Origin of the sequence: Blastomonas sp. RAC04 (assembly GCF_001713435.1) — a bacterium.
In the GTDB taxonomy this organism is placed as follows: Bacteria; Pseudomonadota; Alphaproteobacteria; order Sphingomonadales; family Sphingomonadaceae; genus Blastomonas; species Blastomonas fulva.
Genome location: NZ_CP016460.1, coordinates 1,920,847 through 2,149,800, shown reverse-complemented (window position 1 = coordinate 2,149,800; position 228,954 = coordinate 1,920,847). Strand labels below are relative to the sequence as shown.

The following is a 228,954-nucleotide window of genomic DNA, read 5'->3' as shown; positions in this document are numbered from 1 at the left end:
GCAGGCGTGCTGGCGATCTTGTCGGGACTTGCCGCGATGGCGGTCAACCTGCTCGGCATGGCAACCGGAATGGCCTGGATCTTCCCGGCAGGTGCCGCCGGCACCGCCGCGACGCTGCTGCTGGCGATCGCCTTGGCGATGACGCTGCGGGAACGGCCCGAGGGTCAGCCCTGAGGCCTGGCCGGGGCGGTGCCTCAACCAAACGGGGCGTCGATCGCGACCTGCGGCTGGGTGAACCAGCGTGGGCCGTCATCGGCCATGTAGAAATGGTCCTCCAGCCGGATGCCGAAGCGGTCGGGGATGACGATCATCGGTTCGTTGGAAAAGCACATGCCGGTCGCAAGGGGAGTCTTGTCGCCGCGCACCAGATAGGCGGGTTCGTGGATCGAAAGGCCGATGCCGTGCCCGGTGCGGTGGGGCAGGCCGGGGAGGTTGTAGTCCGGGCCTAGGCCGCCTGCCTCGAGCACGTCGCGCGCGGCCTGATCGACGCTCTCGCAAGCGTGGCCGGGCTGCGCGGCGGCGAAGGCCGCGGCTTGGGCGGCGTGTTCCAGATCCCAGATGCGGCGCTGCTCGTCATCGGGCGTGCCAAAGACATAGCTGCGGGTGATGTCCGAATGATAGCCCTGCACGGTGGTGCCGGTGTCGATCAGCACCATGTCGCCCTCACGCAGCTGCGGATCGCCGGGCACGCCGTGCGGAAACGCGGTGCCGTGGCCGAACTGGACCATGCAGAAGGTGCTCGGTGCGCCGCCGATCTTCCGGTGTCCCTCGTCGATGAAGCGGATCACCTCGCTGGCGCGGATGCCCTCGCGCAGGATCAGCGCGGCGCGGCGGTGGATTTCCAGCGTCATCGATTTGGCCTGCTGCATCAGCGCGATCTCGGCGGGTGATTTGTGCATCCGGCAGCCATCGATCGCCGGAGCGCCGCTGACCAGCGTGAGGGCTGGCGCGTCGCGCGCGATGCGGTCGACGAACAGAAACGGCAGCGCCGGATCGATCGCAAGCGTATCGGCACCCCAGCCACGGCACATATCCGCAACCAGCGCGGTGGGCGACTGGTCCTCCTGCCACAGGCGGTAATCGGTGCTGATCTGCATTTCGGCCTGCAGCGAGCCGAGCTCGAAATGCGGCGCGATCATCACCGGGTCGCCGGTCACGGGGATCAGCATCGCGACCAGCCGCTCGGTGCCGCCCCAGGGGACGCCCGCGAAATAGCGCAGCGATGTGCCCGCAGCGATGAGCAGCGCGTCGGCGCCGCTGTCGCGGGTGAGGCGCCGCGCCTTTTCGATCCGTGCGAGCCGTTCGTCCTGGGTGATCGGGGCCGCGGGGGTGGCCCAGGGGGTGATCGTCGCAAGCTGCTCGACCGCGTTTGATCCGCCAATGCCTTTCATGTCGTGTCTCCAAATCGCGCCGGGTCAAACGGCGCAAGGTCGATTCCCGGGGGCCGACCGGTGGCGAGCCCGGCGATTGCCTCGCCGGTCGCGGCCGCCAATGTCATCCCCAGATGCTGATGTCCAAAGGCATATAGCAGGTTGGGCGCGCGGGTGCTGCGGCCGATTGCGGGAAGATAATCGGGCAGCGTGGGCCGCGCGCCGATCCATTCGTGATCCGGTCCGTCAAACGGCAGGCCGAGTGCGGCAACATGGTCGCGCAGCTTGCGCCATTTGCCCGAATCGGGGGGCGCGGTGCGCGCGGAAAACTCGATGAAGCTTGCCGCGCGCAGCCCGCCTGCAAATCGGGTGACGATCATCGATCGGTCCTCGAATGCGACCGGGGGCATGTCTGCGGGCCAGCGGCTGTCGGGCGACTGGATGTGATAGCCGCGCTCGGCGATCAGCGGGATACGCAGCCCCATCGGGCGCAGCAGCTCGGCCGAAGCCGCGCCTGCGCTCACCACGATATGGTCGGCGGTCAGCCGTTCGCCGCCGATGATCGCATGGGCCGTCCCTCCATCGATCTCGATGCTGTCAACCTTCGCATGGCGGATCGTGCCTCCGCCAGCGACCAGCGCCTGGCGCAGCGCATCGGCGAGCGCGCCCAGATCGGTCATCTGGCCTGATCCCGCAAACCGCACCGCGCCTGCGATCGTGCCATTGGGCGCCAGCGCGCGGATCGCGGATAGCTCTTCGGGCGTCGAATCGCGCACGCTGGCGGTGCCGATATCGGTGGAAAGCCAGTGCGCACGGCCCTTTGCGGCGCTGGCCTCGCTTTCCCAGGCGACGAAATGTCCGTCCTGCCGCAGCAGATGCGCGGTGCCGCTTAGCGCGCACATCCGCTGCCATGCGGGCATCGCTTGCGCCAGCAATGCGGACAGTGCGGCGGTTCCGGCGGAAAAGCGGGCAGGAGTGCTGGCGCGCAGCAGCTTCAGCGCAAACGGACCCCAGCTGCCGATCTGGCGCAGTGGCAGCCCCAGAGCACCGCGCGGATACAGCCGCGCCAGTGCGCCCGCGATCATTGCGGGGGACGCCAGCGGCTGAACCTGCTCCACCGCAATATGCCCGGCATTGCCCCAGGAGGCACCTTGCGGCTTTTCCTGTGGCTCCAGCACTGTCGCAGATAGCCCACAGCGTTGCAGCTGCAACGCTGTGCAAAGGCCGACAAGCCCTCCGCCGATCACCAGACCGGTCTCACCCGAAGAAGAACATCTGTTTTTCATATTGTCAGGCAAATCATATACGGTATACGAAATGGACTGCAACCGGAGTTTCTGCGTGACGATCACACCATCCAAGACATTGTGGCAGGGTGTCTACCCCGCCGCCACCACCCAGTTTACCGAAAGCCTCGCGATCGATCACGATGCCACCCAGCGGGTGCAGACCGCGCTGGTGGATGATGGCGTCGATGGGCTGATCGTGCTCGGCACCTGCGGCGAGAACAACTCGCTTGAGGCGGATGAGAAGCTCGCGGTTCTCAAGGGCGCGGTCGAGGCGGTAGGCAACCGGGTGCCGCTGGTTGCTGGCGTCTCAGAGTTCACCACCGACCGCGCGGTCAGATATGCGCAGGCCGCAGAGGCGATCGGCATCGATGCGCTGATGCTGCTTCCCGCGATGGTCTACGTTCCCAACCTCGACGAATTGTACACGCACTTCCGGACCGTGGCAGAGGCGACCAGCCTGCCGATCATGCTCTACAACAACCCGCCCGCCTACCGCGTCAATGTGGATTTCGATACGCTGGCGCGACTTGAGGAGGTGCCCAACATCGTCGCGATTAAGGAAAGCGCGCCCGATCCGCGCCGCTTCACCGATCTGTATAACCAGTTCGGGGATCGCTATACGCTGATGGCAGGGCTCGACGATGTCGCTCTCGAAGGTCTGATGCTCGGCGCGTCGGGCTGGGTTTCGGGACTCACCAGCGCGTTCCCGCGCGAATCGGTTGCGCTGGTGGCGGCGCAACGGCGCGGTGATTATGCCGAGGCCCTGCGTATCTACCGCTGGTTCATGCCGCTGCTCCATCTGGATGCCGAGCATGACCTCGTCCAGTCGATCAAGCTGGCCGAGCAGATCATGGGGCGCGGATCGGAACGGGTACGGATGCCGCGCATGCCGCTTTCGGGCCAGCGCCGCGCCGATGTCATCGCCTGGGTCGAACAGTGCGCCGCGACGCGGCCGCTTGCCGGCGCCTGATGCGGCACACCTTCTTCTGCATCGACGGCCACACCGCGGGCAATCCGGTGCGGCTGGTCGTCGGCGGCGCGCCGCTTGTGCGCGGGTCGTCGATGGCCGAGCGGCGGATGGACTTCGTCGAACGGTTCGACTGGATCCGCACCGGCCTGTGCTTCGAGCCGCGCGGGCATGACATGATGTCGGGCGGGTTTCTCTATCCGCCGACCCGCACCGAAAACGACATCGGCATCCTGTTCATGGAGACATCGGGCTGCCTGCCGATGTGCGGCCATGGCACCATCGGCATCATCACCTTCGCGCTCGAACACGGGCTGATCCAGCCGCGCGTGCCCGGCCATATCAAGGTCGAAGTGCCCGCGGGTGATATCGAGATCGATTATGCGCGCGAGGGCGACAAGGTGACCTCGGTCCGCATCCGCAATGTCGCCTCGTTCGTCGCGGCGCAGGGGGTGCAGATCGATGTGCCGGGGCTGGGCCCGCTTAGCATCGACATCGCCTATGGCGGCAATTTCTACGCGATCATCGAGCCGCAGCCCGGCTATCCGGGGCTCGATGCGCTGGGTGCGGCGCGGCTGGTCGAGCTGTCGCGCACCATCCGAGCGATGCTCCGCGAGACGATCGAGCCGGTGCATCCGCTCGACGACCGCATCCGCGGCGTCAGCCATGTGCTGTGGGCCGACGTTCCCAAAGGCGATGGCGCCGACGGGCGCAACGCGGTGTTCTATGGCGAGCGCGCCATCGACCGCTCGCCCTGCGGCACCGGAACCTCCGCGCGGCTGGCGCATCTGGCGCACACCGGGCGGTTGCAGACGGGCGAGGCGTTCGTCCACGAAAGCTACATCGGCAGCCGCTTTGTGGGGCGGGTCGAGGCGCGGGTCGATCTGGCCGGGCATCCAGCGATCATCCCGTCGATCGAGGGATCGGCTTTTTCCACCGGCTTCAACACGATCTGGATCGACGACGAAGACCCCTTCTGGAAGGGCTTCTCTGTGATATGAGGGGCCGATGAGCATCGTTGTCCGCAATCTTTCAGAGCAGCTGGTCGATCTGGTCCGCGACCGCATCCTTACCGGTGCCGTCGCCCCCGGACGTCCGATCCGGCAGGATGCGCTGGCGGCGGAGCTGGGGGTCAGCAAGATCCCGCTGCGCGAGGCGCTCGCCCGGCTCGAAGAGGAAGGCTTGCTGGCATCGCAGGCCAATCGCGGTTTCACCGTCCGCGCGCTCAACACCGCCGAGGCCGAAGAGGTCTTTGCGCTGCGCCTGAAGCTCGAGCCCGATCTGGCCGCACTGGCGTCGCGCGCGGCTTCCAGTGTCGACCAGCGCGCCGCTGCCGATATTCTGGACAGGCTCGATGTGCTCACCGATTCGCTGGGCGAGGGGGTGGGGGCGTTCAACCGCGCCTTTCACCTGGCGCTGCTGCGACCCGCGCGGCGGCCTGTGACATTCACCATCCTCGAACGGCTGCACGTGCTGTCCGAGCGCTATGTCCGCAAGCATCTAGAGCCGCTGGGCCGTGACGAGCGCGCCAACGAGGAGCACCGCGAATTGCTGGCGGCGTGGATCGCGCGCGACGAACCGAGGGTGACGGCGCTGGCGGTATCGCATATCGGCAAGACACTCGACGATCTTCGCGTGCAATTAAACGCAAACGACACAGAAACACCCGGCGCTGCGGCTGGGTGAAACGACAAGGGACGCACATCATGGGGTTTTTCGGGCCGATAAAGCCGATCGTACAGGCGTCCGATGCGCCAGAGGGCAGCCGGCTGAAGCCGACATTGTCCTGGCCGCACCTGATCGCATTGGGCGTCGGCGCAATCGTCGGCACCGGCATCTACACGCTCATCGGCGTCGGTGCCGAGCGGGCCGGGCCCGCTGTGATCCTGGCGTTCGCGATTGCGGGCGCAGTGTGCGCCTGCGCGGCTCTGGCCTATGCCGAGTTGGCAACGATGATCCCCACGGCGGGCTCGGCCTACACCTACACCTATTCGGTGGTCGGTGAGACCCTGGCCTGGGTAGTCGGATGGAGCCTGATCCTCGAATATTCTCTGGCCTGCTCCACCGTCGCGGTCGGTTGGTCGGGCTATCTGGTCGGCTGGCTGCAATCGGCGGGGGTTTCGCTTCCCGAGATGCTGCTGGCAGGACCCCATGCCGGCGGGATCATCAACCTGCCTGCGGTGGTCGTATCGCTGGCGATCGCGGGCATGCTGATGGCGGGCACGCGCGAGAGCGCGACGCTCAACATCATCCTCGTCATCATCAAGCTCGTGGCGCTGACCGCGTTCATCGCGCTGGCCGCACCCGCGTTCGATGCCGACAACCTTACCCCGTTCATGCCCTATGGCTTCGGCAGCTCGGTACAGGACGGATCGACCCGCGGGGTGATGGCGGCGGCTGCGATCGTGTTCTTCGCATTCTATGGATTCGACGCGGTGGCGACATCGGCCGAGGAGGCGCGCAATCCGGGGCGCGATCTTACCATCGGGATCATTGGATCGATGGCGGTTTGCACGCTGATCTACATGGCCGTCGCGCTGTCGGCGATCGGCGCGATGTCCTATGTGACGCTGGGCAATTCGCCCGAGCCGCTGGCTTTGGTGCTGCGCACCCTCGGGCACCCCACCGCATCCTATCTGGTCGCGCTGGCTGCGCTCATCGCGCTGCCCTCGGTGATCCTGGTGATGATGTACGGCCAGAGCCGCATCTTCTTCGTCATGGCGCGCGATGGCCTGTTGCCCCCGGTGCTGTCGCGGGTGTCGGCAAAGACCGGTGCTCCGGTGCTTGTCACCGGCATCACCGGAGTGTTCGTCGCTGCAGTGGCGGGCTTCTTCCGGCTCGACGAGATTGCCGAGCTCGCCAATGCGGGCACGCTGCTGGCGTTCATCGCGGTGGGCGGATGCCTGATGGTGCTGCGCAAGCGCGCGCCCGAACTCAAGCGCGTGTTCAAGTGCCCGCAGCCCTATCTGGTCGGCACGTTGGCGATCCTGGGCTGTCTCTATCTCATGATCAGCCTGCCTTCGCAGACGCTGGTGCGCTTTGCGCTGTGGAATGTGGCGGGGCTCGCCTTCTATTTCCTCTACAGCCGCTCGCGCAGCCAGGCCCGGCAGGATGCTCCGGTGACGGGTATCTGACATCATCAAGAGCGCAACGTCACTTGGCAGGGGAGAGGGTATCATGCGGATAGGGCGCATAGGGTTGACGATTGTATCGGCGCTGGCGCTTGCGGGGAGCATATCGGCTCCGCTGCAGGGTCAGGCGCTCGGCCAGGCGCAGCCGCGCGAGGTCGCCGACCCCATTCCGCCGCGCACGCTGGGCGAGGGTCCCTGGCCGCGCACCGTGCTGCGCAACGCGATCTATGTTGATGGCACGGGCGCGCCCGCACAGGGCCCGGTGGACATCGTCATCGAGAACGACCGAATCGTGCGGATCGTCTCGATCGGTTCGCCCGGTGCGATCGAGGAGGCCCGGCGTCCCCCGCGGGGCGACAAGGAGTACGACCTCACCGGGCACTACGTGCTCCCGGGCTTTGTTGACGCGCATGTCCATCTGCATACCTTGAGCGACGGACAGGGCGTGCCGTCCGATTATGTGCTCAAGCTCTGGCTCGCGCACGGCATCACCACCGCGCGCAATGTCGGCTCGTCGGAGATGTCAATCGAGCAGCAGGTCGCGATCAAGGGCCGGCTTGCGCGCAACGAGATTACCGGGCCTCGGCTCGATGTCTATCCGATGTTCCAGCAGATCGGCCTGCCGATCCGCACCGCAGAGGAAGGGCGTCTGGCGATCCGCGATGCCAAACGGCGCGGCGCAGACGGCATCAAGTTCATCGGCGGCAGCGAGGCGGCACTGATCGCGGGGATCGAGGAAGCCAGGAAGCTCGGCCTGCATTCGACGATGCACCACGCGCAAGGCGTCGTCGCTTATGCCAATGTGCTGCGCACCAGTGGTGCCGGGCTCGAATCGATGGAGCACTGGTACGGCCTGCCCGAAGCCATGTTCACCAACCAGAAATTGCAGGATTGGCCGACCGACTTCATCAATACCGACGAGCAGATGCGCTTCGGCGAGGCGGGCAGGCTGTGGCAGCAGACCGCAAGGCCCGGGTCGGACAAATGGAACGAGGTGATGGAGACGCTGCTCGAGCGCGGCTTCACGATCGATCCGACCTTCACCGCCTATCTCGCCAGCCGCGACCTGATGCGGATGAACCGCGCTTTCTGGCACAACGAATACACCATGCCCGCGCTTTGGGACTGGTATCGCCCCAGCCGGATCAATCACGGCTCGTACTGGTTCGACTGGACCACCGAGCGCGAGATGGACTGGAAGGAAAACTACCGGCTGTGGATGAGCTTCGTCAACGAATACAAGAATCGCGGCGGCCGAGTCACCGTGGGTTCAGACGCGGGCTATATCTATAACACCTATGGCTTCGGCTATATCCAGGAGATGGAACTGCTGCGCGAGGCCGGGTTCAGCCCGCTCGAGGTGATCAATTCGGCGACGCAGCAAGGCGCACGGCTGCTTGGGCACGATGCCGATATCGGCACGATCGAGCCGGGCAAGAAGGCGGATCTGGTAATCGTGAAGGGCAATCCCATCGCCAATCTCAAGCTGCTGTTCGCCACCGGTACGCTCAAGCTCGACGATGCCACCGGCAAGGCGCAGCGGGTCGGCGGTATCGCCTGGACCGTAAAAGATGGCATCTTCTACGAGGGCAAGGCGTTGAGAGCAGATATCCGCGCCATTGTGGCGCGATCGAAGGCAGATCGCGGGTTACCCCCGGGATATATGACAATCGAACAGGAAGATTTGACGCAATGATCCACGCCGCGCCTCTCACGGGCGAATATTTCATCGCGGGCGAGCGGCGCGGCAGCGGTGAAGTGTTCCACGCCTATGACCCCGCTTGTGGTGCCAGCATCGACGATATCGGCTTCTTCTGCTCGAGCGAGCAGGACGTTGCCGATGCCTGCGCTGCTGCCGAGGCTGCCGCGATCCCTTATGCCGATCTTCCGCGCGAGACCCGCGCCGCGTTCCTGGATGCCATCGCCGCCAATATCGAGGCGTTGGGCGATGCGCTGATCGAACGGGCATCGCGCGAATCCGGGCTACCGGTGGCGCGGATCACCGGCGAACGTGGGCGCACCTGCGGCCAGCTGCGGCTGTTCGCCAGCGAAGTGCGCGACGGCCAGTGGCTCAAGCTGCGCATCGATCATGCCGATCCCGCGCGCACCCCGCCCAAGCCGGAGCTGCGGCTGCGCATGGTGCCGCTGGGCCCGGTCGCGGTGTTCGGCGCATCCAACTTCCCGCTCGCGTTTTCAACCGCAGGCGGCGACACAGCTTCGGCCCTCGCCGCTGGCTGTCCGGTGGTGGTCAAGGGGCACCCTGCACACCCCGGAACCTCCGAGCTGATTGCCGGCGCGATTGTCCGGGCTGCGACTGACACCGGTGTTCCCGCAGGCGTGTTCAGCCTGCTCAGCGGAACCGGCAATGCGCTTGGTGCGGCGCTGGTCGCCGATCCGCGCATCCAGGCGGTCGGCTTTACCGGATCGCGGGGCGGCGGCGAGGCGCTGATGAAGATCGCTGCGGCGCGGACCCAGCCGATCCCGGTCTATGCCGAAATGTCGGCAATCAATCCGGTGATTCTGCTGCCTGAAGCTCTGGCGGCGCGGGGCAAGGCGCTGGCGGCGGGCTATATCGGCTCGCTGACATTGGGGTCGGGGCAGTTCTGCACGAATCCCGGGTTGGTGCTGGCGCTCGAAGGGCCCGCGCTGGACGCGTTTCTGGAGGAAGCCGGGCAGCTCGTCGAAGCGCAGGCGCCGCAGACCATGCTCACCGCAGGCATCCATGCCGCCTATGAAAAGGGCAGCGCAGCACTCGCCGCCACGCCCGAGGTCAGGACCATCGCGCGCGGCGTGCACCCCACCGGCCCGCACGAGGGCCGCACTGCATTGTTCAGCGTGACCGGCGCCGACTGGCTTGCCAATGCCGAGCTGCAGCACGAGGTGTTCGGGGCCGCGTCGATCGTCGTGCGCTGCGCCGACCGCGCCGAGCTTCTTGCGGTGCTGTCCGCACTCGAAGGCCAGTTGACCGCGACGTTGCACATGGACGAGGCCGACATCGACGATGCGCGCGCGCTGCTGCCCGTGCTCGAGCGCCGGGTCGGCCGCATCCTCGCCAATGGCTGGCCGACCGGCGTCGAGGTCAGCCATGCTGTCAACCACGGCGGGCCCTATCCCGCTACCTCGGATGGCCGCACCAGTTCGGTGGGCACGCTCGCCATCGACCGGTTCCTGCGCCCGGTCGCCTATCAGGACCTGCCTGGTGCGCTGCTGCCACCCGAGCTGCGCGAAGGCGGCCAGCCAGGCGTGTTGTCGCGGATCGACGGAAAGTGGACGATTTGATGCGTCTGCCCGACGATATTGCCGATTATGTCCTGCGCAGCTGCCCCGCACGTACCGAAGAGGCGGTGATGAGCCGCTTCGGCATCAGCTACAACACCTTGCGCAAGATCGAGCGTGGCGAACCCATCCGCGCCTCGGTCGCGCAGCGCCTGCTCGAGCGGATCGCGGACGAGCGCGTCGCCTGATCGCGCTTTATGGCCGGATCGGGCCAAAACCGGTTGCAATTTACAACGATGTAAGCATGGTATAGCCTTTGGATGACGCAAGAGAGCCGCGGCCAAGCGGACTGCGACCGGAGAGCCTGACCCATGAAGCACGAAAAGCCGTCCGACCTCAAAGCCGCCACCCATCTTGATGTGCTGATCATCGGCGCGGGGATTTCGGGGCTCGGCATGGCGGTCCATCTCAAGGAAAAGTGCCCCGGACGCAGCTTTGCGATTCTGGACCAGCGCAGCGACATCGGCGGCACCTGGAACCTGTTCCAGTACCCCGGCATCCGCTCGGACAGCGACATGCACACCCTGGGGTTCGAGTTCGAGCCCTGGCGTGAGCAGAAGGCGATCGCCGACGGCCCCTCGATCCTGAGCTATCTGCGCCGGATCAAGGACGAACGCGGGCTCAATGACCACATCAGGCTGGGCCACAAGGTGCTCTCTGCCAGCTGGTCGAGCAGCGATGCGCGCTGGACGATCGCTGCCGAGGTCGAAGGGCAGGGCGTTTGCCACCTCACCGCCAACTATCTGTTCATGGGCACCGGGTATTACGATTATGACGAGGGCTACGACCCCGCGTTCGAGGGTCGCGAAAGCTTTGGCGGCGAGATCATCCACCCGCAATTCTGGCCCCGGGGCTTCGATTATGCAGGCAAGAACATCGTCGTGATCGGATCGGGCGCAACCGCAGTGACGATTGTGCCGTCGATGACCGACAAGGCCAAGCACGTCACGATGCTGCAGCGCACGCCGACCTGGTACTGGAGCCGCCCCGCCAAGGACTGGCTGGCCAACAGCTTGCGTGCCATCATGCCCGATGAATGGGCCTATCGCTTCATCCGCTTCAAGAACGTGCGGATGCAGCAGATCTCGTTCAAGCGTGCGCGCGAAAATCCCAAGAAGGTCGGCGACTATCTGCTCAAGCGGATCCGCAAGATCATGGGTGGCAAGATGAACGAACCCGATTTCCAGCCACCTTACGGCCCCTGGGAGCAAAGGCTGTGCCTCGTCCCCGATGGCGACATGTTCAAGGCGATCCGCGACGGCAAGGCCGATATCGTCACCGATCATATCGACAGGTTCACGCCCACCGGCATTGATCTCAAATCGGGCAAGCATCTCGACGCCGATGTGATCATCACCGCCACCGGGCTCAAGCTAGCGATGGCAGGCAAGGTCGCGTTCTCGGTCGATGGCCAGCCGGTCGATTTCACCCAGCATTATTACTACAAGGGCTGCATGTTCAGCGACGTGCCGAACATGGCGATCGTCTTCGGCTATCTGAATGCGTCGTGGACGCTCAAGGTCGATATCGTCGCCGACTTCGTCTGCCGCACGCTCAACCACATGGCTGCGACCGGTACCGATGTAGCGGTGCCGGTGCTGGGCAGCGACGGCCCGGTCAACGAGGAGGAAATCTTCGATTTCTCGTCGGGCTATGTCCAGCGCGCGCTGCATATCCTGCCCAAGCAGGGCGACCGCATGCCGTGGCGGCTCAACCAGGATTATCTGTTCGACCGCAAGGTGCTGCGCGAAGAGGCGGTGGACGATGGCGTGCTCGCCTTCCGCGAGGCCGATGCGCACGCGCCGCAGCAGACCGCCATCGCGGCGGAGTGATCGTCACTCCGCAGGGGCGGCAAAGGCTGCGCGGTATTCGGGCCTGATCCTTTCCAGCGCCGCGCCGGACAGCGGCAGGCTGATCTCGTAAACGCCCTCGACATAGGGGCCTGCGACATAAGGCGCGGCTATGAACATCATGCGGTCGAAACCGCTGTCGCTGCTGGCATAAGGCACCAGCACCAGCTCGGCAAAGGGCGGGCAGGTGTTGAACATGTCGTCGGGCTCGCCGATCTGCTCGCCGCGCTTTTCGCGACGCTCCACATTGAGCGCGGTGCAATAGCCCTCGCGCAACGGCTCGAGCGCCATGGCCATGTCCGTGAACAGCGCGGCCAGCTGGATGCGTTTGTCCGCCGCCTTGTCCCAGATCAGCGCTTCATAACCCGTGTTGCCGTGCGCGCCGCCCGAATAGCTGCTGATCTCCGCCACCATGGCAAGCATCTCGGGGCTCTCCCCGGTAACCTTCCAGCCGACGCCCAGCATGTGCGGGTTGAACGGATAGTCGTTGTCCGCCGCTTCCTTCTGCGCCTCTGCGGTCTGCGCTTCCAGCTCGCCCAGCGCCTTGGCGCGCTCGGCATCGAGCATCGCGGCCAGCCTGGGCAGGGCAGCGGCCTGGGCGGGGTATTCATAGGTGAAGGCAAAGGCCTTGGTTTCGCGTTCGAAGCTCACCGCGGTCGCTGCTTTCGTGCTGGCGACGGGCGCCTTGGTCTTCTGGGCGACTGGGGTTCCCTGCTCGCACGCGGCGATGCCGGGCAGCGCCAGTGCCACCAGCACGGCCAGAGTGATCTGCGCCGGTTTTCGACCGTTCATATTTCTGTCTCGCTCGGCTGGCTGAAAAATGCTCTATGCTGCGACAATGATGGATTTGTCTCACCTCGTCCAGCCGGACATTGGCCAGCCGGCGCGCCTGCTTCACCTCGTCGACAAGGCCGGCCTGGCGGCCTGGCTGGCGTCGGCGCCGCCGCGCGTGCGCAACCACCTCGCCGCGATGCGCTTCACCGCGCGTCCGCATGATCTGGTCGTGGTTCCGGGCGATACGGCCGATGAGTGGTCGGTGGTGCTGGGGGTGGCCGATGTCGCCAATCTGCGGCCCTGGTGCCTTGCCAAGGCGCCGGAAGTTCTCGCCGCGGACACCTTCAGGCTGGCCGGTGATGTCAGGCCGGGCGATGCGGTGATCGGCTGGGCGCTCGCCCAGCACCGTCTGACCACCTACAAGAAGCCAGAGGAGAATCCGCAAGGCTCGCGCGTGCTGCTCACCGGCGATCCTGCGCGGCTTCCCGATCGCATCGCAGAGGCAGAGGCGACCGCCTGGGTGCGCGACATGGTCAACACCCCCGCCGAAGACATGGGCCCGGGCGATCTCGAATCCGCAGCAGAGGCGCTCGCCAGGCGCTATGGCGCGACGCTTGAAGTGACCCGCGGCGACGCGCTTGCCACCGGCTATCCGATGATCCACGCGGTCGGGCGCGCGGCGGCGCGCAGCCATGCGCCGCGGCTGATCGAGCTGCACTGGGGACGCGAGGATCATCCCCGCGTCGCCATTATCGGCAAGGGCGTGTGCTTTGACAGCGGCGGGCTCGACATCAAATTGGCGGCGGGCATGCTGCTGATGAAAAAGGATATGGGCGGCGCCGCGCACGCCTTGGCGCTGGCGCAACTGATCATGCGCGCAGGCCTGCCGGTGCGGTTGCACATGCTGGTCGGCGCGGTGGAGAACGCCATCTCGGGGAACGCCTTCCGCCCCGGCGACGTGCTCAGGAGCCGCAAGGGGATCACCGTCGAGATCGGTAACACCGATGCCGAAGGCCGGCTGGTGCTCGGCGATTGCCTGGCCAAGGCGAGCGAGACTCCGCCCGATGTGATGATCAACTTCGCCACGCTCACCGGCGCGGCGCGGGTTGCGGTGGGGCCTGATCTGCCAGCCCTGTTCGCCAACAGCGATCCGCTGGCCGATGGTCTGGTCGCCAGCGGCAGGGCGGTGGGCGATCCGTGCTGGCGGCTGCCACTGTGGCCGGGGTACGAGGACATGTATGTCAGCGATATCGCGGACATCGGCAACAGCGGTGGGGCGTTCGCCGGTGCAATCACCGCGGCGCTGTTTCTGCAGCGCTTTGTCGGCGAGGGCGTGCCCTGGGCGCATTTCGACACCTATGCGTGGCGGCCCACGCCCCGGCCCGGCCAGCCCAAGGGCGGCGAGGCGCTGGGCCTGCGCGCATCATGGCACTATCTGCGCGGCCGCTATGGCGCGGCAGGCTGATCTTGGCCGCTGTTTGGCAGGCATTTTCCGGCGTCGGGCGCTGTGCTAACCGGCGGCTTGGACAAATCGCTTCAACTCGTCTATCTGCGCCGCCAGCCCGAAGCCATGGACGGGCGCAGGATCATGTCGTGGCGGTAATTTGCGCGGGGGACCGGGTTTCTTGACACATTCATCGGGCTCATTGGCGCCGCATTCCAAGGCGGCTTCGCTGGCTGGCGGACCGGCGAGCGAGGCGGCGGACACGCGCGCCGACCCGGTGCAGCAGTTCGTGCTCACGGGCCCCGTGACCGACTATGATCCGCGCGTGACACCCATTCGCGGAGATCTTGCGGATATCGCGCTGGCCGGTCGCTTCTTCGCGCCGCATTATGTTGCCCCGCAGATTCACCGCGTCGCCGCGAGTGGCGCAATGCTGCGCAAGGCCGGAGCGGGCGATGCCCAGGCGGTGAGCCAGCTGCTGCCCGGAGAGGCGTTCGCGCTGCTCGACAGCACCGGCGACTGGGGCTGGGGCTATGGCCTGCACGATGGCTATTGCGGCTATGTGCGGCTGGACCAGATCACGCTTGGCAGTGCCGATCCCAGCCATGTCGTCCACAGCCGCAGCGCATTGGTGTTCGCTGAACCTTCGATCAAGACGCCGATGGTTGCAGCCTTGCCGATGGGCGCACGGATCGCGGTCGATGCGACCAGTGAGTGCGGCAGGTTCCTGTCCGTTGCGGGCGGCTGGATGTCGGTGCGCCATGCCGTGCCGCTGGCCGAGCAGGGCTTCGATCCGGTAGACCGCGCGCTGCAGCTTGTCGGCGCGCCCTATCTATGGGGCGGACGCGGCGGGGATGCGCTCGACTGTTCGGGGCTGGTGCAGCTGGTGCTGGGGCTTGCCGGAATTGTCGCGCCGCGCGACAGCGACCAGCAGATGGCAGCGCTTGGCCGTGCGCTGGCGGATGACGAACCGCTGCAGCGCGGTGACCTCGTGTTCTTCCCCGGCCATGTCGGAATCATGATGGATGCAGACACGCTGGTGCACGCCAATGCGCACTGGATGCAGGTGGTGGCCGAGCCGCTTGCCGATGTCATCGCCCGTTTCCCCGAAACCACGCTCCAGCCGGTGCTGGCGCGCAAGCGGATCGCCTGATGCCCAGTCTCTTTATCGATGGCGCTGCCGGGACCACCGGCCTGGAAATTGCCGAGCGGATGGCAGGACGCGACGAGTTCCGGTTGATCACGCTCAGCGACGCCGACCGCAAGAGCGTCTCGGCGCGCGCCGCCGCGATCCAGGATGCCGACTTTGTGATCCTGTGCCTGCCCGATGCCGCCTCGCGCGAGGCGGTGGCGCTGGGCGAGGGTGCGCCGACGCGGTTCATCGATGCCTCCAGCGCGCACCGCGTCGCCGATGGCTGGACCTATGGCTTTGCCGAGCTGCGTTCAGGCCAGCGCGCTGCGATCCGCGATGCGCGCGCGGTCAGCAATCCCGGCTGCTACCCCACCGGCTTCCTCGCGCTGGTCGCGCCGCTGGTGGCCGAAGCGCTGCTGCCCGCCGATCACGGCTTCATCGTCAATGCGGTGAGCGGCTATTCGGGTGGCGGCAAGGAGCTGATCGCGCGGATGCAGGTCGATGCGCCCGACATCGGCTTCCGCGCCTATGGCCTCAATCTGGAGCACAAGCATCTGCCCGAAATGCAGGTGCACGCCGGGCTGAGCCGGTCGCCTTTGTTCGCGCCTGCCGTGGTGCGTGCGTTTCGCGGAATGCTGGTTGATGTGCCGCTGTTCCTCGATCCCGAGCTCGGCTTTGCCGATGCGACGGCGCTGCACGAGGCGCTGGCCGATCATTATGCCGGCGAAGCCCTGGTCAGCGTCGCAGCCATGGGCACCGCGCCCGGCGAACTGCTGTTGTCGGAGGGCGATGCGCCGACTGACCGGCTGGCGCTCTATGTCCTGCCCAGCGCGGATGGGTCGCAGGTGCGGCTGATCGCGATGCTCGACAATCTGGGCAAGGGGGCAAGCGGCGCTGCGGTGCAGAACCTCAACATCATGGCGGGCCTCGACGAACTGGCGGGCCTGCGCGCCTGATCGCGCTTATCGGCTGGGTGGGTCAGCGCGCGCGCTTGGCGACGTACAGCGCCTGATCCGCGTGCAGGAACATGTCCTCGGCATCATAGGAAATCGCGTTGTGCGCCAACGCGACACCGTGGCTGGCGCCGGCTTCCAGCAGATGGCCGTTCCACGCCACCGGCATGCGCAGCAGCGCGATCGCTGCGGCAATGCGGCTCGGCAGCCGTTGCAAGTTGCGGTCGCTGGGCATCAGCACGGCAAATTCATCGCCCCCGATCCGCGCGACCATTAGCGCATCGGGAAAGCATTGCTGGATGCGCTGGCCGAACTGCGCCAGGCAGGCATCGCCCGCAGCATGGCCATAGCGATCGTTGATCTGCTTGAACCCGTCGACATCGAGCAGCACCAGCGCGCCCAGCGGACGCAGGCTCAGCGTCGATCGCGACGCATCCAGAAAGCGCTGCTGGAACACCGCGCGGTTGGCCAGCCCGGTCAGGCTGTCGCGTTCGGCAGTCTGCTGCAGGGCCTCGAATTCGGTACGCTGGCGGGTGATGTCGAGCTTGGTCCCCACCAGCCGGGCGGCGCGGCCGCGCTCGGTTTCCACCTGCGCGATGATCTGCACCCAGCGTTCGGCGCCATCGGGGCGGGTGATCCGCGCATCTAGCGTAAAGCCTGTCCGGCGCTCGATGGCGCGGCTGCGCAGCCGGTCCAGCGTCTCGCGCGATGCCTCGTCGTACAGCGCGACGATCTCGGTTCGATGCGGCCGTGCGCTGCGGTCGATCCCGAACAGGTCGTAGATGTTGCGGGTCCAGCACAGGGTTTCGGATTGCAGGTCGCATTCGAACACCCCGACGCCGGCGCGCGCGACGGCCCGGGTGATGCACTGGCTGTCCGGCTCGACAAGCGCGGGCGCCGGGCCGACACAGATGTCCGTCCCGCCGATACCGAAATTGTGCCCAGCTACGCCCATGCCCTTGCCGCAAGCTCCCCGAAATGCCTGGGGGGGACGCTAGAAGATGCTAGTTAACGGCTTGTTACGATGAGGTTTTTTCTTTTGTCCAATTTGGTGTCAAAAGAACGCCTGGATCCCCGTCTGCGCGCGGCCGAGGATCAGCGCATGGACATCGTGCGCGCCTTCATAGGTGTTCACCGTCTCCAGGTTCACCATGTGGCGCATCACCTGATATTCCTCGCTGATGCCGTTGCCGCCGTGCATGTCACGCGCCTGACGCGCGATATCGAGCGCCTTGCCGCAGTTGTTGCGCTTGACGATCGAAATCATCTCGGGCGCGAAACGGCCTTCGTCCATCAGCCGTCCGACCCGCAAGGATGCCTGGAGCCCCAGCGCGATCTCGGTCTGCATGTCGGCCAGCTTCTTCTGGAAAAGCTGCGTCGCTGCGAGCGGCTTGCCGAACTGGACGCGGTCGAGCCCGTATTGGCGCGCGGCGTGCCAGCAGAATTCCGCCGCCCCCATCGCGCCCCAGGAGATGCCGTAGCGCGCGCGGTTGAGGCAGCCGAACGGACCCTTGAGCCCTTCGACATTGGGCAGCAGGTTCTCTTCGGGCACCTCGACCTCGTCCATCTGGATCATGCCCGTGGTCGATGCGCGCAAGCTCAGCTTGCCCTTGATCTTGGGTGCGTTCAGCCCCTTCATGCCCTTTTCTAGGATAAACCCGCGGATCTGGCCATTGTGCGCGTCGGACTTTGCCCAGATGACGAACACATCGGCAAACGGGCTGTTCGAGATCCAGGTCTTCGCGCCCGAGATGACATAGCCGCCATCGACCTTTTTCGCGCGAGTCTTCATGCCCGCAGGATCGGATCCCGCATCGGGTTCGGTGAGACCGAAGCAGCCAATCAGCGTGCCCGCGCAAAGGCCAGGGAGATATTTGCGGCGCTGTTCGTCGCTGCCATAAGCGTTGATCGGGTGGATCACGAGCGAGCTTTGCACCGACATCATCGAGCGATAGCCGCTGTCGACTTGCTCGACCTCGCGCGCGATCAGGCCATAGGCGACATAGCTTGCTTCCGCCCCGCCGAATTCCTCGGGCAGCGTCGCGCCGAGCAGCCCGGCCTCGCCCATCATCGGGAAAAGTTCGGGCGCGTCGATTTCCTCGCGGAAAGCGTCGATCACCCGCGGTTGCAAGACATCTTGCGCAAATCCGCGCGCGCTTGCCTGGATCAGCCGTTCCTCTTCGGTCAGCTGCTCGTCGATCAGGAACGGATCGTCCCAGGTGAAAGGAATGGTTTCGGCCTTGCGGATGGTGTCGTGCTTCATGGGGTCAGGGTCTAGCGCAGCTTCTCCCCGGTTTAAACCTCAATTTCTCTTCGAAAGTTGACGCGCGCGTAAACCGCCGACGCCGCGTGCCTGTCCGTTTCTGGCACAATCGATGATTAACCATCAATTGCGATGGGCAATGGTTAAAAATCCGTTAACACCCTCATTATGCAGCGTTTGACATTCCTTCCCGTGCCCGCTCGTCCCCACAGCTTCCGGGGCAGCCTGTCCCCGCGAATCCTCGCCGCAACCCCGGTGGATGAGCCCGAGGTGCTGGCGAAACGCAAAAAGGCACAGCGCAACGAGGAAGTCCGGCTGTTTCTGCTGAGCTTCTCGGCGTTCTTCGTGGCGATCACCTCGTTTATCTGGTGAGCGTATCGAGGAACCGCGCGGCATCCTCGCGGATTGCCGCCTTGTCTTTCTCGCCGCGCTTCGCCCAGTTGCGATAGGGCATGGCAAGCCGCTGGTTCCTGCCCAGCACCGCCTCGTTGCGATCGAGGAAGTCCCAGTAGAGCAGGTTGAACGGGCAGGCCTTGGGCCCGGTCTTGGCTTTCACGTCGTAGCGGCACTTGCCGCAATAATCGGACATGCCGTTGATATAGTTGCCGCTCGAGGCATAGGGCTTGCTCGCCAGCAGCCCGCCATCTGCAAACTGGCTCATCCCCAGGGTGTTGGGCAGTTCAACCCATTCATAGGCATCGGCATAGACCTCCAGATACCAGGTATGCACCGCGTGCGGATCGATCCCGGCGACCAGCGCGAAGTTGCCGGTGATCATCAGCCGCTGGATATGGTGCGCATAGGCATGGTCCAGCGTCTGGCCGATCGCCTGCGCCATGCAATGCATGTCGGTCTTGCCGTCGTAATAGAAGCCGGGCAGCGGACGGTGCGCTTCAAGCACATTGCGCTGCGCATAATCGGGCCCCTCGCGCCAATAGATGCCGCGGACATATTCGCGCCAGCCGATGATCTGGCGGATGAACCCCTCGGTGGCATTCAGCGGGACCTTGCCGTCGCGATAGGCAGCCTCGACTGCCTGGCACAGGGCCAGCGGATCGAGCAGCCCGCAGTTGAGATAGGGCGAGAGGATCGAGTGCCACAGGAACGGCTGATCGGTGAGCATCGCGTCCTGGTAGTCGCCGAACCGGGCGAGCGCATGGCCGATGAAATGCGCCTGCTGCGCGAGCGCATCCTCGCGGGTGGTGGCGAACACGAAATGGTCTAGACTGCCGGGGTGATCGGCAAAGCGTCTGGCGACCATGTCGAGCACGTCGCGGGTGATGGCATCGGGCTTGAAGCGCAGCGGTTGCGGGATCAGCAGCGGCTCGTTGGGCGGGGGCTTGCGGTTCTCGCTGTCGTAATTCCACTCGCCGCCCTCGGGCTTGCCATGCTCGTCGAGCAGCAGCCCGGTCTTGCGCCGCATGTCGCGATAGAAGAACTCCATGCGCAGTTGCTTGCGTGCCGAGGCCCAGGTGTCGAACTCGGCATGCGTGCACACGAACCGGCTGTCCTCGCGCAGATCGACGGGCACGTCGAACCTGTCGGCCCATTCCTGCATCGCAGCGAGCACGCGCCATTCGCCCGGTTCGGTCGCGACGATCCGGTCCGGGGCGTGACGCTCGATCGCGCGCGCGACCTCGCCGGTGAAGGCGCCGCTGTTGCCCGAATCCTCGAGCCGCACATAATCGACCGTCCAGCCGCGCGCGCGCAGATCCTCCGCATGGTGGCGCATTGCTGAGAGGATGAAGGCGATTTTGGCCTTGTGGTGGCGGACATATTTGGTCTCGGCATCCACCTCCATCATCAGCAGGATGGTGTGATCGGGGTCGGCGCCGTCCAGTGCGGACAGATCATGACTGAGCTGGTCGCCCAGGATCGGGATAAGGGTTTTCATGCGGCAGATGGTGTCCTGGGCGGTGCTCAGCTTAATGATGGGGAGTGATCCTGTGCGATCAATGGCGGCATTTGGCTTTGATGTCGGCCATCGCAGTACCTATCTAGCTACTGGCGTCGGTGCCTTTGCCAGCGTCTTTGAAAGACTGGCCATGCCCGATTCCGCCCGCCCCGGCTCTGTGACGCCCGGCAGCGACACCCAGAGCGCGCTGCAGCTTGCGCTGCGCGGCATGCGCAACCATTGCCCACGCTGCGACCACAAGCCGCTGTTCCGGCGCTATCTGAAGCCGGTTGAGCGCTGTGCCGGGTGCGGGCAGGACTGGACGCTGCACCAGGCGGATGATTTTCCCGCCTATATCGCGATCTTCATCAGCGGGCATCTGCTCGCCCCGGTGCTCATCGCTGCGGGAAGCCGCGAGCTGCTGCCGATGGGGGTGCTGGCCGTCATCGCAATCCTGGGCGCGCTGTTGCTCACGATCGCGCTGCTGCAGCCCGCCAAGGGCGCGGTGATCGCGCTGCAATATCACTGGCGGATGCACGGGTTCGAAAGCGTCGATGCCCCGCGCCGAAGTCAGCCCGACTGACGGCTCAGATCTTGCGCCAGATCTGCGACTTGCACAGCAGGCCGCCCAGAATGCAGCCGCTGATCTTGATCCGGTTGGCGTCGAGCTGCTTGATCGTCGAATAATAGGTGTCGCCAAGATCGGGCACGAAGACATTGCCCTTCCAGTGGCCGGGTTTGGTCTCGCGATAGTTGCGCAGCAGGCTGGTGCCGACCAGCTGCGGCGTGCCGCCTGCGGCAGCATCCTTCTTGGCCAGATCGCTCGCCCAGCTCACCTTGCCGCACAGCTCGGTGCCGCACGGCTGGGTGACGACGCGGACGTCGCCTGTGGGGTTCTCCCAGGTGCCGTGGATGGACTCGGCTCTGGCCGCGCTCGCAGCGAATCCGGTCTGCCCCAGCGCGGCCAGAGCCAATAACCAAACCCGCGATGTCCCCAGATACATCTTCATCGACCCTTTGCGACCATATTCAATTCTTACCCGTGCGCCGGGCATTTGTTCCGCGCGAAGCTGCGACTTGTGCATGATCGCTGCGCCAAGTCGAGCAGCATTCGTGCGCGCGCGATGTATTTTGTCGCAAACTGGCGGCGGGTGCCGGCCCTGAATTTCCTTCATCCCTTGCTTACCAATATGGGTTAAGGAGGCTGCAACATGCCAAGCTCTGCTGCACCTCTGCATGATCCGTGTCCCCCCAGCGCCGTCAGCCATGGCGCTGGGCTGATCGGGCTTGTCGGGCTGATCGGCTGGGTGCTGCTGGCGCGGCACTATGCGTGGAACGGCCCCAATGCGGCGCTGGTCTGCTGCATCGCCACCGGGTTGCCGATGGTGCTGTGGTCGCTGCTGGTCGACAAGGTGCACCTGCGCCCCAGCACGGGGCTGGACTGGACGCATCCCAGGGCGGTCAAGGATGTCATCGATGCCAGCATGATCAAGCTCACCGGATTGTGGATGACCTGGGCGGGGATCGCCGCGATCTATGCGGTGGCGCGCTGGTACTGGATGGGCAACTACCAGTTCTCGATGAACGTGTTCATCTATGCCTCGCCTTTCCTGTTCTTCCTCTCGATCCCCTATGTCATCTGGATAGACCGCTATCTGAAGGACCCGCACGACGGCGCGTGGCATTTCGGTGCGATGATTTCGGGCCAGCCGGGCTGGGAGCGCGAGGCGATCTTCCACCACCTGCGCGCGTGGGCGGTGAAGGGCTTCTTCCTCGCCTTCATGCTGTCGATCGTGCCGGGCGGCTATGCCGATATCGTCAATGCCAATGTCGCCGAGATTGTGACCAACCCGGTGTGGATCGCCAACTGGCTGATCATCGCGATGTTCCTGGTCGATGTGCAGTTCGCCACCGTGGGCTATGCGCTGACATTGAAGCCGCTGGATTCGCACATCCGCACCGCCAACCCCTATATGGCGGGCTGGGCAGCGGCGCTGATCTGCTATCCGCCGTTCATCATGATGGGGGACAACGGCCCGCTCAACTATCACGTCAACACCGCCGACTGGGCCTATTGGTTCGAGGGCAACACGCCGCTGCTGATCGTCTGGGGCGCCTGGCTGGTGCTGCTGACCGGGATCTATGCCTGGGCGACGGTGGCCTTCGGGATCCGTTTTTCCAACCTTACCCATCGCGGCATCCTGACGCACGGGCCCTATCGCTGGACCAAGCACCCGGCGTATCTTTCCAAGAACGCCTATTGGTGGTTTGCCACCATGCCGTTTCTGGTCACCAGCGGCACCTGGCAGGATGGCGTGCGCAACGCCGCTTTGCTCGCCGCTGTGTCGGGGGTCTATTACTGGCGTGCGCGGACCGAGGAGCGGCACCTGATGGCAGACCCCGATTATGCGGCCTATGCCGCCTGGATGGACCGCCACGGCCCGGTGCCGCGGCTGATCGCGATGATCACCGGACGTCGCGTCAAGCCGGAGGCCATGCCCGCACCTGCCGAGTGATGTGACCGGCGCCTTGGAACCGCACCAGCTCGCGCCTATATCCCGCGCTTGCTAACCATCTGCGGAGCCTGGATTTTGATGATTGCCCCCAAGTCGCTCGTGCTTGCCGTGCTGGTCGCGACCACAGCCGCGCATCCCGCCGCCGCACAGGGTGGCCCCGCAGCAGGCGACCCCACGCGCGGCGCGAAGGTGTATGAGAGCAACTGCACCGGTTGCCATGCGCCCGATGCCAATGGTGTGGGCCCTGCGCATCGCGGTATCTTCGGGCGCAAGGCGGGCAGTGCGCCCGGCTTTGCCTATTCGCCGGGCCTCAAGAAGGCGAAATTCGCCTGGGACGCCGCGCGCCTCGACAAATGGCTCACCAGTCCGCAGGCGTTCATCCCAGGCGCAAAGATGGGGTTCCGCCTGGCCGATGCCCAGCGCCGCGCCGATGTGATCGCGTATCTGAAGAAGGAAAGCGGCAAATAGGCTCGCCTAGGCGCACGCTTCCAGGAATTTCTCCCGTGCCCCCTTTCGCCTCACCGGATTAAGAGGCATATTGTGGCCATGGACCGATTTTCAGACAGCATGGACAGGTTCTTCACCCACTCTGCCACCACCCAGGGCATCACGGTGCGGGTGGCGGTCAGCTTTCTGCCGGACCGGTCGCGCGCGGACAGTGCCCGTTGGTTCTGGTCGTATCACATCCGTATCGAGAATCATTCCGACAGCGCCGTGCAGCTGCTCACCCGCCACTGGGTTATCACCGATGGCCGCGGCGGCGTGCACCAGGTCGATGGCGAAGGCGTGGTCGGCGAACAGCCGGTGATCCTTCCGGGCAAGTCGCACGATTATGTCTCGGGCTGCCCGCTCACCACCCCAACCGGGCGGATGGAAGGCGTCTATCGGATGATGCGCGACGATGATGAGCTGATCGCGGTCGAAATTCCGCGTTTTCCGCTGGTCGCCCCGGCAGTTGCCGATTAATCAGCGCTCCTTATGAAGCGTACCCATCTTCCGCTCAACGGACTGCGCGTGCTCGATGCCGCTGCCCGCCATCTGAGCTTCACCCGCGCGGCAGACGAGCTCGCGGTGACGCCGGCTGCGGTCGGCCAGCAGATTCGCGCGCTGGAGGACATGCTGGGCGTCGTGCTGTTCCGCCGCACGCCCAAGGGGCTGGAACTGACCGACGAGGCTGGCGCCGGGCTCGATGCGCTGCGCGGCGGCTTTCTGCAGTTCGAGGAAGCCGTGCGCGCGATGCAGCAAGGCCAGTCGAGCTTCCGCCTGACGATCGCGGTGCCGCGGGACTTTGCCGCCAAATGGCTGCACCATCGGCTGATTGGCTATGCTGCCGCCAACCCCGAAATCCGCTACACTTTGGTCTCGGGCGACAGCGACATCGACTTCACCGAGGCGAACCTCGATTGCGCGATCCGGCTTGCCGATGGCCCGGCGGAGCTCGAGGGGGCGCAGATCGGCCCGGCGCAGTTCGTCACCGTGGCTGCGCCCGGATATGATGGCAATCGCGGGATCGAATGGCCCGGCTGCACGCGCGGACAACACAGCAATGATTCCGAAGACAGGGCGGTAATGCAGGTCGCCGATGCAGGACTTGGGCTGGATGCGGCAATTGCCGGCTTTGGCAGCGTGACCGTGCCCTATCTGCTCGCCGAACGCGATCTGACCGAAGGCAGGCTGGTGGCGATCGGCGAGGCTCGCCCGGCGCGGCGTGCCTATTGGGTGGTCGCGCCCACACCGCAATGGCGGCAGAAAAAGGTCCGCGCGCTGGTCGACGCGCTGACAGCGGCATGACCACGGTGGCGATGCCGGTGCTGACCAGCGAGCGGCTGGTGCTGCGTCAGGTGCGGAGCGACGATGCTGCAGCGCTGTTTCCCGTGCTTTCCGACGAAGCGCTGATGACCTGGTGGTCGTCGGGCCCGCACCGGTCGGTCGAGGAAACCCGCACCTATCTGGAACCGGCAGCTGTGGGCAACTGGCGCAGCTGGGCGATCACGCGGGCCGGCGAAGACATCGCGCTGGGCTGGGTCGCCGCGCATGACCGGCGCGAGAACGTCAGCGAGATCGGCTATATCCTGGCGCGCCCGGCCTGGGGGCAGGGGATTGCACGCGAAGCGGTGGCGATGGTGCTTGACCAGTTGCTGGTGACCGAAGGCCAGCGCCGCGTGTTTGCCGATACCGATCCTGAAAACATTCACTCGATCGGCCTGCTGACGTCGATGGGCTTTGTCCGCGAAGGCTATCTGCGCGCCGAATGGGAAACGCATATCGGCGTGCGTGACAGCCTGATCTTCGGTCTGCTCAGGGACGAGTGGCTGGCGCATCGCCAGTAGCCAGCCGATCGAGCAGCCGGGTCATCAGCTGGATAAAGCCGGGCTGGTCGATATCGGCGGCGGGGTTGTTGGCAAAAGCCGTGATCACATAGCTGTCGCCTTGCTTCGTGCGGGCGAGAAAGCTCATGCCCATGATCCCGGGCTCCGACCCGCCCTTGTAACCCAGATACGCCCAGCGTCCGGCGTTGACCGGAGGAATCCCGAAATTGACCTTGAGGATCGCGCGCGTCACCGGGTCGCCATCGCGCTCCAGCATCGCCAGCAGCCGCGCGACATCGGCGGGGCTGGCAAACCATTCGATCGTGTCGATCTGGTTGGGGCCGCCGGTATAGACTGCAAGATCAAGGTTCTTGAGCCGCAACGTGTCGCCCGCATCGGCGACAAGGCGTGTCTGTTCGGCATCGTCCGCGGCGAGGAAGCGGTCGCGCAGCGCCGCGTTCGCGGGCATCTTCAGCCCCGTCACCGCCTGGGTCGAGAGCAGCGGGATCATGTCCGACGGCCGGGAGTGTCCGCTCGCGCGGACGATCGCAGCAAGTTTTTCCTGGCCTATGGCGGCGATCAGCGTGTCGGTGGCGCTGTTGTCGCTGACCGAAACCATCAGCGTCGCCAGCGTCTGCAGCGTCATCGGCGCGGCGTCGGGCCAATCCTGCGCGATTCCCGAGGGATGCGATTTCTGCGACAGGGGCAGCACATCGCTCCATCGGCGCTCGCCCGCGCGCACCGCCCGGTCGATCTCGGCAAGTACGTACAGCTTGAACACCGAGGCAATGGCAAAGCGCTCATCCGGGCGGTGGCTGGCGATGGTCTGCGCACCGCTGGGGGTCAGCTGTTGCACGACAAAGCCGCTGCGACCGGGCAGCGCGGCGATATCTGCGGTGATCTGCTCTATCGTGTCGCCCTGTGTCCGCGATCCCGTGATGAACAGCCCCGAGAGCCTTCCGTCGAGCACGCCGATGGTGAAGGTGACCACCGCCTTGTCGAAGCGAATATCGATACTGGCCGATCGCACGTCCATCCGCCGCACCGCCTCGAGGGTCTGCGGCTCGCCGAACTGCGTCTTGAGCGAGGCGATTACCGAGGCCAATTGCTCGGGAGGGACCGCGGTAAGAAACGCGGGGTCGAAGATGTCCGGCGCCGCAGCCTTGCCCTGCATCAGCGCAAGAACATTGGCAGCGGGCTGGTCGAAAAGCGTTTGCGATGCGGGCGACGGCGGCGGGGGCGTCTGGGCGGCGACCATGAAGGGGCTCATCCACGCAACGACGACGAGCGCCCGGACTCCCCACCGCCGGGGAACGACAGACGGATGATGCGATCGGCTATGCGTCGATCGCTTCACGGTCGACCTGCGCCGCGTGGTTCTGGATGAAGTTGAAGCGGTGCTCGGGGTTCTTGCCCATCAGCTCGCCAACCAGCTCCTTGACCGCAGAATACTGCTCGTAATTGGGCGGCAGCGTGACCCGCAGCAACGATCGGCTCTGGCGGCTCATCGTCGTCTCGCGGAGCTGCCCGGGGTTCATCTCGCCCAGCCCCTTGAAGCGGCTGACCTCTACCTTCTTGCCCTTGAGGATCGTCCGTTCGAGCTCGGCGCGGTGCGCATCGTCGCGCGCGTACCAGCTCTTGGCGCCAACCACGAGCCGGTAGAGCGGCGGCTGGGCGAGGTACAGATGCCCTGCCTTGACGATATCGGGCATCTCCTGGAAGAAGAAGGTCATCAGCAAGGTCGCGATATGCGCGCCGTCGACATCGGCGTCGGTCATGATGATGATCCGGTCGTAGCGCAGCTGGCCCGGGTCGCAATGCTTGCCGGTCCCGCAGCCCAGCGCAAGCGCCAGATCGGCGATTTCCTGGTTGGCGCCGATCTTGGCGCTGTTGGCCGAAGCGACGTTGAGGATCTTGCCGCGGATCGGCAGGATCGCCTGGGTCTTGCGGTCGCGCGCCTGCTTGGCAGAGCCGCCCGCGCTGTCGCCCTCGACGATGAATATCTCGGTTTCCGCGCCCTCGACCCCGGTACCGTCGTTGCTGCAATCTGTGAGCTTGCCGGGAAGGCGCAGCTTGCGCGCGCTGGTCGCGGTCTTGCGCTTGACCTCGCGCTCGGCCTTGCGCTTCAATCTTTCGTCCATCCGCTCGAGCACCAGCCCGAGCAGCGCCTTGCCGCGCTCCATATTGTCGGTGAGGAAGTGGTCGACATGGTCGCGCACCGCGTTCTCGACCAGACGCGCCGCCTCGGGCGAGGTCAGCCGGTCCTTGGTCTGGCTCTGGAACTGCGGATCGCGGATGAATACCGAGAGCATCAGTTCGCTGCCGGTCATCACGTCCTCGGCGGTAAGCTGCGTCGCCTTCTTGTTGCCGATCAGCTCGCCAAAGCCGCGCAGCCCTTTCAGGATCGCGGCGCGCAGCCCTGCCTCGTGCGTTCCGCCATCGGGGGTCGGGATGGTGTTGCAATAGTAGCTGTAGCTGCCGTCGCTCCACAATGGCCAGGCGACCGCCCATTCGACCCGGCCCTTGCCATCGGGGAAATCCTGCCGCCCCGCGAAGAAATCCGAGGTCGCGCATTCGCGCCCGCCCAGTTGCTCGCGCAGGTGATCGGCGAGGCCACCGGGGAACTGGAACACCGCCTCCTGCGGCACCTTGTCATCGGACAGCTCGGCATCGCATTTCCAGCGGATCTCGACGCCAGCGTACAGATACGCCTTCGAGCGCGCGAGCGCGAACAGCCGCGCGGGCTTGAACTTTGCGCCTGCGCCGAAGATCTCCTCATCGGGCACGAAGCTGATCGTCGTGCCCCGGCGGTTGGGGGCAGCGCCCACCTTCTTGAGCGGGCCCAGCGGCGCGCCGCGCGAGTAGCGCTGCGCGTACAATTCCTTGTTGCGCGCGACCTCGACCAGGAGTTCGGTCGACAGCGCATTGACCACCGACACGCCGACGCCGTGCAGACCGCCGCTGGTGGCATAGGCCTTGTCCGAGAACTTGCCACCCGAATGCAGCGTGGTGAGGATCACCTCGAGCGCCGATTTGCCGGGAAATTTGGGGTGCGGATCGACAGGGATGCCGCGGCCGTTGTCGCTGATCGTCAGATGGTTGCCCGGGCGCAGCGTGACCTCGATCCGGCTGGCATGGCCTGCCACCGCCTCGTCCATGCTGTTGTCGAGAACTTCGGCCGCCAGGTGGTGCAGCGCGCGTTCGTCGGTGCCGCCGATATACATGCCCGGCCTGCGCCGCACCGGCTCAAGCCCCTCGAGCACCTCGATCGCAGAGGCATCATAGGTTTCGATAGGGGCTTGCGATTTTGCGAACAGATCGTCTGACATGCCGCCTGCTATAGGGCGCAATAGAGCGGTCCGGCAAGCACGCTGCCGGACTTATCCGCCGCTATCGAAGGTTGATCAGCGGACGCGTGGTCCGCCGAACGGCATGGGCGGGGGCGGGCGACGCGTGCCGCGGGGCAGCTGCGCCTGATAGGCACGTCCGCAATGTTCCACGCAGTACGGGAAGCCCGGATTGACCGCCTGGCCGCAGAAGTGGAAATCCGGCTCGCCCGGGTGACCCATCGGCCAGCGGCAGATGCGGTCGGTCAGATCGAGCAATGTGGTCTTGTCGGCAATCTCTGCGCTCGGACGGGCAGGGACCAGACGGCGCGGCGGGGCAGGCGGAATCGGCGCCTGCTGGTCGCCGGGGCCCTGACGCAAGAACCCGCCGGGACCGACCGAGACGATGCGCGGCTGCGGCTTGGGGGCTGCAACGGCGTCGGCTCCGGCATCCAGATCGCCTTCGTCCGCGTCATCGGCCACATCGGCGGCTTCGACAGGGCGCGGAGCAGGTGCAGGTGCAGGGGCTGGTGCCGGCGCGGCGCGCACGGGCTGGGCAGGAGCGTCGACCTTGAACGGCGGCGCATCGCTCGCAGCCTCAGCCTCGACCTTTTTGGCGGGCTTGGGTGCCTCCGTTTTCTTGGCGGGCTTGGGCTTGGCCTCGCCCGGCTTCACCGGCGAGGGACGCGACTTCAGGCCAAGGCGGTGCGCCTTGCCGATCACCGCGTTACGGCTGACCCCGCCCAGCTCTTCAGCGATCTGGCTGGCGGTGAGGCCTTTTTCCCACATGGTTTTGAGCTGATCGATGCGCTCGTCGGTCCATGACATGAACAGCAATTCCTTCTTGACCAATTGGGGCTTGCCCGGTCTGGTGTCCGCCGATAGGCGCAACCACCATGAACGATCAAGCACCAAATCCCTCCGCCGCCGCTGCTGCGGCGGGCAATCGGCCCGAATTGGGAACGGGTCCGGCCTTTGCAGAGCCAGGCACCGTCCGGATTGGCACGATCAACTGGGGAGGGTTGAAAGCCCTCTATATGAAAGAGGTGCGCCGGTTCTTCAAGGTCCAGTTGCAAACCATCTGGGCTCCGGCGATCACCACCATGCTGTATCTGGTGATATTCACGGTCGCTCTGGGGCGCAGCGGACGCACCGTGCTGGACGTGCCCTTCGCCGATTTCCTCGCCCCCGGGCTGATCGTGATGGCGATGATGCAGAACAGCTTTGCCAATTCCAGCTTCTCGCTGCTGGTCGGCAAGATCCAGGGCACGATCATCGATTATCTGATGCCGCCGCTGTCCGAGCTTGAAGTGCTGGTGTCGCTGGTCATCGCCGCGGTCACTCGCGCGTTTCTGGTCGGCGCAGCGGTGTGGCTGGCGATGCTGCTGTGGCCGGGGATCGACGTGACTCCGCAGCATCCGCTGGCAATATTGTGGTTCGGGCTGATGGGCGCGATGATGCTGGCGTTCATGGGCGTGCTGACATCGATATGGGCCGAGAAGTTCGATCACGCCGCTGCCATCACCAACTTCGTGGTCGCCCCGCTCGCGCTGCTTTCGGGGACCTTCTATTCGGTCGAGGCGATGGCACCAGCGTTCCGCACGCTCAGCCACGCCAACCCGTTCTTCTACGTGATCTCGGGCTTCCGCTATGGCTTCATCGGCTCGGCCGATTCGCCGCTGCTGCTGGGCGCGGGGTTGTTGCTGGCGATCAACGTCGCGCTGGGCTTTGCCTGCTACGCATTGCTGCGCTCGGGATGGAAGCTGCGCTCCTGATCCGGGCTTAAACCCGGATACGGCCGAAAATCAGTGCATCGTGCGCAGGCGGTAGCGACCCTCGCTGAACGGACCGAACAATTGCGGCACCGCGGGATGATCGACCGGCTCGCCGCTGTCGTCGGTCACGAGGTTCTGCTGGCTGACATAGGCGATATAGCTGTTCTCCGCATTCTCGGCGAACAGGTGATAGAAGGGCTGGTCCTTGGCAGGGCGCAGCTCTTCGGGAATCGATTCGTACCAGTCGTCGCTGTTGGCGAACACGGGGTCGATATCGAACACCACCCCGCGGAAATCGAAGATGCGATGCCGCACCACATCGCCAATCGCATAGCGCGCGCGGGATATGCGCGGCATGATCACGCCGCCGGGAGACTGGGTGACCCCCGACGCATCGTCATTGCCGGATCGGAAGGAATTGTTGCTCATATCCTCAATCTAGGGTGTTGCGCCGCAGCATACAAGCTTTCCGCATCTGCACAGCAGGTTTCCCCTTGGCAAGCCGCAATGCCTGCGCTAATGGCCCGCCTTCCCGCAGATCGACCACATCGCTTTCTGCACTGCGGGAACCCGTTCGGGCGTCAAGGCATGTTCCCTGACCCAGCCAGGCCGGAGAGGTGGCAGAGTGGTCGAATGTACCGCACTCGAAATGCGGCGTGGGCGCGAGCTCACCGTGGGTTCGAATCCCACCCTCTCCGCCAGGGCGACTACCTGAAACCTCGGTGAAGCCGACATTTATGTGGTTGACCCTTCTGTCATGCAACTCCCTGAGCATCCAATGCTCATGATTGTCATGCTCTTTGAGATACCCAACCTGGTCAGATAGCGTTGCCATCCTGCGATCCTGTCAGGGCGTCGATTAGTTTTCGCGTGATCCGGCATCCGGCCCGGCCTCATCCTTCCCCCATACGCCCAGCCGCTGTGTTCAACAGCCATTGTCGATCAGGTCGGCCATTACCACGGCTATTGATGCACCAGGCAGGCGTGCGGTGAGATGCTTGGTCGCGGCATCATGGGCGCTGTGCTGCGGATGCCATCGAGACTGCCCGGGATGAGCACGACACGGCGGCGCTTCGGCGGATTTTCGAGCACTTTGGCTCAGGCCCGGAGGTGTTACCTGGCCATTCTTCTGCTGCACAATGCGTTTGCGACAGGCTGCACATGAGTGATTGGCATTCTGTGCCATCCGTCTACTAACGTTGCACAATGCTCCGCATCACCGAACTCACCCTGCCGCTCCATCATCCGGACGAAGCGCTGCCCGCCGCCATCTGCAAGCGGCTGCGGATCGGCCCACGCGATCTGATTCGCCACGTCGTTGCGCGCCGCGGGCATGATGCGCGCGACAAGGCCAACATCCAGCTGGTCTATTGCGTCGATGTGAACGTGAAGGACGAGACCGCGGTGCTCGCGCGCTTTCGCAAGGATCGCAACGTCCAGCGCACCCCGGACCCTCGTTATCATCTGGTCGCCAAGGCACCTGCAAGCGGCACTTCGAAGCGGCCCGTGGTCATCGGCGCAGGGCCATGCGGCCTTTTCGCCGGGCTGATACTGGCCCAGATGGGATTTCGACCCATCATCCTCGACCGGGGCAAGGTCGTTCGTGAGCGGACCAAGGACACCTGGGGCCTTTGGCGACGCGGGGTCCTCAATCCGGAATCGAACGCCCAATTCGGGGAGGGGGGTGCGGGCACATTCTCCGATGGCAAGCTTTACAGCCGGATCAAGGATCCGTGCAATCGCGACCGCAAGGTTCTGACCGAATTCGTCAAGGCCGGGGCACCGGCCGAGATCCTGACCGAGGCGCATCCGCATATCGGGACGTTCCGGCTGGTGACGATGGTCGAGAGCATGCGCAGGACCATCGAGGAGCTCGGCGGCGAATATCGCTTCTCAAGCCGCGTCGATGGAATAGACATTGCCATCGACTCCAGGGGCGATCGCCGGGTTCGCGGCATCCACCTGAGCACCGGTGCGTATCTGGAGGCCGATCATGTCGTGCTGGCGATCGGCCACAGTGCGCGCGACACGTTTGCGATGCTGCATGCCGCCGGGGTCCATGTCGAGGCCAAACCGTTTTCAATCGGGGTCAGGATAGAACACCCGCAATCGTGGATCGACAGATCGCGCTTCGGCGTCGATGCAGGCAACCCCATTCTCGGTGCAGCCGAATATCACATTTCGCACCACTGCAGTAATGACCGGACGGTCTACAGCTTCTGCATGTGCCCCGGCGGCACCGTGGTCGCTGCGACGTCCGAAGAAGGCCGCGTAGCCACCAACGGCATGAGCCAGTATTCACGCAACGAGCGCAACGCGAACTCCGGCTTGGTGGTCGCGATCGATCCCGCGCGCGACTTCCCGGGCGATCCGCTCGCAGGGATAGAGCTGCAACGCCACTGGGAGTCGCTGGCCTATGTCGCGGGTGGATCGAGCTACAAGGCCCCGGCCCAAAGGCTGGGCGACTTTCTGGCGGGTCGCCCCTCTCAAGCGCTTGGGTCGGTCATTCCATCCTACAAACCCGGCGTGCACATGACGGATCTTGCGCAATGCCTGCCCGACTATGCCGTCGTCGCGATGCGCGAGGCGCTTCCCGTATTCGGTCGGCAGATTCCGGGTTATGATCACCCCGACGTTCTGATGACTGGCGTCGAGACCCGCACGTCATCCCCGATCCGCTTTACCCGGGGTGACAATTTTCAAAGCCTGAACACCTTGGGGCTTTTTCCAGCAGGCGAAGGTGCGGGCTATGCCGGGGGCATCCTTTCGGCCGCTGTCGATGGGATCAAGATTGCCGAGGCGGTGGCAATGAGCCTGCGAGACGCCTGAAAGCATCCAGGTCGCGTCGGCGCGCAGTGTCCTGAAAGTGTGGCCTTGGACGCCTCTAACCGGGATTATTTTCTCAGTGCGTGCAGCTTGCGCCCGGTGACCGCAGTCTGGACGATGAACAGGACCATCATCCCTGCGCCCATGGCAGTGATGAACAGATCAAATGGGGAAAGGCCCGTGCCCATCACCGTTGTCGGCCGTGTGGTGAACATCGCAAGGCTCATAGCGATCAGGATGAGCCGCAATTCGGTGGGTCCGGCAGCCAGATAGGACAACCGAAATTCGCCTGTGACACGGGCCGCCAGAAATGTGTGGATCGATAACAGCAGATAGCTGCCCAGCGCGAACATCGCGACATCCATGCGAATGAAAGCAGTCAGACCCAGACCCACGACGATGATCAGGTTGGACAAGGCATCCATGCTGTGATCGATGAAGTAGCCGTAATTTGGCCGCTCGATCTTGCGGTAGCGTGCCAGGCTGCCATCCAGCGAATCGCCAAACCAGTTGATGAAGAATCCGGCAATCGCCAGCCAAAGCCATTCGATCCGGTACAGGCTGAGACCATAGCCTGCAAAGATGGTCAATGCGCCGCAAAATCCCATCAACGTCAGACCATCGGGAGACACCCATGCAGGCAGGCGCGCGCACAGCCAGTTGAGCAGCCTGCGTTCAGCAGCCGCGAGCAGATTGCCTTGTATCCGGCTTACGGCGCTCATGGCCGCTGCCGTGCAGAAGCTGGCGGATTAGATGAGTAAAGGGTTACGGTCATTCAAAAGTCCTTGGTAAGTTCGTGCCTTCCGCCGCGCACCAAGAGGGGGCTATAGGACAATTGGCGAAAAGATCGAGGCTGACGTAAAAAATCTGTCACAATGCTGGCTTGCAGTTGCCGGCTGCGAGGGCCTGATCGTGGCGCCAAAGCGGTCGGACATTGTCCGACAGACCCGGACGGGTGATCACCCACGAAAACCTCCTCGAGCATGTCTGGGGACCGGCGCATCGGCAGGATCTGGATTATCAGCGTGTCGCCGTGCGCGCACTCCGCAAGAAGGTGGAGGCCGATCCTGCCAGCTGCGGGCTGATCATCAACAAGCCTGGCGTCGGCTATCGCATCGCAATCGAAGCACGAGCGCGCGCGCTTCGTTCTTCCCCGATCCTGTCCACCTGATCCCGCTGCTGCTGGCAGCTTCTGTCAAGAAAGTGGGTGATCTGCGGACCTAGCGAGGATTGATCACCGGATCGCTACGCAGCCTGCTGGCGGCAAAATCGATGAAGGCGCGAACTTTCGCCGAGGCGCGTCTGCCCTCGAGGTGGACCAGATGCACGGGCAGAGGGGCGCGTTCGAAGCTTTCCAGCACCAGCCTTATGCGGCCTGCGGCAATCGACGGGCCGACCTGATAGGATAGCAGCCGGCTGATTCCCCAACCGCTCTCGACTGCCTGGACCACCGCGGCGTTGGAATTGCACACCAGCGCCGGGTTGATGCGCACCGCAAGGCTGTCATCCTTGCCGAAGCGCCATTCCTGAATGCCGAGCGAGCTTGTCGCGACGATCAGACGGTGAGCGGCAAGGTCACCTGGATGCTGGGGGACGGCGTGGCGCTTGAGATAGTCGGGCGACGCACAGATCACCGACCGCACCGAACCGACACGGATGGCGGCCATGCTGGAATCGCCAAGATGGCTGATGCGCAGCGCGACATCCATGCCCTCTTCCAGCAGGTTGGTCACCCTGTCCAGCAGCAGAAGCCGTCCGGTCACATCGGGATGCTGGTCAAGGAAGTCGAGCAGGATCGGCGCGATGTACAATCGGCCGAACATCACCGGGGCAGTGATGGTGAGCAACCCCCGCGGAGAGGCATGCAGCCCCTGCGCTGCAGCCTCGGCATCGTCCAGTTCCTGTAGAAGCCGCTCGACATCGACCAGATAGCGATGCCCCGCCTCGGTCAGCGAGACACTGCGGGTGGTGCGGCTGAACAGCCTTGTCCCGATGCGGTCTTCCAACGCCGCGATCGCCCGGGTCACCGCAGGTGGGCTCATTCCCAGCTGCCGCGCGGCCGCCGCGAAGCCGCCACTGCGCGCGACGGCGGCGAACACCTGCATGGCATGCAATCGATCCATTGCCGGTGCTTAACATTGTTTCGTCAGATGGAATAGTTTCTTTCATTCGCCGGTCATTCTTCCAAGCGCGCGATCAGCGTATCTCTTGGGCATCCGGTTCGACCGGCCCCCAACCGAAGGAATGCCAGATGAAACTCTATACCCACCCGCTCTCCGGCCATGCGCACCGCGCCAGCCTGTTCCTTTCGCTGATCGGTGCAGACGTCGAAGAGATCGTGGTCGATCTCGCTGCAGGCGAGCACAAGAAGCCCGAATTTCTCCAGCTCAACCGCTTCGGGCAGCTGCCAGTGCTGATCGATGGCGACACCGTGATCGCGGATTCCAATGCGATCCTCGTGTATGCCGCGCGCAAGTTCGGCCGCACCGACTGGCTGCCCGATACCGCTGAGGGCGCGGCCGCTGTTCAGCGCTGGCTGTCGGTCGCCGCCGGACAGATCGCCTTCGGCCCGGCCGCAGCCCGCCTGATCACCGTGTTCGGGGCGAAGTTCAACGCTGAGGAAGTTATTGCGCGCGCCCATGCAGTGCTGGGCCAGATCGATGCCGAACTCAAGGGGCGCAACTGGATCATCGGCGCCGCTCAGCCGACGATCGCCGATATCGCGCTGTACAGCTACATCGCCAACGCGCCCGAGGGCAATGTCGATCTCGCTGGCTATCCGCAGGTCCTCGCCTGGTTGCGCCGGATCGAGGCGCTCGAAGGGTTTGCGCCCTTCCAGCGCACCGTCGCAGGGCTGCGCATCGCCGCCTGATCGTCCCGCCGGGCTGGCAGCGCCCCCCGAACACGCTGCCAGCCCGCCTTTCCCGCATCGCCAGAGGAGTTCGACATGACACCCACCGATCCAAAAGCACCCTGGCACGCAGGCGAGGTGGCGATGCAGCAGACGGTCGGCGCCGCCGATCGGATGACCACAATCGGGGGCAAAATCGTGCGTGACTTCATGCCCGATCAGCACCGCGACTTCTATGAGCAGCTGCCGGTGATCGTGGTGGGCGCGGTCGATCCGCAGGGAGACGCCTGGGCGACACTGGCGGTGGGCAATCCCGGTTTCGTGTCCTCGCCCGATCCCCGCACGCTGGACTTTGCGCTGCAGCGCGACCTTCTCGACCCGGCAGATGCCGGGCTCGGCGATGGCGATGCGGTGGGGCTGCTCGGGATCGAGCTCCATACCCGCCGCCGCAACCGGATGAACGGCACGCTCCGCCGCACCGGCGCGGATGGGCACCGTGTCGAGGTCGTTCAAAGCTACGGCAACTGCCCCCAATACATTCAGCTGCGCGACTTTTCCTTCGTACGCGATCCTGCGCTCCCCTCGCAGGCCCAGCGCGAGGAAGCGGTTGTCCTCGACGGCCTGGCCCGTGAAATCGTCGCTGCCGCAGACACCTTCTTCGTCGCCTCTTATGTCGATACCGATGCGGGCCGTCAGGTCGATGTGTCGCACCGCGGCGGCAAGAGCGGCTTCGTGCGGATCGATCCGGGCGGCACGCTCACCATTCCCGATTTTGCCGGCAACCTGTTCTTCAACACATTGGGCAACATCCTGGTCAATCCGCGCGCCGGCCTGGTTTTTACCGATTTTGCGACAGGAGATGTCGTGCAGATGACCGGCACGGCTGAGGTCATTCTCGACTCTCCGGAAATTTCGGCCTTCCAAGGCGCGGAGCGGCTGTGGACCTTCAGCCCGCGCCGGATCATCCTGCGGCGCGGCGCGCTGGCGCTGCGCTGGGCGATGCGCACGAACGGCTGGTCGCCCAATGCATTGATGACGGGAGACTGGGACACCGCGACCCGGCGCATCGAGGCCGAAGCTCTCGCCAGAAGCTGGCGGCCCTTTGTGGTCACCGATGTCGTCGACGAAAGCAGCACGATCCGCTCGTTCCATCTGATGCCGAACGACGGCAAGGGGCTGATCGCCCACAAGGCGGGCCAGCATCTGCCGATCCGGGTCACGCTGCCGGGCGATACCGACCCGATCTTGCGGACGTACACAATTTCCTGCGCGCCGTCCGACGCCGGCTATCGCATCAGTGTGAAGCGCGATGGCCGTGTCTCGCGGTTCTTGCACGATCATGTGCGGCAAGGCAGTGTTATCGAGGCCAAGGCCCCCGCAGGTGGCTTCACCATCGATGCTGCAGCCACCCGCCCGGCAGTGCTGGTCGCTGCAGGTGTCGGGATCACGCCGATGCTGGCGATGCTGCGGCAGGTCGTCTTCGAGGGGCTGCGTACCCGCAGCACTCGCCAGACCTGGCTGATCCACACCGCGCGCAACCGGGCGGAACGCGCTTTCGATGCCGAGATCGATGCGCTGGTCGCCGCTGCGCAGGGCGCAGTCAGGGTTGTGCGCATCGTCAGCCAGCCGGGCCCCCATGAGCGGACCGGCCGCGACCATGATGGCGTGGGCCGGCTGACGGCGGACACCTTCCGCCAGATCCTGCCCTTTGGTGATCACGACTTCTATCTGTGCGGCCCGGGCGGCTTTATGCAGGACCTGTACGACGGCCTGCGCGATCTGAGCGTCACCGACGCGCGCATCCACGCCGAGGCGTTCGGTCCGTCCGCTCTGGTCCGCAGGCCGGACCAGGGCGCAGCCGTTCCGCAGCTTCCACAACCCTCCGCCACCAGCGTCACGGTGGTGTTCACCGCATCGGCCAAGGAAGCGCGCTGGCAGCCCGCCAGCGGTTCGTTGCTCGAGCTGGCAGAATCGCGCGGATTGAAGCCCGAGCACAGCTGCCGCGCCGGATCGTGCGGATCGTGTGCGGTGCGGCTGCTCAAGGGCAAGGTCGCCTATCCCGTTCCACCCACCGCGCCGGTCGGTCCCGGCGAAATCCTGGTCTGCTCGGCGGTTCCCGCCGATGGCAGCGAAGCCTTGGAGATCGAACTATGACCTGCGACCCGCATGCCAACCTGCACCTCGGCCTCTCGGCAGAGGCCATGGTGCTGATCGACTCGCAACTGGGAGATCGACCGACGCCTGGCGCAAACAAAAAGGTTCTGTTGCCGCTGCTGATGGCCGCCATTGCCCTGCTGACGCTGCTCCCCGGCGGGCCCTCCGTCCAGAAAAGCGGCTTTCGTCAGCTGGCGAGGGCAATGGAATGCGCAAGCCCTTGCAACGAACCGCCCATGATCGCTGCTCGCGCTCCCATGGTGTCCCATTGAGTTTCAGCCAAAAAGGAACTGCCCGATGTCCCGTCCGCCTCTGCCCCCGTTCACAGAAGATTCCGCGCGCGAGAAGGTCCGCCTGGCCGAGGATGGCTGGAACAGCCGCAACGCTGCCAAGGTGACTCTGGCCTACACGCGCGACAGCCAATGGCGCAACCGCGCCGAGTTCCCGACAGGCCATGCCGAGATCGAGGCATTCCTGACCCGCAAATGGAACCGCGAGCTCGACTATCGCCTGATCAAGCAGTTGTGGACATTCGGCGGCAACCGCATCGCGGTTCGCTATGCCTATGAATATCATGATGACAGCGGCCAGTGGTTCCGCGCCTATGGCAACGAGAACTGGGAGTTTGATGCAGACGGCCTGATGGCCAGGCGCTTTGCCAGCATCAACGAACACCCGATCACGCAAGCCGAGCGCAAATTTCACTGGCCGCTAGGCCGCAGGCCAGATGATCATCCGGGCCTCGACGATCTGGGGTTGTGAGAGAAAAAGGCCAAATCACCGGTTGCGGCTGGACGACGGTCGCTGGGGCTCTGGCTTGCAGGAGCCGCATTCTGGTTTGCCCGGGGCGAATTGCCTTTCTGCCGGGAACTGGACAACCCGGCGCGATTACATGACTTCGATCGGTTAGCTGTAGGATGAGACTCCGAAACACGTGGGGCGATGCATCGAATAGTGTTTTGCTAACCGTTTTTCGCTAAGTATCGGGCGATGTGCGGCATTGTTGGACTGTTATCTGCAGACGCTCCGGATCGGCTGGCAAGCCGTATAGCCGCCATGAACGCGGCGATCGTCCACCGTGGGCCCGACGATGCTGGCGTGCATCTTGCACCCGGGCTTGCCCTGGCGATGCGGCGGCTGGCGATCATCGATCTCAGCACCGGCCACCAGCCGATGATGACTTCGGATGGCGTCACCATTGTCTTCAACGGCGAGATCTACAATTTCCAGTCGTTGCGCGTCGAGCTTAAATCCAGAGGCTATGTCTTCCGGACCCGATCGGACACCGAGGTCATCCTCAATCTCTATCATGCCGAAGGGGTGGCGGCCTTTGCCCGCCTGCACGGCATGTTCGCGATTGCGATCCATGATCCGCGCAGCAACGAGCTGATCCTCGCGCGCGATCAGGTCGGCATCAAGCCGCTCTATATTGCGGAACATGACGGCGAATTCCTCTTTGCCAGCGAGATCAAGGCGATCCTCGCCGCGCTGCCGGGCCGGCCTGCAATCGATCCGCAGGCGGTTTGGGACTATCTGTCCCTCCGCTTCATGGCGCCTGATCGCACGATCTGGGCCGGCATCGGCAAGCTTGGCCCAGGCCAGATGCTCAGGCGCAACCTTGGCGATGGCCGCCAGACCATCGAAACCTACTGGCGTGCCGATCTGACACCCGGGGCGCTCGAGCCGGGGCGGGATTATGCCCGCGAATTTGCCGACCAGTTCATCGCAGCGGTCGACAGCCACATTATTGCGGCCGATGTGCCGGTTGGCGCGTTTCTCTCGGGCGGGCTCGATTCCGGGGCGATCGTGGCGGCGGCGAGCCAGCTTGGCCATCGCGATTTCCACACCTTCTCGATCAGCGGCGATGGCGCGGGCGGCGATGACGAATTGCCGCTGGCGCGCGCCGTTGCCGAGCGGTTCGGCACGACGCATCATGAAATCCGCATGGCGCGGGCCGACTATTTCGATGCACTCGACGATGTGGTCCGCGCCTTTGACGAGCCCTATGGCGATGCGACCGGCGCTGCGCTCTATCTGCTCTCCTGCAAGGCGAGCGAGCATGTAAAGGTCGCGATGTCGGGCGAAGGCGCGGATGAGCTGCTGCTTGGCTATACCCGCGCAACCGACCTTGCCACCCTGGCCAAAGTGGAGCGGCGCTATGGCCATGTGCCCCGGTCCTTGCTGGGTCTGGCCGCGCGTTTCGTCTCGCCCGATCGCGCATCGATCTTGCGCGCGATGGCGAAAGGGGGGCCTGGCGCCTATCGCCGGGGCATGGCTGCGCACATCGGCTGGACGATCAGTGATGCCGAAAAGGCGGCGTTCTGGCGAGGTCCGCCGATGGTGCCCAGCTTCGATCTGGTGCAGGGCTGGTACAGCCTTGCAGATACGGTCAACCCGCTGGCGCAAAGCCAGCAGGCCGATTTCGGCACCTGGCTGGTCGAGGATCTGCTGATGAAGGCGGACAAGATGGCCATGGCGGCATCGCTGGAAACGCGCGTGCCCTTCCTGCACCTGCCGCTGGTCGAATGGTGCCAGAAGACGCCGATAGAGGCGAGGATCGGCGCGCAGGGACAATTCCGCACCAAGGCGGTGCTGCGTGATTTTGTCGCCACGCGCTTGCCCGATGCGGTGCTGAATGCGCCCAAGCGGGGTTTCCCGCTGCCGATATTCCCATGGTTTGCCGAGCGGCTGCGCGATGCAGGCGGCTATGTTCCGGTCAGCCGGGAATTCCACAACTGGATATCGCTCGATGGCCTTCAGCCGATCGTCGCGCGCGCCTGCGCCAACGAACGCCGTGCGCTGGAACAACTGTGGGGTATCGCGATGTTCGATCGCTGGTGCGCAGCCTATGCCGATTGAGTCAGGCGCTGTTCGAGCACCTCGACGATCAGCGGATGCATGGTGAAATACTGCCGCCCATCCTCGCGCCGCTGGGGTGTCGCCGCAGGCGGCTCACCGCTCGCCACCATCCGTGCCACCAAATCCGCGAGCGCTGCGGTCTGGGCCTGATCCACTGCGTGGCGCAGCGTGGCGACATCGCGCAGGCCTTGCCGGGCGACAGGGACGGTTGAGATGATCCGTCCGGTATCGATGCCGGGATCGATCCAGTGCAGCGTGGCGCCCAGCGGGCCGTTTTCCCACGCTGCCCATTCGGCGACATTCATCCCGCGATAGCGTGGCAGCACCCCCATATGCGCATTGAGCACGCCAAGCCGGGGCAGAGCGAGCAGCGGCGCGCGCAATATGCCGGCGCCTGAATGGATCATCAGGTCGATTGCTTCTGCCCGAAGCCGATCGAGCGATGCCGAAGATGCAAGGTCGGGCAGGTCGACAAGCGGGATGGCGTGCTGCGCGGCATAGCTGGCCGCATCCAGCCTTTGGCCGGAATGGCCCGGCTCTGTTGTCCCGTCCTCGCGTCGAGTGCCGAACTTCGAGAGCAGCTTGTCCGTCAGGCCCCGCGGTCCGCGCTCCAGGATCAGCTGGCGCAGCCGTGCTCCGGCGGGCGCGAGAGGTGGTTGCTCGCAGACGATCACATCGGGTTGCACGCCGCGCGCCGCCAGCGCGGAGCCGATCACTGCACATTTGAAGGAATGCCGATGCGTGAGCAGCGCGATCTTCATGGCGGCGTGCCGGCCGCCTGCAGCAGCGCGCGCTTTTCGATCAGGGCGTCGATGAAGTATTTCGCGGCCCAATTGGGCAGCGCCTTGGGAATGTAGCTGCCCCATACCGGGTCCGATCCGCCGATCCCTCCGGCCAGTCCCGGGTTCACATTGTCGCGCAGCTGCGCGTGCTTGACCAGGTCGAGCGCCTTGAAGCCCGCATTTGCAAAGCGCCAGTCGCCTTCATGCCGCGTCAGGGCAAACCAGATCAGCGCCATCTGGGCATTGCCGGTCAGGCATTGCGGGTGTTCCACCTCGCGCCAGCGCCAGTCGAGCACCCCGGGGAGCCACCGGGACAGTTCGAGCCGCCGCATGATCCCTTCGGAAGCCTGGCGCGCCGCGGCAATCCCGTCTTCGCGTTTCAGGATCAGGCTGCTCGTCAGGACACCGGCCACCGTATAGGCGATGGTGTGGGTATAGGCGGTTCGGCCACTATGCTGGTCGTCGGTAAATCCGGCCAGGTCGAACCAGCCGGTTGCCCTGTCCTGTTGCGCAAGGACCCAGTCGAGATGCCGTTCCGCGCTGGCCAGTGCCGCGCTGTCGCCAAAGGCTTCGCCATATTCAGCCAGCCAGCAGCTCAGATGAGCCGCATAGGTTGCAGCGACATCCAGATAGAAATGGCGGCGAAAGGCACCGTCTTCGTCCTGCACCGACATCAGCCACGCCGCGCAGCGGGCAGCAGCGGTCTGAGCGCCGGTGTCGCCCGTGCTGCGCGCCCAATGGGTCAACCCATGCAGGATCTGGGCGCTGTTGAACGGCGATGGCCTAGTGCGGTTTTCCAGCACCTCTCCCCCGGGAAAGGCACCATCGGGCAGTTGCAGGCCCAGCAGAAAGTCGATCGCCCGCGCCGCACGGTCGTGCCATTCCGGCTCGTCCCATAGGTCAGCAAGCTTCAGCAGGGTGGGAATGATATAGCCGGTGGTTTCCGGGTAGCTGGATGACCACCCGCGCGCGAGCTTGTAACGCCCTGAAAAGCCGCCATCGTTCTGGCTGTCCTGTGCGGCGGCGAGCCAGCAGGCGGCAGCGCGCATCGCCGCGTCATCGTGCGCGCCAGCCTCGTCGATCGAGCCACGACCGCTGACCTGGTGGAGCAGATAGGCGCCATGTCCGGAAACCCAGGGCCGACAATCAAGCACATCGCGGGCAGCAGTTTTCAAGGCCGCAAGCATGCCCTTATCCATGGATATCGGGCCTCAAGGCCGGGCTAACGGAGGATTTCGGCAATGGCTGCATCCACTTGTTGAAACTGGGTTTCGCGAAGATAGGCATGGGTCGGACCTTCGGGCAGATCGGGCAGTCGGCCGCCATGGGCGTCCTTTTGCGCCAGCCATTCGACCAGTTGGCGGGCGATATCGTCCGGATGGGTCATCACCACGCCAAAGGGTCCTGCTCGCACGATATCCGCTGCTTCGCCGGTATCCGACCCGATTGTCAGGATCGGGCGCCGGGCGCCAATGTACTCGAAGACCTTGCCCGGAATGATCGAGTCCTCGGCCGGGTCGTTCCAGCGGCAGAGTAGCAAGACATCGGCCTCGCGCTCAAGCTTCAGGATATCGCGGCGCGGGACAGGCTGACGCAGCTCGATGCAGTCCGCGACGCCGAAATGCGCGGCGCCCGATACCACCGCCGATTCCTCGTCGTGGAAGAAAACGACCCGGATGCGCGCGCGCACCGAGGCATCGAGCTTGGCCAGGGCCGCCAGCAGCACGGTCGGCTCGCGCTGGCCGGCATAGATGATTCCGGCATGGACGATGGTCAGCCGGTCAGGATCATGCGCGGACACCGTGTCGAGGGTATCGAAATCATCCGCGCCAAAGCCGTTATAGCTCAGCGTCACCGGCCGACGGAGCGCGCGGCTGACGCGACTGGCTGCACCGCGAGTGAGCGCGACATGGCCCGCCGCCTGGGCCAGGGTGCCCCAGGCGTGGCGCCGCTGGATCGGATCGAACAGCGGGTGGCCATCGTTATAGGGGTTGCCCGCCCAGAGGTCGCGCAGTTCGGCAAGCCAGGGCCGGTTCAATCGCCGCGCGATCTGGCAGGCCACGACATGGCCGGAATGCGGTGGTGCGGTGGAGTAGATGAGGTCGGGCTGCCATTCTTCCGCCATCGCGACGGCCTGCGCCACCGCCGGCTTGATCCAGCTGTGATACCGGTCGGGAAAATGGGCGATCTGGCGATACAGCGTCTGGAGGCTTGCCAGATAGGGATTGGAGCGGCTCTCGCGTTTGACCAGCAGCTTCTTGACGCTGCCCACCGTCTGTACGAGGGGCGGGGATGCCTGGCCGAAGGGGATGTACCTGACCGCCTCTGGTGCAAGGCAGTGATCCAGTTGGCCGGCGATCGCCGGGTTCTCCAGTGCAATCACGCGCACATCATGGCCCTGATCGCGCCACCAGCGCACCAGCATCGGCGCCCGCACTGCACCCAGCGGGGAGTATGGCGGGAAAAACCCTGCAACAAGCAAGATGCGATGAGGCATCGATCCGCGTCCTGTCAGGAACCGACAGGTGATTTAGAGGATTGGAGCTCCATGACGGGCACGCGGATGTGGCTTGCTGTGCTCAATGTTTCAAACTTTGCCATTCTTTAGGTTTTGAATTTGGAATGCCGCCGGTCACGATGAAGCCTTCGAAGAACAAATAGTGGCTTGGCCGCAATACACATCGGTCTACCCAAACTATTTGGACGACATCGAAGAGGCGGCTGAACAAAAAACGTGGGTGATGCCCCATGGATTCCGGCTGCGACCCGATCCGATGCAAGCATCACCCAATATCCTATCCCAGCGCGAATCCGCGACCGAGATGTTCGCATGACGAGGTGGGAACTCGACCTGCAGGATCCGGATGAGCCGTCTAATATCTCCCACTTTACCGATAAAAAAATAGAAAGTTGCAGATGAGATCAATAGCAAAAATCTATCGGTAAATCCCTGTTTCAAACGGGATCACAATGCTGAAATCTCGGTATCTTCAAACATTCATGACTATTTGAATATGAGGGCCCGGATTCGGTTAGTTGGGATGGGCTGTCAAACTATGTCAGCATGCCGGTCAGCGTTGCTGCGCAGAATTTTCGCACGTCATCTTGTTGAACGAGAGGGCATGCGCGGGAGCATCCCCGAGCGCGGACAAAAGCGCACACCCAGCCAATGTGCTCACCTGCCGCGCTGGTAGCCGCACTTGGAGGTTTGTCGTCTAGGAAGTCATAAGTTCGCCCACGGAAACGTTGAGGCTCTGGCGGCAGGCGATGAAACCCACCAGGCATACGCTTGCCACCATCGCAACCACCATGCCAGCCACCCAGGCCAGGTCCGGGCTGTAGGTGAGGTTGAACTGGCTGCGATAGATCAGCAACCCTGCGCTCCAGGTCCCCGCGATGGCGCCCATCGCAGCAATCAGGGCCGTGACGCTCCAATCGTAGAAACTCAGCTTCAGGCAGTCGGCCTTGCTGACCCCCATGCTCATCAGCAGGCCGTTCTTCTGGCGGTCGTCTGCGCTGAAACCGCTGACCGATGCTGCGAGCACGAACAGCGCCAGCAGGAGCACCATGACCGCATAGACGCTGGTCAGCCTGGTGACGATCCCGAGCGTCCGGTCGAACCGTTCGGTCAGCTCGCGAAGCGGGACCAGCGCAAGACTGGGATATTGCTGCCACAGTCCGGCCAGCGCATCCCAAGCCTGTTCCGGCAGCTCCATGCTGCCCATATAGAGCGTCGGGGCCTCGATCTGCGCCCTGGCGGCCAGCGGAACCTGGAACCAGAAGGTGATCGATCCATGCCCCGGCTGGTAGGCATGGCTAGCCACCAGCGTAAACGCATAGAGCTTGCCGTTGATCTGGTAGGTGAGCGTGTCGCCATAGCCCAGCCCCATGTCTGTCATCACTTCAGGTTCCGCAGAAATCTGCCGCCAGTTCGACGTGTCCGCCGACCACCACCTGCCGCCGGCGAGACGGTTGTTCTGCGGCATGGCTCCCGCCCAGCTCAGCCGGATCGGATCCTTCAGCGTGGCGAGCGTGTCGCTGCGCTTGTCGCCAAGCTCGGCAAGGCTTGCGCCGTTCACGGCGACAAGCTGGGCCGACACGAAAGGGCGCAGTGCGCGAACGCTGCTGCCGGTCTGCGTCGCCCAATGGCGAATTCCCGCAATCTGGTCCGCACCGGCTTCGGAAATCATCAGATTGCCATCATGGCTGCGACCATATTGCTCCATCGTCGTGCTAAGGTCGCGCATCAGCATCAGCGTGAACAGCAGCAGCAGTCCCGATAGGCCCAAGCCCAGCACTTGGGCGGATTTGGCGAACAGGCGCTGGCGCATGATGAAAAAGGCAAAGGGGAGCAGGCCTGCGCGGCGGCGCCCCCACAGATCACCCAGCCGGATGACGGTCCAGGTCAGCGCCACCATCAGGACAAGCGCCGCTGCGATCGCGGCGAGCGTCATGCCGGTCAGCAGCCAGTTGTCCGAATAGACGGCGGCCAGCAGCGTGACCGATGCTATGCTCCAGAACAGCCGGTGCCACACAAAGCTGTTTTCGGCGGGGTTGCGGATCAGCGAAAGCAGCGAGGCGCGGCGCAGCTGGAGGAAGCTGGGTACCTGCAGCGCCAGCAGCAGCACGAAGACAAGACCGATCGTCTTCAGGGCGGGCAGCCAGTGCCACGCCGCGTCAAGGCCCGGAAACTGCTCCTGCAGCTGTCCGACGATCAGCACGTACGCCAGCGTCGCCAGCAGGGTGCCCAGCAGAATGGCGAGGATGAATCCCGCCAGCCATTGCCCCAGCGCCATCGCAATACCGGTCCGAGTGGTGACCCCGAAGCTTGCATAAAGCGCCAGCCGATAGCGCATGCTGGCGAGCCAGCGGCGGGTGGTCATGTCAAGCGCCACGGCGCCCATGAACACCAGGATGACGGCGGCCAGGCCAAGGAAATTCTCGGTGCGTTGCCAGAAGCTTGCGAGCGGATGTCGACCGCCAATTTTCCTGATCACGGTTGCACCGGGCAGCGCCGTGCGCACCCATTCTTCGATCGCCCGTTGCTGCTCTTCATCCGCAGTGACGAGATAGCGGGTGCGGCCTTTGCTGCTGGCGAGCGATGCTGCGTCGAGACTGTGGCTAAGCACCATCGCCCGCTGCGTGGTGCCCTGGCCTTCCATGATGCGGTCGGGTTCGTGAAACAGGATGGCGCCGAGCCGCAGCCGGGTGCCGCCGATGACGAGAGTGTCGCCAGGCTGCGTCCCCAATTTCGTCGCCAACCTGGATTCGAGCCAGATTTCCCCGACCCCCGGGCCCCGGCTGACCGCACGCTGGCGCGCGACCGGTGTGTCGCCGATCTGAAGCTTGCCCTGCAACGGATAGGCATCATCCACCCGTTTCAGCTGGACGCGGGCCCATCTGTCCTGATGCGTCAGGGTTATGTCGCTGATCTTGGTCACCGAAAGCCTGGGCGCCAGCCGTCTGAGGGCGCGCTCATCATCGCGTGTCAGCGCCGAATGGCTTTCAACCACCAGGTCCGAACCCAGCATCTGATCGAGATTGTCGGCCAGATAGCTCTGGATCGACGCGCTCGTGAGCGACAGCGTCATGAGGAAGAAGAGCAATGCGGTTTGCGTGGCCAGGGCTATCCGCCCGTGCTGCTGTTGCAGGTCTCGCCAGCCATTTTCCAGCGCGAGCCAAAGCGCGTTCATGCGGCTTCCTCCAGCCGTCCGGCCGCCAGAATCAGGCTCGCGCCGGCACGCTGTGCCAATTGCCTGCTGTGGGTCACGATCACCAGACCGCACCCTGTCGCCTGCGCGCAATCGAACATCAGCTCGGCCACGGCCTGGGATGTGTGGATATCCAGATTGCCGGTCGGCTCGTCCGCGAAGACAAACCTTGGAGCTGTAATGAAGGCACGTGCCACGGCAATGCGCTGCTGCTCGCCGCCGCTCAATTGGTGGGGGCGGTGCCGGGCCCGATCTTTCAGCCCCACTTTCTCGAGCCAGAGTGCCGCGATATCGGACGCGTCGCGATTTCCCTTCAGCCTGAGCGGCAACGCCAGATTGCCGATCGCGTCGAGCTCGGGCATCAGATGAAACTGCTGGAAGATGAAGCCGGAATTGGCCCGCATCGCTTGCGCGTCGACATCCGCGCCATGGATGATGAAGCGCACGGTGCCTCCCGCGGGCTCCTCCAACCCCGCGGCAATCGCCAGCAGGCTGGACTTGCCCGCGCCCGACGGCCCCACAATGGCCAGGGTTTCGTCCGCTCGGATCGTGCAGGAAAGCCCCTTGAACAGCTCGATCCGTTCGCTTGCCGTATCAAAATGATGGCTGATGGCGTTCAGCTCTATGGTGTCGGGCGTGTCGGGCATATTGCTTTCCTGCAGTTGATCCGGCCTTCACCCCGGGGCGCGTCGGGCCAGGGTGCAACGGGGTGGGTGACGGCTCGGCCGCCACCGCGTCATGGCATCGTGGCAAGCGTGTTGCGCGCCTCTGCGATGGCAGAGACGAGTTCGGGCCTGCTGAAATGGGGCAGCGCCAGTTCCATGACGTCGACCGCATTGGTCAGCACGCCGCGGTCCGATCCCGCCGATTGCGCGCGGAAGAACCCCCACATCGCGATCAGCGGAACATCATAGAGCGTCGGGTCCGCGTTGAACGCCGCGCGCGCTTGCACCGCGTCGCCATTCAGCATCTGCCCAAGCAGCAATATGCTCCGTTCGTCGGCCCATGGCTGGCGCGGCGCAGGCGTCCGACCCATGGCCCTGATCACTGCTTCTGCCGCCGCTGCAGTGGAATAGGGGTTCTGCCCCGTCACCAGCCGGCCATCCGTGACGACATGGCTCAGCATCATCGGGGCATCGCTGAATTTTGCGCCCGAGCCGCGCAATCCGTTTTCCAGTAGCACGGGGAAGGCCGGCGCCCAGCCCTTGCCGAACAGCGCTTCCTCCTCGTTCGAAAATCCGGTGACCGACCGCCCTTCGAGCAGCGACGTCCCTCCTTGCAGCAAGACGTTCATCAGCACTGCAGGGCCATGGCAGACGGCGCCAACGACGCCGCCCGCCTGATAGGTCCTTGCAAGCAGCGCCTTGAGCTGAACGTCGACTGGAAGGTCGAACATTGCGCCCTTGCCGCCGATGATGAAGACCGCCGCATAGTCCTGTTTGTCCAGGCTTGCGATTGACCGGGTGGCGGTCAGCTTGGCTGCGGCCATCGAGTCGGCCAGGAAACGCCGGTTGTAGGGTTTGTCGCGATTGAACTTGTCTGCGACGACAGCCCCGCCTGCGGGACTTGCGATATCGACCTGCAGGCCATTGTCCACGAACACGGCATAGGCCTGGGTGAGTTCGTCCATTTCGAAGCCGGGGCGCACCTTGCCCTCTTCCTGTCCATGGCCGCTGATCACCAGCAGGACACGGTTGTTCTGGCTGGTGGTGGCATTCGCAGGCGCAAAAACCAGCCAAGCGAGCGCGAACGTCAGCATCGTTGTTATCCGCAGCAGCATCTTCTACCCTTTCGATAGTCTGTTGATGCTGGCGCCTTTCGCACACCGGGTGTCATGCGGATGTGAAACGCCTTTTGACGTTCTTTTGACACGGGGGGCGCCAAGGGGCGGAGGCAACAGCCGGGAAACTGCTCTTGAGCAACAGCTTCGACATTCTGCTGGTGGAGGACAGCCCCGATCTGGCCAGCAACATCATCGACTATCTCGAGGCGCTCGGGCACCGGATGCATTATGCCGCAGACGGGGAGGCGGGATTGCGCGAGGCGCTGGTCCGCCCGATCGATATCGTGCTGCTCGATCTCGCCCTGCCGAACCGGGGGGGCTTGAGCGTCTGCAGCGAGATCCGCCGCCGCGCAGACCGGCGCATACCTATATTGATGCTGACCGCGCGCGATACGCTGGACGACAAGCTGGCGGGATTTGCGCATGGTGCCGATGATTATCTGGTCAAACCCTTTTCGCTGGCAGAGCTTGCCGCGCGGGTTGCCGCGCTGGCGCTGCGGCCGCAACTGGGGCAGCCGCATTGCTTTTCGGTGGGGCCGCTGACCATCGACCGGCAGGCGCGCACGGCGACCAGGGACGGGCAGCTGCTGCGCCTGACGCCGCTGCTGTGGGAACTGCTGTTGCTGCTGGCCGAAGCATGGCCCAATCCCGTGAGCCGGGACGAGGCGACATTGCGGCTGTGGGGCGATGATCCGCCCTCGTCCGATTCGCTGCGTGCGCATCTGCACCTGCTGCGCCAGGTGGTGGACAAGCCATTCGACCGTCCGATCATCGAGACCGTGCACAGTGTCGGGTTTCGCCTGAAGGTCGCGCCATGAGCGCGAGGCGACACAGCCTGCGCGGGCGGATCGTCCTCACGATCATCGGCAGCGTCATTGCGACAAGCGCGATCTTCGGCCTCGCCGCCTTCGGTATCGCCTATACCACCGAAGACCGCCTGTTTCGCGACGTGCTCGCCGAAGAGGTCGCGCACCAGACGGCCGCCTGGCGCAGGTCGGGCACACTTGCGACACCCGCCAACCCCGACGTTACCATCTATCGCCAAGACCAGCCGCTGCCACCGGATATCCGGAAGGACTTTGCCGCCAATCCCCGGCAGAGCGAGTTTTATGGTCGCAAGGGACGCCATTACCACGTCCAGCGCTTCGATCCGGCCGATGGCAGGTCGGGTGCGGGGCGGACGCCAGCGGTGGCGGTGATCGAAGTCAGCCAGGATCTGCTGGTTCGCCCCTATCGGGATTCGATCATCGTGCTGCTGGCCGGGCTCAGCCTCGTCATCGCGGCGGTCATGGCCGCGTTCGGATGGTGGCTGGTCAACCGGGCGATGAAGCCGCTCAGCGCGCTGGCGCACGATGTCGCATGCGCAGAGTCGGCGATACCGGTCCTTCATGCAAGGGACTATCCGGCCAATGAGATCGGGACGCTGGCAGAAGCGCTGGAGCAGGCGTTTGCCCGCATCGGCGGATTTGTCGAACGCGAGCGAGCCTTTACCCGCGATGCCAGCCATGAACTGCGCACGCCGCTGGCGGTCATCTCCGGAGCAGCCGAGGTCATCGCGCTCAACCGCGATCTTCCATCGGATTTTGCCGAACCCTTGCGCCGGATAGAAACGGCGACCACCGACATGGTCCTGGCGCTCGACCAGCTGCTGGCGCTGGCCCGCGAAAACGAGGGCGTTCGCAAGGAACGCGTGGCGCTGCGGGCGATGATCGACAAGGCCGTGTCCTGGGCCAGGCTGCGCTACCCCGGCAGTCTGATCGAGGTTGCGACCGGCATCGATAGCGACGCCGCCGTCCTTGCGCACCCGACCTCGTTGCAGCTTGTGCTCAACAACCTGATCGGCAATTGCTTCCAGCATGTCGGGACCGGACAGCTGGTGATCGGATACGAAAACGGTTCACTGTCGATTTCGGATGACGGCCCCGGGTTCGAACCGGGCACCGATCCGTTTGCTCGCTTCGAGAAGGGCGATCGCAGCAACGGCAGCGGCCTGGGTCTCGATATCACCCGGCGCCTGTGCGATGCGGCGGGGATCGGGCTGGTCGTCGGCGAGGCCGGGGACAGCCGCAAGGGCGCACATTTCCGTCTCGAACTCTGGGAGCCCTTGGGGCATGGCCCACGATGATGGCCTCCAACGACCAAAGATCGCCGAGGTTCTAGGCGCTGCCCAGCGGGATCCAGGCCATTGCGAGCCCGGCCAATACGAGAACGGCGAGGGTGCGCGGGATGCTCCAGTGCAGCCGGAACAGGATCAAGCCGGCCGCCAGCGACAGCAGGCCGGCACGGGCGTCGAAGCTGGCAAGCTCGGGAAGCTGGACCCGCAGCGGGCCGACTGCGCTGGTCGTGACGCGTGCGAACAGCACGTGCAGTGCGAACCAGATCGAGAGGTTTGCGATCACCCCGACCACCGCTGCGGTCAGTGCCGCAAGGCCACCCTTGAACCGCGTGGCATGCTGCAGCCGGTCGATCCAGGGCGCGAAGGTGAATATCCACAGGAAGCACGGCGCAAAGGTCACCCAGGTGGTGAGCGCCGCGCCCAGGATGCCCGCGGTGATCGGCGAGAACGGCTCGGGCGAGCGGAAGGCTGCGAGGAACCCGACATGCTGGGTGACGAGGATCAGCGGACCCGGCGTCGTTTCGGCCAGGCCCAGGCCATCGGCCATCTCGCCGGGTTGCAGCCAGCCGAACGTCTGCACCGCCTCCTGCGCCATATAGGCCAGCACCGCATAGGCGCCGCCAAAGGTCACGATCGCGAGCTGCGAAAAGAACAGGCCGATATCCCAAAACACATGGCTCTTCCCCAGCGTCGCCAGCACCACCGCGAGCGGCAGCGCCCAGATCGCGCCCCACGCTAGTGCCGTGCGGCCCATCGCGCGCCATGTGGGTGCTGCCGCGGGGGCGTCGCCAGAGACGGGCTTGAGCGCCAGCCAGCCGGGACGCCACGCCGCCACGATCATTCCGAGCGCGCCTGCGCCCAACACCACCGCCGGAAAGGGCAGGTCGAACAGGAACAGCGCCAGAAAGGCACTGATCGCAAGGCCCTGCTTGAACCGGGTGTCGAGGGCTCGCCCGGCGATGCGGATCAGCGCCTGGACCACGATCGCGAGCACCGCGGCCTTGACGCCGAGAAATGCTGCGGAAAACCAGTCAAGATTGGCCGCAAGTGCATAGAGCGTCGAAAGCGCGAGCATCAGCAGCGCGCCGGGCAGGACGAACAGCAGACCGGCGGCCAGCCCGCCCTTGAGCCCGTGCAGCCGCCAGCCGATCCACGTCGCCAGCTGCTGCGCTTCCGGGCCGGGCAGCAAATGGCAGAAGTTCAGCGCGTGCAGATACTCCTGCTCGCGCACCCAGCCGAGCCTGTCGACCACTTCACTGTGCATCAGCGCGATCTGCGCGGCGGGCCCGCCGAAGCTCAGGCATCCGATGCGCGCGAAGACGCGCAGCAGGTCGGCAAAGTCGGCGGTTCTGTTTGGTTGTGTCGGCACCGGGCCAGGCTCCCTCAATTGCCGACCCCTCGCACGAGAGGCAAGCCAGAGGCAACGCTTGGGCGCGGACCGCCTGACCGGGAGGTTGCACCTGTCCCGGTGCGTCCTTGCTTCCACAGCTGCGGCCGCGCGTCAATATCCGGCGGTTGCCGTCAGGCCGGGGAGCGTCAGGCGGGGCTGGCGGCCTTGAGGCGATAGAAGATGCCGCTTTCGTCCTGGCCGGTCAGCTCAAGCACGCCCGTCACCACGAACATCCTGGTCTCGTTGGTCGGGAACGGGATGTCGGCATAGACCTCGATGAACTGGTTGGGGATGGCGTGGAAATGGAACGGGCAGCCCGGGGGATAGGCGAGCAGGACGAAGTGCTTCTGGCGGCTGCCGGTCTCGAGCGGCTTCATCCAGCCGGCCACCTTGATGCGCTTGCCGGCCAGCGCCTTCACCGCCGGGGTGAACAGCGGCTTGGAATAAAGATAGCCGTCCTTGCCGGTGCGGGTCTGTTCCTTGGTGGCTTCCAGCACCGCCCAGGAGACGCCGCCCTTGGGGGTTGCTGCGGGCTTCCAGACATCCTCGACCGGGGCCTTCTTGCCCTGCTGCATTGCAGCGTGCGAGGCGGTCTGCGGGACGGCGATCAGGGCGAGCGCCGCAATGGCGGGGATGAGCTTGCGCATGGGAGGTGTCCTCAACTGTATTTTGCCAGGGTTTCGGCCAGATCGACCCGGAAGATGCGGATGGCGGGGATCGCTGCCGCGACCAGCCCGATGGCCAGCGCCGCGCCGAGGATCACGGCCTCGCCGGGAAGGAAGCGTAGCGCCGAAATGCCAAGTTCACTGATCGTCGGGAAGGCGCTGGATGCTGCCGCCATCGCCGCGTGCGCGAGCGCGATGCCTCCGACTGCGCCGATCGCCGCGATCAGCAGCCCTTCCACCAGGATCGTGCCGAACACCGCCCCCGGTGTCGCTCCCATCACCCGCAGCAGCGCCAGATCGCCCTCGCGCGCGCGGGTCGCGCTCCACAAAGCGACGAACAGGCTGAGCCCGGCCGACAGCGCGAGCAGCCAGCCGAACAAGCGCGCGCCCTCGATCACCGAGCCGAACAGCCCGAGCAGCCGCGCTGCCTCTGCCGCGGGCGCGGCGGCCTGCAAAGCGGTCTGGCGGTTGATCTGGGTGGGCAGGCGCATCGCGGCGGCCGCGTTGCGATAGCGCACCAGGATCGCGGTGATCTCCGGCTGCGGGGCTTCTGCCTGCAGCGCTTCGTCATGATGCTCGGAGTCGTGATCGTGATCGTCATGATCGGCGTGGTCATGCCCGGCTTCGCCCTCATGATCATCATCGTGCTCGTCATGCGCGATCCCGTGCACGTCCCACACCGATTCAACCGAGGTGATGATCAGCCGGTCGAGCGCGGTACCAGTGGGCGCCAAGATTCCGACGGTTTCGAACGGCGCATGGTCATGGCCCTGTTCGCCATCGGGGTCGGTCTCCAGGCCATGGCTGCCAACGAATTTCTGCCCCAGCCCGGCGCCGGTGCGCCGCGCGACATCCGCGCCGAGCACGACCTCTGACGGCCTCGCGAAAGCGCGGCCTTGCGCGATCCTCGCGCCGTAGAGATCGAGCAGGCCTGAATCACTCCCGACAATCCGGAAACCCTCAAAATTGTCGCCCAGCGCCAGCGGAACAGCCTTGCCCACGCTGGGGTCGGCGCGCAGCCGCGCCAGCTCGCCCAGCGGGATGTTTCCGGTCGGCTGGTCGATATGATAGACGCTCGACAGCACCAGCTGCAGCGGCGACCCCTTTGCGCCGACCACCAGATCTATGCCGCGCGCATCGCGCTCGAACCGCTCGCCAGCCTGTGTGGCGAACTGCAGCAGCAGCACCAGCGTTGCAACCGCAATGCCCAGCAGCAGCGCGTTGAGCCCCACCGTCAGCGGGCGGTCGCACATATAGGCCCATGCCAGCCGGATCATGCTGCAGCCTGCGCGGCCATTGGGCCGATCTCGCGCACCGAGGCGACATGATCGCGCAGCCGGTCGTCGTGCGTCACGATCAGCAGGCTTGAACCCGCCTCGCGCGCGCACTCGCGCAGCAGAGTGACTACCTTTTCCATGTTGGCATGATCGAGCGCCGATGTCGGCTCGTCGGCGATGATCAGGTCCGGCTGGCCGATGAGCGCGCGGGCGATGGCAGCGCGCTGTGCCTCGCCCTGGCTGAGCTGGCGGGGAAGGGCATGGGCGCGGTGGCCAAGTCCCAGCCGCTCGATCAGCATCGCCACGCGGTCGCGCCCGCCGGTGCCCCCCACAAGTCTTTGAGCGAGCAGCATATTGCCGGTGAGGTCGAGCGCCGAGACCAGCCGCAGCGTCTGGAAGACCAGCCCGATTCGGCGCCTGCGCAGATCGTCGCGCCGGGCGGGGCCGAGCCCGGTCATGCTCTCGCCCGCAATGGCGATGGTGCCGCTGTCGGGCGTGAGCAGCCCGCACACCAGATTGACCAGCGTCGACTTGCCGCTGCCCGATGCGCCAATCAGCAGGCTGTGTTCGCCGGGCTCCATGGCAAAGCTGAAATCATCGAGGATCGGGCGTTCGGCATAATGGAACGCAACGTGCTCAAGCAAAAGGCTCATGGCTGGGACGGGGCGATCAATCCTTGGTCGCCGTGAAGCGCCGGGACTGGCTTGCAGCCGCCTCAGCCGAAACCGGAACGAAGCCGGGTGGGGTCTGGGGGGCGCGCTCGGCACGCTGCGATGCGGCTGCCGGGTCGGTGGCGTTGTTCGCCTGATCGGTCCGCGCCGGCGCATTCTGGCGAGCATTCTGGGCGCTGGCAGCCTGCCGGGTGGCAGGTGGCTGGCTCTGCTGGTGATTCTGCGGCACGCCCCAGGATGCATTGAGCCCGAAGGGATTCACCCGGGTGAAGCCGAAGCCTTCCAGATCACATGAGGATGCCGCAGGGGCGGTGCCGGCAAATGCCGTCACGGCGAGCAACAGGATAAGGGATTTGCGCATCGGGGACACCTCCGTCGGATCAGAGTGCGACGATACAACATAACCAAGATCAAACGCAAAAGCTTTCAGGCCGCGGTCGGGTGATTTCGGGCGGATTATCGGTGCATCAGGCGCAACGCTGACCAGGGCCGTGGCGTGCCAGCCAATTTGCCACATGCGCGCCGGCGAGCATCAGGCTTCCCAGCGTGCTCATCGCGGTTTCGACCGGCTCTGGTACCGGCAGCACCAGCGCCAGCACCAGCGCGCCAAGCCCGGCAAGTCCGGCGATGAACACCCCGATCCGCTGGCGCCGCGCTGCGGTCAGCAGCAGCCATGCGCTGACCGGCCCTGCGATCAGCACAATCCACAGATGCATGTCGAAGGGCAGCGCCAGAGCATAGCTGAGCCAGGGCGAGCCTGCCAGCAGCAGCGGCAGCGCAAGGCAGTGGATCAAGCACAGGATCGACGCGGAAATCGCCACGCCTTCGGCAAAGTCAGCCGATTTCGGCGCACGCACGGCGCCTGCAAGGCTGCTGGGAATCATCTCCACTTCTCCACTTGTCGAACTGCGCACGAGCCTATAATGATATAACGTTACATAGCAACACCAGAAAGGTTCCCCATGCCCACGCCGATACCCGCCCCGGACCGCAAGTTGCCCGTCACCGTGCTTTCTGGCTTCCTCGGCGCGGGCAAGACCACGCTGCTCAACCACATCCTGGCCAATGTCGAGGGCCTGCGCGTCGCGGTGATCGTCAACGACATGTCGGAAGTGAACCTCGACGCCGCTCTGGTGCGCGGCGGCGAGGCGGCGCTCAGCCGGGCGAGCGAGGAGCTGGTCGAGATGACCAATGGCTGCATCTGCTGCACGCTGCGCGACGATCTGCTCAAGGAGGTGCGCAGCCTCGCCGAGGTGGGCAGGTTCGACTATCTGGTGATCGAAAGCACCGGCATCTCCGAGCCGCTGCCGGTCGCGGCAACCTTCAGCTTCCGCGACGAGTCAGGCGAGAGCCTCGGCGATGTCGCCACGCTCGACACCATGGTGACCGTGGTCGATGCGGTGAACCTGCTCAACGATTATGCCAGCCACGAATTCCTGGCCGATCGCGGCGAATCCCTCGGCGAGGACGATACGCGCAGCCTGGTCGCGCTGCTGGTTGAGCAGATCGAGTTTGCCGATGTCATCATCGTCAACAAGGCCGAGGACGTTCCCGCAGAGCATCTGGCGACCGTCACCAAATTGTGCGCCTCGCTCAACGCCGATGCGCGGATCATCCCCGCCAGCCGCTCGAAGGTCGATCTTGCGCAGATCCTCGGCACCGGACTGTTCGACGACGACCGTGCGGCAGAGCATCCCTTATGGGCCAAGGAGCTGTACGGCTATGCCACCCATCGGCCCGAGACCGAGGAATACGGCATCGAGAGCTTCGTCTATCGTGCGCGCCGTCCGTTCGCGCCCGATCGCTTTTATGCCTTTCTGACCGGAGACGGGCTGGAAGGTGTTGTCCGCGCCAAGGGTTTCTTCTGGCTGGCGACGCGCACCGAATGGGTCGGCGAACTCGCGGTGGCGGGATCGCAGACGATGACGTCGCGGCTGGGCCGCTGGTGGGCATCGGTGCCCAAGAACCAGTGGCCGCACGACAACCAGTTCGAGGATTTCGTCGCGCACAACTGGGATGCGGTCTGGGGCGACCGGCGGCAGGAACTGGTGTTCATCGGCATCAATATGGACGAGGCGCGGCTTCGCGCCGGACTCGATGCCTGTCTGGTCGACGCCGAGGGCTATACCCCCGATGCCTGGCAGCGCCTCGCCGATCCGTTTCCGGCCTGGGGCGAACAGGCCCGTGTCCTGGAGAGCGCCTGAGCCATGACCAGTGCATCTGCAACTCTGAACCATCCGCCTGCCATCACAAGCTGGCAGTACATCTTCGATCCGGACACCCGGATCGTCATCAACCCCGAGGCCGTGCTGCTGCGGTGGGACGAGATCGCGCCGCTGCTCGATCTTGCCCCCTTCGGCCATCGCGCCGCTGGTCCGCCCGACACGGTGGCACAGGCGCTGCCGCCGATGCCTCCAGCGCTCACTGCTGCGATCACCGATCTCGCCACCCGCTTTGCCGCGCTGATGCGGTGCGAGACGGTGCGGGTGCGGCTGGAGGGGGTGACCGGCAACGCCTGCCGCAAGGTGCACGCCGACTATACCGATCTCAGGCTGATCTGCACGCTGGCGGGGCCGGGCACCGACTATACGCTGGGCGATGTTCCCGACGCTCCGCTGCAGCGCATTGCGACAGGCGCGGTCGCGCTGTTCAAGGGGCAGGAATTTGGCCCGGGCCATCGCGCCTGCCTGCATCGCTCGCCGCCGATCGAGGGCAGCGGGGACAAGCGGCTGGTGCTGGTGATCGATACGCCCGACCGGCATCCAAATGGCTAACGGCGCGCGCATGCGATGGGCGGCCTGGCTGGCGGCGAGCGTCGCGATGCCCGCGTCCGCGCTGGCGCACGACACCGACCCTCCCGTCATCGATGACCAGCAGCCCGCTGACGATCGCCCCTCCGCCGAACAGGCTAATGCACTGGGCGAACAGGGCCGCGCGAGCGAGAATGCAGTGCGCGCCGCATCGGACGGGTTCGGGGTCAGTGTCGGGCGAGAGACCATCGGGATCTACAGCGCGGCCGAGGTGCGCGGTTTTTCTCCCACACGGGCGGGCAACATCCGCATCGAGGGGCTGTATTTCGATCAGGTCTGGGGGCTGACCAGCCGCATCCGCCGCTCGACCACGATCCGGGTGGGGCTCAGCGCCTTCGGGTTCGATTTTCCCGCGCCGACCGGCATCGTCGATTACAGCTTTCGCAAGCCCGGCGACAGCGCATCGCTCGCCGCGCTGGTCGATATCAACAGCTTTGGTGCCGCAGGCGCTGAGGTCGATGTCAGCCTGCCGCTGATCCAGGACAAGCTCGCGCTGGGGGTCGGCGCGGGCGTCTATCGCAACGCCTTCTACAACGCCACCGACAGCTTCCAGCATATCGAGGCAGTCTCGGTCAGGATCACGCCGAGCGACCGGATCGAGATCATCCCCTTCTGGGCGCGGTCGGACCTGTATGGCGACGAGGCGGGGCCGATCTACATCCCCGCCGGCGACTTCCGCCCGCCGCGCGTGCCGCGCCGCCGCTATTTCGGGCCTGACTGGGCGCGCTACCGCGGCGTTGCGATCAACTACGGTGCCTTCGGACGCGCCGATCTGGGCGACGACTGGGAGCTGCGCGGCGGTCTGTTCCGGTCGCTGTTCGATGACGCGCGCGCCTTCACCAACCTGATCTTCGACCTGACGCCGCAGGGCGAGGGCGCGCAGCTGATCCTTGCCGATCCGCCGACCAAGCTTGCATCGACCAGCGGCGAGGTCAGGCTGAGCAAGGTCTTTGCAGAGGCCGAGCGCACGCATCGCATCACCGTCAGCCTGCGCGGGCGCGACCGGGGGCAGGTGTTCGATGGCGCCGCGCGGATCGATCTGGGGCCGGTCCGCATCGGCGAGGTGCTCAATCCGCCCCGGCCCGGTTTCGCCTTCGGGCCGCAGGCGAATGACAGCGTGCGGCAATGGTTTGCGGGCGTCGCCTATCAGGGCCAGTGGCAATCGGTGGGCGAACTGACGCTGGGCCTGAGCTACAGCGACTATCGCAAACGCGTCGACCAGCCGGTGTTCGGCACGGTGAGCACGCGCTCAACCCCGCTGCTATACAATCTCGGCGTCGCGATCACCGCGATCGACAATCTGGCCATCTATGCCAGCCACACGCGCGGGCTTGAGGAAAGCGGGGTCGCGCCTGCCTTTGCGCTCAACCGCAACGAGGCGCTGCCTGCGATCATCACCCGCCAGTCCGAGGCAGGGCTGCGCTACCAGATCAGCCCCGATGTCCGGCTGGTTGCCGGCGTGTTCGATCTGCGCAAGCCTTATTTCGATCTGGATGTCGACAATGTCTTCCGCGCGCTGGGCGATGTGCGCAACCGCGGCATAGAGCTCTCGCTCTCAGGCAAGGTCACCGGCAACCTCAGCATCGCGCTGGGCGGCGTGCTGCTGGATCCCAGGGTGACCGGCGATGGCGTGCGGCTGAGCCGGCTGGGCCGGCGCCCGGTGGGAACGCCGCGCGAGCGGATCGACATCAATCTGGACTGGCGCCTGCCGTTCCTCCCCGGGGTTTCGGTCGACACCGGCATCAGCCATTCCGGCAGGCAGCCTGCGACGATCGACAATGCCGTGTTCATCGAGGCGCGCACGCTGGTGTCGCTGGGCGGACGCTATGCGTTTGATCTGGACGGAACGCCTGCGACCTTCCGCGTCTCGATGAGCAATGTCTTCGATGTCCGCGGGTTCGATCTGCGCGGCCCGGGCGCTTACGACATCTTCGACGGAAGGCTGGTCAGCGCCTATCTGACGGTCGATCTGTGACCCTGGCGTCCTGCCTTTCCACCGCGCTTGCCCAGCCGTTTTGCCCGGTCTATCTGGGCGACCATCCATCGCTTTTGCGATCATCCGGAGGTTCCTTAATGCGTCATACCCTGTTGCTTGCCACCACCGCGCTGCTGCTTTCCGCGCCTGCATTTGCCGAAGAGGGCATGTGGCTTCCTGGCCAGACCCCTGCGCTCGGCGACAAGCTGAAAGAGGCCGGGCTCGAGCTATCGCCCGCCGATCTGGGCGACCTCAAGACCGCGCCGCTCAATGCCATCGTCTCGCTGGGCGGCTGCTCGGCCTCGTTCGTCAGCCCGGAAGGTCTGGTCGCGACCAACCACCACTGCGTCTATGGGTCGATCCAGTACAACTCCAAGCCCGGCCAGGATTATCTGACCGATGGATTCCTGGCCCAGACCAACGCCGACGAGGTTCAGGCCGCGCCGGGATCGCGCATCTATGTGATCGAGGACCTGCGCGACGTCACCGCGGCGATGACCAAGGGTGTCACCAGCAAGCTGTCTGGCCTCGACCGCTACAACCGGCTGGAAAGCAACCGCAAGAGCCTGATCTCCGAATGCGAAAAGCAGGCCAACCGCCGCTGCGACGTTCGCCCCTATTTCGGCGGGCAGACCTATTTCCTGCAGCAGCAGCTCGAGATCAAGGATGTCCGGCTGGTCTATGCACCCGCTGGCGGCATCGGCAATTTCGGCGGTGAGACCGACAACTGGCAGTGGCCGCGCCACACCGGCGATTTCGGCTTCTACCGCGCCTATGTCGCGCCCGATGGTTCGTCGGCGCCGTATTCCAAGGACAACGTGCCCTACAAGCCCAAGTCGTGGTTGAAAATTGCCGACAAGCCGCTGGAGGAAGGCGATTTCGTGATGGTCGCGGGCTTCCCCGGCGTCACCCAGCGCCACTGGACCGCCGCCGAGGTTCGCCACAATTTCGAGCAGGTCTATGCCATCGACCAGCAGCTGCGCGCCGATTATTCGGATGCGATTATCAAGGCGGTGGCGGGCAACAAGGATGCCGAGATCAAATACGCATCGATCCTCAAGGGATCGGACAACTACAAGAAGAAGCTGCTGGGCGAGATCGCCGGGGCCGATGCCATCGACCTGCTGGGCCGCAAGGACCGCGCGGATGCGGATTTCCGCGCTTGGGTGGCGGCGGACCCTGCGCGCACCCGCCAGTATGGCAAGGCGCTCGCCGATCTCGACGCGCTGGTCGCCGAATCGAACCAGGCCCGCGTGGACAGCCTGCGGCTCTCGACATTGGGCCGCGCGCAGCTGCTGTCGGCGGCAGGAACGCTGTATCGCTGGGCGAAGGAGCGCGAAAAGCCCGACGCGCAGCGTGAGCCCGGCTTCCAGGATCGCGATCGGCTTTCGATCCGCGAACGCCTGACCCAGATCGAGCGCCGCTTCGATGCAGGCGTCGACCGAGTGCTGTTCGAGCAGGCTTTGGGCGAATATGCCAAGGTGGCGGCGGACAAGCGCAATGCGCCGCTCGAAACCAAGATCGCCGCGATCGGCATGGATCGGATGTACGCCGACACCCAGCTGGGCGACACCGCGCAGCGCATTGGCTGGATGGACAAGCCCGCATCCGCGTTCGAGGCCTCGGCCGATCCGTTCATCCAGCTCGCGGTGGCTGCCTATCCGGGCGCCAAGGCGGATGAGGACAAGGCCAAGGAGCGGGCAGGGCGGCTGCAGGCAGCCCGCTCGCAGGTGATGGCTGGGCAGCTCGCCTTCGCCAAATCACAGGGCCGCACTTTGTACCCTGATGCCAACGGATCGCTGCGCTTCACTTATGGCAAGGTCACCGGCAAGCAGCGCGACGGCCTGATCTGGACGCCGTTCACCACCGCGGAAGGACTGGTCGCCAAGCAGACCGGGCGCGGCGAGTTCGATGCCCCCAAGGCTGCGATCGACAAGCTCAAGGCGCGCGACTTCGGTTCCTATACCGACGCCAAATTGGGCACGCTGCCGGTCAACTATCTGTCGACCGTGGACATCACCAACGGCAATTCGGGCTCGGCGACGCTCAATGCGCGCGGCGAGTTCGTCGGACTGGCGTTCGATGGCACGCTCGATGGCGTGGTGTCCGACTGGTCGTACGATGCCGCAATCAACCGTACCATCCACGTCGACAGCCGCTTCATGCTGTGGACCATGGAAAAGGTCGATGGCGCGCAGCGGTTGCTGAGTGAAATGGGCGTGGCAAAGTAAGCGCTCCAGGCGGGCGGGGCTTAGTCGCTCCGCCCGCTTGCGTTCCCGCGTCAGAAATCAACGGTGAGGAACATCGTCAGCTGGCGCGGCGAATTGACCTGATAGCTGCCGCTGCCGACCAGAGCGAGATCATAGGCGTTGGTGAGGTTCTGCAATTGCACCCTCAGCAGCGCGGGGTTGTCGGCCAGATCGAACCGCCAGCGCACCCCTGCATCCAGGATGGCGCGCGCAGGCAAGGTCACGAGATTGCGCGTATCTGCGGCGCGGGTGCCGCGGTGGGTGACGTTGAACGTCAGCTGCACGCCTTCCGCGCCGGGGAGCGCATATTGCGTCGCCAGCGTCAGCAGCTGCGATGGCTGGCCCAGCGGACGCCGCCCGACGCGGCCCAGCCTGACCCCATCGCCGGTGACGCGCGGTTGCATCAGCACTGCGCCCGCGACCACGGTCAGCCCCTTGGCGAGCGGCCCGGCGGCGGAGAGCTCGATCCCGCGATGGCGGACATCGCCCAGCTCGCGAAACACATTGGCCTCATCTGCGGCGAAATAGGGTTTGCGCACATCGAACAGCCCCGCGATCAGGCTCATTCCCCAGGGCGCCTTCCAACGCAGCCCGCCATCGATCTGCGATGTCGGGATAGCAGGCAGCGCTTCGGTGCGATTGGCGGCGCTGTCGGGTGCGATGCCGCTTTCCTCGAGCCCTTTGGTGTAGCTGCCATAGACCGCCAGCCGATCGCTGAGCTCGAGCGAGGCGGTGATGTTGGGCAGCCAAGCCTGATCGTCGGTGCGCGCGAGCGGGGCGCCGGGGCGATCGACCCGCTTGGCATACCAGGTGTGCTGCAATCCGAGGCTGAGACCTCCGACGCCCGCCCAGCGGCCGTCATAGGCGACGCCCGCGATCCCCTGGCGCACGGTCTCGCCGGTTTGTGGCACGAAGGTGAAATCGGGCGCGGGGATATCGAGCACCTCGTCCACCGGCGCGCGTTCGAAATCGATCCGCCCGCCGCCGCCATAGCGGCTGACCCGCTCGCGCCCGCGCACCGCGAGATGCACGGTGTGGCGGCGCGGACCATCGGCAAAAGTGCGGCTGAGGCGCAGTTCGCCGCTGGTCCCCGCGAGCGACAAGGGCGGGTCGCTTGTCACGCGGCGGATCGCTGTGCCGTCGGGGCGCATCGCGATGAAGTTCTGCGCGAAATTGGTGCTGCTGTCCGATGTCGAGCGGAACAGCCCGGCAGCAAGCTGCCACTTGTCGCTGAGCCGTGCCTTGGTCAGCGCGCCGTAATGCTGCACGGTGTTGCGCTGGTCCGCCCATTCGGGGCCGGGGAAGCGGCGGCGCTCGACGCGCGGCGGCAGGAACGCGCCTTCGGGCGTGTAGAGCGGCGCGGCCTCGCGGTTGTAGAGGTCGATCCGGCTCCAGAACGGGATGACCTCGATCCCCGGCGCGGGCTTCCAGCGTGCGGCCAGCGCATAGGAGCCGAAGAACGACTGGTTGCCCGGCGCGAGCTCGTCGACGAAACCGGCCACGCCTGCCACCAGGCTGAGCTTGTCCTTGATCACAGGAATCTGCGCGTCGAGCTCGAGCCGCCCGCCGCCCCAGCTGTTGAGGCCGAACATGGTGCTGAGCACGAAGTCGTTGCCCGCGGGGCGGATCTTGTAATCGACGATGCCGGTGGGGGCGGGGAACAGATAATTCTGCGCGGTCAGCCCGACGCGAACGACATTGCTCTGCACCAGCCGGTCGGTGAACGAGGCCGGACGGTCGAAATACAGCCCCTCCAGCCGGATGTTATTGGCGGTGACCGGTGAAAAGCCGCGCACGTCGTTGCCGCTGTAGAGTCCGACGCGTTCGTTGCCGATGCTGGTGCCGAAGGCATCCTCGGCGCCGCCCGCGGCATTGTCGGTGACACGCTGAGCAAGAGCGGGGTCAGTCAGCCCCAGTGCCGCTGCCGTCAGCAGGATCGAAGCGCGGAACATCCGCAAGGATCTGGACGTCGAAGGGGCGTTCGCTGAAGAGATAGTCATAATAATACTCGCGCAGTCGCGTATGATAGGCGCGGATGCGCTGTTGAAATTCAAGCTGGGCGGTGACGTCCGTCCCCGCTAGCGCAGTCATGGCCTGCGCGATACCCGCTGGTGGCAGCACCCAGCCCGCAGCCCGGGCATAGGCTGCGCGGCCCGCGATGCCGTCGCGATAGGCCTGCGATTGCTTGGCAACATGCACATCGCCCAAGTGCTGAAAGGCGAAATACCATTTGTAGTGGAAGGTGGGCGGCAACGCGCTTCCGGCTGCATGCTGCGGATAGAGCGCCAGGAACGCGTCCATCGTCTGCTTGCGTGGGCGATCCCACGCGCCGTGGACGAATTCGCGATTCTCGCGCGCCAGCGCCGCACCATCGGGCACCGGTACGGCGGCGTTGATCACCAGATTGGCGGCAGCGGGAACGACCAGTGTCAGCGCGAACCAGATCGACGCGAGGGTCGCTGCGTTGACCAACGAGCTTGCGCCGCGCCGCGCCACCAGCAGAATGACCACCGACCAGAACAGGCACGCCAGCGTGATCAGCCCGCCGAAGGCCAGCGCGCGGGGCAGGGCGGTTCCTGCCAGCACGGCACCCACTGCAAACGGGATCAACAGCGCGGCGAGCACGCCTGCGATCCGTACCGCAATCCGCACAGACCAAAGCCGCCGACGCGCCCTGGGGAGAGCGGACAGCATGAACAGCCGCCCCGCCTCGCGCTCGCCCGACCAGAGGTCATGCAGCAGCGCGATCAGCACCAATGGCGCGATATAGATGGTGATGAACACAAGGTCGAACCGACCGGCCAGCGACAGCTCTGGGTTGGCGCTTTCGTTTTCATAGAGCTGCGCTTCAAGCGAGAGCGAGCGCACCCGCAGGATGGCAGGCGCGATGTCGCGGTTGCCCAGCGCGGCGAAGGCGAGGTCCGATGGCGGATCCCAGACCGGCTGGAACCCGTAATAGGCGCCATAGCCGGCATCCTTCACGAAGCTGGCCACCGCTTCTTCTTCGGCGGGCTGGCCTGCAAGCATCCGCTCGATCATCGCCTGATCGCGTGCGACATTGGCAAGCCCGATGGCGACGCCTGCGGCGGCGAACACCGCCAGCAGCACCAAAGCGGCAAGCGCAGCGCGGTTGCGGCCCAGCAGCCAGATTTCACGGATCATGCTGCTCATGCGCCGAGCCTTCCCATCCGCCGCGCAGCCAGCGCCAGCCCGCCCTGCGCCAGCACGATCCACAGCGCTAGCAGCGCCAGCGAGGGCAGCATCGCTGCCATCCGAGCCGATGCCGAGGGCGCGGCGAAATCAAACCGGGGCATGGTCTTCCAGAAGTCTGCGGAAATGCGCGTGCGCCGGTCGGCCAGCGGGTCCTTGCTGCGCGCGTTGTCATCGGCGCCGGACACCGCGGTGGCCTGAAGGCCGTTGAGCCTCTGAACCAGATCGAAGCGATAGGCTTCCGCCGCATTCATGAACGCCGTGTGGGTCGTCAGATCAGTGGCGGCGCCGACCATCGACGCGTTGCGCACCGACAGCGCGGGGCTCAATACGCCTGCCAAGGCCAGCCAGCCGGACTGGCGCGCGCGGATGGCATCGGCGCGCGCGGCATAGTCCTTGAACAATTGCGAGGTGATCCGCTCGCCCTCCTGAGCCAGGCGCCCGCGATAGTTGAACGGCAGGTCCTCGGTGCGGGTGACGCCATATTGCTTGAGCAGGTTCGCCTTGAACGCGGCGAAATGCGGATCGTTGGGGTTGTGGCTGTCGCCGATGCGGCGCAGGTCCGCGGCAATCGCAAGTTCGGTGTCGACCCGGCTGGGCAGCGGATCGGCAACGCCTGCCCAACCTGCCGCGGCGCGCGGCACCAGCACCACGATCAGCGCCCAGGCGGCGATCAGCGCGATCAACGCGCCCTGCGATGTTCGCGCAATCGCCGACAGCGCCACGATGCCCAGCACCCAGGCGGCGAGATACCCGGCATAAGCGAGCGCGATCACCAGCGCGACGGCGGCTTCATGCGGCTGGCGCAGCGCCGCCCAGCCCAAGGCCACCAGCGCGGGTGTCAGCGCGAGCAATGCGACCAGACCCAGCGCAAGCGCCTTGCCGCCGACGATGCTGCCTGCGCTTGCGCCATGCGCCGCCAGTGCGCGCAGGCTGCCGCGCTCGCGCTCGCGCGCGACGGTTGCAAAACCCAGGAAGATCAGCAGCAGCGGCGCCAATGTCTGCAGCACGAACGTCGGGGTCAGCTGGCCGAAGCGCAGCAGATCGGATGATTCACGCGCCGCGCCGAAGGTCGCGCTGTTCTGCCGGTGCCCTTCGAGAAACACCACCGTACCGGTGAAGGAATCCACGCCCGGATCCAACGCGGCGAGCGGCCCGACGGGGCGCAGCGCATAGGTGCCATAATGCACCATGCGGTGCGGGTGGCGGTCGGGCTGCGCCTCGAACTGCGCATCGGTTTCGGTCTGCGCCTGCGCGCGCGCCCGTGCGGCCTCGGTCATCTGCACCGCAGAGGTGACCGCCGCGATTGCGGACAGCAGCAGCAAGGTTACGACCCCGACCAGCGCTAGCCGTGACCGCAGCATCAGGCGCAGCTCGGCTGCGGCAATGATCAGGCTGCGGTTCATTTCACGCCCGCAAAGCCGTCGTGCAGCGTGTTGAGATCGAAGCGCGGAGCGGTGTCTTGCGCGCGCCATTCATTGGCTATCCGTCCGCCCGCGATCAGGCCGATGCGGTCGGCGGTATCGGCTGCGCCCAACAGGTCGTGCGTGACCATCAGGATCGAGACCCCGCGCGCCGACAGCGCTTCGAGCAGCGCGTGGAAATCCGCTGCGGCTGCCGGGTCCAGCCCCGATGTCGGTTCATCGAGCAGCAGCAGCGGTGTGTTGCGCAGCAAAGCGAGCGCGATTGCGGTCTTCTGCCGCATCCCTTTCGAGAAGCGCCCGGCGCGCTGGTCCCAGGCGGTGGCGGCCAGGCTGACGCTCTGAAACGCCTGCTCGATATCCGCGCGTGGCCTGGCGCAATCGGCAACTTTCAGGAAATACTCGACATTCTCGCGCGCGGTCAGGTGATCGTACAGCGCGACATTCTCGGGCAGATAGGCAACCGATGCGCGCACCGCATCCGGGCTGGAGCGCGGGTCCTGCCCGCAAACGGTGAGCGTTCCCGACAAGAACGGCAGAAAGCCCAGGATCGCAAACAGCGTGGTCGATTTGCCCGCGCCATTGCCACCTAGCAGCGCATAGATTTCCCCCGGTGCCAGCGACAGGCAAAGACCGTCGACGATGCGCCGGTCCCCGCGTTCGACAACCAGATCGGCGATGGCCAGGGTGCAATCGGTCACCTTAATCCCTTCTCAAAAAGACACGCGTACGGCCACCGATGCGGCGCGCGGGCTTCCCGGCTGGACCCACAATTGGGCAAAGCTGTTGGTGTAGTAAGTGGTATTGAACAGGTTGGTGACATTGGCAATTACCTCGAGATTTTCCTGCAGCTTCCAGCTCGCAAACACCCGCGTCAGCACATAATCGGGCAGCTCGAAGGTGGTGGCGGTCTCGCCCAGCCGCTTGCCGACATACTGCACGCCTCCGCCAACGTTCAGCCGGGTGGTGCCGATGTCGAACCCGCGCGACAGCTGGATGTTGGCGCTGTGGCGGGGAATGTTGATCAGCCGGTCGCCCGAGCGGATCGCCAGGCCGAAGTTGAGATCGGTGACGTTGGCGCGCGCCTCGGCATCGACATAGGCATAGGACAGCCACAGATCGATATCGCCGGGAAGCTTGCCCGCAATGTCCACCTCAAGCCCGCGGCTGCGCGCCTTGCCGATGGGCAGCGAGAACCCCGGATTGCCCGGGTCTGCCGCCAGCACGTTGGACTTGGACAGGGTGAACAGCGACACCGTGCCTTCCAGCGTGCCGTCCAGCAGCCCGAATTTCGCGCCGACTTCGGCCGATTTCGATGTCTCCGGGTCGAACAATGTGCCCGCCGCTGTCGCGCCCAGATTGGCGCGGAAGCCCTCGCCATAAGCGGCGTAGAGCGACACCGCATCCGATGGGGTGAAGACGATGCCGGCCTGCGGACTGAACCGGTTGTAGCTGCGGCTGGCGGCGACATTGTTGGCGCGGTTCAATGTCTCCACCGTGATGTCGTCGAAACGTCCGCCAATGCGGACCTGCAGCGTATCCGTCAGCGTGATCTGGTCTTGGACATAGGCGCCGACCGCGCGCTGCTGGTCCAGCCGGTTGGTTTGCGGCCCGGGGTTGGGCAGCGGGAACCGTCCGTAAACAGGGTTGAAGATATCGATGTCGTTGCTGGCCTGCGCCGTGGTGGTCGCACCGATGACGGCAGGGCGGAAACGCAGGAACAGCTGCGAATTGTCGAACTCGTCATAATCCACCCCGATCAGCACCCGGTGGGACAGGCTGCCGGTGTCGAATTTGCCGGCCACTTCGCCGCGCAGTACGAAATGTTCGGCTTCATACAGGCGCGACCGGCGCTGGCGTGACAAGGATCGACCATCGCGGCCCAGTCGCTGGCGGCTGGCAACCAGCTCGGCCTCGGTGGAAAAGCCCTCCAGCCGGGTGTCTCGATACTGGCCGCCCAGCATGACGCTCCAGTCATCCGAGAATTCGTGGCGGAGCTGGACCTGATGGCCGGTCGCATCGGCGTCGACCGGTCCATCGCCCGGCTCGCCCAGAAAACGCGAGCGCGGAACTAGCCCCAGCACGCCGCGAATGGCGGGCACGCCGCGATCAAAATCGGCCTCCTGCCGCGACAGCTCGAGGTCATAGGTCAGGGAGGTGCGTTCGCCGAGCCTGAACAGCACCGAGGGCAGGAAGCCCAAGCGCTCGCTGCGCACGGTATCGCGGAAACTTCCGGCATTTTCGTAATACCCGATCAGCCGGATCGCAGCGACATCCCCGATCGCGATGTTGACGTCGCTGTCTGCTCGGCGGCGGTCGAAGCTGCCCGCCAGCGCGGTGATCTGGCCGCGGGTCTCGAAATCGGCGACTTTGGTGACGATGTTGACTGTGCCACCCGGCTCGCCGCGACCGAACAGCGCTGCGTTGGGGCCCTTGAGCACCTCGACCCGTTCGATTCCCGCCGCATCGCGGGTGCCGCCAAAGCCGCGCCCGCCGTTGAAGCCGTTGACCAGATATCCCGATGGAAGGTTCTCGTCGCCCGCAAACCCGCGCACCGCATAGGCATCCCAGAGCCCGCCGAAATTGTTCTGCCGTGCCACCGAGGCCGACAGGTCGAGCACATCCGCCAGCCGCAAAATCGCGTTCTGGTCGATGATCTCGGCGTCGATCTGGGTGATCGCCTGCGGCGTTTCGCGCAAGGCGAAGTCGCCGCGATAGGCCTGGCGCTGGCCGGTGACCACGATTGATCCGGCATCGTCCTCGGCCAGGGCCGGGGTCGTGATGGCTGCGGTGCCTGCCGCGATGGCAGACATGAAAGATATGACGCGATTGGCCATGATGTGCGATCCTGCTTGCAGAAGCGGCCCCCACTGATCGCCTCCGAGGCTCGCGTGATACAAAATATCATAACACGTGCAAGCAAAATTCGCCCGATGCACGTCTATGGCAGACGCAATGCGATGCCCCGCGAGGCTTTCAGGGGGTGTTTGCCTTGCGGGTGCGGAACAGCTCGCGGTCTTCCGGGCCGAAGCCGCGCCGCCAGATGATCCAGCCATAGACGCCGAGAATGGCGGGGATGCCGATCGCAAGCTCGGCCCATTCGGGCAGCTTGGTAAAGCCCCAGCCGACCAGCGATGCGACCGCCGCCGCCCATACCAGAGCCCAGCGCCAGCCATTGACCGGCGCGCCCAAAAGCTTGGAGAGCAGCCGCGCCTTGACGATCGAGGCAAAGCCCAGTGCCAGCGCGAGCGCTAGCGCGACGCTTGCCGCCTGAAACAGGGGGGGTAGGCCCATTGCCTGCGCGGTCAGGATCAGCGCGACGCTGAGCACCGCCTGCAGCGCCAGCATGGCCAGCGAGATCATCAGGTTGCGGTGCCGGGCGATGTAGATCAATGCGGCTTCGCTCACCGCTGCGGTGGCGGCGACGACCTCTGCCGCCAGCAGAAACGCCAGCGCCCCGGTGCCACCGACGAAATTGGGTCCGACTAGCCCCATCACGCCTTCTCCCGGAATCCCCAGCGCCAGCGCAACGCCGGTCTGCGCGGCGATGATCCAGAACCCCACCTGGCTGACCTGCCGCGCGATCTCGGTCAACTTGCCTTCCTGCAGGTTGCGCGTGATCACCGGGCCCAGGATCGGGTCGAAGCTGGTCTTGAGCTTCTGCGGCAGGCTGGCGACCTGTTGTGCGATATAATAGATGCCCACCACTGCGGGCGAAGCGAACAGCCCGAGCACGGCAAGGTCGAGCCGCCGGCTGCCCCACTCGATGGCGTCCGCGGCGGCCAGCGGTGAATTGCGCCGCGCCATCCGGGCCAGCTTCATCGGTTGGGGGCGCCAGCCCCAGGGCAGGCCATAGCTACGCAGCATCGGCCAGATCGAGGCGACGAACGCCGCGGCCATCGATGCGATATATGACAGGATCAGGCCGTCCTGCGGCGTCCAATAGAAGAAGATCCACGCGGTGATGCTGATCGTCCACGGCTCGATCACCGAGCGGGCGCGTACCGCAGAGGCAATGTCGAAGCGATAGGCCAGCGCCGCCAAAGCGATGTCGGATCCCGCCACGGCAAAGATGATCAGCGGCAGCAGCCGGTCGATTTCGCCTGCGGTGCTGTTGGGGAACATCAGTTCGGGAAACAGCATCAGCAGGATCACTGCAGCGGCCGAGGCGATGAAGCTGACCAGCAGCCCGTCTGCTACCACCTGCGCATGCGGCCGCGATGTGCGCGCCAGTTGCGCTGCGAGCCCGCGCTTGAGGCCCAGGGTGGCCAATTGCGCGGCGAATTCGACCACCAGAATGGCATAGGCAAACCGGCCCAGCGATTCTGCGCCGTACAGCCGCCCGGCGATGAACAGGAACGGCAGGCGGGCGGCGAGCCGCAGCAGAAAGCCGAGGAAATTGGTGCGCCCGCCCTTGGCCAACGCGGCGATGTCGCCATCGGCCTTGGCTGCGCGTTCGCCCTGTTCGGCACCGGACACAGCCTGTCCCGTCCCGGACACGGAATCCGGAAGCGATGGCTCGTGAGGCGGCGGTACTGATGTCAAAGTGGCGTTTCCAACCCCAAACCTGGTCATGCTCTAAAGCAGCTTTGATCCGCTTTGGCTAGCTTTGCGCTGACTGCGCCCAGCGGTGGGGTGCGCGCAAACGATGGACAGAAAAAATGCCATCCCGTGCAACCATCTGCAACGATGGTCGTAAATCCCGTCATGCGTCGTGCATGAAACAGGGTAGTGGAGCAAATTATGCGTAAACAGATTCTTACCGGCATCGCCAGCATCGGTCTCATCAGCCTGGCAGCTTGCCAGAGCGAACAGGCCGACCAGGTCGAAGATCAGGCAGAAGCCGAAGCTGATACGATCGAAGACATGGCCGACCAGGCCCCGACCGAAGCGCAGGAAGACGCTCTCGATGCGCAGGCCGATGCCGTTGAAGATGCTGGCGAAGAACGCGCCAACCAGATCGACGACAATGGCGAAATCGCCCCGAGCGAAGTTCCGGGTGAAACCCCCAACCAGTAAACCTTCCCCTTCGAAGGTCGACGAACGGCGACAAACCGAAAGGTTTGTCGCCGTTTTTCATGCGCCAAGGGTCAGATCAGCCCTCTGGCCGCCCAGGGGTCGTGGCTGGTTGCAGGTGCGTCTTCGTCGTCAGCCAGCACCAGCAGCGCGGCGAACGCCTTGTTCTGCGACAGCCATACCGTGCCGGTGAGGTCGCGCAGCAGATGCGATCGCTCGAGAGCGTCCATAACCGGGCCCTTGACCTCCGACAGGTGCAACTTGACCCCGGCGTCGGCGAGACGATGATTGATTGCCTCGATGCTTTCCAGTGCCGATGCATCGATCGCATTGACCGCAGAGCACATCAGGATGAGGTGCCGCAGTTTCGGGTGTTCGGCCACCTGTTCGAGCACGAATTCCTCGAGCCAGCGCGCGTTGAGATAGGTCAGGCTTTCGTCGATGCGGATCGTGAGGATGCGCGGATCGGTGAGCACCTGGTGCCGCCTTACGTTGCGGAAGTGCTCGGTCTCCGGCACCCGCCCGACGATGGCGGCATGCGGGCGCGATGCCCGCCACAGGAACAGCGCCAGCGAGAGGCCCACGCCCGCAATCACGCCGGGCTCGACCCCTGCCAGCAACGTCACCAGCACCGTGGCGGCCATCGCGGCAAAATCGGGCTTGGAATAATGCCAGATATGCTGCGGCGTCTTGAAGTCGACGAGGCTGAGCACCGCAACGATAATCGTCGCGGCCAATGTCGCGATCGGCAGTGAGGCGAGGAACGGGGTCAGGAACAGCGCGGCGATGGCAATGCCGATCGCGGTGAACGCGCCTGCTGCAGGGGTCTCGGCACCTGCATCGAAGTTCACCACAGAGCGCGCGAACCCGCCGGTGACCGGATAGCCACCGGTGAATGCGGCGGCGACATTGGCCGCGCCCAGCCCGATCAGTTCCTGGTCGGGATTGATCCGCTGGCGCTTCTTGGCGGCCAGTGTCTGCGCGACCGAGACGCTTTCGACAAAGCCGATGACACTGAGCAGCAGCGCGGGAATTGCAAGGCGCTGCCAAAGTTCGGTATCGAACAGCGGCACGGTGAACGGCGGCAGGCTCTGCGGGATCTGGCCGACGACCTTGACGCCCTGCGCTTCGAGATCGAGCAGCACCACCGCGAGCGTCGACACCGCAACCGCAGCGATCGGTCCCGCCTTGGCGGTCAGGTCCGCGGTGCGGGATTTCAGCCCCAGCTTGACGAGCAGCGGCTTCAACCCCTTGCGCACCCAGAACAGGAACGCCGTGGAGACAACCCCGATGATCAGCGTGGGCAGGTTGGTGTTCGCAAGGTTGGCGATCAAAGTGCTGACCAGCTCGGGCATCGCCTCGCCGCTGGCCTTGATGCCCAGGATCGACTTGAGCTGGCTGGTGGCGATGATCAGTCCCGAGGCTGTGATGAAGCCGGAGACCACCGGGTGCGACAGCAGATTGGCCAGGAACCCCAGCCGCAGCACGCCCATGACGATCAGCATCGCGCCCGACAGGAAGGCGAGCACCAGGGCCGCCGCGATGAACTCAGCGCTTCCCGGCGGCGCGATGCTGCTCGCAGCGGTCAGCGTCATCAGCGAGATCACCGCCACGGGTCCCACCGCCAGCGCTCGGCTGGTGCCGAACAGCGCATAGGCAACGATCGGCAGAATCGAGGCATACAGGCCGATCTCGGGCGGAAGGCCTGCGAGCATCGCGTAAGCGAGGCTCTGCGGGATCAGCATGATGGTGACGATCGCGGCGGCAACCAGATCGTTGGTCAGGATCGTCCGGTTATAGCCCCGGCCCCAGTCGAGTACCGGCAGGTAGCGGGCAAAGGAGGAGGCCGGGCGCATCGATCAGTTGCCGATCATGTGCGGTTTGACCATCCATTCACGCCCTTTGAGCATCCCGTGCCAATAGACCGGCGGCAGGATGGTGTCCTTGAGCAGCCATGCCAGCCGCGAGGGCCTTGTGCCATCGATCAGCCACGTGGGGAAGCTTGGCAGCAACTTGCCGCCATAGCCGAACTCGGCGAGCACGATCTTGCCCGATTCCACGGTCAGCGGGCAGCTGCCATAGCCGTCATATTCGGCGACCGGAGGCTTGCCCTGCAAGGCGGCGAGCACATTGACCGCGACCACCGGCGCCTGCTTGCGCGCGGCGGCCATGGTCTTGGCGTTGGAGGCCGAGCACGCATCGCCCAGCGCGAAGACATTGGGATAATGAGTGTGGCGCAGCGTCGCCTCGTCGACATCGATGAACCCCGATGCGGCAGCCAGCGGGCTCGACCGCACGAAGTCGGGTGCGGTCTGCGGCGGCACGACATGGATCATGTCGAAATGCTCTTCCACCCGGGTCACCGCGTCGCCCCGCTTCTGTTCGAAGGTCGCAAACCTGCCGGGGCCATCGACCGCGACCAGCTTCGATTCGAAATTCAGATGCGCGTCGTAGCGCTGCACATACTCCATCAGCGCAGGAACATAGGCGGGAACACCGAACAGCACCGCGCCTGCGGTGTGGAACTGTACGTCGATGCTGGGCAGCACGCCCGATTTATCCCAGCGGGTGCAGGAGAGGTACATCGCCTTTTGCGGCGCGCCCGCGCACTTGATCGGCATCGGCGGCTGGGTGAACAGCGCACGGCCGCCGCGCAGCGCGTCGACGAGCTGGCGAGTATAGGGCGCAAGATCATAGCCGTAGTTCGAGGTCACGCCATGATGGCCGAGCGCATCGCGCAGCCCGGGGATCGCATCCCAGTCGAGCTTGATGCCGGGGCACGCGACCAGCACGCGATAGTGCACATCGCTACCGTCTGCCAGGATCACGCGGTTGTCCTGCGGCGCAAAGCCGCTAGCCGACGCGCGGATCCATTTGACGCCATCTGGCATCACCGAGGCCTGCGAGCGGCGTGTCACCTGCGCATCGAAGATGCCGCCGCCGACCATCGTCCAGCCGGGCTGGTAATAGTGCACCTCGGAGGGCTCGATGATCGCGATGTCGAGCCGGGAGTTGCGTTTGAGCAGGCTGGCGGCAGTCGCGATGCCCGCGCTGCCGCCGCCGACGATCACGACGTCGAAGGTTCTGGCTGCCGCAGGCACCAAGGGTGCGGGCGAGGTGGTCTGGGTGGTGATCGGCATGCTGCTCTCCCGTCCCGCACGCTGGCGGAGTGTCGTTATCGTATCGCGAACCTGTGCACCGCCATGCCCGCCAGCATTGCGGCGATGAACATCGCGGCGGGCGCAGGGGCGATGGCAAGGTCTGCGATGGCAGGGCCGGGGCACAGCCCGCCGATCCCCCAGCCCGCGCCGAAGATCAGCGCGCCGATCGCCAGCCTGGGGTCGATTTTGTTGGTGCCGGGCAGATCGAAGCGGCTGGCCGCGACCGGTGCGGCCATCCGCCGCTGGACCGCCCAAGCGATCGCCATCGGGATCATCGCCCCGCCCATCACAAAGGCGAGCGTCGGGTCCCAGGCGCCGAACAGATCAAGGAACGCCTGAACCCGCTGCGGATCGGCCATGCCCGAGACGGCCAGCCCCGCACCGAAGATCAGCCCTGCGGCCAGCGCGATTGCGGTCTGTTTCACAGCCATCCTCCCACGCGCAGCAGGGCGACGGTGGCAAAGCCGCTGGCCATGAACATCGCGGTCGCAAAGATCGATCGCGGCGACAGGCGCGACATGCCGCACACCCCATGACCGCTGGTGCAACCCGACCCCAGCCGGGTGCCGAAGCCGACCAGCAGTCCGCCGATCAGCAGCGGCCACGGGCTGGTGGGGAATGTTGTCTCCACGCCGCCCAGCATCGTGCTCACCAGCAGCGCGCCCAGGGGCAGGCCGATGATGAACGCGATCGCGATGCTGCGCGGTGCGCCGCCAGCCGAAATCCCCGTGGCGCGCGCGGCAAGCCCGCTGACGCCCGCGATCCGGCCCAGCGCCAGCAGCATGATCGCGGCGGACAGGCCGATCATCAGCCCGCCCGCAAGCCCCTGCAGCGGCATCGCATCGGGAAAGCCCGGAAGCATCATGCCCGTTCCGGTCACAGCGCGTTGAGCGGAATCTTGAGGTAGCGCACGCCGTTGTCTTCGGGCTCGGGCAGATGCCCTGCGCGCATGTTGACCTGCACCGAAGGCAAAATGAGCCGCGGCATGTCGAGTGTCGCATCGCGCGCTTCGCGCATCGCGACGAACCCATCCTCGGTGATGCCGTCATGCGCGTGGACATTGTGCGCGCGCTGCTCGGCCACGGTCGTCTCCCACACGAAATGGTCGCGGCCTTCGGGCAGATAGTCGTGGCACATGAACAGCCGGGTATCGGCGGGAAGCTCGAGAATCCGGCGCAGCGAGCGAAACAGCGTGCGCGCATCGCCGCCGGGAAAATCGCAGCGTGCGGTGCCGTAATCGGGCATGAACATGGTATCGCCGACGAACGCCGCATCGCCGATGACATAGGCGATGTCCGCGGGTGTATGGCCGGGAACATGCAGCACGGTCACGTCCAGATTGCCGATCTTGAAGTGATCGCCATCGTGGAACAGCGCATCGAAATCGCTGCCGTCGCGCTCGAATTCGGTGCCGGCGTTGAACAGCTTGCCAAAGACGTTCTGCACCAGCGTGATCGATGCGCCGATGGCGATCTTTCCTCCCAGTTTCTGCTGCAGATAGGGCGCGGCAGACAGATGGTCGGCATGCGCGTGCGTCTCGAGCATCCAGTCGATCGCAAGCTCCTTCTCTCCGACATAGGCGAGGATCGCGTCTGCCGAGGAGAAGGAGGTGCGACCCGAGGCGGGGTCATAGTCCAGCACGCTGTCTATCACTGCCCCGCGCAGGGACTCGGGATCGTGGACGACATAGGACACGGTGTTGGTGTCCTTGTCGAAAAAGGCCTTGATCACCGGCACGCCGGCCTGGGCGGCGGCAATCTGTGCGGTGGCGGTGGCGAGGGCGGAGTCGGACATGGGGAATCCTCTTCAAATTCATATTTACATGAAATATGTAAGTGAGTAATGTCGCATCGTCAAGCCAATTGATCCGGCCCCTGCAAATGTGAGATGGCGAACGCATGACCCTGTCCCAGATTCCCGCTCGCGCGGTCCACATTGGCGATCTCGCGCCGGATTTCACTGCCCGAACGACCCAGGGTGAAAGGGCGCTGCGCGATTATCGCGGCCAGTGGCTGCTGTTCTTTTCGCACCCGGCGGATTTCACACCGGTCTGCACCACGGAATTCATCGGCATCGAGCGCGCGGCGGACCAGTTCAGGGCCATGAACTGCGCGCTGCTGGGGCTGTCGGTCGACAGCCTCTATGCGCACCACGCCTGGCTGCGCGCGATCCAGCAAAGCTTCGGTGTCGCGATCAGCTTTCCCGTGGTCGAAGATCCTTCGATGGCGATCGGCCGGGCTTATGGCATGATCGATGATACCGCCCAGAGCAGCGCGGCGATGCGGTGCAGCTATGTGATCGATCCCGAAGGGGTGGTCCGCGCGATCACGGTGTACCCGCACAATGTCGGCCGATCGGTGGCAGAGATGCTGCGGCTGGTGGCCGCCCTGCAGCGCGCCGACGATGGCATTGTGATGACTCCCGAAGGCTGGCGTCCGGGCGATGACTTGCTGCATGCGCCCGACCCTGAAGCGATGCCCGATGGCAGCGCCGCCGACTGGTTCTGCCGCACGGTGCCGGCATCATGACCGCGATCTACCAGAGCCGCGCGCGGGCCGAGGCGATGACCGAGAAGTTGCGCGCCTATGCCCAGCCGCAGCGGCTGATGATCCTGTCGTGCCTGCTCGAAGGCGAGAAGACCGTGGGCCAGATAGATGCGGCTACCGGCATCGGCCAGCCCGCGCTCAGCCAGCAGCTTGCCGAATTGCGCCGCACCGAACTGGTCCGCACCCGCCGCGAGGCCAAGCAGGTCCATTATTCGCTCGCGGACGAAACGGTCGGGCTGTGCGTGCGGACAATGGAGGCGATGATGGGCGGGCATGACGATCCGTCGGCGGCGCTGCACCGGGCGTTGAATGCACCGGTCCTATCGGAGTCTGCTGCCGCAGACGCCGGAGCGCGCGTCCCGCACGGCGCGGCAGGCTTTGCGCGGATCGGCTGACCACCTCCGGGCAGAGGCAGGGTCATAGAGAAGGCCGATAGTTTTTCTATCTTGGCAACTGAATTGGTAGAGAATAACCCTGTGGCTGCGGGCCATGCTGCATGCAGCCGGTCCGCACCAGACGTTACAGGAGTTTTGCCTCATGCCTCCTTCCAGTCCCACAGGCGCCGCCGAGCCGGTTCGATCCCCGATCCCGCTTTCGGCCATTGCCGACACCATTTCCAGGCTGCGGTTCGGCGCGGTCACCCTGACCGTCCATGACGGCAGGCTCGTCCAGATGGATGTCACCGAACGCCAGCGTTTCTCCTGAACCTGCGGCCCTCATGCCATGAAAGGGACCGCATGTGCCGGACCTTGGAATACTGAATCCCGCCGATATCTGGCCTTTCATCCTGGCGGGTTTTGCCGCGCAGATGGTGGATGGTGCATTGGGAATGGCGTTCGGCGTCATCTCCAGCACGCTGCTGGTCTCGGTGCTGGGAGTGCCGCCTGCGCAAGCCTCGGCAGGCGTGCATCTGGCCGAGGTGTTCACCACCGGCGCGTCGGGGCTCAGCCACGCCTGGCACCGCAACATCGATTGGTCGCTGTTTGCCAGGCTGGTGGTGCCCGGTGTCATCGGCGGGGTGCTGGGGGCTTATGTGCTGTCGAATATCAATGCGGGCCTCGCCCGGCCGCTGGTGATGGCGTATCTCGCGATCATCGGCGCGATGCTGCTCTATCGCGCCTGGCGCTTTCCTCCGCACAAGTTCGACGACCCCAGAGTCGTCGCGCCGCTGGGGCTGGCGGGCGGATTCCTCGATGCGGCAGGCGGCGGCGGCTGGGGGCCGGTGGTCACGTCCAACCTGCTGATCCAGGGCAGCGAACCGCGCAAGACCATCGGCACGGTGAGCGCGTCCGAGTTCTTCCTCACCGTCTCGATCTCGCTGACCTTCATCCTGACCCTGGGCTTCGAGGCGTTCACCAAGGCAACCATCGGCCTGCTGATCGGCGGCGTGCTTGCCGCCCCGTTCGGCGCGATCCTCGCAAAGAACGTGCGCCCGCGCATCCTGCTCTTCATGGTCGGCGCCGTACTGACGCTGACCAGCGCGTTCAGCATCTGGAAGGCGCTGGTGTAAAGGGCAGGGGGGGCCTTGTGCCGACGCGGCAAGCAGATCGAAGCGTCAGCCCCGCCGGAACGCGGCAAGTTTCATCGGTTCGCCGCTGATGACTGCCTCGCCCGTGGTGATCAACTCGGCTCCACCCGGAGCCGGCGGAACGGTATCACCGATCATCGGCAGCAGAACGAGCGAATCGATGGCCGGTGGCTCGTCCCCCAGTGTCGCCAGCGTGTAATTGTCGATCACCTCCAATGCGGTCAGCGCACCCCACCATTGCTCGTCGTTGCGCATGGCAAGCTCGACCTGGCCGAGCGAGTGGCGCGAATGATATTTGAGATCTGTTGCCATGGTTCCATCTCCTGTCGTCAAGGTATGCGCAGCTGCGATTTCACGTTGGCGACCTTCGCGGCCCGATCTGCCGTCTTGCAGTAGTCGCTGTTGAGTTTTGCTCCGATCTGATCGCGCAATTCGATTTCGGACAGGCCGTCAGGCAGGTTGAATTGAGCGGCGAGCAGGTCGCGATTGTCGGTCGCGATCGCTGGATCGCTATTTCGCGTCGCGACGAGGATGGCGCGCAACTCCCGGGTCGATGCCTGCACGTCCTCGACGACGTCGCATCCGGAGGTCGCCTTGTCGAGGCGCAGTTCGGCATCGTTCTTGTTGGTCACGGCCTGCCTGGTGATCTTGGAAATCGCCAGCGCGAATGAACCTGCGCGCTGCAAGGCTGCGATGTCTCCGATCGCCAGAGGCAACGGATAGCTTTCCACGTCGCGCTGCATCGCCTGAACGAGCACCAGCCGCCGCTTTGCGCGCTCCTCTTCCATCGCCGCGAACATCGCAGGCAGCGACTGGTTGAAGAACAGGTTCTTGTCGAAGCTGCTGCGGGCGCCAGTGAACGCAGCAATGGCAGCGGCAAGCGGTCCGACCTCGTCCGCCTCTGCCACAGACGCAACTCCGGTCAGTCCCAGAAGCGCCAGGTCGAAGCCTATCGCACTGGTGCGACTTTCGGGATCTGCGCTGGTCTGGAAGTCGGCATATTGGGCATCGATGGCATTCATGTAGAGCGTGATGACCAGATCGCGATATTGACGCTGGGTGAGTCCACCGCGATCGCGAGCGTCGGCGCTGTGATAGGCTGCGATCGCATCTGGCCAGCTATAAGGTTTGAGACTGGCGAGAATGTCCTGCGTGGAGACAACCGGCTGTTGCGCCGAACGCAGGCTGGTGCACCCCGTCACCAGCATCGCGCCCAAGGCGCACGCGAATAAAGCTGTCTTGCCCCGTGTCATCGCATCTGCCCCCGCTGTCTGGATACGTCCAGTTGCAGCAGAGGATAGACGATAGGGCCACGCAGCAAAATTAAACTACATTAACCTTGCAGATTTGTGATGTCCCAGCCGAGCAGGGATAGCCGAATTACTATATTGACAGGGCAAAGTGCCACCAAGGCTCAGAATGAAACCTTCGGCGCGTTGCCCAGTGTCGCCCGCTCGTCATTACCCAGCTCCCAGAAGTTCTGCGGCTTGAAGCCCAGAACGCCTGCGAACAGCACCGCCGGGAAGGATTCGATCCCCGCGTTATAATCCGCACTGGCGGCATTATAGGCGCGGCGCGCGGCGGCGAGCTTGTCCTCGACATCGGCGAGCTCGTGCTGAAGCGTCTGGAAATTGGTGTTTGCCTTGAGGTCGGGATACGCTTCGGCCAGCGCGAACAGGTTCTTGAGCGCGCCGCCCAGCGCCATCTCGGCGCCTTGTGCCTCGCTCGGGCCGCGCGCTGCCAGCGCATTGCCGCGCGCAGCGATCACCGCCTCGAGCGCGCTCTTTTCATGCGCGGCATAGCCCTGCACGGTATTCACCAGATTGGGGATCAGGTCGTGCCGCTGGCGCAGCCCCGCATCGATATCAGCCCAGCCCTGGCGGCAATTGGCGCGCAGCGCGACCAGCCGGTTGTAGATCAGCACAACCGCCAGCAACAGCACGACGACGACACCAGCTATGATCCATTCCATAGACAATCCCCCATTGCGAGCCCTAGAGCTATCATGCGCGCGCGCCGGGGGGAATGCCGATGATCACAGTGCCCGATGTCGATACGTTGATGGCAGGTGACCTGGGAACGTGGCTCGCCGGGCAGGATCAGGCACGCAAGGATGCCAAGAGCCGGGCAGCGAAATGGTGGATCGCAGGGGCCGTCATCGGCCTGCCGTTCCTGCTGGGGCTGGCGATCGAAGGCTTTCTGGGTCAGCTGTTCGCGCTTGTAGGCATGGCGATCATGGCGATCTGCGCCGGCAAGGGGGCGATGATCCGCCAGGCGGTGGTCACTAGCCTCAAGACACAGATGAACACCACACTGGCCCGCACGCTGGGCATTTCCTATTCCGCCGCAGCTTCGTTTGGAGAGGAATTCGAGCTCGCCTGCAGGTTCGATCTGCTGCCATCCTATACCCGCAAGACCTGCCAGGATCTGTGGCAAGGCGATCTGGGGGGCACGCGTTTCAACCTTTACGAGGCCACGCTGATCGAGCGGCGCGGGTCGGGCAAGAATGCGCGCGATGTCACCGTGTTCAGCGGCGTCATCCTGAAGATGCATTTCGCGCGCGACTTTCACGGTGCCACCCTGATCGAGCGGCAGCGGATGAGGCTCGCCCTGTTCGGCGACAGCCAGACCAAGGACGGCATCAGGCTGGAACGGGTAAAGATGGTCGACCCGCGCTTCGAAAAGGCGTTCGATGTTTATGGCAGCGATGCGGTGGAAGCGCGGTATCTGGTGCACCCGGCTTATTGCGAACGCCTGATCGCGCTTGAGGAAAAGTTCGAGGGCAAGAAGCTCAAGGCGCTGTTTCACAAGGGCGATGTCATCGTGACGATGGAAAGCGACGATCTGTTCGAAAGCGGCTCGCTCGATCCGCGCCGCGATCGCGAACTGCTGGCGCGCACGATCGAGCAGTTCCGCGCCATGGCGGACATGATCACGAGCCTGAACGAGCGGCCGAGAGGCTGATCAGATCGCCATGATGGCAGCGGCGATCCAGCGGTCTTCGGATCGCAGGATGCCCCAGGCGCGCGCGGCGGCGCGGCTGTCCATCGCCTCCACGCCGATGCCGCGTTCTTCCATCGCGCGGATGAAGGCGCGGGGAGGGTGGGCGAGCGCCGGGCCGGTCCCCAGCAGCATGAATTCGGGCGGCGGGTCCATCGCCAGCACCTGGTCCATCGCCGCGATGCCGAGCGCGTCGATCGCTGGCGCATCCCAAGGCATCGCCGAGACGGGGGTCAGCACCAGGCTAGATTCGACCCGGCGCGGGCCCAGATTGTCGCCGTCGAGCTTGAAGCCGTGCGCGGTGAAGCCCGTGATCACCGGGCCGGACGCGCGCGGGTCCTGGTTGAATTCAGCCATGGTAAGCGCTGCCGATCAGGGCTGGGCGCCCCCGACGCCCTCTTTCAGCTTGGCTGCGGCCTTGTCGGCATCAGTCATCTGAGGGATGAAGCTGTGCGCGCCCACGCCCAGCCACACCAGGATCGGGTTGGCCATGTACACCGACGAATAGGCGCCGACGAACAGCCCCAGGGTCATCGCGGCGGTAAAGCCGAAGATCACGCCCGGGCCAATCAGCAGCAGCACGAGCAAAGCGACCAGCATGGTCAGCGATGTCATCACGGTGCGGGCCAGCGTCTCGTTGGTCGACAGGTCGAGCAGCGCGATCATGTCCATCTTGCGGTACTTGCGCAGGTTCTCGCGCACGCGGTCGAACACCACGATCGTATCGTTGAGCGAATAGCCGATGATGGTCAGCAGCGCGGCGACGATGTTGAGGTTGAACTCGAGCTGGGTCAGCGCGAAGAAGCCGAAGGTCAGCACCACGTCGTGGAACAGCGCGAACAGCGCGGCGAGCCCGAACTGCCATTCGAACCGGAACCAGATGTAGACTGCAATCGCGAGCATCGCGAACACCAGCGAATATACGCCGGTCGTCAGGAGCTCTTCGGACACCTTGCCCGATACGGAATCCACCCCGTCGATGCGCGCGCCCTGCGCTGCATATTCCTTGGTGATCATCTGCGTCACGCGGCTGGTGACGGCATTGACCTCGTCGACATTGTCGCCGGCGAGCCGCATGCGGACCGAAACCTGGTTGGGCTGGCCGAAGCGCTGGATCGTCGATTCGCCGAGGTTGAGCGCCTCGATGTCTTCGCGCAGATCGGACACGGGGGCTTCGGCCACCTTGTCGAAGGTCACCTGGATCATCTGGCCGCCGACGAAATCGACGCCCAGATTGAGGCCGCGCACCCCGACCAGCACGAGCGATGCGATGATCGACAGCAGGCTGATCGTCATCGCCAGCTTGCGCCAGCGCAGGAAGCGGATGTTGGTATCGTCGGGAACGAGCTTGAGGAGCTTCATGGGGTCAAGCCTTCCTTAAATGACCAGCTCGCGCGGACGCGCGCGCTTGAGCCAGATGGCGACGAACATGCGGGTGACGTACACCGCAGTCCACACCGATGTGAGGATGCCGATCATCAGCACCACGGCAAAGCCGCGCACCGGGCCGGAGCCGAACAGGAACAAAAGCACGGCGGCAATCACGTTGGTGATGTTGGCGTCGAAAATCGCGCGCGAGGCTTCGGTATAGCCGACCTCGATAGCCTGGACGATACGCCGGCCCGCCTTTCGCTCTTCTCGAATGCGTTCGTTGATGAGCACGTTGGCGTCGACCGCCGCGCCGATAGTGAGCACGAAGCCCGCGATCCCCGGCAGCGTGAGTGTCGCGTTCATCAGCGCCATGATTCCCAGGATCAGGAAAATGTTCAGGATCAGCGCGATGTTGGCATAGAGGCCGAAGCGGCCATAGGTCGCCGCCATCAGCACCAGCACCGCGATCGTCGCGATGCCGCCTGCGAGCAGGCCGAGCTGCACCGATTCGGTGCCGAGATCAGGACCGACCGAGCGCTCCTCGACCACCTTGAGTTCGACCGGCAGTGCGCCCGAGCGCAGCGCGATCGCCAGCTGGTTGGCACTTTCGGTGGTGAAGCTGCCGGAGATCTGGGCGGAGCCGCCCAGGATCGGTTCGTTGATGTTGGGAGCGGACAGCACTTCGCCGTCTAGGATGATCGCGAAAGGCTTGTTGACGTTTTCCTGCGTCAGCCGAGCAAAGCGCGATCCACCCTCGCGGTCGAAGGTGATCGACACGACGGGTTCGTTGGTCTGCTGGTCGAAGCTCGCCTGCGCGTTGGTCAGCTTGTCGCCACGGATACCGCCCAGACGGCGCACCGCGATCGGCGTGCCGCCGGCCGGGTTGCTGGGGTAGGGGACGACCTCGCTGCCCACCGGGGCGCGGCCTGCGGCGATGTCTTCGGGGCTGGCGTTCTGGTCGACCAACTTGAATTCGAGCTCGGCGGTCTGGCCGAGCAGTTCCTTGAGCGCTTCGGGATCTTCGAGGCCCGGTACCTGGACGACGATGCGGTTGTCGCCCTGGCGGATGATGGTCGGCTCGCGCGTGCCCAGTTCGTCGATGCGCTTGCGCACCACTTCGGTCGCGGTTTCCATCGCCTGGTCGAGCGCCTCGGTCAGGCCCGCTTCGGTCGGGGTCAGCACGATGCGGCTGGTGTCGCGCACCTCAATGTCCCAGTCGCGCTGGCCGGTCAGGCCCGCACCCGTGGTCATCGGCAGGATTGCCTCGCGCGCGGCATCGACCTGCGATACGTCGCGCACCAGGAACGAAAGCTTGCCGCCTTCACGCGAGATATCGCCGATGCCGATCCGCGGCTTGGCGGCGCGCATGGCGGTGCGCACGGTCTCTTCCATGTTCTCCAGACGCTGCGCCGCGACATCCTTGGGGTCGCCCTCCAGCAGGATGTGGCTGCCACCCTGAAGGTCGAGCCCCAGATTGATCTTTTCCTGCGGAAGGAACGATGGATAATAAGGCGAGATGCTGGCAGGCAGCAGGCTGGGGATCGCCAGCAGCACGCCCAAAGCGAGCATCAGGCTGATCGAGATCGTTTTCCAGCGCGGAAAATCAAGCATTCTCAAGGCTTCCTTGGCAGTGCCGCGTCATGCGTCGCACAGGGGCGGGCAAGGCGGACGCGAACCGGATGTGCGCGCCATATATTCATGTGGCTCAGTTGCGGCAAGGCGATAGGTCAATCGTTGGCGGGCGCACCGCCGGGCTGGACGACATCGCTCAGCGTTGCCTTGACCGCGCGCACCTTGGCACCGCCCAGATCCAGCTCGACATAGATGTCGTCGACCTTGGTCACCTTGCCGACCAGACCGCCGCCGGTAACGACCTGATCGCCACGCTTGACCGCATCGATCTTGGCCTTGTGCGCCTTCATCTGCCGCTGTTGCGGCCGGATGATCAGGAAATAGAAGATCAGCAGCAGCGGCACGAACATCAAAAGCTGAGTCCAGGCCGGAGCCCCACCGGGAGCAGCCGCAGCCAATGCAAGCAAAAGTGTCGAGTCCATGTCGATAAATTCCGAATGTCTGAAAAAAGCACAGGAGAGCGACGCGGCATAAAAACCCGGTCGCGGCGATGGGCGCGCCTATCATCATCGGCCGCTTATGGCAATTGGCGATGACCTGTGCGTTGCGGGCGAACGACGGGCTTGCCATTCGTGTCGCACCGCCATATAGGCGCGCTTCCCATCAGCCGCAGCGCGGCGATGGCACGGTCGGGACGTAGCGCAGCCTGGTAGCGCATCACACTGGGGGTGTGGGGGTCGGAGGTTCGAATCCTCTCGTCCCGACCAATTTTCTCACCGCGCCGATCAAGGCGATCGGGCGGCATTCAGCCAAACATCTCGGTATCGATCGTCCGCTGCATGGTTGCGCCATAGCGTGGGCCGGCGACGGTCTGCTGGTTGATCATCGCATCGATCCGCGCGGCGGCATCGGCGGGGATGGTCCAGTCGGTCCGCGCGAAATTCTCTTCCATGTGCGCGATCGATCCGGTGCCGGGAATGGCGACGATATGCTCGCCGCGCGACAGCACCCAGGCGAGAGACAGCTGCGCAGGCGTGACCCCGTGTTCGGCCGCCAGCGCGCAGAACTGATCGACCAGGGCGAGGTTCGCGGGCCAGTTCTCGTCGTTGAAGCGCGGCATTGCGCGGCGCAGATCGTTGTCTGCCAGCGCGGCAACATCGCGCACGCCCCCTGCCAGCACGCCGCGCGCCACCGGCGAGAAGCCGACGAAGGTCGTCCCCAGTTCGCGGCAGGCATCGAGCACGGCGATCTCGGGCTCGCGCGTCCACGGCGAATATTCGGTCTGCATCGCAGCGATCGGGTGGATCGCTGCCGCACGGCGCAGGGTGTCGGCCGACATCTCGGACAGGCCGATGCTGCCGATCTTGCCCTCTTTCACCAGCTCGGCCATCGCGCCAACCGATTCCTCGATCGGAATGCTGCGGTCGCGGCGGTGCATATAATAAAGGTCGACATGGTCGGTCTGCAGCCGGGTCAGCGATTCATCGATGCAGCGACGGATGCTTTGCGGGCTGCAGTCGATCCCGCGCTTCTCGCCCTCGATGACGATACCCATCTTGGTCGCAAGGAAGAACTCGCCGCGCCGTCCCTTCAGCGCCTCGCCGATCAGTGTTTCGTTATGGCCCAGACCATAGATGTTGGCGGTGTCGAGATGATCATAGCCGATATCCAGCGCCCGGTTGAGCAGGGCGATCGCCACGTCGCGCGAGGGCAGGGCGCCATAGCCCCAGCTCAGCGACATGCAGCCAAGGCCGATGGGGTTGACCGGTTTGCCGTTGATCGTGCGGGATGTCATGGACAGGCCTTTCTGAACCGGAAGTGGTGCGCTTCCGGCCGGTCGCACAGATGGTGTTTGTCGGTCAACTGCCCTGTCCGCAAGTGCCGGTCATTGAAGCCAGATTGCCCTGTGGGCGATTCGGCGTGCATGTCCCGGCAAGGCGCGCCGCGACGGGGGATCTGCCCGATGCTGCAACGGCGGCGGGTGGGTTTCGCCGCCAGACGGCACAGTGCGTCGTGGCGGGCGCAGCCTAGTGCAAGCCCTTGTCTTTGATCGGTTAAACTGGCGGTTTGCGAAACTCAAAACGCGGCGATCGCGCGAATTGATGCGGCGCTCTGTCGATGTATCAGCCCCGTCTGGTTCCAGAACAAGACGCTTGGCGTGTCAGTATTTTATCCTCTTTTCCGCGTTTCGTAACTCGGCTATATGCACGGTTCCCAAGGGTGCGGGGGATAGGGGTCGGGCCATGTGCGTGTCCTTCCTGCGCCAGTGCAAGAAATTTGTCTTGCCAGAGTCCCAAGGGTGTCGATACAACGCGGGCTCTTGTTTCCGCAACGAAGGGGAAAAGTACCATGAAGTCCATCATCAAGCTGAGCCCGGTTTTCGCCGCCGCTAGCGTTCTGGCTCTCGCAGCCTGCACTCCGGAAGAAGCCGCTGAAGCTCCTGCTGAAGAAACCACTGAAGCTCCTGCTGAAGAAGCCATGGAAGCTCCGGCCGCTGAAGGCGCCGAAGCTGGCATGGAAGCCGGAATGGAAGCTGGCGCTGAAGCTGGTGCCGAAGCCGGTGCCGCTGCTGGCGCAGAAGCTGCTCCGGCCGCTCCCGCCGCTCCTGCTGAATAAGCAGACGCGCAGCTTCGCCTGAAAAGGCAAAAGCTATAAAAGACGCCCGGCACCCTCATGGGGTTGCCGGGCGTTTTTGCGTTCGGACCCGTCTGCCGGGCATTTACTAACGATTAGGGTGTTGCCGTTAAGACTTAACATCGCGTAGCCACATTCCGGCCCCTGCCGGACGTGGACCACGCGAGGGTTTCGCTTCAGCGGGGGCAGGTTATGACGGCGACAATGGGCAAGCAGATCGGGGTGGGCCAGGCGGCCACCGACCGCCGCTACGCCATTCGCATCAATGTGCAGATCGACGCCGACCTGCTCGAGCAGGGGCGTCGCCGCTGCGGTGTCACGCTCACCAACCTTTCGATCACCGGATGCCGGTTCGAATCCGACTATCTGCTTCGGCTGCCCGCGCCGATCACGCTGCTGATCGATGGCGTCGATCCGATCGTCGGCGAAGTGGTGTGGGCCGAAGGCAAGCTGGTCGGGTGCCATTTTGCCGAGGCGCTGAGCCCGACGATCTGCAACCGCATCATCCGCACGCTGCGCGATCGCGCCAAACGGCCCTAGGCCGCCAGAATTCTCTCGAAATACCGGTGCAGCTCGTCCGCATTGCGGTCCCAGCTGAACCGCGCAACGCATGCGCGGACTGCGGCCGGGTCCGGACGCGCAGCAAGCACGCGGCCGATGGCATCGGCCAGCGCGGCAGGGTGAGCGTCTGCGATCAGCCCGGCGACCGGATCGGTGAGCAGCTCTGCCGCGCCGCCGGCGTCGCAGATCACGATGGGCGTCCCGCAGGCGAGCGATTCGACCCAGGCATTGGCGAGGCCCTCGGACTTTGACGGCAGCACCATCACATCGGCCGCCGCGATCCAGCGGGGCAGGTCGTCATGCGGAAGCGACCCTGCGAAGGTCACGCGGCTGTCGACCCCCAGCCGCACGGCAAGCGCGCGGAACTCCGCCTCCGCCTCGCCCGCGCCAGCCAGAACCAGCTTCGCATCGGGCATGAGCGGCAGCGCTTCGATGATCAGGTTCTGGCGTTTGCGCGGAATCAGGGCACCCACCGAAATCAGCATCGGGCCAGTGATGCCCAGCTGTTGGCGCAAAGCGCTTCCGTCCTGGGGCGCAAAGCGCTGTTGGTCGCAGCCGGTATAGTGCACCATGATGCGATCGGCGGGCATGCCCAGCGCGACCATGTCCGCCTTCAGCGCCGCCGATACCGTAAGCAGACCATTGGCATCGCGCCCTGCCTGCACCACTGCCTCTCGCGTTCTGGCAGCGTTGCCCCAATGGTGAATGTCGGCACCGCGTGCCTTGACCGAATAGGGCAGGCCCAATTCCTGCGCGATGATGCGCGCGGCGGGGCCATCGGGATAGAAGAATTCGGCATCGATCAGATCGAACGGCTGTTCGCGGTGTAGCCTGCGCAACAAGGGCAGAACCGCGCGGGCGAGCAGCTGCGGCTGCCAGTGGCTGCCGATTCCTGGCACATGCATAAAGCGGGGGCGATGGACATCCAGCCCGTGCCAGCTTTCGTGCGCGGGCAGCGCGGCGATCGCGCGGTAGCGCGAATGGCGCGACAGCGGCCAGGGCGGCACCGCCTGTGGACTGATCACCGTGACCTCGACGCCGGCGCGTGCCGCCAGCGCCGCGGTCTGGCGCTCGACGAAGATCCCGAAATTGGGGCGGGCCGCATTGGGAAACAGCGTGGCGAGGGTGAGGATGCGCATATCGCCGTTGCTTCTACAGCGCGCGGATTAACGTTTCTGCCACGGCCAGCCACGGCGGATTGCTCACCACCTGCTGGCGGGAGCCTGCGCCCGGCGGCAGAATCTGGATACGCTCGCCATCGCGCGCGATCAGCCGGCCGAAGACGAAGCGACCGGCGGGGCGGGGCACCAATACGTCGCGGTTGAGCGCCGAGCCGATACCGTCCGCACCGATCCGCCGCAGCCACAGCGTGTCGCCGCTGCGATACTCGCCCAGGCTGCCGATCACCCGCATCGCCACCATCTGGTCGTTCGGGATCGGCGGAACGGCGGTTTCCGGGCGGCTGAGCGCATGCGCGCCATCGGCTCCGAGCAGCGCGACGACCGCCAGCTCGGCGGTGGTTTCGGTGCTCACCAGCGCGCTGCTGTCGACCTCGAGCGCTGCGGCGATGCGGTTGAGCCAGTCGAGCGACAGGGTGCGTGTCCCGGTCTCCAGCCGCCCGATGGTCTGCGCGGTGGTCGGCGGATCGCAGCGCCGGGCGACATCGTCCAGCGTCATGCGGCGGGCGCGTCGGACATCGCGGATACGGTTGATCATGGAGCATCCTCTCGAACCGGATTGGAAAACAACTTTCCTACAATCCAACCGCCATGGCAAGACGATATCGGCATAAACGAACCGATATGGATGGTGGTGATGGCAAAGGCGGAAGGGTTTGGTGCTGTCCGGCAGGTGGCCGGGCGGTTGTTGACGGAGCGCGCGATCGAGGGCGAGACGGTGGCGCGCGCAAACCGAAGCGCGCGGCCTGCGCGATCGGTGACGGTGAACCTGGCTGAATCGCCGCTGGGCTGGCTGCTCGCGCGCGGGCTGATCGACGAGCGGCAGTTCGAGGCAGGCGAGAAACTGCGCGCCGATTGGGAGCGGGCGAATCTGGCCCCGTCTATCACCATGCGCTGGGATGCCGCACCGCGATCCGGCGGCTATCGCGGCAGCGACGACCATCTTGAGCCGACCGAACGCCAGGCGGCGGCGCGCCAGCGTTTCGATGCGGCAATCACCGCGCTGGGCCGCGACCTGAATGACATCGCCTGGCGGGTGATCTGCTCGGGCGAGGCGATGCCGGTGGCCGAAAAGGCGCTGGGCTGGCCGGTGCGCTCCGGCCGCCTGGTGCTGCGCATGGCGCTCGACCGGCTGGCGGATTTTTACAGGCTGCCTTGAGAGACTAGCTCAGTCCCCTGCCTTCGCAGGGGACCGGGTAGGGACCGGATCGACAGTCGGTGGCGTTACCCCATCGCCTCGACCTGCTCGGCCAGATCCAGCCAGCGCATTTCGGCGGCGTCCTTCTCTTCGCGGGCCTTCTCGATCGCCTTGGTCAGCGCGGCGAACTTGGCGGGATCGCGGGTATACAACTCCGGGTCGGAGAGCGCGGCCTCATCGCGCGCGATGGCCGCCTCGATGGCCTCGATCCTTTCGGGCAGAGTGTCGTAATCGCGCTGGTCCTTGTAGCTCAATTTGACCTTCTGCGAGACCGGCTTGGGGATCGCGGCAGCTGCCGCGGCGGCGGCCTCGGCCTTGCTGCGGTTCGACTTGACCCAGTCGGCGGTGCGCTGCTTGCGCTTGGCTTCCCAGTCGGCATAGCCGCCCGCAACGACATCGACCACGCCCGAGCCGTCAAGCCCGAGCGTCACGGTGACGGTGCGGTCTAGAAAGTCGCGGTCATGGCTGACGATCAGCACCGTGCCGTCATAATCGGCGATGACCTCCTGCAGCAGGTCGAGCGTTTCGAGATCGAGATCGTTGGTCGGCTCATCGAGCACCAGCAGGTTGGAGGCGCGGGCGAACTCGCGCGCCAGTAGCAGCCGCGAGCGTTCGCCGCCCGACAAGGTGCCGACGCGCGCCTCGACCAGTCCGGGGTCGAACAGGAACTCCTTGAGATAGCCCTGGATGTGCTTGCGCACCCCGCGCACGTCGATCCAGTCTCCGCCCTCGGCGAGCACGTCGCGCACGCGCTTTTCGGGCGACATCAGCCTGCGCTGCTGGTCGATGATCACGCCGTCCAATGTCTTGGCGAGGGTGATCGTGCCGCTGTCGGGCGCGAGCTCGCCGGTGAGCAGGCGAATCAATGTGGTCTTGCCCGCGCCGTTCGCGCCGACGATGCCGATGCGGTCGCCACGCTGCACCCTGAGCGAAAAGTCCTTGATGATCGTGCGCGCGCCTTCACCTTCGCCGAACGTCTTGAACACCCGGTCGGCGACGATCACCGACTTGGTCTTGCTGTCGTCGCTCACGGCTTTCAGCTTGGCGGTGCCCTGCGGCCCCAGCATCGCGGCGCGGGCTGCGCGCATTTCCCAAAGCTTGGCGAGCCGCCCCTGGTTGCGCTTGCGCCTGGCGGTGACCCCGCGCTCGAGCCAGTGCGCCTCGATCTTGAGCTTGGCGTCCATCTTGTCGGCGGCGCGGGCCTCCTCGGCATAAACCTGCTCCATCCACGCCTCGTATCCGCCAAAGCCGATCTCCTGGCGTCGCAGATTGCCGCGATCGAGCCACAGGGTTTGCTTCGTTAGCCGTTCTAGGAATGTGCGGTCATGGCTGATGACCACGAACGCGCCGTTGAAGCGCCCGAGCCAGCTTTCCAGCCAGTCGATCGCGGCAAGGTCGAGATGGTTGGTCGGCTCGTCGAGCAGCAGCACATCGGGCTCGCTTGCGAGCGCGCGGCAGATCGCGGCGCGCCTGCGCTCGCCACCGCTGGCGGTCGCTGCCTCGCGCGACAGATCGATACCGATCTGGTCGGCGATCGCGGCGACCTCGTGCGCGGGCGGGGCATCTTCTCCGGCAAGTGCCCAGTCGTTCAGCGTGGCGAACCCCTTGAAGTCGGGGTCCTGCGCCAGCATCACGCAGCGGATTCCCGGCTGGATGGTGCGCCGTCCGCGGTCCGCCTCGATATCGCCCGCGATCAGCCGCAGCATCGTGGTCTTGCCTGCACCGTTGCGCCCGATCAGCGCCAGCCGGTCGCGCGGGCCGACATGCAGGTTGATATCGCGGAACAGCCAGCCGGTGCCCTGGATCAGGCCAAGGTCTTCATAGGATAGGACAGGGGGTGTGGACATGCGCAGGCACTTAGGCGCGAGCGCTGCGCGGCGCAATCCCCGGCCATTCTGCAACATCCGTCTTGACCCGCCGCCCGCGCTCATCGCAAGACGGAACAAATACGCCAGAAAGGGTCGGCCGTGCGGACAGTGTATCTCAATGGGGATTTCGTCGCGGAAGACGCGGCGCATGTTTCGATCTTCGATCGCGGGTTGCTGTTTGCCGATGCGGTATACGAGGTGTTCTCGGTGCTGGACGGGCGGATCATCGACCATGCAGCGCATATGGCCCGGCTGGAGCGGTCGCTCGCCGAGATGACCATCGCGCACGATGTGGCTGCGACCAACTGGGCAGGCGTTCTGGCAACGCTGATCGCGCGCAACGATCTGACCGAGGGGACGATCTATCTGCAGGTGAGCCGCGGGGCGGCGGACCGCGATTTCCTGTTCCCCGCGTCCGGCACTCCGCCCACGGTGTTCGCCTTCACCCAGGCCCGCGCCTTGGTCGACAATCCGATGGCGCAGCGCGGCATGCGGATCCTTACCCGGCCGGACCGGCGCTGGGGTCGGCGCGATATCAAGACGGTGCAGCTGCTCTATGCCAGCATGATGAAGATGGAGGCCAGGGCGGCGGGGGTGGATGACGTCTGGCTGGTGGAGGGCGATGTGATCACCGAAGGCACTTCGCAGAACGCATGCATCATCACCCGCAACGGCCATCTGGTCACGCGTGATCTGGGGCATCACATCCTTCCCGGTGTGACTCGCCTCAGCCTGATCGACATTGCGCGGCAAAGCGGGATAACGGTGGAAGAGCGGCCCTTCACCATCGCCGAGGCGCAGGGTGCGGCGGAGGCCTTTGTCACATCGGCGTCGCTGTTCGTGATGCCGGTGGTCGAGATCGATGGGCTCAGCATAGGCGATGGCCGCCCCGGCATGGAGACGATGGCGCTGCGCAAGGCGTACATCGATCATGCCCGCGGCACGGGATGACAGAGATGTTTACAAGGCTTGCGCGCGTCTGACGGATCCGTTCAGTCGATTGACACGTACGCAGGCGCATTGACACCCCTTCACCCGGCGGTTGCCGGAAAAACCGATGTCGTTCAATCTTCTGGAGACCCCGCTCATGATCAAGACCGTCGCTCGTGCCCTGCCGCTGGCCTTCCTTGCTGCCGCCGCAACCCCTGCGATTGCCGCTGTGGATGTCACCCCCAGCGCCGGCGCGCCCGTGGTCGAACTCAGCATCACCGAGACGGTGCTTGGCGCCCCCGACACCGCGACGTTCAGCACCGGCGTGACCAGCAAGGCCCCGACCGCGTCTGCCGCGCTTCGCCAGAACTCCGCCGACATGGACAAGGTGATCAAGCAGATCGTCGCGCTGGGCATCAAGCGCGAGGACATCCAGACATCGGGCATCAACCTCGCCATGGATTATGAATATGGCAACGATGGCCGCCAGCCGCGCTTCATCGGCTATCAGGTCAGCAACACGGTCACTGTGAAAGTCCGCCAGATCGACAAGCTGGGCTCGATCCTGGATTCGGTCGTGTCGCAGGGCGCCAACAACCTGTCGGGGCCCAGCTTCAGCATCGATGACGACAGCACCGCGCAGCGCGAGGCACGCGACAAGGCGATGAAGCGGGCAGAAGCCCAGGCGATGGACTATGCGCGCCGCACCGGCTTCACCGGGGTGCAGCTGCTCGCAGTGTCCGAAGCGATCTCCAACGCCTCGCCGATGGGGATGATGGATATGAAGCGCACCACGATGCAGTCGGTCGCCGCCGCCCCGCCGATCGAGGGTGGTCAGGTGGGCACCAGCGTGACGGTCAACGCAACTTATCAGATGACGCGTTGACCCACGCGCGGCTCTGGCCAAAGGCTGAAGAAGCGGTTAGCGCGCTATTCAGCGGTTATTCAATGATCGGGGGGTAATGCGGTCAGCATGAAACTGTTCTCTCTCTCCTTGCCTGCTCTCGCTCTGGGCGCTGCCCTGATGGTGACGGGCGCGCCGCATGCCGACGCGCTCGACGGCAAGCGCCGCGGCGAACAGAGCGAGGCGCGCGAACAGTTCATGGCAGGCCAGGTGAAATCGCTGCGCGAGATCGAGGGGCGCATTCTCCCCAAGATGCGCGGAATGCAGTATCTCGGCCCCGAATATGACGCCGGCTCGCAGGTCTATCGGCTCAAGTTCCTAGACAGCGGCCGCGTCATCTTCGTCGATGTCGATGCGCGCACGGGGGCGATATTGCGCCAGACCGGCTGAACCATTTGGGCCTTTGCTGCAGCCGCCAGCCTTGTCACCACTCCCTTTTTGGCCAATATGCACCCATTCAGGCAAGCGACGGCATCCGCCATGCCGCTTCCCAAATCCATTTGCAGGAGTAGCCCATGCGCGTTCTGATCGTCGAGGATGAACCCACCCTTGGCAAACAGCTCAAGTCCACGCTCGAGGCCACCGGCTATGCAGTCGACCTGTCGGTGGATGGCGAGGACGGCCATTTCATGGGCTCGACCGAGGATTATGACGCGGTGATCCTTGACCTTGGTCTTCCCGAGATCGACGGGCTGACCGTGCTGGGCATGTGGCGCAAGGAAGGACGCACCTTCCCGGTGCTGGTGCTGACCGCGCGCGACAGCTGGTCCGACAAGGTCGCCGGGCTCGATGCGGGCGCGGACGATTATCTTGCCAAGCCGTTCCAGACCGAAGAGCTGATCGCGCGGTTGCGTGCACTCATCCGGCGTGCCTCGGGCAACGCCTCGAGCGAGCTGATCGCGGGCGATGTCCGCCTCGACACGCGCTCGGGCAAGGTTTCGCTGAATGGCGAGCCGGTGAAGCTGACCGCGCAGGAATACAAATTGCTGTCGTACCTGCTGCACCACAAAGGCAAGGTCATCAGCCGCACCGAGCTGATCGAGCATATCTACGACCAGGATTTCGACCGCGATTCGAACACCATCGAGGTGTTCGTGACGCGCATCCGCAAGAAGCTGGGCTCGGACGTGATCACCACGATCCGCGGGCTCGGCTACAGCCTCGAAGACCCGGCAGAGCGTGCCGGCGGCTGATCTCGACCAGACGCTGACGGGCGGGTCTGTCGCGCCTGCTCCGCCGCTGCCCAATACCGGCTCGCTCAGCCGCCGGATGATCGGCATCGCTGCGGCGTGGATCTTCGTGCTGCTGCTGGGCGGCGGGCTGGCGCTCGACCGCATCCTCACCAACACCGTTACCACCAGCTTCGACGATCAGCTCGAATATGTGCTGACCGCAATGATATCCTCGGCGGAAATCGGCCCCGATGGCGAGGTGTTCTTCAACCGGCCGCTGGGCGATCAGAGGTTTCTGGAGCCCAACAGCGGCCTCTACTGGCAGATCAGCGGCGCGGGCCATTCCGATTTCACCTCGCGCTCCTTGTGGGACCGCGCGCTCAGGATCGAGACCGACCACAGCGACGCACAGCCACATATCTACAACAGCGACCAGTTTTCCGACGACGAGCTGCGGATCATCGAACAATCGATTTATCTGCCCGGATCCAAGGTCCGCTGGCGCTTCATGGTCGCGCAGTCGCGTGACGCGATGGACCTGCAAATTCGCCAGCTGCGCCAGACGCTGACCTACAGCTTTGCGCTGCTGGCGCTGGGCCTGATCATCCTTGCCGGTTTGCAGACGCTCTATGGCCTCTGGCCGCTGCGCAAGGTGCGCGAGGCGATCCAGGCGATGCGCACAGGTCGGATGGACCGGGTGCGCGATCCGATGCCGATCGAGGTGATGCCGATGGTCGAGGAATTGAACGCATTGCTCGAGCACAACGAGAAACAGGCCGAAGAGGCGCGCAGGCATGCGGGCAATCTCGCGCATGCGCTCAAGACTCCGCTGACCGTGGTCATGAACAGCGCCACCGCGCGCGCGGATGACCTGGCCGATACCGTGATCCGCGAAGCCGCGGTGATGCGCCGCCAGGTCGATCATCACCTCGCGCGAGCACGCGCTGTCGGGCGTCGCGGCCAGGCGCTGGCGCGCGCCAATGTGTGGGAAAGCGCGCAGGCGGTCGAGCGCGCGGTGGTGCGGCTGTACCCGCATGTCCGCTGCGACCTGGATGGCAGCAAGACCGCGAGCGTCGCGATCGAACGGCAGGACCTTGAGGAAATGCTGGGCAATCTGGTCGAGAATGCGGGCAAATATGGCGGCGGCAGCGTGTTCGTCACCATCGATCCCAAGGGGTCCGCGGACCCGAAGCTGGTCGATATCTGGATCGAGGATGACGGCACCGGAATCCCCGAAATCGAACGCACCCGCATCTTCGATCGCGGCGCGCGGCTGGATACCGGCAAGCCGGGCACGGGCCTTGGCCTGGCGATCGTGCGCGATGTCGCGGAGATCTATGGCGGGCTGGTCGAGCTCGACGAAAGCGAGGATCTGGGCGGCCTGCTGGTGCGGCTGAGGTTGCCGCGGGCGGGCTGACCGAATTCTCCCCTACCGCTTGCGGGAGGGGTGGTTGAGGCGAAGCCGAGGCCGGGGTGGGCCTGAGAAATCAAGCTCCTGCACCGGGTGTGCTCCCAGCCCACCCCGGTTCAGCAAGCTGAACCTGCTTCTCCCGCAAGCGGGAGGGGAGAAAGTTACCCAGCGTCCCTGATCTTCTCGTGGTGCCGGATCACCTCGTCGATCACGAACCGCAGGAACTTCTCCGAAAAATCGGGATCCAGATCGGCATCGACCGCGAGCCGCTTCATCCGCGTGATCTGCTCTTCCTCGCGGCCGGGGTCGGCAGGGGGGAGCGCGGTCTTGGCCTTGTATTCGCCCACCGCCTTGGTGATCTTGAACCGCTCGGCCAGCATGAAGATCAATGCGGCATCGATATTGTCGATGCTCTGCCGGAAAGCGGCCAGGACGGGATCGTGCGCCATAAGCGGAAGCCTTGTCTAGAACGGGACCAGAATCACGCTACGGATCACAACACCGCTGCGCTTTGCGCTTGCCTTAAGCCATGTGGATTGCCACATCGCAACCCATGACAGCGACTATCCACCCGATCGGCCGCCCCGGAAGCGCGCCTGCCGCCGCGCCCAGCCTTGATCCGATCATGGCGCTGGTCGCGCACGACATGAATTCCGTCAACAGCGTGATTCTGGACCGGATGCAGTCGAAAATCCCGCTGATTCCAGAACTTGCAGGTCACCTGATCGCAGGCGGCGGCAAAAGGATGCGTCCGATGCTGACGCTCGCCTGCGCGCGGCTGCTCGATTATCCCGGCACCCGCCACTACAAGCTGGCGGCCGCGGTAGAGTTCATCCACACCGCCACGCTGCTGCACGACGACGTCGTCGATGGCTCCGACATGCGGCGCGGCAAGAAGGCTGCAAACCTGGTGTTCGGCAACCCGGCCACGGTGCTGGTCGGCGATTTCCTGTTCAGCCGCTCGTTCGAACTGATGGTCGAGGACGGCTCGCTCAAGGTGCTCAAGATCCTGTCGGGCGCATCGGCGATCATCGCCGAGGGCGAGGTCGACCAGCTCACCGCGCAACGCCAGATCGAGACCAGCGAAGAGCGCTATCTTGCGATCATCGGTGCCAAGACCGCGGCGCTGTTCGCCGCTGCCTGCCGGATTTCGGCGGTGGTGGCAGAGCGCAACGAGGCCGACGAGCTCGCGCTAGACGCCTATGGCCGCAATCTGGGCATCGCCTTCCAGCTGGTCGATGACGCGATCGATTACGTCTCGGACGCCGCCAAGATGGGCAAGGATGTCGGCGACGATTTCCGCGACGGCAAGGTGACGCTGCCGGTGATCCTGGCCTATGCGCACGGCAGCCCCGAAGAGCGCAAGTTCTGGGAAGCGGCGATCATCGGTCACCGCACCTCGGACGAGGATCTGGCGCACGCCACCGATCTGCTGCGCCAGCACAGCGCCATCGATCTGACGCTCGACCGCGCCCGCCACTTCGGGCAGCGCGCAATCGACGCTATCGCGGGCTTCCCCAATGGCAAGGCCAAGGCGGCGCTGATCGAAACGGTCGAGTTCGCGATCGCAAGAGGGTATTGAACCCGGCTGACCCGAATCACCGGGCAGGCCCGGTAAATCGAGTTTCAGTCAGATGACGGCGCTTTCAGCCACTTCCATTTCCGGTGATGCCCGGCCCGCCTCGTTGGGGATCGAGATCCGCGCGCTGTTGTGGCTGGCAGGGCCGCTGGTGCTGGGCAATCTCGCGCAGATGGCGATCCACACCACCGAGGTGATCATCCTGGGCCGCTACGACGTGCAGGCGCTGGCAGCGGCGGCGCTGGCAGTGAACCTGTATTTCGCCTGCGGCACCTTCGGCATGGGGTTAATGACCGCCGCTTCGCCGATGATCGCGGCCGAGCGCGGGCGCCGCGCGCATTCGGTGCGCGATATCCGGCGCACGGTGCGGCAGGGGTTCTGGGTCGCGCTTACCGCCTGCCTGCCGATCTGGGCCGTGCTGTGGCAGGCCGAAGAGCTGTTTCTGCTGATGGGCCAGCAGCCCGATCTGGCGCGCGACGCCGGGCAGTTTCTACGCGTCGCGATGTGGGGATTGCTGCCCTGGCTGCTGCAGTTCGTGCTGCGCATGTATGTCTCGGCGCTGGAACGCCCGATCTGGGGCGTCATCGTCACCTTGTGCGGGGTCGGGGTGAACCTGATCGTCTGCTGGGCTTTGGTGTTCGGCAATCTCGGCTTTCCCGAAATGGGGCTGATGGGGGCCGCGACCGCGAACCTCGTTGCCAATTGCACGCTGTTCGTGGTGATGGCGCTGGTCGTCACGACGGTGCGCCCGTTCCGCCGCTATCGCATCTTCGGACGCTTCTGGGTGGCGGACTGGCCGCGTTATGTCGGGCTGTTCCGGCTGGGCCTGCCGATTGCGATCACCTTTGCGTTCGAGGTCGCGATCTTCAGCGCGGCGGCGTTCCTGATGGGGTTGATCAACCGCGATTCGCTTGCAGCCCATGCCGTGGCCATCCAGATCGCCTCGTTCGCCTTCATGGTGCCGTTCAGCCTGTCGCAGGCCGCCACGGTGCGCGTGGGGCTGCACCATGGCGCGCGCGATGCGGTGGCGGCGGGGCGCGCCGGATGGGCGGCGCTGGGGCTGGGCGTGATCGCGGCGTGCATGATGTCCGCGATCATGGCACTGTTCCCGCGTCAGCTGGTCAGCCTGTTCATCGATCCGATGGATGCAAGCGCGGCGACGGCGTATTCGCTCGCGCTCGGCTTCCTGCTGGTCGCCGCGATCTTCCAGCTGGTCGATGCGGTGCAGGCTGTGGGGGCAGGAGTGCTGCGCGGGCTGCAGGACACACGCTGGCCGATGCTGTTTGCGGCATTCGGCTATTGGGCTGTCGGCATGGGCACCGCCTGGTTCTTCGCCTTCCAGCTGGGCTGGGATGGTGTGGGAGTCTGGATCGGGCTCGCTGCGGGACTTGCGGTGGTCTCGGTGCTGATGGTCGGGCGCTGGATGATGCGCAGCCGGCTGGGGCTGGGGGTGTATGGCTGAGCTCCCGATCCACGCAGTCCTCCCCGATCTGCTGGCTGCGCTCGCCACCTCACCGAATGCCGTGCTCGTCGCCCCGCCGGGTGCGGGCAAAACCACGACCGTTGCGCCTGCGCTGCTCGATCAGAGCTGGTGCACCGGGCAGATCCTGCTGCTTTCCCCGCGCCGCCTTGCCGCGCGCGCGGCTGCCGAGCGGATGGCGGAGTTTGCTGGCGAGAGCGTCGGCCAGACCATCGGATATGTCACCCGCATGGACAGCAAGACCAGCGCGGCTACCCGCGTGCTGGTGCTGACCGAGGGGATTTTCGTCAACCGTATACAGGCCGATCCCGAGCTTGCAGGCGTCTCAGCGGTGCTGTTCGACGAGGTCCACGAACGCAGCCTCGATAGCGATTTCGGGCTGGCGCTGGCGCTCGAGGCGCAAGCGGCGTTCCGGCCCGACCTGCGCCTGCTCGCAATGTCGGCGACGCTCGATGGCGCGCGCTTTTCTGCGCTGATGGGGGATGCGCCGGTGCTGAACAGCGAGGGGCGCTCGCATCCGCTGGCGCTGCGCCATCTCGGACGGCGCGGCGAACAACGGCTTGAGGACGCGATGGCGCAGGCGATCCGCATCGCATTGCGCGAGGAAGCGGGCGATGTGCTCGCCTTCCTCCCCGGTGTCGGGGAAATTGCCCGCACGCAGGAGCGGCTGGCGAACCTGGGGGATGCGATCGTGGTGCTGCCGCTTCACGGCACGCTGACCCCGCCCGAACAGCGCGCCGCGATCCGGCGCGATCCGCAAGGCCGCCGCAAGGTGATTCTCGCCACCAGCATCGCCGAGACCAGCCTGACCATCGATGGCGTGCGCATCGTGGTCGACAGCGGCATGGCGCGGCGCGCGCGCTATGATCCGCTCGCCGCGACCACCCGGCTGGTGACCGAGCGCGCCAGCCAGGCTGCCGCCACCCAGCGCGCAGGCCGCGCCGCGCGGCAGGGGCCGGGGGTAGCGTATCGGCTGTGGGAGGAGGCCGCGACCGGCGGGCTGCCGCGCTTCGATCCGCCCGAGATTCTCGACAGCGATCTTGCGCCCTTGGTGCTGCAATGCGCCGCCTGGGGGGAGAACGATCCGCTGCGGCTGAACTGGCTCGATCCGCCGCCCGCACCCTTGCTGGCCGAGGCGCGCAAGCGGCTGCAGGCGCTCGATGCGGTCGAAGCCACCGGCGCGATCACGCTCAATGGGCGCGCGATCGCCGCGCTGCCGCTGCCGCCGCATCTTGCGCATATGCTGCTGTGCGGCGCGCGCGCAGGATGCGCCATACTGGCCGCGGAAATTGCGCTGCTGCTTCAGGAGCGCGGGCTGGGCGGGCAGGGAGAGGACCTCGACGCGCGGCTGGCGCGCTGGCGCTCCGACCGCGGCGAGCGCGCATCGAAATCGCGCAAGCTCGCGCAGCGCTGGGCGCAATTGGCAGAGCGGCAGATCCCCACTCCGAACCCTGCCGACCTTCCATCCGCCATCCTGCTAGCCCTCGCTTTCCCCGATCGGGTCGCCAAGCGGCGGGATGCTGGCGGAGAGGCCTGGGCGAGCGCAGGCGGGCGCAGCTTCCGGCTCGATACGGCCTCCTCGCTGATCACCGCGCAATGGCTGGCGATTGGCGAGGTGCAGGGAAAGGCGGCGGATGCACGCATCTTGAGCGCGATGGCGCTCGACCCCGCGGACGTCGAAACCCATCTGGCGGCGCGGATCGAGCGCGTCAGCCGCTGCAGCTTTGCGCTGGCCGAGCGCCGCGCCGAGGCCCGGCTCGAACGCAGGCTGGGTGCGATCCGGCTGGCAAGCGGGCCGGACCCGTCGCCATCGCCCGATGCGTTGTGCGCCGCGCTGATCGGCGGGGTGCGCGAGCATGGCCTCGATCTGCTCGGCTGGGGTGACAAGGCGCTGGCCTTGCGGCAGCGCGCACGCTTTGCCGGGATTGCGGTGCTGGAGGATGCAGCTTTGCTCGATAGCCTGGACGACTGGCTCGCCCCGCTGCTCGCCGGGCACCGCTCGCTGGCGGCGGCTTCGCCGGGGCATTTGCACAATGCGCTTCAAAATCTTCTGGGATGGGACGGCGCGCAGACGGTCGATCGGATCGCACCGCCCGAGTTCACCAGCCCCGCCGGGACCCGCCACGCGATCGACTATTCGGCCACCGCAGGCCCGACGGTCGAGCTGCGGGTGCAGGCGCTGTATGGGCTGGACGTCCACCCGGTGGTCGGGCGCGACCATATCCCGCTGGTGCTGTCGCTGACCTCCCCCGCCGGTCGCCCGATCCAGACCACGCGCGATCTCCCCGGCTTCTGGCGCGGCAGCTGGCGCGACGTCGCCAAGGACATGCGCGGCCGCTATCCGCGTCACCACTGGCCCGATGCGCCGTGGGAGGCGCAGGCGAGCCTGGCAACGAAGAAGCGGCAGGGGATTTGAGGGCTGGGAGAGTTCAAGGATACTGCCCACTTCCGCTCAGCCTGAGCCTGTCGAAGGCCCCGCTACATGGCTGGTGTGGGCGCGGGTCCTTCGACAAGCTCAGGATGAGCGGGGGTGGTGAGGGAGTTTTCTACAGCGGTTGTTGCAACCCTTCCACCCCACACCACGCTTGACCCGAACGCCCCCGCTGTAGCAAAGGCGCTGCAATCACCTTTTTCCCGGGACGGATACCAATGGCCGCACGAATCTATCAGCGCCCCAAGAACGCGATGCAGTCGGGTCGCGCGCTCACCGATCTGTGGGTTCTCGAGTTCGAACCTGCCGAAGCGAAGAAGCCCGATCCGCTGACCGGCTGGGCAGGCTCGGGCGATACGCGCCAGCAGCTCTCGCTGCGCTTCCCCGATCTGGAGGCTGCCAAGGCCTATGCCGTCAAATATGGCATCATCGCGCGGATCGAGCAGACACCTCCACGCCGCCTGAAGATTCAGGCCTATGCCGATAATTTCCGGTGATTTTCTGATCTGACCGCCGGGCGTTCAGCCCACCAGCGCGTCGATCGCCCCCTGCAGGATGAACGCCGCTGCAGCCGAATCGACGCGCTCGGCGCGCTTGGCGCGGCTGACGTCGGCGTCGATCAGCGCGCGCTCCACAGCCTGAGTGGACCAGCGCTCGTCCTGCAGCAGGATCGGCAGCCCCAGCACTGCGATGTTGCGCGCAAAGGCACGCACGCTCTGGGTCTGCGGGCTGTCGGTGCTGTCCATGTTGAGCGGCAGGCCGATGACCAGCCCGGTGATGTTCTGATCAACAACCAACTGCTCGATCTGCGCCTTGTCCTTGCCGAACTTGGAACGCTTGATCGTCTTGGCGGCGGTGGCGAAGCTCCAGCCGGCATCGCAGAACGCGGTGCCGATGGTCTTGCTGCCGACGTCCAGCCCGATCAGCCGTCCGCCCTCGGGCAATGCCTCGCGAAACTCTGCGGGCTTGGTCGTGATCAGCGGGCCAGAAATGCTGCCACCCTCCGTTCGGCGTCTGCGCGGATGTTCGCCCAGAACAGGGGATAGTCATAGACATGGTAGTTGTTGCCGGGCAGCACGTAGTTGCCCATCTTGGGTTCGCCGCCCAGCAGCAGCAGGCCGCGATCGTCGCAGCGTGCGGGCACCAAAGCGGGGGTGATGACGCCATCGGTCAGGTCGTCATTGGGAACCAGCGTGCCGATGTTGCGATCGGCGGCCGCCTCGTCGCCGTTGACGCCGGTGATCGGGTTGACGCACACCATCGGCGTCGCGCCGCGCAGGGTACCGTCAAAGCCGATGCTGACATCATAGACCGACAGCAGCAGATCGGGTTCGGCGGGCTCGCCGAAGCTCTGCCACGACAGCAGGCAGTTGGCCTGATCGGGGTCGGCGCAAACCGGCAGGCCGAGCGCCAGCAGATCGGTGGTCAGCGAGATGGGCCAGCCGATCACATAGGCAGCCACGATGCGGTCGGCGAGCGGCCGGGTGACCACGCGCTGGCGCATCAGCGTGGTCAGGTGCAAGGCGCCCTGGCTGTGCCCGGCGATGATGATCGGCATGTCGTCGGGGATTTCGAGCAGAAACTCGTCGAACGCCGCAAGCACGTCCGAATAGGCGGCATCGAACGCCATCTGCGCCTCTGGCTTGTTGGTGAGGAAGGCACCGATCGCCGCCTGGCGATAGCGCGGTGCCCAGATCTGGCCTATGCCGTTGAACACGCTGGCCTGGCTGCGCAGGAAGATGCGCGCGCGGTCCTGCGACTCCTTGTCGCCCAAAGGCGCGTTCCACAATTCGCGCTTCAGGTACGACGTCGGATGGACATAGAACACCGCGACCTTGGGCGCAGTGGTGGGCTCAAAGCCTTCCGGCGTCCACAATGAGGGGTTGTCGCTGCCGGTGATTTCCGGGCGGGAGAACCACATGGCCTTGTCGGCATAGGCGCTGGTCTGGATCGCCTCGGGCTTCACGAATTCGGCGGAGGGAACGAAGGCCGCGGCAAAAATCTGCTGGGGAAACAGCCGGTAAACCGCGAAAGCTGCGACCAGCAGGAAGATGATCGTCGCAATCAGATACAGGAACTTGCGGGCCAAAAAAACTCTCCGGAAACGGCGGGCAAGGGCGGTCAAGCGACATGCCCGTCAATCCGCGCATATAGGTGCGGGTTTTGAACATCGCCAGCGGTGTTTGGCAGCAGCGGTTATTGGCGCGATCACAGCATTTGCCCGCTTGATGGCCGGGCGGGCCGGTGCTAGCCGCATGAACCATGTCAGTAGATAGCAAAACCGTGAAGAAAATCGCCAGCCTGGCCCGGATCGCCATGACCGATGCCGAAGTCGAGGCGATGGTCCCCGAATTCAACGGCATATTGGGCTGGGTCGAGCAACTGGGCGAGGTCGACGTCACCGGCGTCGAACCGATGACCGCTGTCATCCCCAACACCTTGCGCCTGCGCGAAGACATCGTCACCGATGGCGATATCCGCGACAAGGTGCTGGCCAATGCGCCCGCTGCCGAACACGGCTTTTTCGGCGTCCCCAAGGTGATCGAATAAACATGACCGACATTACCGACCTCGGCATTGCCGATATCCGCAACGGCGTTCGCGCCGGGACCTTCAGCGCGCGCGAAGTCGCCACCGCGTTCAACGCCAATGTCGCTGCAGCCAAGGCGCTCAACGCATTCCTGATCGACACGCCGGAACACGCGCTGGCCGCAGCCGATGCGATCGACGCGAAGCGTGCGGCGGGCGAGGACCTGCCGATCATGGCGGGCGTGCCCATCGGCATGAAGGACCTTTTCTGCACCGTGGGTGTGGAAGCGCGCGCGGCGAGCGAGATTCTCAACGGTTTCAAGCCGACCTATGAATCTACCGTGAGCCAGAAGCTCTGGGATGCGGGCGCGGGCATGCTGGGCAAGCTCAACATGGACCAGTTCGCGATGGGATCGTCGAACGAGACCAGCGCGTTCGGCAACGTGATCTCGCCGTGGCGGCGCAACGATGGCGGCAACGCGCCGCTTGCGCCCGGCGGCTCGTCGGGAGGCAGCGCCGCTGCAGTCTCGGCGCGGTTGTGCCCGGCGGCGACCGGCACCGATACCGGCGGATCGATCCGCCAGCCTGCGGCATTTGTCGGCATCAGCGGCATCAAGCCCACTTATGGCCGCTGCTCGCGCTGGGGGGTGATCGCGTTCGCTTCCTCGCTCGACCAGGCAGGGCCGATGGCCCGCAATGTCCGCGACTGCGCGATCATGCTCGAGGCGATGAGCGGCTTCGACCCCAAGGATTCGACCTCGCTCGACCTGCCCGTGCCGCAGTGGGAAGCCGGATTGTCCAGCAACCTCAAGGGCAAGCGCGTGGGTATTCCCAGGGAATATCGGATGGACGGCATGAACGCCGAGATCGCTGCGATCTGGGATCAGGCCGCCGACTGGCTGCGCGATGCCGGCGCCGAAATCGTCGAGGTCTCGCTGCCGCACACGCGTTACGCGCTGCCGGCCTATTACATCATCGCGCCTGCCGAAGCCTCGTCCAACCTCGCGCGCTATGATGGCGTGCGCTATGGCCAGCGTACCTTGCCCGACGGGGCGGGGCTGCAGGACATGTACGCCGCAACCCGCGCCGCAGGGTTCGGCGCAGAGGTCAAGCGCCGCATCATGATCGGCACCTATGTGCTGTCCGCCGGTTTCTACGATGCCTATTATACGCAGGCGCAGAAGGTCCGCGCATTGATCGCCCGCGATTTCGCGCAGGTGTGGGACAAATGCGACGTGCTGCTCGCCCCGACCGCGCCCAGCGCGGCCTTTGGTCTGGGCGAAAACAGCGAAGATCCGATTGCGATGTACCTCAACGATGTTTTCGCGGTGCCCGCCTCGCTTGCGGGGCTGCCCGCGATGTCAGTCCCTGGCGGTCTCGACAGCCAGGGCCTGCCGCTGGGCCTCCAGATCATCGGCAAGCCGCTCGACGAGCAGGGCGTGTTGAACGCGGGTCTGGCAATCGAGGAACGCGCAGGCTTTACCGCGCGTCCGGCGCAGTGGTGGTGACAATGACTGAATCAACCTATCGTATCCAGGGCGCCACCGGTGAGTGGGAGGTCGTGATCGGGCTTGAGGTGCACGCTCAGGTCACCAGCCACGCCAAACTGTTTTCGGGCGCTGCGACCACCTTCGGGGCGGAGCCCAATGCCCAGGTGTCGCTTGTCGATGCCGCAATGCCCGGAATGTTGCCGGTCCCCAATGGCGAGTGCGTCCGCCAGGCGGTGCGCACCGGCATGGCATTGAACGCGCAGATCAACCGGTACTCGCGGTTCGACCGCAAGAACTATTTCTACGCCGATCTGCCGCAGGGCTATCAGATCAGCCAGCTTTATCATCCCATCGTGGGTGAGGGTGCGATCGAGATCAGCCTCGATGAGAAAAACCCCGACGCGCAGACCAAGACGATCGGCATCGAGCGGCTGCATCTGGAGCAGGATGCAGGCAAGCTGATGCACGATCAGCATCCCACGATGTCCTATGTCGACCTCAACCGCTGCGGCGTCGCACTGATGGAGATCGTCTCTCGGCCCGACATGCGTTCACCTGCGGAGGCTGGCGCCTATCTCAAGAAGCTGCGCTCGATCCTGCGCTATGTCGGCTCGTGCGATGGCAACATGGAAGAAGGCTCGATGCGCGCCGACGTCAACGTCTCGGTGCGCAAGCCCGGCGACGAATTCGGCACGCGGACCGAGACCAAGAACGTCAACTCGGTGCGCTATGTGATGGCGACGATCGAGCACGAGGCGAACCGCCAGGTCGACGTGCTGGAAAGCGGCGGATCGATCGTCCAGGAAACCCGGCTGTACGATCCCGACAAGAACGAGACCCGCTCGATGCGCTCGAAGGAAGACGCGCACGATTATCGCTACTTCCCCGATCCCGACCTGCTGCCGCTGGAACTCGACGACGCGTTTCTGGAAGGCTGCAAGGCCTCGCTGCCCGAACTGCCCGATGCAAAGCGCAATCGGTACGAAAGCGAGCTGGGCCTGTCCGCCTACAACGCGGCGGTGCTGACCGCGGAGGCGGAGACCGCGCGCTGGTTCGAGGCGCTGCTGGCCGAAAGCGTCAAGGCGCAGGGCAAGCCGGAGACCGAGGTCGCCAAAGGCTCCGCCAACTGGCTGCTGTCCGAACTGTATGGCGCGCTCAATCGCACCGGCAAGTCTATCGACGAAAGTCCGGTCAGCCCGGCTGCTGGCGCAGAGCTGATTGCTCTCGTCGCAGACGGCACGATTTCGGGCACCATCGCCAAGCAGGTCTTCGAGATCATGCTGGAAACAGGCGAAGGTGCCGGCAAGATCGTCGAGGACAAGGGCCTCAAGCAGACATCGGACAGCGGTGCGATCGATGCCGCCATCGCTGGCGTGCTTGCGGCCAATGCCGACAAGGTGGAGCAGTATCGCGGTGGCAAGGAAGCTTTGTTCGGCTTCTTCGTCGGGCAGACGATGAAGGCGATGCAGGGCAAGGCCAACCCGCAGATGGTTAACGAGCTGCTGAAGAAAGCCCTTAACTGATTGCGACCCCGCACCCCCCGGAATAGTGCCATTTTGTAACATTTTCTGGCGGGTGCGCGGGACTTACCAACCGTTAACAATTTTGCCTGATACCGGTGTCGCAAACGATTGTGCGAAAGCCGGGGGGCATCTGTGAGCATGGATGCATGGAACGATAGCCCGGGCCTTGGTTGTGGACGGGAAGTGGGCTGTTGTTAAAGCATATCAAACCAGCCGAGGTTGAAACGGGCATGTTTATCCAGGGCTTTGTCGGCTCCTGGTTCGATCACCCGTTCTGGCGCAAGAAGTTCCTGCTGATCGAGGATGCCGATGTCCTCAAGATCCGCGAGAGCAAGGTGTCCGCGGTGATCATCGATGTCGAGCGCGGCGCCGTGCCCGCGGAGCCCGCGCCTGTGATGCCGCAGCTTCCGCCCGCCGCCGTGCTTCCGCCGCGCCATGCCCCGGCCACCGGGCGCTATACGCCGCCCAGTCTTGCGCCGCGCAAGACCAGCTTCCGCCAGGAGAGCAAGCGCGCCGCCAAGATCGTTGAGAAGTCGCGCAAGAAGGTCGGTGCGATGTTCGAATCCGCGCGGCTGGGGCAGGCGGTCAAGCTTCCCGAGGTCCTGCCGTTGATCGACGAGATCCGCGATTCGGTCGAGCGCAACAACAAGGCGCTGACCAGCCTCGTCCGGCTCAAGAACAAGGACGAATACACCTATATGCACTCGGTCGCGGTGTGCACGCTGATGATCAACTTTGCGTGCAAGCTCGATCTGGACGACGACACCATCCGCTCGATGGGGGTGGCCGGGCTGCTGCACGATCTGGGCAAGATGGCGGTGCCGCAGATGATCCTCGACAAGGTCGACCGGTTGACCGACGAGGAAATGGTTACCATCCGCAGCCACCCGGTACGCGGCCATGCCTTGATCGGCGAGAATCCCGATATCCCCGATATCGCGCGCGACGTGTGCCTGCACCATCATGAAAAGATCGATGGCTCGGGCTATCCCTTCGGCCTGCAGGGCAACGAGATCAGCCTGGCGGCGCGCATGGGCGCGATCTGCGATGTCTATGATGCGGTGACCTCCAACCGGCCCTACAAGGACCCCTGGACCCCCTGCGTGGCGCTGGGCCGGATGTCGCAGTGGCAGGGTCATTTCGACGAGCGGCTGATGCAGGTGTTCATCAACTCGATGGGGCTGTATCCCGCAGGCGGGCTGGTCAGGCTGAACGATCACCGGCTGGCGCTGGTCGTCGACAATTGCCGCGAGGACCCGTCAGGGGTGCGCGTGCTGCCATTCTATTGCACATCGCGGCTGCAGGAGCTTGCTCCGGCGGAGATCACCATCACGCCCGACCGCGGAGTTCAGATCCTGGGGACCGAACGGCCCGAGTTCTGGCATTTCGAGGACTGGGCCGCGATGCGTCAGGGTATTCTCGCAAAGGCCGCGCCCTATTCTGCTGCGGCTTGACCGCACGGGGATTCGCCGTTAAGGGCCGCGCTTCGGTTGCCGGGGCGTATTACGTCCGGCTTTCCGGATATTAGCACGACACTGGCGTCAGGTGCGGGTGGGACAAAGGCGGAGCCTCCACCATATCGATTCGTTCTGCAACGGATCGGGCACGTATCGGGCGGCAGAGTAACCTTACCTCTACCAATCAGGTGAAGAGAAAACATGCCAACTATCAACCAGCTGGTCCGCAAGGGCCGGGTGCCGCAAAAGGCCAAGTCCAAGGTGCCCGCAATGGATGCAAACCCGCAGAAGCGTGGCGTTTGCACCCGTGTCTATACGACGACTCCGAAAAAGCCGAACTCGGCGCTTCGCAAGGTGGCCAAGGTCCGTCTGACCAACAGCCGTGAAGTCATCACCTACATTCCGGGTGAAGGCCACAACCTGCAGGAGCACTCGGTTGTGCTGATCCGCGGCGGCCGCGTACGCGACCTTCCCGGTGTGCGTTACCACGTGTTGCGCGGCGTTCTCGATACCCAGGGTGTCAAGGACCGCAAGCAGAGCCGTTCCAAGTACGGCGCCAAGCGGCCCAAGTGATCCGTCCGGGGGACGGATCATCCTGAAAAGATCGCTTCAGGCGATCTTGTTCAGGATCCACACGCCCCCGTTCGCGGCCACATCTTTTTCAGGAGTCATCCAATATGTCACGTCGTCGTCGCCCAGAAAAGCGCGTCATCCTTCCCGATCCCAAGTTCGGTGATCTGACGCTTTCGAAATTCATGAATAACCTGATGCTTGACGGCAAGAAGTCCGTCGCAGAGCGGATCGTTTATGGCGCCATGGAAACCATGCAGGCGAAGGCCAAGGCCGACCCGCTGCCCATGTTCCACGATGCGCTGAACAACGTGAAGCCCGGCATCGAAGTGCGCAGCCGCCGCGTCGGTGGTGCGACCTATCAGGTTCCCGTCGAAGTGCGCCCCGAGCGCGCCCAGGCGCTGGCCATCCGCTGGCTCATCTCGGCCGCGCGCAACCGGTCGGAAACCACCATGGCTGCGCGTCTGTCGGGCGAACTGCTCGATGCCGCCAACAATCGCGGCAATGCGGTCAAGAAGCGTGAAGACACGCACCGCATGGCCGAAGCGAACCGTGCCTTCTCGCACTATCGCTGGTAATCAATACTGCCCTCTCCCTTGCGGGGGAGGGTTCGCTTCACGATCTGAAGCAAGGGGAGGGCAGGGCGCACATCGGGTGCTGACCTGCCCCTCTCCAATTCCGCCTCGGCCAGCCTGCTGGTGAGGCATACCGTCCTCTTTCTGCAAGGAGAGAGGGGTTTGGCGTCTGCTACATCGATATCCCCAATTCGCACTGGCCAAAGTGCGGGGGCTTCATTATAGCGCGCGGCAAATTGCATCCCCACATCTGGCCCACACCTGGAGTTTATGATCATGGCACGCAGCCATCCCCTGGAAAAGTACCGCAATATCGGCATTATGGCCCATATCGACGCGGGCAAGACCACCACGACCGAGCGGATCCTCTATTACACCGGCAAGTCGTACAAGATCGGCGAAGTGCATGAAGGCACCGCGACGATGGACTGGATGGAGCAGGAGCAGGAGCGCGGGATCACGATCACGTCCGCTGCCACCACCTGCAAGTGGCGCGCCGAAGAGGGCAAGGGCGAAGAGCACCTGATCAATATCATCGACACCCCCGGCCACGTCGACTTCACGATTGAAGTCGAGCGTTCGCTGCGCGTGCTCGACGGCGCGGTTGCATGCTTCGACGGCGTTGCCGGCGTTGAGCCGCAGTCCGAAACCGTGTGGCGCCAGGCCGACAAGTACGGCGTGCCGCGGATGTGCTTCGTCAACAAGCTGGATCGCACCGGCGCCGATTTCTATTTCTGCGTCAACTCGATCATCGAGCGTCTGGGCGCGCGCCCGGCCGTTCTGTATCTGCCGATCGGCATCGAAGGCGGCTTCAAGGGTCTTGTCGACCTGGTCGAGAACCGCGCGATCATCTGGCTGGAAGAAAGCCTGGGCGCGAAGTTCGAATATCAGCCGATCCCTGACGATCTGGTCGAGAAGGCCGCGAAGTATCGCAGCGACCTGATCGAAATGGCTGTCGAACTCGACGATGAGCTGATGGAAGCCTATCTCGAAGGCAACGAGCCCAGCACCGCCGACCTCAAGAAGCTGATCCGCAAGGGTACGCTCGAGATGGCGTTCGTGCCGGTGGTTTGCGGCTCGGCGTTCAAGAACAAGGGCGTCCAGCCACTGCTCGATGCCGTGGTCGACTATCTGCCTTCGCCGCTCGACGTTCCTGCGATCCAGGGCCTGAAGCTTGACGGCGTGACCGCAGACGAGCGTCCGTCCTCGGACGACGTGCCGTTCTCGGCGCTCGCGTTCAAGATCATGAACGATCCCTTCGTCGGCACGCTGACGTTTGCCCGCATCTATTCGGGCAAGCTGGAAGCGGCTTCGACCGTGATGAACTCGGTGAAGGACAAGAAGGAAAAGGTTGGCCGCATGCTGCTGATGCATGCCAACAGCCGTGAAGACATCCAGGAAGCCTTTGCAGGCGACATCGTCGCTCTGGCGGGCCTCAAGGACACCACCACCGGTGACACGCTGTGCGCCATCAATGCTCCGATCATCCTTGAGCGGATGGAATTCCCCGAGCCCGTTATCGAGCTCTCGGTGGAACCCAAGACCAAGGCCGACCAGGAAAAGATGGGCGTCGCGCTCAACCGCCTTGCTCGCGAAGATCCCTCGTTCCGCGTGACGTCCGACTCCGAAAGTGGCCAGACGATCATCAAGGGCATGGGCGAACTTCACCTCGAAATTCTCGTCGATCGCATGCGTCGCGAGTTCAAGGTCGAAGCCAATGTCGGTGCACCGCAGGTGGCGTATCGCGAGTATCTCGGCAAGGCCGTGGACATCGACTATACCCACAAGAAGCAGTCGGGTGGTTCGGGTCAGTTCGGCCGCGTGAAGTTCAAGGTCACGCCGGGCGAACGTGGATCGGGCATCATCTTCACCGACAACGTCAAGGGCGGCAACATTCCGAAGGAATATATTCCTGCGGTTGAAAAGGGCATGCGCGAAACCGCAGCCTCGGGCTCGCTGGTCGGCTTCCCGATCATCGACTTCGAGATCGAGCTGTACGACGGTGCGTACCATGACGTCGACTCCTCGGCGCTGGCATTCGAAATCGCTGGCCGTGCGGCCATGCGCGAAGCGGCACAGAAGTCGGGCATCAAGCTGCTTGAACCGATCATGAAGGTTGAAGTGGTGACGCCTGAGGACTATCTGGGCGATGTTATCGGCGATCTCAACAGCCGCCGCGGACAGATCCAGGGCACCGACACGCGGGGCAATGCCCAGGCGGTCGAGGCTATCGTGCCGCTTGCAAACATGTTCGGTTACGTGAACCAGCTGCGTTCCTTCACTCAGGGACGTGCGCAGTACACGATGCAGTTTTCTCACTATGACGAGGTTCCGGCGAATGTCGCAGCCGAGGTCAAGGAGAAGCTGGCATAAGCCGGGCATAGTCGCTATAGGCGCTCGACCTTAGCCCGCCGAATCGCGCTGAAACGCGCGACGGGCTTTCATTTGGGTGTTGACAGTTTTGGGCAGTCTCGCCAGAGCGCGGCGCGGACTATCCACAGATAGTAAAAGAACGAAGGTAGGAAAAAATGGCCAAGGCTAAATTTGAGCGGACCAAGCCGCACTGCAATATCGGTACCATCGGTCACGTCGACCATGGCAAGACCACGCTGACCGCAGCCATCACCAAGGTGCTGGCTGAAACCGGCGGCGCGACCTTCACCGACTATGCCAACATCGACAAGGCTCCCGAAGAGCGCGAGCGCGGCATCACCATTTCGACCGCACACGTCGAATATGAAACCGAAGCACGCCACTATGCGCACGTCGACTGCCCCGGCCACGCTGACTATGTGAAGAACATGATCACCGGTGCTGCGCAGATGGACGGCGCGATCCTGGTGGTGAACGCTGCTGACGGCCCGATGCCCCAGACCCGCGAGCACATCCTGCTCGCTCGTCAGGTCGGCGTGCCGGCTCTGGTCGTTTACATGAACAAGGTTGACCAGGTCGACGACGAAGAAATTCTGGAACTGGTTGAACTGGAAGTGCGCGAGCTGCTGAGCTCGTACGACTTCCCGGGCGACGACATTCCCATCGTCAAGGGTTCGGCTCTGGCCGCTCTTGAAGGCCGTGACGACGCAATTGGCAAGGAATCGATCTACGCCCTGATGAAGGCCGTTGACGAGTTCATCCCGCAGCCCGCACGTCCGATCGACCGTCCGTTCCTGATGCCCGTCGAAGACGTGTTCTCGATCTCGGGTCGTGGTACGGTTGTGACCGGCCGCGTGGAATCGGGTATCGTCAAGGTTGGTGAAGAAGTCGAAATCGTCGGCCTCAAGGACACCCGCAAGACCGTCGTCACCGGCGTCGAAATGTTCCGCAAGCTGCTCGACCAGGGCATGGCTGGCGACAACATCGGCGCACTGGTTCGCGGCGTTGCCCGTGAAGACGTCGAGCGCGGTCAGGTTCTCTGCAAGCCCGGTTCGGTTACGCCGCACACCGAGTTCAACGCAGAAGTCTACGTTCTGTCGAAGGACGAAGGCGGCCGTCACACGCCGTTCTTCGCCAACTACCGTCCGCAGTTCTACTTCCGCACCACCGACGTGACCGGTGAAGTTGTTCTGCCCGAGGGCACCGAAATGGTGATGCCGGGCGACAACGTGACGATCGGCGTCAAGCTGATCGCACCGATCGCGATGGATCCGGGTCTTCGCTTCGCAATTCGCGAAGGTGGCCGGACCGTCGGTTCTGGGGTTGTCAGCACGATCTCCAAGTAATATAGCGCCATCTCCCGCACGGATCTGATTCGTGCGGGGGATGGCAATATTCCAATAGGCCGCCCCGGCGTTGGGCTCGAAAGAGCCAACGGGTTTCTGGGGCGGTTTGTTTTTCGCTCTTTCGCATCGGTAAAGTGGTAATGGAAACGCAGAATATCCGTATTCGCCTCAAGGCATTTGATCATCGCGTGCTCGATCAGGCAACCGGCGACATCGCCGACACCGCCCGTCGCACCGGCGCTCTCATTCGTGGTCCCATTCCGCTGCCGACGCGCATCGAGAAGTTCACCGTGAACCGCGGCCCGCATGTCGACAAGAAGTCGCGCGAGCAGTTCGAGGTGCGCACCTACAAGCGTCTGCTTGATATCGTTCAGCCGACCCCGGCCACTGTCGATGCTTTGATGAAGCTCGAGCTGGCTGCCGGCGTGAACGTCGAGATCAAATTGGCCTGATGCCAGTCGGCGCCGGGCTGGGCCTGGCGCTTCCATCCACTGGATGGGAACTACAAGGGATACCGCGCAGCAATGCTGCGGCACTGGTCCCCCGTCTTTTTCGACACTCCTTTTCAAAGGAGGTGCGGAAAAAGCCAACCCGGACGGGGTGATCATCAAAATTCGGGTTGGCCCTCAAGGTTGTTTGGCCTTGGGGGTTTTCGTTTGGATACGCCCCCACGCAATCACGCATGTGGGCCTCTATTGGGAGAAAGATCATGCGCACTGGCGTGATCGCAAAGAAAGTCGGGATGACCCGCCTGTTCCAGGATGATGGTCGGCACGTGCCGGTTACCGTCCTGTCGCTGGAAGATTGCCAGGTAGTTTCGGTCAAGAACCAGGATCGTGACGGATACGTCGCGGTGCAGCTGGGTGCCGGAGCTGCAAAGCCCAAGAACGTCAACAAGCCGCAGCGCGAGCATTTTGCCAAGGCAGAAGTCGCTCCCAAGATGCTGATGGCCGAATTCCGCGTCTCTGATGATGCGATCCTCGATGTTGGCGCCACCATTTCTGCAAACCACTTTGTCGCCGGTCAGCTGGTCGACATCACCGGTCACACCCAGGGTAAGGGTTTTGCCGGTGCCATGAAGCGTTGGGGCTTCGGTGGTATGCGCGCATCGCATGGTGTGTCGATCTCGCACCGTGCCCATGGTTCGACTGGCCAGCGCCAGGATCCGGGCAAGGTGTTCAAGAACAAGAAGATGGCCGGCCACATGGGCGACCGTCAGCGTACCCAGCAGAACCTGGAAGTCGTCCGTACCGATGAGGCGCGCGGTCTGATCTTCGTCAAGGGTTCGGTCCCCGGTTCCAAGGGTGGCTGGCTGATGGTTCGCGATGCCGTCAAGGTCGAGCGTCACGCCGATGCTCCGTACCCCGGTGCGATCCGTTCGGCAGCCAATGCCAACGATCATGAAGAAGCACCTGCCGGCATGGTTGAGTCCGCAGCAGAGCACGAAGCTCTGCTGACCCCCACCGATGCGGAAATCGCTGCAGCAGCCGCTGAAGTGCCCGCCGCTGGAGGCGATCTCGATACGCCCAACAGCACCGTTGAGAAGGAGGGTTAAACCATGAAGCTCAAGGTCCAGACCCTCGACGCCACCGCAAAGGGCGACATCGAACTGAACGATGACGTCTTCGGCGTGACCCCGCGCGCAGACATCCTGCACCGCGTTGTCACTTGGCAGCTCGAAAACCGTCGCGGCACTGCCCGCGGCGCTCGTGAACGTTCGGACGTTGCCCGCACCGGCAAGAAGTTCGGTCGCCAGAAGGGTGGCGGTACCGCCCGTCACGGCGATCGTCGCGCCCCGATCTTCATCGGCGGTGGTAAGGCTCACGGTCCCCGCGTCCGTGACTTCAACCCCTCGCTGAACAAGAAGGTTCGTGCGCTTGGCCTGAAGATGGCACTGTCGTCCAAGGTCGCCAGCGAAAGCCTGATCGTGCTCGACACGTTCGACCTCACCGAAGCCAAGACCAAGACGCTGCTGGCACAGCTCGGCAAGCTGGGTCTCGGCAAGAAGGCGCTGTTCATCGATGGCGATGCCGTGAACGACAATTTCCGGAAGGCTTCGGCCAACCTGATCGGTCTGAACGTGCTGCCCGCCGTCGGTGCCAACGTCTATGACATCCTGAAACACGATACGCTGGTGCTGACCCGCGCCGCTGTTGAAAAGCTGGAGGCACGGTTCAATGGCTAAAAAATCCGACACCATCGATACGCGTCATTATGACGTGATCGTTGCCCCGCACATCACCGAGAAGTCGACGCTGCTGAGCGAATTCAACTCGGTGGTCTTCAAGGTCAGCCAGGATGCGACCAAGCCGCAGATCAAGGCTGCGGTCGAAGCGCTGTTCGATGTCAAGGTGGTCGGGGTCAACACCCTGGTCCAGAAGGGCAAGACCAAGCGCTGGAAGGGTCGTCCCTACACCCGCAATGACATCAAGAAAGCCGTTGTGCGGTTGGCCGAAGGCCAGTCGATCGACGTCACCACCGGCGTTTGAGCGCGGTTCGTAGCTGACAGGATAGAGATATGGCACTCAAATCATATAATCCGACAAGCCCGGGCCGTCGTGGTCTGATTCTTGTCGATCGCAGCGACCTGTACAAGGGCGGCCCCGTCAAGGCGCTGACCGAAGGCAAGCGCAAGACCGGTGGCCGCAACAACAAGGGTCACGTGACCTCGCGCGGCATCGCCGGTGGTCACAAGCAGCGTTATCGCATCGTCGATTTCAAGCGTCGCAAGATGGACGTTGCCGGCACTGTGGAGCGGATCGAATACGATCCCAACCGCACCGCCTTCATCGCGCTGATCAAGTACGAAGACGGCGAAGTCGCCTACATCCTGGCGCCTCAGCGTCTGGCCGTTGGTGATCAGGTGATCGCCAGCGAAAAGACCGACGTGAAGCCGGGCAACGCGATGAAGCTGGCACAGATGCCGGTCGGCACCATCATCCACAATGTGGAGATGAAGCCGGGCAAGGGCGGTCAGATCGCACGTTCGGCAGGCACCTATGCACAGGTCGTAGGTCGTGACCGCGGCATGGTCATGGTGCGTCTGAACTCGGGCGAACAGCGCTACATCCCCGGCGCCTGCATGGGCACGGTCGGCGCGGTGTCGAACCCCGACAACAGCAACCAGAACTTCGCCAAGGCCGGTCGCAAGCGCTGGATGGGCCGTCGTCCGCTGACCCGCGGCGTCGCCAAGAACCCGGTCGATCACCCGCATGGCGGCGGTGAAGGCCGCACCTCGGGTGGCCGTCATCCGGTCACTCCGTGGGGCAAGCCGACCAAGGGCATGCGCACCCGCAAGAACAAGTCGACGGACAAGATGATCATCCGGTCACGTCACGCGAAGAAGAAGAGGTAAGTCATGGCTCGCTCCATCAAAAAAGGGCCGTTCTTCGACCTGTATCTGCTGAAGAAGGCAGAAACGGCGCAGGACGCTGGCGGCCGTGCTCCGATCAAGACTTGGTCGCGTCGTTCGACCATTCTGCCGCAGTTCGTTGGTCTGACGTTCAACGTCTACAACGGTCACAAGTTCATCCCGGTTTCGGTCAACGAAGACATGGTGGGTCACAAGCTGGGCGAATTCGCTCCGACCCGCACCTTCCCTGGCCACGCTGCTGACAAGAAGGGCAAGCGCTAATGGGCAAGGCAAAATCTCCGCGTCGCGTTGGTGACAATGAGGCTCTGGCTGTCGGCACGACCATCCGTGGTTCTGCGCAGAAGCTGGGTCTGGTTGCTGCCCTGATCCGTGGCAAGAAGGCCGAAGAGGCGATGAACATCCTGGCCTTCTCGAAGAAGGGCATGGCGGTCGACGCACGCAAGGTTCTGGCATCTGCGATTGCGAATGCCGAAAACAACCACAATCTCGATGTTGACGCGCTGGTCGTGGCTGAAGCGAGTGTTGGCAAGGCGATCACGATGAAGCGTTTCATGACGCGCGCTCGTGGCCGTTCCAGCCGCATCCTGAAGCCGTTCAGCCGCCTGCGTATCGTCGTGCGCGAACAAGAGGAAGCGTAAGTCATGGGTCAGAAGAGCAATCCGATCGGCCTGCGTCTGCAGATCAACCGCACCTGGGACAGCCGCTGGTACGCCGAAGGGCGCGACTATGCACGCATGCTCAAGGAAGACATCGAGCTGCGCAAGTTCATCATGAAGACGATGCCCCAGGCAGCGATCTCCAAGGTGGTGATCGAGCGTCCGGCCCGTCTGTGCCGTGTCTCCATCTATGCTGCACGCCCCGGCGTGATCATCGGCAAGAAGGGTGCGGACATCGAGAAGCTGCGCAAGAAGCTGGAATCGATGATCAAGGGTGGTGAGGTCAAGCTCAACATCGTTGAAATCCGCAAGCCGGAAATCGATGCCAAGCTCGTTGCCCAGGGCATTGCCGATCAGCTGATCCGCCGCGTTGCCTTCCGTCGCGCCATGAAGCGTGCGGTTCAGTCGGCGCTGCGTCTGGGTGCCGAAGGCATCAAGATCACCTGCGGTGGCCGTCTGGGCGGCGCGGAAATCGCGCGCACCGAATGGTACCGCGAAGGCCGCGTGCCGCTGCACACGCTGCGCGCCAATGTCGACTATGCCGATGCCGAAGCGCTTACCGCGTACGGCATCATCGGCATCAAGTGCTGGATCTTCAAGGGCGAAATCCTTGGACACGATCCGATGGCGCAGGACCGGCTGATGATGGAAGCACAGACTTCCGGCGTCCGTCCGGCCCGCTGAGCCCAGAACAGTAGAGCAAGGTAGAGCATCATGCTGCAACCGAAGAAAATGAAGTTCCGCAAGGCATTCAAGGGTCGCATCAGCGGCAATGCGCCTGGCGGAACGAGCCTCAATTTCGGGTCCTATGGCCTGAAGGCGCTGGAGCCCGAGCGGATCACCGCTCGCCAGATCGAAGCGGCCCGCCGTGCGATCACGCGTCACATCAAGCGTCAGGGACGTTTGTGGATCCGCGTGTTCCCCGATGTGCCCGTGACCAAGAAGCCTGCCGAAGTCCGTCAGGGCAAGGGCAAGGGTTCGGTCGAATATTGGGCAGCGCGCGTCAAGCCCGGCCGCATCCTGTTCGAACTGGATGGCGTTCCCGGCCCGATCGCCGCGGTTGCCTTCGAGCGTGCAGCCATGAAGCTGCCGATCAAGACCAAGGTTGTGGCCCGCCTCGGCGATACGTCGCACCTGGGAGGTGAGTGATGACCAAGATTGTTGAAGACCTGCGCACCAAGACCGACGATCAGCTTTCGGCTGAACTGGGTTCGCTGAAGAAGGAAGCGTTCAACCTGCGCTTCCAGGCTGCGACCAACCAGCTGGAACGCCCCGCGCGTGTCCGCGAAGTGCGTCGCAACATTGCCCGCATCAAGACGTTGCAGAGCGAGCGCGCAAGCGCCGCCGCTGCCAAGTAAGGAGGCCGATATGCCGAAACGTGTTCTGACCGGAACGGTGGTCTCCGACAAGGGCGACAAGACCGTGGTCGTGAATGTCGAGCGCAAGGTGAAGCACCCGTTGTACGGGAAGATCATCCGTCGTTCGAAGAAGTACCACGCGCACGACGAGACCAATAGCTTCAAGGAAGGCGAAACCGTCCGCATCGAAGAGACGGCGCCGATTTCGAAGCTGAAGACCTGGAAGGTGCTGGATCGGGTCAACACCCACAAGGCGCCCGAGGCTTCGACCGAAGCGTAATTCAAGCAGGAACTGCCGGACTGGTTCCGGCAAGCCAGACAAGAAGGAAACGGATCCATGATCCAGATGCAATCCAATCTTGATGTTGCAGACAACAGTGGCGCCAAGCGCGTCCAGTGCATCAAGGTTCTCGGCGGATCGAAGCGTCGCTTCGCCGGCGTTGGCGACATCATCGTCGTCTCCGTCAAGGAAGCGGCGCCCCGTGGCCGCGTCAAGAAGGGCGACGTTCACCGCGCCGTCATCGTGCGCACCGCCAAGGACGTTCGTCGTCCCGACGGCAGCGTGATCCGTTTCGACGGCAACGCAGCTGTGCTGGTCAACAAGAACGACGAGCCCATCGGCACGCGTATCTTTGGCCCGGTGGTTCGTGAACTTCGTGCGCGCAAGCACATGAAGATCATCTCGCTGGCTCCGGAGGTGCTGTAACCATGGCAAGCGCTAAGATCAAAAAGGGCGACAACGTTGTCGTCCTGTCCGGCAAGGACAAGGGCCGCACCGGCACCGTCGCCAAGGTTATGCCGAAGGACGAGAAGGTTGTGGTTTCGGGCCTGAATGTGATGACCCGTCATCGCAAGCCGAGCCAGACCAACCCGCAGGGCGGTCTCGACCGTGTCGAAGCCCCCATGCACATTTCCAAGGTCGCGGTGGCCGATCCCAAGACTGGCGCGCCTACGCGTGTCCGTTTTGAAACGGTGGACGGCAAGAAAGTCCGTGTCGCCGTGAAGTCCGGGGAGAAAATCGATGGCTGATAAGTACACGCCCCGCATGCGTCAGCGTTATGACGACGTTGTCGTCAAGGCGATGCAGGAAAAGTTCGGCTACAAGAACCACATGGAGGTTCCCAAGCTCGAGAAGATCACCATCAACATGGGTGTCGGCGAAGGCAGCCAGGACAAGAAGAAGGTGACCACCGCCGCTGCGGAAATGGAGCTGATCGCCGGCCAGAAGCCCGTGATCACCAAGGCTCGCAAGTCGATCGCACAGTTCAAGCTGCGCGAAGGCATGCCCATCGGCTGCAAGGTGACGCTGCGCAAGGAGCGCATGTTCGAGTTTCTCGATCGTCTGGTGACGATCGCGATGCCGCGCATCCGCGATTTCCGCGGGCTGAACCCCAAGAGCTTTGACGGCCGTGGCAACTATGCCATGGGCCTGAAAGAGCAGATCATCTTCCCCGAGATCAGCTACGACCAGATCGACGCTGTTCGCGGAATGGATATCATTGTGACCACGACGGCCAAGACGGACGATGAAGCGCGCGAACTGCTGCGCCTCTTCGGCTTCCCGTTCCCGATCGAGGAAACCCAGGAACAGGCGGCGGCTTAAAAGCCCACCGTCTCGCAATAGAAAGGCGAGAACTTAAGTCATGGCGAAACTGAGTTCCATCAACAAGAACGAACGTCGCAAGAAGATGGTCAAGCAGTATGCTGGCCGTTATGCGCGTCTGCGTGCGCAGGCTGAAGACACCAATCTTGACGAAACCGAGCGTCTGATCGCCCGGCTCAAGATGGCTGAACTGCCCCGCAATGCAAACCCCACGCGCGTGCGCAACCGGTGTGCAACCACCGGTCGTCCCCGCGCTTATTACCGCAAGTTCGGGCTCTGCCGTATCGAGCTGCGGGATCTGGCCAACAAGGGCCTGATCCCCGGCGTTACGAAGTCCAGCTGGTAAGGATTTGAAGATATGGCAATGACCGATCCTCTGGGCGATATGCTCACCCGCATCCGCAATGGCCAGCAGGCCAAGAAGGACAGCGTGATGTCGCCGGCATCGAACCTGCGCGCTCGCGTGCTCGACGTTCTGCAGCGCGAAGGTTATATCCGCGGATATACCGAAGAGCTGCTGGGCCGTCACAAGGGCCTGCGCATCGAGCTGAAGTATTTCGAAGGCCAGCCCGCGATCAAGCATGTCGCGCGCGTGTCGAAGCCTGGCCGCCGCGTCTATTCGGGTTCCAAGGAACTTCCGATCGTGCGCAACGGCCTGGGCATCACCATCGTATCCACTCCCCGTGGTGTTCTGTCCGACGCGGAAGCGCGCGAACAGAATGTTGGCGGCGAAGTGCTGGCGGAGGTATTTTGATATGAGCCGCATTGGTAAAAAGCCGGTGGCCATTCCTGCAGGCGTGACTGCATCGATGGCCGATGGCGTCATCACCATGAAGGGTCCCAAGGGCGAACTGACCATGCCGACCGTTCCCGACATCACCTACGAACTCACCGATGGTGAAGTCGCGGTGAAGCCGGCGAACAACACGCGGCGCGCTCGGGCGTTCTGGGGCATGCAGCGTACGCTGGTCCAGAACCTGGTGGTCGGTGTGACCGAAGGGTTCACCAAGACGCTGAACATCACCGGCGTCGGCTATCGTGCCAACGTGCAGGGCAGCAACCTCAAGCTGCAGCTCGGCTACAGCCATGATGTCGATTTCGCCATTCCTGACGGCATCGAGATCAAGACCCCGGATCAGACCACGATCCACATTTCGGGCAGCGACCGCCAGAAGGTTGGCCAGGTTGCCGCCGAAATCCGTCGCTGGCGCAAGCCGGAGCCCTACAAGGGCAAGGGTATCAAATATGCGGGCGAGTTTATCTTCCGCAAGGAAGGGAAGAAGAAGTAAGCCATGGCGAAGCTCTCTTTATTCGATCGTCGCCGTCAGCGCGTCCGCAGTTCGCTGCGCGCACGGGCAGGTGGACGTCCCCGTCTTTCGGTGCACCGCACCGGCAAGCACATCTATGCACAGATCATCGACGACGCAGCCGGCAAGACGCTGGCTTCGGCTTCGACCCTGGTCAAGGGCAGCAAGGCAACGGGCGCAACCGTTGCCGACGCCATCGCCGTTGGCAAGCAGATCGCCGAGGCTGGCAAGCAGGCGGGTGTGACCACCGTTGTGTTCGACCGTGGCGGTTTCATTTTTCATGGCCGGGTCAAGGCCCTGGCCGATGCCGCACGCGAAGGCGGACTGGAGTTTTAAGCGATGGCTGATGAAGTGAACAACGCAGAAGCATCGGGCACCGCCGCTGAAGGTGCTCCCCAGGCTGAACGCCAGGGCCGTGGTGGCCGTGGTCGTGGCCGTGGTGGCAACGAGCGTGGCGGCAACGATCGCGGTGGCCGTGGGCGTCGGGATGACCGCAACAAGCGCGACGAGGACCAGGGTGACGAGCTGATCGAAAAGCTCGTCCACATCAACCGCGTGTCCAAGACCGTCAAGGGCGGCAAGCGCTTCGGCTTTGCAGCACTGGTCGTGGTCGGTGACGGCCAGGGTCGTGCAGGCTTCGGCCATGGCAAGGCCCGCGAAGTGCCCGAGGCGATCAGCAAGGCAACTGCTGCTGCCAAGAAGAAGATGATCCGCGTTCCGCTCAAGGAAGGCCGCACGCTTCACCATGACGGCACCGGCCATTTCGGTGCAGGCAAGGTGACGCTGCGCAGCGCGCCGCAGGGTACCGGCATCATCGCCGGTGGTCCGATGCGCGCCGTGTTCGAAAGCCTGGGTGTGGCCGACGTTGTGACCAAGTCCAACGGCACGTCGAACCCTTATAACATGATCCGCGCGACCTTCGAGGCGCTCGGCGAACAGACCAGCCCCAAGTCGGTGGCAGCGCGTCGTGGCAAGAAGATTGCCGACCTGCTGGGCCGTGGCGGTGCCGCACCTGTCGTCGCCGAGGCTGAAGCCGCTGCGATTACGGAGTAAAGCGACATGGCAACCATCAAGCTGAAGCAGACCGGATCGCCGATCCGTCGTCCTGAATCGCAGCGCAAGGTCCTGATCGGCCTTGGTCTGAACAAGATGAACCGCGTTGTGGAACATACGGACACGCCCGAAATTCGCGGCATGCTCCAGAAGGTCCGCCACATGGTGACGGTGATCGACTGACAGGAATGTCCTTTCCCCTTGAGGGGAGAGGGTTGGGAGAGGGGCTTGCATTGACGCTTGCCCCTCTCTACTGCGCCTAGCCAGCAAGCTGGCAAGGCTGCGTATCTCTCCCTGCGAATGGGAGAGATTTTATTTTAGCGCGAACAAAGCGAAAGCGAGTGCACATTATGAAGCTGAACGAACTCAAGGACAATGAAGGCGCCCGCAAGGGCCGTATGCGCGTCGGACGCGGCATCGGTTCGGGCAAGGGCAAGACCGGTGGACGCGGCCAGAAGGGCCAGACCAGCCGTTCGGGCGTTTCGATCGCCGGATTTGAAGGCGGCCAGATGCCGCTGCACATGCGCATCCCGAAGCGCGGCTTCAACAATCCGTTCGGCAAGGATTACGACATCGTCAACCTGGGCATGATCCAGAAGTTCATCGACGCCGGCAGGCTGCCGACCGATGGCACTGTCGATCAGGCTGCGCTGCGCGCTGCCGGCCTGTCGCGTGGCGGCAAGGATGGCGTGCGCATTCTCGCCAAGGGTGAACTGACCTCGAAGGTGAGCTTCAATGTCGCCGGTGCATCCAAGGGTGCCATCGAGGCGATCGAAAAGCTTGGTGGCAAGGTGGATATCATCCTCCCGCGTCCCAAGTACGTAAAGCCGCCGTACGAAAAGAAAGCCTGATCAGGCCATCCGGCTTGTCAAGAACGCCCCGCCTCCCGATATGGTGAGCGCGGGGCGTCTTGCTTGAGACGTCGCAAGGCGGTATCGCTGCGGCGGGCTTGTAAAGCACAAGCGCGGAGCGTAGCGCGCACAATGTGATTTCCGGTCGCGCGCTTTGATTGCGCTGGCAGGCCGCATTATGGGATATTTGGGTTCATGGCATCACGGGCCGACAATCTGGCAAGCAACTTCAGCATGGCTAAATTCAGCCAGGCGACCGAACTGAAGAACCGCATCTGGTTCACCATCGGCGCGCTGATCATCTTCCGTCTGCTGAGCTATGTTCCGCTTCCGGGCGTCGATCCCACCGCGCTGGCAGCTCTGTACGAGCAGACCAAGGGCGGTGTGCTCGACATCTTCAACACCTTCTCGGGCGGTTCGCTCGAGCGCATGAGCCTGATCGCGCTTGGCGTGATGCCCTATATCACCGCCTCGATCGTGGTGCAGCTGGCAGCTTCGCTGTCGCCGCAGCTTGCCGCGATCAAGAAGGAAGGCGAATCGGGCCGCAAAAAGCTCAACCAGTACACCCGCTACGGCACCGTTTTCCTCACCGCGATGCAGGGCTATTTCATCGCCGTCGGCCTTGAATCCTATGCCGGAGCCAGTGGCATCCAGGCGGTGGTCGATCCCGGCCTCATGTTCCGCATCGGCGCGGTGATCAGCCTTGTCGGCGGCACCATGTTCCTGATGTGGCTGGGTGAGCAGATTACCGCGCGCGGTATCGGCAACGGCATCTCGCTGATCATCATGGCGGGCATCGTCGCCCAGATGCCGGTTTTCATTGCCCAGATGTTCGAGGGCGGTCGCACCGGCTCGATCTCGCCGTTCCTGATCGTCGGCCTGCTGGTGATGATCGTCGGCCTGGTGATCTTCATCTGCTTCATGGAGCGTGCCCAGCGCCGGGTGCTGATCCAGTATCCCAAGCGCGCCACCCAGCGCGGCGTGATGCAGGCGGACCGCAGCCATCTTCCGCTCAAGATCAACACCGCAGGCGTGATCCCGCCGATCTTCGCTTCGTCGCTGCTGCTGATGCCGCTGACGATCTCTCAGTTCGCGGGCAACTCTGCCGATCCCAACTCGGCTATGGGCAGCGCGCTGGTGACGCTTAACCAGTATCTGCAGCACGGCCAGCCGTTGTACATGACGCTCTATGCGCTGGGCATCATCTTCTTCTGCTTCTTCTACACTGCCGTGGTGTTCAACCCGGAAGAAACGTCGGAGAACCTCAAGAAGAATGGCGGCTTCATCCCCGGCATCCGTCCCGGCAAGAACACCGCGACCTATCTGGATTATGTGCTCACGCGCATTACCGTGGTCGGCGCGGCGTACCTGACCTTTGTCTGCGTGCTGCCCGAATATGTCATCGCGCAGACCGGCATTCCGCTGTTCTTCCTTGGCGGCACCAGCCTGCTGATCGTAGTCAACGTGACCGTCGACACGATCACCCAGATCCAGAGCCACCTGCTTGCGCACCAATATGCCGACCTCATCAAGAAGGCGAAGTTGAAGGGCCGCTTGCGCTAAGCGTTCCATTCTGAATATGAAGGGCCGGGGCAACCGGTCCCCAGGGGATGTGACTGTCCATGAATATCATTTTGTTGGGCCCGCCAGGTGCCGGTAAGGGTACCCAGGCGCAGCGTCTGGTTGACGAACGCGGCATGAAGCAGCTCTCGACCGGCGACATGCTGCGCGCTGCGGTCAAGGCGGGCACGCCGATCGGCCTCAAGGCCAAGGCGGTCATGGAAGCGGGCGAGCTGGTCTCCGACGAGATCGTCTCGGGCATCATCGGTGATGCGCTGGACGAGCTTTCGCCCCAAACCGGGATCATCTTCGACGGCTACCCGCGCACCGCGGCGCAGGCGGTCTCGCTCGACGAGATCCTCGAAGCGCGCGGCCGCAGCCTGCACCATGTCATCGAGCTGGGCGTAGACGAAGACGCGCTGGTCGATCGCATCACCGGCCGCTTCACCTGCGCCAACTGCGGCGAGGGCTATCACGACCGCTACAAGCTCCCCGCCAAGCAGGGCGTGTGCGACAAGTGCGGCTCGACCGAATTCAAGCGCCGTCCCGATGACAACGAGGACACCGTGCGTACCCGCATGGCCGAATATCGCGCCAAGACCGCACCGATCCTGCCGATCTACGAAGCGCGCGGTATCGTCAGCCGGGTCGATGGTATGGCGAGCATGGATTCCGTCGCCGGCGCCATCGCCGGGGTTCTCGACGCCTGATCCACGGGTTTCCCCTCCCGGCAGCGGGAGGGGCAGGTCCGGAGCTGGCGCTTCTCTCGATAGACTTGCGGGACCACCCGATCGCGGGCATGAACCTGGAACATCACCGGGGAACCCTTTGCACATGCGCACCGCTCTTGCCGTTCTGGCTCTCGCCACCCTTGCCGCCGCCCCAGCCCATGCCGAGGTCACTGCGCAGTCGGACAACGGCTTTGCGGTCAAGCACAGCGTGACGGTCGCGGTCGATCCGGACGCCGCCTTTGCGATGCTGCGCACGCCTGCCAAATGGTGGGACAAGGACCACACCTGGACCGGCAGCGCCGACAATCTCTACATGGATGCGCAGGCAGGGGGGTGCTTTTGCGAGTTGATCCCCAACGAGGCGACCACCGAAAGCGGCGCGCCGCAGCGGACCTTGCGCGGCAGCGTCCAGCACATGCAGATCCTTTATGTCGATCCGGGGAAGCTGTTGCGGCTGTCCGGCGCGCTGGGACCGCTGCAGGGTGAAGCGATGGCGGGCACGATGACGGTCAGCCTCGCGCCGATCAAGGGAGGCACCAGGCTCACGTTCGAATATGTCGCGGGCGGCTTCATGCGGATGCCTCAGGGCGAGATGGCACCGGCGGTGGACGGCGTGATCGGCGCGCAGGCATCGCGTCTGGCGATGGCGCTGGGCCCACTGGTGGGCGGGGGTGGTGCTGAAGCTCCCGCCACCAGCGAACCCGAGCCTGAGCCCGAGCCCGCGGCTGACACGGATGCCGCTGCCGATGATGCCGGCGGCAGTGTCAGCAGCCTGGTTGCCGATCTCGAGCCGGACGACGCGGTATCGGCAGGCAAGGACGAGGAGCCTGTCGCCAAGCCCGCCGCCAAGCCTGCCGTGAAGCCTGGTCCTGCAGCAGGCACCAGGCCGCTTGCCCGGCCTTCGCGCGATCGTGATCCCGAAGAGGGTGGGCGCTGAAGCTGGCCACTTCCGGCGCCTTCGAACAGCCCCGGCCGCGAGCCTCCGGGCGGTCTGAAAGCTGTGCCAATTAGCACTATCGCCCCGGGCAATTTACGCTAGAGTTTGCGCAGAATCGCAGGCGAATCAGGAGAGTTCGCTGCCATTCGGGCCGGGTCGCGCAGTTCGCAGCAATACCTTGAAAAGGGGGCACCCATGGCCGTATCCGATCACGTAGACTTGCCGACCTTCATGGAAGGCGTGAAGAAGCGCAATCCGCACCAGCCCGAATTTGTCCAGGCGGTGCAGGAAGTCGCCGAAGACATTTTCGACTTCATGGCCGACAAGGTCCAGTATCACGAGCAGCAGATCCTGCGCCGTATCGCCGAGCCCGACCGCGTCATTTCGTTCCGCGTCTGCTGGGAGGATGACAACGGCAATATCCGCGTCCAGCGCGGCTGGCGCGTGCAGAACAACAACGCCATCGGTCCGTACAAGGGCGGCATCCGTTTCCACCCCTCGGTGACCGAATCGGTGCTGAAGTTCCTCGCATTCGAACAGACCTTCAAGAACGCACTGACCGGCCTGCCGATGGGCGGCGGCAAGGGCGGATCGAACTTCAACCCCAAGGGCAAGAGCGTGCGCGAGATCATGCGCTTCTGCCAGAGCTTCATGACCGAACTGTACCGCCATATCGGTGCCGACGTTGACGTGCCCGCAGGCGACATCGGCGTGGGCGGGCGTGAAATCGGCTATATGTTCGGCCAGTACAAGCGCATCACCAACCAGTTTACCGGCGTGCTCACCGGCAAGGGTCTGGAATGGGGCGGCTCGCTGATCCGCACCGAGGCGACCGGCTATGGCGCGGTCTACTTCCTCTCCAACATGCTGGCGCACAAGGGCGATGGCCTCACCGGCAAGACCGCGGTGATCTCCGGATCGGGCAACGTTGCCACCCATGCGGCGGAGAAGATCGTCCAGATGGGCGGCAAGGTGCTGACCCTGTCGGATTCGGGCGGGTTCATCCTCGATCCCGATGGCATCACCCAGGACAAGATCAACTGGGTGAAGGAGCACAAGACCCATCGCCGCGGCCGCATCGAGGAATATGTCGAAGCCTTCAAGGGCGCGACCTTCCATGCCGGCAAGACCCCGTGGGGTGTTCCCTGCGATGTCGCATTGCCCTGCGCCACGCAGAACGAGCTGCTCGGCGATGATGCGCGCATGCTGGTCAAGAACGGCTGCATCGCGGTGTCCGAAGGCGCCAACATGCCCACCGATCTCGATGGCGTGCACGTGTTCAAGGATGCCAAGATCCTCTACGCGCCGGGCAAGGCCTCGAACGCCGGCGGCGTTGCGGTCTCGGGGCTCGAAATGAGCCAGAACTCCGAGCGCCGCGCATGGAAGGAAGACGAGTTGCAGCAGATGCTCAAGGACATCATGATGGGCATCCACAACAGCTGCCTGACCTATGGCGACAACGGCAAGGGCTATGTCGATTACGTGAAGGGCGCGAACATCGCGGGCTTCAAGAAGGTGGCCGATGCGATGCTCGCCTTTGGCGTAGTCTGACGCGATGACAGGCGCGGCGAGCAGGACGAACTGCTCGCCGCAAGCCTCTTGCGCCGCGCGCGCGTCCTGCTAACGGGCGCTGCGATGCCCCGGCTCTCCAGAAAGATCAAAGCGAGCCGGGAGCTGATCGATATCGGCTGGTCCGAGTGCGTCGACCTGCCCGATCTGGGGCTGAGCCGGATCAAGGCGAAGATCGACACCGGCGCAGCTACCTCCTCCATCCACGCGACGCGGGTCAACCCCTTGATGATCGATGGCCAGCTGGTCGTCGAATTCTGGTTCCGCGCGCACCGCGGCGAGCCTGCGCGCAAGTTTCGCGCGCCCGGAGTCGAGCAGCGCCGGGTCAAGAGCTCGAATGGCGCGATCGAACTGCGCTATGTCATAGAAACGACGATGATCCTTGGTAGCGTGCGCTGGAAAGGGCACATGACCTTGGCCAATCGCAACACCATGAGCTTTCCGCTGTTGATCGGCCGCCGCGCGCTGCGGCGCGGTTTCCGTGTCGATTGCGCTCGCAAGTGGGTTCTCGGCCAGCCCGAGGAATCCGACCGATGATCCCTTTTCCCCAAAGGACCTCCCCATGAAAATCGCCATGCTGGCGCGCAATCCCAATCTCTACTCGCACCGCCGCCTGTGCGAGGCGGCCCGGACGCGCGGGCATGAGATCGACATCCTCAACACTCTGCGGGTGACGATGAACATCACCTCGCACCGCCCCGGCGCGCAATATCATGGCGAGCCGGTGGCGCGTTACGACGCGGTGATCCCGCGGATCGGCGCCTCGATCACGCAATATGGCCTTGCCGTGCTGCGCCAGTTCGAGATGATGGGCGTGTGGTCGCTCAACGAGAGCGTCGCGATCGGGCGCTCGCGCGACAAGCTGCGCTCGATGCAGATCTTCGCCAAGCATGGCCTCGGCCTGCCGGTCACCGCCTTTGCGCACGACCCCAAGCAGACCGACGAGGTGCTCAAGATCGTCGGCGGCGCGCCTGTCGTGATCAAGCTGCTCGAGGGGACGCAGGGCATAGGCGTTGTGCTGGGCGAAACCGAAAAGTCAGCCAAGTCGGTGATCGAGGCGTTCCGCGGCGCCAACGTCAACATCCTGGTGCAGGAGTTCATCAAGGAGGCCGATGGCAGCGACATCCGCATCTTCGTGATCGGCGGCAAGGTTGTGGCCTCGATGATGCGGACTGGCGCCAAGGGCGATTTCCGCTCCAACCTGCACCGTGGCGGCACCGCCAAGGCGATCAAGATCACGCCGGAGGAACGCTCGACCGCGGTGCGCGCGGCGCGCGTCATGGGGCTGAACGTGGCGGGCGTGGACATCCTGCGCTCCAATCACGGTCCGGTGATCATGGAGGTCAACAGCTCGCCTGGGCTCGAAGGGATCGAACATGCCACCGGCAAGGACATTGCCGGGATGATCATCGATTTCATCGAGGGCAACTGCAAGGCGGGCGCGACCAAGACCAAGGGCAAGGGCTGAGGCCCGCCGGGGCGCCCGGGTCAGCCCAGCATCCGCGCGCCCAGCAGCATCAGCAGTTTCACATCCATGCCGCAGCCCTGCGCGCGCTTGTCGGCGACGAAGCGCTCGAACTCGGGAAGCGGCACGACATGGACGGTGATGTTCTCGCCCTCCACCCCGCCGCCTGCGTGCACCTGCACCAGATCATGCGCGCGCATCAGGTGGAAGGCCTCGCTGACCATTCCGGGGGAGGAGTAGAACTCGCCGAGATTTTCCATGCGGCCTGCACGGAAGCCGGTTTCCTCTTCCAGCTCGCGCGCTGCCGCCAGCTCGGGGGCTTCGCCGCTTTCATGATCGCCGATCAGCCCGGCGGGAAGTTCGATGCAGCTGCGGCCCAGCGGCACGCGATACTGTTCGACCAGCACCACTGCGCCTTCGTGCACCGCCAGGATCACCGCGGCGCTGATGCCCCGGCTGCGCGAGACATATTCCCATTTTCCGCGTGTCTTGGCGGTGATGAACCGTCCCTGCCAGACGATTTCCTCAGTTTCGGTCATCAGGTTTCCCAGCACAGGTTAGGTCTCGTCATTCCCGCGAACGCGGGAAGCCCGCTTTTGCTCTGACGGAGAGCAGAAGCGGGACCCCCGCCTTCGCGGGGGTGACGAAGCAAAAGCCATTGCGAACTAGCACAACCTTCAAAGCTCGATAAGCCGATCAGGCAGTTCGTTGGGATTGTCGCCGGTCTTGGGGAAATGCTCTGCCAGCACCTTGCCGACATCGCGCACAGCCGCCGCCATGCCTTCGCCCGCGCGGCCTGCCTTGAGCTCGACGATCATGTCCGCCATCGCCTCGCCCCAGACATCGGGTGAGACCTTGGCGGCGATCGCGCTGTCGGCAACGATCTCGGCGCGGTGCTCGGCCATCGAGAGGTAGATCAGCACCCCGGTGAGCCCGACCGTGCGCTTTTCGGCGCTGACCTTGAACAGGTTGATCGCCCGCGCGCGCACCCGCATCTGCTTGACCGCAGCCGGGGTCAGCGCAAGCCGCAGCGGTTTCCACCCCAGGATCAGCCGCACCGCGGCGAACTTGATCCCCAGCAGCAGCATGATGATGGTGAGGTATTCGCCGGGGGTGTAGACATGCTCCCAGCCGCCGGTGAAGGTCGACAGCAGCTGTTCGAACCATTCGGGGAACACCGCGATGCAGGCGAGCGCAAGGAACATCGCGGCGACCGCCCAATAGATCGGCGTTTCGCGATAGTCGTCGGATTGCCCAGCGATCACCGTGACGATCTCGCCATTGGTGTGCTGTTCGGCCTCGGCGACCGCAGCGGTGACGATGCAATGTTCGTCGGGGGTGATGGTTTCAACCTTTGCCATGCTGTCTCACCATCCGCCCGAAGAGCCGCCGCCGCCGAAGCTGCCGCCGCCTCCGCCAAAGCCGCCCCCACCGAAGCCGCCGCCTCCGCCACCCCAGGAAGAGCCCGAAGAGCCGCCCCAGGTGGTGATCCCGCCGACGCCCGCGCCACGATAGCGCGAACCCTTGCCCTTGCTGCTCAGCGCGGGAATGATGAAGAAGAACAGGATGATCAGCCCCCAGAAGATGAACAGACCAATACCGCCGCCATCATCGCTCGACCGGGCCTCTTCCTCCACCTTGGAGGCAAAGGCGCGCGCTTCCTCGTCGGGCAGGGTCAGCTGGGTGATGATTGCATCGGCGCCCGCTGCAATGCCGCCGGGAAAATCCTTGTCGCGAAAGCGCGGCAGAATGTCCTGCTGGATGATGACGCTCGACAGCGCATCGGTGAGCACGCCTTCGAGGCCATAGCCGACCTCGATTCGCACCTTGCGTTCATTGGGCGCGACGATCAGCAGCGTGCCGTTGTCTTTTTCGGCCGATCCTTTTTCGGCTTGGCCGATGCCCCATTCGCGGCCGAGCTGATAGCCGTATTCCTCGATCTCGTAGCCCTGCAGATCGGGGAGCGTTGCAACCACCAGCTGGCGGCTGGACTGCTTCTCCAGCGCCTCCAGCTTGGCGGTCAGCGCCGCTTCCTGTGCGGGATCGAGCAGATTTGCGGCATCGACCACGCGACCGGTGAGCTTGGGGAAGGCCTGGGCGAGGGCGGTCTGGCCCGGCGCCGCTGCGATCAGCAGCAGCGCCAGCGCCAGACATTGCCTCAACCATGATTTCCAGCCCCCGGTCGGGGCGGGTGTTGTGGTCACGATCCGAAATCGACCTTGGGAGCCTCGTTGGCGCCTTCGGTCGTCGCCTTGAACGGCACCATCGGCTTGGCACCATGGATCAGGTTGGCGCCGATCGAATCGGGGAAGGTGCGGATGGTGGTGTTGTACTGCCGCACCGCCTCATTGTAATCGCGCCGGGCGACCGTGATGCGGTTCTCGGTGCCTTCGAGCTGGCTCATCAGCGTGGTGTAATTCTGCTGGCTCTTGAGATCGGGATAGGCTTCCACCACGGTGCGCAGCTGGCCCAGCGCCTGGGTCAGCTGGTTCTGCGCCTGGCTGAACTTCTCGAAGGTGGCGGGGTCGGAAAGGTCATCGGTGGTGACGTTGATCGAGGTCGCGCGCGCGCGGGCCTCGGTCACCTGGGTCAGGATCTTCTCTTCGGAGGCCGCACCGGCCTTCACCGTGGAAACCAGATTGGGCACCAGATCGGCGCGCCGCTGATACTGGTTCTCCACATCGCCCCATTTTGCCTTGGCGTTTTCCTCGGCGGTGGGAACGGAGTTGATGCCGCAAGCGGACAGCGCCAGAACAGCCAGCGGCAGCAGGGCATAACGGGTGATACGCATAGTCAGAATTTCCCTCCGGTTGATAACGCGCGACCGTTATATCGTATTAATACGGCAACTCTGCAAGACCATGTTTTACATGTTACGCCTGCAAAGCGCTCGACTTCTCCACGTCGCTCACGATTATAGGGCGTTATCGTGACAGCAAAAGGGGAAACACGTGTTCGCAGAGTTCAAGGCGTTTATCATGCGCGGCAATGTGCTCGATCTGGCGGTGGCCGTGATCATCGGCGCAGCGTTTGCCACCATCACCACATCGCTGACCGAGGACCTGATCATGCCGGTGGTCGGCGCGATCTTCGGCGGCGCGGATTTCTCCAGCTATTTCGTCATGCTGGGCCCGGTGCCTGAGGGTTATACCGGATCGCTCAACGACTATGCCGCGCTCAAGAAGGCCGGGGTTCCGCTGCTCGGCTATGGCCAGTTCATCACCGTGGTGATCAACTTCCTGATCCTGGCGTTCATCATCTTCCTGATCGTGCGTCAGGCCAACAAGCTGATGCCCAAGGAAGAAGCGCCCGCCGCGCCCGCAGGCCCGAGCGAGACCGAACTGCTCGCCGAGATCCGCGATCTGCTGAAGAAGTGAGCCTACGCTCTCCCCTCCCGCATGCGGGAGGGGAGAGGAGGAAGATAAGGATTTTCCCCACACTCACTTCCCATTCATCAATCCATCGCTATATACATCCCTGCCGGTTCGTCCGGCTATGACGATAAACTGCGGCGTGCAATAGGCACAGCGGACCCGGGGGCGGTACCCGGCGGCTCCACCATGAACCCTGCGCAGGCAGGGCTTTTGACGGGGCCGAACTAGGATCGACGTGTGTTGAAAGACGTTGTTTTCGTCCGGGCTGAGTAACCCGTTAAAGGCTCAAACACGATAAGTGCCAATGACAATGACGCACTCGCCCTCGCTGCATAATTCAGCGGCCTAACGGCCAAGAGTTATCTAGCAAGAGCGCGGTTGAACCCACCGGGCAACAGAAGCGGAGTTCAGCGGTTTGGAGAGCACCGGGCAACAGAAGCTCTCCACCTTACCCATCATTTCGGAGCGTCACTCGGGGCCATAGGCCTTCTGGTACTCGATCGCGTCGAGCATCTTGGCGCCGGCCATGAACACCGCGCCGGTGCAGGCGACGAACAGCAGCCAGCCGCCATATCCGGGATACTGATCGAGATAGAGCTTGCCGCGTTCGCAGGCCCCCAGCGCCAGTGCGTAGGTGATCAGATACACCTCGAACTTGGTCTTGATCAGGAACAGGCGCCGGATTTTCTCGAACATGGAACTTCTCTCCGCAAGCCCCGTGCCAAGGGCTGATTTCTGCGGTCCCTTATGGTGAAGATCGGGTTAATGTGTAAAGCCTGCCGACAGGTCAGCCAAGCTCGCCCAGATCCAGCGCATCGATCAGCGCCGCGCGCGCGGCACGCACCGTCTCGGCCAGGGCCGGGTCGGCAAGGTCAGCCGGGGCGATCCGTTCGGGCCAATGGCTGGCGATGATCCGCTCGATGCTGTCGAGCCTGTCAGGGGTTGCCATGAAGCGCGGGTCGACCGTGGCGGGATCCGCGACCACGCGCAAGCGCAGGCAGGCCGGGCCGCCGCCATTGGCCATCGACTGGCGGACATTGACCGGGACCAGCCGGCGGATTGGGCCATTGCCCGCGACCATCGCCTCAAGCCACTGCCACACCGCGGTCACCTCCTGCGATTCGCTGGGCAGCACCAGCGCGTGGCCGCCCTCGGGCAGGCTGACCAGCTGGGCGTTGAACAGATAGCTCTTGATCGCATCGGCAAGCGACACTGCGCTGGCGGGCACCTCGACGATCTGCACCGCCGGGAAGGCTGCGCGGATTTCGGCATAGGCCTCAGCCCGATTCTCGAACGCCTGTTCGTGGGTGAACAGTACGGTCTCGTTGGCGACGGCGACGACATCGTTGTGGAAGGCGCCCGCCGCGATCGCGGTCTCGCTCTGCTGGAGGAACAGCGTGGCATCGGGCGCAAGCCCGTGCCGCCGGGCGATCGCCTTGCCCGCCTCGATATGCTGACGCGCGGGGAAGGGGCCGCCTGCCTTGCCATAGACGAAAATCTCGACGCCGGCGCCATCATGGCCGTCGCACAGTCGCATGTGATTGGCCGCGCCTTCATCGCCGAACGGGGCAGGCACCGGGCCGTGCACCGCAAAGTGCCGCGTGTCGGCAAAGGCCAGCTGCAGCTGCGCCAGCGTTCCCGTCCACTCATGGCTGCGGTGCGGCATGGTGACGAGGTTGGCGACCGTCAGATGGCAGCGGCCATCTGCGGTATCCGGGGCAGGGGAGACGGTCGCGGCGTTGGCCGCCCACATCGACGAGGCGGAAAAGGCCGCGGCGCGCATGTGCGGCTCGGCGCTGGCGATATCGCAGCCCAGGCTTGCAAGCCAGCCGGTATTGGGCCGGTCGAGCGGCAGGAAGAAGCCCTGCGCCAGCCCTAGCGCGATATTGGCGCGCATCTTTGCCACGCCCTGCAACGCCGCCGCGCGCGGCTCGCTGACCGCGCCCGCGTTGCTCGCCGAGGCGATGTTGCCCAGGCTCAGCCCTGCGTAATTGTGGCTGGGTCCGATGATTCCGTCGAAGTTGATTTCGGTCAGCATGGTGTTCCTCTGATCTTCCTTCTCCCCTTGAGGGAGAAGGTTACGAAGCCTTGGCGGCGCAGCCGCTTAGGCGCAGTTGGATGAGGGGTATGCGGCCCTTTGGTCCGCGCGGTCGCTAGGCGACCGCTGCCCCCTCTCCCAGCTTCGACTAGGCAGCGAGCTGCCAAGTCTGCGCAACCCTCTCCCTCGTAGGGGAGAGGGGTTTTTACCGCTCAATCCAGCGGACGGCATCGCCCTCAGCCACGCCCAGCAGGTGCGCGGCCCTGGCGTCGAGCGCGACGCTGTCGCCCCGATCCGCGACATGGCCATAAGCGCAGCGGAAGTCCGCCAGCCTGCCTGTCGCTACCAATGCGAGCGCGCCGTCGTCGGCGGTTCCGCCCAACACCGCATCGCGCGAGTTGCGGATCGAATGCACCTGGTCGGTGCGCGCGGTCATCGTCGGGCCTCCGTCGAAGATGTCGACGTAATTCTCATAGGCAAAACCTTCATTCTCCAGCATTCGCATCGCCGCGCGGCCGCTGACATTGGGACGGCCGAGCACATGGCGCGCGGCATCCGAGAGCATCGCGACATAGACCGGGTGCTTGGGCATCAGATCGGCGATGAACTGGTTGCCGCGCAGCGCATTGAAGGTGTCGGCCTCGTCGAAGCTCATCCCGAAAAAGCGCCCGGCAATGCTGTCCCAGAACGGCGAATCCCCCGCCTCGTCGATTACCCCGCGCAGTTCGGCCAGGATGCGGTCGGTAAAGCGCGCGCGGTGCATGGCGATGAACAGATAGCGGCTGCGCGCCAGCAAAAGCCCCAGCCCACCCGCGCGCTCGCCGGGGTGGAGGAACAGTCCGCCGACTTCACACGATCCCTCAAGATCGGTCACCAGGCTCAGGATTTCGGCGCGGAATGTCTGTTCGAGCTCGGCGCTGTGCTGTGTCAGGGTGCTCAGGCGATAGGAATAGAACGGCCATTTTTGCCCCACCCGGGTGAGCAGCTGGCAGGTGCCGCGAATCTCGCGGGTCCGCGTGTTTTCCAGCACCAGCACGAACAGTTCGTCCTCGACGCTGTCCTCGGTGCGCGCAAAGGCCTCGGTCGAACGCTCGATCTTGGATTGCAGCGACTTGCGGTCGGCGGGCAGGTTGGTGAACCCGCCACCGGTAAGCTTGGCCATCTCGTAGATCGGCTGCAGATCGCCTGGCGTCGCCGCCCGGATGACAAAACTCATAAACCCCTCTTTTCGGCGAGCCGCATGATGGTGAGCGCGGACAGACGGGCGCGTTCGGCCAGGCTGTCGGTGATCAGGAATTCGTCGGCGCTGTGGATCGCGCCCCCGCGCACGCCCATGGTATCGACCACCGGCACCCCGCACGCGGCGATGTTGTTGCCATCGCACACCCCGCCGGTGCCGCGCCAGCCGATCTCAAGGCCCAAAGCCGCGCCGCAGTCCTTGACCAGCCCGAACAGCTTTTGGGCACCCGGATCGATTGGCTTGGGTGGGCGACCGAAGCTGCCATGCACATGCACCGAAACTTCGTGCTCGCGGCCGATGGCGTCGGCGATCTGGCGCAGCGCTGCATCGGCATGGGCCTGCATTTCAAGGCTTTGCGGGCGGAAGTTGACCCGCAATATCGCATGATCAGGTACGACATTGTTGGCGCTGCCGCCGTCGATCCTGGCGGGGTTGACCGACAATCCGTCGCGGGTCAGCGCTTTCAGCCGCACCGCCATGTCGGCGGCAGCGACCAGCGCATTGCGCCCGTCCTGTGGGTTGCGGCCGGCGTGCGCCGAACGGCCGGTGACGATGACCGAGAAATTGCCCGATCCGCCACGTTCGCCTGCCAGCGTGCCATCGGGCAGCGCGGGTTCATAGGTTAGAGCGGCAAGTTTGCCCGCCGCCAGTTCGGCGATCAGCGCCGCGGACGAGCCCGAACCCACCTCCTCGTCGGAGTTGATCATCACGTCATAACCGATGGTGGCGGCAAGCGGCGATGTCTCTACCGCGCGAAGGCCTGCCAGCATCACCGCGATGCCGCCCTTCATGTCGGCGACGCCTGGACCATTGAGCACCCCTGGCTCGAGCCATGTCAGGCTCTGGAAGCCGCTGTCGACGGGAAATACGGTATCCATGTGCCCGGTGAGCAGCAGCCGCAGCGGCGCTTGCGGCCGCACCTGCACCACCAGATGCTGGCCGCGCTGGATCGTGTCGATGCTGCCATCGGCGCGCACCGCATCGACCGGCGCGGGATCGATCAGCCGCACGTCACCGGGAAGCGCCGAAAACGCGTCCGCTAGCAGCTGCGCGGTCTGGGTGAGGCCTGCAAGATTGCCGGTCCCGCTGTTGATCGCGGCCCATCGTTCGACCTGGCTCAACATCGCGGTCTGGTCGATGGTTTCAAGGCAGGCGCGCTCGGATCCGGTCAGTCTGGCAGGGCTGGTCGTCATCCGCCATGCCATAGCCCGGTTGGTCGCATCCTACCACCCGTAGCGGGCAAAAGCGGATTTACTTTGACGCCTTGCGTTGCCATAGGCTGTGCGCCATTCCTCCCCCGGAAATTACCTTGCATCTCCTCTGGCGCGCCACGCCCAGGGGACCGTCACAAGCAAAGAGGACCGGGAATGAGCGACTATATCCAGAGCAACGGCATCAGCATCGATTCTGCGCTGCACGGCTTCATCACCGATTCGGTGCTGGCCCCGCTGGCGCTCGACGCAGACCGCTTCTGGGCGGATTTCGCCGCGCTGCTCGACCGGTTCGTTCCCGTCAACCGGGCGCTGCTCGACAAGCGCGAGGACCTTCAGGCCAAGATCGACGACTGGCACCGTGCGCGCAAGGGCCAGCCGCTCAACGCCATGGAATACCGCACCTTCCTGTACGACATCGGCTATCTGGTGACCGAGCCGCAGCCGTTCGCCATCGGCACCACCAATGTCGATCCGGAAATCGCGACGATGGCTGGCCCGCAGCTGGTCGTGCCCTCGCTCAACGACCGTTTCGTGCTCAACGCCGCCAATGCGCGCTGGGGCAGCCTGTATGACGCCTATTACGGCACCGACGCGCTTGACGCGGCCCCGGCGCAGCCTGGTGGCTATGACGCGGTGCGAGGCGCCGCGGTGGTCAAGGCGGCCAAGGCGTTCCTCGATGAAGCCGTGCCGCTCGCAGACGGCAGCTGGGCGGAATTTGCCGGCGGCACGCCTGTGCTCGCCGATCCTGCACAGCTGGTCGGCACGAATGGCGCCAACCTGCTGCTGCGCCATAACGGTTTGCATATCGAAATCGTGATCGATCCCGCCAGCCCGATCGGCAAGGACGACAAGGCGGGGATCGCCGATGTGCTGCTCGAAGCTGCGCTGACGACGATTGTCGACATGGAAGATTCGGTCGCCGCGGTCGATGCCGAGGACAAGATCACCGCATACACCAACTGGCTGGGGCTGATGCGCGGCGATCTGGAGGCGAGCTTCCCCAAGGGCGGCAAGACTCTGACCCGGGCGCTCGAACCGGACCGCAGCTATGTCGCTCCCGATGGCACCGCCTTCACCCTGCCGGGGCGCAGCGTGCTGTTCGTGCGCAATGTTGGCCATCTGATGACCAACCCGGCGGTGCTGCTCGCCGATGGGTCCGAAGCGCCCGAGGGCATCCTTGACGCGGTGTTCACCAGCGCGATCGGCTGTCACGACCTCAAGGGGTTGGGCCGCTATTCGAACAGCCGCGCCGGATCGATCTACATCGTCAAGCCCAAGATGCACGGGCCCGAAGAGTGCGGCTTCACCAACGATCTTTTCGATGCGGTCGAGGACATCCTGGGCCTCGCGCGCTACACCATCAAGGTCGGCGTGATGGACGAGGAACGGCGGACATCGGCCAATCTGGCTGCGTGCATCCATGCTGTGCGCAACCGCATCGTGTTCATCAACACCGGCTTCCTCGATCGCACCGGTGACGAGATCCACACCTCGATGCAGGCAGGTCCGATGGTCCGCAAGGGCGACATGAAGACCTCGGACTGGATCAAGTCGTACGAGGCGCGCAATGTCGGCATCGGCCTCAAATGCGGGCTCGATGGCAAAGCGCAGATCGGCAAGGGCATGTGGGCCGCGCCCGACATGATGGCCGACATGATGGAACAGAAGATCGGTCACCCGCTGACCGGCGCGAACACCGCCTGGGTGCCGTCGCCCACCGCCGCAACGCTGCACGCGATGCACTATCACAAGGTCGATGTTTTCGCGCGCCGCGCCGAGATCGCTGCCCAACCGGTGCCAACGCTCGAGCCGCTGCTCAGCATCCCGCTTGCCGCGGGGCAGAACTGGTCGCCTGACGACATCCGCGCCGAGTTGGACAACAACGCGCAAGGTATTCTGGGATATGTCGTGCGCTGGGTCGATCAGGGCATCGGATGCTCGAAGGTCCCCGACATCCACGATGTCGGTCTGATGGAGGACCGCGCGACGCTGCGCATCTCGAGCCAGGCGGTCGCCAACTGGCTGTTGCACGGCGTGTGCACCGCTGAAGAAGTCGACGGGGCGTTGCTGCGGATGGCGGCCAAGGTGGATGCGCAGAATGCGGGCGATCCGCTGTACCGCGAGATGGCGAGCGACCCCGAAGGCTCGCTCGCCTTCCAGGCGGCGCGTGATCTGGTGTTCAAGGGTGTCGAGCAGCCGAGCGGCTACACCGAGCCCTTGCTGCACGCCTATCGCCAGCGGGTAAAGGCGGGCTGAAACCGACCGTCTGACATCGTCATGCCCGCGAATGCGGGGGTGACGGTGGGAGAGCTCTAGCCTTCTACCGCATCCAGGTGCTCGCGGATCGCGGCCAGGCTTTCGTCGAGATGGCTGAGCATGAACAGATGCCCGCCATCGTCGATGATCTTGAGTTCGGCATTGGGGATCAGCGTCTTGAGGATATGGCCGTTGGCGACCGGAACGATCTGGTCGTCGCCGCCCATCAGGATCAGCGTCGGCTTGCCGAGGAACGGCAGGAACGGCGCGCTGGTCCAGCCGATCATCGCGAGCAGCTGATAGAAATAGCCCGTCTTGGACGGCGGGGTGATTCGGCCAGTGTGACCCGTCGCGCCTTCGGTCGATCCGCCATACAGCGTCGCGAAATGCTTCTCCATATAGCTGGGGTCGATATAGCGACGCGGATCGGCCATCTTGCTGAGCGCTGAGATGTTGCCCGGGATCATGAACATGCCAGCGGTGGTCGCGGCCAGCACCAGCCGGTTGACGCTGCCCGAATGCTGGAGCGCAAAGTGCTGCGCCATCGCGCCGCCCCAGCTCACCCCCATCACATCGACGCTCTCGATCCCGAACCGGTCAAGCAGCAGCCATGCGATGCGCGACATCAGAAAGGCGTTGTACGGCACCTTGGGATCGGGCGATCCGCCAACACCGGGCATGTCGAAGGTGATGAACGGGCGTTCCTCCATCATCTCGGCGAACGGGGCGACCGCTTCCATATTCGCGCCGATGCCGTTGAAGAACAGCAGGGGCGGCTTGGTCAGCCCCTCGTCAAAGCGCCAGCGCGCAACGCGCAGCGTGCGCCCGTCGGCCACTTCCATGGTGATCTCGGGGCCGTTGGAGGCGGTGGGCTTGGGTTTGCTGGCCAAAGGAAATTCCTGTCGGTTGATATATGCACGTTCAAACCCTCCCCATAACGAGGAGGGTTTGCAATGTCCTACTCCAATACATACAGACCCGGCGCAGGTTCCAGCGCGGGGTGTTTCTTGCTGCCGGTGCTGGCGGGCGCTGCGACCTTCTCGCCCGAGCGCGCCTGCACCCATTCCATCCAGTAAGGCCACCAGCTGCCCTTGACCTCTTCGGCCTTGGACAGCCAGTCGTCGACATCCGCCGGGGTCTTGCCTGCCTTGGTGGGCGTGTTGCCCTTCATGCGGAAATACTTGGCCTTGGGGTTGGTCGGGGGGTTGAGGATCGCCTGCATGTGCCCTGATTGCGAGAGGATGAAGTCGACATTCTTCGATCCGAACAATTGGGTCGAGCGATAGCACGCGCGCCACGGGGTGATGTGATCGGTCACCCCGCCCAGGATGAACAGGTCGTTCGTCACCTTCGACAGGTCGATCTTGTGGTCGACCATCTCGACCTCGCCCTTGCGGGTGAAGGCGAGCGTTTCGAAGATAGTAAGAAAGTCTCCCATCAGGCTGGCCGACAGGTTGGTGGCATCCGCATTCCAGAACAAGACGTCGAACGCGGGCGGATCCTCGCCCATCAGATAGTTGTTGATGACATAGTTCCAGATCAGGTCGTTGGGGCGCAGCCAGGCAAAGCCACGCGACAGGTCGCTGCCCTTGATGACGCCCTGCTTGGCCGCGCGCTGCTTGGCGAGCGCAAGGCCGTTGTCGCTCATCAGCGATCCTGCCTCGATATCGGTCTGCTTGGGGTGCAGCACGCACACCATCAAGGTCACCGCGCCGATGCGATCGTCGCCCGAGGCCTTGAGCTTGGAAAGCAGCATCGCCAGCGTCTGCCCGCCCGAGCACCCGCCCGAGACGTTGACCTTCTTCGAGCCGGTCACCTCGCACACCACGTCGATCGCGCGGGTGCACGCGGCGATGTAATCCGCCATCGCCCAGTGGCCGTGCTCCTTCTGGGGATTGCGCCACGAGATCACAAAGGTCTGGATGCCGTTGTCGACCTGCCACTTCACCACCGATTTCTCGGGCGACAGATCGTTGATGTACATCTTGTTGATCTGCGGCGGGATGGTCAGCTGCGGGATCGCATAGACCTCGTCGGTCGAGGGCGCATAATGCACCAGCTCCATGATCTCGTCGCGATAGACGACGTTGCCCTTGGAGGTCGCGACATTCTCGCCGATCGTGAACGGCTTCTTGTCGACCTGGCTGACCATGCCGTCGTTGTAGACCATGTCGTTATAGGCGTTCTTCAGCCCCTTGAGCAGCGACAGCCCGCCGGAATCCACGATGCGCTTCTGCGCCATCGGGTTGCCGATCAGCGTGTTGGTCGGCGCCAGCGCGTCGATGATGATCGCCGAGATGAAGTTGGCGCGGTCGCGTTCGAGCGCATCGAGCTCGAGCTCGTCGATCCAGGTCTTCATGCCCTTCTGCACCGCGAGATAATATTGCGCGCCCGCCTTGTAGAACGGGTTGAACCGCCAGGCCGGGTCCATGAAGCGCTTGTCCTTGGGGTCGGGCGACAGCTCCGACTGGCCCATCATGATCTTGACGACATCTTCCGAAAACGACTGGGCATGCCGCATCGTGCGCGCCGGATCGCTCGCGGTCTCGCGCAGCAGCAGCCCGATCGCGCCGATGAAATCCTCGCGTGCCAGCCCCATCAATGGCCCCAGCGCGGTGGTGTGCTGCGCTGCCTCTTCGACCAGGTTCGGGGTGTCGTCTGCCATAAGCTCTCTCTCCACAGTGGCTTGCCGCCCCGTTCATGCAGGGTCGGTCCGGACTGCATCGTATAGAGAGCATGCGGCCTGCACAATGGCCGCTGAACGGCCTCAGATCAGCGCGTCGATCTGGGTCGCAAGATCGATATCGCGCTGCGAAAGCCCGCCTGCATCGTGCGTGGTGAGCAGGATTTCCACCCGGCTGTAGACGTTGGACCATTCGGGGTGGTGATCGGCCTTTTCGGCGAGGATCGCGACGCGTGTCATGAAGCCGAAGGCTTCGACGAAATCGGTGAACTTGAACGTGCGGGTGATGCCATCGCGCACGGGTTCAGGCGTCCATTCGGGTAGCGCGGCCAGCGCGGTGGTGCGCTCGACATCGGTAAGTTTGGTGACCATCGCATGTGTCTCCTCTTGGCAGCGGGCGGCAATTGCGCCTATCTGCGGTGCAGATGGCGCAAGAAGCTGCACAAACCAAGGACTTTGACGCGGACGCAGCGCTGGAATGCACCGGGCTTGCCTGTGTGCGCGGCGGCCGGGTGCTGTTTCGCGGCGTCTCGTTCGCGCTCAAGGCAGGCGAGGTGCTGCATGTCACCGGCCCCAATGGCCTGGGCAAGTCCAGCCTGATCCGCGTGCTGGCCGGGCTGCTGCCTGCCTATGCCGGTACGGTCGACGTGACCGGGCGGATGGCGCTGGCCGATGAACGCGTTGCTCTCGATCAGGGTCAGCCGCTGGCCCGCGCGCTCGCACATTGGGCGCAGCTCGACGGCACCGATACCGGAGACATTGCGCGCGCCCTATTGGCAGTGGACCTCACCCACCTTGCCGATGTGCCGGTGCGCTTCCTTTCGACCGGGCAGCGCAAGCGTGCGCTGCTCGCACGTATTGAGCTTTCGCGCGCTCCCGTCTGGCTGCTCGACGAGCCCGCCAACGGGCTCGACACCGCGTCGATCGAACGGCTGGGTACGCTGATGGCGGCGCACCGCGCGGGCGGCGGGATCGTGCTCGCCGCCTCGCACCAGCCGCTGCCGCTGGCAGGCGCGCAGACGCTGCCGCTGGCCGAATTCGTTCCCGCGATCGTGCCGGAAGAGCCCGCATGATCGGCGCATTGGGCACGCTGATCCGGCGCGAGCTGATGCTGGCCTTCGGGCTGGGCGGCGGCACGCGCGGATCGGCGGGGTTCATCATGCCGATCATCTTCTTCCTCGCGGTGGCGACGATCTATCCGTTCGCGGTGGGGCCGGACGCGCAATTGCTGGGGCGCACCGGGGGCGGGGTGATCTGGGTCGCGGCGCTGCTCGCCAGCATCCTGCCGATCGACCGGCTGGTGCAGGCGGACATGGACCAAGGGATGATCGATCAATATGTCGTGCGCGGGTTGTCCGAAGAGCTGATTGCGCTCGCCAAGACCATCGGCCACTGGCTGAGCTTCGGCCCGCCGCTGATGCTCGCGGCGGTGATTTCGGCCGGGTTGCTGGGCCAGACATCCGAGCAATTGCTGACCATCGAGATCGGGCTGGCCTGCGCGACACCTGCGCTTGCCGCGCTCGGCGTGATGATCGCCGCGCTCACCGCAGGCCTGCGGCATGGCGCGGCACTGGGCGGGCTGCTGCTGCTACCGCTCGCGGTACCGCTGCTGATTTTCGGGGCGGGAAGCCTGGCGCCCGCTAGCCAGAACGGACTGCTGCTGCTCGCGGCGGCCAGCCTGCTGCTCACCGTGATCTGCCCGATTGCCGCAGGTGCCGCGATCCGGGCCGGCCGCGAGTAAATTACCGGCACGCGCTCCAGCCCATCGCGCCGCGATTGGCGAGGTCGAAATGGAAATGGTCGGCATGCGCGGCGTTGTAGTCGGGCGAGAGCGTGGTCGAGAACAGCTCGCACGCCCCATCACGCACGCGCTTGAGGAACAGCGCCTTGTCATCCCCGCCGAACCAGTCGTTCAGCACCGAGATGCGCCTCCCGTCCTCGAGCACGAAGCCGCTGACGTCGAGCGCGTCGGCTGTCGAGTGCTCGCTCCACGCGCCCTCGCTGCGCCCATACATGCGGCGGCACGAATAGCTGCCGAAGGTCTCGATCCGGCTGACCCTGCTGCCCAGGATTTCCTGCGCCTGAGGCTGCACCACCTGTGCCTGCCAGATCAGCAGGCCGATCGCCATCGGGCACGACGGCGCGACCGAGGCGGGGGCGAGCGGCAGCAGCGGCTGGCCGTATGAGGCGCGCACCGCGTCTTCCACCCGGCACTGGTCCGCGCCAAACGGTTCCGACGGGGTGAAATCGAGCCCCGAGCCCTCAAGCAGCGCGAGGCACTGGTCGCGATCGTCGGTCAGTGCCACGATCTTGCGCCCGGTGGACATGCCGATGGGTTCGCTCAGCGACAACGGCGTCCACGGCATGTCCTCGCGGCCCGGCTTAAGCCAGGCAAACAGGACAAGCAGGGCGAACGCCACAATCGCGAGCCAGATCAGACGCCGGGCCAGACCGATGATGTTGGGAATGCGCATATGGCGCAGTTTACGCAGGCATGCGGCATAAGGATGCAGCGGGATTACCTGCAGCGTAATTGTTCGCATGCATCTCCGCGGCGTAACCGGGGGCAATAGAAACCCAATGGGAGACTTGAGACATGAACGGCAAATGGCAGGCACAGATGCAACTGTGGTGCGGCGCGGTGATGGTCTTTGGGCTGGTGCTGATGAGCGGCGCGTTCGAAGCCACAGGTCAGGTGGCCAACATCCTGTTCGATATTCTCGATGGCCCGGGACCAGTGACCTGGGATCCGGCGCTGCGCTTCAGCCTGGCGCTGATGGGCGCGGTGACCCTGGGCTGGGGTGCGACCGTGCTCGCGGTGGTGCGCGGCACCGGCGACATGCCCGCCGCGCAGGCACTGGCGCTGTGGCGCGGGATCACCGCCGCCTTGCTGTTATGGTATGTCGTCGACAGCGCACTCTCGGTCGCGACCGGTTTCTGGCGCAACGCTCTGTCGAACACGGTGCTGATCGGCTGGTACCTGCTGCTGATGCGGCGGAACACAGCCACAAGGGCTGTGTCCGCCGCGTCGTCATGATCTAGAATCGGGTGCCGACTTCGAGCCCGAAGATGCGCGGCTCGTTGACATAAGCGGTGAGGTTGTTGAAATCGATACCGCCGGTGGCCGAGGTGTTGTTGGTGATGTTGCGAACGAACGCTGCGACATCGAGCCGTCCGTTGCCGGTCCGATAGCCGAACCGCAGACCACCCTCGATCAGGCTGTCATCGCTGAATTCGACCGAATCGTAGAGGAAGAACTGGATGCGAGAACGATAATACCAGTCGGTGAATGCGTAGACCTCTCCGTTGCCGACAGGAATGGCATAGCCCGCGGTCCAGTTGAGCGACCATTTCGGCGACTGCGGCAGGCGGTTGCCGTTGATCGAGAAGATGCCCGGACGTCCGGCAATGGCGGGGCCGAGCACGGTGCAGGGCGATCCGCAGCCGGCCACGCCGAGGCCCGGCGACTTGATCTCATTCTCGTTGAAACCGACGCCGATGCTGAGATCCAGCCCGTCGGCAGGCCGCGCCGCAAGGTCGGCTTCGAAGCCAAAGCCTTCGACGTCATCGGCGTTGAGCAAAGAGGTGACATTGCCACCGCCGCCAACCGCCGTCAGCTGAAGGTCTTCGGTGTTGTAGTAATAGCCGGTCAGGTTGAAGCGCGCGAGGCCATCGAACAGCACGGTCTTGATGCCGGCTTCATACGACATCGTCCGTTCGCTGTCGGCGACCGAAAGTGAGCGGCCAAACGCGAGACGTCCCTGGATCGAGGGCGCGCGATAGCCCCGCGCTGCGCGAGCGAACACGTTGACCGCATCGCTGACGGCATAGATGGCGGCGAGGTCCCAGGTTACCAGATCGGCATCGACCGCGGTGGTCAATGTCGGCACCGGGCCGCCAAAGCCCAGGAAACCGGGACGGGTGTCGATCGGTCTTGCGGCTGCGAATTTGCGTTCGTCGTTGTTGTAGCGCGCACCCGCCTGCAGCGTCAGCCCATTGTCGAACTTGTAGTTCAGCGAAGCGAACACCCCGAAGGAATCTGTGACCTGGCGCTGCACCGCAACGGCTGCCGCGACGGTATCGGCAGGCGCGCCGTAATCGAGGGTGGTGATGTCGAGCTTTTCGTTGAAGAAGAAGCCACCGACCTGATAGCCCAACCCGGTTTCGTTGTTCGAAGCGAGCCGGATTTCCTGCGTGAACTGGTCGAGGCTCGGTACATCGTCGCGAGTCTGGGCGGAAAACGGAATGAAGCCCGGTCCCTGGCTGGGCGCGAAGGCGTTACCGAAGCCGCCATCGATGTCGCCGCGGCTCTTGAGGTTGCCGTTCCAGTAAGAGGTAACCGAGGTCAGCGTGACCGGTCCGAAGTCATAATTGACAGTCAGCCCGGCGTTGTAGGTGTTGAGTTCCTGGAAATTCAGGCCATCCGAGCGGATCTGATCGCGGCGGAAATCGCTGCCCGCCCCGGCGATGCCGTTGAGCTCGTTGCTGCCCTTCTGGAACACGTTGGCGCGGAACAGGATCGCCGAACCATCGAGAATGCGGACCTGACCGACCAGCCGCGCGGTGAGCGGGCCATCCTCATATTGCAGTTGCAGACGTCCGGCAAAATCGTCGTAACCGCCCAGATCGTTGCCGGGGCCATTGTCGACATTGTCGACCCAGTTGTCGCGGTGCTGATAGAAGCCCGATGCGCGGACCGCAAAGCCGTTGCCGAGATCCAGGCCGAGGGCGCCTTCCAGCTGCAAGGTGTTGAACCGCGCGATGCTGGCTTTGGCATAGCCGCCGGTTTCGCCGGGCTTGACGGTGTCGAACTTGACGATGCCAGCGGGCGTGTTGCGACCAAACAGCGTACCCTGCGGTCCGCGCAGCACTTCGATCCGATCAAGATCGAAGATCGGGAAGCCCTTGAGAATGGGGTTTTCCAGCACCACGTCGTCATAGACCAGGCTGACCGGCTGTGACGCGTTGAGGTCGAAATCGGTGTTGCCCAGGCCCCGGATATAGAAGCGCGGGAAAGTGCGCCCGAACGAGCTTTCGATATTCAGGTTGGGGACCCGGCCTGCCAGCCCGCGAATGTCACCGCCTCCGGCCTGAACGGCGGCCAGCGCGTCGGCGCTGAGCGTCGAGATCGACAGTGGAACGTCGCGCTGATCTTCGGCGCGCTTTTGCGCGGTGACCACGATGACGCCGATGCCACGATCTTGGTCTTCAGCGACCTGCTCCTGCGCCATTGCAGGAGTTGCAAGACCAAGCCCGGACAGGGCAGCTGCCAGAGCAACAAGGGATGGCGACGAAAAGGCGGTAAAGCGCATCGATTGAACTCCAGCAGGTCCAGATGAAAATTGCCCTGGGACGACTCGATCAGAAGCGCCGCCCCCCGGCGCCTGAATGCGAAGCCGGGGTTTAAGGGTCAAGCAACCGCCAATGCTGCGCCGCACAATCTTGCGCGGGTGTGGCATTCGTGTGACTATTCGGGGACTTTACCGCTCGATTATCGCGACAGCGTTCGGCCTCAGAACTGCATCTCGTCATAGATCCGGCTGAGGTCGCCGCCCCATTCGCCGTGGTATTTGGCGAGCAGGTCTTCGGCCGGGGTGCGGCCACGCGCAACGGTATCACGCAAAGGCTCTAGGAAGCCGGTTTCGTTGTCGCCGCTGGAGTTGGTGCGCGCGCGCGCGGCCAGGCCTGAGGTGGCGATGTCGAGGACTTCGGCGGCGATATCGAGCAGCTTGCCGCCGCCTGCGATCGGTGCGGCGAGGCCCATCTTCGGCACGGAATCGCGCAGCGTCTGGCGTTCCTCGATGGTCCAGTTCTTGACGACGTCCCACGCCGCATCGAGCGCACCCTGATCGTAGAGCAGCCCGACCCACAGGGCCGGCAGCGCGCAGATCTTGCTCCACGGGCCGCCATCGGCGCCGCGCATCTCGAGGAAGCTCTTCAGGCGCACTTCAGGGAAAGCGGTGGAGAGGTGGTCGTTCCAGTCGCTGATCGTCGGGCGCTCGCCGGGCAAGGCGGGCAGCTTGCCGTTCAGGAAATCGCGGAAGCTCTGCCCCGCCGCGTCGATATACAGCCCGTCGCGGAAGACGAAGTACATCGGCACATCGAGCATGTATTCGACATAGCGCTCATAGCCAAAGCCATCCTCGAACACGAACGGCAGCATGCCGGTGCGCGCGGGGTCGGTGTCCGACCAGATATGGCTGCGGTACGAGAGCATGCCGTTGGGCTTGCCTTCGGTGAACGGCGAGTTGGCGAACAAGGCGGTCGCGAGCGGTTGCAGCGCGAGGCCAACGCGGAACTTCTTGGCCATGTCGGCCTCGCTCGAATAATCGAGGTTCACCTGGATGGTGCAGGTGCGCAGCATCATGTCGAGCCCCATGCTGCCGACGCGCGGCATGTGGTTCAGCATGATGCCATAGCGGCCCTTGGGCATGATCGGCAGTTCGGCGCGGGTCTTGTCGGGCCACATGCCCAGCCCCAGGAACCCGGTGTTGGTCTTCTCGCCCACGGCCTTGACTTGGGCAAGGTGGCGTCCGGTCTCGGCGCAGGTCTGGTGCAGGTTTTCGAGCGGTGCGCCCGACAGTTCGAGCTGGCCTGCAGGCTCGAGGCTCACGGTGCCATCGGGGCCGCGCATCGCGATGACGTTGGTGCCGCCGGCAGGGGTGCGTTCCTCGACCGGTTCCCAGCCGAATTCGGTCAAGGACATCAGCAGATCGTGGATGCCGCCGGGCTCGTCATAGCTGGGGGCGTGGTGATCGTTGCGGCAGAACACGAACTTTTCATGCTCGGTGCCGATCCGCCAATCGGCCTTGGGCTTTTCGCCTTCGCGCATCGGCTCTGCGAGCTGCGCGATCGAGGTGATCACGGGATCATCCTGCCCGGTGGTGGTACGTGTGCTCATGATGCGCCCTGAACCCTGAATTGTCTTTGGTCGCTGGCTTTAGTTGCGGCTTGCAACCCAAGCTAGTGTTAAATGTGTAATGGGGAGGATAGCCGGGCTTTCAAGCGACCCAATCGCCTTGCGATGCCATCCACACCGCGGTGGCGGCGATCGCGGCGGTCTCCGCGCGCAGGATTCGCGGGCCAAGCGAGACCGGAACCGCGGCGGGATGGCTGCGGATCGCGGCGTTTTCGGCGTCGGTGAAGCCGCCCTCGGGGCCGATCAGCACCGCCGCCGGGCCGGAATGGCGGGTGAGCGCCTGGCTGAACGAAACACCCCTGTCCTCGTGCAGCCGCTCATCGGCAAAGAACAGGTGACGGCCCTCGGGCCAGGACTTGAGCAGCGCATCGAGCCTGGTCAGCGGCGCGATTTCGGGCAATGCGGTGCGTTCGCATTGCTCGGCGGCCTCGATCATCGTGCCGCGCAGCCGGTCGTCCTTGACCTTGTCGACCACCGCGCGGTCGGTCAGCACCGGCACAAAGCGGGCAACGCCCAGTTCGCACGCCTTTTCGGCGAGAAAATCGAACCGTGCCTTCTTGATCGGCGCGGCGCACAGCCAGAAATCGGGCACCGCTTCGCGGGTGCGCAACAGGCTTTCTAAGGTCAGCGTGATGTCGCGTTTGCCGCGTGCGGTGACGCGCGCCAGATATTCGCCGCTGATATCGTCGAACAGCTTCACCGGTGCGCCTTCGGCCAGCCGCATGACATTGACCAGATAATGCGCCTGATTGCCTTCGATGCGCAAAGATGCGCCGATCGCAAGCGGCTGGTCGACGAACAGGCGCGGGGCGGAGCGCGGGGGCCAGGCGGGGGTAGCGGTCATGGCGGCGGGATTAGCCGGGCACGAAGCTTTCGTCTACCGCGCCCCGTCGCCGATGAGCGTGAACGGCGCCCAGGCATTGGGATGGGCCAGCGTGTCGCTGTCCGAATCCTGGCTGGCGTCGTTGCGGATCTCGCGCATTGCCTGCGCAAAGGCTTCGGCGCGCGAGAGAGCAGGGTTGTCGCGCGCGATTTCGATGGTGCGCACCGTCATCTTCGCCGCAACGTCATCGCGCACCGGCCAGTGCGAGGCGAGCAGGGTGCGCGCCCCGGCATAGAAGAAAGCGCGGGCGAGGCCCGACAGCCCCGGTGCGCCCTGCGATCCATCGCCCGCCGCGGTGTTGCACGCCGAGAGGATCACCCAGTCTGCATCAAGCTTGAGCGCAGCCACCTCGGACGCGGTGAGCAGCCCGTCATCGGCCTCGCTCGCCGATGCGGGCGGAGTGAAGACCAGCCCCGGCTCGGCTGCACCTTCGACCTCTCCTGCCATCAGCCCGTGCGTCGCGAGCGCCAGGATTCGCGCGTCGGAGAGCCTCGCCTTGCGGACATTGGCCTCGGTCGCCTGTGCGCCGGTCAGTACGCTGGCCGGGCTCGCGCCCAGAGCGGTGCGCATCGCCGCGAGCTCGATCGCGGTGCCCGGAAGCCGCGCCATCTGCCGGAGCGCTGCGATGTTGACCACGCCGCCGCCCGACCGGGTGGTGCCCGGCGCAAACGCCTCTGCTGCCGCCAGCCCCTGCGGCCGGGCGCGCCGGGGATCGCGGCCCTGACCCTTGACGAACACGCCGCGCCCGCCGCCGCCGCGGATCGCTACCTCGCCCTCCAGCACCGGATCGCCAAAGCCAAGGAACGGCTGGCGGGTGGGGCCGCCTTTGGCGGGCGATGTTGCCAGCCGGTCGCGCAGGAACTTGAGCGATTGCAGCGAGGGAATCTGGATCAGCGCATGGCTGTCTGCAAACCACCGCGTGCCGCGCAGGCTGGCGGGATCGCCGTCTGCGCCTTCGGGTTTTTGCGTCACCAGCATGCCGAAGGGCAGCGACGACAGCGCGCCTGCCGCAGCGATGAACACATGGCGCTTGCCGCTGATCGTGTCGGCCACGGGCGCGATCAGCTGCTGATACAGCGCAAACGCGGTGCCGCGATCGAACGGATAGGCGCCTTCGCCCTGGTTGGACCATTCGGCATCCTCGATCGCATCGACCTGGATGTTGGCTCCCACATCCCACAACAGCCGCTTGACCGACGCGGCGATCGCCTCATCGTCCTGCTCGGCGCGATGCCACACCGTCGCGGTGGATGTCACCGCAAAGACATGCGTTCCGGCATCGCTGGGCACAATTAGAAGCGCCGCCTCGTCGGGCGCGAGCAGCGCCTCTGCCTCGGGCTGGGCCAGCGGTTCGGGGCGGACGAGTGCGAAATATTGCGGGAACTCCGAGCGCAGCCGCTGGTCGATCGCGGCGATGCGATCGGCCATCGCCGTGCGGCTGGCGGTCAGGTTGGCGCGAACCTCGGCGCTACCCGGCGCGGTGTTGCCCAGCGCCTCGTTGTACTTGCGCGCGTTTTCGGACCAGGCGATACTCAGCGTCTCGCGCTCGCGCACCAGATCGCCCAGCGCGGGATCGATACTGTCGGCAAGCCCGCGCGCCGCCATCCGCGCGATGGCATCATTGGCGCCGCCGGCGATCGCGCCCTGCAACGCCACGAAGGCCTCGTTGCGAACGGTCGCCAGGTCCTGTTCGCGCGCCAGCCACATCGCGTCGGCCGCCTTGCTGTAATAATCGACCAGGTTGCTGCGCTCGCGCGTGCTTTGGGCTTCGCTGCGCAGATCGGCATCGCCCGATCCGATCCGCTGCCTGAGCCCCTCGAGCAGCATTCGCGCTGGGGCCAGCCGGTCGACCCCCGCCGCGGTGTTGGCGATCCGCGCCCGGACCAGGATAGAAAGCGTGTCGAGACTGTTGGGATGAGGCAGGCCGAAGGTCGCAATCTGGCTTTGCGCGAGATCGGTGTAGATCGCATCGGCCGTGGCGAATTCGTCGCGGTTGACGTGCACCAGCGCCAGCCGCGACTGCGCGGCAAAGCGGATCGGGTGATCGCGCGGCAGCGTCTCGAAGGGAAGGTCCACCACCTGGCGCAGATTGGCCTCCGCCTGCGCGCTCTTGCCGAGCAGCAGCTGGGCGATCCCCAGGTTGGTGCGCGCGATGGTCAGCAGCTGGCTCTGGCCCGAGGATTGCTTAGATCCCAGCTCCAGCACCGATTCCAGGATCTGCTCGGTCGCGGCGAAATCGCGCTGCTGCAGCTTCATGTCCGCGATGTTGGCGCGGGTCTGCAGCACCGAGGCATGGTCGGGGCCCAGCACCTCGGTAAGCTCTGCCAGCGCTGCCTCGTACACCGCTTCGGCCTCCGCAAAGCGCCGCTGCTGGACCAGCAGCAGCGCCAGATTGGCCGCTGCGCCCTGCCAGGTGGGATGCCGGCGGCCATAACGCTCCAGCGCGATCGCCTGGGTCTCGAGCAGATTGGCCTCCGCCTCGACAAAGCGGCCCTGATAGATGTGGACCAGCGCCAGATTGTTGCGCAGCGCCAGAACCTCCTGGTGTTCGCTCCCGAGCAGGCCCGCCAGCACAGGGGAGGATTGCTCGTACAGCGCCTCGGCCTCGGCATAGCGGCCCAGGTTGGTGAGCAGCATCGCATGGTTGGTCGCGACATTGAGCGCATCGCGGTTGTTCTGCCCCCGGGTTTCGCGGACGGTGTCGAGCAGCGCGGCGCTGAGCGGTTCGGCCTCGCTATAGCTGCCTGCCGAAACCAGCAGCGCCACGAGCGTGCCCTGGATGACATGGCGGAAGGTGCTGGTGGGCGGATAATGCTGTCGCGCGACACTATCTGCGCGTTTCATCAGCGCGATGCCTTCGCGGAACTGGCCGGTGTTGAGATAGGCGGTGGCAAGCCCGCGGGCGAGCGCGAGGCTGATATCGCTCACCTCGCCTGGGTTGGTCAGCGATATCTCATACACCGGTTTCAGGTCCGCTTCGGCCTCGGCAAAACGGGCCAGCGCGATCCGGATGTTACCAAGCGCCAGCGCCGACAGGAAGGTAGTGGGGTCCTCGGCGCTGCTCGCCGCGCGGGCCCGGTCCAGCGCGTCGCGCGCCAGCGGTTCTGCGGTCACATAGTCCCCGGTGCGCTCGAACGAGACCGACAGCAGCGCCAGGGATTCGGTGGTCAGCGGGTGCGTCTTGCCCAATGCCGCCTCCAGCCGGGGCATTGCATCGCGCAGCAGGTCGCGTGCGGCGACGTACTGGCCGGTCTCGATCAGCAGGCTGGCGAGCGTCTTCTGTTCGAGCAGCGTGTCGGGATGATCGGCACCGGGCTCGGTCCGCATGCTCTCCAGCAGCGCCGCCTGCACCGGGATGGCCTCGTCGCGCCGGGCAAGCCGATACAGCAGGTCGATCAGATTGGCTGCGACATCGCGCGTAGCCGGATTGTCCATACCCAACTGATCGCGCGAGCCGTCATAGGCGAGACGATAGGCGTCCACGGCCTCCTCCACCTTGCCCGCATTGAACAGCACCGCGCCCAGATTGGCGCGCGCCTTCAATGCCTCGGGATGATCGCTGCCCAGCTGCGCCTGATACAGCGCCAGCGCCTTTTGCATCAATGGCTCGGCTTCTGCGGCGCGGCGCGAGAACATGAGGTTGAGCGCATGGTCGTTGAGCGCGCGGGCATAGACGAAGCTTGCATCGCCCAAAGGCTCGGCAAGCTCCACGACCTTAGCGGAGGCCTCGGCAGCGCGGGCATAGTCGTTCGCGCCATAGGCTTCGGCATCGAGCGCGCGGTACCGCTCGATTTCCTCCATCAGCGGGTCGGCCTTTGCAGGGGCGGCGGCGGATTCGTCCGCCGGCATGTCGGTCTTCGAGGACTGTGCGTGCACCGGCGGATGAATGGCCAATAGCGCAGCCAGCGCCAGAGGGACGATGCGCGGCGTCATGGGAGCGTACCGCTATACGACACAGGTGAGGGGAGGGCGCTTGCCAAGCAAGCCGGACCGGAAACCATGGTTTGCCCCCGCGCAGCACCGGGCACCGCAACTGCGGCTATCCCGATAGGTTGGCGCGACCCGAACGCCCCAGTTGTGCGCACGAACGGCCCGCGATGCAAGGGGCATCGGCGGGACCAGCGAACTGCAGGATGTGGGAGGCTGGGGTATAAGCCCGGGCGCGATGAGAAGGGGGGAGGATCGCGCGCCCGGGCTCATGTTTGTGAGGACGACATTTGGAGGGGGGCTTGGTCTGTCGTCCTGAATGAAAAACCAAGATCGCCAATTTTGGTTCCAACAAAAAACATGCGCGAGATTATTTTTTTTGATGCGCCTGTTTGCCGGAGGGATGGGGTAGCAGCGAGGCGATAGGCACGCGCGCGCCGGGCACAAAAAAACGGGGCCCGAAGACCCCGTTTTCCTGATTCATTGGATCAGTGCGATCCAACCAGTCTGATCGAAATCAGGGGCTGGTCGGGGTGTCGCTGTCCTGATCGGCAGCGATCACGATACCACCGATCACGGCTGCAGCAGCCACGATACCGATGATGATGCCGGTGCCGCCAGCAGCTTCGCTATCCTCAGTCGAGGTAGCCGAAACGCGCTGTGCGCCAGCCTGTGCCAGTACCGGCGTCGCGGCGATGGCAAGTGCAGCAAGAGTAGCTGCAGCAATACGATTCTTCATTATAGCCTCCGTCACGTCTTTAGTTTGGTTCCCTAACCCATTGAGAGAACAGGGATTGCAACCCGTTTCGAAAAGAGTGTTTTACGAGCTCTTCCCGACGCTCAATGCCCAACTAGGGCGAAAGTTCCCGCCATGCAAGGTGGAATCCATGCTCGGTCCGCCGCAAAAAGGCTTTTATGGCAAGCTGTTGCACGCGCGCAACGAATGCTTTCCGGATGGTTAATGCTGCGCAAAAAGCCGTTCACTTCTTGCCGCGCGCTTCGAAGCGGCGAACACCACCGATCCAGGTTTCGACGACCTTGGCATTGCGCAGTTCGCTCGGGCTGCTGAGCAGCGGGTCGACATCGAGCAGGATGAAGTCCGCGCGCATGCCCGGCTGCAGTGTGCCGAAGCGGTCCTCGGCAAATCCGGCATAAGCGCCGCCGCGGGTGAACGCATCGATCGCCTGTACCCGTCCGAGCCGTTCCTGCGGCTGCCATCCGCCGAACGGCTTGCCGTCGGCGCCCTCGCGGGTGATCGCGGCTGCGAGCCCGGCAAAGGGGTCGGGCGATTCCACCGGGGTGTCCGATCCGAAGGCAAGCGGGACCTTGGCATCGACCAAAGACTTCCACGCATAGGCACCGGCCAGCCGGGCAGGGCCCAGCCGCGCCTCGGCCATCGTCCGATCGGATATCTGGTGCACCGGCTGCATCGAGGCGATGATACCGTTCTTGGCAAAGCGCGGGATATCGACCGGATCGATGATCTGCGCATGTTCGATCCGCCAGCGCCGGTCGCCCTTGTAGTCCTTGGCGAGCTCCTCGATCGCGGACAGCGCCTGTGCGTTGGCACCATCGCCGATGGCATGCGCTGCGACCTGGAAGTCGTCCATTGCCGCGCGGCTCATCATGTTGAGCAGCTGGGTGTCGTTGACGAAAGCGAGGCCGCGCTCGCCGGGCTTGTCGGCATAATCGGCCTTGAGCAGCGCGCCGCGCGATCCCAGCGCGCCGTCGAGATACAGCTTCACCCCGTTGAGCCGCAGCCGGTCATCGTACAGCCAGGGCGTCGGGCGCGGGCCGCCGATCGCGACCATCGCGTCGATCCCGGCCGCATAGGCCATGATCCGGACATACAGCCGCCGCTCGTCACCCGCGCGGCGATAGGCCTGCCAGTCGTCGATGGTGGTGCCCATGTCCGCGATGCCGGTGATGCCCAGCGCCAGCAGATGGTCCTGCGCCGCGATCAGCGCCGCATCGCGATCGACCGCGCGCGGCGGTGGTACCGATTTGGAAACAAGGCTCTCGGCGGCATCGACGAACACGCCCGCAGGCTTGCCGCCGATCCGCTCGACGCGGCCTCCCGGCGGATCCTTGACGTCGGGCTTGACGCCCGCTGTCCTCATCGCGGCGCTGTTGGCCCAGCCGGCATGACCATCGACCCGCTCGAGCCACACAGGGCGGTCGGGCACGACGGTGTCGAGGTCCGCTGCGGTGGGGAAGCGGCCAAGGCCCCATTTTTCCTGGTTCCAGCCGCGTCCGATGATCCATGGGCGCGACGGGTTCTCGTCGGCATAGGCCTTGATCAGCCCCAGCGCCTCTTCAAGCGAGCGCGTGCCCGACAGGTCGAGCGTCAGCAGCGAAAAGCCCAGCCCCATGACATGGCCGTGCGCATCGATGATGCCCGGCATCAAAGTGCGGCCTTCGCCGTCGAGCTTGTAGTCGAGCTTTTCGGGGCGCTTGTCGCGGCGCTCGAGCAGGGCTTTCACCTTGCCGTCATCGTCGATGACCAGCCCGGTGAAATTGACCACCTTGCCCTTGGCGTCGAGCGTCATGCCGTTGACGTTTTCGATCAGCCCATCGGCGAGCGCAGGCACAGAGGCGCTGGCGAGCAATGCGGCGGCGAGAGCGAGGACGCGCGGAAGGGTCCGGGCGATCACTTGCGCGGCAGCCTGCGAACGAGGGCGCTGGTATCCTGACGCCCTGCGCCCAGATGCTGGGCTTCGGCGAAGAACTGGTCGAGCAGCGCCGCCACCGGCAGCGACGCGCCGTTGTTGCGCGCCTCGTCGAGCGCGAGGCCAAGGTCCTTGCGCATCCAGTCGATGGCAAAGCCGAAATCGAAGCTGTCTTCCGACATAGTCTTCCAGCGGTTGTCCATCTGCCAGCTTTGCGCCGCGCCGCCCGAAATGGCGGAGAAGACCTTGTCGAGATCGAGCCGGCTCGCCTGCGCAAAGCGCATCGCCTCGCTCAATCCGCCCAGCACACCGGCGATGCAGATCTGGTTGACCATCTTGGTGGTCTGGCCGTCGCCGGGGCCGCCGACATGGACGATGCGGGTGGCATAGCTCTTGATGATCGGCCGTGCGGCATCGACCGCGTCCTTCTTGCCGCCGCACATGATCGCCAGCGTGCCGTTTTCGGCGCCCGCCTGGCCGCCGGTGACCGGACCATCGACGCACAGGATGCCCTTTGCGCGGCCCTCTACCGAAATCTGCCGCGCGATGGTGGCCGATACCGTGGTGTGGTCGATGAACACAGCGCCCCTGGGCAGCGTGTTGAACGCGCCCTGGCGGCCCATGATCACCTGCGCCAGGTCATCGTCATTGCCGACACAGGTGATGACCGCGTCCATGCCCTCGGCAGCCTCTGCCGGGGTTGCCGAGATCCGCACCTTGCCAGCCAGATGCGGATTGGCCTCGAGCCAGCCTTGCACCTTGGCCGGGCTGCGATTGTACAGCGCCAAAGAGTGTCCATTGTTGCCCAGATGGCGGGCCATGGGGCCGCCCATCACACCGATGCCGATAAATGCTATATTTGCCATGGCGGTGCCTTAACGGATGTTTTCAATCCGCGCCATATCGGTTAGGTGCCGCAGCCGACATGACCAGCCCCACCGCCCAGCTCACCCTCGAGACCATCCGCGCCGCGCACCAGCGGATCGCCGGATCGATCGTCCGTACCCCCACGCTTGTCAGCAGGACCTTGTCGGCGATTACCGGGGCGACGGTCTATCTCAAGTTCGAGAACCTGCAGTTCACCGCGGCGTACAAGGAACGCGGCGCGCTCAATTTCCTCTCCCAGATGACCGAAGAGGCCAAGGCCAAGGGCGTGATCGCGGCCTCTGCCGGCAACCACGCGCAGGGTCTGGCCTGGCACGGCACCCGACTGGGCGTTCCGGTCACCATCGTGATGCCCAAGACCACGCCCACCATCAAGGTGCAGCAGACCGAGGCGAACGGCGGCAAGGTCATCCTGTTCGGCGAGAAATACGACGACGCCTATGCGCACGCCCGCGAGCTCGAGGTGACCGAGGGGCTGACCTTCGTCCATCCGTTCGACGATCCGGTGATCGCGGCGGGGCAGGGAACGGTCGCGATCGAGATGCTCGAGGATGCGCCCGAGATCGATCATTTCGTCATCCCGATTGGCGGCGGCGGGCTGTTCTCCGGAATGGGCACCGCAGCGCGCGCGCTCAAGCCGGGCATCAAGCTGACAGGCGTGCAGGCGCAGCTCTATCCCAGCATGTACAACACGGTGAAGGGCACCAATTACCCATGCGAGGGCGACACGCTCGCCGAAGGCATCGCGGTCAAGCAGCCCGGCGATTTCACGCGCGAGATCGTCCGTGCGCTCGCCGATGACATCGTGCTGGTCACAGAGCCTCAGCTCGAAACCGCGGTCAGCCTGTTGCTGCAGATCGAAAAGACCGTGGCAGAAGGCGCGGGCGCCGCGGGGCTGGCCGCTTTGCTCGCCGAGCCCGAGCGCTTTGCCGGGCAGACAGTCGGCGTCGTCTTGTGCGGCGGCAACATCGACACGCGGCTGCTCGCCAACGTGCTGCTGCGTGATCTGGCGCGATCGGGCCGCCTCGCCCGCCTGCGCATCGCGTTGCAGGACCGCCCCGGTGCCTTGTTCAAGGTGATGCGCCAGTTCGACGCGCACCAGGTCAATATCATCGAGATCTACCACCAGCGCGTCTTCACCAACCTCCCCGCCAAGGGCCTGATCACCGACATCGAATGCGAAGCGCGCGATCGCGGCCAGCTCGAAGCGCTGATCACTTCGCTGAAGGCCAGCGGCTATGATGTGGGTCTGGTCGAGGTGGCTTGAGGAGGCGTCTTTTGCGTTCTGGACAAGCCCACCCCGGTCCAGCACGCTGGGCCCGCCCCTTCCGCAAGCGGTAGGGGAGAGGGGAAGCGCCAATCCTCTCCCCTCCCGCTTGCGGGAGGGGTGGCCGAAGGCCGGGGTGGGCCTGAAAAGTGTCGGAGGTCATTGTCACGATGCCCAGCTTCGCTCCCCGCAACACCTTGCGAGCCCGCGGTCTCCGGCACGAAGCCACGCTGTCGGAGAAGCGGCTGTGGCTCTACCTAAACAAACAGCAGCGGCTGGGCTTCAAGTTTTCCCGCCAGATCCCGATCGGTCCATATTTCAGCGATTTCGTGTGCCGGGACGCAAAGCTGGTGATTGAGGTGGACGGTGACTCGCATGATTTAACAGGGGCGTATGACGAACGTCGCGATGCGTTTCTTCGGAACCAAGGCTACCGGGTCCTGCGATTTCTTAACGAGGACGTCCGCGATCATCTTGATGGCGTGTTGCAGGAGATCGACGCGGCCTTGGGCGAGAGGCTCTGAATTTCAGGCCCACCCCGGATCAGCAAGCTGATCCTGCCCCTCCCGCAAGCGGTAGGGGAGAGGGTTGGCGCAAGCTCTCTCCCCTACCGCTTGCGGGAGCGGTGGCCGAAGGCCGGGGTGGGCCTGAAATAATGCAGAAAATGATCGTCGCAATGCTGCTCCGGCGAGCGAAAAGGCCGAAGCACACCCCCCGGATTCAGCATGAATCCTTTCTTTATCCACAGCGCAGCGCAGTCTGCCGCCAAATTGACTCGACTTGGCGTGGCTTAACCATGAAAGTTGGTTAACCGGCTTGGCGGTGCCCCGGGTTATCGATCATACCGGGCTCGGGTCACTTTCCCGTACGACAGGCAACCAGAAACAAGGATCGTTCCACACGTGAGCGCACCGGCACGCTTCCCCCGATTCTTCGTCACCAACCCCGGTCCGTGCCCCTATCTGCCGGGCAAGAGCGAGCGCAAGGTGTTCACCGAGCTCAACGGCCCGCATGCCGACGAGCTCAACGATGCGCTGAGCCGCATCGGCTTTCGCCGCAGTCAGAACGTCGCCTATCGCCCCAGCTGTCTCGATTGCCGCGCTTGCGTTTCGGTGCGGGTGGTGGCGGAAAAGTTCGTGCCCAGCCCCGGCCAGCGCAAGCTGCTCAAGCGCAATCGCGATCTCATCGTCTCCGCCTGTCGTCCCTGGTCGACGCAGGAGCAGTACGATCTGCTGCGCCGCTATCTCAAGGCGCGCCACCCCGGCGGCGGCATGTCCGAGATGGATGACATGGACTATGCCGACATGGTCGAGCATTCGCCCGTGCGCAGCTATGTCATCGAATATCGCGAGCCCAACCCCGATGGCAGCGCGGGCAAGCTAGTCGGCGCGTGCCTCACCGATCAGCAGGGCGATGGGCTGTCGATGATCTACAGCTTCTACGAACCCGAGCATCCGACCCGGCGCGGGCTTGGCAACTACATCATCATGGATCACATCCAGCGCGCGGCGCGGGCGCGGTTGCCCTATGTGTATCTGGGCTATTGGGTAAAATCTTCGCCGCGCATGCAGTACAAGATCAAATATCAGCCGCTTGAGCTGCTTGGTCCCGATGGCTGGCATCCCTTCGACCTTGAACGCGACGCGGGCGAGGTCTAGACGTTTCGGGCGGCCTCGGGATCAAGCCCGTACGCGTTGAAAGCAATTAGGGTTGATGAGTCTGGCTGATCGCGCTTGCCTGGCAACGGCCTGGACACTGGCTTTGCTGGCCGCCGGCACCGCGATGCCGCAATCCGCGCGCGCACAGGCCGCAGCCGCCGACCCCGCCGCCGTCGCTGCGGAAGCCGCCGCGCCCGATCTGCCAGCTGAGCCAGCCCCGCCGCCGCAGCTCGATGACCCGCTGGGGATCGATCCGCTCGCGCCGTTGGACCAGCTTCCCGGCATGGAGGTCGAATGGCCCGATGGCGGCGATGTGCCGCCCTGGCCGGGTGAATTTGCGGTGGAAGACACGCTGCCTTCAGAAACCCAGGCCGCCGATGCATCCGACAGCGCCAATCCCGACAGCGTCGCGACCGGTGCCGACGATGTCCGCGATGGCCTTGTGGCATCGGCGCTGCCGGCTGCAGAAGACTTGGCAGATGCCCCAGGCGATGGCGCGGATTCCGCCGCCGACCGCCGCGCTGAGCGCCAGGCAGAGCGCGAGCAGCGCCGCGCAGAACGGCAGGCGCTGCGCGAGATCGACGATGGCGATGTGCGCTATCAGGTGGTGGTCAACTTCGTGCCGTCCGAGGATCTGAAGGCGCTCGACCAGGGTGCGTTCACCAGCCGTTTCCGCGCGCTCTCGACGCTCGAACGGCTGGCGGACGACGACGCCAACCTCGCGCAAGTCAATCGGCGCGCGCGCGACGACCGCGATCTGCTCGACACCATGCTCCATGTCTATGGCTTTTACGATGCCGATGTCCGCAATTCGGTCGCGCGGATCGAGGGGCAAGAGAGGGTCGCGCTGACCTTCGATATCACCGCAGGGCCGCTCTACACGCTGAGCGCGATCGATCTGGCGGGGCTCGATGCTGTTGGCGTCGATGTGCCCGCGATGCGCGCAGCCTTCGGCATGAAGGTGGGGGACCCCGCCAATTCCGACACCATCGTCGCAGGACGGCTGGCGCTGCTGACCGGGTTGCTCGAAACGGGCTTTCCCTTTGCCGAAACCGGCGAGCCCGATCTGCTGGTCGACCACGACCAGCGCAGCGGCGCGCTGACCCTGGCGGTCAAGCCCGGCGGGCAGTATCGCTTTGGCGGCATCGTCACCGACGATGATGACCTGTTCGGATCACGCCATCTTCAGCGGATCGCGCGCTTCGACCGCGGCGATATCTTCCAGGCCTCCGATGTCGACGATCTGCGCCGCGCGATCCTGGCAACCGGGCTGGTCTCTACGATCACGCTGACCCCCGTAGCCGCGACCCCGCCTGCCGGGACCGAGCCCGGCACCGTCGACATCGCGGTCGATACCGTGGCAGCGCCGCTGCGTACCATTGCGGGTGCGGTCGGCTATGGCACGGGGGAAGGCTATCGCGCCGAGGTCAGCTGGGAGCATCGCAACTTCTTCCCGCCCGAAGGCTTGGTGCGCGCCCGCGCGGTGGGCGGCACGCAGGAACAGCTGATCAACCTGGTCTATCGCCGCAACAACTTCATGACCCGCGACCGCGTGCTGACCGCGCAGGTGCTGGCGAGCAACATCAACCGCGATGCCTTCGAGGCGCGCACCTTCCTCGTCTCGGCCTCGCTCGAACGGCAGACCAACCTGATCTTCCAGAAGAAATGGACCTGGTCAGTGGGGGGCGAGCTGGTGCTGACCGATGAACGCGATGGCCGCTCGCGCATCGTCGGCGGCAGCCGCCGGACTTTCTTCATCGCCGCGCTGCCGACATCCTTGACCTATGACGGCAGCGACGATCTGCTCGATCCGGGCAAGGGTTTCCGGCTAGGCGGGCGCGTGTCGCCCGAATATTCGCTGCAATCGGGCAGCCAGGGCTATGTGCGGATTCAGCTCGACGGCAGCTATTACCAGCCAGTGTCGGACAGGATCGTGATGGCGGGCCGGGTGCGGCTGGGCAGCACCTTTGGAGCCGACCGTTTCGACATCGCGCCCTCGCGGCGCTTCTATGCGGGCGGCGGCGGATCGGTGCGCGGCTTTGGCTTCCAGCGGATCGGCCCGCGCGATGGCAATGACGATCCCATCGGGGGCAACGGCCTTGCCGAGTTCTCGCTCGAGGCGCGGGTGCGGTTCGGCGATTTCGGGGTGGTGCCGTTCTTCGATGCGGGCAATGTCTACGCCAACAGCGTCCCCGATTTCAGCGGGCTGCGCTATGGGGCGGGCATCGGCGTGCGCTATTACAGCAGCTTCGGTCCGCTGCGCATAGATGTCGCAACGCCGCTCAACCGCCAGACGGGCGACAGCCGGATCGGCGTCTATATCTCGCTGGGGCAGGCGTTCTGATGGCAGAGGAGCCGATCACCCCGCCCGACGCCGTGGATGCGCCCACACCACGCAGGCCGGTGCGCTGGGTGCGCGGGCTTTTGCTCACCGTGCTCGGGCTGGCGGTCGCGATCGGGGCGCTGGTGCTCGCGCTCGATACCGGGCCGGGGCGCCGATTCATTGCGGAGCAGCTGGCGGGCTATCAGCTCAAGTCCGGGCTCAAGCTGCGCGTCGCGCGGATCGATGGGTCGATCTATGGCAAGGCGGTGCTGCGCGGGGTCGAGGTGTACGATACCAAACGCGTGTTCCTCACCGCCTCGACCGTCGATCTCGACTGGCGGCCGCTGCGCTTCCTCGCCAACCGGCTGGACATCCGCGATCTCGTTATCCGGCGCGGCGAAATGCGCAGCCTGCCCGTGCTCAACCCCGGCGATCCCGACGATCCGCTGCTGCCGGCATTCGATATCCGCATCGATCGGCTGCGCGCCGATGGCTTTGTCATCCGGCAAGGCATCGCCGGTGCGCGCCGGGTCGGAAACATCGCCGGCAAGGTCGATATCCGCTCGGGGCGCGTGCTGGTCGATGCGCGCGCCGCGCTGACCGACGGCACCGACCGGCTGGCGGTCACTCTCGATGCGATGCCAGACCAGAACCGGCTGATGATCGATGCCGATGTCACCGCGCCAGCCAACGGCGCGATCGCTGCGATCGCCGGGATGAACCAGGATCTGACCGCCTCCATCAAGGGCCGCGGCGACTGGGATTTCTGGCAGGGCAAGCTCGCTGCAACATTGGGCCCCGGCGAACTCGCCGCGATCGACATCAACCAGCGCGAGGGCAATGTGCGGATGACGGGCTATGTCCGTCCCGCGCCGCTGATCGGCACGCAGATGGCACGCGCGCTGGGGCCGGCGGTGGGCCTGTCGGCGAATGGCACGCTCGATGCTCGGGTGCTTTCGGGCACGCTGGCGCTCGCTGCGCAGGCGGGCACGCTCAACGCCGAAGGGGCGATCGATCTGGGCGAAAACCGCTTCGACGGGCTCGAACTCGTGGCGCTGCTGACACGGCCGCAGCTGCTCGCTCCCGGGCTGGAAGCGCGCAACCTGCGCGGCGCGATCACGCTTGACGGTGCGTTCACCGATCTTGCTGCGCCCTATCGGCTGACCGCCGACCGGCTGGTGCTGGCGGGGCTCAGCGCCGATACGGTGCGCGCGGAAGGGACGCTGACCCGCACGGGCAGCGACTTCACGATTCCGGTCAAGGTCAGCGCAACGCGCGTCGTCACCGGCAATGCCTATGGCGACCGGCTGGCCAGCGGGCTGGCTGGCGAAGGTGTCGTGCGGATGCGTGACGGGCAACTCAGCAGCGATCCGATCCGGCTCGCCAGCCGCGCCTTCACCGCTCTGGTCCAGCTTTCGGGCAGCGCTCAGCGCGGGCGCTATCTGGCGGTCGCCGATGTCCGGCTGCCCGCTTTCGGGGTCGAGAATGTCGGCGATGCCGATATCGATGCCAATGTCCGCCTCGCATTTGGCGGCGGTGCGGGCTGGGACATGCTGGGCGATGTTCGCGTGCTGATGCGCCGTGTGGTCAACGAGACGGTGGTGACGCTGATCGGCCCTGCTCCGCGCTTTGCAGCCAAGTTCAGCTACGGCGCGGGCCAGCCCCTCGTGCTGCGTGATGCCAGCCTTGCGGCAGAGAAGCTCGCGCTGCAGGGCGGCGGACGGGTAGAAAGCGATGGCCGCATCGTGCTGCGCGCCAGCGGACGTCACCGCGACTACGGCCCGCTCGATGTCAGCGCGGATTCGATCCGGGGAGACACCCGCGCGGTGCTTACGCTCGACGAGCCGCTGCCGGCGCTGGGGGTGCGCGAACTGCGGCTCGCGCTGGGCACCGTGCCCGATGGCTTTTCGGTCGATGTGACCGGCCAGTCGACGCTGGGTCCGCTCGAAGGCGCAACGCGGATCTACGCGCGCGAGGCCGGGCGCACGCTGATCGAGATCGAGCGCTTCACCGTGTCGCAGGCGCTATTTGCGGGGGATATCTTCGCGACCCGCGCCGGGATCGAGGGCGCGCTCACCGTGTCCGGGGGCGGTATCACCGGCAATGTCACGCTCGATCCGCGCGCGCAGGGGCAGGGGGTCAAGGCGCTGCTCGATCTCGCCAATGCACGGTTCGACGGCGATGTGCCGATCACCATCAACCGGGGTTCGGTCGAGATCGACGCGCTGATCGCCGAGGGCCGTAACACGGTCACCGGTTCGATCCGTGCGCAGGGCATCGGACGCGGTCCGCTGTTCATCGGGCGGCTGGCGGCGAATGCCAATCTGGTGAACGGCGAAGGCAAGGTCACTGCATCGATGACGGGCAAGCGCGGCAGCAACTTCGATCTGCAGACGAGCGTTCAAGTAGCCCGCGATGCCCTGGTGATCGCGGGCAACGGCCAATATGGCAACCGGCGGCTGCGTCTGATGCGCCCGGCGCGGCTAAGCAAGCTCGACGATGGCGGCTGGCGGCTGGCACCGGCGGTGCTGCGCGTCGGACGCGGACGGATCGGCGCGCAGGGCCGCATAGGCGGCGGGCTGACCGATGTCACCGCGCAGTTCAACACGGTGCCGATGGCGCTGTTCGATGTCGCGGTTCGCGAGCTCGGCTTCGGCGGCAATGCCTCGGGCACGCTCAATTATCGCCAGGCCGAAGGCGGAGTGCCGACCGGCAAGGCCAACCTCAAGCTCGACAACATCACCCGCACCGGACTGATCGCCAATTCGCGCCCGGTCGATATCTCGGCCAATCTGGCGCTGACCGCCGATGCCCTCGCGATGCGCGCGGTGATTGCCGAGCAGGACAAGACCGTGGGCCGCGCGCAGGCGCGGATCAGCGGCTTGCCCGCCGGGTTCGATCTGTTCGGGCGATTGCAGCGCGGCACGCTTGCGGGGCAATTGCGCTTCAACGGCCCGGCAGATTCGCTGTGGCGGCTGCTGGGGATCGAGGCGTTCGATGTCACCGGCCAGGTCGGCGTGGCTGCCGACCTTTCGGGCAGCCTGCTCGATCCGCGGATAAACGGCGTGCTTGCGACGCGCACCGCGCGGCTGGAAAGCGGCGTCGCTGGCACGGTGATCACCGACATCGCCTCGCGCGGGCAGTTCAACGGGTCGCGGCTGACCTTCTCCAGCTTCAGCGGCAAGGCGGGGCCTAACGGCACGATATCGGGATCGGGCTATGTCGATTATGGCGGGCTGTTCGCCTCGCCCTCGCAGGGCGTGGCGGTCGAGATGCGGGCCAATGCGAAGAACGCGCAATTGGTCAACCGCGATGATTTCGGCGCGACCGTCACCGGGCCGCTCACCATCTCGTCGAGCGGCACATCGGGAACGCTTGGCGGGGATGTCGTGCTCAACCGCGGCCGCTTCCGCCTCGGCCAGTTCAACGCGGCGCAGGCGCTGCCAGTGATCAACGTGCGCGAGATCAACCGCCGCGCCGACGAGGCACCGCGCCGCCAGCGCCCCGCGATCTGGCGCTACGATGTCAAGGCACGCGCGACCAACCAGTTCACCGTCACTGGGCTCGGGCTCAACAGCGAATGGGGCGCCAATGTCACGCTCACCGGAACGATCGATGCGCCGCGGATCACCGGCCAGGCCGATCTGGTGCGCGGCGAATATGAGTTTGCCGGGCGCGAGTTTGATCTGGTGCGCGGGCGGATAAATTTCCGCGGCGAAACCCCGCCCAATCCCTCGCTCGACATCGCAGCCTCGGCCAATCTCACCGATCTCAACGCCACGATCAACGTCCGCGGCACGGGTCTGGCGCCGGAGATCAGCTTCACCAGCACGCCCGCGCTGCCCGAGGACGAGCTGCTCGCGCGGCTGCTGTTCGGGTCGTCGATCACCGATATCTCCGCGCCGGAAGCGGTGCAGCTGGCCGCAGCCCTGGCCTCGCTGCGCGGTGGCGGCGGGCTCGACCCGATCAACGCGCTGCGCGGGGCGATCGGGCTCGACCGGCTGCGCATCGTCGAGGGCAACCAGACGCTTGGGCAGGGCACGAGCATCGCGGCGGGCAAGTACATCACCCGCAACACCTATGTCGAGATCGTCACCGATGGGCGCGGCTATTCGGCGACGCAGGTGGAGTTCCAGATCACGCGCTGGCTGTCCTTGCTGTCGTCGATCTCGACTATCGGTCGCCAAAGCGCCAATGTGCGGATATCGAAGGATTATTGAGGCGGGCATTGCCCAGCCGTACCACCTCGGCTCGGCCTGAGCGGGCATGGGTGCCAGGCAGAACAACGACCGGAGAGGAAGCGGTGTGCAGACGATCAAATGGGGGGCTATCGCGCTGGCGCTGGTGCTGCTCGGCATCAGGCTCGCCGATGGCACGTCGGTGGCGGCCATGCTGACCGGAGCGGGCGAAGACAAGCCGATCATGCAATGGCCCGATCTGCTCGACCAGCCGCGTCCGGCGGCCGACCGCACGCTCACTTATGGCGCCGACCCGCTACAGCTGGTCGATGTCTGGCTGCCCAAGGACAAAGGGCCGCATCCTGTCGTGGTGATGATCCACGGCGGCTGCTGGCAGACCGAAATCGCAACCCGCGACATCATGAACTACATCGCCGATGACCTGCGCAGGGAGGGCATCGCGGTGTGGAATATCGAATATCGCGGGGTCGACCGGGGCGGCGGCTATCCCGGCACCTATCAGGATGTCGGCGCGGCGGCGGATCTGCTCGCCGGCCAGGCCAAGGCGCTAAACCTCGACCTTACGAACACGGTCGCCATCGGCCATTCGGCGGGCGGCCATCTGGCGCTGTGGCTGGCGGCGCGTCAGGCGCTGCCTGCGAACGAACCGCTGCGTGGGAGCACGCCGCTGCGCATCGACGCGGCAATCAGCCAGGCGGGGATCGCCGATCTGCGCGCCGCGATGAAGCGCGAGGGCCATGCCTGCGGCACCGACGCTCCGACGAAGATGGCGGGCGATGCGTTCGCGCTGACCTCGCCACCGGAAATGCCGGTGAGCAAGGCTCGGCAGATCCAGTTTCACACCGACAAGGACCGTATCGCGCCGCCCGAGTACGCGCAAAGCTATGCTGCCGACATGGCAAAGCGCGGCGTGGCGGTGGAAACCCAGATCCATGGGCCTGAAGGCCATGTCGAACTGATCGCGCCGAGCAGCCGCAGCTGGGCTGCGCAAAAGGCGCGGATCAAGCAATTGTTGGGACAATGATGAGCACCGAATACCCCTCGCTTTCCGAAGCCCAGGCCCGTGATGCCGCCGACCCTTTGCGGGCGTGGCGCGACCGGTTCACGCTGCCGCAAGGCGTGATCTATCTCGACGGCAATTCGCTGGGCGCGTTGCCCAAGTCGACGGCGGTCCTGATGCGCGATGCCACTGAACGCCAATGGGGCGAGGGGCTGATCCGCAGCTGGAACGATGCCGACTGGATCGGCGCGCCGCGCCGCATCGGCGACAAGATCGCCCAGCTGATCCGCGCCGCCCCCGGCGAGGTGGTGGTGTGCGATTCGGTGACGGTGAACCTGTACAAGCTGATGCTCGCGCTGCTCGCCTCGCACCCCGGACAGGGCAGGACGATCCTCACCGAAAGCGGCAATTTCCCGACCGATCTGCATGTCGCGGCAGGGGTCGCAAGGCAGCATGGGTTGAGCCTGGACGCAGTGCCGCGCGAGCAGATCGCCGATCGCATCGGGCCAGACACCGCGCTGATCGTGCTCACCCATGTCCATTACAAGACCGGCGAGCGGTTCGACATGGCGGGCGTGCAGGCGCTGGCCGATGCGCACAATGTACCGCTGATCTGGGATTTGTCGCACTCGGTCGGTGCGGTTCCACTCGACATGGGCGGCGATGCCGCGCGCTTTGCGGTGGGCTGCGGCTACAAGTATCTCAATGGCGGCCCGGGCGCGCCGGGGTTCTTGTACGTCGCGGGCGAGGCGCTGGAGTTTCTGGGTTCACCGATCCAGGGCTGGATGGGGCACGCCGAGCCCTTCGCGATGACCGACGGCTACACGCCTGCGCCCGGCATCGAACGGTTCCTGGCCGGAACGCCGCCGATGCTGTCGCTGCTCGCGCTGGAAGGCGGGGTCGATCTGATGGTCGAGGCCGATGACGCGGCACTGTGGCACAAGTCGCAAGCGCTGTTCGATTTCCTTGCGCAGCTGATGGCCGCGCGCTGCCCCGATCTGGCGCCGATCACGCCGCCCCGCGCGGATCTGCGCGGCAGCCATGCGAGCTTTTCCCATCCTCATGCCTGGCCGATCAACCGCGCGCTGATCGAGGCGGGCGTGATCGGCGATTTCCGCACCCCCGATGTGCTGCGGCTGGGGCTGACCCCGCTCTATCTGGGCTTTGCCGACATCTGGCATGCGGTTGACCGGCTGGCCGCGATCATGGACGATGGCCGCTGGCAGCGCAGCGAATACATGGCCAAAACCAAGGTAACCTGAGGCAAGCTGAAACCATCACGCGAACCTGAACGTTGTACAACAGGCGGGCCATGACGCCGCAACGACGCATGGCCCATAGTCGCAGGGCTGGCCGATAACGGCAAAGCACCTAACGGGAGAGAGACATGAAGCGCCTTCTGGCTTGTCTGGATGTATCGCATTATTCGCAGACCGTGTGTGAGCACGCTGCCTGGGCTGCCCAGCGGCTCGGTGCCACGGTGGAGCTGCTCCATGTCATCCAGCGCAACGCCACCGAGGAGGTCCGCCAGGAGCTGGGCGAAACCATGGACCTGGCCAGCAAGCCAGGTCTGCTCGACGAAATCCTCTCGCTCAAGGTGGCCGAGGGCCAACTGGCCGAGCGCCAGGGGGAGCTGCTGCTGCAGGCGGCGATCGAGCAGTTGCGGGCGCTGGGCATTTCTGAGGTCGAGACCACGCAGCGCGAAGGCGGGATCGTCGAGACGATCATCGAGCGCGAGGTGTTCAGCGACATCGTGATCATCGGCAAGCGCGGCGCGCAGGCCAATTTCGCCAAGGGTCATCTGGGCAGCAAGGTGGAACGGGTGGTGCGTCAGAGCCAGAAGCCGGTGCTGGTCGCGACCCGCGTCTTCAAGCAGCCGCAGCGCATCGCCATCGCCTTTGACGGCGGCCCATCAAGCCGCAAGGCGCTCGAATACGTCTCCACCTCGCCGCTGTTTGGCGGGCTGGATATCGATATCGTGCTGGTCGGCGGATATACAGACAGGAACGCGGCGCATATCGACTGGGCCCAGACCCAGTTCACCGGGCGCACCGGGGTCAAGGCGATCCAGCGCGAGGGCGCGCCCGATGGCGTGCTGCAGCAGCTGGCAAGAGAGCGCGCGATCGATATGTTCGTGATGGGCGCTTATGGCCACAGCCCGCTGCGCAACATGCTGGTGGGCAGCACAACGACGCAGATGATCCGGTCGGGCCAGATGTCGGTGCTGCTGTTCAGGTGAGGCGGTCCGCCTGCCATTGCGGATCAGCCGGCCACCCAAGGCAGGCATCGGCAATTTTACCCGGATAGTATTGACTCGAGTTTTACCCGGATATAATAGGCTGTGAATCCTAAGGAGATTTACGGCATGTCTGGTTATACGGCTTTTCTTGGCGGCAAGGCGATTGCTGCAGGCGACCGCGACGAAGTGGCGAGGGCTGTCCGCGACAGCCTTCACCTCCACGACGGCGCGGTGATGGTGTTTGAAGATGAGACCGGTCGGATCACGGATATCGATTACCGGTCCGTCGCGGCGCCGGGCGCCGGCCGCCCCAAGCTTGGCGTCACAGCGCGCGAAGTAACGCTTCTGCCGCGTCATTGGGAATGGTTGTCACAGCAGCCGGGCGGCGCCTCAGCGGCGCTCAGACGCCTGGTGGAGGAAGCGCGCGGCAAGGGGCAGACAGAGCGCCAGCGCCGCGATGCCGCCTATCGTTTCATGCAGGCCGCGTGTGGCGACATGCCGGGTTACGAAGAGGCATTGCGTGCCCTGTATGCGGGGCGAGAGGATGATCTCACGGCCATACTTCAGCAATGGCCCCAGGACATCGCGCGCTACGCCGCAACGTTGCTCGGACATGCCCCGAATGAACCCAGGACAGAGCCTGCCGCCTAGCCGTCAGCGTCTCGGTTTTGCCCGGCTAGTCCAGATACAGCGACCGCAGCCGGGCGATGTCCACCGCAGTGATGCCCAGAGTCTGCAGATAGCCTTCGACCCCGCCATAATCGCGGTCGATCACCTCGAAGAACTGCGCCAGGTGCGATTTGCCCGAGGCGGAGTAGAGCGGCTCGGCCTTGACCCCGCCGGGCTTCTTGGCGGCGGCAGCGTAATACTGGACGATCGGGTTGGTCGGGTGATCGGCAGGATCGATCGGCGGCATCTCGTTCTGCGGGCGGCGCAGCTGGGTCGAAAGGTGATAGTCCGCCAGGATCGTCTCGCGGTCGACGCCCAGCGCGCTGAGGATCAGCGCCGAGGCGATGCCGGTGCGGTCCTGCCCGGCGGAGCAATGGTACATCACCGCGCCGTCATCGGCGAGCAGCCGCTTGAACAAAGATCGGTACTGGGGGGCGAGAAGCTTTTCCATGCCGGTGTAGACATATTCGCCCTTCATGCTGCCCATATTGGCCATGAGGGGTTTGAGCGAATAATCGTTGGAAATGAACAGCGCGCCGGTGCGGTCGTCGAGCTGGGTGGCGGCCACCTCGCGCTCCTCGAGCGAGCGCAGATCGACGATGGTGCCGAGGTTCAACCCGCCAAGCAGCGTGTAGTCCTCCTCGGTGAGCAGCGGCAGCGCGCCCGAACGGAACACCTTGCCCCAGCGGACCGTCTTGCCGCCTGCGCCCTTGTAGCCGCCCAGATCACGGAAGTTCGATCCCTTGGCCAGCGGCAGCTCGCGCTCCGCCGCCAGCGTCAGCGAGCCATCGCCGCCATCGCGCAGCACGACGAACTGGCGCTTGCTCGCAGGCATGGCGACCACCGCTTCCCGCTTGCGGCTGGCCTTGACCACCGGAATGGCCGCACCCGCCGCCACCGGCGTGTCGGTGACGATGATGTCGACGGCATCGCTGTCGTTCCAGCTGACCTTGACGCGTTCGGCATCGATGCGGCTGACCACCACGGCATCGACCGCAAGGGCGGGGGCGGTGCCGGTCAGCAGGACCAGCGCGAGGGAGGCTTTGAAGCGCATCGAATGATCTCCTGTCAGAAGCCGAAGCGGATGCCGGCGAGGTAGCGGCGGCCGATCTGTTCGACCTCGGTGGGGCGGGCGCGTGTGCCCAGGAACGCGGTATACTTTGCATCGGTCAGGTTGTTGAGATCCGCAAACACGCTGATGTTGGGCGTGATGTCATAGCGGATCGCGACATCGACATTCGTATAGCCGCCGCGGAACTCGTCCCCGGTCGCCACCCCGCCGCCAGTACCGATCGACAGCGATTCCAGATAGTCGCTGCGCCATTGGTAGCTTGCGCGCACCGAAAGCCCGTATTTCTCGTAATAGAGCGAGGCGTTGATGATGGTGTCCGACGTGCCGGGAAAGCCGATATTCTGCCTGAAGTCGGTATCGAAGCTGCCTTCGATCAGCGTCAGGTTGCCCTGGAAGCCGAAGCCGTCGAGCGGCGAGGGCAGGAAGGTGAACTGTTGCTGGTAGTTGACCTCCACGCCGTAGAGTTCACCGCTGTTGCCGTTGAAACTCGAACTGAGCAGATAGCCCGACCGGTTGACGCCGCCCGAGTTGAACGCATCGGTGCCCACGATCTGTGTGTTGGAGAACAGCACATTGTCGACCCAGCGGTGGAAGCCGGCAACCGAGAGGATGCCCTGGCCGGGAATGTAATATTCCACGCTGGCATCGACGCCCCAGGTGTATTCGGGCTGCAGCGTGGGATTGCCACCGCTGATCGTGCCGGGGCTGTTGGTGTCGTTGATCGCCGAGCCCACGCGTACTTCGCCGAAGCTTGGCCTTGCGATGCCCCGCTGCCCGGCGAGCCGGACCACCAGATTGTCGGTGACATCGAAGCGCGCGTTGATGCTCGGGAAGATGTCGGTGTATTCCTGCGGCTCCGACAGCGGCACCAGCGTGCCGTTGGCGAGCCGCGCCTGGCCCTGGTTGGTCAGCTTGAAATGCTCGACCCGCGCACCCGCGATCACCTGCCCGCTGCCGAACACCCATTTGGCCATGCCATAACCGGTCAGCGTCTTTTCGGTCAGCGCGAAGCGGTTTTCGGCAGGCACATTGTTGGCGGGGTTGAAGCGGCCCTGGCGCTGGAGCGTCGCGAAGATGTTGTCGAAATCGGCGCGCATCCGGGTGTTGTCGACATAATTGAACGTCAGCCCGAGCGGGAAACCGGTGTCCCAGGCCTTGTTGGTGATATAGCTCGCCGGATTGAAGCTGAGCCCGGTTCCCGCCAGCGCGGCAGGCGACAGCACCAGCGCGTTCGAGGTCGAAAACAGGAAGCCGCTGATGTCGCGGTCGGCATACAGAAAGCCGCCGGTCAGCGTCACGTCGCCCAGTTCCTTGGCCACGTCGATCTTCACCGTATAGCTGTCTGTGAACACGTCCTGCACGATCGGGATCAGTACGGCAGGCGCGGTGTTGGCGTTGATGAGGGTGGTCTGGTCGAAATTGGCCAGCGCCGGGCCGCGCACGAAGCTGCCTGCCGTCGCGCCCGGGACGGTCTGGAACAGCCGGACGATGGGGAAGTTGGGGCGGCTGAAATCATAATTGACCGAAGGCGAGGTGGCCGTCGCGGTGCTCGCCTGGACCAAAGGCAGAAAGGTGGTGTTCTCGGTGCGGGTGTAGTTCGCCGCGAAGTTCACCTTCCAGCCGTCTTCCTCGTAATCGCCGCCGATGGTGTTGATGAAGTTGCGGGTGCGATAATTGCCCAGGTTGAACGAGGCGCGCACGGGGACGCGCACCAGATCGCCGCCCGAAAGATTGCGCGTACCCGAAAGCGCGCGGTCAAGCCGGATCTCGTACTGGTCGCGCTGCTCGTCGTCCTTGAATTCGGTGTAGATCGACTTGGCGTAGAGCTTCTGCCCTTCTTGCGGAGAATATTCGATGCCGGCAAACAGCCCGTTGTTCTCGCGCACCAGGCGATATTGGCGGATGTCGATCTCGGTCGGGCCGAACTGAGTGTCGGTGGGGCCGCTGGGTTCGTCATACAGCCCGACCTCGCGGTTGTCCGTCACCTGCTCGCGGCGGTAATGCGATGCGCCCGCCACAATGCCGAAGGTGCCGTCGGAGTACGACACGCGCAACGAACCCTGGCGCTGGTCGCCATCGCCCAGTTCCATCAAGCCATAGCCGACATCGCCCTGCACATGGAAACCGGTCTTGCCCGCCAGCGGCGAGAAGGTGCGCAGGTCGATATTGGCGACGATCGCCTCTGCCTGGAGATTGGGGGTGAGCGACTTGTTGATCGCCAGCGCGCTCAGGATCACTGCGGGGACCGCATCGAAGCGATAGGCGCGGGTGAGACCGCCTTCGTCCGCGCCGATCATCGGGATGCCGTCGATGCTGACCGAGGTCCAGCGGTTGGGCGCGCCGCGCACCTGGATATAGCGTTCCTGGCCCTGGTCGCGCTGCACCGCGACGGCGGGCAGCCGCGAGAGCGCGGCCGCGCTGTTCTGGTCGGGGAAACGGCCGACCGAGTCCGCTGCCGAGATGTCGATCAGATTGTCGGCGTTGCGCTTCTGCGCGATCGATTCGCCCTGCGCTGTGATGATCGCACCCTGGACGATGATCTCGCCCTCGGTTTCTGCCTCATCGCCAGCCTGCGCGGTTTGCGCCATGCCAGGCATGGCGGTCGCCGCTGCTGCCATGGCAAGGACGGAGATCGAACAGCGCAGCAGCGCACCGGAACGTGTGGCAAGAATCATGACGCAACCCCCTCGTTGTCAATTCGAGGGGGCAGCTAGTTGCCGGGCATGACTCCATGGCGGCGTTCAGATGAACGAATCTGTTGGGATACGCGCAAAACTGTCGTCATTTTGAACTCATTCCGTCACACCCGTGACACGAACAAAATCAGTCTTTGAGCTCCGCCGCGACCATGTCGCTGATTTGATTGACAACCCTGGCGATACCCTGCCGATTTGGATGAATGCCGTCGGGGAGCATCAGCTTGGGATCGGTGATCACCCCGTCGAGGAAAAACGGATACAGTTCGGCATCATATTGCTGTGCGAGCGTGCTGAAGATCGGGTTGAACTGCCCTGCATAGTCCTGGCCCAGATTGGGCGCGGCGATCATGCCGGTCATCACCACATCGATATCGCGCTTCTCCAGTTCCTTGAGCATCGCTTCCAGGTTGCTTTGCGTCTGGTCGGGGCTGATCCCGCGCAGCATGTCGTTGCCGCCCAGCCCCAGGATCACGAGATCGGGCTTGCGCGGCAGGCCATCGAGCGCGAACGCCAGCCGCTGCAATCCCGCCGCCGTGGTGTCGCCCGAGACGCCGGCATTGCGGACCGAGACCTTCAGGCCCTTGGCGGACAAGGCCTTTTCGAGCTGCGCGGGGAAGCTTTCGTCCTGCTTGACGCCATATCCGGCATACAGGCTGTCGCCGAAGGCCATCACCAGCCGGGTGTCGGCGGCAAGCGCCGCAGGGGTGGCAGGTGCCTCGGCGCTTTCGACAGGCGACGGTGCGGCTTCGTCCGACGACGCAGAACATGCCGCAGTGCAATAGACAAGCGCCAAAGCTGCCCCATATAGGATGATGTTCCGACCCAAAGCGAAAGCCCTTTCATTTCATGCACGCACCAACGACGCGGACCCATATTGCGATTGCCGCCCGCAATGTCACCCTCTCGCTGGGCGAAAGCGGCAACCAGACGCAGATATTGAAGGGCATCGACCTGGAAATTCCGCTGGGCCAGTCGGTCGCGCTGCTCGGCCCATCGGGATCGGGCAAGTCCTCGCTGATGGCGATCCTGTCGGGGCTGGAACGCGCGACCAGCGGCGAGGTGACCGTGGCCGGGCTCGATTTCGGACCGATGGACGAGGATGGCCTCGCCAAGGCGCGGCGCGGACGCATCGGCATAGTGCTGCAGGCGTTCCATCTGCTGCCGACGATGACCGCGCTGGAAAATGTCGCGGTGCCGCTCGAGCTGGCAGGCCGCGACGATCCGTTCGGCACCGCCGCGCGCGAGCTTGAAGCCGTCGGGCTGGGCCACCGCGTCACCCATTACCCCAGCCAGCTTTCGGGCGGCGAGCAGCAGCGCGTGGCGATTGCCCGCGCGATGGCGCCGGGCCCGGACATCATCTTTGCCGACGAGCCCACCGGCAACCTCGACGGGGCGACGGGTGAGGCGATCATCGACCTGCTGTTCAGCCGCCAGCGCGCCAGCGGCGCAACGCTGCTGATCATCACGCATGATCCTGCCCTGGCAACCCATTGCAACCGCGTCATCGAGATGCGCGACGGGCTGATCATCGCCGACCGTGCCGGCGGAGCAGCATGACCTGGGCGCAGATCTGGCGGATCGCGCGGCGTGACCTGTCCGGACGCTTCCGCGGGCTTCGCCTGCTGATCGTCTGCCTATTCCTGGGCGTCGCGACGTTGGCGACCATCGGCAGTCTCACCGCCTCGATCACCGGCGAACTATCGCAGCGCGGGCAGGTGATCCTGGGCGGCGATTTCGAGGCTACGATGTCGCAGCGCATGGCGAGCGAAGCCGAGCTGGCCGCGTTCGAGCGCGAAGGCACCGTGTCCGAGACCGTGCGGATGCAGGCGATGGCGCAGCGCACCGGCCCGCGCGCACCGGATATCGGAGGGGGCACCGGCCCCGATGCAATCCTCGCCGAGCTGAAGGGGGTGGACTATGACTATCCGCTCTATGGCACGCTGACGCTGCAGCAGGGCAGCTATGGCCCGCTCGATCCGCAAAGCGCGGTGATCGGCGCGGGGCTGGCCGACCGGCTCGACCTCAGGACAGGCGACGCAATCCGCTTTGGCGAGGCGCAGTTCACCATCCGCGGCATCATCACCGATGAGCCCGACCGGCTGGGCGAGGGCTTCACGCTCGGCCCCGTCGCGCTTGTTTCCGACCTCGGCATCCAGCGCACCGGGCTGATCCAGCCGGGCAGCATGTACGAGGCCAAATACCGGGTGAAGGTCGGCCCTCTCGCCGATCCGGTGGCGTCGATCGAGCGGATCAAGGCCGAGTTCCCCGAGGCCGGGCTCGAGATGCGCGACCGTGATCGCGGCGCGCCGGGCACCTCGCGCTTTATCGAGCGGATGGGGCAGTTCCTCTCGCTGGTCGGGCTCGCGGCGCTGGTGATCGCCGGGATCGGCGTGGGCAACGGCGTTGCGTCCTACCTCGCCACCAAGCGGCAGGGCATCGCCACGCTCAAGATCCTGGGCGCGGGCTCGGGCGATATCCTGCGCATCTATCTGGTGCAGATCCTCGCGGTCTCGGCGCTCGCCATTCTGGGCGGGCTTGTGGCAGGCGCGCTGATCCCGCCTGCGATCATCGCGGCGGCAGGCGACATCCTGCCGGTGAAGCCCGGCTTTGCCATCCACCCGCTGCCTTTGGTGGTCAGCTCAGTGTACGGCCTGCTGATCGCGTTCATCTTCGCGTTGCCGCCGCTGGCGCGCGCGCGGCACATTCCGGCGGCGGGGCTGTTCCGCTCGCTGGTCGAGGGCAACCGCTGGCCCGACCGTGCGACGCTCATCGCGGTGGGTGCAGGCATTGCCGCGATCGTGCTGCTCGCACTGGTCACCGCGCGCGAGGCGGTGTTCTCTGCCTGGTTCATGGCGGCGGCGACCGGGGTGCTGCTGATGCTCGCAGGCATCGGCTGGGCGATCCGCTGGACGGCCTCGCGCCTGCCGCGCCCCAAGGCGCCGCTGTTGCGGCTGGCGCTCGCCAACCTGCACCGCCCCGGCGCGCAGACCGGGCAACTGGTGGTGGCCCTGGGGCTGGGGCTCACATTGTTCGTGATCCTAGCAGGCATCCAGACCAGCCTCACCAACGAGATCACCCGCAACGTGCCCAAGGAGGCACCCAATCTGTTCGTGCTCGATGTCCCGGTGACGGGCGCGGACCAGTTCCGCCAGCTGGTCGAAAACGCCGCTCCGGGCGCGGCAGTGAACACCGTGCCCTCGCTGCGCGGGACGATCACCGGCTACAAGAACATCCGCGTCGCCGACCTGAAGGACATCCCCGACAACGCCTGGGTGCTGCGCGGCGAGCGCGGCCTCACTTATGCCGAAACGCTGCCTGAGGGCTCCGAGCTGATCGAGGGTACGTGGTGGCCCAGCGGCTATGATGGCCCGCCGCTGGTTTCGGTCGACAAGGAGATGGCGCAGACGCTCGACCTCAAGGTCGGCGACATGCTCACCGTCAGCCTGCTCGGGCGCGAGTTCACCGCGAAAATCGCCTCGCTGCGCCAGATCAACTGGGACACGATGGGCTTCAACTATGTGATGGTGTTCAGCCCCAATACGCTCAGGGATGCGCCGCACAACCTTGCCGCGACCGTGTCGTTGAAGGGCATGGCGGACGCCGACGTCAAGGAGCGCGCAGTGTCAAAGGCGGTGCTCGCGGGCTTCGGCTCGGCCACGGTGATCGAGGTGCGCGATGTCATCGGCCAGGTCTCGACGATCCTTACCCAGATCGCCACCGCCATCGCCGCCGCCGGATCGATCGCGATCCTGTCCGGCATCGCAGTGCTGATCGGAGCGATCGCGGCATCGCGGCAGGCGCGGATCTACGACAGCGTGATCCTGAAGACGCTTGGAGCGACACGGCGGCAGATCCTGTCGGCACAAGCGCTGGAATACGGGTTGCTGGCCGCGCTGCTGGCGTTGGTCGCACTGGGGCTGGGGGTGACGGCGGCGTGGTACGTGATCACCCAGATCTTCGACTTCGGCTGGCAACCCGATTGGGGGGTAGTGCTGGCGACTCTGGGAGGCGGGGCACTGCTGACGCTAGGGCTGGGGCTGGCGGGCTCGCTGCCGGTGCTGGCGGCGAGGCCTGCGCGGGCGTTGCGCCAGTTGTGAGGGTGTTTTGACAATAGCTGGGTTTCTGCCATTTCGGCGTCAGTGGACTGGCGGGTTTCGGGAAGGGAACTCGGAATAGCCGCAATCGCGACCTGAGCGCGTGAGTTTTAGCTGGCGAGCAGATCTGGTCATGCCCATAACATTGATCGTAGAGATTCAGTTGCTTGAAAGCGTACCTTGCGACACGCGTCACCTTTTTCGCTGAAGTTTTTTTCGCCGATTTAACTCGCCGGGAAGTTTCAGATATGTTTTGTCGCTTTCGCACTGAGCGAGGTAGTAATCCTCGCCCATGGACCTTCGCGCACTTTTGGGCCCCATATCGTAGACCACTCCTCGGTATTCCGGACCATAGGTTGCTGCCCACTCTGCTTTAAATTTCTCCATCGCGGCCCATTCGCGCTCTTCCCGTTTTTTATTCTGGAAGTCTCTGTCCCAAGGTCTGTGTCCATATTCCGAAAAGCGTTCACTATGGCCGCCTTCGTACCCGATGATGATTTGACCACCTCCGTGAATGTGTCGAGGATCGGGCATAAGGAGATAACCATCACCAAGTGTCCGCCAATTTGTAGATGCAAGGCTTTCCTCGGGATAAAGCCAATCTTTATCGGCTGCGGCAATATAGCGGTGAGCACTCATTTTTGTTATGAAGTTTATTTCTCTCACCTCCTCCTCTGTTAGAATTCGTTCTACCTGTATATCGGTAAATTTAAACATCGCGTGGCGAAGGAAATGAGGGTTAGGTCTGACAGTGCGGGGCTTCTGAAAGGGGTCCCGAACCCAAGAAAGATTTGTGAGAATCAACACCTTATTCCGGTTCAATGGAAAATAAGTGTGCGTTGCTACAAACCGAACGTCCGGGCTTTCAACGCCGAGGCACCACTGGGAATTTGGCTGGCACTCTCGATTGTACGAAACCACTGGATTGTCGGATATGATGAACTTGGTATCACTCTCCGAGGCATCGGCAATTTGCCAAACGCATTCAGTCCATATTGCACAGAACAGATTTTGGAGCTCTTGCAGATCCAGAAGTACCTGATTTTTGTCGCGCGTTTTTAGGTGTCTTTGTAGCCAGGCAAGGCCTTTTGGCGTGCGAAGTTTCTGAATGCTCAGATAGGGAAGCAGCACGTTGAAAGCGTCCGTGCTTTCACCGTCGAAAGCGAAGTCGGAAAAGTGGTCTAGCGCCGCCGGGGCAGCCCTGTCCCAATTTCCGAAAAATAATTGCTCGATCTCTCTGTTCGGCACCCCGGCCCATTCAGTTGTATAGAGATCATCCTGCGCAAAGCACATTCTAGGCCCCCACAATTTGAGTGGATGATGCGTAAATTTGTGTCCGTTTTTGAATTCGGTATCGGGGCGCAGGTTGAGGTAATACTGCTTATGTTGACTGCCCGGCAGAAACCTTCGCTGATACCATTCAGGAACGTAGTGGTTATGGTGATAATCGTTTGCCATCTAAACCGCCACAGCTTCCCCTCCAAAATGCGAAGTGCCGTCAATCGACGAACGGCGAGCTCTTGGGGTAACAAACCACTTCTGTAATGTCTGCAACTCGGGCGCAAGCCCACCTATCCGCAACAAAAAAAGCCGCCCCGGTTGCCCGGAGCGGCTTTTTAAATTCCCAGCGGGAAGGGGCGTTAGATTACGCGGCCTTCTTGAAGCTGTCGACAGCCACGCTGACGCGGTTCGAGATCGGCTGGAACACGTCGCCGGCCAGCTTCAGGAACGCTTCGCTGTTCTTCGAGGTCTGCGCGACCGCGGTGTCGAAGCTCTTCTTCACCAGCTTGGTCTGCAGTTCGATGAACTCGGTTGGCGACTTGACGGTGGTCATTTCCTTGAGCGCGGCGGTCAGTTCCTCGAAGCCCTTCTTGGTGTCTTCGGCATAGGTCTGGCCCATTTCCTGTGCGCCCTTGGCGGCAATCTTGCCCGATTCGACCAGGGCTTCAACGTTGCCCTTCGAGAATTCGGTCGCCTGCGAAACCATTTCGGTGCCCTTTTCATAGGCGCCCTTGGCGCGGGTCGACATGTCGCCCATCAGCGCCTTGACGCGATCGGTCATGGCTTCGGCGGCCTTCTTGGTTTCGGCGGTGATGGTTTCGGTGGTGGTCATGATGGATTCCTTCTTCTTCTCTGGAGCGGCGGCCTTGGCGGCAACCGGAGACGGGACGACTGCGGACTTTGCTGGCGCGGCCTTGGGCTTGGTTGCCAGCGGCTTCGTGGCCTTGGGCGCAGCCGTCTTTGCGGCAGGCTTGGCCATCTTGGTTGCCTTGGGCTTTGCAGCTTGCGGCTTGGCTGTTGCGGGCGCGGCCACAGGGGCCTTTGCTGCAGCAGCGGGCTTTGCGGCGGGGGACAGCGCCTTGGCGATCACGGTATCGATCGCCTTCGCAGGCTCCACCTTCTTGACGGGCTCGGCGTTGGGTGCCTGGACCTTGGGCGCTTCAACCTTGGCCGCCGGAGCAGCTGCGGGAGCAGCGCTTGCAGCAGCGGCATTGGCCGGGACCGCATTCGGGGCGGAGGGCGTCTTGCTCTGATCGGACATGGTCGGTTTCACTCATCTGCTGCGTTATGCTGCACTGCACAATAGTGATCCGAGAGGGTGACGTCAAGGGAAAATGTTGCACTGCACAAAAGTGCAAATCTGCAAGGATTGGCAGGCTGGCCGCGCCCCTGGCGGTGAAGGATGTCTAGCGCAGCATGGCTTATGCTGCAAGCGCGTCAGCGCGTCTTGACGTAGCGCCCGGGTGCATCCTCGATGGCCTCGAGCTTGCCCTTGCCGGGGACGCGCGCGCCCTTGGCCTTGACCGTGGCGGGGGCATGGGCCTTGAGCCATTCGATCCAGTCGGGCCACCAGCTGCCCTTGGTCTCGGTCGCGCCCGCTATGAAATGCTCGAGCCCGTTCACCGGCGCCTCGTTGGTCCAGTACTGGTACTTCTTCATCGAGGGCGGGTTGACCACGCCTGCGATATGCCCCGAGCCTGCGAGCACGAAGCGCACCGGGCCCGAGAGGTGATCGGTCAGCCGCCACACGCTTTCCAGCGGGGCGATATGGTCCTCCTTGCCCGCCTGGATATACGCCGGGGTTTCGATGAGCCTGAGGTCGATCGGCGTGCCATCGACGACCATCGATCCGGGCTGGACCAGCCGGTTGTCGCGGTAGAGGTCCTTGAGGTACGACTTGTGCCATTTGGCGGGCAGGTTGGTGGTGTCGCCGTTCCAGTGGAGCAGGTCGAACGGGGGATAGTCCTCGCCCAGCAGATAGTTGTTGATCACATAGTTCCAGATGAGGTCGCGCCCGCGCAGCAGGTTGAAGGTCGCCGCCATATAGCGCCCGTCGAGATACCCCTTGGCGCCCAGCTGATCGACCAGCTTCAGCTGCTCGTCATCGACGAACAATGTGAGGTCGCCCGCCTTTTCGAAATCGACCTGCGCGGTGAAGAAGGTGACGCTCTTGACGCGCTCGGCCTCGCCGCGCTTGGCCAGCAGCGCCAGCGTGGCGGCGAGCGTAGTGCCCGCGACGCAATAGCCGATGGTGTGGACTTGGCGGACGTCGAGAGCCTCGCGCACCACATCGATCGCCTCGATCTGCGCCTTGACGTAATCGTCCCAGATCACCTCGGCCATGCTCTCGTCGGCGGACTTCCACGACACCATGAACACGGTGATGCCCTGTTCGGTCGCCCATTTGACGAAGCTTTTCTGCGGGTTGAGATCGAGGATGTAGAAGCGGTTGATCCAGGGCGGGAAGATCACCAGCGGAATCTCGAGCACCTCGTCGGTGGCGGGCGCGTACTGGATCAGCTGGAACAGCGGCGTTTCATAGACCACCTTGCCCGGGGTGACCGCGATGTTGCGGCCAAGCTCGAACGCGTCGGGATCGGTGTGGGTGAGCTGGCCCTTGCGCATGTCGGACAGCATGTGATCCAGCCCCTTGAGCAGGTTCTCGCCCTTGCTCTCGACCATCTTCTCCAGCACCAGCGGATTGGTCATTGCGAAGTTGGCGGGGCTCGATGCGTCGAGCAGGCCCTTGAGCGCAAAGCGCATCTTTTCCTTCTGCCGCGGCTCCAGCCCATCGACGCTGTCGGCGATGCGCAGCATCTGTTCGGACACCATCAGATAGCTCTGCTGGATGAGCGCATAGACCGGGTTGTCGTGCCACTGGCGCGCGGCAAAGCGGCGGTCGCTGCGCAGCTCGGGCACGGTACCCGGCGTGCTGGGCGGTCCGCCTTCGCTTTCGGCGAGCATAGCCGGCGGGGTCATTGCGCCGATGAAACCCTGCCACAAGGTCATGCCATCGCGCCACATATCGGCCTGCGCATCGAGCATCGCCTGCGGCATCGATCCCATCCAGGCGGGAAGCCGCGACTGGAACGCCGCCGGATCGGTAAAGGCGCTCATGTCGATCGGGGTCTGCTGCGCCATGGTCGCGGCGTGCTCCAGCATCATCTGCTGCGCGCGGCCGACCACCCAGGTCCAGTGCTGCATCTCTTCCAGCGTGGGCAGTCCCGGGGTGGAGATTTCGGTATCGCCTGGCATGATCGTCTCTCGCTTTTGCTCTTTGCCGGTGTCCTAGCAGCGCAGGCCTGCAAAGATAAGTCCTTCTCACTCCTCCCCTTGCAAGGGAGGATCTGGCGTATCGGTGCTTTTGCTCGACACGCGCACGCACATACGTCAAAGAACGCGCTCCATTCACGGAGAACTGAAAAGCGAATTTGATATGTCCGAAGAATTCTACCGCATCAAACGCCTGCCCCCCTATGTCATTGCCGAAGTCAATGCGATGCGGGCCGCGGCGCGAGCGGCCGGAGAGGACATCATCGATCTGGGCATGGGCAATCCCGACCTGCCGCCGCCACCGCACGTGATCGAGAAATTGTGCGAAGTGGCGATGAAGCCCAGTTCACACGGCTACAGCCAGTCCAAGGGCATTCCCGGGCTTCGCAAGGCGCAGGCCAACTATTACGCGCGCCGCTTCAACGTCGAACTCGATCCCGAGACCGAGGTCGTGGTGACGATGGGATCGAAGGAGGGGCTTTCCAGCCTCGCCAACGCGATCACCGCGCCGGGCGATGTCGTGCTCGCGCCCAACCCCAGCTATCCGATCCACACCTTCGGGTTCATCATCGCCGGCGCGACGATCCGCTCGGTGCCGACCACGCCCGACGAGAACTACTGGCGCTCGCTCGACCGAGCGATGGCGTTCACCGTCCCGCGTCCCTCGGTGCTGGTCGTCGGCTATCCCTCCAACCCCACTGCCGAAGTGGTCGACCTCGCCTTCTACGAGCGGTTGGTCGCCTGGGCCAAGGAGAACAAGGTCTGGGTCCTGTCCGACCTTGCCTATAGCGAACTGTACTTCGACGGCTGCCCTACGCCCTCGATCCTGCAGGTTCCCGGGGCCAAGGATGTCGCGGTCGAATTCACCTCGATGTCGAAGACCTATTCGATGGCCGGATGGCGCATGGGCTTTGCCGTGGGCAACAAGACTTTGATCTCAGCGCTGACCCGGGTGAAGAGCTATCTCGATTATGGAGCATTCACGCCCATCCAGGCAGCGGCCTGCGCGGCGCTCAATGGCCCGCAGGATATCGTCCAGAAGAACCGCGAACTCTATCACAAGCGCCGCGACGTGATGGTCGAGGCGTTCGGCAGGGCAGGGTGGGATATCCCGCCGCCGCGCGCATCGATGTTCGCCTGGGCGCCGCTGCCGCCTGCGCTGAAGCACATGGGGTCCCTCGAGTTTTCCAAGCAGTTGCTGCAGCATGCCAAGGTCGCGGTGGCCCCCGGCGTGGGCTATGGCGAGGACGGCGAAGGCTATGTCCGCATCGCGATGGTCGAGAACGAGCAGCGGCTGCGCCAGGCGGCGCGCAACGTGAAGCGCTACCTCACCAGCATGGGCGTCAACGCCCCCGGACAGGCCGTCGGCAGCTGATGCAAAGGCAAAGGGTCGCTCCGTTTCGGAGGCTGTTCCGCTGACATCCTTGCGATGAACGCGCTTTAACCGCCTGCACGGCGTCCTGGCGGACGTCTTGCAGGAGCGGGGCGATGTGGCGTGGCGACGATGCATGTCTGGCAAGATCAGGGGGCGTGGCCTGTGGTCCGCAGGCCGGCTGGCTGCTGATCGGAGCCGATCGTGCCGCATGGACGCCGCTCGCCCGGATGCTGGCCCAGTCGCTGGCGCGCTTTGGCGTGCAGGCCGAGCTGTCCGATGGCCAGACCAGACCATCGCCGATCGCGCCAGTGCTGTGCGATGCGCGTCACCGCGAGATGGTGCGCAGCCTCCTCGACGACACCCCGCCGAGGCTGGCGCCGCTGCTGATCCATGGCGTGCAGGCCCCGCAGGCGCGGGCGCGGCTGATCCTCTCCGGCGCGGACGATGCGGTGTCGGGGCGGATCGCGCCCTATGAGCTTGCTGCCCGGATGATCGCCGCCCAGCGTGCGCGCGATGCGGCCCAGGGGATCATCCGGCTGGCAGGATTCAGTTTCGACACCGGTCTGCGACAATTGTGCTGGCGCGGCGAGATCGTGCCGCTGATGCCGCGCGAGTTCGATCTGCTGCTGGTGCTGGCGCGCCATGCCGGGCTGCCGGTCAGCCGCGACGTGCTGCTCAGATCGGTCTGGCGGACCGCGTTCGATCCCGGCACCAACAGCCCCGAGGTGCACATCTTCAAGCTGCGCCAGCGGCTGGCGTCGCTGGGCGGCGCGGTGAGGATCGAGACGGTCAAGCGCCAGGGCTATCGGTTGGTGTGCGCACCTCATCCGCGGGGGTGACAGCGCGGCAAGCCGCGTTATGATCGGTTGCAAGACGCAATGCGAATCCGTGCGGAGAGGCCCTGTTGCAATGATCGACCTGTATTATGCGCCCACCCCCAATGGGTGGAAGATATCGATCATGCTCGAGGAATGCGGGCTGCCCTATACGGTCAGGCCGGTGAACATCGGCGCGGGCGAGCAGTTCGCGCCCGAGTTCCTGAAGATCAGCCCCAACAACCGCATTCCTGCGATCGTCGACCATGCCCCGCCCGGCGGTGGCGATCCGGTCAGTGTGTTCGAGACCGGGGCGATCCTGCTCTATCTTGCTGACAAGACGGGGCTGTTCATGCCCGGCGATCTGCGCGGGCGCACGCGGGTGCACGAATGGCTTATGTGGCAGATGGGCGGCCTTGGCCCGATGCTTGGCCAGAACGGCCATTTCAAGCTCTATGCGCCCGAGAAGCTGCCTTATGCCATCGATCGCTACGCGCGCGAGACCGCGCGGCTGTATGGCGTGCTCGACCGGCGGCTGGGGAAGGCGGAGTATGTCGCGGGAGGCGAATACACCATCGCCGACATGGCGATCTTCCCGTGGATCATGACGCACAAGCGCCAGGAGATCACGCTGGCGGACTATCCCGCCATTGCCCGCTGGTACGCGCTGTGCCGCGCGCGGCCCGCGCTTCAGGCAGGGCTGAATGTGATGAAGGACGCGATCAACCGCAACCCGCAGGCGGATGCGAAGACCCGCGAGACATTGTTCGGGATCAAGACGTGATGGGCTGCGGTTCTTCCGCAACGGCATTGGAATCGTCACCCCCGCGAACGCGGGGGTCCCGCTTTTGCGATGCGGCGGCGCCAACGCGTCATTCCCGCGTTCGCGGGAATGACGGGATTGTGCACCGGACGATTAATCTGACCCCTGGGCTCCGGCTCTCGCTGGAGAACGGGCAAGAAAGGAACGTCACCACATGACCGCCCAAATCGAATTCTGCTTCGACCTCTCCAGCCCGTGGACATATCTCGCGTTCCACAACATCCGCCCGCTGGCAGCAAGACACGGGGCGGCGATCCGGTGGACGCCGATCCTGGTCGGCGGGGTGTTCAACGCCGCGAACCCCTCGGTCTATGCCGCTCGCGAAAATGCGAGCAGCCCCAAGTTCCGGCATATGGGAAAGATCCTGCGCGACTGGGCGCAATGGACCGGGGTGGAGCTGCACTTCCCCGCGCCATGGCACCCACTCAAGAGCATCCACGCCATGCGTGCCGCCTGCGCGCTGGAGGATGACCAGGCTGCGCTCGAGCGCTTTGCCGAGGCTGCCTTCCATGCCTATTTCGTCGAACAGCGCAATCTCGATGACCCGGTGGAAGTCGCTGCGGTCGCCGATGCCATCGGCATGGATGGCGCGGCGCTGATCACTGCGGCGAACAGCCAGCCGGTCAAGGACCACCTGCGCGCCAACACCGACGCGTTGGTGGCACGCGGCGGCTATGGTTCGCCCTCGATTTTCGTGGGAAGCACCGATATGTATTTTGGCAACGACCAGTTGCCGCTGGTGGAACAGGCGCTGAAGCGCGCCAAGGGAGAGAGCATTTCATGAACGACCGGGTCAGCATCACTATCGCAAACCATGTCGCCGATGTCCGGCTGAACCGCGCGGACAAGATGAACGCGCTCGACCCGGCGATGTTCGATGGCATCATCGCCGCGATCGACCGTCTGGGCAGCGAACCCGGCGTGCGCGCGGTTGTCTTGTCGGGCGAGGGGCGCTCGTTCTGTGCCGGGCTCGACATGGCAAGCTTCACCGCGCCAGGCGGTGGGTCGGGCGGGGATGCACCCGCCGCGCTTACCGACAGGACCTATGGCAACGCCAACAAGTTCCAGCAGGTAGCGTTCGGCTGGCGCAAGCTGCCGATGCCGGTGATCGCCGCGGTGCACGGGGTATGTTTCGGCGGTGGTCTGCAGATCATGTCGGGCGCGTGCATGCGCATCATCGCGCCCGATGCGCGGCTGTCAGTGATGGAAATGCGCTGGGGGCTGATCCCCGACATGGGCGGCTATGCTTTGTGGCGCGGCACCGTGCGCGACGATGTGCTGCGCGAGCTCACTTACACCAACCGCGAGTTCTCGGGTGAGGAGGCGGGCCGCATCGGCTTTGCGACGCATCTCGATGCCGATCCCCATGCCCGCGCGATGGCCATCGCCACCGAGATCGCGACCAAGAACCCCGATGCGGTGCGCGCCGCCAAGGACCTGTTCAACCGCACGCCCGACCTGGATACCGACGCGATCCTGATGGAAGAAAGCGTGCTGCAGGACCAGATCATCCGCACGCCCAACCAGATGGAGGCGGCGTTCGCGTTCATGCAGAAACGGCCTGCCAACTTCAGCTGACGCGAATTAGCCCCAGTCCAGAAATCCTGCGCGGATGCAGTGGTCGATCATCCGCCTGAACGCAGGTTCGTCGATCACCGGCGGGGGAATGTCGGCCAGCCTGGCGAGCGCCTCCCCGGAAAAACGCGGGCTGCGCTGGAAATAGTCGAAGAATTGCGGGCCGATCCGCCGGTGGACCATCGCCACCCGCCGGTCGCGTTCGCTGGCATGATAGTCGGGCGGCGGCATGATCGTCGCGGGCACCGTGCCGGGATAATCGCCGACGATCGCCAGCATGTCCGTCATCGCGAATGGCGCGGCGCCGACAAGGTGCACCCGCTGGCCGTCAAACGCGGCGAAATTGTCCACCATCGCCATCAGCCCGGCGGTGACATGGCAGATCGGCACGATGGCAAAGGCAGCATCGCTTGCTGCGGGGACGGCGCCCAGCAGCGGCGATCCGAACAGCCGGAACAGGTGATGGAAGCCGTCGATCCGGGGGATCGCTCCATCGCTGAGCCGTCCGACGATGATCGCAGGGCGCGCAATCGCAGCGGCCAGACCGTGCGCCCGCGCCGCGTCAACCAGCGCTTCGGCGCGCGCCTTGCTGGCCTCGTATCCGTTGGTGAAATCGGCGGCGGGATTGGCGGGGGTTTCGGCGATCAGCCCGTCGGCGCGGCCGCAGACATAAGCGGTAGAGACGTGGAGCAGCGGGCAGTCCCACGCCTGCGCCAGCGCAATGGCGTGCGCAGTGCCGCCGACATTGACCGCCTGATGCACCGCATCGGCTGCGGCGAAATCGACCGTGGCGGCGCAGTGGACCAGCAGGTCGATATCCCTTGGCGTCTCGGCCAGGCCGAATCCTGGCAGCGCAACATCGCCATGCAGGACATGGATCTCGCTGATCCGGTCGCGCTGATCCATGTCGAGCACATCGCGCCCTTCGCCGCGCACCAGCGCAGTGACGCGGTGCCCGGCATCAAGCAGCGCGCCTGCCAGCGCCCCGCCGACCAGTCCGGTCGCCCCGGTCAGGAAGATGTGCATGGGTGCTCCAGTCCGGCAGCCCCAAACCACCTCCGCTCAGCCTGAGCGTGTCGAAGGCCCCGCGCATTCGGTCCGGCCACCTTCCTCGTCACCCCCGCGAAGGCAAGGGTCCCGCTTGTGAGCCGCACGAATGTAGGAGCGGGATTCCCGCGTGCGCGGGAATGACGAAGATGGATACGCAAACCTCGCGCGGGGCCTTCGAAACGCTCAGGCTGAGCGGGGGAGGGGAGCGACAAAGGGAAAAGCAGCGAACTCAACAACACCCTGCTGCTACCAAGCCATCCTCGCCCGCAGCCTGCGCGAAGGGCAGCCCGCCTCCGCAGCCTGCGAACACGCCGTAATGCGTCGAGAAGTCACCGATAAACTGGAAGTGCTCGGCAAAGCGCGTATCGCTCAGCATCTTCCAGCTGTTGCCGCAGATCGGGAAGATCCGCCCGCGCTCGATCAGGTGGTGCTTGTCGAGCGTGAACACGCGCTCCTCGCCCTCGACGGTGCCCAGATAGACCACCGCCTGGCCATAATCCTCGCACTCGGGCTCGAGGTCGTCGAGCTTGAACAGCCGGTAGGTGGCCGAGAAGAAATCGATCCCGTCGAGCATTTCGGCAATGCGCGGATCGCCGATGCCCAGCGGGCGGTCCTTGACCAGACGCGGATCGGTGAAACCGGCGGCCTTGGAGAGCTTGAGGAAATCGCCCCAATAGAGCGCGCCCGACAGGCACTCGCCGTGAAGCACCGGATCGGTCAGCAAATGCTGCGGCACCCGCCGGCTCGAATAGACATCGGAGAAATACATCTCGCCGCCGGGCTTGAGCAGCCGGTGCGCATCGGCGAACACCTTGGCCTTGTCGCCGACGAGATTGATCACGCAGTTGGAGACGATGATGTCGAAGCTGCCCGGTGCCAGATCGAGCGCATCGAGCTTCTCGATGTCGCCCTCGACAAAGCGCACGTTCGATTTGGCATAACCGAAGGTCTCGCGGTGCCATTCGAGATGCGCGTTGGCGATGGCGAGCTGTTCGGGGGTGGCATCGACGCCCACGACCTCGCCGTGCTCGCCAACCAATTGCGCGAGGATATAGGCGTCCTGGCCCGAGCCCGAGCCGAGATCGAGGATCCGCGCGCCGGCAATCGCCGACGGCGCGATCAGCCCGCAGCCATAATAGCGCGCCTTCACATCCGCATGGACATTGGCCAGCGCCTTGATCACCGCGATCGGCGGGCGTTCCGACGTGGTGCACGCATCGGTGCGCAGGTCGGCGGATTCGGACAGCACCTTGCCGTAATATTCACGCGAATTTTCGAGATTCATGCTGGATTCCCTCTGATCTGGCGCACATGGTCTAGCGAGAAGAATTCGCCGTAACCAGCCGCATTGTTTCACCGAAACGGGGTCTATGAAATATTCGCACGACGTGATCGTCATCGGGGCAGGGTCTGCCGGGCTGGTCTGCTCGGGCGGGTTGGCGATGTTCGGGCTGAAGCCGCTGCTGATCGAGCGCGCAGCGATGGGGGGCGATTGCCTCAACACCGGCTGCGTGCCCAGCAAGGCGCTGATCTCCGCCGCGCACCGCGCGCACGACATGCGCAACGCCGCCGAGTTCGGCATGGCCTCGGTCGAGCCCAAGGTCGATTTCCGCGCGGTGCACGCAGCGGTGCATCAGGCGATCAAGACCATCGAGCCGCATGACAGCGTCGAACGCTTCGAAGGCATGGGCGTGGCGGTGGTGCGCGGCGATGCGACGTTCACCGGCCCCAAGAGCGTTGTGGTGGGTGGCACCACCTACACCGCGCCGCGGATCGTCATCGCGGTGGGCAGCCGCGCGTACGTCCCGCCGATCAAGGGGCTCGAGGCGGTTGCGTACCTCACCAACCACAATGTCTGGGACCTGACCGAACTGCCGCAGCGGCTGATCGTGCTGGGTGGCGGACCGATCGGCATGGAGATGGCGCAGGCGTTCCGGCGGCTTGGGTCTGAGGTCGTCGTCGCCACCAAGGGTCGCCCGTTCCCCAAGGATGACGCAGATGCCGCCAGGATCGTGATCGACCGGCTGACCGGCGAGGGGATCGAGCTGATCCATGATGCCGAGGCCGATGCGGTGGCCAAGACTGACCAAGGCCTTACGCTGACGCTCAAGGATGGACGCACGATCACCGGCACGCATCTGCTGATCGCCACCGGGCGCGAGGTCAACTTCGACGGGCTGGGGCTTGAGGCCGCTGGCGTCAAATACGACAAGAAGGGCATCCTGGTCGATGCCCGGCGGCGGACCAGCGCGAAACACATCTACGCCATTGGCGACTGCCGCGATGGCCCGCGCTTCACCCATGCCAGCGGATACGAGGGCGGCAATGTCGCGCTCGAGATCAGCCTGGGGGTGCCGACCAAGGCCAATTATTCCGCGCTGCCCTGGGTCACCTACACCGACCCCGAACTCGCGCAGGTTGGCATGACCGAGGACGAGGCGCGCAAGGCGCACGGCGACAAAATCACCGTCTGGCGCGAGGACTTCGACCACAACGACCGCGCGGTGACCGAGCGCGAAGTCACCGGCTTCGTCAAACTGGTCAAGAAGGGCAGCAAGGTTATCGGCGGCACCGTGGTTGGCCGCGGCGCGGGAGACCTGATCCTGCCCATCGCGATGATGATCGCGGGCAAATCCTCGACCTTCGGCGTCGCCAGCCTGATCGTGCCCTATCCCAACCGGTCCGAGCACATCAAGGCGGCGGCCTTCGCCTCGGATGAGGCGAAGGTGTTCAACAAGTGGTCGCGGGGCTGGGCGCGGTTCCTGGCAAAGCGGCGGGGGTGATGGGTTTGAGCGTGTAGTGGCGTCTTGGTTTCAGGAGACTCGCCATCACGCATTGAAGGCCGGAATCGGTGGAAAGCGGACGTCGCTATGCATCTCCATTACAAGATACAAAGACAAGCGTTTCGCTGGGGACATTGTAGAGCAGGCTGATAACCGCACAGCCGCCGTCATTCACTGCTGGGACTTCGTTCGCCTCTACCCAATACGATTTGCCTCCTTCCCACTTCGACGGCATACCGCCGATACCTGAGAAAAGGTAAGTTCCTTCTACATTGCCGGTATCGTCTTGAGTGTAAAAGCGGGCATAGCGCCGTAGATCAAAATTAGCATGACGGGTTAACACTTGCTTTTCTATAGATTCAGCGAGCGCCACGTTCCGTGACAGGGATGTTTGATTGCTCGTGTCACCGCCGCCGCAGTTCACCAAGCCGAATGCCATCATCAAGAGGGGGAGCGTTCTGGTTCTCGCCATACCTGCAAATCTTATGTGAAAGTTACCTGTCAGCAAAGTGGTCGTTTCCTGAAAGTCAGTTTTGTTTCTGGATTGCGCCAAGCCCGCCACTCTCATCCGCTCAGCTGAGCTTGTCGAAGGCCCCGCGCTAAGGTTCGTCCAAGAGACACGTCACCCCCGCGTACGCGGGGGTCCCGCTTTCTTTGCGATGGGTTGAGAACAAGCGGGATTCCCGCGTTCGCGGGAATGACGGTGTTGGAGACGGAGCGGCTTCGCGTGGCCTTCGACAGGCTCAGGCTGAGCGGGGGTGGTTAGGAGCGGAGCATTCGAGGGCGGGTTGGGTCCGTAGGGTCGCCAGCGTGCCTTAGGTCACACCCTCAATGTAAAAACGCCTTCACCATCAAACACTAACGCTATGTTCACCCTTTTTCGTCATAGCTGATGCCAATCTGCGTGGACCCGGCCTGGCTTTTTGCCGTGCCTGAGGGATTCGCGGGGCGATGAAAAAGGTGCTGACATGGGATTGTTCCGTCTGTTGAAAATGGGAATCGCGGCTCTGGCGGCCACCGCCTTGCTGGCGGGTTGCGCCTCGAGCGCCAGCGGGCCGCAGCTGCCTCCGGCATCGTTCGTCTCGCTGTCCGATGGTCCGGGCGAGGAATACATTATCGGCCCGCTCGACGAGCTGACCGTGTTCGTCTGGCGCAATCCCGAGCTGGGCGCCAAGGTGCAGGTGCGCCCCGATGGCCGCATCACCACGCCGCTGATCACCGATATGCCCGCCGTGGGCAAGACCCCGACGATGCTGGCCGAGGATATCAAACTTCAACTATCGCAGTTCATCCAGGAGCCGATCGTCTCGGTGATCGTCAACAGCTTTGCCGGCACCTTCTCGCAGCAGGTGCGGATCGTTGGTGCGACCGAAAAGCCCGCCTCGATCCCCTATCGCGCCAACATGACGCTGCTCGATGCGATGATCGCCGTGGGCGGCCTGTCCGAATTCGCAGCGGGTAACCGCGCCAAGCTGGTACGGTTCGACAAGGTGTCGGGCCGCCAGCAGGAATATCCGATCAAGCTGGGCGACCTCATCAAGAAGGGCGACAGCCGCGCCAATGTTCTGCTCCAGCCGGGCGATGTCATCATCATCCCGGAAAGCATGTTCTGAGCGTCCCACAGCCGAACCGACCCGTATAGCTGAAAGAAAAGCCCGACCGATGACTGGCCTGTACGAAGAATTCCGGATTGCGGTTCACAGCGTGTGGCAGCGCCGCTGGCTGGCGATGGCCATTGCCTGGGGCATTTGCGTGCTCGGCTGGCTGGCGGTCGCCTTGATCCCCAACACCTATGAATCGCAGGCCAAGCTTTTCGTCCAGACCAAGGCGATCCTGCCTGAGAATACCGGCATCAGTCCGGTCGAACGGCAGAAGCAGATCGACACCGTCGAGCAGACGCTGACTTCGGCTGCCAACCTCGGCAAGGTCGTGCGCGGCACGGACCTCGGCAAGAACCTCGTCACCCCGCGCGAGATCGAGGGCGCCGTGAATGGCCTTCGCACCGCGATCAAGATCAAGTCCGAGCAGGACAATCTGTTCGAGATCTCCGCGACGATGTCCGCCGGCGGCCGTTCCGACGGCGAAGCGGCGACTCTGGCGCGCGATGTCGTGCAGAAGCTGATCGACATCTTCGTCGAGGAGAACCTCGCAGGCGGTCGCGGCGAGACCAGCGACACGCTGCGCTTCCTCGATGAACAGCTCGCCAAAAGGCAGAAGGAGCTGGAGATCGCCGAGCAGAAGCGGGTCAAGTTCGAGACCGAGAACCTCGGCATGCTGCCGGGTATCGGATCGGTCAGCCAGCGGCTGGAGACGGGCCGGGTCGAGATCAACCAGATCGATTCGCAGCTGATCGCAGCCCAGAGCGCGCTTGCCGCGATCAACGGCCAGATCGCCGGAACCCCGCAGACCATCGCGGGCGGTGCCAGCGGCGGCGGGGTCAATCCGCTCGCACAGGCGCAGGGCGAGCTTGCGGGCATGAAGGCGCGCGGCCTTACCGACCAGCATCCCGATGTCCAGGCGCTCAAGAACCAGATCGCCGCGCTCAAGTCCGCGGGCGCAGGCGCAAGCACCAGCTATGGCGTCTCCAACCCCGCCTACAGCTCGCTGATCAGCATGCGGGCCGAGCGCCAGGCGGCGGTCACCGCGCTGCAATCGCGCAAGGCTGCGCTGCAGGGCGAGATGAACGCGATGGTCGCCAAGCAGATCCAGGAGCCCGGCGTCGCCGCCGAGCAGGCGCGGATCGCGCGCGATTATGAAGTGCTCAAGACCCAGTATGACAAGCTGCTCGCCGACCGCGAGCAGGTGCGGCTGCGCGGGCAGGTGGAAACGCAGACCGATGCGGTCCGCTTCGACCTGATCACCCCGCCGTCCAGCCCGCGCACTCCGATCGCGCCCAACCGCCCGCTGCTGCTGATCGCGGTGCTGCTTGCCGGAATCGGCGGGGGCATCGGCGGGGCGTTCGCGCTTGGCCAGCTCAGCGCCAGCTATCCCACCGCCGCCAAGCTCGAAGCGGCCAGCGGCCTGCCGGTGATCGGATCGATCTCGCAGATGCTGACCCAGGCCCAGCGGGACGAACGCAAGCGCAAGCTGCGGCTTTATGTCGGATCGGGCGGCGCGCTGGTGGGCGTGTTCCTGCTGCTGCTGGTGATCGAGTTCATCCAGCGCGGTTCGGTGGTGTGAGGGGCAAGAAAGACATGACGATGCACGACCCCATTTCCTCGCCGGACAAATCCAGCGGCACGCCCTCGCTGATCGAGCGGGCGGCGGACATGTACGATTTCCGCAAGAGCCTGAACCAGCCCGCGCCCCAGCTGCCTGACACCCCGGTGGACGAGACTCCGGCGCCTGCCGCTGCGCCCGCGCCGGTTGCGGCTCCCGCTCCGGCTGCCGTTTCCGCCGCTCCTGCACCCGCGCCTGTTGCCGCCGCCGCTGCGGTCGCTCGCCCGCGGATGCGCCCCAGCCTTCCGGTTGCGGCAATCGACCGCGACCAGATGCGCGAGCGCGCGTTCATCGTGCCCGATGGCCCGGTGACGAGCATTTCCGAAGAGTTCCGCATCGTCAAACGCCGCTTGCTCGCCAGCATCCAGGCAGAGGCCAATGCCGGCCTTGGCGCAGCGGCGCAGCGCATCCTGATCTGTTCGGCGCAGCCCAACGAGGGCAAGACCTACAGCGCGATCAACCTTGCCCTGTCGATCGCGACCGAGCAGGATCATGATGTGCTGCTGGTCGATGCCGATTTCGCCAAGCCCAGCATCCTCTCCTCGCTCGGGATAGAGGGACAGCGCGGCCTGATGGATGCGCTGGCCGATCCTTCGGTGGCGGTCGAGGACTGCATCATCCCCACCGACATTCGCGGGCTTTCCGTCCTGCCCGCCGGGCGCCAGACCAACACCGACAGCGAATATCTCGCCTCGGCGCGCACGCTTGAGGTGCTCGCCAGGCTCACCGATGGTCATCCGGGCCGGATCGTGATCTTCGATTCGCCGCCTCTGCTCGCCGCATCGCCCGCGGCAACGCTCGCCCAGCATGTCGGCCATGCGCTGATGGTGGTGCGCGCCGATGTCACCAGCGAGCGCGCGCTGCGCGATGCGCTGGGACTGATTTCAGGCTGCAACCAGATTCAGCTGCTGCTCAACGGGGTCAAATTCTCCCCGTCTGGCCGCAGCTTCGGGTCCTATTATGGATATGGAGAATGACCATGGCGAAATGGTCTGCTTTCAAGAATGCCAAACACGGCTTGCCATTGACCGCGCTGGCCTTCGCGCTTGCCGCCGTGCCCCAGGCGGCGCACGCGCAGCAGGGCGGCGGAGGCCAGGGCAGTGATGTCGGCGGGGGGCGTCAGCGCACCGCTGTGATCCCGTATCTGGAAGTCGGCCAGGTGCTGTTCAGCGACATCAAGAACGGCGGCGACCTGCTGACCTACAGCCTGGTGGCAGTGGGCGTCGATGCCGCGGTGCAGTCGTCGCGCGCCGAGGCGCAGGTCAGCCTGCGCTACGAGCGGCGCTTTTCCTGGAACGACCAGTTCGGCGATGAGGATGTCGTCAGCGGCATCGCCCGCGCCAACTATCAGATCATCCCCAACACGCTTTCGATCGAGGCGGGTGCGCTGGGTCTGCGTTCGCGGATCGATGGCGCAGGTGCTGCCCCCAGCAACCTCATCGGCGGGTCGGATAACGTCACCCAAGTCTATTCGCTTTATGCCGGACCGACGCTGGCCACGCAGGTCGGCACGGTCGATGTCAACGCGGCCTATCGCATCGGCTATACCAAGGTAGAGGCGGACACCGTCGTTCTGCCGGTCGGCCAGCGTCCGGTCGACATCTTCGGCGACAGCGTCAACCACGCGGCGAGCCTCGCGATTGGCCAACAGCCCGGCGGCTTCCTGCCTGTGGGCTGGTCGGTCAGCGGCGGCTATTATCGCGAGGATACCAGCCAGCTCGACCAGCGCTTCGAGGACAAGATCGTGCGCGCCGACATCACCGTGCCGGTGAGCCCGACGCTCGCATTGGTCGGCGGCGTGGGCTATGAAGATATCGAGATTTCGGAGCGCAACGCGTTGCGCGATGCGGCGGGCAATCCGCTGGTCGGCAATGACGGCCGCCTCCTGACCGACAAGAGCTCGCCCCGGCTGCTGTCCTATGATCAGGATGGCCTGATCTGGGATGTCGGCGTGCTGTGGCGGCCCAGCCGTCGCACCTCGCTCGAGGCGCGGGTCGGCAAACGCTATGACAGCATGACCTATTACGGATCGTTCACTTACACCCCCAGTCAGCGGCTGGCGGCGAACCTGACGGTGTACGATCTGGTGACCGGGTTCGGTTCGCGGCTGAACGACAGCCTCGCAGGTCTGCCCACCCAGTTCGATGCGACGCGCAACCCGCTGAGCGGCGATCTCAACTCCTGCGTCTTCGGCGGGGGCGGCGGCAACTGCCTGAACGATTCGCTGCAGTCGGTCGCCTCTTCGTTCTTCCGCACGCGCGGCGTTACCGGCCAGATCAGCCTGAACAGCGGCAGTTGGACGCACGGGCTGGGCGCCGGCTACAGCCGCCGCAAGTTCTTTGCCGCAGACACCGGCGCACTGGCAGGGTTCGACCAGACGATCGATGAAATCTGGTTCGCCAGCTATGTCGGCGCCAAGCAGCTCGATGCCCGGTCGAGCGTGACCGGCACGGTCTATGCGACCTATCTGGAAAACGGACCCGGCCAGGTGCTCAACGGCGCGGGAAGCGATGTGCTGGGGCTTGGCACCAACGCCGCCTATGCCCGCAACTTCACCAACCGCTTCTCGGGCAGCGTCGCGCTGGGGCTCGATTATTTCGATCCCAAGGGCTTCGAAAGCAGCCTGGTGGCGTCCGCGCTGCTGGCGCTGCGCTATTCGTTCCAGTAAGTTCTTAGATCCAGATCAGGGGGCAAGCCCATGTACGAAACCCATTATGGCCTCACCGGACGGCCCTTTCAGCTGACCCCCGACCCGCGCTTCTATTTCGAGAGCGCGACGCACCGCAAGGCGATGTCGTACCTGGGCTATGGCCTGGCGCAGGGTGAGGGGTTCATCATCATCACCGGCGAGATCGGTGCGGGCAAGTCGACTTTGGTCGCGCATCTGATGCAGACCGTGGACAAGGCGCGGCTGACCGCTGCCCAGATCGTCACCACCCAGCTCAAGGGCGATGATCTGCTGCACATGGTCGCCAGCAGCTTCGGCGTGCCGACCGCGGGGCTCGACAAGACCGGCACGCTGGGCGCGATCGAGCATTTCCTCCACACCGAGGCGCGCGCCGGACGCCGCTGCCTGCTGGTGGTCGATGAATCGCAGAACCTGCCGCTGCCCGCGCTCGAGGAGCTGCGGATGCTGTCGAACTTCCAGCTGGGAAGCCACCCGCTGCTGCAGATCTTCCTGCTCGGCCAGCCCGAGTTCCGCGCATCGGTGCAGGGCGCGCCCGGGCTGGAGCAGTTGCGCCAGCGGATCATCGCGACCCACCATCTGGGCGCGATGGATCTGCACGAGGTGCAGCCCTATATCGAACACCGGATGAAGCTGGTCGGCTGGCAGGGTCGCCCCGCCTTTGCCGAGGATCTGTGGGCAAGGCTGTTCGCTGAAACCGGCGGTATCCCGCGCAAGATCAACATGCTGATCAACCGCGTGCTGCTGATGGCGGCGGTGGACAACCGCGAAACGATCGATGCCGCGCTGGTCGAGGCCGTGGTCGCGGACCTTGCGGTCGATGCGATGACCGATGACGATTGGGACAACGAGGCCGCGCTCGCGAGCGCGGCTACCCATGCCGCGCATTCCGCATCGGTTGCGACGACCCCGCAAGCGCCTGTGGCCGCGATGGCCGCGCCCGTGATCCCCGAAGTCAGCAAGGCCGACTTCAACCAGTTCGTCGCCGAGGTCCGCGCCTTTGCCGGGCAGCAGGAAACCGAGCGCAAGTTCCTGGTCAATGAACTCCAGGCCGCGCTTGACCGGGTCCAGGCGCTGGAGGCAGCTCCCAAGGCTACGCCGGTCGATCTTGCACCGCTGCTCGCGCGCATCCATGCGCTTGAGGAACAGCAGGCCGAGCAGCAAAAGGCATTGCACCGCGTGCTCGCTTTGCTGGTAGGCTGGGTCGAGGACGAATCCGCCGGCATGTGGCCCAAGGGCCAGGCCGCCTGAAATCGTCGCCCGAAGTTTTGGGTCGTTACTGCCGTTTGCCAGGAGTCTAATACCGTGCGCGAAGAATCGCTGGGACCAGATCGCACCGATCCGCGCGCCATCGTCAACGGCCTGTCGGTCGATGTCGAAGAGTATTTCCAGGTCGGCGCGTTCGAGAACACGATTGCGTCCGGCGACTGGGACGGCATCGCCAGCCGGGTGGACTTCAACACCGGTGCAGTGCTCGATCTGTTCGCGCGCTGCGGGGTCAAGGCGACGTTCTTCACCCTGGGCTGGGTCGCGCATCGCCATCCCGCGTTGATCCGCCGGATCATCGCCGAGGGGCACGAGATCGCCAGCCACGACTGGGATCACACCCGCGTTTTCACCATGACGCCCGACCAGTTTCGTGCCGATATCGATCGCGCACGCGCCGCTCTGGAAGACGCAGGTGGCGTGGCGATCCGCGGCTATCGCGCGCCGAGCTTCTCGATCGACCAGCGTACCCCCTGGGCGCACCCGATCCTGGCCGAGCAGGGCTATGCCTATTCGTCGAGCGTCGCGCCCATCGCGCACGACCATTATGGCTGGCGCGCCGCGCCGCGCTTTGCGTTTCACCCCGTGGAGGGATCGGACCTGATCGAACTTCCGGTGACCACGGTCGAGCTGGGCGAGCGTCGCTTTGGTGCAGGCGGTGGCGGCTTCTTCCGAATCCTGCCCTATGCCCTCTCGCGCTGGGCGCTGCGCCGGGTCAACGCCACCGATGGGCAGCCCGCGATCTTCTATTTCCATCCGTGGGAGGTCGATCCCGATCAGCCGCGCGTCGCCAATGCCCCGCTCAAGTCGCGGGTGCGGCACTATACCGGGCTGGGCGCGATGGCGGGCAAGCTCGAGCAGTTGACGCGCGATTTCCATTGGTGCCGGATCGACGAGATCGCGCTGCCGCTTGCGGCGGGGCGGTTGTGATGCTGCATTTCGTGCCCCCGACGTGCACTGCGCCCTCGGTGCGTCTGGCGAACCTCGCCGACCCGCAGGAGCGCACGCGGCTGTGTGCCTGGATCGATAGCCGCGAGGAGGCGACCGCGTTCCACCGGATCGCCTGGGGGGAGGCCGTGGCGCGCTCGACCGGCCATGATTTCCTGGCGCTGGTCGCAGAGGATGCCGCCGGATCGCTCACCGGCTATCTGCCGCTGCACGCGGTGCATTCTCCGCTGTTCGGGCGCGCGATGGTGTCGGCAGGCTTCGCGGTCGATGGCGGGATCCTCGCCAGCGATGGCGCCAGCGCGCAGGCGCTCGCCGACGCCGCCTGGCAGCTGGCCGAGCGCTACAGTGCCCCGACGCTCGAGCTGCGCGGCGGCTGGCTGCCCGACGATCCGGCCTGGACGATCAAGTCGAACGCGCACGCAGGCTTTGTCGCCGATCTGGTCGCCGATGGTCCGGATGCCGACCAGAAGCAGCTTGAATGGGTGCCGCGCAAGCAGCGCGCCGAGGTCCGCAAGGGGCTTGCCAACGATCTGGTGGTGCGCACCGGCACCCGCGCAATCGACCGCGAGCAGCATTATGCGGTCTATGCGACAAGCGTCCGCAACCTCGGCACCCCGGTGTTCCCGCGCGCGCTGTTCGAGGCGGTGCTCGATGGCCTGGGCGACGATGCCGACATCCTCACCGTGCTGCACGACGATAATCCGGTGGCGAGCGTGCTCAACCTCTACCATCGCGGCACCGTGATGCCCTTCTGGGGCGGCGGCGTCTGGGCGGCGCGCGGGCTTCGGGCCAACGACATCATGTATTATGCGCTGATGAACCACGCCCGGCGGCGTGGCTGCACCCGGTTCGATTTCGGGCGTTCGAAGGTCGGCAGCGGCGCGTTCGCGTTCAAGAAGAACTGGGGCTTCGAGCCTTCGCCCTTGAGCTATGCGATCCGCAACGCCGATGGCCAGCCGCCGCGCGACGTCAATCCGCTGAGCCCCAAATACCGGCTGCAGATCGCCTTGTGGCAGCGGCTGCCGCTGCCAATCGCCAACCGTCTGGGGCCGCTGATCGCGAACGGGCTTGGCTGAGATGGGCGAAACGCTCTTCCTTGCGCACCGCATTCCGTTTCCGCCGGACCGCGGCGACAAGATTCGTTCGTGCGCGATGCTGCGCGCGCTCGCCGCGCGTGGGCCCGTGCATGTCGCGACCTTTGGCGAGACCGATGCGGACATGGCCGCCGAGGTCGAGCTAGCCTGGACCGCGACCAGCCATGTGCTGGTGCGGCGGACCATTTCCAACCTGCGCGCGGGGCTCAATGCGCTTGCCGCCGGCAAGCCGGTGTCGCTGGTGGCGTTCGAAAGTGCCGAGATCGGCCACTTCGTCAGCCGCCTGATCGCCACGCGGCCGATCGACACGATCTTCGTCTTTTCGGGGCAGATGGCGCAGTTCATTCCGCCAAGCTTTGCGGGCCGCGTCGTCATGGATTTCGTCGACATGGATTCGGCCAAGTTCGCAGCCTATGCCGATGCTGCGCAGGGACCGATGAAGCTGGTGCACGCGCGCGAGGCGCGGCTCCTGGGTGCGTTCGAGCAGACCGTGGCGCGCCGCGCCGATCTGTCGCTGTTTGTCAGCCCGGCAGAAGCGGCGCTGTTTCGCGAGACGCTGGGCGATCCCTCTGTCCGCGTCGAGGGGATCAGCAACGGCATCGATACGGTCGCCTATGACCCCGCCGGGGTGGCGCCCGCACCCTATGCGCAGGACAACGGCCCGCACCTCGTGTTCACCGGGCAGATGGACTACGCGCCCAATGTCGATGCGGTGGTGCATTTTGCGCGCCAAGTGCTGCCGGCTGTTCGCGCCGAACACCCTGATGCATGCTTCCACATCGTCGGGCGCAATCCGGTCGCTGCGGTCCGCGCGCTTGCCAGCCTAGCGGGGGTGAACGTGGCCGGCGCGGTCGATGACATCCGTCCCTGGATCGCCTCGGCCGATGTCGTGGTCGCGCCCTTGCGGATCGCGCGCGGGATACAGAACAAGGTGCTCGAGGCGATGGCGATGGCGCGCCCTGTGGTGGCGTCCGCCGCCGCCGCTGAGGGGATCGTCGCCCAGGACGGCGAGCATTTCATGATCGCGCATGATGACGCCGCGATGGCCGCCGCGGTCAACGCGCTTGCCTCCGATCGCGCGCGCGGCGCGGCGATGGGGCAGACGGCGCGCGCACACATGCTGCAATGCTATCAGTGGGATGCGCAGCTGGCGCCTTTGATGCGCTGGCTTGATGCACCTGTGCCCGCGCTGCAAAGTGCGGCCTGACATGGCCAGCATCGCCGCCGATGCGGTCCCCGTTTCCCCGCAGCCGCTGAGCGCCGCCTGGCGCACCGCGCTGATCCGGCTGGGCGTGGCCTGGGCCGCGATCTTGCTGGTGTTCGCGCGCGATGCTGCGGATATGGTGATGATCTGGTGGGACAGCTCCACCTTCAACCACATCCTGCTCATCCCCTTCATCCTCGGCTGGCTGGTGATGCAGCGCGAAGACGAGCTCAAGCGCATCGCACCCTCGGTCTGGGCACCCGGGCTGGTGGTGATGGCCGCCGCTGCCGGCGGCTGGGTGCTGGGCGAGGCGGCCGGGGTCGCGCTCGCGCGGCATCTTGCCGTCGTCATGTTCCTGCAGGGCAGCACGCTGGCGCTGCTCGGGCCACAGGTGGCCAGGGCGCTGCTGTTCCCGCTGGGCTATGCCCTGTTCCTTGTGCCGGTGGGCGAGGAGCTGGTGCCGCGGCTGCAGGTGATCACCGCCGATATCTCGATGGCATTGCTCGGCATGACCGGCATTCCTGCGCATATCGAGGGCGTGTTCATCTCGACCCCCACCGCCTTGTTCCGTGTTGCCGAGGCGTGCTCGGGGGTGAAGTTCCTGATCGCGATGCTCGCTTATGGCGTGCTGGTCGCCAATGTCTGCTTCAGGAGCTGGCCGCGCCGGATCGGCATCATTACGGTCGCGATCATTGTTCCCGTGCTGGCCAATGGCGTGCGAGCCTTCGGAACGATTTATATCGCGCACCACCACGGGCTCGATTTTGCCGCCGGGTTCGATCACATCTTCTATGGCTGGGTGTTCTTCGCTTTGGTGCTGCTGCTGGTGATGGCGATCGGCTGGCGGTTTTTCGACCGGCAGGTCACCGATCCGTTCATCGAGCCTGCGCTGGCCGAACGGCTGGCGGTGCAAGCGCGCAAGGCCGGCCCGCAGCCGCGCCCGGTGCTGATCGGCGCTGCGCTGCTGGTCGCAGCGCCGCTGGGCTGGGCGCTCGCCGGATTGCCCGCGCCGGCATCTCTCCCTGCGCGCGACACGCTGCCCGATATCGCTGGATGGCAGCGGCAAAGCTATGACCCGACCGCCGAATGGTCCCCGCGCGCCGATGGTAGCAACCGCACGCTCATCGCCACTTTCGTCCGCGATGGCAGGCGGGTCGATGTGTTCGCCGCGCTGTATGACGGCCAGTCCGAAGGCCGCGAGATCACCGGCTTCGGCCAAGGCGCGCTCGATCCCGATGGCACCTGGTCGTGGGTGGAGGCAGGGCCTGCGCTTGCCGATGGCCGTGCGGACATCATCACCGGACCGAGCCGGGTTGTGCGCGATGTCGCGACCTTCTACCGCGTCGGTGATGTACAGACCGGCAGCAACCTCGGTATCCGGCTCGAATCGCTCAAGGCGCGTCTGCTGCGCCGCAGCCAGAGCGCGATGATCCTGATCGTTTCGGCAGAGCGAAGCGGCAACGGGTCCGAGCGCACGGCGATCGATGCGCTGCTTGCCGATGCCGGTGGCGCACGCAAGCTTGCCGAAACCGTGCTGGCGGAGCACTGAGCCATGTGCGGGATTGCGGGCATCTTCCATCTCGAGACCGCCAAGCCGGTCGATCCGGTGCGCATCCGGCTGATGACCGATGCGATGCTGCACCGCGGTCCCGACGGCAATGGCTGCTGGACCGCGCCGGGCATCGGCCTCGGGCACCTTCGCCTCTCGATCATCGACCTTGCGGGCAGCGCGCAGCCTATGCTGAGCGAGGACGAAGCCGATGTGCTGACCTACAACGGCGAAATCTACAATTTCCAGGAGGTTCGCGCCGAACTGTCGGCCATGGGTCACCGCTTCCGCACCTCGGGCGATACCGAGGTGATCCTGGCTGCGTGGCGGCAATGGGGGGTGGGCTGTCTCGACCGGCTGAACGGCATGTTCGCCTTCGCGATCCACAACCAGCGCACCCAGAGGCTGTTCATCGCGCGCGATCGCCTGGGGGTGAAGCCGCTGCATTATGCGCCGCTCCCCGATGGCAGCGTGATCTTTGCTTCCGAGCTCAAGGGCCTGCTCGCGCACCCGGCGCTGCGCCGCGCGCCCGATGCGCAGGCGGTCGATGACTATCTCGCGTTCGGTTACGTCCCCGATCACCGCTGTTTCGTCGCGGGTGTGAAGAAGCTGCCCGCGGGCCATTATCTGATGCTCGAGCGCGGCAAGCCGATCCCTGCACCGGTGCAGTATTGGGACGTCGATTTCTCGCGCCGCGCGCGCGGTTCGGTCGCCGATCTCGAGGCCGAATTGATGCACCATATGCGCGAGGCGGTGGCCTCACGCATGGTCGCCGACGTGCCCCTGGGCGCATTCCTTTCGGGCGGGGTGGACTCGTCCACGGTCGTCGCATTGATGGCCGAGCGCAGCACCCAGGCGGTCAAGACCTGCAGCATCGGCTTCGATGTCGCCGCGCTCGACGAGAGCGATTATGCGCGGCGGATCGCCGAGCGCTTTGCGACCGAGCACCGCAGCCGGACGGTTTCGCCCGACGACATCGGTATCATCGACCAGGTCGCGGCGCAGTTCGACGAGCCCTTCGCCGATGCCTCAATGCTGCCCACCTTCCGCGTGTGCCAGCTGGCGCGCGAGAACGTCACCGTTGCGCTGTCGGGCGATGGCGCCGACGAGGCGTTTGCCGGATATCGCCGCCATGTGTTTCACCACGGCGAAGAGCGGGTGCGCAACCTGTTGCCGCAATCCTTGCGCGGACCGGTGTTCGGTGCGCTGGGAGCGCTCTATCCCAAGGCCGACTGGGCGCCGCGTCCGTTGCGCGCCAAAGCGACGCTGCTGTCCTTGGCCCGGACCGGGGCGGAAGGCTATACCGATGCAGTCGGCGTCACCGGCTACGCACAGCGGCATGCGCTCTATTCGGACAGCCAGCGCAATGCGCTCGGCAGCTATCGCGGCGAGGATCACATGATCGCGCTGATGGAGGCTGCACCCGCGCGCACGGGCCTTGATGCTGCGCAATATGCCGACATAAAATTGTGGCTGCCCGGCGACATCCTGACCAAGGTCGACCGCACCAGCATGGCGGTCAGTCTCGAGGCGCGCGAGCCTCTGCTCGACTACCGGCTGATCGAGTTTGCCGCGACGTTGCCCGACGCGATGCGCGTGCGCGGCGGGCAGGGCAAGTGGCTGATGAAGCGCGCGATGCGCGGCACGCTGCCCGATGACATCCTCTACCGCCCCAAGATGGGCTTCGTAAGCCCGATCGCGCAGTGGTTCCGCGGGCCGCTGGTAGAGCAGGCGCGCGCCATCGCGTCGGGCTCGGCGCTGGCGCGCAGCGGATGGTTCAACACCGCGCGACTGAGCGAGGTCGCCGAAGCGCATATCGCAGGCCGCAGCGACAATGCGCGGCTGCTGTGGCAGTTGTGGATGCTCGACAAGGCGCTGGATCGGGTGTTCTAGTCTTTCCCCTCCTGCAAGCGGAAGGGGAAAGACTATGGATACACCGCCCCGGCAAAGTACAGTCCATCGGGCGGAGCATTGAACCCCAGCGCCGCACGGTCCCTGGCGTCCAACGCGGCCTTGAGGTCATCGGCGGACCATTTGCCGCGCCCCACCAGCACCAGGCAGCCGACCATCGAGCGCACCTGATGGTGCAGGAACGAGCGCGCGGCGGCGTGGATGTCGATCTCGTCGCCATCGCGCACCACGTCGAGCCGATCGAGCGTCTTGACCGGGCTCGCCGCCTGACAATGCACCGAGCGAAACGTCGTGAAATCGTGATGGCCGACCAGATGCTGCGCAGCATATTGCATCGCGGCGGCATCGAGCGGCGCCGAGACCTGCCACGCCCTGCCGCGCTCGAGGGTCAGCGGCGCGCGGCGGTTGGTGATGCGGTAGATGTACGACCGGCCCAGGCACGAGAAGCGCGCATGCCAGTCATCGGGGACGACTTCGCATGCGAGCACCGCGATCGGCTCGGGGCGCAGTTTGGCGTTCAGCGCTTCCATCAGCCGGAAGGGATCGATCGGCTTTTCGATATCGACATGTGCGCGCATCGCCAGTGCGTGGACGCCCGCGTCGGTCCGGCCGGCAGCGTGCAGCGTCACCTGCTCGCCGGTGATGGCGTGCGCGGCATCCTCGACATGCTGCTGGATGCTGGGGCCGTGCGGCTGCCGCTGCAGACCCATATAGGGCCCGCCGTCGAACTCCAGCGTCAGCGCGAAGCGGGTCATGCGATGACCTTGCCCGGCACAACGGCAAACCCACGCAGAAAGTCGTCGAGGGCCATCGCCGGACGGCCCGCGCGCTGGATGATCACCGGGCGGATCGCGACGTCGGAACAGGCGATTGCGAGGCGGTCGTCCAGGATGCTGCCGGGCGCGGCTGTTCCTTCGACAACCTCCGCCGAATGCACCCGCACGCGTTCGCCGTTCAGCTCGAAGAATGCGCCCGGCATCGGATTGAACGCGCGCACCTGCCGCTCGACCTCGATGGCGCTGCAGGTGAAATCCAGCCGCGCCTCGGCCTTGTCGATCTTGGCGGCGTAGGTCACGCCCTCGTCGGGCTGAACTTGCGGAGGATAAGCGCCAAGGTCGCCGAGCACCTGCACCATCAGCCGCGCGCCGATCTGCGCGATCTCGCTGGTCAGCTCGCCCGCCGTCTTTCCGTCCACCGCAGTCTCGCCCTTGAGCAGCATCGGCCCGGTGTCGAGCCCGGCCTCCATCTGCATGATCGTGACGCCCGTTTGCCCATCGCCGGCGAGGATCGCGCGCTGCACCGGCGCGGCGCCGCGCCAGCGCGGCAGTAGCGAACCGTGCACGTTGAGGCAGCCGTGACGCGGCGCATCAAGCACCGCGCGCGGCAGGATCAGCCCGTAGGCCGCGACCACGCAGGCATCGAGATCGAGCGCGGCGAACGCTCGCCTTTCGTCCTCGCCCTTGAGCGACACAGGAGTGCGCACTTCCAGCCCCAGTTGCTCGGCGCGTTGCTGGACAGGCGAGGGGGTAAGCTTCTTGCCGCGATTGGCGGGGCGCGGCGGCTGGCTGTAGACCGCGGCGATCTCGTGCCCGGCATCGACCAGCGCCTGCAGTGTCGGCACGGCGAAATCGGGGGTTCCCATAAAGGCGATGCGCATGAGGCTTGGTGACTTTTCTTTTGCAGGCGGTTCGCCTCGCCCCTAATGCTCAGGTCATGGCATCGCAAGAGATTGAGGATCTGGCAACCGCGCTGGCCCGGCTTCCCGGGCTGGGGCCGCGATCGGCGCGTCGCGCGGTGCTGTATCTGCTCAAGAAGCGCGAAACCGCGTTCACCCCGCTGGTGGATGCGATGGAGCGGGTGCGCGCCAACCTTTCGACCTGCGAGATCTGCGGCAATGTCGATACGCAGAACCCGTGCGGCATCTGCACCGATCCGCGCCGCGATCCACGCAGCCTGTGCGTGGTCGAGGAGGTATCGGACCTGTGGGCGCTCGATCGCTCGCGGCTGTTCGTCGGGCGCTATCATGTGCTGGGCGGGCGGTTGTCCGCACTCGACGGCATCGGCCCGGAGGATCTGGGTGTCGCCTCGCTGGTCGCGCGGGTTGCTGCTGGCGGGATCGACGAGGTCGTGCTGGCGATGAACGCCACGCTCGAGGGGCAGACCACCGCGCATTATCTCGCCGAGCGGCTCGAGGGCTATCCGGTACGGCTCACCCAGCTGGCGCAGGGCCTGCCGATGGGCGGTGAGCTCGATTATCTCGACGAGGGGACGTTGGCACAGGCGCTGCGGGCGAGGAAACCGATGGTCTAGGCTGACGCCGCCACCCTGGCTCGTCATTCCCGCGAACGCGGGAATCCCGCTTTTTTCCGAACCGTGAGTACAGAAGCGGGTCCCCCGCCTTCGCGGGGGTGACGGCTATTCATAAGTGAGCGGGCGACTTACTCCGCCGGAACCAGCGTCGGGGCCTTGTCTATTACCGCGTCGCGATAGTCGCTTTCGGCGAGCTGGATCAGATAGCGGTCGTCGTGCTTCCACGGGTGGAAGCCGGGCAGAAAATAGCTGATCCAAGGCAGAATGATCTTGCGCGCCATGCCGGGGTTGCCAAAGGCATACCAGAACAATTGCGCCCATACCTTGGGGCCGGTCAGCCCGTCCTGCCGCAGCAGTTCGAGCATGCCTTGTGCGCGGTGGACCATGAAATTCTTGGTGACGATCAGCATCACCAGCGACTTGACCTTCCAGCGCTGCCAACGGCTCCAGCCCTTGGTAGCAAAGTTCCAGGTGTCAAAGGCGACGCCCTTGTGCTCGATCTCTTCCATGGCGTGCCAGCGCCACAGATCGCGCGATTCGGCATCGGCGTGCTCAAGGTGCCTGGGGTTGGCGAGCAGCTGCTGCGCGATGATCGCGGTGAAATGCTCGAGCGCCATGGTCGAGGCGAGGTTGGCGATCTTGGGCTTGTCCTTCGTGAGCGCCAGCGCCTGATCAACATGGTCTTCCAGCGCGCGCACGTCATAGCCTGCATCCACCACGCGGCGGTTGAAGGCGACATGCTCGCGTGTGTGGTTGATCTCCTGCTTCACGAACGCGCGGATCTCGTTTGCCAGCCGCTCAGGCGTGCCTTCGCGGAATGCCTTCACGCTCTCGATGAAGAACGCCTCTCCCTTGGGGAAGGTGACCGACAGCGCGTTGTAGAACGCGGTGGCGACCGGGTCTCCGCCCAGCCACCAGCGGCGCTGCGCCGAATCGCGGCCGAAGCGGCGGTCACGGATGACCAGCTCCAGATCGGCGGGGGTGTGCTGGCGGTCCGGCGTTTGCGGAGTCGAAAAGGATTGCGGAGCGTTCATGGCGGGGTCCATAATGCTGGGGTGTTGCTTACAGTTTTGACAATAAGGTTACTTACATAGATGTCAATAGCGAAAAGACGGCTGAGTCCCGAGGAAAGCCGCTCCGCCGCTCTGGGTGCTGCTCGTGATCTGCTGATCGAAACCGGACCGCAGGCGGTGACGCTCAAGGCTGTGTCCGGGCGAATCGGGCGCACCCATGCCAATCTGCTCCACCATTTCGGCTCGGCGTCGGGGCTGCAGAAGGCGCTGGCGGAATATCTTGCGCAATCGATCTGCCAGACGATCGGCGCAGCGGTGGTCAAATTGCGCAGCGGCGAGGGCGCCACGCGCGAGATCGTCGATCTTGCGTTCGATGCGTTCGACCGCGAAGGGGCAGGGGCGCTGGCCTGCTGGATGCTGCTGTCGGGCAACGAGGACGCGCTCGACCCGATCGTCGAGGCGATCCACCAATTGGTCGATGAACTCGCCGAGCATGGGCCCGAGGGCCGCACGCTGCATGAGGATACGCTGGTGCTGTGCACCATGGCCTTGGGCGATTCGCTGATGGGCGCGCAGCTGGCAGGCGCGCTGGGGCTGGACCGCGATACCGCGCGGATGCAGGCCGAGCGTCAGCTCAGCGCCTCGCTGGCGCTGTGGCAGGCGGAACAACCCGCCTGACGCGGCGCGCAATCGGCGGGCGCCGGTGAGTAGCCCGCCGGAGCGGCCTCAGCCGACTTTGGGCTTGGTGCGCACGCCGAAGCGGCCGTGCTTGCGGAACCGGACCAGATAATCGCCGATCACCGCGGCCATCGGCGTGGGCGTGATGCCGAATGCCTCGAAGCCGCTCGCGCCGGCGGCCACGACATTATCGGTCTGCAGCATTGCCCACTGGTCGCTGGTGATCGGCGCGCCCGGCAGCCAGCCCGTGAGCCCCGCCATCAGCCCGGAGAGCGAATCGGGCATCGCGATGAAGCTGCGATCGGCACCGATTTCCTTGGCGATGCGCTGATTGAGGTCGGCCATGCTGATCGTCTCGGGGCCGCCCAGCTCGAACGTCTGCCCGCCAAAGCGCGCCGGATCGATCAGGCTCTTCGCCACGGCCTCCGCGACGTCGTCGACATAGACCGGCTGGAATCTGGCCTTGCCGCCGATGATCGGCACCACCGGCAGCGATGCGATCAGCCCGGCGAAGCGGTTCACGAACTGGTCCTCGCGGCCGAACACGATCGAGGGGCGCAGGATGGTGGCGGTGGGGAAGGCGGCGCGCACCGCGGCTTCGCCATCGGCCTTGCTGCGGCCATAACCGCTCCTGGAATCCGCATCGGCACCGATCGCCGAGACGTGCACCAGCGATGCACAGCCGGCCGCCGCCGCCGCCTGCGCGACATTGGCCGCACCGATATGGTGAAACGCGTCGAAATCGCCCTTGAGGATCCCGACCAGATTGATGACCGCATCGGCGCCGTGCACCGCGCGCGCCACCGTCTCGGGCTTGCGGATATCGGCGGCGACCAATTGGGTCTGGCCCAGATTGCCCAGCGGCTTCACATCCTGCGCGATGCGGATGTTGCGCTGGGCAATGCGCACGCGGGCGCCTCCTGCGGTGAGGCGCTGGGTGATGTGCCGTCCCAGAAATCCGCCGCCGCCAAAGATCGTGATCAGTGTGTCGCGCATGGTTCAAGTCCCGTGAGTTGCTCTGCGTGTCCGCAGCGTCGCCAGCAGGTGCCGCCGCGGCCAGTCTGTCCAGCACGCCTTTGCATCAGCCAACCGCCCGAGGCAACGGCCCAATTGCGCAAACCCGTCAACGCCTTGCTGCCTGTGGACAAATTCTTTTGGCCCAAATCGCACCAGCCTGTTGACGCCCGCAAACAGTCAGGCTAGTGGCCCGCTCCTACCCCGTGCCCAGATGGCGGAATTGGTAGACGCACCAGCTTCAGGTGCTGGCGCTCGCAAGGGCGTGGAGGTTCGAGTCCTCTTCTGGGCACCACTACTCACCTAAGTATTTGAGAGACTTGGGTTTGAACGGCGAGATAGAAAGCGCCGGTCGCCCTTCCAGTGGCACTTTTCTTCTGCACTACGATGCGCTGTCGTGAGTAAGCATGAGGAGCTAGACTAGGTTTCTCGACTACTTAGGGGTTAGTATTGGGTGCCCATAAGGGTTTCGAATCTGCCACTTCAGTGCAGCATTTTCCCGCTTCGGGGCGACCCATCAGCTTCGCCGAGCTGGCGGAAGTCCTCCGTTCTTTCAGCCTCGCTGTTCCCGCAATCTTCAGGGCGATATAGGCAACGGGTGCAACGCCACATTTGGAGCAGTGTGGCGCACGTCGACGTGTTCCTGGGCAGATACCTGATTGGCCCTCGCGGAACAGCATACGGGTGGCCGGCCCTTGCCGTTGCATGCAGCCAATACGACGAAGATCTCGTTGAGCACGGACAAGCGGTTCCGGCGGAAGAGTTCGTTGTTGAATATCTTGACTGAGCCGTACCCAGCCGGGGCAGGGTACCGGTGCAGTTCCCTGCGCACCACAAGGATAATGCCGCTGACGATCTGTCGACTTTCAAGTCTCTTCACCGCGTGCGCAAACGGAAAATGCCGATCGGGCTGGCGCATCTGAGTCCTTGGCAGGCGGATCAGATCGCAAATGAGACCCTGTCATACAGGCAAATTAATTCCGTGTCAGACTTCAAGTGACTGTAAAATAAGCGTTGTTGCAATATCTGTTACGCGGCAGGTTTTGGTGGAAATAAATGGAAGATTAAATTATGTTAATCTTTGATCATACCGCTTGGCGACGGGGCATGCCAGAAGCGCGTAGGGTTCGGTATACGATTTTGTCGTCTCCTCGAGAATGCTCCTTGCATAGGATTTTTTATGCGTGCCATTTTGATTGGTATCTCGCATTTTGAACCTGGCTCGCCATCTTTAGAGAAAGGCGAAGTAAGAAATTATTTCATTCATCTTGTAAGTTCTTGTTTATTCCTAATAAAATCATTGACGCATGATAAACTAAAATATTTTATATGCAACATTACTTACTTCATTTTCCTTTCTGGAAGGTCTGCGTCGCTCATTGCTTTAATGTTCTTAATTACATCTGATGCTCGAGCAAACTGTTGGACCGGTGGTGATTCTGAAGTCCGGCGAATGCAACTTCTGGTCGAAAGCAACCCGGCTGCCGCGTTGCCGAAGATAGCATCCGCACTCGCTCGCGCCCGCAAGCAGGGGGATTCAGAGAAAGTAGGTTGGCTGCTTTCAACCCAAACCGCAGCCTATGTCGCTCTCAGCCTGGATGACAAAGGGAAAAAGTCAGCCGAAGAGGCGCTAGCGATCAAAGGGTTAAGTTTACCGCTAAGGGCCGATCTTTATTACGTGTCATTAGTGTTTATTTACACTTTACCTCGACCCGAGATCGAAAAACGCATCAATGAACTGAACGTTCTGAAATCCCAGGTGCCAAAGGAAAGCGCTAGCGACCTGTGTGCAACAATCACTATTGCTACTCTGCATCGCGCGTTAGGTGATTTTGAAAAGGCGATAAGAATGTCCGGTTATGTTTACCGGGCTGCTAAGCGATCAGACTTGGATGATATTGCGGCGCTTGCCACCCTGACAATGGCGATAAACCTACTCATGGCTGGCGATGTGGATGAGGCTGATGCATTAGCTAAAGAGGCTGAAGTCTGGGCAAAGAAGAAAGGCTATATCGTTCGTTTCTGGCTGGCGACATACATTAGAGCCCAGATTGCGCTGAAGCCGAAACCTGCCGTGGCTGCCATCAAGTTCACTAATTATGCTGCTGGTGCGCGAAAGCTGGGCATGTCCACCACAGCGGCAGAAGGGGGGGCGTGCAGGGCTCTTGTAGCCAGTAATCAAATGACAAAGGCTGCTCGCTATTGTTTGACGGCAAGGCAGAATGCAAACCGGACCGATGTCCTTGCTACTTTTCTCCTGGAGGAAAGCCTCGGAGAAATTGATCTGGCCCTTGGGAAGCCCGCGGAAGCGTTGAAACGATTCAATGGGTTGCTCGCCGAGCCTCTTGCTCCGGTTTTCAAAGCAAGAGCCGACAGGGTCTTGGCATTGCGTGCCAAGGCAAAGGCGCAACTTGGCAATTACGATTCGGCATATGAAGATGCCACCGCCGCGATGAAGATCTCTACCGAGCGCAACGAGGCAATGCAGGAACGCGAGATTGCGCGGCTTCGCGCCCGGTTTTCCTGGGACCGGCAGCGCATCGCCAATGCCGAGCTCGAACGCGATCTGGCACGTGCCGAGGCGCGAGACAAGGTGAGGAATACCTGGCTAATATCCGGAGGCGCGGGCGCGTTGGGAGTGTCCGCCATGCTGCTCTGGATCATTTACTCGGGTCGCAGGCACCGCCACCAGCTGGAGGGGCTTGCCGTCGAAGCGCGTGAGCTCGCGCGAACCAAGGCAGACCTGCTGGCTACCATGAGTCACGAAATCCGAGCGCCTCTGGGTAGCCTGGTGCTGGCGTCTGCCCGGCTCGCCCAGTCAGCCGGGATTCCAAACGACAGTCGCCAGAAAGCGGAGTATCTTGGCGCAGCGGCCGATCGGCTGATCAACCAGCTCGACGATCTGCTGCTGTTCTCCAGAATTGATTCCAGACAGCTGCCTGTCTCGTCCGATTGGTTCGATATTGCTGCTGTTGTGGCCAATGCGATCAAGCTTGCGGAACCCAAGGTCGATGCTGCGGGAATGGCAATCGGCAGCACTTTCGGACCCGGTGCGCCGGAGAAGGTGTACGGTGATGCCAACAGAACCGCGCAGTTGCTGACCAACCTGATCGAAAATGCCGCCAGACATTCCGGTGGCAAGCTTATCGAAGTGAAGATCGAAGGAGCGCCGGATGATCAGTATGCCATGACGGTGTCGGATGACGGTGTCGGTATCGCGGAAGATGCCCTGCCTTTGATGATGCGCAGCTTCGCGCAGGTGGATGGCAGTATGTCCTCCGCAGAGGGGTTCGGTTTGGGGCTTGCGATCTGCAAGGGCCTGGCTGAGCTGATGGGCGGATCGATTGCATTGGACTCCCCTCCGGGATCGGGCTTGCACGTAAAAATTTGTATGCCTGCAGAGGTCACTCTTTCCAAAGCCGCATGATTCTGTCGTCACCGCAGCAGTTCAGACGGCAACCCCGCGACCGGTTGCCGGGACAATGGAGGCAAAGATGCAGTTCGACAAATCGATGCGGGCAATGAGCCCCCACAATCAGGTCCTGCCCGTCTATGTCGTGGAAGACGATCCCCTGATGCGCGATGAGGTTGCCGGACTGCTTGCCGAAATGACCTATACCGTCAGAACGTTTGAGAGTGCTGACAGATTTCTCGAGGCAGAAGCGAGTCCTTACGGTGTGCTCGTCGTCGACCTGCGGCTAAAAGGCATGAGCGGACTGATGCTGCAGCGCCAGCTGGCGGGCAGGCCGCAGCTAGAGATCATCTTCATCAGCGGCGTTGCTGACGTGACAGATTCGGTGATGGCCATGAAGGCCGGTGCACATGAGTTCCTGGTCAAGCCATTTCGTCCACAGGCGTTGCTCGATGCCGTGGCCAGTGCGTTCCAGAAGCTGGAGGATGACCGTCTCAGCGGGGTCGAGATCGAGCGAGTATGCCGCGCCTATACCACCCTGACCGAGACCGAGCGGCAAATTGCTGCGCTGTTGGTGCACGGGCTGCGCAACAAACAAATTGCCTACCTTGCAGACAAGGCTGAGAATACGGTGAAGGTCCATCGTTCGCGGATCATGCAGAAAATGGGAGTGACCTCAGTTGTGGAGCTTTCTCAACACCTCAAGCTGATTGAATCTGCGCAAAGCTTCGTCCCTCCGACCGGTTTCGGCGACCTGCCCTGATGTTTGCCGGGAACAGGGGCTTGCCTGGATGCGGTATCAAACATCGTCCGCCCGTTCGGCGATATTCAACAGAGTACAGGCTGGCTGAAATGCCAGTATAAATGTTTCGTCCGAAGCGGTGCAGCTAGCCATGCGATCCATTGCGGACATGGTGCAGGCCCACTTTTTTGATCGGAATGGTCTCGGCACCAGATAATCTTTGTCAAACAGTGCTTTGGCATTGACTTGCGTGCAACAAAATAACTAGTTTTGTCGCATTGCACAACTATTCGCGACAATTTTACAAATTTTTTCACGGAATTTTTCGAAGTGCCGGGTTGCAGCACGTGTCAACTGCTTAGGGTATGTCGTCGCGCCTTAGTGTCCGGACCGGACTACGTGGCTTCACCTTAAGCGCAGTAATGCGCCACATCCTCTGGGCAATTGACCGTTCTTCCGGCCCCATTGCGCTGGTGTAAACGGCCGTCGTTCGCATGTCGGCGTGCCCCAGCCAGCGCTGAACCATGTCGAGAGGGACCTGAGACTGGATAGCGGCGACGCCGAAGCAATGACGGAGGCCCTTGGGCATCGCGTGCTGCCCCTGCAAGCCGGCGGCCTCTATGACCTTGCGGATGCGCCGATAGGCTGTTGCCCTAGAAAACGGCCACAATCTAACCGCCTCGGCTTCCGATTGCCCCTGACGGGTAAGGCCGTGAACATCTGCCAACAGATCGAGCAACGCCTCAGGAACCGGCACAGTGCGATATATTCCCGCGCGTCTTTTCTTGAGACTCTCGAACACGACCATTTTTGTTTCCCAGTCAATATTGTGCTGAGAGACAGCAAGAGCCTCAGAGATACGGCAACCAGTTGCAGAAATAAGCCAGCATAACGTCAATGTTACGTCGTCGAATCCGCTGGCGGCATGCAGAAAGGTATTTCGCTCTGCTGTTGTCATGTATTTTCTTTGACCGTTTCGGCCGAAAATCATCTGTTGCATTTCCGTTTTTCCTTTTGCCTGTTCTGTTTCATGTCGCCACGCAGCACACGCTGCACAGCGCGTCCCCGACGATGAAACACTTCTAGTTATTCCGTCTCACCGAAAGGCGCGCTTGCGCCAATCAGGGGTGGGGCAATGAGTCGAACAGGGAATTCGTGGTTCGGGCGAGGTGTGGGAAGAAGGAAGCTGAGCCTGACGGTTCAGCCTCAGCTCCGTCATGGGGCGGCTCCGGGCCGCGCTCCGTTGCTTGGCTGTTCGTTGTCCCGGCCGCGTGAGCAGGGGCTGACAGCCGACATGCCGAACAGCGACATCATTGGTCTGCCCCAATCCGGCCTCCTGCAGGCGGGGACCTCCTGTCGGCCCCCGGCATCGTCCTGTGCTCCGTCCAGGATTGTCATTCCATCTTTCCTCGAAGGGCATTTCACCATGATTTCTCGAATGTTGCTCCGCGCCTTGCCGGTGTTCCAGGCAAGATTCATCTCGCCTCTGCCTATCGCGCTGGCGATTGCAGTAACCATCATGTTCATGTTGGTCGGGTCAACCCGGGCCATGGCTGCGCCTGATGCCGTCCAGGTCATGCTCACCCAACAAAAAGTGGTGAAGGACAAGGATGGCAAGGAACTGAGGATCGATGCCGCCAACGTGCTGCCAGGCGATGTCGTTGAATATCGTGCGGTATACCGCAATGTTTCAAAGGCTCCGGTGACCGGGCTCCTGGCAGACCTCCCGATCCCAGAAGGCCTGGCCTATGTCGACGGTTCGGCGACGCCTGTGGCTGGCTTGCAGGGGACTGCGGCCAAGGCTCCGGCGGCATCGAGCTATTCTGCGTTGCCGCTCATGCGCACCGGTTCCGATGGTAAGATGATCCGTCTCCCGCTTGCCGACTATCGCGGCTTGCGCTGGACGGTAGGCCGTCTCGCGCCAGGCGCGCAGTTTGTCGTTCGCGCCCGTGCAAAGGTGATCGCACCTGAGCCGATCGCACCGGCTGCGCGCAAGAATGCGCCGCAAGCACCGCCGGCCGGCGCCCGCCCCTAGTTTAGCCAGTTCCGGCGTCTGTCCTGCTCCAGGGACAGGCGCCGTTTCGCAATTGTTTCCGCGTCTTTGCGGGACAATCCATGCCTCGTCAGAAGGAGAAGGGCAGTGACTTCAATATCTAAATGGATGAAGGCGGGGGGGGGGTGGCGATGGCGCCACATCCCGGCTCGTCATAACAAGTGCGGGGGGTGTCCTGATGGCAGGCGCCCTTGGCTTTGCCGCCTGGGCAGCCGCCCCGCCGGCAGGTACCGTCATCGGCAACCAAGCTTCGGCCAGCTATGTGGACCCCAACGGAACCCCGCAACTGGCCACGTCGAACATCGTCCAAACCACGGTTCAGCAAGTCGGTTCTTTCACGCTGAACGGCGGGAACACCAATTCGTTGACCTCTGCGATTGTGCAGAACACCAAGACGGGTGCAGCAGGTTCCACCCTGTATGCGCCGCACGTCCTGACCAACACCGGTAACGGTACCGATGTCTTCGACATCACCGTTATTCCGGATGCCGGCGCACCGTTCGCAAGGGTGGAAATCTTTGCCGATGCCAATGGCGATGGTTTGCCGGACGGTGCTGCGCTGTGTACTTCGCCCAGCCCGGCGACGGGTGCGGCGTGTACTGTGGACAACCGCTCGGTGGCGGGCAACAACGGCACTTTCCAGTTCGTTGTCGCCTATCAGATTCCGGCCAATGCCACCACCCCGCTCACGCCGTACAGCTTTGGTACCGTGTCCGCACAGGTTGATGCCTCGTCACCGGTTTTTGCTTCCTATCCATCGACGCAAAGCTCCAACCGCGACAATATCAACCTGACGAACCTGGCTGCGTTCAACGTGTCCAAGTCGATCAGTGCTCCGGCCGTTGCCGCAGCTGATGGCGGTGCCTGGAACTTCGTCTCCAACGGTGGCGAGCGTTCGTCGTCCGCATCCTGCGGTACGACCTTTGCTACGATTACCGCTGGACCTGCTTGCCAATACACCACTTATACCATCCGGTACGACAACACCGGCGGCGCGAGCGGTCGTTTCGCGATGCAGGACGTCCTGCCTTCGGGCTTCACATACGTGGCTGGCTCGGCGGTCTGGAGCAATGCTGGCGGCGCCCCGCTCAACGAAACGGGCGTGGTCACTGGCGGCCTTGAATATCGGGTAGCCGGCAACACCATCTCCGTTGTCGACCAGAACCTTCCGGTGAACACCACGCGCACCATCTCGATGGTCGTCCTGGTGAACAACACGGCGGCAATCGGAACCGGCACCACCACCAACACGGTGGAATACAGCCCGGTCGATGCGGCAGGTGCAACCACGCTTTCGCTGGGCACGCTTGGCTCGCTTTCCAACCCGTCGGCGTTCACCGTCCTGCCCAGCTATGGCTTCGCAGTCGGTTCGTCCAGCTCTACTGCTCTCACCGCTCGCGACACCGTGGCGGGTACTCCGAATGCCGGTCCAAATGATGTGACCACCATCGCCTCAGCTGCACCGGGTACCGCAATCAGCTTCACCAAGCAGGTCTTCAACACCGGCAATGCTGCCGATGCGATCGATCTGTCCGTGGCATCGAGCACCTTCCCGGCTGGAACGGTGTTCACCTTCTTTGCCGCAGATGGCGTGACGCCGCTGGTCAACTCGGGCGGTAGCTCCAATGTTGATACCGGGCCAGTTGCAGCGGGCGGTTCCACCACGATTGTTGTCAGGGCCAACCTGCCGGCAAGCGCGACAGTGGGAAGCGGAGGCTTCACGGCTAACGTGCTTGGCACTTCGGCTGGAGCACCTGCGACCCAAGCTCCCGGTGATGCCACCCAGATTGCCCTGACCACGGTCATCGGCAGCCTGGTTGACCTGACGAACTCGGCTTTGGGCACCGGCTCCGGTTCGGTTGCCAATGGCGACCTTGGACCTGGTCCGTCGCCACAGCCAACCCTCGTCAACACCACGCAGCCTGGCGTTGGCACGGTGTTCCCGCTGTTCATCCGGAACAACGACACCATTGCTAATGACTTCAACATCACTGCAAGCCAGACCGCATCCTTCCCGGGCAGCCTGCCGGCAGGTTGGACGTTCAAGCTGGTTGCCGCCGGTGGAACCTGTGCTGCTCCTGCACTTACGGGCCCCGTCAGCGTTCCTGCCGGAAACCAGGTGGAAGTTGCCGCTTGCGTAACACCTCCTGCTATCGCACCGGCCGCCCAGACCACCGTCTACTTCCAGGCGCAGTCGGCAACCGTGGCATCCAATGGCCTGATTGCATCGGATAGGTTGACCGATGCCGTCATCGTTACCCTGCCGCAGACCTATGTCACCTCGCTGACGCCGAATAACTCGGGTCAGATCGCCCCCGGCGGTTCGGTGACGTTTGCTCACACGCTGACCAACCTCGGCACGCTCAGCTGCAATGGCGGTTATTCGCTCAGCGCAACTGTACCTGCCGCTGAACTGGCAGCAGGCTGGACAGCACCGGCGCTGTATCTCGACGTCAATGAAAATGGCGTGATCGATGCAGCTGACACCCTGGTGACTGGACCGATCACGAGCGATCTGGTTGCCGGTGACAGCCAGGCCATCCTGGTTCGGGTGTTCGCGCCGGGCAATGCCGTGGCTGGGGCATCGGCCACTTATACCGTGGTCGCTACCTTCACCGACACCAACTGCGGTGCACCAACCGCCACGGACGTGGCCAATGTCATCACCGGTCAGATCCGTGTGGTGAAGCAGCAGGCGCTTGACGCTCTCTGCGATGGCACCCCGGATACTGCGCTTGCGGCCAATCCGGTCACGGCGCGTCCGGGTCAGTGCCTCTTCTATGATGTCGTTGCCACCAATGAGGGTGCAGCACCGGTGACCAACGTTACGGTCAGCGATTCTGTTCCTCCCTACACTGCGCTGAACCCCGCTCAACCAGCGGTACAGTGTGTGTCGACGGGTCTCACCGGCACGGCAGTGACCTATGCAGCCTCCGGCACCTCGATGAGCTGCGGCAGCGCGGCCAACACCCTGGCTCCAGGGGGTACCGTTTCGCTGAACTTCGTTGTCAGGATCGACAACTGACGTCCTATCCCTCCGTCCGGCTTGCCGGGCGGAGGGGGGCAGCGGCGTATCGAATTGCCCCTCGATACGCCGCCTGCTTCCCCGACACAGCATACGCTGTCTCGCGGAAGCAGCGTGACCCCTTGCGAGCCACGCCCCAGCGAATTTTGATTTGAGGTTTTATTGTGACCACTTGTGCTTGGCGCACGCAGACCCTGCGACATGGCAACCCGTTGCCTGGCATGCGGATGTGGCAATTGATTGTGTGGCTGCTTGCCTTCGGTCTCGCCGTCACCGCCATCTTTGGTGCGCCTGCGGCACGCGCGCAGATTGCCCCCGGCGGCGCCCTCATCGTCAACATCGCCCGGGCTACCTATGTCCCTGCAGGGCTCACGCAGCAAGAAACCGTCAGTTCCAACCCGGTCCAGGCCAGCGTCGATGTAGTCGAAGCCCTGATGCTGACAGCGGATCAGACGCTCGTGCGTCCGCCTTCCAGCACAGTGACCTTCAGCCATCTGCTGACCAATACCGGCAATGTGACGTCAGGCTATGTGATCAATATCGTCGGCAACGGACCAGGCTGCACTGCGGGGCCGATCATCCTTTCCGGGTTGAGGGTCGTTCGCGATTCCAACAACAACGGAGTGGTCGACAATGCCGACCGGGATGTCCCGCTTAGCGTGGCAGGTGCCGTCTCGCTGCAGGCAGGGGAAGCGACCCCCCTTTTGGTCCAGGGAGTCCTTCCGCCCACACCGACCGGCACAGCCTGTGTTGTGCTCACCGCCCGCACGGTGCTGCAAGGGCTATCCGCCAGCAACGTTGACACGGTCTCGGTGGGAACAGGACCTGCGATTCAGTTGACAAAGTCGGCAAGCTATCCTGGCAACATTCTGCCCGGCAAGACCCGCATCGATTTCTCGGTGACGGCCACCAACATCGGAGCGTCGGATGCCTTGCCCAGTGCCACTTTGGTGACAGGGGCAGGGGCTAGCACGATCACCGTGAACGGACGACCGATGCCGCTGGTGTTGGTGCGCGATCCCGTTCCGGTTGGCACACAATATGTCCCTGGCAGTTTGAATTCCGCCAGCGCGGGAGCCATGCGGCTTTTCCGATATGCTGGCGATGCGCCATTTGCCTATCGAACGATCGAGGATGCCTCGGCAATCGAGGTGGCTATCGGCCTGCCGGGAGCCCTTGTCCGCAATGGCGCTTCGGCCATGACGTTCGCTGTCCTGGTAAATCCCGAGCAGACGGGAACCATATTGAACACGGCCTTTGCCTATTATTCCGATGGCACGACGCCGGCCTTCAACCCCTCCAACACCATTGTGCTGACCACCAGTGGTGCCCGGCTGGGTCTCGCCAAGCGGGCCACCCCGCCACAGCCTGGGCGCGGTGCCGACGGCAGCCCGGATGGCACTGTCAGCACCACCTTTGGTGTCCGCATCGTGAATTCCGGATCGGCCTGGTTGTATGACGTGCAAGCCAGGGATGTCATGGAAGGGCCCGGCAGCAGCCAGTTCGGTGCCTATACCGCCGCGGCCGTGCCCGGAGCAGGGCAATACAGCATTGTGCCCGGTTCGCGCAGACTGGCCGCGCCCCCCACCAATGGCGTCCAGGCCGCTGTCAACCCGGCATATACCGGACAACAGGGCGCCGCTGACCTGCTGGCTCCCGGCGCGGTTCTGCCCATTGGCGCAGAAATCACCGTCCTGTTTGACGTCCGGATCAATGCCACGGGGCACAGTGGCACACTGTTGAACAGTGCCACAGGTTCGGCCGGGCTTTCTGCCGGTGGCCCAACCCAGGTTTCGGATGTCTCGACCAATGGTGTCGATCCCGATCCGGACGGCGATGGCAATCCTGCCAACAACTCCGTTCCCACTCCCGTACCGCTGGCCGCGCCGACACTGGCGCTCGTGAAGTCGGCGTCGCTTCCGCGGCGGGTGGCAGACGGCGTTTACGATATCGATTACAGCTTCCGGGTCACCAACACCGGTGCATCGAACGCGCCCTTCCTGCGCGTGGTCGACAACCTTAACTGCACGTTTAACATGGATGATCCGCAGAGCCAGATCGCGGATTGGCGGTTGCTGGGGCCCGTGCGGGCGCAAAGCGGCATACTTGTTCCTTCGGCAGCTTTCACAGGCCGCGCCGTGTGCAACCGTGAGCTCAACGCGTCGTCCGATCCCTTTCGGCTTCCTTCGGAAGTCGCGTTGAGCCTGACCGATGGTTCGCGCACGCTGGGCCCCGGACAATCTGAGACGCTGGCGATTACGGTTCGAGTTACTCGCAAGACGGTCGCATCACCGCAGCCGGTGGTGCTGGTCAACAAGGCATGGGCAGCAGCATTCAGCAGCAACACCGTCAATGCCGCGCTCAATACCACCGTGGCCGCCATTGCCACGACCGTGCAGAGCCTGCTGATTGACCCTTCAGGTACCGTTTATGATTCCGTCACCCGTTCGCCGATCCCGGGGGCACTGGTAACCTATAGCCGCGTGTCCTGCTCGTCGGGCATTGCTGGCCCGATCGTTGCCGATGAGATCTACAACGGCAGTTCGGGCGTCTACACCTTCAACGCCGATGGTACGATGTCGATGACCACCGGTGCAGACGGAGCGTACCAGTTCTATCTGCGGTCACCGCCGGTAACGGGTCTTTGTACGTATGCCATCAAGGTGACTCCGCCTGTCGGAAGCGGTTACGTCGCTCCCTCGCAGATCATCACCGTGACGCCCGGCACGTTCTCCAGTTGCGGTCCTGTTGCTCCCAACGCCACGTCGCCACAAGGGGCCGACCCGACGACGCATTATGACAACGTGACTGCCGGCATCAATGCCGACGGGTCTCTGTGCGAGGTGGTCAACAACCACGTTCCTCTGGATCCCGGCAATATCCGCGGGCTCGTTCTGTCCAAAGGGGCCAGCAGGTCCCAGGTCGAAATCGGTGACTTCATCGATTACGCGCTTGTTCTGAACAACCGCACGGGCTTCCCTGTCACCGGTCTCGCCTTTTCGGATACCTTGCCTGCCGGTTTTGCCTATGTGCCGGGATCTTCGCGTATCAGTGGCGGGTCGGAAGGACCGGGCGGCCAGCTCGGCGATCCCGCCGGGGGCCGTGGGCCAAGCCTTGCTTGGAACCTTCCGGCGGTGAAGCTTGCCAATGACGAGAAGGTCACGCTGCGTTATCGCGTCCGGGTCGGCGTGGGCTCGCCGACGTCCGGAATCGCGGTGAACCGCGCCTCGGCCGCCTCGGGCGTGCTCAGCTCCAATGTGGCGACCCATACCATGCGGCTGACCGGCGGGGTGTTCTCGGATGAGGCCTTTGTGTTCGGCAAGGTCTATATGGCCTGCGTCGCCCCCGGTGTGGACGGCCGACGGGCGGGACGGCCTGACTATGCCATCGGTCAGAGCGGCGAAGACGCCCCTGGTGTCCCCGGCGTGCGGTTGTTCCTCGAAGATGGAACCAGCGTCGTCACCGATGGGGAGGGCAAATGGAGCCTTTATGGGCTCAAGCCGATCACGCATGTGATCCGGATCGACCAGACCAGTCTGCCGCGCGGCACCGAGCCTGTGCTGCTCGACAATCGCAACGCGTTCGATGCGCAGAGCCGTTTCGTCGATCTGAAGAATGGCGAGCTGCACAAGGCAGATTTCCCGCTGTCCGGCTGTGCCAACCCCGAAGCGATGACAGAGGTGGCAGAGCGTCGCAAGCGTAACTTGCAGCCGCAGAATGATGAAGCGGATGCAGCGCTGCGCGCACGGCTCGACCCGAATGGCAATCTCTTCCAGGTTGGTGACCGCAGGGCGCTGCCTGCCGCTGGCGGCACCAACCTGGCCGTTCCTGCAGCCAGTCAGCAGGTCGTGGCAGCGCCGCTGATCACGCTGCCTGCAACCACTGGTGGCTCCGCCAGCTTCATCTCCGGCGTGGGCAGCGGCGCAGGCAACATCGGCACGCTGTCGCAGGCACAAACTCAAGCTCCCGGCCAGGTGCAACCGCAAGCCCAGCAGCAAAGCCAGATCCAGACTCAAGGACCGGTAGCAGTGCCGGCCTCGACGATCGCATCCTCGCCCAAGCCCGCTCAGGCCGAGGCAGCGTCGGGCTCGGCCCCGGTGTCGCCTGCTACGACCGATGCAAAGCCTGTCCAAGCGGCAAAGCCCGGTGTCGCACCAGCCGCGGCGGGGCCGGTCCCTGATCTGGAAACCCTGTTGCCCACGCTGGATAATACTCTCGCCTTTATCGGATTGAGCGATGGGGAAACGCTCCCTGCTGCCGTTACCAATATCCGGGTCAAGGGCCAGGCCGGTTCGACCCTGCAGCTTTCGGTCAATGGAGAGGACCAGCCGCTCAACCGCGTCGGCAAGAAGGCGACACTGGAGTCCATCAACGCCACCGCCTGGGAGTATATTGGCGTGCTGCTCAAGCCGGGGGCGAACATCCTGCGTCTTCAGGCGAAGGACACGTTCGGAAATGCGCGAGGAGATGCTGTTGAAATTCGGGTGACTGCGCCGGGGCGCTTGGCTGACGTGCAACTCGACCTGCCACAGCGCGCCTATGCCGATGGCCAGACTCCCGTCGCGATGACGCTGCGCCTTGTCGATTCCGCCGGGATTGCTGTGAATGATCGCATCCAGATTACGCTGGAGGTGGAAAACGCGCGCTGGGTCGAGGACGACCTCAATGCCAGCGAGCCGGGTAGCCAGCATTTCGTAACGGGCGGTGAGGCGGTGTTCCACCTGCTGCCGCCATCTGACCCCACAACGCTGCGCATTCGCGTGTCTGGCGGCAATGTCACGAAGGATGCGACGCTGGTGCTGGTACCCGCGCTGAGGCCGATGATCGGTGTCGGCATTGTCGAGGGCACCCTGGACCTCACCAACCGGGGCAAGCTTGCGGTCGGTCAGGATGCGGCCTCGCGCGCGTTCGAACAGGATCTGTCGCGGATCGGCAATGTCGACGATGATGTCCGCGGGGCAGGGCGTGCTGCGTTCTTCTTCAAGGGCACGGTACTTGGCAAATATCTGCTGACGGCAGCAGCAGACACCGAGAAATCGACCCGCGACCGGTTGTTCCGGGATATCCGCCCCGACGAGTTCTATCCCATCTATGGCGATTCCTCGTCGCGCGGGTTCGATGCGCAGAGCACCCAGCGCGTCTATGTCCGCATCGATCGGGACCGCTCATTCCTGCTCTATGGCGATTTCATCTCAGCCTCGAGCCCGGAAGTGCGGCTGCTCAGCCAGACCAACCGGACGCTCACCGGCCTGAAATCGGTGGTCCAGACCAATAGCCTGCGTGCCACTACCTTTGCCGCCAACACCTCGCAGCGCCAGCAGATCGAGGAGTTTCCAGCAAGGGGCATTTCCGGCCCGTATTTCCTGAGCGGAGGCGGCGCAAATGCCCAGAATTCAGCGGGCAATTTCATAGAAAACAGTGAAAAGATCGAGCTGCTGGTCCGCGACCGCAACCAGCCCAGCATCGTGCTCAAGACCACCACGCTGGAGCGGTTCACCGATTACACCATCGAGCCGCTCACCCGCCGCATCCTGTTCCGCCAGCCGCTGGCCAGCCTTGATGCGAACCTCAACCCCCAATCCTTCCGGGTGACGTATGAGGTGGACAGCGGCGGTGAGCAGTATCTGGTCGCCGGAACCGATGTTCAGCTCAAGGTCGGCGAGAATCTGCAGATCGGTGCCGTGGCAACGATCGACAACACGCCGGATAACGAGCGCAAGCTGGCGGGCGTGACCGCATTGGCGCGCATCGGCAAGAACACCGTTCTGACGATGGAATCCGTGGTCACCGATACCACGCTCAAGGGAACGGGCGGTGCCGGGCGGATCGAGCTGCAATATCAGGATGACAAGCTGGGCATTGGTGTCCGGGCGGCCCATTCGACCGACAATTTCGACAATCCTGCCTCCACCATGATCGGCGGACGCACCGAGGCGAGCGCGCGTATCGAATATCGCGCCAGCGAAACGCTTGCGGTGCGCGCCGAGGGCGTACTGTCAGAAGATGCCGCCGGGGCAAACTCGGTCAAGGGCATCATGGCCAGTGTACAGAAGCAGTTCAGCCCGGCGGTGACAGGCGAGATCGGCGCACGCTACGGGTCTGCCACCAGCCCCACCGCGTCGCTGTTCGATTATGGCCAGGCGTCGGTCTTTACCGCAAGCGCGGGCAGCAATGGCGCGGCGATCACCCCGGTCGTTCCCACCGGCCAGGAACAGGACCTTGCCACGGTGCGCGGTCGCCTGACTGCCAAGGTGCCGTGGCTCAAGCGGGCGCAGGTCTATCTGGAAGGCGAACAGGATCTCGCCGATATCGACCGTCGCACCCTGTCGATCGGCGGCAGCTATGACGTCAACAGCAAGACCCGCGTCTACGGGCGCTATGTTCTCGACGCCTCGCTCAATGGCGATTTCACGCTCAGCGGCAATGCCGGCCGCAATGTCGGGATCGTCGGCATCGAAAGCACGGTGCTGGGCAACGGGCGTGTGTACAACGAGTATCGCATCGCCGATGCGCTTGATGGCCGCACCGGTCAGAATGCCACCGGTCTGCGCAACACCTTCGAGGTCGCCAAGGGGCTGCGGCTGACCGGCGGTATCGAATACATCCATGCCACCGGAGCGGCATCGCAGCCCGATGGCGCGGTGGCGCTGGGGCAGGGGGATTCGATCTCCTTCACCAGCGGCTTTGAATATCTCACCCCCAGGCTCAAGACATCGGGCATATTGGAAGCCCGGCTGGCACAGGATGCCGATACCTGGCTGGGCAGCGGAGGCCTTGCCTATCGCATCAGCGACGATTGGAGCATGCTGGCCCGCACGGTCTATTCCAGCAGCACCGGCAAGGGCGCGAACCTGGGCAACGAGCGTGAACTGGCCCGCCATCAGATCGGCGTGGCCTGGCGCCCGGTAGACAGCAATGTCTGGAACGGCCTGGCCCGTTACGAGCGCCGCAGCGAAGTGATCCGCGGAGGCAGCAGCGAGATTCTGGTCGGTACGCTTTCGGGCAGCAGTTTCGGGTCCGATGCGCTGCTTCCCGGCACCTATATCAGCGACATCTTATCGGCGCACCTCAACTACAACCCGCAGCCGGGCCTTGCCGTCATGGGGCGGTTTGCAGCAAAAATCTCCACGGTGGATGATGGTCTGCTGCACAGCCGCTATTCCGCCCAGTTGGGCCAGCTCAGGGTTATTTACGACCTGTCGGATCGCTGGGACATCGGCGTGCAGGGCGCGGTGATGCACGGCAGCGGCGGCGCGTGGGAAAAGAGCTTCGGCGTCGAACTGGGGCATCTGGTCACCAAGAACCTTTGGATCTCGGGCGGTTACAACCTCACCGGCCTCCACGATCGCGATCTGAGCGCGGGGGAATACACCAGCCAGGGCGCGTTCCTGCGCATGCGCTTCAAGTTTGGCGAAGACACGCTGGGCTTTGGCGCCCCGCGCGAAACCGTGCGCTCTGCGCTCGATGCGCCCACGCTGGTGACGGAGCCGGTGGCCAGCGCGCCGGAGGCCGATGTGCCCCAGGTTATCGGGCCATCGTCGCCTCATGCGCGCAGCGCTGGATCACCTGTCGCTGAGATGCAGGAGCCGACGTCAATACTCGCCGAAGCAGCGCAAGTCGGCACCCAAATCCTTGCCGACGCCCTATTCGTCTCTGGCACCG

General features: G+C 64.4%; 209 protein-coding genes, 3 tRNA genes and 1 other RNA gene (2 of these 213 cut by a window edge). 129 read left to right on the top strand and 84 right to left on the bottom strand.

Translation table 11 applies throughout. From position 1 onward, the window contains the following. Positions 1-174, top strand: partial view of a hypothetical protein gene (locus tag BSY18_RS10980; protein ID WP_054134148.1) — the 3' end only. Its footprint begins 417 nt before the window's first position; 174 of the gene's 591 nt are visible here — the last part of the coding sequence; its start codon lies beyond the left edge, outside the window; its stop codon occupies positions 172-174. Positions 175-194: 20 nt separating this feature from the next. Here BSY18_RS10980 and BSY18_RS10975 read toward each other — a convergent pair whose 3' ends face one another. Next, a complete protein-coding gene (locus BSY18_RS10975; protein WP_069050623.1) occupies positions 195-1,391 on the bottom strand; it encodes a M24 family metallopeptidase in 1,197 nt (398 codons plus the stop codon). Beyond that, the gene (locus BSY18_RS10970) at positions 1,388-2,656 is read right to left on the bottom strand and encodes an NAD(P)/FAD-dependent oxidoreductase (protein ID WP_069050622.1); all 1,269 of its coding nucleotides are present in this window, start codon (positions 2,654-2,656) and stop codon (positions 1,388-1,390) included. Before BSY18_RS10970 ends, BSY18_RS10975 begins: the two co-directional genes overlap by 4 nt. A gap of 31 nt (positions 2,657-2,687) precedes the next feature. On the opposite strand from BSY18_RS10970, the gene BSY18_RS10965 reads away from it, so the two are divergent. From BSY18_RS10965 to BSY18_RS10930, 8 genes are all read left to right on the top strand, one after another. After that, complete coding sequence (locus tag BSY18_RS10965; protein WP_054134151.1) at positions 2,688-3,629, top strand: dihydrodipicolinate synthase family protein; 942 nt, start codon at positions 2,688-2,690, stop codon at positions 3,627-3,629. Beyond that, entirely contained in the window at positions 3,629-4,627 is a 999-nt protein-coding gene (locus BSY18_RS10960; RefSeq protein ID WP_069051870.1) for a 4-hydroxyproline epimerase, read from the top strand. Before BSY18_RS10965 ends, BSY18_RS10960 begins: the two co-directional genes overlap by 1 nt. Positions 4,628-4,634: 7 nt before the next feature. After that, positions 4,635-5,312, top strand: coding sequence for a GntR family transcriptional regulator (locus BSY18_RS10955; protein WP_069050621.1), 678 nt, complete (start codon positions 4,635-4,637; stop codon positions 5,310-5,312). Positions 5,313-5,332: 20 nt separating this feature from the next. Continuing rightward, the gene (locus tag BSY18_RS10950; protein WP_069050620.1) at positions 5,333-6,760 is read left to right on the top strand and encodes an amino acid permease; all 1,428 of its coding nucleotides are present in this window, start codon (positions 5,333-5,335) and stop codon (positions 6,758-6,760) included. A gap of 64 nt (positions 6,761-6,824) precedes the next feature. Next, positions 6,825-8,453, top strand: coding sequence for an amidohydrolase family protein (locus BSY18_RS10945; RefSeq protein ID WP_236823349.1), 1,629 nt, complete (start codon positions 6,825-6,827; stop codon positions 8,451-8,453). Continuing rightward, positions 8,450-10,036: an aldehyde dehydrogenase (NADP(+)) gene (locus BSY18_RS10940; protein ID WP_054134155.1), complete on the top strand. Its 1,587-nt coding sequence runs from the start codon at positions 8,450-8,452 to the stop codon at positions 10,034-10,036. The genes BSY18_RS10945 and BSY18_RS10940 overlap by 4 nt, the downstream gene beginning before the upstream one ends. Next, a complete protein-coding gene (locus BSY18_RS10935) occupies positions 10,036-10,221 on the top strand; it encodes a hypothetical protein (protein ID WP_054134156.1) in 186 nt (61 codons plus the stop codon). Before BSY18_RS10940 ends, BSY18_RS10935 begins: the two co-directional genes overlap by 1 nt. A gap of 123 nt (positions 10,222-10,344) precedes the next feature. Next, on the top strand, positions 10,345-11,865 hold the full coding sequence (locus BSY18_RS10930) for a flavin-containing monooxygenase (RefSeq protein WP_069050618.1): 1,521 nt from the start codon (positions 10,345-10,347) through the stop codon (positions 11,863-11,865). Positions 11,866-11,868: 3 nt separating this feature from the next. Here BSY18_RS10930 and BSY18_RS10925 read toward each other — a convergent pair whose 3' ends face one another. After that, positions 11,869-12,675, bottom strand: coding sequence for a DUF4163 domain-containing protein (locus BSY18_RS10925; RefSeq protein ID WP_069050617.1), 807 nt, complete (start codon positions 12,673-12,675; stop codon positions 11,869-11,871). A gap of 46 nt (positions 12,676-12,721) precedes the next feature. On the opposite strand from BSY18_RS10925, the gene BSY18_RS10920 reads away from it, so the two are divergent. From BSY18_RS10920 to argC, 3 genes are all read left to right on the top strand, one after another. Next, the gene (locus BSY18_RS10920) at positions 12,722-14,122 is read left to right on the top strand and encodes a leucyl aminopeptidase family protein (RefSeq protein WP_069051869.1); all 1,401 of its coding nucleotides are present in this window, start codon (positions 12,722-12,724) and stop codon (positions 14,120-14,122) included. A 160-nt stretch (positions 14,123-14,282) separates the two neighbouring features. Continuing rightward, positions 14,283-15,254: a C40 family peptidase gene (locus BSY18_RS10915; protein ID WP_083231430.1), complete on the top strand. Its 972-nt coding sequence runs from the start codon at positions 14,283-14,285 to the stop codon at positions 15,252-15,254. Further along, positions 15,251-16,189 carry an N-acetyl-gamma-glutamyl-phosphate reductase gene (gene argC, locus BSY18_RS10910; protein WP_150126263.1) on the top strand — a complete coding sequence of 313 codons (939 nt, stop codon included), beginning with the start codon at positions 15,251-15,253 and terminating at the stop codon, positions 16,187-16,189. The genes BSY18_RS10915 and argC overlap by 4 nt, the downstream gene beginning before the upstream one ends. A gap of 22 nt (positions 16,190-16,211) precedes the next feature. Here the strand turns inward: argC and BSY18_RS10905 are convergent, their stop codons facing one another. After that, positions 16,212-17,141 carry a GGDEF domain-containing protein gene (locus BSY18_RS10905; RefSeq protein ID WP_083231429.1) on the bottom strand — a complete coding sequence of 310 codons (930 nt, stop codon included), beginning with the start codon at positions 17,139-17,141 and terminating at the stop codon, positions 16,212-16,214. 99 nt (positions 17,142-17,240) lie between these two features. After that, on the bottom strand, positions 17,241-18,449 hold the full coding sequence (locus BSY18_RS10900) for an acyl-CoA dehydrogenase (protein ID WP_069050614.1): 1,209 nt from the start codon (positions 18,447-18,449) through the stop codon (positions 17,241-17,243). Between the two features lie 192 nt (positions 18,450-18,641). On the opposite strand from BSY18_RS10900, the gene BSY18_RS20970 reads away from it, so the two are divergent. Beyond that, positions 18,642-18,821 carry a hypothetical protein gene (locus BSY18_RS20970; protein WP_150126262.1) on the top strand — a complete coding sequence of 60 codons (180 nt, stop codon included), beginning with the start codon at positions 18,642-18,644 and terminating at the stop codon, positions 18,819-18,821. Here BSY18_RS20970 and BSY18_RS10895 read toward each other — a convergent pair. Continuing rightward, positions 18,811-20,343, bottom strand: a complete 1,533-nt coding sequence (locus BSY18_RS10895) for a cryptochrome/photolyase family protein (RefSeq protein WP_069050613.1) — start codon at positions 20,341-20,343, stop codon at positions 18,811-18,813. The two genes, BSY18_RS20970 and BSY18_RS10895, sit on opposite strands and share 11 nt — an antisense overlap. A gap of 151 nt (positions 20,344-20,494) precedes the next feature. On the opposite strand from BSY18_RS10895, the gene BSY18_RS10890 reads away from it, so the two are divergent. Further along, positions 20,495-20,926 (top strand): DUF983 domain-containing protein, encoded by a 432-nt coding sequence (locus BSY18_RS10890; protein WP_150126261.1) that lies wholly within the window; start codon positions 20,495-20,497, stop codon positions 20,924-20,926. A gap of 4 nt (positions 20,927-20,930) precedes the next feature. Here the strand turns inward: BSY18_RS10890 and BSY18_RS10885 are convergent, their stop codons facing one another. Beyond that, on the bottom strand, positions 20,931-21,353 hold the full coding sequence (locus BSY18_RS10885; protein WP_069050612.1) for a DUF2147 domain-containing protein: 423 nt from the start codon (positions 21,351-21,353) through the stop codon (positions 20,931-20,933). A 201-nt stretch (positions 21,354-21,554) separates the two neighbouring features. Between BSY18_RS10885 and BSY18_RS10880 the strand changes: the two genes are divergently transcribed. The 5 genes from BSY18_RS10880 (at position 21,555) to BSY18_RS10860 (ending at position 25,189) form a co-directional block, all read left to right on the top strand. Further along, complete coding sequence (locus BSY18_RS10880) at positions 21,555-22,859, top strand: isoprenylcysteine carboxylmethyltransferase family protein (RefSeq protein ID WP_069050611.1); 1,305 nt, start codon at positions 21,555-21,557, stop codon at positions 22,857-22,859. Positions 22,860-22,937: 78 nt separating this feature from the next. Then, complete coding sequence (locus BSY18_RS10875) at positions 22,938-23,327, top strand: c-type cytochrome (RefSeq protein WP_069050610.1); 390 nt, start codon at positions 22,938-22,940, stop codon at positions 23,325-23,327. 99 nt (positions 23,328-23,426) lie between these two features. Further along, positions 23,427-23,825 (top strand): Co2+/Mg2+ efflux protein ApaG, encoded by a 399-nt coding sequence (apaG, locus tag BSY18_RS10870; RefSeq protein ID WP_054134362.1) that lies wholly within the window; start codon positions 23,427-23,429, stop codon positions 23,823-23,825. 12 nt (positions 23,826-23,837) lie between these two features. Then, the gene (locus tag BSY18_RS10865) at positions 23,838-24,650 is read left to right on the top strand and encodes a LysR family transcriptional regulator (RefSeq protein ID WP_069050609.1); all 813 of its coding nucleotides are present in this window, start codon (positions 23,838-23,840) and stop codon (positions 24,648-24,650) included. Then, the gene (locus tag BSY18_RS10860) at positions 24,647-25,189 is read left to right on the top strand and encodes a GNAT family N-acetyltransferase (RefSeq protein WP_171900218.1); all 543 of its coding nucleotides are present in this window, start codon (positions 24,647-24,649) and stop codon (positions 25,187-25,189) included. Before BSY18_RS10865 ends, BSY18_RS10860 begins: the two co-directional genes overlap by 4 nt. On the opposite strand, the gene BSY18_RS10855 is transcribed toward BSY18_RS10860, so the two are convergent. The 3 genes from BSY18_RS10855 to BSY18_RS10845 all read right to left on the bottom strand — a co-directional run bounded on the left by BSY18_RS10855 (position 25,158) and on the right by BSY18_RS10845 (position 29,322). Then, entirely contained in the window at positions 25,158-26,426 is a 1,269-nt protein-coding gene (locus BSY18_RS10855; RefSeq protein WP_171900217.1) for a serine hydrolase, read from the bottom strand. The genes BSY18_RS10860 and BSY18_RS10855 overlap by 32 nt on opposite strands. A gap of 79 nt (positions 26,427-26,505) precedes the next feature. Further along, positions 26,506-28,497, bottom strand: a complete 1,992-nt coding sequence (parE, locus tag BSY18_RS10850; RefSeq protein WP_069050607.1) for a DNA topoisomerase IV subunit B — start codon at positions 28,495-28,497, stop codon at positions 26,506-26,508. Positions 28,498-28,572: 75 nt separating this feature from the next. Then, positions 28,573-29,322, bottom strand: coding sequence for a GcrA family cell cycle regulator (locus BSY18_RS10845; RefSeq protein WP_054134364.1), 750 nt, complete (start codon positions 29,320-29,322; stop codon positions 28,573-28,575). A 68-nt stretch (positions 29,323-29,390) separates the two neighbouring features. On the opposite strand from BSY18_RS10845, the gene BSY18_RS10840 reads away from it, so the two are divergent. Beyond that, positions 29,391-30,269: an ABC transporter permease gene (locus BSY18_RS10840; RefSeq protein WP_069050606.1), complete on the top strand. Its 879-nt coding sequence runs from the start codon at positions 29,391-29,393 to the stop codon at positions 30,267-30,269. A gap of 30 nt (positions 30,270-30,299) precedes the next feature. On the opposite strand, the gene hspQ is transcribed toward BSY18_RS10840, so the two are convergent. Then, entirely contained in the window at positions 30,300-30,626 is a 327-nt protein-coding gene (gene hspQ / locus BSY18_RS10835) for a heat shock protein HspQ (RefSeq protein ID WP_054134365.1), read from the bottom strand. A 254-nt stretch (positions 30,627-30,880) separates the two neighbouring features. On the opposite strand from hspQ, the gene BSY18_RS10830 reads away from it, so the two are divergent. Both BSY18_RS10830 and BSY18_RS10825 read left to right on the top strand, forming a co-directional pair. Continuing rightward, positions 30,881-30,970, top strand: a tRNA-Ser gene (locus BSY18_RS10830). A gap of 505 nt (positions 30,971-31,475) precedes the next feature. Further along, the gene (locus BSY18_RS10825; protein ID WP_069050605.1) at positions 31,476-33,098 is read left to right on the top strand and encodes an NAD(P)/FAD-dependent oxidoreductase; all 1,623 of its coding nucleotides are present in this window, start codon (positions 31,476-31,478) and stop codon (positions 33,096-33,098) included. A 65-nt stretch (positions 33,099-33,163) separates the two neighbouring features. Here BSY18_RS10825 and BSY18_RS10820 read toward each other — a convergent pair whose 3' ends face one another. Next, on the bottom strand, positions 33,164-33,817 hold the full coding sequence (locus BSY18_RS10820) for a CDP-alcohol phosphatidyltransferase family protein (protein WP_054134171.1): 654 nt from the start codon (positions 33,815-33,817) through the stop codon (positions 33,164-33,166). Between the two features lie 212 nt (positions 33,818-34,029). Here BSY18_RS10820 and BSY18_RS10815 point away from each other — a divergent pair, with 212 nt between their 5' ends. After that, entirely contained in the window at positions 34,030-34,266 is a 237-nt protein-coding gene (locus BSY18_RS10815) for a winged helix-turn-helix domain-containing protein (RefSeq protein WP_083231428.1), read from the top strand. 49 nt (positions 34,267-34,315) lie between these two features. Here BSY18_RS10815 and BSY18_RS10810 read toward each other — a convergent pair whose 3' ends face one another. Then, positions 34,316-35,218, bottom strand: coding sequence for a LysR family transcriptional regulator (locus BSY18_RS10810; protein ID WP_069050603.1), 903 nt, complete (start codon positions 35,216-35,218; stop codon positions 34,316-34,318). Between the two features lie 128 nt (positions 35,219-35,346). Between BSY18_RS10810 and BSY18_RS10805 the strand changes: the two genes are divergently transcribed. The 5 genes from BSY18_RS10805 (at position 35,347) to asnB (ending at position 40,959) form a co-directional block, all read left to right on the top strand. Then, positions 35,347-35,967, top strand: a complete 621-nt coding sequence (locus BSY18_RS10805; RefSeq protein ID WP_069050602.1) for a glutathione S-transferase family protein — start codon at positions 35,347-35,349, stop codon at positions 35,965-35,967. A gap of 75 nt (positions 35,968-36,042) precedes the next feature. Continuing rightward, positions 36,043-38,100 (top strand): 2Fe-2S iron-sulfur cluster-binding protein, encoded by a 2,058-nt coding sequence (locus BSY18_RS10800; RefSeq protein ID WP_069050601.1) that lies wholly within the window; start codon positions 36,043-36,045, stop codon positions 38,098-38,100. Continuing rightward, complete coding sequence (locus BSY18_RS10795) at positions 38,097-38,372, top strand: hypothetical protein (protein WP_069050600.1); 276 nt, start codon at positions 38,097-38,099, stop codon at positions 38,370-38,372. The genes BSY18_RS10800 and BSY18_RS10795 overlap by 4 nt, the downstream gene beginning before the upstream one ends. Positions 38,373-38,397: 25 nt before the next feature. Further along, on the top strand, positions 38,398-38,862 hold the full coding sequence (locus BSY18_RS10790) for a nuclear transport factor 2 family protein (protein ID WP_054134177.1): 465 nt from the start codon (positions 38,398-38,400) through the stop codon (positions 38,860-38,862). A gap of 228 nt (positions 38,863-39,090) precedes the next feature. After that, the gene (gene asnB / locus BSY18_RS10785; protein WP_083231427.1) at positions 39,091-40,959 is read left to right on the top strand and encodes an asparagine synthase (glutamine-hydrolyzing); all 1,869 of its coding nucleotides are present in this window, start codon (positions 39,091-39,093) and stop codon (positions 40,957-40,959) included. Here asnB and BSY18_RS10780 read toward each other — a convergent pair. The 6 genes from BSY18_RS10780 to BSY18_RS10755 form a co-directional block, all read right to left on the bottom strand. Beyond that, a complete protein-coding gene (locus tag BSY18_RS10780; protein ID WP_069050598.1) occupies positions 40,947-41,720 on the bottom strand; it encodes a formyltransferase family protein in 774 nt (257 codons plus the stop codon). The genes asnB and BSY18_RS10780 overlap by 13 nt on opposite strands. Next, the gene (locus BSY18_RS10775; protein ID WP_069050597.1) at positions 41,717-42,940 is read right to left on the bottom strand and encodes a prenyltransferase/squalene oxidase repeat-containing protein; all 1,224 of its coding nucleotides are present in this window, start codon (positions 42,938-42,940) and stop codon (positions 41,717-41,719) included. The genes BSY18_RS10780 and BSY18_RS10775 overlap by 4 nt, the downstream gene beginning before the upstream one ends. 23 nt (positions 42,941-42,963) lie before the next feature. Next, positions 42,964-44,238, bottom strand: a complete 1,275-nt coding sequence (locus BSY18_RS10770; RefSeq protein ID WP_083231425.1) for a glycosyltransferase — start codon at positions 44,236-44,238, stop codon at positions 42,964-42,966. A gap of 718 nt (positions 44,239-44,956) precedes the next feature. Further along, complete coding sequence (locus tag BSY18_RS10765; protein ID WP_069050595.1) at positions 44,957-47,434, bottom strand: ABC transporter permease; 2,478 nt, start codon at positions 47,432-47,434, stop codon at positions 44,957-44,959. Continuing rightward, positions 47,431-48,099 carry an ABC transporter ATP-binding protein gene (locus BSY18_RS10760; protein ID WP_069050594.1) on the bottom strand — a complete coding sequence of 223 codons (669 nt, stop codon included), beginning with the start codon at positions 48,097-48,099 and terminating at the stop codon, positions 47,431-47,433. Before BSY18_RS10760 ends, BSY18_RS10765 begins: the two co-directional genes overlap by 4 nt. 89 nt (positions 48,100-48,188) lie before the next feature. Beyond that, the gene (locus BSY18_RS10755; RefSeq protein ID WP_069050593.1) at positions 48,189-49,232 is read right to left on the bottom strand and encodes a type 1 glutamine amidotransferase domain-containing protein; all 1,044 of its coding nucleotides are present in this window, start codon (positions 49,230-49,232) and stop codon (positions 48,189-48,191) included. A 134-nt stretch (positions 49,233-49,366) separates the two neighbouring features. Between BSY18_RS10755 and BSY18_RS10750 the strand changes: the two genes are divergently transcribed. Both BSY18_RS10750 and BSY18_RS10745 read left to right on the top strand, forming a co-directional pair. Further along, positions 49,367-50,053 (top strand): response regulator transcription factor, encoded by a 687-nt coding sequence (locus BSY18_RS10750; protein ID WP_216094703.1) that lies wholly within the window; start codon positions 49,367-49,369, stop codon positions 50,051-50,053. Next, positions 50,050-51,360: a sensor histidine kinase gene (locus BSY18_RS10745; RefSeq protein WP_069050591.1), complete on the top strand. Its 1,311-nt coding sequence runs from the start codon at positions 50,050-50,052 to the stop codon at positions 51,358-51,360. The genes BSY18_RS10750 and BSY18_RS10745 overlap by 4 nt, the downstream gene beginning before the upstream one ends. A gap of 31 nt (positions 51,361-51,391) precedes the next feature. Here the strand turns inward: BSY18_RS10745 and chrA are convergent, their stop codons facing one another. The 6 genes from chrA to BSY18_RS10715 form a co-directional block, all read right to left on the bottom strand. Next, positions 51,392-52,720: a chromate efflux transporter gene (gene chrA, locus BSY18_RS10740; protein ID WP_069050590.1), complete on the bottom strand. Its 1,329-nt coding sequence runs from the start codon at positions 52,718-52,720 to the stop codon at positions 51,392-51,394. A 167-nt stretch (positions 52,721-52,887) separates the two neighbouring features. Continuing rightward, the gene (locus BSY18_RS10735) at positions 52,888-53,388 is read right to left on the bottom strand and encodes a DUF3299 domain-containing protein (protein WP_069050589.1); all 501 of its coding nucleotides are present in this window, start codon (positions 53,386-53,388) and stop codon (positions 52,888-52,890) included. 11 nt (positions 53,389-53,399) lie between these two features. Further along, the gene (locus tag BSY18_RS10730) at positions 53,400-54,683 is read right to left on the bottom strand and encodes an ABC transporter permease (RefSeq protein WP_069050588.1); all 1,284 of its coding nucleotides are present in this window, start codon (positions 54,681-54,683) and stop codon (positions 53,400-53,402) included. After that, positions 54,680-55,336, bottom strand: a complete 657-nt coding sequence (locus BSY18_RS10725) for an ABC transporter ATP-binding protein (protein ID WP_069050587.1) — start codon at positions 55,334-55,336, stop codon at positions 54,680-54,682. Before BSY18_RS10725 ends, BSY18_RS10730 begins: the two co-directional genes overlap by 4 nt. Before the next feature lie 16 nt (positions 55,337-55,352). After that, the gene (locus BSY18_RS10720) at positions 55,353-55,715 is read right to left on the bottom strand and encodes a hypothetical protein (protein WP_069050586.1); all 363 of its coding nucleotides are present in this window, start codon (positions 55,713-55,715) and stop codon (positions 55,353-55,355) included. A 106-nt stretch (positions 55,716-55,821) separates the two neighbouring features. Continuing rightward, the gene (locus BSY18_RS10715; RefSeq protein ID WP_171900216.1) at positions 55,822-56,211 is read right to left on the bottom strand and encodes a MerC domain-containing protein; all 390 of its coding nucleotides are present in this window, start codon (positions 56,209-56,211) and stop codon (positions 55,822-55,824) included. 105 nt (positions 56,212-56,316) lie between these two features. On the opposite strand from BSY18_RS10715, the gene BSY18_RS10710 reads away from it, so the two are divergent. The 4 genes from BSY18_RS10710 to BSY18_RS10695 all read left to right on the top strand — a co-directional run bounded on the left by BSY18_RS10710 (position 56,317) and on the right by BSY18_RS10695 (position 62,370). Continuing rightward, entirely contained in the window at positions 56,317-57,558 is a 1,242-nt protein-coding gene (locus BSY18_RS10710; protein ID WP_069050585.1) for a GTP-binding protein, read from the top strand. Between the two features lie 3 nt (positions 57,559-57,561). Further along, positions 57,562-58,128: a DUF1826 domain-containing protein gene (locus tag BSY18_RS10705; RefSeq protein WP_069050584.1), complete on the top strand. Its 567-nt coding sequence runs from the start codon at positions 57,562-57,564 to the stop codon at positions 58,126-58,128. Positions 58,129-58,138: 10 nt separating this feature from the next. Further along, entirely contained in the window at positions 58,139-60,139 is a 2,001-nt protein-coding gene (locus BSY18_RS10700; protein WP_171900215.1) for a TonB-dependent receptor domain-containing protein, read from the top strand. A 98-nt stretch (positions 60,140-60,237) separates the two neighbouring features. Then, positions 60,238-62,370, top strand: a complete 2,133-nt coding sequence (locus BSY18_RS10695) for a S46 family peptidase (protein WP_069050583.1) — start codon at positions 60,238-60,240, stop codon at positions 62,368-62,370. Between the two features lie 50 nt (positions 62,371-62,420). Here BSY18_RS10695 and BSY18_RS10690 read toward each other — a convergent pair whose 3' ends face one another. The 6 genes from BSY18_RS10690 to BSY18_RS10665 all read right to left on the bottom strand — a co-directional run bounded on the left by BSY18_RS10690 (position 62,421) and on the right by BSY18_RS10665 (position 71,498). Further along, the gene (locus tag BSY18_RS10690) at positions 62,421-64,340 is read right to left on the bottom strand and encodes a TonB-dependent siderophore receptor (RefSeq protein ID WP_236823348.1); all 1,920 of its coding nucleotides are present in this window, start codon (positions 64,338-64,340) and stop codon (positions 62,421-62,423) included. Next, positions 64,291-65,559 (bottom strand): DUF3526 domain-containing protein, encoded by a 1,269-nt coding sequence (locus BSY18_RS10685; protein WP_069050581.1) that lies wholly within the window; start codon positions 65,557-65,559, stop codon positions 64,291-64,293. Before BSY18_RS10685 ends, BSY18_RS10690 begins: the two co-directional genes overlap by 50 nt. Continuing rightward, complete coding sequence (locus BSY18_RS10680) at positions 65,556-67,004, bottom strand: DUF3526 domain-containing protein (RefSeq protein ID WP_069050580.1); 1,449 nt, start codon at positions 67,002-67,004, stop codon at positions 65,556-65,558. Before BSY18_RS10680 ends, BSY18_RS10685 begins: the two co-directional genes overlap by 4 nt. Beyond that, positions 67,001-67,726, bottom strand: coding sequence for an ABC transporter ATP-binding protein (locus tag BSY18_RS10675; protein ID WP_442856581.1), 726 nt, complete (start codon positions 67,724-67,726; stop codon positions 67,001-67,003). The genes BSY18_RS10680 and BSY18_RS10675 overlap by 4 nt, the downstream gene beginning before the upstream one ends. A gap of 6 nt (positions 67,727-67,732) precedes the next feature. Further along, a complete protein-coding gene (locus BSY18_RS10670) occupies positions 67,733-69,856 on the bottom strand; it encodes a TonB-dependent siderophore receptor (protein ID WP_236823347.1) in 2,124 nt (707 codons plus the stop codon). 139 nt (positions 69,857-69,995) lie between these two features. After that, the gene (locus BSY18_RS10665; protein ID WP_054134200.1) at positions 69,996-71,498 is read right to left on the bottom strand and encodes a lipopolysaccharide biosynthesis protein; all 1,503 of its coding nucleotides are present in this window, start codon (positions 71,496-71,498) and stop codon (positions 69,996-69,998) included. A gap of 264 nt (positions 71,499-71,762) precedes the next feature. Here BSY18_RS10665 and BSY18_RS10660 point away from each other — a divergent pair, with 264 nt between their 5' ends. Beyond that, entirely contained in the window at positions 71,763-72,038 is a 276-nt protein-coding gene (locus BSY18_RS10660; protein ID WP_069050578.1) for a hypothetical protein, read from the top strand. A 71-nt stretch (positions 72,039-72,109) separates the two neighbouring features. Here the strand turns inward: BSY18_RS10660 and BSY18_RS10655 are convergent, their stop codons facing one another. Genes BSY18_RS10655 through BSY18_RS10635 form a run of 5 tightly spaced genes read right to left on the bottom strand, consistent with a single transcriptional unit; the run spans position 72,110 to position 76,990 of the window. Continuing rightward, positions 72,110-73,891 (bottom strand): SulP family inorganic anion transporter, encoded by a 1,782-nt coding sequence (locus BSY18_RS10655; protein WP_069050577.1) that lies wholly within the window; start codon positions 73,889-73,891, stop codon positions 72,110-72,112. Between the two features lie 3 nt (positions 73,892-73,894). After that, positions 73,895-75,175, bottom strand: a complete 1,281-nt coding sequence (locus tag BSY18_RS10650; protein WP_069050576.1) for an NAD(P)/FAD-dependent oxidoreductase — start codon at positions 75,173-75,175, stop codon at positions 73,895-73,897. 35 nt (positions 75,176-75,210) lie between these two features. Continuing rightward, positions 75,211-75,627 carry a DUF6691 family protein gene (locus BSY18_RS10645; RefSeq protein WP_171900214.1) on the bottom strand — a complete coding sequence of 139 codons (417 nt, stop codon included), beginning with the start codon at positions 75,625-75,627 and terminating at the stop codon, positions 75,211-75,213. Beyond that, positions 75,618-76,061, bottom strand: coding sequence for a YeeE/YedE family protein (locus BSY18_RS10640; protein WP_069050575.1), 444 nt, complete (start codon positions 76,059-76,061; stop codon positions 75,618-75,620). The genes BSY18_RS10645 and BSY18_RS10640 overlap by 10 nt, the downstream gene beginning before the upstream one ends. An 11-nt stretch (positions 76,062-76,072) precedes the next feature. Then, entirely contained in the window at positions 76,073-76,990 is a 918-nt protein-coding gene (locus BSY18_RS10635) for an MBL fold metallo-hydrolase (RefSeq protein WP_069050574.1), read from the bottom strand. 104 nt (positions 76,991-77,094) lie between these two features. Here BSY18_RS10635 and BSY18_RS10630 point away from each other — a divergent pair, with 104 nt between their 5' ends. From BSY18_RS10630 to BSY18_RS10615, 4 genes are all read left to right on the top strand, one after another. Beyond that, complete coding sequence (locus tag BSY18_RS10630; protein WP_069050573.1) at positions 77,095-77,724, top strand: peroxiredoxin; 630 nt, start codon at positions 77,095-77,097, stop codon at positions 77,722-77,724. After that, positions 77,721-78,137, top strand: a complete 417-nt coding sequence (locus tag BSY18_RS10625; RefSeq protein ID WP_054134207.1) for an ArsR/SmtB family transcription factor — start codon at positions 77,721-77,723, stop codon at positions 78,135-78,137. The genes BSY18_RS10630 and BSY18_RS10625 overlap by 4 nt, the downstream gene beginning before the upstream one ends. A 142-nt stretch (positions 78,138-78,279) precedes the next feature. Continuing rightward, positions 78,280-78,447: a YezD family protein gene (locus BSY18_RS10620; protein ID WP_082382201.1), complete on the top strand. Its 168-nt coding sequence runs from the start codon at positions 78,280-78,282 to the stop codon at positions 78,445-78,447. 34 nt (positions 78,448-78,481) lie between these two features. After that, positions 78,482-79,252, top strand: a complete 771-nt coding sequence (locus tag BSY18_RS10615; protein ID WP_069050572.1) for a sulfite exporter TauE/SafE family protein — start codon at positions 78,482-78,484, stop codon at positions 79,250-79,252. 45 nt (positions 79,253-79,297) lie between these two features. Here BSY18_RS10615 and BSY18_RS10610 read toward each other — a convergent pair whose 3' ends face one another. From BSY18_RS10610 to BSY18_RS10600, 3 genes are all read right to left on the bottom strand, one after another. Further along, positions 79,298-79,582, bottom strand: coding sequence for a hypothetical protein (locus BSY18_RS10610; protein ID WP_069050571.1), 285 nt, complete (start codon positions 79,580-79,582; stop codon positions 79,298-79,300). Between the two features lie 17 nt (positions 79,583-79,599). Then, positions 79,600-80,523 carry a hypothetical protein gene (locus tag BSY18_RS10605; RefSeq protein WP_150126260.1) on the bottom strand — a complete coding sequence of 308 codons (924 nt, stop codon included), beginning with the start codon at positions 80,521-80,523 and terminating at the stop codon, positions 79,600-79,602. Positions 80,524-80,684: 161 nt separating this feature from the next. After that, positions 80,685-81,242: a LemA family protein gene (locus BSY18_RS10600; RefSeq protein ID WP_150126259.1), complete on the bottom strand. Its 558-nt coding sequence runs from the start codon at positions 81,240-81,242 to the stop codon at positions 80,685-80,687. 59 nt (positions 81,243-81,301) lie between these two features. Between BSY18_RS10600 and BSY18_RS10595 the strand changes: the two genes are divergently transcribed. Further along, the gene (locus tag BSY18_RS10595) at positions 81,302-82,234 is read left to right on the top strand and encodes a DUF3137 domain-containing protein (RefSeq protein ID WP_171900213.1); all 933 of its coding nucleotides are present in this window, start codon (positions 81,302-81,304) and stop codon (positions 82,232-82,234) included. Here BSY18_RS10595 and BSY18_RS10590 read toward each other — a convergent pair whose 3' ends face one another. The 4 genes from BSY18_RS10590 to yajC form a co-directional block, all read right to left on the bottom strand. After that, positions 82,235-82,627 (bottom strand): Mth938-like domain-containing protein, encoded by a 393-nt coding sequence (locus BSY18_RS10590; RefSeq protein WP_069050567.1) that lies wholly within the window; start codon positions 82,625-82,627, stop codon positions 82,235-82,237. Positions 82,628-82,642: 15 nt separating this feature from the next. Then, positions 82,643-83,632, bottom strand: coding sequence for a protein translocase subunit SecF (gene secF / locus BSY18_RS10585; protein ID WP_054134215.1), 990 nt, complete (start codon positions 83,630-83,632; stop codon positions 82,643-82,645). Positions 83,633-83,647: 15 nt separating this feature from the next. Then, complete coding sequence (gene secD / locus BSY18_RS10580; RefSeq protein WP_069050566.1) at positions 83,648-85,252, bottom strand: protein translocase subunit SecD; 1,605 nt, start codon at positions 85,250-85,252, stop codon at positions 83,648-83,650. Between the two features lie 116 nt (positions 85,253-85,368). Then, on the bottom strand, positions 85,369-85,695 hold the full coding sequence (yajC, locus tag BSY18_RS10575) for a preprotein translocase subunit YajC (RefSeq protein WP_069050565.1): 327 nt from the start codon (positions 85,693-85,695) through the stop codon (positions 85,369-85,371). Positions 85,696-85,903: 208 nt separating this feature from the next. Here yajC and BSY18_RS10570 point away from each other — a divergent pair. Beyond that, positions 85,904-85,980: transfer RNA gene (locus BSY18_RS10570), tRNA-Pro, on the top strand. A 38-nt stretch (positions 85,981-86,018) separates the two neighbouring features. Here BSY18_RS10570 and BSY18_RS10565 read toward each other — a convergent pair. Continuing rightward, a complete protein-coding gene (locus tag BSY18_RS10565; protein ID WP_069050564.1) occupies positions 86,019-87,008 on the bottom strand; it encodes an aldo/keto reductase in 990 nt (329 codons plus the stop codon). 554 nt (positions 87,009-87,562) lie between these two features. Between BSY18_RS10565 and BSY18_RS20645 the strand changes: the two genes are divergently transcribed. Further along, positions 87,563-87,829: a hypothetical protein gene (locus BSY18_RS20645; RefSeq protein ID WP_150126258.1), complete on the top strand. Its 267-nt coding sequence runs from the start codon at positions 87,563-87,565 to the stop codon at positions 87,827-87,829. 210 nt (positions 87,830-88,039) lie between these two features. After that, on the top strand, positions 88,040-88,387 hold the full coding sequence (locus tag BSY18_RS10560; protein WP_082382182.1) for a PilZ domain-containing protein: 348 nt from the start codon (positions 88,040-88,042) through the stop codon (positions 88,385-88,387). Here BSY18_RS10560 and BSY18_RS10555 read toward each other — a convergent pair. After that, the gene (locus tag BSY18_RS10555; RefSeq protein ID WP_069050563.1) at positions 88,384-89,547 is read right to left on the bottom strand and encodes a glycosyltransferase; all 1,164 of its coding nucleotides are present in this window, start codon (positions 89,545-89,547) and stop codon (positions 88,384-88,386) included. The two genes, BSY18_RS10560 and BSY18_RS10555, sit on opposite strands and share 4 nt — an antisense overlap. Before the next feature lie 13 nt (positions 89,548-89,560). Further along, a complete protein-coding gene (locus tag BSY18_RS10550; protein ID WP_054134221.1) occupies positions 89,561-90,124 on the bottom strand; it encodes a helix-turn-helix domain-containing protein in 564 nt (187 codons plus the stop codon). A 99-nt stretch (positions 90,125-90,223) separates the two neighbouring features. Here BSY18_RS10550 and BSY18_RS10545 point away from each other — a divergent pair, with 99 nt between their 5' ends. Continuing rightward, positions 90,224-90,745, top strand: a complete 522-nt coding sequence (locus tag BSY18_RS10545; protein WP_236823345.1) for a DUF6456 domain-containing protein — start codon at positions 90,224-90,226, stop codon at positions 90,743-90,745. A 65-nt stretch (positions 90,746-90,810) separates the two neighbouring features. Here the strand turns inward: BSY18_RS10545 and BSY18_RS10540 are convergent, their stop codons facing one another. Beyond that, positions 90,811-92,631, bottom strand: a complete 1,821-nt coding sequence (locus BSY18_RS10540) for an ABC-F family ATP-binding cassette domain-containing protein (protein ID WP_069050562.1) — start codon at positions 92,629-92,631, stop codon at positions 90,811-90,813. A 120-nt stretch (positions 92,632-92,751) separates the two neighbouring features. On the opposite strand from BSY18_RS10540, the gene BSY18_RS10535 reads away from it, so the two are divergent. The 5 genes from BSY18_RS10535 to BSY18_RS10515 all read left to right on the top strand — a co-directional run bounded on the left by BSY18_RS10535 (position 92,752) and on the right by BSY18_RS10515 (position 97,075). After that, complete coding sequence (locus tag BSY18_RS10535) at positions 92,752-93,603, top strand: D-amino-acid transaminase (RefSeq protein WP_236823344.1); 852 nt, start codon at positions 92,752-92,754, stop codon at positions 93,601-93,603. Positions 93,604-93,709: 106 nt separating this feature from the next. After that, positions 93,710-94,468: an SIMPL domain-containing protein gene (locus BSY18_RS10530; protein WP_054134224.1), complete on the top strand. Its 759-nt coding sequence runs from the start codon at positions 93,710-93,712 to the stop codon at positions 94,466-94,468. Between the two features lie 87 nt (positions 94,469-94,555). Further along, entirely contained in the window at positions 94,556-94,876 is a 321-nt protein-coding gene (locus BSY18_RS10525; protein ID WP_054134225.1) for a PepSY domain-containing protein, read from the top strand. Positions 94,877-95,001: 125 nt separating this feature from the next. Further along, complete coding sequence (locus BSY18_RS10520) at positions 95,002-95,679, top strand: response regulator transcription factor (protein ID WP_054134226.1); 678 nt, start codon at positions 95,002-95,004, stop codon at positions 95,677-95,679. Positions 95,680-95,755: 76 nt separating this feature from the next. After that, on the top strand, positions 95,756-97,075 hold the full coding sequence (locus BSY18_RS10515) for a sensor histidine kinase (RefSeq protein WP_054134369.1): 1,320 nt from the start codon (positions 95,756-95,758) through the stop codon (positions 97,073-97,075). Positions 97,076-97,230: 155 nt separating this feature from the next. On the opposite strand, the gene BSY18_RS10510 is transcribed toward BSY18_RS10515, so the two are convergent. After that, positions 97,231-97,518 (bottom strand): chorismate mutase, encoded by a 288-nt coding sequence (locus BSY18_RS10510; RefSeq protein WP_054134227.1) that lies wholly within the window; start codon positions 97,516-97,518, stop codon positions 97,231-97,233. A 104-nt stretch (positions 97,519-97,622) separates the two neighbouring features. Between BSY18_RS10510 and BSY18_RS10505 the strand changes: the two genes are divergently transcribed. The 4 genes from BSY18_RS10505 to BSY18_RS10490 all read left to right on the top strand — a co-directional run bounded on the left by BSY18_RS10505 (position 97,623) and on the right by BSY18_RS10490 (position 103,056). After that, positions 97,623-98,651 carry a polyprenyl synthetase family protein gene (locus BSY18_RS10505; protein ID WP_069050561.1) on the top strand — a complete coding sequence of 343 codons (1,029 nt, stop codon included), beginning with the start codon at positions 97,623-97,625 and terminating at the stop codon, positions 98,649-98,651. A 52-nt stretch (positions 98,652-98,703) separates the two neighbouring features. Further along, positions 98,704-100,110: an MATE family efflux transporter gene (locus BSY18_RS10500; RefSeq protein WP_069050560.1), complete on the top strand. Its 1,407-nt coding sequence runs from the start codon at positions 98,704-98,706 to the stop codon at positions 100,108-100,110. Next, a complete protein-coding gene (hrpB, locus tag BSY18_RS10495) occupies positions 100,103-102,544 on the top strand; it encodes an ATP-dependent helicase HrpB (RefSeq protein ID WP_069050559.1) in 2,442 nt (813 codons plus the stop codon). Before BSY18_RS10500 ends, hrpB begins: the two co-directional genes overlap by 8 nt. Positions 102,545-102,777: 233 nt before the next feature. Further along, positions 102,778-103,056 carry an ETC complex I subunit gene (locus BSY18_RS10490; protein ID WP_069050558.1) on the top strand — a complete coding sequence of 93 codons (279 nt, stop codon included), beginning with the start codon at positions 102,778-102,780 and terminating at the stop codon, positions 103,054-103,056. Positions 103,057-103,080: 24 nt separating this feature from the next. Here BSY18_RS10490 and ruvX read toward each other — a convergent pair whose 3' ends face one another. Next, the gene (gene ruvX, locus BSY18_RS10485; protein WP_069050557.1) at positions 103,081-103,539 is read right to left on the bottom strand and encodes a Holliday junction resolvase RuvX; all 459 of its coding nucleotides are present in this window, start codon (positions 103,537-103,539) and stop codon (positions 103,081-103,083) included. After that, on the bottom strand, positions 103,536-104,648 hold the full coding sequence (locus BSY18_RS10480; protein ID WP_069050556.1) for a DUF3089 domain-containing protein: 1,113 nt from the start codon (positions 104,646-104,648) through the stop codon (positions 103,536-103,538). Before BSY18_RS10480 ends, ruvX begins: the two co-directional genes overlap by 4 nt. A gap of 173 nt (positions 104,649-104,821) precedes the next feature. Between BSY18_RS10480 and gatC the strand changes: the two genes are divergently transcribed. The 35 genes from gatC to rimK all read left to right on the top strand — a co-directional run bounded on the left by gatC (position 104,822) and on the right by rimK (position 130,888). After that, the gene (gene gatC / locus BSY18_RS10475) at positions 104,822-105,109 is read left to right on the top strand and encodes an Asp-tRNA(Asn)/Glu-tRNA(Gln) amidotransferase subunit GatC (protein WP_054134234.1); all 288 of its coding nucleotides are present in this window, start codon (positions 104,822-104,824) and stop codon (positions 105,107-105,109) included. A 2-nt stretch (positions 105,110-105,111) separates the two neighbouring features. Then, positions 105,112-106,596 (top strand): Asp-tRNA(Asn)/Glu-tRNA(Gln) amidotransferase subunit GatA, encoded by a 1,485-nt coding sequence (gene gatA, locus BSY18_RS10470; RefSeq protein WP_069050555.1) that lies wholly within the window; start codon positions 105,112-105,114, stop codon positions 106,594-106,596. A 2-nt stretch (positions 106,597-106,598) separates the two neighbouring features. Then, entirely contained in the window at positions 106,599-108,101 is a 1,503-nt protein-coding gene (gene gatB / locus BSY18_RS10465; protein ID WP_069050554.1) for an Asp-tRNA(Asn)/Glu-tRNA(Gln) amidotransferase subunit GatB, read from the top strand. 170 nt (positions 108,102-108,271) lie between these two features. After that, entirely contained in the window at positions 108,272-109,555 is a 1,284-nt protein-coding gene (locus tag BSY18_RS10460; RefSeq protein WP_335617664.1) for an HD-GYP domain-containing protein, read from the top strand. Positions 109,556-109,759: 204 nt separating this feature from the next. Beyond that, positions 109,760-110,131: a 30S ribosomal protein S12 gene (gene rpsL / locus BSY18_RS10455; protein ID WP_017670439.1), complete on the top strand. Its 372-nt coding sequence runs from the start codon at positions 109,760-109,762 to the stop codon at positions 110,129-110,131. 104 nt (positions 110,132-110,235) lie between these two features. Next, complete coding sequence (gene rpsG / locus BSY18_RS10450) at positions 110,236-110,706, top strand: 30S ribosomal protein S7 (protein ID WP_054134238.1); 471 nt, start codon at positions 110,236-110,238, stop codon at positions 110,704-110,706. A 273-nt stretch (positions 110,707-110,979) separates the two neighbouring features. After that, positions 110,980-113,076: an elongation factor G gene (gene fusA, locus BSY18_RS10445; protein ID WP_069051858.1), complete on the top strand. Its 2,097-nt coding sequence runs from the start codon at positions 110,980-110,982 to the stop codon at positions 113,074-113,076. A 155-nt stretch (positions 113,077-113,231) separates the two neighbouring features. Continuing rightward, on the top strand, positions 113,232-114,422 hold the full coding sequence (gene tuf / locus BSY18_RS10440; protein WP_054134239.1) for an elongation factor Tu: 1,191 nt from the start codon (positions 113,232-113,234) through the stop codon (positions 114,420-114,422). A 140-nt stretch (positions 114,423-114,562) separates the two neighbouring features. Further along, positions 114,563-114,874, top strand: a complete 312-nt coding sequence (gene rpsJ, locus BSY18_RS10435; protein WP_017670443.1) for a 30S ribosomal protein S10 — start codon at positions 114,563-114,565, stop codon at positions 114,872-114,874. A gap of 257 nt (positions 114,875-115,131) precedes the next feature. Then, a complete protein-coding gene (rplC, locus tag BSY18_RS10430) occupies positions 115,132-115,977 on the top strand; it encodes a 50S ribosomal protein L3 (protein ID WP_069050552.1) in 846 nt (281 codons plus the stop codon). Between the two features lie 3 nt (positions 115,978-115,980). Further along, complete coding sequence (rplD, locus tag BSY18_RS10425) at positions 115,981-116,607, top strand: 50S ribosomal protein L4 (RefSeq protein WP_054134241.1); 627 nt, start codon at positions 115,981-115,983, stop codon at positions 116,605-116,607. Then, the gene (locus BSY18_RS10420; protein WP_054134242.1) at positions 116,600-116,911 is read left to right on the top strand and encodes a 50S ribosomal protein L23; all 312 of its coding nucleotides are present in this window, start codon (positions 116,600-116,602) and stop codon (positions 116,909-116,911) included. The genes rplD and BSY18_RS10420 overlap by 8 nt, the downstream gene beginning before the upstream one ends. Positions 116,912-116,940: 29 nt before the next feature. Further along, complete coding sequence (rplB, locus tag BSY18_RS10415) at positions 116,941-117,777, top strand: 50S ribosomal protein L2 (protein ID WP_017670447.1); 837 nt, start codon at positions 116,941-116,943, stop codon at positions 117,775-117,777. A gap of 3 nt (positions 117,778-117,780) precedes the next feature. Continuing rightward, entirely contained in the window at positions 117,781-118,056 is a 276-nt protein-coding gene (gene rpsS / locus BSY18_RS10410) for a 30S ribosomal protein S19 (RefSeq protein WP_017670448.1), read from the top strand. Next, positions 118,056-118,433 (top strand): 50S ribosomal protein L22, encoded by a 378-nt coding sequence (rplV, locus tag BSY18_RS10405; RefSeq protein WP_017670449.1) that lies wholly within the window; start codon positions 118,056-118,058, stop codon positions 118,431-118,433. Before rpsS ends, rplV begins: the two co-directional genes overlap by 1 nt. A gap of 3 nt (positions 118,434-118,436) precedes the next feature. Continuing rightward, positions 118,437-119,135 carry a 30S ribosomal protein S3 gene (gene rpsC / locus BSY18_RS10400; RefSeq protein WP_054134243.1) on the top strand — a complete coding sequence of 233 codons (699 nt, stop codon included), beginning with the start codon at positions 118,437-118,439 and terminating at the stop codon, positions 119,133-119,135. 30 nt (positions 119,136-119,165) lie between these two features. Next, entirely contained in the window at positions 119,166-119,600 is a 435-nt protein-coding gene (gene rplP, locus BSY18_RS10395; RefSeq protein ID WP_031318020.1) for a 50S ribosomal protein L16, read from the top strand. Continuing rightward, positions 119,600-119,809: a 50S ribosomal protein L29 gene (gene rpmC / locus BSY18_RS10390; RefSeq protein WP_054134244.1), complete on the top strand. Its 210-nt coding sequence runs from the start codon at positions 119,600-119,602 to the stop codon at positions 119,807-119,809. The genes rplP and rpmC overlap by 1 nt, the downstream gene beginning before the upstream one ends. 10 nt (positions 119,810-119,819) lie before the next feature. Continuing rightward, positions 119,820-120,089 carry a 30S ribosomal protein S17 gene (rpsQ, locus tag BSY18_RS10385; protein WP_017670453.1) on the top strand — a complete coding sequence of 90 codons (270 nt, stop codon included), beginning with the start codon at positions 119,820-119,822 and terminating at the stop codon, positions 120,087-120,089. Positions 120,090-120,146: 57 nt separating this feature from the next. Continuing rightward, positions 120,147-120,515: a 50S ribosomal protein L14 gene (rplN, locus tag BSY18_RS10380; protein WP_054134245.1), complete on the top strand. Its 369-nt coding sequence runs from the start codon at positions 120,147-120,149 to the stop codon at positions 120,513-120,515. A gap of 2 nt (positions 120,516-120,517) precedes the next feature. Next, positions 120,518-120,838 carry a 50S ribosomal protein L24 gene (gene rplX, locus BSY18_RS10375; protein WP_054134246.1) on the top strand — a complete coding sequence of 107 codons (321 nt, stop codon included), beginning with the start codon at positions 120,518-120,520 and terminating at the stop codon, positions 120,836-120,838. Further along, positions 120,831-121,412 (top strand): 50S ribosomal protein L5, encoded by a 582-nt coding sequence (gene rplE, locus BSY18_RS10370; RefSeq protein WP_054134247.1) that lies wholly within the window; start codon positions 120,831-120,833, stop codon positions 121,410-121,412. Before rplX ends, rplE begins: the two co-directional genes overlap by 8 nt. Positions 121,413-121,452: 40 nt before the next feature. Then, a complete protein-coding gene (gene rpsN, locus BSY18_RS10365; RefSeq protein WP_054134248.1) occupies positions 121,453-121,758 on the top strand; it encodes a 30S ribosomal protein S14 in 306 nt (101 codons plus the stop codon). 12 nt (positions 121,759-121,770) lie between these two features. After that, positions 121,771-122,166 carry a 30S ribosomal protein S8 gene (gene rpsH / locus BSY18_RS10360; protein WP_017670458.1) on the top strand — a complete coding sequence of 132 codons (396 nt, stop codon included), beginning with the start codon at positions 121,771-121,773 and terminating at the stop codon, positions 122,164-122,166. Between the two features lies 1 nt (position 122,167). Continuing rightward, positions 122,168-122,701 carry a 50S ribosomal protein L6 gene (gene rplF / locus BSY18_RS10355; RefSeq protein WP_054134249.1) on the top strand — a complete coding sequence of 178 codons (534 nt, stop codon included), beginning with the start codon at positions 122,168-122,170 and terminating at the stop codon, positions 122,699-122,701. 3 nt (positions 122,702-122,704) lie between these two features. Then, positions 122,705-123,055, top strand: a complete 351-nt coding sequence (rplR, locus tag BSY18_RS10350; protein WP_054134250.1) for a 50S ribosomal protein L18 — start codon at positions 122,705-122,707, stop codon at positions 123,053-123,055. Positions 123,056-123,058: 3 nt separating this feature from the next. Next, positions 123,059-123,772 (top strand): 30S ribosomal protein S5, encoded by a 714-nt coding sequence (gene rpsE, locus BSY18_RS10345; protein ID WP_054134251.1) that lies wholly within the window; start codon positions 123,059-123,061, stop codon positions 123,770-123,772. Positions 123,773-123,778: 6 nt separating this feature from the next. Next, a complete protein-coding gene (gene rpmD, locus BSY18_RS10340) occupies positions 123,779-123,955 on the top strand; it encodes a 50S ribosomal protein L30 (protein ID WP_017670462.1) in 177 nt (58 codons plus the stop codon). 167 nt (positions 123,956-124,122) lie between these two features. After that, positions 124,123-124,623, top strand: a complete 501-nt coding sequence (gene rplO / locus BSY18_RS10335; protein WP_069050551.1) for a 50S ribosomal protein L15 — start codon at positions 124,123-124,125, stop codon at positions 124,621-124,623. Positions 124,624-124,818: 195 nt separating this feature from the next. Continuing rightward, positions 124,819-126,186, top strand: coding sequence for a preprotein translocase subunit SecY (gene secY / locus BSY18_RS10330; protein WP_054134253.1), 1,368 nt, complete (start codon positions 124,819-124,821; stop codon positions 126,184-126,186). Positions 126,187-126,245: 59 nt separating this feature from the next. Beyond that, entirely contained in the window at positions 126,246-126,893 is a 648-nt protein-coding gene (locus BSY18_RS10325; RefSeq protein WP_069050550.1) for an adenylate kinase, read from the top strand. A gap of 124 nt (positions 126,894-127,017) precedes the next feature. Further along, positions 127,018-127,851: an SRPBCC family protein gene (locus tag BSY18_RS10320; RefSeq protein WP_069050549.1), complete on the top strand. Its 834-nt coding sequence runs from the start codon at positions 127,018-127,020 to the stop codon at positions 127,849-127,851. A gap of 195 nt (positions 127,852-128,046) precedes the next feature. After that, a complete protein-coding gene (gdhA, locus tag BSY18_RS10315; RefSeq protein ID WP_069050548.1) occupies positions 128,047-129,402 on the top strand; it encodes an NADP-specific glutamate dehydrogenase in 1,356 nt (451 codons plus the stop codon). Between the two features lie 84 nt (positions 129,403-129,486). After that, entirely contained in the window at positions 129,487-129,957 is a 471-nt protein-coding gene (locus tag BSY18_RS10310; protein WP_069050547.1) for an ATP-dependent zinc protease family protein, read from the top strand. Positions 129,958-129,982: 25 nt separating this feature from the next. Continuing rightward, a complete protein-coding gene (gene rimK, locus BSY18_RS10305; RefSeq protein WP_054134258.1) occupies positions 129,983-130,888 on the top strand; it encodes a 30S ribosomal protein S6--L-glutamate ligase in 906 nt (301 codons plus the stop codon). A 20-nt stretch (positions 130,889-130,908) separates the two neighbouring features. Here rimK and BSY18_RS10300 read toward each other — a convergent pair whose 3' ends face one another. From BSY18_RS10300 to BSY18_RS10285, 4 genes are all read right to left on the bottom strand, one after another. Beyond that, positions 130,909-131,424 carry an NUDIX hydrolase gene (locus BSY18_RS10300; RefSeq protein ID WP_069051857.1) on the bottom strand — a complete coding sequence of 172 codons (516 nt, stop codon included), beginning with the start codon at positions 131,422-131,424 and terminating at the stop codon, positions 130,909-130,911. 138 nt (positions 131,425-131,562) lie between these two features. Further along, complete coding sequence (locus tag BSY18_RS10295) at positions 131,563-132,246, bottom strand: TPM domain-containing protein (RefSeq protein ID WP_054134259.1); 684 nt, start codon at positions 132,244-132,246, stop codon at positions 131,563-131,565. A gap of 6 nt (positions 132,247-132,252) precedes the next feature. After that, positions 132,253-133,089 (bottom strand): TPM domain-containing protein, encoded by an 837-nt coding sequence (locus tag BSY18_RS10290; protein ID WP_442856555.1) that lies wholly within the window; start codon positions 133,087-133,089, stop codon positions 132,253-132,255. Further along, a complete protein-coding gene (locus tag BSY18_RS10285) occupies positions 133,086-133,676 on the bottom strand; it encodes a LemA family protein (RefSeq protein ID WP_054134260.1) in 591 nt (196 codons plus the stop codon). The genes BSY18_RS10290 and BSY18_RS10285 overlap by 4 nt, the downstream gene beginning before the upstream one ends. 160 nt (positions 133,677-133,836) lie before the next feature. Between BSY18_RS10285 and mscL the strand changes: the two genes are divergently transcribed. Next, entirely contained in the window at positions 133,837-134,262 is a 426-nt protein-coding gene (mscL, locus tag BSY18_RS10280) for a large conductance mechanosensitive channel protein MscL (protein WP_054134261.1), read from the top strand. Positions 134,263-134,325: 63 nt separating this feature from the next. Beyond that, positions 134,326-134,669: a transfer-messenger RNA gene (gene ssrA / locus BSY18_RS10275) on the top strand. Between the two features lie 58 nt (positions 134,670-134,727). Here the strand turns inward: ssrA and BSY18_RS10270 are convergent. The 4 genes from BSY18_RS10270 to BSY18_RS10255 form a co-directional block, all read right to left on the bottom strand. Beyond that, on the bottom strand, positions 134,728-134,955 hold the full coding sequence (locus tag BSY18_RS10270; protein ID WP_054134262.1) for a hypothetical protein: 228 nt from the start codon (positions 134,953-134,955) through the stop codon (positions 134,728-134,730). A gap of 91 nt (positions 134,956-135,046) precedes the next feature. Continuing rightward, positions 135,047-136,297 carry an N-succinylarginine dihydrolase gene (locus BSY18_RS10265; protein WP_069050545.1) on the bottom strand — a complete coding sequence of 417 codons (1,251 nt, stop codon included), beginning with the start codon at positions 136,295-136,297 and terminating at the stop codon, positions 135,047-135,049. 205 nt (positions 136,298-136,502) lie between these two features. After that, complete coding sequence (locus tag BSY18_RS10260) at positions 136,503-137,513, bottom strand: arginine N-succinyltransferase (RefSeq protein ID WP_069050544.1); 1,011 nt, start codon at positions 137,511-137,513, stop codon at positions 136,503-136,505. After that, positions 137,510-138,730 (bottom strand): hydrolase, encoded by a 1,221-nt coding sequence (locus BSY18_RS10255; protein ID WP_069051856.1) that lies wholly within the window; start codon positions 138,728-138,730, stop codon positions 137,510-137,512. Before BSY18_RS10255 ends, BSY18_RS10260 begins: the two co-directional genes overlap by 4 nt. A gap of 174 nt (positions 138,731-138,904) precedes the next feature. Between BSY18_RS10255 and BSY18_RS10250 the strand changes: the two genes are divergently transcribed. Continuing rightward, positions 138,905-141,007, top strand: coding sequence for a malate synthase G (locus BSY18_RS10250; protein ID WP_069050543.1), 2,103 nt, complete (start codon positions 138,905-138,907; stop codon positions 141,005-141,007). A gap of 56 nt (positions 141,008-141,063) precedes the next feature. Here BSY18_RS10250 and BSY18_RS10245 read toward each other — a convergent pair whose 3' ends face one another. The 3 genes from BSY18_RS10245 to BSY18_RS10235 form a co-directional block, all read right to left on the bottom strand. Next, positions 141,064-141,897, bottom strand: coding sequence for an alpha/beta fold hydrolase (locus BSY18_RS10245; protein ID WP_083231421.1), 834 nt, complete (start codon positions 141,895-141,897; stop codon positions 141,064-141,066). A 68-nt stretch (positions 141,898-141,965) separates the two neighbouring features. Further along, positions 141,966-143,672: a PHA/PHB synthase family protein gene (locus BSY18_RS10240; protein ID WP_069050542.1), complete on the bottom strand. Its 1,707-nt coding sequence runs from the start codon at positions 143,670-143,672 to the stop codon at positions 141,966-141,968. 102 nt (positions 143,673-143,774) lie between these two features. Beyond that, positions 143,775-144,095: a 4a-hydroxytetrahydrobiopterin dehydratase gene (locus BSY18_RS10235; RefSeq protein ID WP_257785067.1), complete on the bottom strand. Its 321-nt coding sequence runs from the start codon at positions 144,093-144,095 to the stop codon at positions 143,775-143,777. 20 nt (positions 144,096-144,115) lie between these two features. On the opposite strand from BSY18_RS10235, the gene ccmA reads away from it, so the two are divergent. Together ccmA and BSY18_RS10225 are read left to right on the top strand one after the other, a co-directional pair. Next, a complete protein-coding gene (gene ccmA, locus BSY18_RS10230) occupies positions 144,116-144,763 on the top strand; it encodes a heme ABC exporter ATP-binding protein CcmA (protein WP_083231420.1) in 648 nt (215 codons plus the stop codon). Next, the gene (locus BSY18_RS10225; RefSeq protein ID WP_069050540.1) at positions 144,760-145,431 is read left to right on the top strand and encodes a heme exporter protein CcmB; all 672 of its coding nucleotides are present in this window, start codon (positions 144,760-144,762) and stop codon (positions 145,429-145,431) included. The genes ccmA and BSY18_RS10225 overlap by 4 nt, the downstream gene beginning before the upstream one ends. Position 145,432: 1 nt before the next feature. Here BSY18_RS10225 and BSY18_RS10220 read toward each other — a convergent pair whose 3' ends face one another. Further along, entirely contained in the window at positions 145,433-146,164 is a 732-nt protein-coding gene (locus BSY18_RS10220) for an extensin-like domain-containing protein (RefSeq protein WP_069050539.1), read from the bottom strand. A 122-nt stretch (positions 146,165-146,286) separates the two neighbouring features. Here BSY18_RS10220 and BSY18_RS10215 point away from each other — a divergent pair, with 122 nt between their 5' ends. Continuing rightward, positions 146,287-146,727, top strand: a complete 441-nt coding sequence (locus BSY18_RS10215; protein WP_069050538.1) for a hypothetical protein — start codon at positions 146,287-146,289, stop codon at positions 146,725-146,727. Position 146,728: 1 nt separating this feature from the next. On the opposite strand, the gene BSY18_RS10210 is transcribed toward BSY18_RS10215, so the two are convergent. The 7 genes from BSY18_RS10210 to BSY18_RS10180 form a co-directional block, all read right to left on the bottom strand. After that, complete coding sequence (locus BSY18_RS10210) at positions 146,729-148,921, bottom strand: TonB-dependent receptor (RefSeq protein ID WP_171900211.1); 2,193 nt, start codon at positions 148,919-148,921, stop codon at positions 146,729-146,731. A gap of 281 nt (positions 148,922-149,202) precedes the next feature. Further along, complete coding sequence (locus BSY18_RS10205; RefSeq protein WP_054134271.1) at positions 149,203-150,591, bottom strand: glutamate--cysteine ligase; 1,389 nt, start codon at positions 150,589-150,591, stop codon at positions 149,203-149,205. A gap of 100 nt (positions 150,592-150,691) precedes the next feature. Then, complete coding sequence (locus BSY18_RS10200; protein WP_069050536.1) at positions 150,692-151,453, bottom strand: 16S rRNA (uracil(1498)-N(3))-methyltransferase; 762 nt, start codon at positions 151,451-151,453, stop codon at positions 150,692-150,694. A gap of 33 nt (positions 151,454-151,486) precedes the next feature. Further along, positions 151,487-155,425: a CHAT domain-containing tetratricopeptide repeat protein gene (locus tag BSY18_RS10195; protein ID WP_069050535.1), complete on the bottom strand. Its 3,939-nt coding sequence runs from the start codon at positions 155,423-155,425 to the stop codon at positions 151,487-151,489. A 511-nt stretch (positions 155,426-155,936) separates the two neighbouring features. Beyond that, complete coding sequence (locus BSY18_RS10190; protein ID WP_054134274.1) at positions 155,937-156,158, bottom strand: hypothetical protein; 222 nt, start codon at positions 156,156-156,158, stop codon at positions 155,937-155,939. Positions 156,159-156,399: 241 nt separating this feature from the next. After that, entirely contained in the window at positions 156,400-158,073 is a 1,674-nt protein-coding gene (locus BSY18_RS10185; protein WP_069050534.1) for an amidohydrolase, read from the bottom strand. Then, the gene (locus BSY18_RS10180; protein ID WP_069050533.1) at positions 158,070-158,954 is read right to left on the bottom strand and encodes an NAD(P)-dependent oxidoreductase; all 885 of its coding nucleotides are present in this window, start codon (positions 158,952-158,954) and stop codon (positions 158,070-158,072) included. The genes BSY18_RS10185 and BSY18_RS10180 overlap by 4 nt, the downstream gene beginning before the upstream one ends. A gap of 59 nt (positions 158,955-159,013) precedes the next feature. Here BSY18_RS10180 and BSY18_RS10175 point away from each other — a divergent pair, with 59 nt between their 5' ends. From BSY18_RS10175 to BSY18_RS10135, 9 genes are all read left to right on the top strand, one after another. Further along, the gene (locus BSY18_RS10175; RefSeq protein ID WP_054134277.1) at positions 159,014-160,240 is read left to right on the top strand and encodes a threonine ammonia-lyase; all 1,227 of its coding nucleotides are present in this window, start codon (positions 159,014-159,016) and stop codon (positions 160,238-160,240) included. A gap of 170 nt (positions 160,241-160,410) precedes the next feature. Further along, positions 160,411-160,764, top strand: coding sequence for an endonuclease domain-containing protein (locus tag BSY18_RS10170; RefSeq protein ID WP_069050532.1), 354 nt, complete (start codon positions 160,411-160,413; stop codon positions 160,762-160,764). Positions 160,765-161,142: 378 nt separating this feature from the next. Beyond that, a complete protein-coding gene (locus BSY18_RS10165; RefSeq protein ID WP_054134279.1) occupies positions 161,143-161,898 on the top strand; it encodes an arginyltransferase in 756 nt (251 codons plus the stop codon). A gap of 55 nt (positions 161,899-161,953) precedes the next feature. Continuing rightward, positions 161,954-164,242: an autotransporter assembly complex protein TamA gene (locus tag BSY18_RS10160; protein WP_069050531.1), complete on the top strand. Its 2,289-nt coding sequence runs from the start codon at positions 161,954-161,956 to the stop codon at positions 164,240-164,242. Continuing rightward, complete coding sequence (locus BSY18_RS10155) at positions 164,242-168,441, top strand: translocation/assembly module TamB domain-containing protein (protein WP_069050530.1); 4,200 nt, start codon at positions 164,242-164,244, stop codon at positions 168,439-168,441. Before BSY18_RS10160 ends, BSY18_RS10155 begins: the two co-directional genes overlap by 1 nt. A 46-nt stretch (positions 168,442-168,487) precedes the next feature. Beyond that, positions 168,488-169,444 (top strand): alpha/beta hydrolase family protein, encoded by a 957-nt coding sequence (locus BSY18_RS10150; RefSeq protein WP_236823504.1) that lies wholly within the window; start codon positions 168,488-168,490, stop codon positions 169,442-169,444. After that, positions 169,441-170,682 (top strand): kynureninase, encoded by a 1,242-nt coding sequence (kynU, locus tag BSY18_RS10145; RefSeq protein WP_236823503.1) that lies wholly within the window; start codon positions 169,441-169,443, stop codon positions 170,680-170,682. Before BSY18_RS10150 ends, kynU begins: the two co-directional genes overlap by 4 nt. A 125-nt stretch (positions 170,683-170,807) precedes the next feature. After that, positions 170,808-171,659 carry a universal stress protein gene (locus BSY18_RS10140; protein WP_069050528.1) on the top strand — a complete coding sequence of 284 codons (852 nt, stop codon included), beginning with the start codon at positions 170,808-170,810 and terminating at the stop codon, positions 171,657-171,659. Between the two features lie 126 nt (positions 171,660-171,785). After that, complete coding sequence (locus tag BSY18_RS10135; RefSeq protein WP_069050527.1) at positions 171,786-172,310, top strand: DUF2239 family protein; 525 nt, start codon at positions 171,786-171,788, stop codon at positions 172,308-172,310. Positions 172,311-172,335: 25 nt separating this feature from the next. Here BSY18_RS10135 and BSY18_RS10130 read toward each other — a convergent pair whose 3' ends face one another. The 3 genes from BSY18_RS10130 to BSY18_RS10120 all read right to left on the bottom strand — a co-directional run bounded on the left by BSY18_RS10130 (position 172,336) and on the right by BSY18_RS10120 (position 176,892). Next, on the bottom strand, positions 172,336-173,382 hold the full coding sequence (locus BSY18_RS10130; RefSeq protein WP_069050526.1) for a tyrosine-protein phosphatase: 1,047 nt from the start codon (positions 173,380-173,382) through the stop codon (positions 172,336-172,338). Between the two features lie 14 nt (positions 173,383-173,396). Then, positions 173,397-176,075, bottom strand: coding sequence for a TonB-dependent receptor (locus tag BSY18_RS10125; protein ID WP_069050525.1), 2,679 nt, complete (start codon positions 176,073-176,075; stop codon positions 173,397-173,399). Between the two features lie 148 nt (positions 176,076-176,223). After that, on the bottom strand, positions 176,224-176,892 hold the full coding sequence (locus BSY18_RS10120) for an arylesterase (protein WP_083231418.1): 669 nt from the start codon (positions 176,890-176,892) through the stop codon (positions 176,224-176,226). Between the two features lie 53 nt (positions 176,893-176,945). Here BSY18_RS10120 and BSY18_RS10115 point away from each other — a divergent pair, with 53 nt between their 5' ends. Together BSY18_RS10115 and BSY18_RS10110 are read left to right on the top strand one after the other, a co-directional pair. After that, complete coding sequence (locus BSY18_RS10115) at positions 176,946-177,656, top strand: ABC transporter ATP-binding protein (RefSeq protein ID WP_069050523.1); 711 nt, start codon at positions 176,946-176,948, stop codon at positions 177,654-177,656. Continuing rightward, positions 177,653-180,196, top strand: a complete 2,544-nt coding sequence (locus BSY18_RS10110; protein ID WP_069050522.1) for an ABC transporter permease — start codon at positions 177,653-177,655, stop codon at positions 180,194-180,196. The genes BSY18_RS10115 and BSY18_RS10110 overlap by 4 nt, the downstream gene beginning before the upstream one ends. 189 nt (positions 180,197-180,385) lie before the next feature. Here BSY18_RS10110 and BSY18_RS10105 read toward each other — a convergent pair whose 3' ends face one another. The 3 genes from BSY18_RS10105 to BSY18_RS10095 form a co-directional block, all read right to left on the bottom strand. Next, positions 180,386-181,651: a DUF4238 domain-containing protein gene (locus BSY18_RS10105; RefSeq protein WP_083231417.1), complete on the bottom strand. Its 1,266-nt coding sequence runs from the start codon at positions 181,649-181,651 to the stop codon at positions 180,386-180,388. Positions 181,652-181,838: 187 nt separating this feature from the next. After that, positions 181,839-182,735, bottom strand: coding sequence for a phasin family protein (locus BSY18_RS10100; RefSeq protein WP_069050520.1), 897 nt, complete (start codon positions 182,733-182,735; stop codon positions 181,839-181,841). Between the two features lie 176 nt (positions 182,736-182,911). After that, positions 182,912-184,729 (bottom strand): PHA/PHB synthase family protein, encoded by a 1,818-nt coding sequence (locus BSY18_RS10095; RefSeq protein ID WP_069050519.1) that lies wholly within the window; start codon positions 184,727-184,729, stop codon positions 182,912-182,914. Positions 184,730-184,910: 181 nt separating this feature from the next. On the opposite strand from BSY18_RS10095, the gene BSY18_RS10090 reads away from it, so the two are divergent. The 5 genes from BSY18_RS10090 (at position 184,911) to BSY18_RS10070 (ending at position 189,338) form a co-directional block, all read left to right on the top strand. Next, positions 184,911-186,122 carry an LL-diaminopimelate aminotransferase gene (locus BSY18_RS10090; RefSeq protein ID WP_069050518.1) on the top strand — a complete coding sequence of 404 codons (1,212 nt, stop codon included), beginning with the start codon at positions 184,911-184,913 and terminating at the stop codon, positions 186,120-186,122. Between the two features lie 113 nt (positions 186,123-186,235). Further along, positions 186,236-186,961, top strand: a complete 726-nt coding sequence (locus BSY18_RS10085; protein WP_083231416.1) for a winged helix-turn-helix domain-containing protein — start codon at positions 186,236-186,238, stop codon at positions 186,959-186,961. 70 nt (positions 186,962-187,031) lie between these two features. Continuing rightward, positions 187,032-187,721 carry a glutathione binding-like protein gene (locus BSY18_RS10080; protein ID WP_069050517.1) on the top strand — a complete coding sequence of 230 codons (690 nt, stop codon included), beginning with the start codon at positions 187,032-187,034 and terminating at the stop codon, positions 187,719-187,721. A gap of 193 nt (positions 187,722-187,914) precedes the next feature. Further along, positions 187,915-188,544: a 2-hydroxychromene-2-carboxylate isomerase gene (locus BSY18_RS10075; RefSeq protein ID WP_069050516.1), complete on the top strand. Its 630-nt coding sequence runs from the start codon at positions 187,915-187,917 to the stop codon at positions 188,542-188,544. Beyond that, positions 188,541-189,338: a crotonase/enoyl-CoA hydratase family protein gene (locus tag BSY18_RS10070; RefSeq protein WP_069050515.1), complete on the top strand. Its 798-nt coding sequence runs from the start codon at positions 188,541-188,543 to the stop codon at positions 189,336-189,338. Before BSY18_RS10075 ends, BSY18_RS10070 begins: the two co-directional genes overlap by 4 nt. Before the next feature lie 6 nt (positions 189,339-189,344). Here the strand turns inward: BSY18_RS10070 and BSY18_RS10065 are convergent, their stop codons facing one another. Both BSY18_RS10065 and BSY18_RS10060 read right to left on the bottom strand, forming a co-directional pair. Next, positions 189,345-190,361, bottom strand: coding sequence for an SDR family oxidoreductase (locus tag BSY18_RS10065; RefSeq protein WP_069050514.1), 1,017 nt, complete (start codon positions 190,359-190,361; stop codon positions 189,345-189,347). A 253-nt stretch (positions 190,362-190,614) separates the two neighbouring features. Beyond that, the gene (locus BSY18_RS10060; protein ID WP_069050513.1) at positions 190,615-191,670 is read right to left on the bottom strand and encodes a methyltransferase domain-containing protein; all 1,056 of its coding nucleotides are present in this window, start codon (positions 191,668-191,670) and stop codon (positions 190,615-190,617) included. An 85-nt stretch (positions 191,671-191,755) separates the two neighbouring features. Here BSY18_RS10060 and BSY18_RS10055 point away from each other — a divergent pair, with 85 nt between their 5' ends. After that, entirely contained in the window at positions 191,756-193,168 is a 1,413-nt protein-coding gene (locus tag BSY18_RS10055) for a dihydrolipoyl dehydrogenase family protein (RefSeq protein WP_069050512.1), read from the top strand. Positions 193,169-193,253: 85 nt separating this feature from the next. On the opposite strand, the gene BSY18_RS20965 is transcribed toward BSY18_RS10055, so the two are convergent. After that, the gene (locus tag BSY18_RS20965) at positions 193,254-193,613 is read right to left on the bottom strand and encodes a hypothetical protein (protein ID WP_150126257.1); all 360 of its coding nucleotides are present in this window, start codon (positions 193,611-193,613) and stop codon (positions 193,254-193,256) included. 523 nt (positions 193,614-194,136) lie between these two features. Between BSY18_RS20965 and BSY18_RS10050 the strand changes: the two genes are divergently transcribed. The 10 genes from BSY18_RS10050 to BSY18_RS10005 are packed head-to-tail and all read left to right on the top strand — an operon-like array spanning position 194,137 to position 207,027. Continuing rightward, a complete protein-coding gene (locus BSY18_RS10050; protein ID WP_054134300.1) occupies positions 194,137-194,781 on the top strand; it encodes an XrtA/PEP-CTERM system exopolysaccharide export protein in 645 nt (214 codons plus the stop codon). Between the two features lie 49 nt (positions 194,782-194,830). Then, positions 194,831-196,348, top strand: coding sequence for an XrtA system polysaccharide chain length determinant (locus tag BSY18_RS10045; RefSeq protein ID WP_069050511.1), 1,518 nt, complete (start codon positions 194,831-194,833; stop codon positions 196,346-196,348). A gap of 14 nt (positions 196,349-196,362) precedes the next feature. Beyond that, the gene (locus tag BSY18_RS10040) at positions 196,363-197,364 is read left to right on the top strand and encodes a capsular biosynthesis protein (RefSeq protein ID WP_069050510.1); all 1,002 of its coding nucleotides are present in this window, start codon (positions 196,363-196,365) and stop codon (positions 197,362-197,364) included. Positions 197,365-197,366: 2 nt separating this feature from the next. Beyond that, entirely contained in the window at positions 197,367-199,055 is a 1,689-nt protein-coding gene (locus tag BSY18_RS10035; RefSeq protein WP_069050509.1) for a hypothetical protein, read from the top strand. 30 nt (positions 199,056-199,085) lie between these two features. Continuing rightward, the gene (locus tag BSY18_RS10030) at positions 199,086-200,324 is read left to right on the top strand and encodes an XrtA/PEP-CTERM system-associated ATPase (protein WP_069050508.1); all 1,239 of its coding nucleotides are present in this window, start codon (positions 199,086-199,088) and stop codon (positions 200,322-200,324) included. A 54-nt stretch (positions 200,325-200,378) separates the two neighbouring features. Then, positions 200,379-201,269, top strand: coding sequence for an XrtA system polysaccharide deacetylase (locus tag BSY18_RS10025; RefSeq protein WP_083231415.1), 891 nt, complete (start codon positions 200,379-200,381; stop codon positions 201,267-201,269). After that, the gene (locus BSY18_RS10020; protein ID WP_069050507.1) at positions 201,269-202,363 is read left to right on the top strand and encodes a FemAB family XrtA/PEP-CTERM system-associated protein; all 1,095 of its coding nucleotides are present in this window, start codon (positions 201,269-201,271) and stop codon (positions 202,361-202,363) included. The genes BSY18_RS10025 and BSY18_RS10020 overlap by 1 nt, the downstream gene beginning before the upstream one ends. Before the next feature lies 1 nt (position 202,364). Next, on the top strand, positions 202,365-203,588 hold the full coding sequence (locus BSY18_RS10015) for a TIGR03087 family PEP-CTERM/XrtA system glycosyltransferase (protein ID WP_069050506.1): 1,224 nt from the start codon (positions 202,365-202,367) through the stop codon (positions 203,586-203,588). A gap of 1 nt (position 203,589) precedes the next feature. Next, positions 203,590-205,134: an exosortase A gene (xrtA, locus tag BSY18_RS10010; RefSeq protein ID WP_069050505.1), complete on the top strand. Its 1,545-nt coding sequence runs from the start codon at positions 203,590-203,592 to the stop codon at positions 205,132-205,134. Positions 205,135-205,137: 3 nt separating this feature from the next. Then, positions 205,138-207,027: an XrtA/PEP-CTERM system amidotransferase gene (locus BSY18_RS10005; RefSeq protein ID WP_069050504.1), complete on the top strand. Its 1,890-nt coding sequence runs from the start codon at positions 205,138-205,140 to the stop codon at positions 207,025-207,027. 32 nt (positions 207,028-207,059) lie between these two features. Here BSY18_RS10005 and truA read toward each other — a convergent pair whose 3' ends face one another. Further along, on the bottom strand, positions 207,060-207,800 hold the full coding sequence (truA, locus tag BSY18_RS10000) for a tRNA pseudouridine(38-40) synthase TruA (RefSeq protein ID WP_069050503.1): 741 nt from the start codon (positions 207,798-207,800) through the stop codon (positions 207,060-207,062). Continuing rightward, the gene (fmt, locus tag BSY18_RS09995) at positions 207,797-208,702 is read right to left on the bottom strand and encodes a methionyl-tRNA formyltransferase (protein WP_069050502.1); all 906 of its coding nucleotides are present in this window, start codon (positions 208,700-208,702) and stop codon (positions 207,797-207,799) included. Before fmt ends, truA begins: the two co-directional genes overlap by 4 nt. 56 nt (positions 208,703-208,758) lie before the next feature. On the opposite strand from fmt, the gene recR reads away from it, so the two are divergent. Continuing rightward, entirely contained in the window at positions 208,759-209,355 is a 597-nt protein-coding gene (recR, locus tag BSY18_RS09990) for a recombination mediator RecR (protein ID WP_054134310.1), read from the top strand. A gap of 128 nt (positions 209,356-209,483) precedes the next feature. On the opposite strand, the gene BSY18_RS09985 is transcribed toward recR, so the two are convergent. Beyond that, positions 209,484-210,389, bottom strand: a complete 906-nt coding sequence (locus tag BSY18_RS09985; protein WP_069050501.1) for a metal-dependent hydrolase — start codon at positions 210,387-210,389, stop codon at positions 209,484-209,486. A 60-nt stretch (positions 210,390-210,449) separates the two neighbouring features. Here BSY18_RS09985 and BSY18_RS09980 point away from each other — a divergent pair, with 60 nt between their 5' ends. Beyond that, complete coding sequence (locus BSY18_RS09980) at positions 210,450-211,046, top strand: TetR/AcrR family transcriptional regulator (RefSeq protein ID WP_054134311.1); 597 nt, start codon at positions 210,450-210,452, stop codon at positions 211,044-211,046. A gap of 48 nt (positions 211,047-211,094) precedes the next feature. Here BSY18_RS09980 and BSY18_RS09975 read toward each other — a convergent pair whose 3' ends face one another. After that, on the bottom strand, positions 211,095-212,042 hold the full coding sequence (locus tag BSY18_RS09975) for a complex I NDUFA9 subunit family protein (protein WP_069050500.1): 948 nt from the start codon (positions 212,040-212,042) through the stop codon (positions 211,095-211,097). A 226-nt stretch (positions 212,043-212,268) separates the two neighbouring features. Here BSY18_RS09975 and BSY18_RS09970 point away from each other — a divergent pair. After that, a tRNA-Leu gene (locus BSY18_RS09970) sits at positions 212,269-212,355 on the top strand. Between the two features lie 282 nt (positions 212,356-212,637). Here BSY18_RS09970 and BSY18_RS20960 read toward each other — a convergent pair. Further along, positions 212,638-212,979, bottom strand: coding sequence for a hypothetical protein (locus tag BSY18_RS20960; RefSeq protein WP_150126256.1), 342 nt, complete (start codon positions 212,977-212,979; stop codon positions 212,638-212,640). 261 nt (positions 212,980-213,240) lie between these two features. Here BSY18_RS20960 and BSY18_RS20640 point away from each other — a divergent pair, with 261 nt between their 5' ends. Further along, positions 213,241-215,487, top strand: a complete 2,247-nt coding sequence (locus BSY18_RS20640; protein ID WP_083231413.1) for a sensor histidine kinase — start codon at positions 213,241-213,243, stop codon at positions 215,485-215,487. 67 nt (positions 215,488-215,554) lie between these two features. After that, positions 215,555-216,235, top strand: a complete 681-nt coding sequence (locus tag BSY18_RS09955; RefSeq protein WP_171900210.1) for a response regulator transcription factor — start codon at positions 215,555-215,557, stop codon at positions 216,233-216,235. Positions 216,236-216,572: 337 nt separating this feature from the next. Here the strand turns inward: BSY18_RS09955 and BSY18_RS09950 are convergent, their stop codons facing one another. Continuing rightward, positions 216,573-217,214 (bottom strand): tyrosine-type recombinase/integrase, encoded by a 642-nt coding sequence (locus BSY18_RS09950; RefSeq protein WP_236823502.1) that lies wholly within the window; start codon positions 217,212-217,214, stop codon positions 216,573-216,575. Positions 217,215-217,508: 294 nt separating this feature from the next. Here BSY18_RS09950 and BSY18_RS09945 point away from each other — a divergent pair, with 294 nt between their 5' ends. From BSY18_RS09945 to BSY18_RS09935, 3 genes are all read left to right on the top strand, one after another. Next, entirely contained in the window at positions 217,509-218,249 is a 741-nt protein-coding gene (locus BSY18_RS09945) for a hypothetical protein (RefSeq protein WP_216094724.1), read from the top strand. 196 nt (positions 218,250-218,445) lie between these two features. Continuing rightward, positions 218,446-221,292 (top strand): beta strand repeat-containing protein, encoded by a 2,847-nt coding sequence (locus BSY18_RS09940; RefSeq protein ID WP_069050497.1) that lies wholly within the window; start codon positions 218,446-218,448, stop codon positions 221,290-221,292. A 227-nt stretch (positions 221,293-221,519) separates the two neighbouring features. Beyond that, positions 221,520-228,954, top strand: the 5' portion of a protein-coding gene (locus tag BSY18_RS09935) for a DUF11 domain-containing protein (protein WP_069050496.1). The gene runs 251 nt beyond the window's last position; only the first 7,435 of its 7,686 coding nucleotides appear in the window; it begins with the start codon at positions 221,520-221,522; its stop codon lies off the right edge, out of view.

Coding starts and splice junctions, on each gene's coding strand:
- BSY18_RS10170 (WP_069050532.1), top strand. CDS start 160,411: ATGCCCAGCTTCGCTCCCCGCAACACCTTGCGAGCCCGCGGTCTCCGG.
- BSY18_RS10310 (WP_069050547.1), top strand. CDS start 129,487: ATGCCCCGGCTCTCCAGAAAGATCAAAGCGAGCCGGGAGCTGATCGAT.
- BSY18_RS10150 (WP_236823504.1), top strand. CDS start 168,488: ATGGGTGCCAGGCAGAACAACGACCGGAGAGGAAGCGGTGTGCAGACG.
- BSY18_RS10200 (WP_069050536.1), bottom strand. CDS start 151,453: ATGACCGCTACCCCCGCCTGGCCCCCGCGCTCCGCCCCGCGCCTGTTC.
- BSY18_RS10095 (WP_069050519.1), bottom strand. CDS start 184,729: ATGCCAGGCGATACCGAAATCTCCACCCCGGGACTGCCCACGCTGGAA.
- truA (WP_069050503.1), bottom strand. CDS start 207,800: ATGACCCGCTTCGCGCTGACGCTGGAGTTCGACGGCGGGCCCTATATG.
- BSY18_RS10600 (WP_150126259.1), bottom strand. CDS start 81,242: ATGGAATGGATCATAGCTGGTGTCGTCGTCGTGCTGTTGCTGGCGGTT.
- BSY18_RS10955 (WP_069050621.1), top strand. CDS start 4,635: ATGAGCATCGTTGTCCGCAATCTTTCAGAGCAGCTGGTCGATCTGGTC.
- BSY18_RS10930 (WP_069050618.1), top strand. CDS start 10,345: ATGAAGCACGAAAAGCCGTCCGACCTCAAAGCCGCCACCCATCTTGAT.
- hspQ (WP_054134365.1), bottom strand. CDS start 30,626: ATGCCGCGCATATCCCGCGCGCGCTATGCGATTGGCGATGTGGTGCGG.
- BSY18_RS10060 (WP_069050513.1), bottom strand. CDS start 191,670: ATGAATCTCGAAAATTCGCGTGAATATTACGGCAAGGTGCTGTCCGAA.
- BSY18_RS10190 (WP_054134274.1), bottom strand. CDS start 156,158: ATGAAGAATCGTATTGCTGCAGCTACTCTTGCTGCACTTGCCATCGCC.
- BSY18_RS10625 (WP_054134207.1), top strand. CDS start 77,721: ATGACCGCGATCTACCAGAGCCGCGCGCGGGCCGAGGCGATGACCGAG.
- BSY18_RS10840 (WP_069050606.1), top strand. CDS start 29,391: ATGAACGATCAAGCACCAAATCCCTCCGCCGCCGCTGCTGCGGCGGGC.
- BSY18_RS10255 (WP_069051856.1), bottom strand. CDS start 138,730: ATGACGACCAGCCCTGCCAGACTGACCGGATCCGAGCGCGCCTGCCTT.
- rplO (WP_069050551.1), top strand. CDS start 124,123: ATGAAGCTGAACGAACTCAAGGACAATGAAGGCGCCCGCAAGGGCCGT.
- BSY18_RS10295 (WP_054134259.1), bottom strand. CDS start 132,246: ATGGCAAAGGTTGAAACCATCACCCCCGACGAACATTGCATCGTCACC.
- BSY18_RS10935 (WP_054134156.1), top strand. CDS start 10,036: ATGCGTCTGCCCGACGATATTGCCGATTATGTCCTGCGCAGCTGCCCC.
- BSY18_RS10525 (WP_054134225.1), top strand. CDS start 94,556: ATGAAACTGTTCTCTCTCTCCTTGCCTGCTCTCGCTCTGGGCGCTGCC.
- xrtA (WP_069050505.1), top strand. CDS start 203,590: ATGGCCAGCATCGCCGCCGATGCGGTCCCCGTTTCCCCGCAGCCGCTG.
- recR (WP_054134310.1), top strand. CDS start 208,759: ATGGCATCGCAAGAGATTGAGGATCTGGCAACCGCGCTGGCCCGGCTT.
- BSY18_RS10885 (WP_069050612.1), bottom strand. CDS start 21,353: ATGAAGATGTATCTGGGGACATCGCGGGTTTGGTTATTGGCTCTGGCC.
- rplE (WP_054134247.1), top strand. CDS start 120,831: ATGGCTGATAAGTACACGCCCCGCATGCGTCAGCGTTATGACGACGTT.
- BSY18_RS10640 (WP_069050575.1), bottom strand. CDS start 76,061: ATGATGCTTCCGGGCTTTCCCGATGCGATGCCGCTGCAGGGGCTTGCG.
- BSY18_RS10265 (WP_069050545.1), bottom strand. CDS start 136,297: ATGCTGACCGAAATCAACTTCGACGGAATCATCGGACCCAGCCACAAT.
- BSY18_RS10820 (WP_054134171.1), bottom strand. CDS start 33,817: ATGAGCGCCGTAAGCCGGATACAAGGCAATCTGCTCGCGGCTGCTGAA.
- BSY18_RS10875 (WP_069050610.1), top strand. CDS start 22,938: ATGATTGCCCCCAAGTCGCTCGTGCTTGCCGTGCTGGTCGCGACCACA.
- BSY18_RS10730 (WP_069050588.1), bottom strand. CDS start 54,683: ATGATCCGGCTGGCATGGGCCTATATGTGCGACCGCCCGCTGACGGTG.
- rplC (WP_069050552.1), top strand. CDS start 115,132: ATGCGCACTGGCGTGATCGCAAAGAAAGTCGGGATGACCCGCCTGTTC.
- BSY18_RS10590 (WP_069050567.1), bottom strand. CDS start 82,627: ATGGCTGAATTCAACCAGGACCCGCGCGCGTCCGGCCCGGTGATCACG.
- rpsH (WP_017670458.1), top strand. CDS start 121,771: ATGGCAATGACCGATCCTCTGGGCGATATGCTCACCCGCATCCGCAAT.
- BSY18_RS10620 (WP_082382201.1), top strand. CDS start 78,280: ATGCCTCCTTCCAGTCCCACAGGCGCCGCCGAGCCGGTTCGATCCCCG.
- BSY18_RS10155 (WP_069050530.1), top strand. CDS start 164,242: ATGGCAGAGGAGCCGATCACCCCGCCCGACGCCGTGGATGCGCCCACA.
- rplD (WP_054134241.1), top strand. CDS start 115,981: ATGAAGCTCAAGGTCCAGACCCTCGACGCCACCGCAAAGGGCGACATC.
- BSY18_RS10020 (WP_069050507.1), top strand. CDS start 201,269: ATGCTGCATTTCGTGCCCCCGACGTGCACTGCGCCCTCGGTGCGTCTG.
- BSY18_RS10490 (WP_069050558.1), top strand. CDS start 102,778: ATGGCCGCACGAATCTATCAGCGCCCCAAGAACGCGATGCAGTCGGGT.
- rpsN (WP_054134248.1), top strand. CDS start 121,453: ATGGCGAAACTGAGTTCCATCAACAAGAACGAACGTCGCAAGAAGATG.
- BSY18_RS10225 (WP_069050540.1), top strand. CDS start 144,760: ATGATCGGCGCATTGGGCACGCTGATCCGGCGCGAGCTGATGCTGGCC.
- BSY18_RS09955 (WP_171900210.1), top strand. CDS start 215,555: ATGCAGTTCGACAAATCGATGCGGGCAATGAGCCCCCACAATCAGGTC.
- BSY18_RS10825 (WP_069050605.1), top strand. CDS start 31,476: ATGCTCCGCATCACCGAACTCACCCTGCCGCTCCATCATCCGGACGAA.
- BSY18_RS10925 (WP_069050617.1), bottom strand. CDS start 12,675: ATGAACGGTCGAAAACCGGCGCAGATCACTCTGGCCGTGCTGGTGGCA.
- BSY18_RS10550 (WP_054134221.1), bottom strand. CDS start 90,124: ATGATCAACCGTATCCGCGATGTCCGACGCGCCCGCCGCATGACGCTG.
- BSY18_RS10320 (WP_069050549.1), top strand. CDS start 127,018: ATGCGCACCGCTCTTGCCGTTCTGGCTCTCGCCACCCTTGCCGCCGCC.
- rpmD (WP_017670462.1), top strand. CDS start 123,779: ATGGCAACCATCAAGCTGAAGCAGACCGGATCGCCGATCCGTCGTCCT.
- BSY18_RS10950 (WP_069050620.1), top strand. CDS start 5,333: ATGGGGTTTTTCGGGCCGATAAAGCCGATCGTACAGGCGTCCGATGCG.
- BSY18_RS10195 (WP_069050535.1), bottom strand. CDS start 155,425: ATGACGCCGCGCATCGTCCCTCTGGCGCTGGCTGCGCTATTGGCCATT.
- gatB (WP_069050554.1), top strand. CDS start 106,599: ATGACTGAATCAACCTATCGTATCCAGGGCGCCACCGGTGAGTGGGAG.
- rpmC (WP_054134244.1), top strand. CDS start 119,600: ATGACCAAGATTGTTGAAGACCTGCGCACCAAGACCGACGATCAGCTT.
- BSY18_RS10560 (WP_082382182.1), top strand. CDS start 88,040: ATGACGGCGACAATGGGCAAGCAGATCGGGGTGGGCCAGGCGGCCACC.
- BSY18_RS10565 (WP_069050564.1), bottom strand. CDS start 87,008: ATGACATCCCGCACGATCAACGGCAAACCGGTCAACCCCATCGGCCTT.
- BSY18_RS10660 (WP_069050578.1), top strand. CDS start 71,763: ATGCGTAAACAGATTCTTACCGGCATCGCCAGCATCGGTCTCATCAGC.
- BSY18_RS10300 (WP_069051857.1), bottom strand. CDS start 131,424: ATGACCGAAACTGAGGAAATCGTCTGGCAGGGACGGTTCATCACCGCC.
- BSY18_RS10015 (WP_069050506.1), top strand. CDS start 202,365: ATGGGCGAAACGCTCTTCCTTGCGCACCGCATTCCGTTTCCGCCGGAC.
- kynU (WP_236823503.1), top strand. CDS start 169,441: ATGATGAGCACCGAATACCCCTCGCTTTCCGAAGCCCAGGCCCGTGAT.
- BSY18_RS10965 (WP_054134151.1), top strand. CDS start 2,688: ATGGACTGCAACCGGAGTTTCTGCGTGACGATCACACCATCCAAGACA.
- yajC (WP_069050565.1), bottom strand. CDS start 85,695: ATGGACTCGACACTTTTGCTTGCATTGGCTGCGGCTGCTCCCGGTGGG.
- rimK (WP_054134258.1), top strand. CDS start 129,983: ATGAAAATCGCCATGCTGGCGCGCAATCCCAATCTCTACTCGCACCGC.
- rpsJ (WP_017670443.1), top strand. CDS start 114,563: ATGGAAACGCAGAATATCCGTATTCGCCTCAAGGCATTTGATCATCGC.
- BSY18_RS10975 (WP_069050623.1), bottom strand. CDS start 1,391: ATGAAAGGCATTGGCGGATCAAACGCGGTCGAGCAGCTTGCGACGATC.
- BSY18_RS20960 (WP_150126256.1), bottom strand. CDS start 212,979: ATGCGCCAGCCCGATCGGCATTTTCCGTTTGCGCACGCGGTGAAGAGA.
- BSY18_RS20645 (WP_150126258.1), top strand. CDS start 87,563: ATGAAGTCCATCATCAAGCTGAGCCCGGTTTTCGCCGCCGCTAGCGTT.
- tuf (WP_054134239.1), top strand. CDS start 113,232: ATGGCCAAGGCTAAATTTGAGCGGACCAAGCCGCACTGCAATATCGGT.
- BSY18_RS10725 (WP_069050587.1), bottom strand. CDS start 55,336: ATGAGCCTTTTGCTTGAGCACGTTGCGTTCCATTATGCCGAACGCCCG.
- BSY18_RS10050 (WP_054134300.1), top strand. CDS start 194,137: ATGGGATTGTTCCGTCTGTTGAAAATGGGAATCGCGGCTCTGGCGGCC.
- BSY18_RS10030 (WP_069050508.1), top strand. CDS start 199,086: ATGTACGAAACCCATTATGGCCTCACCGGACGGCCCTTTCAGCTGACC.
- BSY18_RS10690 (WP_236823348.1), bottom strand. CDS start 64,340: ATGTTCCGCGCTTCGATCCTGCTGACGGCAGCGGCACTGGGGCTGACT.
- gatA (WP_069050555.1), top strand. CDS start 105,112: ATGACCGACATTACCGACCTCGGCATTGCCGATATCCGCAACGGCGTT.
- BSY18_RS10755 (WP_069050593.1), bottom strand. CDS start 49,232: ATGCTGCTGCGGATAACAACGATGCTGACGTTCGCGCTCGCTTGGCTG.
- BSY18_RS10780 (WP_069050598.1), bottom strand. CDS start 41,720: ATGAAGATCGCGCTGCTCACGCATCGGCATTCCTTCAAATGTGCAGTG.
- BSY18_RS10125 (WP_069050525.1), bottom strand. CDS start 176,075: ATGATTCTTGCCACACGTTCCGGTGCGCTGCTGCGCTGTTCGATCTCC.
- BSY18_RS10215 (WP_069050538.1), top strand. CDS start 146,287: ATGAACGGCAAATGGCAGGCACAGATGCAACTGTGGTGCGGCGCGGTG.
- BSY18_RS10080 (WP_069050517.1), top strand. CDS start 187,032: ATGATCGACCTGTATTATGCGCCCACCCCCAATGGGTGGAAGATATCG.
- BSY18_RS10070 (WP_069050515.1), top strand. CDS start 188,541: ATGAACGACCGGGTCAGCATCACTATCGCAAACCATGTCGCCGATGTC.
- BSY18_RS10940 (WP_054134155.1), top strand. CDS start 8,450: ATGATCCACGCCGCGCCTCTCACGGGCGAATATTTCATCGCGGGCGAG.
- BSY18_RS10685 (WP_069050581.1), bottom strand. CDS start 65,559: ATGAGCAGCATGATCCGTGAAATCTGGCTGCTGGGCCGCAACCGCGCT.
- BSY18_RS10130 (WP_069050526.1), bottom strand. CDS start 173,382: ATGCGCTTCAAAGCCTCCCTCGCGCTGGTCCTGCTGACCGGCACCGCC.
- BSY18_RS20640 (WP_083231413.1), top strand. CDS start 213,241: ATGCGTGCCATTTTGATTGGTATCTCGCATTTTGAACCTGGCTCGCCA.
- BSY18_RS10845 (WP_054134364.1), bottom strand. CDS start 29,322: ATGTCATGGACCGACGAGCGCATCGATCAGCTCAAAACCATGTGGGAA.
- rplN (WP_054134245.1), top strand. CDS start 120,147: ATGATCCAGATGCAATCCAATCTTGATGTTGCAGACAACAGTGGCGCC.
- BSY18_RS10760 (WP_069050594.1), bottom strand. CDS start 48,099: ATGCCCGACACGCCCGACACCATAGAGCTGAACGCCATCAGCCATCAT.
- BSY18_RS10240 (WP_069050542.1), bottom strand. CDS start 143,672: ATGGCAGACGACACCCCGAACCTGGTCGAAGAGGCAGCGCAGCACACC.
- BSY18_RS10705 (WP_069050584.1), top strand. CDS start 57,562: ATGACCAGTGCATCTGCAACTCTGAACCATCCGCCTGCCATCACAAGC.
- BSY18_RS10745 (WP_069050591.1), top strand. CDS start 50,050: ATGAGCGCGAGGCGACACAGCCTGCGCGGGCGGATCGTCCTCACGATC.
- BSY18_RS10085 (WP_083231416.1), top strand. CDS start 186,236: ATGTGGCGTGGCGACGATGCATGTCTGGCAAGATCAGGGGGCGTGGCC.
- BSY18_RS10180 (WP_069050533.1), bottom strand. CDS start 158,954: ATGGCAAATATAGCATTTATCGGCATCGGTGTGATGGGCGGCCCCATG.
- BSY18_RS10610 (WP_069050571.1), bottom strand. CDS start 79,582: ATGGCAACAGATCTCAAATATCATTCGCGCCACTCGCTCGGCCAGGTC.
- BSY18_RS10880 (WP_069050611.1), top strand. CDS start 21,555: ATGCCAAGCTCTGCTGCACCTCTGCATGATCCGTGTCCCCCCAGCGCC.
- BSY18_RS10900 (WP_069050614.1), bottom strand. CDS start 18,449: ATGAAGCACGACACCATCCGCAAGGCCGAAACCATTCCTTTCACCTGG.
- BSY18_RS10205 (WP_054134271.1), bottom strand. CDS start 150,591: ATGAGCACACGTACCACCACCGGGCAGGATGATCCCGTGATCACCTCG.
- BSY18_RS09940 (WP_069050497.1), top strand. CDS start 218,446: ATGGCAGGCGCCCTTGGCTTTGCCGCCTGGGCAGCCGCCCCGCCGGCA.
- BSY18_RS10510 (WP_054134227.1), bottom strand. CDS start 97,518: ATGGCGCACGATCCCGTCCTGGCCGCTTTCCGGCAGAGCATCGACAAT.
- BSY18_RS10420 (WP_054134242.1), top strand. CDS start 116,600: ATGGCTAAAAAATCCGACACCATCGATACGCGTCATTATGACGTGATC.
- BSY18_RS10545 (WP_236823345.1), top strand. CDS start 90,224: ATGGCAAAGGCGGAAGGGTTTGGTGCTGTCCGGCAGGTGGCCGGGCGG.
- BSY18_RS10970 (WP_069050622.1), bottom strand. CDS start 2,656: ATGAAAAACAGATGTTCTTCTTCGGGTGAGACCGGTCTGGTGATCGGC.
- rplB (WP_017670447.1), top strand. CDS start 116,941: ATGGCACTCAAATCATATAATCCGACAAGCCCGGGCCGTCGTGGTCTG.
- BSY18_RS10890 (WP_150126261.1), top strand. CDS start 20,495: ATGCCCGATTCCGCCCGCCCCGGCTCTGTGACGCCCGGCAGCGACACC.
- BSY18_RS10110 (WP_069050522.1), top strand. CDS start 177,653: ATGACCTGGGCGCAGATCTGGCGGATCGCGCGGCGTGACCTGTCCGGA.
- BSY18_RS10040 (WP_069050510.1), top strand. CDS start 196,363: ATGACGATGCACGACCCCATTTCCTCGCCGGACAAATCCAGCGGCACG.
- fusA (WP_069051858.1), top strand. CDS start 110,980: ATGGCACGCAGCCATCCCCTGGAAAAGTACCGCAATATCGGCATTATG.
- BSY18_RS09985 (WP_069050501.1), bottom strand. CDS start 210,389: ATGAACGCTCCGCAATCCTTTTCGACTCCGCAAACGCCGGACCGCCAG.
- rpsG (WP_054134238.1), top strand. CDS start 110,236: ATGTCACGTCGTCGTCGCCCAGAAAAGCGCGTCATCCTTCCCGATCCC.
- BSY18_RS10520 (WP_054134226.1), top strand. CDS start 95,002: ATGCGCGTTCTGATCGTCGAGGATGAACCCACCCTTGGCAAACAGCTC.
- BSY18_RS10765 (WP_069050595.1), bottom strand. CDS start 47,434: ATGAACGCGCTTTGGCTCGCGCTGGAAAATGGCTGGCGAGACCTGCAA.
- BSY18_RS10175 (WP_054134277.1), top strand. CDS start 159,014: ATGACCAGCCCCACCGCCCAGCTCACCCTCGAGACCATCCGCGCCGCG.
- asnB (WP_083231427.1), top strand. CDS start 39,091: ATGTGCGGCATTGTTGGACTGTTATCTGCAGACGCTCCGGATCGGCTG.
- BSY18_RS10105 (WP_083231417.1), bottom strand. CDS start 181,651: ATGGCAAACGATTATCACCATAACCACTACGTTCCTGAATGGTATCAG.
- BSY18_RS10810 (WP_069050603.1), bottom strand. CDS start 35,218: ATGGATCGATTGCATGCCATGCAGGTGTTCGCCGCCGTCGCGCGCAGT.
- rplF (WP_054134249.1), top strand. CDS start 122,168: ATGAGCCGCATTGGTAAAAAGCCGGTGGCCATTCCTGCAGGCGTGACT.
- BSY18_RS10645 (WP_171900214.1), bottom strand. CDS start 75,627: ATGGCTGTGAAACAGACCGCAATCGCGCTGGCCGCAGGGCTGATCTTC.
- rplV (WP_017670449.1), top strand. CDS start 118,056: ATGGGCAAGGCAAAATCTCCGCGTCGCGTTGGTGACAATGAGGCTCTG.
- BSY18_RS10115 (WP_069050523.1), top strand. CDS start 176,946: ATGCACGCACCAACGACGCGGACCCATATTGCGATTGCCGCCCGCAAT.
- rpsC (WP_054134243.1), top strand. CDS start 118,437: ATGGGTCAGAAGAGCAATCCGATCGGCCTGCGTCTGCAGATCAACCGC.
- BSY18_RS10055 (WP_069050512.1), top strand. CDS start 191,756: ATGAAATATTCGCACGACGTGATCGTCATCGGGGCAGGGTCTGCCGGG.
- BSY18_RS10800 (WP_069050601.1), top strand. CDS start 36,043: ATGACACCCACCGATCCAAAAGCACCCTGGCACGCAGGCGAGGTGGCG.
- fmt (WP_069050502.1), bottom strand. CDS start 208,702: ATGCGCATCGCCTTTATGGGAACCCCCGATTTCGCCGTGCCGACACTG.
- BSY18_RS10905 (WP_083231429.1), bottom strand. CDS start 17,141: ATGGGCGTAGCTGGGCACAATTTCGGTATCGGCGGGACGGACATCTGT.
- BSY18_RS10270 (WP_054134262.1), bottom strand. CDS start 134,955: ATGTTCGAGAAAATCCGGCGCCTGTTCCTGATCAAGACCAAGTTCGAG.
- BSY18_RS10790 (WP_054134177.1), top strand. CDS start 38,398: ATGTCCCGTCCGCCTCTGCCCCCGTTCACAGAAGATTCCGCGCGCGAG.
- apaG (WP_054134362.1), top strand. CDS start 23,427: ATGGACAGGTTCTTCACCCACTCTGCCACCACCCAGGGCATCACGGTG.
- BSY18_RS10285 (WP_054134260.1), bottom strand. CDS start 133,676: ATGCGTATCACCCGTTATGCCCTGCTGCCGCTGGCTGTTCTGGCGCTG.
- BSY18_RS10530 (WP_054134224.1), top strand. CDS start 93,710: ATGTCGTTCAATCTTCTGGAGACCCCGCTCATGATCAAGACCGTCGCT.
- BSY18_RS10770 (WP_083231425.1), bottom strand. CDS start 44,238: ATGCCTCATCGCATCTTGCTTGTTGCAGGGTTTTTCCCGCCATACTCC.
- ccmA (WP_083231420.1), top strand. CDS start 144,116: ATGGCGCAAGAAGCTGCACAAACCAAGGACTTTGACGCGGACGCAGCG.
- BSY18_RS10250 (WP_069050543.1), top strand. CDS start 138,905: ATGAGCGACTATATCCAGAGCAACGGCATCAGCATCGATTCTGCGCTG.
- BSY18_RS10680 (WP_069050580.1), bottom strand. CDS start 67,004: ATGAACCGCAGCCTGATCATTGCCGCAGCCGAGCTGCGCCTGATGCTG.
- rpsQ (WP_017670453.1), top strand. CDS start 119,820: ATGCCGAAACGTGTTCTGACCGGAACGGTGGTCTCCGACAAGGGCGAC.
- BSY18_RS10160 (WP_069050531.1), top strand. CDS start 161,954: ATGAGTCTGGCTGATCGCGCTTGCCTGGCAACGGCCTGGACACTGGCT.
- rplX (WP_054134246.1), top strand. CDS start 120,518: ATGGCAAGCGCTAAGATCAAAAAGGGCGACAACGTTGTCGTCCTGTCC.
- BSY18_RS10920 (WP_069051869.1), top strand. CDS start 12,722: ATGATGGATTTGTCTCACCTCGTCCAGCCGGACATTGGCCAGCCGGCG.
- BSY18_RS10500 (WP_069050560.1), top strand. CDS start 98,704: ATGACGGCGCTTTCAGCCACTTCCATTTCCGGTGATGCCCGGCCCGCC.
- BSY18_RS10065 (WP_069050514.1), bottom strand. CDS start 190,361: ATGCACATCTTCCTGACCGGGGCGACCGGACTGGTCGGCGGGGCGCTG.
- BSY18_RS10805 (WP_069050602.1), top strand. CDS start 35,347: ATGAAACTCTATACCCACCCGCTCTCCGGCCATGCGCACCGCGCCAGC.
- rpsE (WP_054134251.1), top strand. CDS start 123,059: ATGGCTGATGAAGTGAACAACGCAGAAGCATCGGGCACCGCCGCTGAA.
- BSY18_RS10100 (WP_069050520.1), bottom strand. CDS start 182,735: ATGTCCGATCAGAGCAAGACGCCCTCCGCCCCGAATGCGGTCCCGGCC.
- BSY18_RS10895 (WP_069050613.1), bottom strand. CDS start 20,343: ATGAAAACCCTTATCCCGATCCTGGGCGACCAGCTCAGTCATGATCTG.
- BSY18_RS10045 (WP_069050511.1), top strand. CDS start 194,831: ATGACTGGCCTGTACGAAGAATTCCGGATTGCGGTTCACAGCGTGTGG.
- BSY18_RS10605 (WP_150126260.1), bottom strand. CDS start 80,523: ATGACACGGGGCAAGACAGCTTTATTCGCGTGCGCCTTGGGCGCGATG.
- BSY18_RS10720 (WP_069050586.1), bottom strand. CDS start 55,715: ATGCGCAAATCCCTTATCCTGTTGCTCGCCGTGACGGCATTTGCCGGC.
- BSY18_RS10090 (WP_069050518.1), top strand. CDS start 184,911: ATGTCCGAAGAATTCTACCGCATCAAACGCCTGCCCCCCTATGTCATT.
- BSY18_RS10670 (WP_236823347.1), bottom strand. CDS start 69,856: ATGGCCAATCGCGTCATATCTTTCATGTCTGCCATCGCGGCAGGCACC.
- BSY18_RS10695 (WP_069050583.1), top strand. CDS start 60,238: ATGCGTCATACCCTGTTGCTTGCCACCACCGCGCTGCTGCTTTCCGCG.
- BSY18_RS10220 (WP_069050539.1), bottom strand. CDS start 146,164: ATGCGCATTCCCAACATCATCGGTCTGGCCCGGCGTCTGATCTGGCTC.
- BSY18_RS10595 (WP_171900213.1), top strand. CDS start 81,302: ATGATCACAGTGCCCGATGTCGATACGTTGATGGCAGGTGACCTGGGA.
- BSY18_RS10140 (WP_069050528.1), top strand. CDS start 170,808: ATGAAGCGCCTTCTGGCTTGTCTGGATGTATCGCATTATTCGCAGACC.
- BSY18_RS10505 (WP_069050561.1), top strand. CDS start 97,623: ATGACAGCGACTATCCACCCGATCGGCCGCCCCGGAAGCGCGCCTGCC.
- BSY18_RS10960 (WP_069051870.1), top strand. CDS start 3,629: ATGCGGCACACCTTCTTCTGCATCGACGGCCACACCGCGGGCAATCCG.
- BSY18_RS09975 (WP_069050500.1), bottom strand. CDS start 212,042: ATGCGCGACACACTGATCACGATCTTTGGCGGCGGCGGATTTCTGGGA.
- BSY18_RS10795 (WP_069050600.1), top strand. CDS start 38,097: ATGACCTGCGACCCGCATGCCAACCTGCACCTCGGCCTCTCGGCAGAG.
- secY (WP_054134253.1), top strand. CDS start 124,819: ATGGCATCACGGGCCGACAATCTGGCAAGCAACTTCAGCATGGCTAAA.
- gdhA (WP_069050548.1), top strand. CDS start 128,047: ATGGCCGTATCCGATCACGTAGACTTGCCGACCTTCATGGAAGGCGTG.
- BSY18_RS10005 (WP_069050504.1), top strand. CDS start 205,138: ATGTGCGGGATTGCGGGCATCTTCCATCTCGAGACCGCCAAGCCGGTC.
- BSY18_RS10860 (WP_171900218.1), top strand. CDS start 24,647: ATGACCACGGTGGCGATGCCGGTGCTGACCAGCGAGCGGCTGGTGCTG.
- BSY18_RS10735 (WP_069050589.1), bottom strand. CDS start 53,388: ATGCGCAAGCTCATCCCCGCCATTGCGGCGCTCGCCCTGATCGCCGTC.
- BSY18_RS10655 (WP_069050577.1), bottom strand. CDS start 73,891: ATGCGCCCGGCCTCCTCCTTTGCCCGCTACCTGCCGGTACTCGACTGG.
- rpsL (WP_017670439.1), top strand. CDS start 109,760: ATGCCAACTATCAACCAGCTGGTCCGCAAGGGCCGGGTGCCGCAAAAG.
- BSY18_RS10775 (WP_069050597.1), bottom strand. CDS start 42,940: ATGGATAAGGGCATGCTTGCGGCCTTGAAAACTGCTGCCCGCGATGTG.
- BSY18_RS10540 (WP_069050562.1), bottom strand. CDS start 92,631: ATGTCCACACCCCCTGTCCTATCCTATGAAGACCTTGGCCTGATCCAG.
- secF (WP_054134215.1), bottom strand. CDS start 83,632: ATGAAGCTCCTCAAGCTCGTTCCCGACGATACCAACATCCGCTTCCTG.
- gatC (WP_054134234.1), top strand. CDS start 104,822: ATGTCAGTAGATAGCAAAACCGTGAAGAAAATCGCCAGCCTGGCCCGG.
- BSY18_RS10710 (WP_069050585.1), top strand. CDS start 56,317: ATGCCCACGCCGATACCCGCCCCGGACCGCAAGTTGCCCGTCACCGTG.
- BSY18_RS10515 (WP_054134369.1), top strand. CDS start 95,756: ATGATCGGCATCGCTGCGGCGTGGATCTTCGTGCTGCTGCTGGGCGGC.
- parE (WP_069050607.1), bottom strand. CDS start 28,497: ATGTCAGACGATCTGTTCGCAAAATCGCAAGCCCCTATCGAAACCTAT.
- BSY18_RS10865 (WP_069050609.1), top strand. CDS start 23,838: ATGAAGCGTACCCATCTTCCGCTCAACGGACTGCGCGTGCTCGATGCC.
- rplR (WP_054134250.1), top strand. CDS start 122,705: ATGGCGAAGCTCTCTTTATTCGATCGTCGCCGTCAGCGCGTCCGCAGT.
- BSY18_RS10630 (WP_069050573.1), top strand. CDS start 77,095: ATGACCCTGTCCCAGATTCCCGCTCGCGCGGTCCACATTGGCGATCTC.
- rpsS (WP_017670448.1), top strand. CDS start 117,781: ATGGCTCGCTCCATCAAAAAAGGGCCGTTCTTCGACCTGTATCTGCTG.
- BSY18_RS10075 (WP_069050516.1), top strand. CDS start 187,915: ATGACCGCCCAAATCGAATTCTGCTTCGACCTCTCCAGCCCGTGGACA.
- BSY18_RS10650 (WP_069050576.1), bottom strand. CDS start 75,175: ATGCCGATCACCACCCAGACCACCTCGCCCGCACCCTTGGTGCCTGCG.
- BSY18_RS10700 (WP_171900215.1), top strand. CDS start 58,139: ATGCGATGGGCGGCCTGGCTGGCGGCGAGCGTCGCGATGCCCGCGTCC.
- BSY18_RS10555 (WP_069050563.1), bottom strand. CDS start 89,547: ATGCGCATCCTCACCCTCGCCACGCTGTTTCCCAATGCGGCCCGCCCC.
- BSY18_RS10210 (WP_171900211.1), bottom strand. CDS start 148,921: ATGGCGCAGGAGCAGGTCGCTGAAGACCAAGATCGTGGCATCGGCGTC.
- BSY18_RS10325 (WP_069050550.1), top strand. CDS start 126,246: ATGAATATCATTTTGTTGGGCCCGCCAGGTGCCGGTAAGGGTACCCAG.
- BSY18_RS10135 (WP_069050527.1), top strand. CDS start 171,786: ATGTCTGGTTATACGGCTTTTCTTGGCGGCAAGGCGATTGCTGCAGGC.
- rplP (WP_031318020.1), top strand. CDS start 119,166: ATGCTGCAACCGAAGAAAATGAAGTTCCGCAAGGCATTCAAGGGTCGC.
- hrpB (WP_069050559.1), top strand. CDS start 100,103: ATGGCTGAGCTCCCGATCCACGCAGTCCTCCCCGATCTGCTGGCTGCG.
- BSY18_RS09950 (WP_236823502.1), bottom strand. CDS start 217,214: ATGCAACAGATGATTTTCGGCCGAAACGGTCAAAGAAAATACATGACA.
- BSY18_RS10855 (WP_171900217.1), bottom strand. CDS start 26,426: ATGGTCGCCGCCCAGACGCCCCCGCCGCCGTCGCCCGCATCGCAAACG.
- BSY18_RS09980 (WP_054134311.1), top strand. CDS start 210,450: ATGTCAATAGCGAAAAGACGGCTGAGTCCCGAGGAAAGCCGCTCCGCC.
- BSY18_RS10260 (WP_069050544.1), bottom strand. CDS start 137,513: ATGAGTTTTGTCATCCGGGCGGCGACGCCAGGCGATCTGCAGCCGATC.
- BSY18_RS10035 (WP_069050509.1), top strand. CDS start 197,367: ATGGCGAAATGGTCTGCTTTCAAGAATGCCAAACACGGCTTGCCATTG.
- BSY18_RS09945 (WP_216094724.1), top strand. CDS start 217,509: ATGCCGAACAGCGACATCATTGGTCTGCCCCAATCCGGCCTCCTGCAG.
- secD (WP_069050566.1), bottom strand. CDS start 85,252: ATGCTTGATTTTCCGCGCTGGAAAACGATCTCGATCAGCCTGATGCTC.
- BSY18_RS10635 (WP_069050574.1), bottom strand. CDS start 76,990: ATGTCCGACTCCGCCCTCGCCACCGCCACCGCACAGATTGCCGCCGCC.